Here is a 230,686-nt window from a genome sequence, read left to right as displayed (position 1 = left end):
GATGCCAAGTTATGTTAATATCGGAGCATATGTGGACAGTGGCACGATGGTTGACACCTGGGCTACTGTCGGTTCTTGCGCGCAGATCGGCAAAAACGTTCATTTGAGTGGTGGTGTTGGTATCGGTGGAGTATTGGAGCCAGTGCAGGCAGCTCCTGTGATTGTGGAAGACGGTGCTTTCATCGGCTCCCGTGCGATCATAGTAGAAGGAGTGCGGATCGGAAAAGAGGCCGTGATCGGTGCTGGCGTGACTTTGACAGCAAGTTCAAAGATCATCGACGTGACCGGATCTGAACCTGTCGAATACAAAGGTTTCGTGCCTCCTCGTTCTGTGGTTATTCCAGGTTCGCTGTCCAAGCAATTCGCAGCAGGAACGTATCAGGTTCCCTGTGCATTGATCATCGGACAGCGTAAGGCTTCTACCGACCTCAAGACATCGCTCAATGATGCCCTTCGGGAAAACAGCGTAGCAGTCTAAAAAAACAAACATGAAACTAATTTCCAAAGCCCTCCTGATCCCTGCGTTGGCAGGGTCACTTTGGGCTTGCTCTGAAGTCAAAAGAAATCCCGCGGATCAATATTTCGAAAAGGGGGAATATGAATTGGCTATCCAGACCTATACAGAAGACCTGAAGTTTAAGCCAACCGATGTCAAGATGCTTTATAACAGAGGCAGGGCTTTTCAGGAAATGGGAAATCTTGCCGATGCAAAGGTTGACTTTGAAGCGGCGCTGGACCAGGACCCCAATAATTTTCAAGTTCTATTGAGCTTGTCGGCGCTTCAGCTTGAGGAAAAAAACTACGCCAGCGCCTTGCTTTATGCCACCAAGGCGGAGGAGACTCCGGGTGCTCCGGCCATGGCTTCGCTGCTCAAAGGAAGGGCTTTGCACCAAATGGGCCTGACCGAGGAGGCCTTGAAAGCATACGGAACAGCCATTCAGCTAGACAAAGACTTTGGACAGGCTTACTTCAACAGAGGGATGTTGAAAGTGGCTCTGAAAAGGAACAAGCAGTCCTGTGAGGATTTTAAGTTGGCCGCAGCCCTGAATTATCCGGGCGCACAAGACTCCTTCAACAAATATTGTAAATAATCCAAATCCCGCTTCTGGCGGGATTTTTTATGAAGGTCTAGATTGATTCCTGCGGATGTGGACGGATTCCGGTTCAGTCGTTAGGGCACGGGCTAACACGCCTTTTTTGTCCCAGCGGCAGCAGTAGGATATCCCTCGTCTTGGATAAACATCCCTAATTCGTGAGGGTTTTATTTGTCACTCACGGCATCATGCTCGTGCGGCTTGTGATCACAGAGGGCGTCCGAGGTGATCTTGCCGGCACCTGAGCAGGTCTTACAGTCACTGACCTGGGTGCCCGAGCCATTGCATTCAGGGCAAGTAAGCCGGCCTTTTCCCGCGCATCGCTCGCATTCAAAGAACTCGACGATGTTGAATACATTCACCTTTTTGATCATACCTGAAGCGGAGCAGCGGCTGCATCCGACCACACCCTTGGATTTGCAGTAGTCGCATGCCTGCTCGATCTGCTTGGATCCGTCACAGGTAAAGCAGGTCTCGTACCGATATCCCCGACGGTCGCAAAGCTGGCAGGACTGGATCGCTGCAATCGGCGTCTTTAGCTTCTCCTGCAGTTCCTTTGCTCCCTGATAATTTTCGCCGTTAAACCCCGTCAGCTCCAAGTACTTGTTCAAAAAATTGGAACTGTTGTCGTATTGGCCCAATTCGAAGAGGGTTTCGGAGAAGTAATACGGCATCTCATCCGGCAGCGGGAGGCCCGAATCTATCAGATTCCTGAAGATTGAATTTGCAGTCGGATAGTCATTTCGTTCCATTGCTGCCAAGGCGCCTTTCATCCACCGGTCTGTCTGACCGAGATTTACCTGACTGATACCAATAAGTGGAAGAAATGCGAAGAAAAGGAAAACAGGGATGCGGAACTTGACAGACAAGGTGACGTTGATTTATTTCTTCGAAAACTACTCAACTCCCATTTTAACTCAAAGTTAAAATTTACTGCCGGCCAGTTTGGACGGTCGTAGATTTCCTTTTGGGAGGAATAAGGTTTGACTATTTTGTTTGACAGTCTGAATCTGGAGTTCAAGTGTCCTTTTTTCGACCCAACTGGGACTCACTGATTCCAGGATCAAAGTCTGCGGCCATCGAAAACCTTGAGGAGACTCCCGGTTTTTTTGTAGTTTGGATTTCAAAACTTTTTCCCCGATGAGCAAAATTGATCAGTTTCAGACACATCTGGCAGACGGTCAGATATATAAAAAGGATTTCATCATCTTAGGTTCAGGAATTTTGGACGGGCAGCCGGTGCCAGGGGCTCAGGTAAAAGTCCCGCTCAAAACCATGAATCGACATGGATTGATAGCAGGTGCTACCGGAACCGGGAAAACCAAAACCCTCCAGGTTATCGCCGAGCAGCTTTCGCTCAAGGGTGTCCCTTCTGTATTGATGGATCTCAAGGGTGACCTCTCTGGCCTCGCCAGACCGGGTACCAGTAATGATTTTATCCTAAACCGATCGCAAACAATCGGAGTGGACTATGCCCCGGAAGGCCTGCCAGTGGAGCTCATGTCTATCTCCGATGAAAAAGGCGTTCGTCTCAAGGCGACCGTTTCTGAGTTCGGACCGGTGCTGCTTTCCCAAATCATGGAATTGAACGACACCCAGCAGGGCGTCGTAGCCTTGGTTTTTCGCTATTGCGATACCCATCATCTGCCTCTGTTGGATTTGAAAGACTTCAAGCGGGTGCTTCAGTTTATCACCAACGAAGGCAAGTCAGCCATCGAAAAGGAGTTTGGGCAGGTGTCATCTGCGTCGGTCAATACCATCATGCGGAAGATCATCGAGCTGGAGCAGCAGGGCGCTGAGCGGTTCTTTGGCGAACTTTCCTTCGATGTAGAAGATTTTGTACGAACAAAGGACGGGAAAGGCGTGATCTCAGTCATTCGCCTGACGGATATTCAGAGCCGTCCGAAGTTGTTTTCAACCTTCATGCTGAGCTTGCTGTCCGAGATCTACGAGACTTTTCCCGAGCAGGGAGATGCGGACCAGCCGAAGCTTTGCCTCTTCATCGACGAGGCGCATTTGGTCTTTGGCAATGCTTCCAAGGATCTGCTCGAAAAGATCGAAGCAATCATCAAGCTTATCCGATCCAAAGGAGTAGGGGTCTTCTTTTGCACCCAAACCCCGACAGATGTCCCGGAAAATGTGCTGGGACAGTTGGGCCTGAAAGTACAGCATGCCCTGAGGGCGTTCACGGCCAAAGACCGCAAAGCGATCACCAAAACAGCTGAAAACTACCCGGATTCGCCCTTCTATGATACCGCCGAGGTATTGACAGCGATGGGAATCGGAGAGGCGCTGGTCACGGCTTTGAATGAAAAAGGCATACCCACACCGCTTGCCCATACGCTGGTGAGAGCTCCGATCACCCGAATGGACATCCTGAATGACACGGAGATCGATCAATTGGTCGCTTCCTCAGACTTGGTGTACAAATACAACAAGGAAATCGACCATGACAGTGCCTTTGAGATCCTGGAGCGCAAGATGCAAAGCGTACAGGAGACTCAGGAAAAAGCCCAACTACCGGGTCCTTCATCAGCCGGTCGGGCAGCGACACGTACGAAGGAAGACGAATCATTCATCGAAGAGCTCAGCAAAAACACGATGATCCGACAGATGGGACGCACCCTATTCAGGGAATTGGCTCGGGGTATTTTGGGTTCATTTTCCGGTAAAAGGAAATAGCACTTAGTAGTTGTTTATTAATTAGTTATAAAAATTGAAAGTAGCAGTAATAGGAGGGGGAGCAGCAGGATATTTTGCAGCCATTCATACGAGCGGCCTTGGTATAGAAGTGACGATCTTTGAGAAGACGCCAAAGCTGCTTTCCAAGGTCAAGGTGTCCGGAGGCGGGAGATGTAATGTGACGCATCGTCCGATGGAGGTCTCCAAACTGATCAAAAACTATCCACGTGGAGAGAAGTTCCTGAAGCGGGTATTTCAACATTTTTCTGTTCCTGACACCTTCGACTGGTTTCAGTCCCGGGGAGTAGAGCTCAAGATCGAGGCGGATGGGAGAGTTTTTCCGACCAGTGATTCCTCCCAGTCTATCATCGATTGCTTACAGCGGGAGGCCGAAAAACTGAAAGTGAAGATTCAGCTTTCCACCGGAATCAAGGAGCTGAATCCTACGGAAAAGGGCTTTGAGTTGATCACAGAGAAGGGAGTTTTTCGGGTGGATAAAGTCATCATCGCTTCGGGAGGACAAGCTAAGTCTGACGGATATCATTTTCTTAAGTCACTTAATCACAGGATAAATGATCCGATTCCTTCACTTTTTACTTTCAATACTCCCGGCGAACCCATCCGGGAGCTGATGGGGATCGCTGTGCCTGATGGCTTGGTGAAGATCGAGGGGACGAAGTTGAACTACCGCGGGCCGGTGTTGGTGACACATTGGGGGATCAGCGGTCCGGCGGTGTTGAAGCTGTCCGCATTTGGCGCGGACTGGCTTCACGAGCATCAGTATCAAGCCCGGGCAATTATCAACTGGAACGCGGGTTTTGGAGAGAACGACTACCTGGAGCATTTGACAAATTACACCAAAGCTCATCCCAACAGAAAGATCCATTCTCACTCCTTGTTTGACGTTCCTTCGAGGCTTTGGGAGCATCTTTGCGAAAAAGCAGAGATCGAAGAAACCGTCCTTTTTGGGAACTTGACAAAAAAGAGTCTCAACAAGCTCGTGCAGAACCTTTTTTGCTATATTTTAGCCGTGAGTGGGAAGACTACTTTCAAAGAGGAATTTGTCACCGCCGGTGGCATCGCTTTGGATGAGGTGGACCCTGAGAGCATGCGAAGTAAGTATCACCCTAATCTATACTTTGCCGGCGAAGTCCTGAACCTTGATGGGATCACAGGTGGGTTTAACTTTCAAGCCGCTTGGTCAACTGGTTTCTTAGCCGGAAAGTCTGCTAAAGCAAGCAAACTATGAGCAATTATTACCCGGAATTGAGCCAAAGAATTCTGGAGATGGCCGAGGGCGATGAGGATTTCAGGATCGAACTCACCGCGGCTATTTACAGCGGTCTGTCGGAGCTGAAATCAGTGTACACCCTTGGTTTTGCGGAAAAGGACGAAGTAAAAATCCAGCAGATCCGCCACAAGATCAAGCCTACTCTTGCCATGTTTGACTTTGACCAGTTGGCCGAGACTGTCCAACATGGGAAAGAAATACTGGAGTCACAGGGATTTGGAAGCGCTTTTGAAGCTCATTTCCAGGTTTTTCTGAAGCTGACTGATGAAGCGCTGAACGAAGTCGGTCGACTTGCCAAATAAAAAAGGAGCATGCACCCGCAGCTCCCATTTTACCTTGTTTACCCTATGAAGAAAAATTCTCCTGCGAAGGTAGGAGCCAGATTTTGGGTGCTGGTTAAGGCTATGTTATCTTCGGGTGAAGATTTAGATTTTTGATTTCATGCCAATCCTTCCCAGTACCTATCAGAGGCCGCCAGCGTATCTTTTTAATGGTCATCTGGAGACAATCGTCCCGAGCTTGCTCCGCAAAGTCACAGGAGTAGACTACATAAGGGAAAAAATCCATACCCCGGATGGGGATTTTCTGAATCTCGATTGGTCAAAAGTGGGTGGTGAAAAGCTGCTTATACTTTCCCATGGGCTGGAGGGCGACTCCAGAAGGCACTATGCCTTAGGCCTTGTCAAGATCTTCAATCAACAGGGGATTGATGTCTTGGTCTGGAACAACCGCACCTGCGGTGGCGAGATAAACCTGAAGCCGATTCTTTACCATCACGGCTCCAGCTACGATCTCGACACGGTGGTAAGCCATGTGTTGGGTCAAAGTAGCTACCGGGAGATATTCTTGTCAGGCGTGAGCATGGGAGGCGCGCAGACGCTTAAGTACTTGGGCGAAAAGGGAACGGACCTTCCGATACAGATCACCCGGGCGGCAGTGTACTCCGCGCCATGCAACTTGGCTTCGAGCGCTGCGACACTTAAGCTTCGCTCCAATCTTTTCTACAAAAACCGCTTTCTGGGTAAGTTGAAGAAGAAACTGGAGGCGAAAGCTGTCCAGTTTCCCGATTTGATTGACTTGGATTTGCTGCGCAACGTGCAGGATTTTGACACCTTTGATACGCAGTTCACCGCAAAGCTGCATGGTTTTAAGGATGCCGCAGATTTTTACAAAAGCGTCAGCGCAGACAACTGGATGGGGGAGATTGCCATTCCCGCCTTGATCATCAACGCGCTGAATGATCCTCTTTTGGGACCTGAATGCTATCCCACCAAGCTCGCGGAGTCGAGGTCAACGATTTTTTTGGAGATGCCCAGGAGAGGAGGACATACCGGCTTTTTACTCAAAGAGCAAGAATTCACCTTTGGAGAATTTAGGATCTTAGAGTTTTTGAATGAAGTATGATTGATCGGGAATCGTTACTTTCCGATTATAATCCCTCCATTTTATGAGAAAGCTCGCGCTGGTCGTCCTGATAGGTTTTTTTTCAGCGACTTTGTTCTTGATGTGGCTCAACGACTTTGAATCGTTCCGCTTCGGCTATGTTATCCTGTTTTTGATTTTTGTAATTACCTGCCTGGGAATCTACGATGTCAACCAAAAGACCCATGCCATCTTGCGGAATTTTCCGGTGGCGGGACATTTCCGATATCTGCTCGAATCCATCAGTCCGGAGATTCAGCAATATTTCATCGAGTCCAATACCAGCGGGCGACCCTTCAGCAGAAACCTCCGGGCGCTGGTGTACCGCCGCGCCAAAGGTGTGAACGACACCCATCCTTTTGGAACCCAACGGGACATCAACATGGCAGACTATGTGGCGCTGCGGCATTCCATCTATGCTAAAAGTCCGCGCGAGGAAGATCTTCGCGTAGTGGTGGGCGGACCCGAATGCAAGCAGCCGTATTCCGCCTCTATCTTCAATATCTCTGCAATGAGTTTTGGCTCTCTGAGCGGGAATGCCGTCATGGCGCTGAACAAAGGAGCGAGGAAGGGCAACTTCTTCCATAATACCGGCGAAGGCGGTATATCGCCTTATCACCTCGAGGGAGGGGATATCTGCTGGCAGATAGGCACGGGATATTTTGGGTGCAGAAATGAACTCGGGCATTTTGATGACGAGAAATTCAGGGAAAAGGCAGCTTGGCCGCAGGTCAAGATGATCGAAATCAAGATCTCCCAAGGTGCCAAACCGGGCCACGGGGGAGTGCTGCCGGGAGTTAAAAATACCCTGGAAATAGCCAAGATCCGCGGTGTAGTGCCGGGAACCCCTATCCTGTCTCCGCCTGCACATTCTTCCTTTTCCAGTCCTGATCAGCTCGTACAGTTTGTGAAGCGGCTCCGTGATCTGTCGGATGGAAAACCGATCGGGTTTAAACTCTGTATAGGAAAGACAGAGGAGTTTGAGGATGTATGCAAAGCAATGACAGCTGCCGGTGTTTTCCCTGATTTCATCACGATCGACGGGGCAGAAGGTGGGACCGGGGCGGCTCCTTTGGAGTTTTCAGACAGTGTGGGTTTACCGCTGGAGCCGGCGCTGATCTTTGCCAGACTGACTCTTGATAAATACCGAATCAGGGAAAAAATCAAGTTGATCGCCTCGGGAAAAGCGATCAGCGCATTTGCCATCGTCAAAAATCTCGCCCTCGGTGCGGATATGTGCAACTCGGCCAGAGGATTTATGTTTAGTCTGGGGTGCATCCAGGCCCTCCGCTGCAATACCAACGCATGTCCGACTGGTGTCGCCACCCAGGACAAGCATCTGGAAAAAGGTCTCGTCGTCACTGACAAATCCGAGCGGGTCTATAATTTCCACAAAAATACAGTCCACGCCGTCAAGGAACTGCTTGGCGCGACCGGGCACGAACACACCTCCCAGTTGAACGTTCACGATCTGGTAAGGGGCGATGAGATGGTGGATTTTGCAAACCGGTTTTTCCCGGATTCAGTCGCACACCACCTGGATTAAAAACTTCTCAGAATCTTTTGAGGGCCATTTCAGCGACTGTCCCACCAATAGAAAGTGAGCTGGTAGCGGCAGGAGAGGGAGCATTGAGAACGTTGATGGAATACTGAGACTCGCGGATCGCGAAGTCATCCAACAGTCCGCCGGTCCGGTCACAGGCTTGGGCCCGCACACCCGCACCGCCTTCTACAAGGTCGGATTCCTGAATCTCAGGGATGAGCTCCTGAAGTGCTTTGGTAAAGGCCGCCTTTGAAAAAGATCGGTACATCTCTCCAAATCCTGTTTTCCAGTATTTGCCGGCGACTTTTTGAAATCCAGGCCAGGCCAATGACTCTGCCAGTTCGCTTAAATTGATCTGGCTTTTTTTGTATCCCTCCCTTCGGAAAGCCAAAACCGCGTTTGGTCCGGCTTCGACTCCGCCCTTTTTCATCCGGGTAAAATGAACTCCTAGAAATGGGAAATTTGGATCTGGAACCGGATAGATCAGGTTTTTGACCAGGTATTCTTTCTCTTTTTTGAGCTTAAAATATTCACCGCGAAACGGGATGATCTTCACATCATCGATCGCCGGATCATTCATCTGTGCGACCTTGTCAGAATACAATCCTGCACAATTGATTACCAGCTTGGCTTCAAAAGTATTGTTTGAGGTTTCGATGTAATTGACCCCTTCTTTTTGGCTTATTTTCAGTACTTTATGATTTAAGAAAATCTGACCGCCGCCCTGTAGGATTTTTCTCCCATAAGCCAAAGCGACCTGAAAATAATCTACGATCCCGGTCTGAGGGACATGAATGGCAGCAACTCCCGCGCAGTGGGGTTCGTACTCCTTCAGTTCCTCCATTGTGATATAGCGGCTTCCGTCCAGGCAGTTGGCCAGGCCACGGTCGAGGAGTGTTTTCAACAGCGACTTTTGTTCTTCACGGGTGGCCACGACCACCTTGCCGGTAATCTCGTAGGGTATTTTTTCTTCTTCGCAGAACTGAATCAGTTCGTGGTAGCCGTTGATGCAATTGGTCGCTTTCAGTGAGCCGGGTTTGTAGTAAAGTCCCGAGTGGATCACCCCGGAATTGTTGCCTGTCTGGTGCTTGGCGAGTTGGTCTTCTTTTTCCAAAACCGCGATTTTCAGATCAGGCCTGGCTTTTTGAATCTTCAAGCCAGTGGCCAAGCCCACGATTCCACCACCGACAATTACTACATCGTACGTCATTCTCTAGATCAATTTGAGCTCAAATATACAAGCGGGAAAGTGATTCCAAGGGGATTTTACTTTCAAGAAAAAGCATTCAATTTGGAAATATTCACATCTGATCCGAACCAACTAGGGCAGGTTTGAATTTATCTTGCGCCTGCTTATCAGTTTCAGCGAGAACATCTTCAATGCGTCGAGTCCTTTTTACTGCGGTTTTTTTTCTTTTTACTACTTCGCTTTGGGCTCAATACAGCATCAAGGGCAAGGTGTCAGACGCGGAAACCGGCGATCCGATTGCATTTGCAAATGTCATTCTGAAAGGAACTACGACTGGGATCACGACGGATTTTGAGGGCAATTACCTGATCCAAGCCCGGACGCTGAGCGACAGTCTGGTGGTGAGCTATCTCGGATACATCAGGCAGGCCAAGGTGCTGCTCAGCCAGCCAGAGCAAACCCTCAATTTCCAACTGCGATCCAGCGATTTTGAATTGGATGCCTTTGTCTTTGAAGCGGGAGAGAATCCGGCTTTTGAGATCGTCCGAAGAGCTTCCGAGCGGCGAAAGGACTTTGATAAAAGGTCCTTAAGTGCCTACGAAACAAAGAATTATACCAAGATTGAGATTGATATTGACAACTTGTCTGAGGACTTTAGACAGCGGAAATCCGTGCAAAAGGTAACCCAGGTTTTGGACAGTATCCAGCAACTGACCAACGATGAAGGTGAAAAAATCCTTCCGGTATTTTTCTCAGAGACCGTGTCCAAGTTCTACTATCGCAACGATCCTGAACTGCGGAAAGAAGTCATTGAGAAATCCAAAGTCACAGGCGTGGGAATTACGGACGGATCGACCACCTCGCAGATTACGGGCTCGGTCTTTCAGGAATACAACTTTTACAAAAACTGGCTTTCGATCCTGAATAAAGACTTCATTTCACCGATCTCTGACAGTTGGAAGGCTTTCTACGACTATGATCTGCTGGATTCTGTGTTAGTGGGGCAGGACACTTGCTACAAGCTGCAGGTCTATCCCCGCCGGGAGCAGGATCTGGCATTTACGGGGACGATTTGGATTAAAAAGGACGACTACTCCCTCAAGCAGGTGGATTTGACGATTCCCAAAGCCGCCAACTTGAATTTCGTGGACAGAATCAAGATCCAACAGGAACTAGGTCCAAGCTCTGCAGGCCCGTTGATTCCGTCCAAAACAAGGGTTTTGATCAAGATCGCCCAGGTGACGGATAACTCGGCTGGACTGTTGGCGAAGTTTTACACAGCGACCGATAGCATTGTCGTCAACCAGCCCAAAGAGACCAAATTCTTCAATCAGGCGGTGGAGTTGCAGGCTGATTTTGGGATGGCGGAGGAAGATTATTGGGTCGCAAACAGACCCGACCGCCTGAGTTCTGAGGAACTCGCCGTGCTGCAGATGGTCGATACGCTGAAAAAAATTCCTATAGTCCGATTCTATTCCGAAGGATTGAAGTTTTTTGCCACCGGATACAAACCCATCGGAAAGATCGATATCGGGCCTTGGCCGGGTTTTTTCAACTACAACGACGTGGAAAGTGTCCGCCTTGGGATGGGACTGCGAACCAATTACAAGTTCAGCAAGAAGTGGGAGCTGAAAGGATACTTGGCTTACGGTTTTGGGGACGAGGAGTGGAAATATGCCGCGTCCGCCACGCGGATCTTAGACAGAAGCCGCTGGACTACCGCCCAAGTCTATTCCAATAAGGAAATCGATCAGGTGGGTTTGGAGATCGCAAACCTGCAGAGCAACAGCGTTTTCCTCGCAGCCAGCAGGTTTGGGACTTTGCGCAGTCCGTACTTCAGCACCAACCACGGATTGAATGTGCAACGGGAGTTTTTCAAAGGCTTTCTGGTCAAAGCCGGTGTGAACGTCGGTCAATTTGACCCGCTTTACGATTTCTATTATCTCGAAAAAGACACCCGAGAATACCGCTCCAACTTTGAAACCACGGAAATCCGAGCCGGAATCCGCTATGGCCGTGATGAAATCGTCATTATCAACGACAACGAGCGATCTTCTCTGGGGTCGATCAAATGGCCGATCTTCGAGGTCAATTATGCAAGGGGAATGAACTGGCTCGGCGGGGACTTGGAGTATCAAAAGCTGAGTCTCTACGTGTATCAGCGCATCAATATGGGGCTGTTGGGAGTGGGAAGATATGAACTGGATGCCGGGAAGATCTTTGGAGAAGTGCCGTATCCGATCCTCAAAAACCATTTAGGCAACGAGACCATCTTCTACACCACGGCTGCTTTCAATACCATGAATTTTACGGAATTCACCTCAGACCAGTATTTCAGCATCCGGTATCGGCAGTCATTTGAGGGCTTTTTGCTTAATTCCATCCCCCTGATTCAACGCTTAAAATGGCGATTTGTCGGAAATGCCAATGTACTCTGGGGCTCGGTGAAGGACTACAATGTGGAAAATGTACCTACAGTCGATCCAGAAGGAAATCCTCTGGATACTTTTGGTCGACTGGATTTCGGAAACCCTTACCTGGAACTGGGCTATGGAGTGGAGAATATCTTTAAGTTTTTCCGGGTGGATTTTTTTCACCGAATGACCTACTTGGACAATCCCGGAGCCAAGCCTTTTCATGTGAAGGTGAGTGCGCAGTTTATTCTTTAACTTTTTTTGAAAATATTAGTTGAAAGACTGATAAACGGTTGGCTTTCTGAGAATTGATTCTTAAGTTATAGAATAATTCTAAAGCCAAATAAAATGTCAATAGCCCTGAGACGTCTCAAATTGATCCTGCCAGGTGCTTTAATTGTTATTTTGTCGCTGCCTTCAGAAACTTTTGCCCAGAAAGAGATTCAATCCTTCTCGGCAAAAAATGCACTGTATGTAGAATTTGGTGGGTCTTCCGGCCGATATGCGGTGAATTACAGTAGAATAGTTCATCAAAAAGGGAAGCTAAGGCTGAATGTAAGTGGTGGATTCTCCTTGTTGCGTTCCTCTATAACTATGCGTGATTTTTCGTCGACAAAATGGCTTCCTGTAATACCGTTGGAGTTTTCAGCTCTTTGGGGCAGGTCAAACCATCATTTGGAAGCAGGAGTTGGATTCACTTCATTTTTGGATCAAGGTGTAGAATTAGATTTAGACACCTACGAAACGAGTACGAAAGTTGCTTTTGGAGCGGTCATTCCATTTCGGTTGGGCTACAGATACCAGAAGCCCGGGGGAGGATTTTTCTATAGAATTGGATATACTCCGTTTTTTAATCTCCCTGTCGGAGGAAGAGAAGATTGGGTTTTTACGCCAATTTTTGCAGGAGTAAGTTTTGGAAAGAGTTTTTAATCGAAGAATAAAGAATTGAGGATGATTCAATCTACCTGGAAGAGTGTCAACAATCTGGATTTCTTGAAGCGAATCTATTTTTTGATTACGATATTGTTTTGTGGCTTTTTAACCTCCTGTGCGCCGGAGAACGACAAAAAATCACTACAAGCGGATGGAGATCTGGAACTTATCAAAATCGACCTTTCAGAAGCCCGAGAAGGGAAACTTTCAGAATTCTTTGAACCGGAAATCGAATATATCTGGCTGAAGGATGATTCTGAAGATGCCCAGCTCAATGCCGGTTTGCAAAAAATATTTTTTCATGGAGACAAGATTCTTGCACTGGATATTTTTGGTTGTAAATGCATTCACATCTTTGATCAGTCTGGACAATTTCTTTCCAAAATTCGTGCTTATGGGGAAGGACCTGGTAAATACATGGAGTTTGATGATGCGACAATTGTAAATGAAGAGCTTTTACTACTAGGTGTTTATCCGCCCAAATTGATGTGGTTCTCCTCAGATGGAAAATTTTTGAGGGAAGAAAAGCTGAAACAGTTTGTTGGCTCGGGTGTTTACTCTGAGAATGAAAAGCGATTTTATTTCTATTCGAGCACTCGTGAGCCTGGAGAATACCATGTAGTTAGCGTGGATGACGCTTTTCAGGACACATTGAGATATTTACTTTATCAAGAGGACAGATACACCGGAAATTATCCGTCTAGAGACAATTTTATCAAGAATGGAGGTGAGGTCTTTTTAGGGAAAGCTTTTCAGGACACCATTTGGTCTTTCGGAGAAAAAAAGATGTATCCCAAACTCGTTTTTGACTTTGGAAAGTATGCCCAGAGTACTGAGGAATTGAAGAAGAACAGTCTGAATTTGGATCCGCTTCAGGAGCTTGAATTCATCAATAAAAAGGCAAAGCTGTACTTTCATCCTAATCAGTGGTATTTGACTGAATCACAACTTTATTCAGCATTTAAGTATGAGGAAAATTTTTATAATGTGTTTTTTGACAGAAAAAATCAAAAAACCAGTATTCTGAAGGGAAGAATTTTGGATGATTTGGACGGCAGTTTTGATGCCTATTCTATTCTATACCACTTTGAAGATGTTAAAGTTGGATTTAAAGTTCCCGGTAGGGATCTATACGATGTTTTACTGAATAGGAAAGAAGAACTCGGTCAGGAAGCGTTTGAAGAATATGTGAAGGGGAAGGGGAAAAACTTTGCCCGTATAGCGCTTCAGGCAAAAGATTCCGAAAATCCTGTCCTTATTGTTTACAGCGTGAAGAAATAGCGGTTCATTTCCACATTCCCTTCCCCTAAATTTTTCCTTTGCTGGTCGGTTTTGCATATTTGCAGCTTAAACCCTTTGCCTGTTTGTATGGGCAGAAAAACAAAAACAAATGTCACAACAAATTAAGATTACCCTTCCGGATGGCTCCGTGAAGGAGTATGAAAAAGGAACTTCCGGGCTACAGATTGCTGCAAGTATCAGCGAGGGTTTGGCTCGAAATGTCCTTGCCGCCAAAGTAAACGGTCAGGTTTGGGATGCTACCCGGACCATTGACGCCGATTCCACCCTGCAATTGCTCACCTGGAACGATCTGGAAGGTAAAAACACCTTTTGGCACTCTTCAGCCCACTTGATGGCTGAGGCCCTGGAAGCCCTGTATCCGGGCACCAAGTTCGGTATCGGCCCTCCAATCGAGACTGGTTTCTACTACGACGTGGACTTCGGTGACCACAAGCTGGAAGGAGATGAGCTGGAGAAGATCGAGCAGAAGATGATTGAGCTTGCGAAGCAAAAAAGCGAGTTTATTAGAACAAATGTGGGCAAGAAGGAAGCGGTTGCTTTCTTTCAGGAAAAAGGAGACGAATACAAACTCGATCTCTTGGAAGGTCTGGAGGATGGCTCGATCACCTTTTACCAGCAGGGCAACTTCACTGACCTTTGCCGTGGTCCGCACATTCCGAATACCGGATTTATCAAAGCTGTCAAGCTGACCAACATCGCCGGAGCGTACTGGAGAGGGGATGAGAAGCGCAAGATGCTGACCCGCATTTACGGAGTCACTTTTCCAAAAGCTCAGGAGCTGAAAGACTATCTGACTCTACTGGAAGAAGCCAAGAAACGTGATCACCGCAAGATTGGCCGCGAGCTGGAGTTGTTCACTTTCTCCGAAAAAGTAGGGATGGGATTGCCGTTATGGCTTCCAAAAGGCACTTTGCTGCGTGAGCGACTGATCAGCTTTATGAAAAAAGCCCAGGACAAATCCGGCTATCAGCAAGTCACTACACCGCATATCGGAAGCAAGGCTCTCTATGAAACCTCGGGGCACTACGAGAAATACGGGAAGGATTCCTTCCAACCGATCACCACTCCGCACGAAGGGGAGGCGTTTCTGCTGAAGCCGATGAACTGCCCGCATCACTGCGAAATCTACAAGCACAAGCCAAGATCCTACAAGGATTTGCCGATCCGCTATGCTGAATTTGGCACCGTGTATCGCTACGAGCAGAGCGGGGAATTGCATGGCTTGACCCGCGTTCGCGGATTTACTCAAGACGATGCACACATCTTCTGCCGTCCGGATCAGGTGAAGGAGGAGTTTATCAAAGTAATTGACTTGGTGCTCTATGTGTTCAAAGCCTTGGGTTTTGAGGACTATACCGCACAGATTTCTTTGAGAGATCCTGAGAAAAAGGAGAAATATATTGGTGGCGATGAAGCCTGGCAAAAGGCAGAATCGGCCATCATCGAAGCGGCTGCTGAGAAAGGTTTGGTCACTGTGACTGAACTGGGCGAGGCGGCATTCTATGGACCGAAGCTTGACTTCATGGTCAAAGATGCATTGGGAAGAAAATGGCAATTGGGAACCATTCAGGTGGACTACCAATTACCAGATAGATTCCAGCTCGAATACATCGGTTCTGACAATCAGAAACACCGTCCAGTGATGATACACCGGGCACCATTTGGCTCGCTGGAGCGATTTGTAGCCGTGCTGATTGAGCACTGCGCGGGTGATTTTCCGCTTTGGCTTTCTCCGGAGCAGATTAATATTTTGCCTATTTCTGAAAAATATATCGAATACGCAGCGGAGTTGAAGGCTGTCTTGGATGAAGCGGGCATAGCCGGGCACATCGACAACCGGGATGAAAAGATCGGTCGCAAGATTCGTGATTCGGAGGTTAAGAAAGTGCCTTTCATGCTCATAGTCGGTGAAAAAGAACAGGAAGAGCAGAAAGTGTCCGTCAGAAAGCACGGACAAGGGGACTTGGGAAGCTTCTCAATTGAGGAGTTCATCGGGTATTTTCAAGGGATTATTTCAGAATCCCTGAGTAAGCAGTAAAAACGTAATATTTTATTCTGCTTTTTAGAATTAGAAATAATTCCGATATTTGCAGGCAATTTCAAATTAAAACAACCGTAGCTAACTTGAATCAAAGACCACAGCAGCCAAGAGGAAGACAAGAGGAGCCATACCGGATCAATCATAAAATCAGAGTCCGTGAGGTAAGATTAGTAGGAGACTTCGTAGAGGGCGGAAACGCCGTATTGTCTATCGAAAAAGCCATCAAACTTGCCCAAGACAATGAACTTGATCTTGTCGAAATTTCTCCGAATGCAGAACCTCCCGTATGTAAGATCATCGACTATGCGAAGTTTAAATACGAGCAGAAGAAGAAACAAAAGGAGATCAAGGCCAATGCAGCCAAGGTTGTTTTAAAAGAAATCAGATTCGGACCTAATACCGATGATCACGATTTCAACTTCAAACTGAAGCACGCCATCAACTTTCTGAAAGAAGGAGCAAAAGTAAAAGCCTACGTTCACTTCGTCGGCCGATCGATTGTTTTCAAAGAAAGAGGGGAGATGCTTCTTTTGAAATTTGCGCAGGAGCTCGAAGACCACGGAGTGGTGGAGCAGATGCCAAAGTTGGAAGGAAAACGGATGAGCATCTTTATCGCTCCGAAGGCGGGTAAAAAGTAATTTCAACCAATTTAAATACAGCAAAATGCCAAAAGTAAAAACCAAATCCAGTGCAAAAAAGCGGTTTTCCCTCACAGGAACCGGTAAAATCAAAAGGAAACACGCTTTCAAAAGCCACATCCTGACAAAAAAATCTACCAAGCGTAAGCACAACCTGACCAAGACTGGTTTGGTGCACGTGTCTGACGAAGGCAGAGTGAGAGACATGTTGAAGATCTGATCTCCAGCTTAACTCTTTTAAATAACAAGGTTCATTAATTCACCAGATACTTTGGTAACCAAGATTCCGCATTGATCGGAACACCAAGTGTCAAAAACTAAAAAACTATGCCTAGATCGGTAAACGCGGTAGCGTCCAGAGCAAGAAGAAAAAAAGTGCTAAAGGCCACAAGAGGTTACTTCGGAAGAGGTAGCAACGTATGGACTGTAGCGAAAAACAAGTACGAGAAAGGTCTTCAGTACGCTTACAGAGATCGTAAAGCGAAGAAGAGAGAATTCAGAGGTTTGTGGATTCAGCGTATCAACGCCGGTGCAAGAATGCACGGTGTTTCCTATTCTCAATTGATGGGTTTGCTAAAGAAAGCAGAAATCGAACTTAACCGTAAGGTTTTGGCTGATTTGGCAATGAACCATCCAGAAGCATTCAAAGCTGTAGTTGAAAGAGTAAAATAAGGTCGGCACATCCTTATTTTGCGGAAAGCCTTCCCATTGGGGAGGCTTTTTTTGTTTCCGGGGTAGCAGTCCAAGGAGCGCGCTTCGTAATTCGTTCTCTTTGACTTCGGGCTAGATTTATTGATTTCTATAATTGCAAATCAAAAAAGCTTCCAGATCCCGTAAGCAGAGACAGAGAGAATCGCAACGGCACTCAGCCAAAACATCAGCTCAGATCCAAACCCGGAAGTCAATCTTAGCTCTCTATTTTTTGCCCTAAACTTGATCGCCGCGGCGACGACCACGAGCAACAACACAGAAGCCACAATTCCTCCTGAAAGCACCATAAAACCCGGAAGCTTAACAAATAAGTAGGTGATCACCCAAATAGCCGGGAAAGCCCAGGCCAGGATTCCCACCCACCTTTTCCTTCCAGGTTCGTCGCCCCTTTTTAACCATCCCAACTCACAAAAGACGTCCGGATAAAGCCTCGACCAATAGGCCAGCGAGGCAAAAATGCTGGAATACAAGGCGAAGAATGCTCCGGCCAAATAGCTAAATCTCGCTCCTGGCCCAAGGGACTCGGTGTAGATCGTCGCGAGATAGTTGATCAGATCGTTACCATCGGGTATTTGCCCCTGCCCATAAAGGACTGACGCACCCAGCAAGTAGAAAGCGGCCGTGACTAAGGTGTAGACGATCATTGCCAAAAAAGCATCGAGGTACATGATCTTGATCCATCCACGGGCCCGCTTTTTCCAGGATTCCGAGCCGTCATTTGGACCGACGTAGGCCGCATATCCCTTTTCCTGACACCAATAAGTGTAGGCGATGATCTCGTCACTCGCCACCCCCGTGATCCCGAATGCCGCGATAGCGACGAAAATGACCTCCTGCGGCAACTTGAAGGTTAACCCGGACAAGACGTCATCTAGTGTGAATGCAAAGGGAGTGTAAAACAGCGCAACGAGTGATGCGATCGTAAAAAGTGTAAAGCCAAAAACCATCAGCGTGGATGCTTTTTCGATCAGGCGATAGTAGTTTTTGTAAATCAACAAACTGAGGCTGATTCCCAGCAACAGCAGCCAAATGTTGATCGGAAGGGTAGGGAAGATCAAATTCAAGACAATGGCCGAGCCGCCCATCATTCCCCCAATTTGGAGTGTTTTGAAAGAGGTGAGCACGAAAGTAGACCACACGGCCCAATTGGCTTTGCCAAATGCCGGGCCTGACAGTTGATTGAACTCTTGCATGAGCGGCTTGCCGGAAACGATGGCGTTCTTCCCGAATTCCAGCTGAATTGCGACTTTGATCAAACAGCTGACCAAGATGACCCAAAACGTGATGAATCCGGCTTTAGCTCCCAAGACGGTCGTGGCAATCAATTCACCGGAACCGACTATGGACGCAGATAGGATAAATCCCGGGCCTAGAAAGCGTAGCTTTTTTAAAAAGGAACCAGGCGGTTCTTGGACAGATTTTGGGTTCATTGGCTGGAATATAGCCAAAAACCGCTGTATTAAGGATCAAAAGGGTTTGTGAAAGAAGGGTTTCAGGAGGAGGTTTGAACTCCCGTCCGCCGCGGCGGATAGGAATCCTGCACTCGGACTCCAAGTATCGGAATGAGTAGCTCAAGATAGGCAAAAAAAAAGGCTTCCGTTTCCGAAAGCCTCTGTAGCGAGAGGGAGATTTGAACTCCCGACCTCAGGGTTATGAATCCTGCGCTCTAACCAACTGAGCTACCTCGCCGAATATTATTATTACTCACTATTTCTACTTCTTGGGAGATTTGAACTCCCGTCCGCCGCGGCGGATATGAATCCTGCTCCCGATAGCCATCGGGATACCTCGCCGAATATTATTATTACTCACTATTTCTACTTCTTGGGAGATTTGAACTCCCGTCCGCCGCGGCGGATATGAATCCTGCTCCCGATAGCCATCGGGATACCACGCCAAATATTTTTATAAATTTCCGTCGGTATTGATTTTTGAAATTAATGGCTAACTTAAACCATCATCGGATTTCGAAAATCTAGCCTTTCCTTGTGAATTTGGCCGTTTTGAGCCCCTTGCAAAAGGGAATGCAAATATGAGGTCTTGTACTCTTAAATGCAAGTTCAGTTTTGAGAAAAAGTGTGAAAAAGTCACCTTTAAAATTACGAATCATGGTCAAAAATAAGTTTGTTGCTGATTATCAAATAAATGCTTCCAAGAAAATTGTTTTTCATTATTTAAGTTCTGCAAGTGGATTAGAGGAGTGGTTCGCAGATGAAGTCCGGATTGACGAGGACAAGAATTTCATTTTCAATTTTGACAACCAGGATCATCACGCACGACTTACTTCGCTGAGATCAAACCTCCATGTAAAATTTGATTTCTTTGACCCTAAAAGCCAAAATGAAACAGATCACTCCTTCATTGAATTTAAGTTGGAAGAAAATGAACTGACGCAATCGCTCTTTCTGAAGGTGATCGATTATTCTAATGAATACGAAGAAGACGAACTCGCCGCGATCTGGGATGGACTGATTGCAAAGCTTAAGGAAATTATAGGTGGATAAATTCCCTTCAATTTGCCAACTTTGAACTCTGGCATCGATTAACCGTACTCCATGCCGGAGGAAGTTTGCACGAATGAAAAAACTCGATAAGCTAATTTTAGGATCTTTTATAGGGCCGTTTTTACTGACTTTTTTGGTTGTTGACTTCATCTTGTTGATCGTCAACATGCTCAAATATTTTGATGAGATTTTCGGAAAAGGACTGGGATTTTGGATCTATGCTGAACTGATCGGATACTTCGTGATCAGCATTTCCCCGATGGCTTTGCCGCTGGCGGTTCTGCTTTCCAGCCTGATGACTTTCGGCAATCTGGGAGAGCATTTTGAGCTGACTGCGATCAAGAGCAGCGGTATCTCCCTACTCCGGGCCATGAGGCCAATTGGTATTTTTGCGGTTGTACTGACGATCGCCGCGTATCTCTCCAACAATTACCTCGTTCCTAAGGTCAATCTCAAGACATTTAGTTTGCTGTATGATATCCGGATGAAATCTCCAGCTTTGGATATCAAAGAGGGCGTCTTCTATGCCGGTATCCCAGGCTATAGTATCAAGGTCAACCAAAAGATGGACGATATCAGACTAAGGGACATCATCATCTATAACCACGGAGACCAGCAGGGAAATCTAAATGTGACACTTGCTGATTCGGGAAGAATGGAGACGTTTTTCAGCGACAGTTATCTGAAATTGACCTTGTACAACGGTCAAAACTATAAAGAAGAGCGACAAACGCGTGGAATAGCTGGGCCTCCCGTGGAGTTTTCAAGAACGAAGTTTGACGAAAACGTGATTGTATTTGACCTGGATGCCTTCCAGCTAAGCCGAACCCCCGAAGATCTCTGGTCCACCAACCGGGCGATCAAAAACATTGCGCAGATCAGGTTGGGATTGGATTCGATCAATACATTGGTCAATGATCTGAAATTCCAAGGATATCATCAAACGGAAAGCACCTATCCTTTTTTCACTAAAAATAGGAAACTGATTCCTCCCGATGAGATATTGAAAAGAAAGACACGGGACGATGAGTTGAGAAAGGCACGGCTGGAGCTTGAGAAGAAGGAACAGGACTCTTTGAAAAACCTTTCAGAAACAGTAGAAGCAGAGGCTGACAAAAAAACAGATTCTATCCAACCCGGAGAGAGGAGATTGGTGGTCAGTGCAAGCCCGGAGATATCCAAAACTGACTCCATCTTTCGGGAAAAAGTCGCCATACGAAAAGCCAAAAGGGATTCTATCGATGCCGAACCAAAAGCCATTGCAACAGCGGATACAGTAGGGGTAGCTCAAGAAGAAGTCAAGAAAGTCAGGCGAACAGCCCCGTTGACTGAGAAAGAGCTATATCTGATTGACTCGGTGGTGGTCAAGCGCGGCTACCTATCCAGTGCCTACACCATGGCGCTCAATAACTCGAGAAACCTCAAAAACACATTTGATGTAAAAGAAACCCAGATAGATAATCACGAACGGGAATACAGAAGATATGAGATCGCCTGGTACCAGAAATATTCGCAGGCGATTGCCTGTTTTGTGATGTTTTTGATTGGGGCTCCCTTAGGCTCAATCATCAAAAAAGGAGGATTGGGCATGCCGGTACTGATATCTATCATCTTTTTCATTCTGTTCTATATGCTCACGATTACCGGTGAAAAGTGGGCAAAAGAAGGACTCACAGACCCGCTGTTCGGTACCATTTTCTCTAACCTGTGCCTATTGCCCTTTGGCTTGTTTTTCCTCAGACAAGCGAGAAAAGATTCCAGACTGTTCGAGGCAGATTTCTACACTGGGATTTGGAAAAAAGTGTCCGCTTTTTTGCCCAAAAAGGCAGTAAAGTCCAGCTGATCTTTTACTTTCCGGAATAATAGTCTTACCTTTGTGATTGTTTTACAAAATTTAGCTAAACATGTATTTAACATCAGAGAAAAAACAAGAGTTATTTCAGAATCATGGACGGTTAAAATCTGCTACTGATACAGGATCTCCTGAATCACAGATTGCCCTCTTCACACACAGAATCCAGCATTTGACTGCGCATTTGAAGTCAAACAAAAAGGATCACTCCACTAGATTGGGTCTGTTGAAGCTTGTAGGTAAGAGAAGAAGCCTACTTGACTACCTCCACAAAAAAGAAATCGAGCGCTACAGAGCAATCATTGCTGAGCTCGGAATCAGAAAATAATCCTTTTAGTAAGGTTCTCTAGAATTGAGAACCTTACTTTTTTCTTTTTAAGCTAGATGCCTGGATTTTTCAGACCGAAGAAATTATACTAACAACAATTTATGTTACCAAATTTGATCACTAAGACCATCCAACTACAGGATGGCAGAGAAATCACTATCGAGACCGGAGCACTTGCCAAACAGGCCGACGGTTCTGTCGTAGTGCGGATGGGAAAAGCGATGCTATTAGCGACTGTCGTTGCTAAAAAAGACGCTTTGGAAGGAGTAGACTTTTTGCCTTTATCAGTTGACTATCAGGAAAAATTTGCTTCATCTGGTAAAATCCCCGGTGGATTTTTGAAAAGAGAAGGCAGATTGTCCGATTACGAAATCTTGATCAGTAGAATCGTCGATCGTGCGATCCGTCCAATTTTCCCGGATGATTACCACGCAGATACCCAAGTAGCGATCACCTTGATGTCTTACGACAGCGAAGTATTGCCGGATTGTCTGGCAGGTCTTGCAGCTTCAGCAGCCTTGTCTGTTTCTGATATCCCTTTCAACGGACCGATTTCGGAAGTTAGAGTTGCCAAGATTGATGGTAAACTCGTCATCAACCCAAGCCCTAAGTCTTTGGAGAAAGCAACGTTGGAATTCATCGTGGCAGGGTCACTGGATTATATCCTGATGGTAGAGGGCGAAGCAAACGAAATCGCAGAGGAAGAAATGCTCGAGGCGATGCAGTTTGCACACGAAGAAATCAAAAGACATTGCCAGGCACAGATCGAACTGACTGCCATGGTAGGTAAAGAAGTGAAGAGAACTTACAGTCACGAGAAGTCAGACGCAGCACTTTATGACAAGATGAAGGCTGAGTTGTATGACAAGCTTTTCGCTTCTGTAAGCAAGCAAATCGCAAATAAAACTGAGCGTTCTGCCCTGATTAAAGCTATCAAGGATGAGTTTGTGGCAAATCTTGGTCTTGACCATGGATTCGAGGCAAGCCTGATTGGCCCATATTTTCACAAAATTCACAAAGAAGCTGCTCGGAATCTGACTCTTGAAACCAAGAAAAGATTGGACGGCAGGGAGTTGAATGAGATCAGACCGATTTGGTCTGTCGTAGATTACCTTCCTTCAGCTCACGGCTCTGCTGTGTTTACCAGAGGTGAAACGCAATCTGTCACCACTTGTACTCTCGGTACCAAGATGGACGAGCAGATGATTGACGGAGCGGTGATTTCCGGATACAACAAGTTCTACTTGCACTACAATTTTCCAGGTTTCTCTACAGGCGAAGTGAAGCCAAACAGAGGCCCAGGAAGAAGAGAAGTGGGTCATGGCAACCTTGCCATGAGAGCTTTGAAAAAAGTACTTCCTCCGGTAGAAGAGAATCCATATACCATCCGCATTGTGTCTGACATCTTGGAATCCAACGGTTCTTCTTCGATGGCGACTGTTTGTGCCGGCTCATTGGCGTTGATGGATGCAGGTATTCCGATCAAAGCACCTGTGACAGGTATCGCGATGGGTATGATTTCCGATGCGAAGACCGGCCGATACGCAATTCTTTCCGATATCCTCGGAGACGAAGACCACTTGGGCGATATGGACTTCAAAGTGACCGGAACCGAAAAAGGAATCACTGCTTGTCAGATGGATCTCAAGGTAGAAGGATTGGATTACTCTGTGCTGAAAGAGGCGTTGTACCAAGCCAAGGACGGTCGTCTTCACATTTTGAATGAAATTTCTAAGACTTTGGCTGCGCCAAAAGCTGACCTTAAGCCACATACTCCACGTTCATTCATGATGTGGATTCCTAAAGAACTGATCGGCGCCGTGATCGGACCAGGAGGAAAAGTGATCCAGGAGATCCAAAAAGATACCGGAGCTACCATCATCATCGAAGAAGTTGAAAATCAAGGTAAGATCAACGTGTTCTCAGCCAATCAGGCTAACATGGACGCTGCAATCAAGAGAATCAAAGCCATCGTCGCTCAGCCTGAAATCGGTGAAGTGTACACAGGCAAGGTGAAAAACATTCAGCCATTCGGTGCTTTTGTGGAATTTATGCCAGGCAAAGATGGTTTACTTCATATCTCAGAGATCAAGTGGGAGCGACTGGAAAGTATGGAAGGTGTGCTCGAGCCAGGAGAAGAGATCAGTGTTAAATTGATCGAAGTCGATAAAAAGACCGGAAAATTCAAGCTTTCGAGAAAGGCTCTTTTGCCAAAGCCTGAAAAACCTGCTGCCAAAGATCCAGCTTGATCAAACATTTGACTATCTTATTGCATTAAAAAATTAATTTCTCAAATTCTATCCTGAATGAGGCAGCTAAAAATTAGCAAACAGATTACCAACAGAGAATCCCAATCACTGGACAAGTACTTACAGGAAATTGGTAAAGTAGACCTGTTGACAGCTGATGAAGAAGTGGTTTTGGCAAAGAGAATTCGTGAAGGCGATCAGCTTGCTCTCGAAAAACTCACCAAAGCAAACCTCCGATTTGTGGTATCTGTTGCCAAACAATACCAAAATCAAGGTCTTTCTCTTGGAGATTTGATCAATGAAGGTAACCTCGGTTTGATCAAAGCCGCACAGCGATTTGACGAAACCAGAGGTTTCAAATTCATTTCCTACGCAGTTTGGTGGATCAGACAGTCTATCCTGCAGGCCTTGGCCGAGCAGTCGAGAATTGTCCGCTTGCCATTGAACAGAGTAGGCTCTTTGAACAAGATCTCCAAAACCTTCAGCGAACTGGAGCAAAAATTTGAGCGCGAGCCTTCTCCTGAAGAATTAGCAGAAGTGCTTGAAGTGACTGCTTCTGAGGTCGTTGATACCATGAAGATTTCCGGTCGTCATGTATCCATGGATGCGCCGTTTGTACAAGGGGAAGAAAACAGCCTTTTGGACGTATTGGAAAATGACGGCGACGAGAAGCCGGATGATGGACTGATGACTGACTCTTTGAGAAAAGAAGTTCAGCGAGCGCTGTCTACTTTGACCCAAAGAGAAGCTGACGTCATCACCCTTTATTTTGGATTGAACGGTGAGCATGCGATGACCCTAGAGGAAATCGGTGAGAAGTTCAATCTGACCCGTGAGCGGGTAAGACAGATCAAGGAAAAAGCTATCAGAAGGCTGCGTCACACTTCCAGAAGCAAGACGCTTAAACCCTACCTGGGATAAAAAAACTAAAGGGGCTCAGGCCCCTTTTTTATTTTACGTTCATCAGAGATTAAATACGATTGGCCCGCTGCTGGTGACCACACTACTTCGGTCGTGGTCTTCTAGCCAAGCTACTAAAGAAGATTCATCTACTGACAGAAAAGCGTAGACAGCTAATTATATCTCTGAAAGTAAGTAACAAGGCCTCGCTTAGGGAATTTTAACTACCCTGAGTTTTGTTGCCTACCCAAAAATGACAAAATTTAACCGATTTAATACAAGCTATTAATGAATCAGGAAATTGAAAGGGTCCAAGTATTGATCATCGGATCAGGCCCTGCTGGCTACACAGCCGCTATCTACGCCTCAAGAGCTGGATTATCACCCGTATTGTACACCGGAGGCCAGCCGGGAGGTCAGTTGACGATCACCAATGATGTGGAAAATTATCCGGGGTACCCTGATGGAGTCATGGGACCTGAGATGATGGAGGATTTCAGGAAGCAAGCCGAAAGATTCGGCACAAGTGTGCGGTACGGCATGGTGACCAAAGTGGATTTTTCCTCCCGTCCCCATGTAGTGACGGTAGATGGCCAGGTGACGATCCACGCGGATACTACAATCATCTCCACAGGAGCATCGGCAAAATGGCTCGGAATTGAAAGTGAAACCAAACTGAATGGTAAAGGTGTTTCGGCATGTGCTGTCTGTGACGGCTTTTTCTTCAAAGGGCAAGAAGTCGCGATTGTAGGAGCAGGAGACACCGCGTGTGAGGAAGCCACCTACCTTTCCAATATTTGTTCGAAAGTATATATGATCGTCAGACGGGAGGAAATGAGGGCTTCGCAGATCATGCAGTCACGTGTCATGAACAATCCAAAGATTGAGATTCTCTGGAATTCTGAGACCGAAGAAATCTTGGGAGAAGATGAGGTCATCGGCGCCCGGATTCTTAACAATAAAACCGGAGAAAAGCGAGATATCGCAATTTCTGGCTTCTTTGTTGCTATTGGACATCAACCAAACACGGAGATCTTTAAAGATTTTATCCACATGGATCATTCCGGCTACATCAAGACGATTCCAGGTACTTCAAAAACCAATGTGGAAGGGGTCTTTGCTTGCGGAGATGCTCAGGATAACATTTACAGACAGGCAGTCACTGCGGCCGGAACGGGCTGTATGGCGGCATTGGACGCGGAGCGCTTCCTGGCAGCACAAGAGAATCATTAAATCCAATTGATGAGGAATTTCATTCTGAAAGTAATATTGGGAATAATGCTGAGCATTGGTTTTACGGAAGCCAATGCTCAGGTTTTTCCCAAGATTATTAAGAGAAACAGTACGACTAACCCAGCTAATACTCAGGAGAGAAGAAATATCGAGCTGAGACAATTTGACCAGGAGTCTTATTTGAAAGCGCTTACTTTTCAGACTGATTCCTTGATTTTTCAATACGACGTCAACCTCGCCAGAATCAGATCAATTGTCAGCGAGGAGCAGGGCGGGCTGTCCTGGGCACCAACCAATCAACTCGTGAAAGTCTCCGAGCAAGTTCAAATCGACAGCATCTGGGTGACTGCATTTGAATACTACTCTACCTGGGACAGCAAAAAAGTGGATATCTACAATCTTGATATCCGTAATTTCCAAGACAGTCTGCAACTGAGACTTTATGACCAGCGCTATGGCATGGATTGGAAACTGCCTCTTGATGAATCCAAAAAGACGTCTGTATTTGGCCCGCGATGGGGCAGGAGCCATTATGGAACCGACTTGGACTTAGACACAGGAGATCCGGTTTATTCGGCCTTTGATGGGATAGTACGCGTGCGGTCCTATGATCGTTATGGATGGGGGTACTATGTCTTGGTAAGGCATAAAAATGGGATTGAAACCTTGTATGGCCACCTTTCCAAACAGATTGCCGAAGTTGGAGATGAGATAAAAGCGGGGGATATCATCGGAAAGGGCGGAAGCACCGGTCGAAGTACAGGTTCCCACCTTCACTATGAGATGCGCTACAGAGGCTTACCATTTGACCCTGAGAAGGTCTATGACTTTGACAAAGGAGAGCTGACCACCCAAGATCTGCTGATCACGAAGGACCTCTTTTCCCACGTCGCCAGTGCCAGAGCCGCAACCTATCACCGCGTAAAGAGAGGCGAAAACTTGGGTGCGATAGCGAGAAGATATGGAGTGCCAATCAGCCAACTTACCAGACTGAATGGAATCAGTACTCGATCAATTCTCAGGGTGGGTCAAAACCTCAGGGTAAAATAGAAGACAAGATGAAACTAGATATATTGGTTTTGGCCGCTCATCCCGACGATGCTGAATTGGGTTGCTCGGGTACGATTGCTGCTCATGTGGCAAAAGGCCATAAAGTCGGCATTGTAGATCTGACTCAAGGTGAGATGGGTACCAGAGGCACACCTGAGATCCGCCTGAAAGAGTCTGACGATGCAGCAAAAATCCTCGGGCTTTCCGCGCGTGAAAATATGGGCTTCAAAGACATTTACTTCAAAGACGACGAAACTCACCAACACGAGCTTATTCGTATCATTCGGAAGTACCAACCCGATATTGTGTTAGCTAACGCTGTCACGGATCGCCATCCGGATCATGGAAAAGGCTCTGCACTAGCAACAAACGCCTGCTTTATGAGTGGGTTGAGGAAGATAGAGACTTTCCAGGATGGAGTAAGTCAAGAGCCGTGGAGACCAAAATTTGTCTACCATTACATCCAAAACAATTACATTGAGCCCGATTTTATCTTTGACATATCACAGTATTGGGACACCAAAGTTGCCAGTATCATGGCCTTCAAGTCCCAATTTTACGATCCTGCCAATGATGAGCCTGCAAGCTTCATATCCTCTCCGGAATTTTTGCCATTCATAGAGTCCAGAGCAAGAGAGTTTGGTCATCGGATCATGGCTACGTATGGAGAAGGATTTACCGTCGAACGGTTTATCGGCGTAGATGACCTGTTTGATCTGAAGTGATTACGGAGCTAGTCGCGTGATTTTCCAGCCTTCTTCGGAGTCTTTTTGGTAGCAGATGCGATCGTGCAGCCTGCTGGGACGTCCTTGCCAAAACTCAATTTTCATTGGCATCAATCTGTAACCGCCCCAATGAGCCGGTCTGCTGATAGGCTCGGAGGAAAACCGTTGCTCAAACTCTTGTTGCCTGCTTACAAGCTCCTCTCGATCAGCGATCGGTTTGCTTTGAGGTGAAGCCCAGGCTCCGATCTGTGAACCCATCGGCCGCGAATGGTAATAAGTATCAGATTCTTCACCGCTCACCTTTTCCAAAGTCCCCATTATTCTGACCTGACGCTCCAGTTCTGGCCAGAAGAAGGTAAGCGAAGCTTTAGGATTCGAGGCAATTTCCTGCCCTTTCTCACTTTGGTAGTTGGTGAAAAAGACAAACCCCAGATCCAGCTCTTTCAGTAATACAATTCGGCCATTTGGAAAGCCATCCAGGCCAAGGGTCGAAAGACACATTGCATTGACTTCCGGAACTTCGGAATCGATTGCTTCATCTAGCCAAGTCCGAAATTGAAGCAAAGGATCTTTTTTTACATCACTGATATCCAGTGATTTGGAGGTGTAGTCTTTACGAATTTCAGAAAGCTTCATTGTTTATTTAGATTGATTGAAAAATCATTGATAAAAGTACCACAGGCATTGGATTTTTAAAATTTAAGCCTATATTTTTCACCATAAAGGAAAGACAAGTGTATGAAGAATGATCCTTCAAAAGTACCTCAGGCGGGCAATCTGTTGATATCTGAACCCTTTTTGCAGGACGAAAATTTTGTTCGTTCTGTGGTTCTTCTTTGTGAGCACAATTCCGAAGGCAGTTTTGGATTGGTACTGAACAAACCTTCGATACTTCTCTTGAGTGAATTGGTTGAGGAATTGTCCTTTTTGGAGAGCGAAGTTTTCGTGGGCGGACCAGTGGAGCAGAATACGCTTCACTTTATCTATTTTGGTGAGAAAGTCCTCGAGGGAAGCGTCTCTATCGGCACTGGAATCTGGTGGGGCGGCGACTTCGAGGGTCTTGTCGGACGCTTAAAAACCGGCACGATGGATGCTCAAAACGTAAGGTTTTTTATTGGCTACAGCGGCTGGGCTGCCGGCCAGCTCTCCGATGAATTGGCCGAAAATACCTGGATCATTTGTGATCACAAACTGGGCCCCAATTTGCTTCAAAATACGCCCGACGAGCTGTGGCGTTTGCTTTTAAAAATGATGGGAGGGGAGTTTAAGGTAATCGCAAATTATCCCCTCGACCCAAGATTAAATTAGGCAAAATCCCTACTTTTGCCCATATTGCCTTGAAATAGTATCGTTTTTATGACTGAGAAAAGTAACGAATTGTCTGGAAAAGACAAGGTGACCCAAGCTTCCGAAGAGGAAGTAAAGGGTATCGAAAATGTAGATCAAACGGAGCAACCTGAAGTAGAAGCTGTTGCCGAAGATTCAAAAATAGAGGAGCCGGAGACTGCTGCTGCAGAAGCGGAAAGCACTGAGGAGGAAGCGCCAGCCACTCCAGAATCTGTCGAAGAGGAAGTATCCGAGTTAGAGGCAGAAGTAGCCGAGGAAGAAACCCCAATTGCTGAGATTGAAGACTCGGAAACCGTGACAGAAGTTGCGGAAGATGAAACGGAGAGCGCGATTGAAGAAACCGAAGAGCCAGTCGCTGAGTCAGTCTCTCAGGAGGTTGCGCCAAATGAAGCGGCAGACAAGGATGAAGCCGAGGATACAGAAGAAGAAGATCACTCAGACGAACATATCGAGCTGGTTGGACTGTCTAAGATTCAACTGTTGAAAATTCTAAAGGATAAGATCAATCACACACCAATCCTGAAACTGGACAAAGTCGCCCACGAGATCAAGGCTGCTTTTGAGGAATTGGTATCCAAAGACAAAGAGGAGGCACTGAATAAATTCAAGGCGGAGGGCGGCGCCGAAGATGATTTTGAATACCGTCAGCACGAAGAAGAGCGCGAATTCTTCAAAGTATTCAATGACTTCCGCTATCAGATCAACTCCATCAGAAAAGAAGCCGAGAAGCAGAAAGAGAAGAATCTGACGGCAAAGACCGACCTGCTCAATAAACTGCGTGACCTGGTGGATGGCGAAGAGACTACCCTGAGCATGGGTACGATCAAAGCCATTCAGGAAGAATGGAAAACCATTGGCCCGGTACCGACCGCGCAAAACAAAAACCTCTGGGCAAGTTTCAATGCCCTGATGGACCGATTCTACGACAACCGCAGCATTTACTTTGAGCTGAAAGAGCTGGACAGAAAGAAAAATCTGGTAAGTAAGACAGAACTTTGCGAAAAAGCTGAGCAGCTCAAGGACGTCAAAGAGTTGAAGGAAGCTATTCGTCTCCTGAATGAACTCCACGAGGAATTCAAGCACATAGGACCCGTCCCGAGAGAAGATCAGGAAAATCTATGGCAGCGTTTCAAAGCTGCGTCAGATGCCGTCTATGACCGAAGAAAAGAGTTTTTTGACGGGCAAAAAGAAGTCTACAAGGTCAATCAGACCGAAAAGGAATCTCTGATCGCTTTGTTGGCGCCATTCGCGGATTTCAAAGCTGACCGGATCAAGGACTGGAATACCAAAACCAAAGAGATTTTGGAGATTCAGAAAAGCTGGGAGAAAATCGGACCTGTGCCGAAGGAAGCGGGTAAAGAGATCAACAAAGCGTTTTGGGCGGCATTCAAGCACTTCTTTCACAACAAGAACCTCTTTTTCAAAGAGCTGGATGAGATCCGTGCCACCAACCAAAGCAAAGCTGAAGAGCTCATCGCCCAGGCTGAGGCTCTGAAGGAAAATACCGACTGGCAAGCTACCGCCAACCAGCTGGTGAAGTTGCAGCAGGACTGGAAAAAGCTAGGTCCAACTCCGGAGAAAAACCGGGATTCGCTCTACAGAAAGTTTAAAGCTGCTTGCGATGGGTTCTTCGAAAACAGAAGAAATTCCAACAAGCAGGCACATACTGAATTTGATCAGAACCTCAAGAAAAAGCAGGAGCTGATCGGTCAGATCTTGGATGCTTCCAAGGGCGACGAACTGAGCGAAGACGCACTCACTACTTGGGTGTCTGAGTTCAACGAACTGGGATTTGTCCCGCGCAAGAATATCAAAGAAGTTCAAGCTCAGTTCAAAGAAGCGGTAGACAGCTATTTGGAGAAGTTGGATCCTAGTGGTACTGGCCGGGAGGATTTCTTGTTTAGATTGAATCTCAACCGAATTCAGTCTGATCCCAATGCGGTGAAGACCCTGAACAAGAAAGAGCACGGTATCCGTAAGCAGATCTCTGATTTGGAAAACAGCATTACACTCTGGAGAAACAACCTCGAGTTCTTTGCAGCATCCAAAACCGCTGATAAACTCAAGGATCAGTTTGATGTCAAAATTCAAAAGGCAGAGGAGGAAATCGACAAGCTAAAAAAGAAGCTTACGATCTTGAAGGAGTTTTAAATTTTTCCCGCTCAAAATCTGAGAGATAGAAATTTCTTCGGGAGCGGGTTTGGAGTGAATGGCCTCAAGGCCTATATTTGCACCACAATAAAGGAAGGCCTCTTTAGCTCAGCTGGTAGAGCAACTGACTTGTAATCAGTAGGTCGCTGGTTCGATCCCGGCAAGGGGCTCAGAAAAGGGAAACAGAAATGTTTCCCTTTTTGCTTTTAATGACGTTAGCTACAGCAGTCGGGATAGCGCGATGGACTCAATGCTTTTTGGCATTTGTCAAATAATTGAGCTCTTGAATTAATAACGCGAATTTTTGCTTAATTTTTCTCCAAAACCAAACCTGAAAAAACATGAAATTACTATTTACAAGCGTCACCCTAGTTATGACCCTGATTGGGTCTTCATTTTTGTCATTCAATGAGGCTTACAGAGCCTCTTACTTTGAAGGAAAATGGGAAGTGCTGGTCAAGGACACTCCGCAGGGCGATGCGGTCATCCCGATGCGCTTTGAAACTGTTGAGGACGTGACTACTGGTTATTTCCAAGAGGATGCGTCCGGCACAGAGTTGAAGATGAGCTCGGTTACGATCGAAGGCGAAACTTTGACAGCGGCCTTTACCATCTCCGGCTATGACGTCACCATGGATCTTAAGAAGGTTGATGAGGATTTCTCCTCCGGCAGCTTGATGGGGATGTTTACAGCTGAGGCTAAGCGGGTGAAATAGACTTTCAATCTGGAGGACTGTAGTTGGCGACAGATCTGTTTACCCACCGCCAATCAAGACACAAGAAAGGCAGCTTTTTACAAAGCTGCCTTTCTGCATTTAACGCGGGAAAGGAGAGCTTTGAAGAGTGCCTGATGTGTTTATCAGCTATGATTTTCAGCGAAGCCATTGATTCCAGATTTTGGAGCGAATCGAAATCAGCATCATCGTAAAATCCCCAGTCAGGCCGTGATTTTCTTTTTATTTACCTTGAATAATGACTGTTTTTGATCAATTTACAATCCAGAAATGATCAAAAGTGGTAGAATTCAATGAAAAACCCATTTCAAAAATCCAGAATTCCAGAAGGCAAGGCTTTTTTAATCAGGGAGTTAAAAGCCCCGTTTTTTGATGTAAGCTGGCATTTTCATACGGAATATCAGTTGTTTGTCGTTTTGAAGGGAACGGGGACCCGTTTCGTGGGAGATCACATGCAGAATTTTCGGGAAGGGGATATGGTCCTAACCGGGCCGGATCTGCCTCATCTGTGGAAAAATGACAAAGCCTATCATCTGCCTGAAAACCGGCTCGAGACCCACGGAATCGTGATCTATTTGCCGGACAACTTTTTAAACAACTCGGTGTTTCAGTTGGAGGAATTTGAGGTGATCGCCAGCATGCTGAAGAAGTCCATCCGCGGACTGGAGATCGTCGGTAAAACGAATCTAGAGGTCAAACAAATGATGATGGAGCTGCTGGACATGACGGGCGTCAAAAGCATCAACCACCTACTCAAAATCCTGCAGACGATTGCCGATTCGGCAGATTGCAGGCTGATCGCCGACGCAGCCTATATCAATACCAACAAAGAATCCGAAAAGGACAGGATGGGCCAAGTCTACGAATATGTGACGCACAACTTCCAGGGCAAGGTCAGTCTGGAAGAGGCAGCCCAGCTTTCCAATCTTTCCGTTTCGGCTTTTAGCCGGTTTTTCAAATCCAGAGTGAACAAATCTTTCTCAGATTTTCTGACCGAGGTTCGAATTTCCCATGCCTGCAAACTGCTGCATGAAACTGACCTCAACATCAGCGAAATCTCCTATGAATGTGGCTTTTTCACCCTGTCCAATTTCAACAAGCTCTTCAAGGATCGGGTCAAAAAGACGCCCGTTGAGTACAGAAAGGAGTTTTTGAAGACATTTCCTGTCTAGTCCAACTGCAGCGGGCCGTCGCTTACTTAGTACTGCAGATGAGTGTCGGGTATTAGGCCTTTAGCTTCTCGGTCACTTGATCCAAGTAGGAAGCACTGACCGGAACCTTGAATCCAAAGACATGAAGCTGATGCCGCTCGGCTCTGGAGACCTTGTTTTTATTGGCCAAAAAGGATCGATGGGTTCGGATAAAATAAGAGGGCAGCAGCCGCTCGGTCTCAGCAAGCGTCAAGCGACTGAGGATCTTTTGTGTTTCTAGCTGGAAAGTCACATAATTCCCTGTGGCCTCGCAGTAAACCAATTCGCTGAAATCAACCCGGATCTGTCCGTCACTGGTTTTGACGAAATGGTAGGCAGGCTCGCTCTCAGGTTGGAGATCGATCCATTCTTGGGCTTTTTGGCAAGCCTTCAGAAAGCGGCTCAGATTAAAGGGTTTCAGCAGATAGTCCAGCGCATTTAATTCAAAACCCTTGACCGCATAGTCAGAATAGGCTGTGGTAAAGACGACCAGCGTTTCCTTGGGTAATAGCGCCGCTAGATCCATCCCAGAAATATCCGGCATATTGATATCCAGAAATACGAGCTGAACCGGATCGCTTTTCAGATACTCCAAGCCCTGTATGGCGTCGGTAAAAGTGGCCTGGAGTTCTAAAAAAGGTACTCTGGAAGCATGTGACTTGATGACTTCCAGAGCAAGAGATTCGTCATCGATGGCAATCGCCTTGATCATCAGGAGTGGATTTGGACGGAAAGGTGCACAAAATAATCGGAGTCGTTGGCGACAATGTTTAGCTGATGCCTATCGGGGTAGAGGAGAGCTAAGCGACTTTTTACATTTTCGAGGCCGATCCCCGATTCTTCCCGGGACTTTTCGCTGGTCGGCTTGTCGGGATGAATGCTATTGACCAGATCCAGATGCACCGAGCCGGCAATACATCTCAAATTTAAGCGGATCCAGGATTTTTCTTTGGTAGAGATGCCGTGTTTGAAGGCATTTTCGACGAATGGAATCAGGAGCATCGGAGCGATGTCACCGTGGCAGCTGCCGTCCTGGATGTTGATTTCCAACTCGAGATTGGTCTGGGAACCGAAACGAAGCATTTGAAGATCCAGATAGTTGCGGAGGTAATCAATTTCACGCGAAAGCGGGATGTGTGGCAGCTGATTTTCGTGCAGCATGAAGCGCATCATATCGCCAAGCTTTTGGATGCCATCGGCGGTCTTATCCGCATTCTCGATCAAAGAGCTCGCATAAAGCGTGTTTAGCGCATTGAAAAGAAAATGAGGGTTGATCTGGGAGCGAAGAAAGTCCATGCCTGCATTCCCCCGATCTACCTGATTGGTCAGGGTAAAGATTCTCCCCATATACGAGTCGTATTTTTTGAAAATAAGATTGGCAAGGGGAAAAACGATGACGAGTAGGAATGCAACCACCGGGATGCCACCGAGAAAGAAGATTTCTTCCGCATTGTTCTCAACAGAAATCACCAAAAAAACAAAAAGGATCAATGCTGCAAGTCCCCAATTAAACCAGCGGGCACGCTTGACCTTACCACCTTCCCTGTTTTTGTAAACGAAATAATAGTAGTACAAACCCAATACAATCAGCCCAGGAACCACCATTCCGAGTACGACCAGCGGACCGGGATTGGTAAGGCTCAGCAATTGAATCAAGAACAGAATGGTGAACAGATAGATGAAAATCAACCGGACGATGTTGTAGATCTGGAAATCGCGGAGCTTGGGAGGGGTGAGCGCCTGCTCGAGGATATAGGCTCCGATCAGGTAGCAGGCATAGATCCCGACCACACCAAGATAAAAGCTAGGAAATGGCGCATGAATCAGCTCTGTATTATAGGCGAGAATTGCACAAATGAGCAGCGATGCGGCAGCGATCAGGAAGGTAAAGATGATCGGAAGAGCCGGTTTTTTTTCCCTTTCATATTTGGGAATCAGCACCATGTGGATCAGGTGGAAAGACACATATAGCGTAACGGGAATGGCCAATCTTGCGACAAATCGGAAGATTTCAAATCCAGAAGTTTCATGGAAACTGGGGCTGAAGCCAAACAAATTGAATAAAATGATCGAAAGAAACGCAGTGGTGACGATCCACCATTCGATCTGTCGGAAATCAAGGCTTTTGGATTTCATGGGTGAAAGGTATAGACTATTTAGTGAGGGTTGATGTAGTGAATTCATTTTCGGAAGAGGAGTTTGCGGGTTGGGTTCCTTTGGAGGCAAAAAGCAAGAAGAGGTTGTAGATCAGGGCCGCCGCGATGATGAGATAAAATACGGTTGGCTTTTGGGCATTCCTTTTTGCTGATGCAGGCATAGGTTGGTAAGTGGATGTCGTAAAAGAGTTGGTTTAGTTTCGTACTGGAAGTTTTACCAAGATTACCGTGAGTCGGAGGGCCAATCAAAAAAATGTGACGAAACAGCCGGTTTCAGGGCTGGAAAGCCAGATTGTTCGGTGGTGGGGAATGGAAAAATGCCGCAGGGAAATCCACCGATCTACACTGCAGAGCTAGAAAAGAACAAAGACATTGAAGACGAAAAAGCCCGCGACGAGCATCAGTCTTCCTCTCAAAAAGTATGGGAATTTTCCTATTGGTTAGATATCCGTAAGTCTACAGATTAATAATTATCTACCAGCGACTTGGTCGTAGCCTCGAGGACTTCAAAGGCTGCTTCGGCCATGGTATTTTGGGTATCAAGAGTTGGGTTGACCTCGACGATTTCCCAGCAGCAGACCCGCTTGTCTCGGATCAACTGGACGTTGAGCTGGATCGCTTCCTCCAGGGTCAGGCCATTTGGGACGGGCGTACCAGTTCCTACAGAGATGGAGCTATCCAGACTGTCCACGTCAAAGGAGATGTAGATTTGCTCACAGTCCTTCAGAATTTCCAACGCCTGCCCGGCGACTTGCTCAATGCCCAAATGTCTTACTTCCTGCGTGCTGAAGTTCTTAATTCCATATTTTTGAATCAGGAAGTTCTCGGGTTCCTCAGTATCCCTGACCGAGATGAATACGATGTCCTGCGGATCGATCTTTGGAAAATGCCCCCCGATGTCCTTGATTTTTTCCCAATATCTAAGCGTCTCGGATTCGGGATCATTGACTTGACAATCCATATTGTCGAGTTGGGCGGCGATGGCAAGCGGCATACCGTGCATGTTGCCGGACGGAGTGGTGAAGGGCGTGTGCAGGTCCGCATGGGCATCGATCCAGACTACGCCGAGCCGTTGCTCGGGCTGAGCGGCTTTGATACCCATGATCGTGCCGGCAGCCGTACTGTGATCCCCGGCCAGGATGATTGGAAATTTCTTTTCTAAGCGAAGGGATTCAATCGTGGAGTAGACATTCTTCAAAACGTGGTAGACTCCATCGATGTACTTGGCGTGCGGATACTTGTTGCCTTTCCACAGGTAGTTGTTGGCGTCAGGGACGTTGATGGGGTCGAAGTGGGTGAAAAATGCGGACTGCTTGTCCAGACTGGCGATCTTGAGGGCATCTATTCCCATGCTGGCTCCGCGCGTACCTGCGGCGATCTCGGAGCGGACTTCCACGAGTTTTATATTTCTCATCTCTGAGTTGGTATTTGGGTTTACTACTTACCGCAAATATGCAATTAATTGCCGCTAGCCTTTTGTTCTTTCACGGATAATCTGTCGCGGGATGACGCTCGACAATCCATTGCAGGGAGTTTTATTGACAGGATTGCTTCCATAGAACGATTGAAAACAGGAAATGCGACCGTCTGGAAATTGCTCATAGGTCGTGACTTTTATAAACCTATAAAAATTATAGGGAAAGTAGGAAAATAGAATCTTGCCTTTTATCTTTGACTCATCATCCAACACAAAACGAACTATCATGAGCGCTGTAGCACAAATCCTCCACACAGAATTGAATTCAAATTCATGGACTGTCACCGCTTCACCTGACTTGGCTCAATTTAATGTGGGCGAGGAGGTTATCCTTAAGATTTTTTCTCAGGAAGTAGGAAATCAGATGCAGGGGATGTGTCGTTTCGAGCGGGGATTTGAGCAACTGCTGCCGCTTTTCAGAGGCTTGATTCTCTTGGGTAAGCCGCGGTCGTTGAGCCTGATCTATGACTTTGACAGAGCTCAGGCCTTCTTCACTTTTTCTCAAACAGAGAAAAGAGAAGCGGTGCGATTCGTCAATCAAATCATCGAACTCCTCAAAAAGGAAGTGAGGTTCAAAGAGATCCTGGACAAAGTCATTGAAAATAACAATCGCTTCCGCGCCGAACAGTCTCTACTGAACTCAGCGCTCCACACGGCTGTCTGGGATTAAGGCAACGTTATCTTTTGGTAAAAAGGGGCAAGTCCAGCGTGGGATTGTCCCTTTTTTCATTTGATATGTTTATAATTGATTTTTTAGCGGCCACACGGAATACCCTTACTAATCGTTCCCTTAGGGGAGAAGTTTTCTTGAGGGCATTTGAATTACCCCGATAAAAGCGCAATTTTTGCACCCTTAATTCATGTATTTAACCCCACGGTAAATGAATAGATACACCGACCTGATCCAGCAGACGTTTGACTTTCCGACCAAAGAGTTTCATGTAGAAAACAATGAGCTCTTTTTCAATGGAGTCAATCTAATGGAGATCATCGAAACCTATGGCACACCGCTGAAGCTGACCTATTTGCCCAAGATTTCGGAGAACATTCAGAGTGCGAAGTCCTTTTTCAACAATGCGATCAAGACGCACGACTACCAGGGGAAATACACCTATTGCTACTGCACGAAGTCTTCGCATTTCAGCTTTGTGCTGGACGAGGCGCTGAAAAATGACATCCACATCGAGACTTCTTCGACGTTTGATATTCCATTGGTCAGAAGCCTGTATGCGAAAGGAAAGATCACCAAGGACACCTACATCGTCTGCAACGGCTTCAAGCGGGAATTGTACAAACAATACATCACTGAGCTGCTGAATGACGGTTTTCACAACTGTGTGCCGATCCTGGACAACCTCGGGGAGATCGATTACTACTTGGAACACGTGAAAGTTCCCTTTCAAGTAGGGATCAGAATCGCTGCGGACGAGGAGCCAAAATTTGGTTTCTATACCTCCCGACTGGGCGTCAGATACAATGATATCCTCAGTCTGTATGAGGAGAAAATCAAGAACAATCCGCAGGTAAGCCTGAAGATGCTTCACTTCTTCATCAACTCCGGCATCAAGGATACGGCGTATTACTGGTCGGAATTGACCCGGTTTATCCAAAAGTATGTGGACTTGAAAAAGATCGCCCCGAGTCTGGATACGATGGATATCGGCGGTGGTTGGCCGATCAAGACCAACGTGTTTTTCGACTACGACTATCAATACATGGCCGATCAGATCGTGAAAAACATCAAGTGGATGTGCGCCAAAAACAACACAACGGAGCCGAACATTTTTACAGAATTTGGTAGTTACACTGTCGGAGAGAGTGGGGCGGTGCTGTACTCGATCTTGGAGGAAAAGCTCCAAAACGACAAGGAATTGTGGTACATGATCGACGGATCCTTCATCACCCAACTCCCGGATAGCTGGGGCTTAAACCAGAAATACATCATGCTGGCCGTGAACAATTGGGATGAAACCTATCAGGGAATCTCGCTCGGAGGCCTGACCTGTGACAGCATGGACTACTACAACTCCGAAGCTCACCAGTTCAATATCTATTTGCCAAAGATTGAGACCGGCAGAAAGCAGTACATCGGATTCTTCCACACGGGCGCATATCAGGAGTCGCTGGGCGGCTATGGTGGGATCCAGCATTGTCTGATCCCTGCGCCAAAGCATGTGTTGATTGATCGGGACGAAGACGGCAATGTCACTCACCGACTTTTCGCCAAGGATCAAACCGAGGAAAGTATGCTGAAGACGTTGGGGTATTGAGGAGCCCAACTAGGACATAGAAACACAAAAGACCGCCTCGCAGCGGTCTTTTGTGTTTTGCAAGTCTTCGCTTGCCAATGTCATTCTAAGATGGACTGTTGACCGAAACTCACCTCACCGTGACGTGATAGCAGGCCTGTCTTCTTTCCTTGATGACAAAGATTTTGTTTTCCTTTTGAAAGTGTTTTAAAACCGCCTCCAGATCTTTTTGATACTTCCGGTTGTAGTCCTTTTTGCCATTAAATCTGATGTAGGAGATGTCAAAGGAGACCCCGTAGGAGTGGGAGCTGTTGCCGTCCGTCGCGTTTCGATTCCTTCTCTTCAGTTTCTTCTGCTGCTCCATGGTGCGTGTGGCGGACGTCACTGTAAGGTAGGCCCCCTGACCAGCCAGCGTCTCGAAGGTTTGGCCGAGCTCTTCGAGGATTTTTTTGGACTCCAGTGTGACGTAGGGATAACTGTGGGTCAATTCGTCCACCTTGTATCCAGCGCCAAAGTTCACTTCCACCAAGTTGCGATTGGCTACCAGGCCGAGGAGATGTTTTTCATCCTCAATTAATCCGATCCCTTTGAGCTCGGCAGCGCTGAGGTGATCCTCGTAGGTGTCTTTGGCAAGTTTGCCTGAAAACGCCGGTAGTTCAATCGCTGTCGATGGCTCCAGAGGAGCCGCTTCAGGCAACTCCACGTACTCTGTCTGAATCTTATCTTGTGTTAAACTCTCATAGGTTTCTGTCAATTGCGTTTTCAGAGTTGGTTGATAACTGACCATCGCCAGTGTTCCGAGCGAAAAAAGGCTGATAAAGGCGAAGACAATGATTCCTGTGGTTTTATTCATGAAGAAAAGAAACGCTTTTGTACGTTTAGGAGACTGAAGGGATTGAAGCGACAAGTTATAAGACCGGGTACTTATGATCCTCCGATTTTATCCGAATGGTCTCTATGGTCGGATGAATGTAGAAGGTTCATTTTGCTCCCTCCAAAGATCCCGCCAAAAAAGGGCGTTTCCCTAAAAAGGGTACTTCTGCAGCTCAATTCCCCACAACCAGGGAAGGATATAATAGACCATTAGCGTGATAATCAAGATCGAAATGATATTCAGCCAAAGTCCCGCTTTGACCATATCTTTCATTTGGAGGTAACCTGAACCAAAAACCACCGCGTTGGGCGGAGTGGCTACCGGAAGCATAAAGGCGCAGCTCGCAGCCAACGTAGCTCCGACCATCAGTCCAAATGGATGGAGGTCGAGCTTGATCGCTACCGAAGCCAGGATCGGTAAAAGCATAGAAGCTGTCGCCACATTGGAAGTTACCTCCGTCAGGAAGTTGACCGAACCGATGATGATCAGAAGCAATACAAAGAATCCCACGCCCTCGATCAGAGTAAACTTCTGGCCTAGCCACTCTGCCAAGCCGGTTTCTTTAAATCCTTCCGCCAGTGCCAAGCCGCCGCCAAAAAGGATCAACACACCCCAGGGGATTTTTTCTGCTGTTTTCCAGTCCAGGATCCGTTCGCCGGAAGTAGAAGAGGGGAGTACCAGCAGCAATACTACCCCGATCAAGACGATGATGGTATCGTCGATTGCCGGGATAAAATTCGCCAGCAAAAAACTCCTGGTAATCCACGAAAAACAAACCAAGCCAAACACAATCAGCACTGTTTTCTCTTCGAACGTGATCTTTCCCAAGGCATGCAACTGGGTGGAAATGACGGATTTCCCTTCGCTCAATTGGAAATCTTGGGGTAATTTGTTACCAAAAGCAACGAGGTAGTACCAGCAGATAATCAATAGGATAAGCGAAAAAGGAAGCCCAAAAAGCATCCATTCATTGAAGGCAATTTCATAGTCATAAAGTTGCTTCACCACGGCCGACAGGATGGCATTGGTCGGCGTGCCGATGAGCGTGGCCATTCCGCCGATAGAAGCTGAATAAGCGATCCCCAGCATGATGTTTTTGCCCAAGTTATCTGCCAAACCCTGGTTTTGCTCACCCAATTGAGTTTTAAATTGGCTGACGACGGCGAGGCCGATGGGAAGCATCATCAGTGCGGTGGCGGAATTGGAGATCCACATTGACAGCAAGCCCGTGGCCGCGATGAATCCCAAGACGATCGTGCGCAGATTTGTTCCTAATAAGTTTATTATGTTAAGTGCGATCCGACGATGCAAGCCCCACTTTTCGATTCCTGTAGCGAGGAGGAAGCCGCCCATATACAGCAAGACGGTGGGATGCATGTAGTTGGCCGATACGGGCGCGATCTTGAGAATCCCCAGTAAGGGCATCAGGATCAATGGCAACAGCGCTGTGCCGGCAATAGGGATCGCTTCTGTTATCCACCACACGGCCATCCATGCAGTGAGCGCCAGCATAGCTTTTGCCTCAGGATTCAAACCGGGAGATTCTGCAAAAAAATAAATGAAAAGAAAAGCTATAGGGCCAAGATACAGCCCTAGTCGCGGAAGCCAGTTGTTCATAGATGGGCTAAGAGCAGGTTGGAGAGGTTAGGCAGGGAAGATAAAAAAGAATTGGGAAAAGGAAGACTTAAAAAGTATATTTAACATAATATAAATTATACAACAAAAAACACAATAGATCAAAGTGGCTCAGGCCGAGCTTTAACTGTTTCAATCATTTTGAGAAAGCCCGTCCAATAATTTTGACAAACTATTCTCCGAAATAAATTCTACTTGAAAACAGTCCGCATCTTTTTTTCAACACCTTCTCAGATTTCGACGCCAAACCAATCGAGGAAACTCGCTTTCGACTTCTTGAACTCTGCAATGCCGAGGCTCTTGCTGGAACCTCTGATACGACTGATCTTTTTCCCCTTCCCGTCTCCTCAAAAAATTCTCTAAATGATTTAACCTTAAAAATAGAAACATATACAGAAGTTATCCCGTAATTGCAGGCTCAATCGCAATCGTATCGAATCAAGTATGACATGTTCACCCGCCATGCGAGATTCCATAGAACCGAAAAAACGATAATCAAATGAAAGGATATCTTGGAGAATTTGAGGAGCTGGTCCTGCTGACCATCGCCTCCCTACTGGACAATGCCTATGGTGTAAGCATCAAGACCTACATCGATGAGCGCACGTCCCGGTCGATCAGCATCGGTGCACTCCACTCCACGATCACCCGCCTGGAAGAGAAAGGTTACCTGTCTTCCCACCTGGGCGAGCCGACACAGGAGCGCGGAGGACGGAGCAAGCGCCTTTACGAAGTGACACAAACGGGCAAGCTTGCATTGCACCAGATGAAAAATCTCAGAGACGACCTCTGGGTCGCAGCCGCCCAAAATCTATCTCTTACAAAATAAGCAACACTAGACAGGATCAGTGCCTAACGAAAAGAATACTATTTAACACATGAAATCTAAAATTCAGCCCCCACGTCTTGCAGACAGTCTTTTCCTCTGGTATTGTGAGCGTGCATCGGTCGAGGACCTTCACGGCGATGTGGAAGAACTTTTCTACGCGGATCTGGAAAAGCATTCACTATTCAGAGCTAAGCTTAAGTACTGGCAGCGGATTTTTTCCCTGATTTTTTCCTATGCGTTGCGTCAGCGCAAGCGGAGAGCCGCCTATCACCCCTATTCCAGTGGCATTAACACTGCGATTCTTTCCAATTATTTCAAAACGGCGGTGCGCAATCTGGCCAAGAATAAGTTCTATGCAGGCCTCAATATCTTCGGGCTCTCGCTTGGGATGTCGCTCTCGCTGTTGTTTATCTCTATTCTGGTCTTCATCTATCGCTATGATAATTTCCATACCAAGCGTGACCAGATCTACCGCGTCATCACACAGGTTCATGATGACGTGGATAATCCGATCTACGCATCCACACCCGCTGACCTCGGATATGTGCTGGAGCAAGAACTTCCCGGGATCGAAAAAGTAGTTTCTATTCAAGGCACTTTAAATGGTGAGGCGGACTATGAGGAGAAGAAAATGCCGGTGCGGGGATATTTCACCGAACCGGAATTCTTTGAAGTGTTCGATTTCCCACTTTTGAAAGGCAATCCAGCCACAGCTCTCAAGGAACCCAACAGTATCTTGATCACGGAAAAAGAGGCTGAAAAGATCTTTGGCAGCAAGGACCCTGTGGGAGAAGTGCTGACGATTCCGCCCTACGGAGAGATGACGGTAACTGGAGTCTTGAAAGACGTCCCGAAAAACTCCCACCTGACCTTTGGAGCGCTCGCTTCGTATTCTACCTTGCTCAGCGCCGGACAACAAAATCAGCAGCTCAGCGAGGCTTCTTGGACGAATTTCACCGACTCTTACGTGTATTTTCTTTTGCCGGAAGGCTCTTCTTCGGATGCGGTCGAAAACTTCCTGAGCCAGCTGGCCAAGGATCGATATCCGAAAGACGATTTCCTGGCGAGTTTTTCTGTGCAAAGACTAAACGACATCGTACCGGGAGTCGAAGTCTACAATGCCATCGGACCAAGCTGGGACCACCTTTCCATCTTATTGGTAGCGTTGACGACGCTGATCATCCTGATTCCCGCATGCGCCAACTATGTGAATCTCTCGATCTCGCAGTCGCTCAAGAGGATGAAAGAGATCGGCGTGCGCAAGGTAATGGGCGGTCAGCGACGGCAGATCTTTTTTCAATTCATCGTGGAAACCACGCTGAGTATGATGATTGCGCTGTTTTTGTCCTACTTTTTCTTCGAATTGATCCGGGGTGAATTTCACAAGATGCTGGCTGAAGCGGACTCCATGGACATGACTCCCAATTTTATTACCCTCATTTGTTCCATAGGGTTTGCGCTTTTGGTTGGGGTCTTGGCGGGAATTGTGCCCGCTCTGTACTTTTCAAAAATCAACCCACTCAACGCCCTAAAGTCGATGGTGTCGATTCCGACACGGAAGTTTCGTCTGCCGGGTCGCAAGATCATGCTTACCGTTCAATATGGGATGTCACTGGGATTTATCATGGCCGTGGTGATCATGCTTCAGCAGTACCGGTACTCAATGAACTATGATTTTGGCTTTCGCCGGGAAAATATCCTCGATGTCGCTTTGCAGGACGTCAAGCCACAATTGTTCAGGAATGAATTCGGAAAGTTGGCTGCCGTTCAATCGATCTCCATGTCGTCTAATATTCTAGGGCTGGACTATAGCGCAGTGAAGTTCATCAAAGATGAAAGTCAGCAGGATTCCACTGCGGTGGCCACCATATCGATTGATGACAACTTCATTGACAATTTTGGCCTTCACTTGATCGCCGGCAGCAATTTCAGTTCGGACCAAAACAGCAATCTGCGACATATTATCATCAACGAAGAGATGGTCAAGGCCTTCAACCTGGGCGACGCATTCTCTGCAGTCGGCAAAACGCTGCTGTTGAATGATGACAAGGAAGTGTCGATCCTCGGTGTGGTGAAGAACTTTCATTACACGAGTCTGCGGCAGCCCATCGGCGCATTTTTCTTTACCTCTGATCCGAGCGAGTTTCAATATGCAAATCTCAGTATGCCATTGACTAACCGATTTGACGATCTGACGCAGATGGAAGTCGCCTGGAAGGCACTTGACAGCAATCACAAGGTGAAGGCCCAGTATTTCTCAGATGAAATCGGTGACGCTTATAGTTTTTACTTTGTGGTGATCAAACTCTGGGGCTTCCTAGGATTGCTGGCCGTTACCGTGGCGTCCATTGGATTACTCGGAACTGTCGCGTTTACCATCGGCAATCGGCTGAAGGAAGTCAGTATCCGAAAAGTGATGGGCGCATCAACAGAAAGCGTCGTATTCATGCTTTCAAAAGATTTTCTCCTGCTCATATTCATCGCGACAATCGTCACCGTCCCCATCGTTTACTTCCTGTTTACCAAGATTTTGGTTCAAATGCAGTATTACAGTGTTTCCGTTGGGGTTTCAGAAATCGTTGTCAGCGTCTTATTGTTGGCGATCTTGGGCCTTACCACGATATTCTCACAGACCATCCGCGCGGCAAATGCCAATCCTGTAGATCATATGAGAGGTGATTGATGGGTAATGCGCCTGTCAATCATCTCCTTACGATATTCTTAACCATCTTCGGAAAAATCAACCAATGAAACGGCAACACCGAATACCAGTAGAATCTGCCCCAAACACCGAGCGGGCGGAAGGTGGCGGTTTGCAGTAAAGTTGTTTTACCGTCCTTTTCTTTGATCTTGAATTCCAACCAAGCCTCTCCCGGCAGTTTCATCTCGGCATATAAAAGCAAGCGGCCCTCGGCTCTGTCTGCCACTAGTACCCGCCAAAAGTCAAGCGCATCACCCGTCCTCAGCTGATTATCACTTCGCCGTCCCCGACGAAGCCCAACACCACCGACCAGGACATCCAAAAAACCCCGAATGCCCCACATCCAATTCCCAAAATACCATCCCCGATTGCCTCCAATCGACCATATATTTTCAACGACTTCCTCCTTGTCGCGATCAAATGTTGTACTACGCTTGTCTGTAAACACGCCGTTCTCGGGCACCTGCACCCTGTCGGGGAAATTTCCCGTCATTCCAAAAAGTGAGCTGGCGTCTTTCCAGCTGGAAACGACGCTTTTCTGGCTGATCTTATCAAACGCGAGTTGCAATGCTTCGGTGTAGTCAAGCCGGCGGATGGGTACGATATCCAGGATTCGGTTGTCCTGACATATTACTTCATTTTTCATACTACTCACCAAACTCCTCGCCAGCGAAAAGGTAGTCGATGTCACCAGTAGCAGCCACAACGAGGAAAGTTTGGGCGTCAAAACGGGAACCGTTATGATAAAACGCCTGAGTCCTCTGACCTTGGCAAATCCCATTAACATCTCGTTATAAGTAAGGATTTCCGTACCACCGATGTCAAAGGTCTGCCCCAGAGCTCCGTCCTTCAGCATTACCTCGCTTAGATACTCGACGACGTTTCTTACGCCAATGGGCTGACATCTTGTGTTGAGCCATCTTGGCGCGATCATCACCGGAAGTTTTTCGACCAGATCACGGATGATTTCAAAGGAAGCACTGCCAGAACCGATGATGATAGCCGCCCGCAAGACTGTAAGCGGTGGTTTGGCTTTTCGCAGAATATCTTCCACATTCTTGCGGGAAAGCAGATGGTCAGACAGATCGCTATCATTTACAATCCCGCTCAGATAGATAAGTTGCTTGCAGCGTGTTCTATCGATAAACTGAACAAAATTCTCCGCTGACCTGGCCTCCATATCAGTGAAGTTTGGATTGGAGGAACTCATTGAGTGGACCAAGTAAAAGGCGACGTCGATGTCGGCCGTTACTTCTTTTAATGACTCAGGATCGTTCAGATCAACTTCGACCACCGACACGTTTTCTAAAAATTCTTCGGTAAAGTCTTCCCAATCAAATCTCCGGCGGTCACGAACCAAGCATACCACTTGGTGATTTTCTGCGACTAAAACAGGGAGTAGCCGCCTTCCAATATAACCTGTTGAGCCTGTGAGTAGGATTTTCATGAAAACATGGTCTATAACTTTAAGCTAGACATGCCACCGTCTACGTGAAATACCTGCCCGGTGATCCAGCTCGATTTCTCTAAAATCAAAAATTCTGCGAGGTCAGCCAAATCATCCGGACTGCCGATACGCTTGAGTGGATGACGTTGAGCATTTGCCGCTTTCTTTTCTTCACTGCTCAGAAGTGTGCCCGCCAGTGGCGTATCGGTGATAGACGGTGCGATGCAGTTGACTCTGATTTTCGGGGCAAATTCCGCCGCCAAGGCCCTTGTCAATCCCTCAATAGCGCCTTTGGAGGACGCGACTAACGAGTGAAAGTTAAATCCAGTCTGTACTGCTACCGTGGAAAATAGCACGATTGAGGGACTGGAGGCGTTTTTCAGTTTTGGTAAACAGGCTTGAATGACCTTTACCGCACCGAGCACCTGCAGCTGATAGTCCGTTATGAAATCCGTCGGCTTGATCCGGGCGAAAGGCTTCAAGTTGACTGCACCAGGGCAGTAAACCAGCCCATCCAACTCGTCTGGAGCAAGACTCAAATCCAATGATTCGTCCAGCACATTGACCTGTTGGATCTTTGCGAAGCCATCGCTATCGAGCGTTGTTCTGTTGAATGTGCCAAAGACGCGATGCCGGTCAGCAATCAGTTTTTTCGAAAGTGATAGGCCAATTCCTGAGGAAGCGCCGATTATTAAAATATTTGCCATACTGGAAAAACAGCCTTGTAATCAATTTGTTTGCACTTTCCCCAGTTAACCTTTGTCCGCACCTTTCCGCAGTGTGTCTATTTCCCTTTCCAGTCGGTCGATGGCTTCCATCTTAGCTGAATAAAGTTTCAAATCACCGGATCGCTGCACGTGCATGGCCTCTTCAAGTAGCCTTTTGCGCTTGTCTTCAAGGGATTGTATGGGATCTTTCTTGAAAAAGGAAAACATATCGGTTTTTTGCTTTAAGAACACATCCGAAGGGAAAAAGTTATCGTCGACCTTGCACCTAAATTCGATCCCCCACCCCACAGCTGCAGATTTATTGCCTTCACTCAATTGTATTTTCGCGTTGCAAATACATCCATTTGAACTAATTTCGAGTTCCAATTTTGAGTTATGACTGAAGAATCCGCCTCCTTAAATTTTATCGAACAACTCGTCGCAGACGATCTGGCTGCAGGCTTTCCCTCGGAGAAACTCCGCTTTCGCTTTCCTCCTGAGCCAAACGGCTACCTACATATCGGCCACGCGGCATCCATTTGCCTGAACTTTGGCCTCGGCGAGCAGCATCAAGCACCTGTAAATCTTCGCTTTGACGATACCAATCCCGCAAAAGAAGAGCAGGAATACGTCGACGCCATCAAGCGAGACATCCAGTGGCTGGGCTTCCAGTGGGCTAATGAATTGTATTCTTCCGACTACTTTCAGCAGCTGTATGACTGGGCGCTCCAGTTGATCAAAGAGGGGAAGGCTTATGTGGATGAGCAGTCCGCTGAGGTAATGGCCGCCCAAAAAGGTACGCCAACGACTCCGGGAGTTGCAGGCCCACACCGTGATCGGACAGTACAGGAAAACCTTGACTTATTCGAACGGATGAAAGCCGGGGAATTTGAACAGGGAAGCTATGTGCTTCGTGCCAAGATCGACATGGCGTCACCGAATATGCTGATGCGTGATCCGATCTTGTACCGGATTGTGAAGAAGGCCCACCACCGCACCGGCACTGATTGGGTGATCTATCCGATGTACGACTGGACGCATGGCGAGTCGGATTACATCGAGCAGATCTCCCATTCATTGTGTACGCTGGAGTTCAAGCCTCACCGTGAGCTGTACGATTGGTTTTTGGATCAAATCATCGATCCGACGCTTCTGAGACCCAGACAGCGGGAGTTTGCTCGTCGAAACCTGAGCTATACCGTGATGAGCAAGCGGAAGCTTCTGCAGCTCGTGGAAAGCAAAACAGTAACCGGTTGGGACGATCCGCGGATGCCGACGATCTCCGGCTTGAGACGAAGAGGCTATACGCCAGAGTCGATCCGGCATTTTAGCGATCTTTCGGGGATCTCCAAGCGCGACTCTGTGACAGATGTGTCGCTATTGGAATATTGCATCCGCGAGGATTTGAACAAGACAGCTACCCGTGTGATGGCCGTCTTGGATCCTGTGAAGTTGGTCATTACTAACTATCCTGCCGGAAAGACAGAGATACTCGAAGCCGAAAACAATCCAGAAGATCCAAACTCGGGCACGCATGAACTTCCCTTTTCAGGCGAACTCTACATCGAGCGGGAAGACTTCAAAGAGGAAGGTGGGAACAAGTTTTTCCGCTTGTCTTTGGGAAATGAAGTTCGTCTTAAAAGTGCTTATATCATCAAAGGAGAATCTGTGGTGAAGGATACCAATGGAACTATTTTGGAGATTCACTGCACGGCTGACTTGGATTCAAAGTCAGGAAGCGGCACAGAAGCCAGCACTAGAAAAGTGAAAGGTACCCTGCATTGGGTGTCGATACCGCACGCGATTAAAGCAGAAGTTCGGGAGTACGATCGCCTTTTCCTGGAAGAAGCTCCAGACAGCCACGAGGACAAGAACTTCATGGAGTTCGTCAATCCTGATTCTCTGAAAGTGATCAACGAAGCCTATTTGGAGCCTTTTCTGAAAGAAGCCAGCGTGGGCGATAAGTTCCAGTTTCAGCGCTTGGGTTACTTTACCGTGGATAAAGATTCTACAGCGGACAAGTTGGTGTTTAACAAAACGGTTGGTTTGCGGGATTCTTGGGCCAAGCAGAACCCCGCTCCTGCCCCAACTCCACAGGCCAGCCAACCAAAGCCAACCAATCAAGGTGGTGGACAGGATCAGGGACAGCGAAGTGCGCTGAATGAGATTCAAAAGATCGCCAAGAAATACACCAACCTCTCCGGAGATAAGCTCGAAGCTGCGAGGACTGACATCGCCAGACTGGCGGAGGAAGTGAGCTACGAAGAACTGGAGCCCCTATTTCAGACCGCTGCCAAAAAAGTAGGAACCCGCATCGGCGCGATGATCACCCTGGGAGTTTTGCTGAACAAAGGTCAAGCGAGAAATGCTGAGATCGAGGCGTTTATCGCAGCTGGATTGGCGGATGAGGACGCGCAGCTGGTCGAAGAAGCGAAGGTAGTTTCCAGTGGTCTGCCTAAGTGATCAGTATTCAGTCTCAGTTGCAGTAAAAAGAAATCGCCCGTTGAACAATTCATCGAGCGATTTTCTATTCTGGGTGTTTCAGCTTCTTCGGGCCTATTCGGAACTTATGCTAGTTTCTTGATACTATCGTCTTAATCAACCGCCGCCTCTTTGTTATACTTGGTTCGGTACTCTAGCGGAGACATGCCGGTGACTTTTCTGAAAACCTCACGAAAAGCCTTCGGATCTGAATAACCCACCTCAAACATCACTTCGTTGATTTGCTTTCGGCTGGTTTCAAAAGCCTTCTTCGCCGCTTCCATCTTTACCCGCTGGGTATATACCACAGGTGAATTTCCTGTGGCTTTGATAAACCTCCGGTCAAAATTCCGCCGACCAACAGCCAAACTGGATGACAGGCGTTCGATGGAGATCTTCTCTTCGAGATGGTGCTCGATGTATTGCTGTGCTTCTTTGATCAGTTCGTCACCGTGCGCCTTTTGTCCCTGAAAGATGATGAATTCCGATTGGCTCTCTCTGTCCATTTCGATTTGGAAGACCTTCGAACAAAATATCGCCGTCTGCCTGTCGAAGTATTTCTCGACCAGATACAGCATCAGGTTTAGAAAAGAATAGGCTCCCCCGTTGGTGTATATCCCGTTTTCATCAGTAATCAGTCTGTCTGGCTGCAAGGTGATATGAGGAAACATCGTTCTGAACCGGTCTGCAAAAGCCCAATGTGTAGAGCAACTTTTCCCATCCAACAAGCCGGATGCAGCCAAAAGAAACGCACCTGTACAAACACTCGCTATCTCCGCACCTTCGCGATTTTGAGCGACCAGCCAGTCGATGACGGGTTTGTTACCTTTAATCGCTTCCTCGTAATTATGATTGAGCGAAGGAATGATGATCAAATCGGTCTTTTCAATTTCCGTGACCAGCCGTTGCGGCTTGACGGTAAACAAGCCTCCGTGAAAGTCCACTTCCTTGGAAATCCCAACCAATTCTATGTCGTATAGCTCCGATTTTCCTTGTTCCGCCGCGTAAGCATTTGCTCTTTTGAGGATTTTATAGGCGCCGACGATACTGCTGAGATTGTTTTGCCCCTCCGGCACTAAGATACTGATATGCTTCATGATCCTCTTTTTTCTAAATTTACAAAAGGGCATTGTCCAAATCAACCCGCGACAGGGTATTTTTTACTGCAATCAATGGCTTGGGTCACTTGTTGAAATCAGGATACGGCAATCCTTTACCCGTTTCACAAAGTAGCCTTAGACTTCGGAGGAAAAGTGCCCAATCAAAGCTGCACGAAGCAAAACTGAGTGAATAACTCTCCCATCCCTCGTGACGAAACAGGAGCCACGATCCTTTGACATGTGGCTCCAGATCGAAGGAAACGGTAGTTCCAATCCAGTCTTCATACCCTTTGACGCATTCCCATTTTACTTTGCTGTACGGCTGGAGTTCTACGATCTTCATTTCTTTGGAGTAGTCCGGCTCAAACTGAAATCTAGCGATGCTTCCAAGCTCGGGTGTAGCTGTCGTTTGCGGAGTCCACCAACCTGCCAAACCTTCCTGCTTGGTCAATGCCTCGAAGACCGTTTCCACCGGCGCCTTTATAAGAAAGCGGTGGTAGATGCTTTTCGTGGCTGAATCTTCAGCCTTAGCCTCTTTGTTGGCAGTGCTGCTTGCCGCGATGCCTTCTTTCGGTGTGGGGCTACCCTTCCCTTTGATAGTCAGATCTTTCAGACTCCCTTGGATGTAATGTGTCCATGCATCATGGCATATATTAAAGCATTCATATTCAGGCACTAATCCCTGATGTGTAAAATCCAGTTGTGTCTTTCCGTCTTTCGAAGAGATCTCAAAAAGGATCGTGTCACCCGTCCATTCGCTCTGATCTTTTGTGAATTTGAAATAGTTGTCAAGGACCTTCCAAGCTACTTTTTTGGCTGGGACCAACTCAATGATCTTCATCTTGCAGCGGTGCACATCTTCGTAGTGGTATGAAAACTCACCACCAAGCTGATCGGTCGGTCCTTCAATATTTTCTGACCACCAACCACGGACATTGTTTATGGCTGCAAAAACCTGCTCAGGTGTGGCGTCGACTACGATTCTTGTTGTAAAATCCTGATTTTCCATGAGATATAGCTTTGAATAAGACTTACTTTTTCAAAAGTATAAACAACAAATCAGTCCAAGAGGGTGTAAAATGGACTTTGTAACAGGTCGATTTGGACAAGCGAGAAACTAGGTGGCTACTTACCTTTGGCCGCTCACCGTTTATAGCAGACCCATCTCAACTCACTGATCACCGCGGCCTACCGCGGCCAACTGTCTGGAGGAATATTCCGATGGAAGCACCTCAAATTCCGCTTTAAAATGCTTCGCAAAGTATTTGGCGTTGTTATATCCTACACGATAGGCCACTTCGGCGACATTCAACTGGCTTTTGGTAAGCAGCTGCGCCGCCCGCTGCATCCGGATCAGACGGATGAATTCAATCGGACTCTTTCCCGTGAGGGATTGCAGCTTTTTATACAGGTGAACCCGGCTCATGCCCAGTTCGGAACTTAAGAATTCTACGGACAATTGAGTGTCGTCCAGATGTTTTTCCACGAGTTCTACTGCTTTTTGGATCAGCAGATCATCCATCGAGACGACGTCAACCTCGGTTGCGTTAATCTCGATCTTTTTACGGTTTTGCTCCTGGATCATTTTCCGTTCACGCAGCAGGTTTTTAACACTGAGCTGCAGAACTTCCAGATTAAAAGGCTTGGTGAGGTAGAGGTTGCAACCGCTGTCGAGTCCCCTGAGCAGGTTTTCCTCTGATTTCTTGGCAGTCAGGAGGATCACCGGAATGTGCGAGGTCATCATATCGCCCTTTATCCGCTGACAGAGTTCTTTGCCGTCCATCATGGGCATCATCCAGTCCGAAATCACCAGATCCGGAATCTGCTCCTGTGCGATTTCCCATGCCTGCATGCCGTTGGCGGCAGTCAGCACCTGGTAGGATTCGGAGAGGCAATCCTTTAGATAGTTTCTAAACTCGCGGTGATCTTCGACGATCAATATGCTGTCTTTCTGCGATTGGGAAAAAGCCGCATCAGGCAGCGTATTTTCGTCCCAGTCTTCCGGTAGAATCAGCCCAATCGGCATCGTCAGGGTAAAAGTCGACCCCTTGCCCAGCTCACTTTCTACTTCGATGACTCCTCCCATGATCTTGGCAAAATCCTGGGCCAGCGAGAGCCCGATTCCGCTTCCCTGGTTCAGCTGGTGGCCGTGACCTTCGGTAGTGAAGAACCGGTCAAAGACTTTCTTTTGATCTTCCGCAGAGATGCCCACTCCGGTATCTGACACGGACAAGGACAACACACCCTTCTCTTCGTGCTCGACAAGGAGATCTAACTTGACGGTGATCTTGCCGTCTTCAGGTGTAAACTTGAAGGTATTGGAAAGCAGGTTAAAGATGATCTTTTCCAGCTTGTCTGAGTCAAAGATTGCCTGCTGGGCCTCCAGGTCAGATTCGAATCGCAGTTGAATATTCTGATTTTCAGAAAGTTCATTGAAGTCTGCTATGCTTTCTCTTACAAACTGAACGATATCTCCCTCAGACGGGTGGAAAGCCAGGGCTCCTTTGTCCACGTTTTTCACGTCCAAGAGCTGATTGATCAGTTTGAGCAGTCGTCGAGCATTTCGCTGGATGATCTTGTATTGACCCGTCAGCATCGAATCCTTAGAGATAGAAATCAAGTGCTCCGCGGGAGTCAGGATCAGCGACAGTGGTGTGCGGAATTCATGGCTGAGATTGGTAAAAAACTTGGTTTTCAATTTGTCCAGTTCCTGCACCCGTTTGGCTTCCCGAATGGCATTTTCCCGCTCAAGCTTCTCTTTGTGACGGGTGAGAAGTTGATTTCTGAAAAAGTAAGCCAGCGTAGCCAGCACCACCAAATACAGAAAATACGCAATCGGTGTCCTCCAAAAAGGCGCTTGAATCACGATTGCCAGCTTGTACTCATCAGTGCTCCAGCCGTCCAAAACTGTCCCCGGCTGCACTACCAGCGTGTAGTTGCCTGGATCCAAGTTTGTAAAGGTGACTTTTGCCAACTCGTCGTTGAGATAGATCCAGTCATCGGTAAATCCGATCAACTTGTAGCGGTACTTATTCTTCTCAGGGTAGAGAAAGTTAAGCGCGCTGAATCCGATGCTGAACATGTTCTCGTCATGCTTGAGCACCAGCTTTTCGGTGTTTTCAAGAGTTTTGGTCAGCAAGACCCGACTCCCGATTTCCTCTCCTACCTCTACGTTCTCATTGAACAGTTGGAAATAGGTGAAGACCACCGCCGGGTTGTTTTGCTCAAAGGCAAAATTCTCCGACTTGAAGATATTGTAGCCATTTGGCCCTCCAAAGAGGAACTCGCCGGCCTTGGTCTTGATCGCCGAGTTCTTGTTGAAAAGGGAGGCCTGCAAGCCGTCTTTCTGATCAAAATTCTGAAAGACAATCTGAAACGGCCTGGAATGCCGCTTGACCTGCGCATAGGTCAGCCCGTTTTGAGAGCTGATCCAGAGGTTTCCCTGGTCGTCGTCCAGGACATCGACCAAGTAGTTGGAGGGCAGTCCTTCCTCCTGTCCATAGTGGACAAACAGGCTGTCCTGAGGATCGAAATAATGCAGGCCCTTTTGTGTAGTCAACCAGATAACTCCCTGCGCGTCGGCGAAAAGTTCGGTGAAATTGGCTTCCCTAAGGCCATTGCCCTGCGTCTCGGAATAATATGAAGTGGTGTTTTTATCGTAATTGATCACATTCAGGCCACTGCCTCCCGATATCCAGATATTTCCAGCCAAATCTTCTGCGAAGCCTGTGATGTACTGATTGTGTAGCCTAAAAGGCTCACTTCCGGCGGGATAATTGTGAAAAGTCCTGCGGTCGGGCGAGAGCATCGACATGCCAGACCGCAGTGTTCCGATCCAGATTCGATGTTTACTGTCTTCGAAAAGCTTCCAGATATTCGGCCCTGGAAGTCCATTGGTGTCTCCCTGCTTGTAGCGGAAATTGGTGAAGGAATGGCCGTCAAATTTCCCCAAACCGTTGAGGTAGGTTCCGATCCATAGAATTCCCTCGTGATCCAGCATCAGATCCACGATCACATCGCCAGTCAGGCTTTTAGGATCTTCTGGGTTGTGCCGGAATTGCTTGTATCGGTTGTTTTTTCGGTCGTGATAGAAAAGCCCCCCGCCGTTTGTTCCGATGTAGAGATTTCCCAAGCTATCCTCGACGAATGCGTTGACGTCATTGAATGGCAGGGAATTGTGTTCGGAAAAGTTTTTTCGTACATGCGAGAATCTGAGCAGACCCTGATGGTAGTAGGACACACCTTTTTTGTGGGTTCCAATCCAGACGATTTCCTCAGAATCCTTGTACAGAGCGTACACGACGTTGTGGGGCATCGATGATTCCGGATTGGCCTGGTTGTCAAAGAACCGGACTGTCTTGGATTCTTTATTGATCTGGTTGATGCCGCCGTGATCGGTGCCTAGCCAGATTTGGCCTTTTTTGACTTCCACCACTGCCTTCACCATGTCGTTGTTCAGCTGAAGTGGGCCTTCATTTTCCCGGCAGACCATGATCTCGTGACTGATGCCATCTACCCAAAATACCCCCAAGTCACGCTCCGGATCAAATATCCATGCATCCCCCTCCGAATCCATTACCAGTTCATAACTGCCCAAGGCAGGGATTTTGGTTTTGGGAAGTCTCAGTGTCTTGGTGACGATCAGACGATTGGGGTCGATCAGTTCGATGATGCCGCTTTGGTTGATCGCCCAGATCATCCCATCGGGAGATTCTGCGATGGCGGCGATCTGATCTGAGGCTAGACTTCCGCTGGTAGATCCCGCTCTGAGGTATTGGGTTTCCTTGGTGCTGGGGTCAAAGATGCTGATGCCCTTTTGGGTATGGGTAAACCAAAACCGGCCTTGGCGGTCGTGCATCACCATACCGATCGTGTCGGATGCCAGATGGTATTGGTTGGTGAATTTCGCCGATCCGCGGGTAAATTTCCCGCTTTCGTGATCATAGACGTCGTAAGTCCCGTTGACATTTTTCACCCAAAGCTTCTCGTCCGGGCCAACGGCGAGTTTGATGATCGTGTTGTGGGAAATGGAAGTGGTATCCTTGCTGTTGAAAAAAGACTTGACACGCGTGCCATCATAGCGATACAATCCGAAGGCCGTCCCGTACCACATCATTCCGTCGCTGTCCCTGATAATCGACAGTACATTGGCATTGGACAAGCCCAACTCTTCGTCCAGATTGCGAAATACAAGCTCTTCCGACTGTGATTGGCCACTGACAGGATGAAACAGCATAGTCCAACCCAAGCAAATCCCCACTACTACACCTTGCACTATTCTTCTCATAGCTATTTTGAATGGCGGACAAATCTCGATATTTTCTCTTTAGGATTTTGCCAATCTCTTTTATACACAGTACAATCCCAAAAGAAACAAAAAAGTCTGGCCAATGAAAACCCGGCTGGACTTTAGCTGATTTATGTCAAAAGTAATCGCTAAAGATCCAATGAGCATTTCCGTGGCGCATGTTTTGCCACCTACCACATGTGGCAAATTGAGCCGACTGGTCTACTTTATTCACCGTTGTTAGCTTAGCTCTACGGGAAAGCAAAAGTGTCTATCTTTTAGAAGCTTATACCAACAATCTGAACTTCCATGAAAATATTTGAATGCGGAAATTGCTCCAACCCGCTGTTTTTTGAAAACACCCGCTGTGAAAAATGCGGACACTTTTGCGGATTTTCAGTTACAGATCTGAAGATGTTGAGCTTTGTCTCGACAGAAGTTTCAATGATTTCGGATCGGGAAAGGAGGCCCTATAACTACTGTAAAAACCAACAATTCGGCGTCTGCAACTGGCTCATACCTGCGGAAGATGACCGGGAGTTCTGTGAAGCCTGCGCACTCAACCGGACCATCCCTGATCTCTCGGACGACGAAAATTTCAAAAAATGGCAAAAGCTGGAAGTGGCAAAGCACCGCTTGGTCTATCAGCTCGCAAGACTAAACCTTGCCTTGCCCAGCAAGATCACCGACGAAGCCAATGGCTTGTGTTTCGATTTTATCTCGCGGCAGGGTGACGTCGATATCATGACCGGTCATGCGAATGGCGTGGTTACCATCTTGCTGTCAGAGGCAGATTCGGTGCATCGTGAGCTGATGAGAACGCAAATGTCAGAGCCTTACCGAACGCTGATCGGCCATTTCCGCCACGAAGTAGGTCATTATTACTGGGATCAGCTCCTGGCGTCAGACACGCGAAAGCTTGACGCATTTAAAAAACTGTTTGGCGACGAGAGCTTGGACTATGGAGAAGCGCTAAACTCTTACTATCAGAATGGAGCTCCGATCAATTGGCAGCAGCAATACATCAGCGAGTACGCGACCGCTCATCCCTGGGAAGACTGGGCGGAGAGCTGGGCGCATTACCTGCATATCATGGATATGGCCGAGACTGCGCACTTTTTTGGAGTTTCCGTCAAGCCTAAGTTGAGTTCAAAAAGTCTTCGGGGCGCGATCGACGAAGATCCGTATACGGTCTCCAGATTTGAGAAAATCTTCGATCGATGGATGCCTGTGTCCTTTGTTATCAACAGTCTAAACCGCTCGATGGGAATACCGGACGCTTATCCATTTGTTGTCAGTCCGCCCGTGATCGAAAAGATGAGATTCATTCATGAGCTGATTAGGAATGGGAAGTAGCTTTCGGAGAACAGTTTGGAAGTAAATTCCCTAACGCCAACAAGTCCCAACGTCCAAAAAAACCACTTTGCCCGATGAAAGTAAGTGCTCCGAAGATTGGAGATTGAATGCTGTTATATAAGTCAACAATTGACCTCTAGGCCGATCTTTTTATACCAACTCAAGACCTCGCTTGAGCGCAAGCAGACACAAAGCGTACATTTTTGGACAGTCTATTTCTTCATCATCCCGCATCCTGGCCTCTCCTGCCTCATTTGACTGGTTGGCATGGATTTGAATACTACAATTAGGAATCAATTACATGGGGATGAAAGAATTTCAACTTGGGGAATTTGAAGAGCTGGTCCTGCTCACCGTGGGCATCCTCTACCAGGAAGCCTACGGAGTCGCAATCAAAAAAGAAATGGAACAGCGCCTGACACGAGGAGTCCGCGTCGGTGCCTTGCAAACCGCCTTGCAACGCCTTGAGAAAAAAGGATATCTAAAATCCTCTGACGAAGCCGGAACCCAGGAGCGAGCTGGTCGCCCTAAGCGGTTTTACCATCTCAATATGGCAAGAGCGCGCTGGAACATGCACGCCAAACCCGGGAAGTACTTTGGCAGGCAATACCGGACGTGGTCTGGAATCTGAAAACCGCATTTTGATCCCATGAAATCGAGCATATCACGGACAACACACAGGAAGATGATTAAAACTGTTCGAGACAGGCTATGTGGCCAATAAAAATCAATTGTAAACACATGAAAGACACTCCTGATCTGCCTCCTCGCCTGCCACTCCGATTCTTTCGAGCCTTTTGCGACCCTCAGATTCGTGACTTTATCGAAGGTGACCTAATCGAACTGCACCGTGAACGCATCGCATCGATCGGAAAACGGAAAGCAAACCTTCGATTTTCAAAAGATGTCCTTCTCCTGTTTCGTCCCGGCATCATCCGACCCCTTGGCTTTTCTTCAAACCTAAACCACAGCGCCATGTACCGCAACTATTTCAAGATAGGATTCCGAAACATCCTCAAATACAAGACTTTCTCTTTCATCAACATCTTTGGACTAGCTCTGGCCATGTCGGTCAGTATGCTGATCCTGATGATGCTCGCAGATCAAAACCGCTACGATCAGTTTCACGAAAAGAAGGATCGTATCTACCGCGTCCTGTCAGATTACGAGGGTTCAAAAAATCACTATGCCACCTCTCCTCAACCGCTGGCAGCGGCATTGGCTGAATACCCCGCGGTAGAGGCCACCGCTAAACTCATCCCTTCTATAGGTGGTGACGCCTCCTATGACGAGAAGACCAAGCAAATCGGCGGATACTTCACAGATCCGGAGTTCTTTTCCATCTTCAGCTTTGAGTTGGAGTCGGGCAATCCAGCTTCGGCACTGTCTCAGCCCTATTCGATGGTGATCAGTCAGGAAGTAGCAGAACTCCTTTTTGGTAACGAAGATCCAATCGGCAAGGCGATCCAATTTACCGATCGCAAAGTACCCTTCCCGCTTGGCGGTGACGCTCCGGCTGCCCCGGCGACTGATTGGGGGAATTTCACGGTTACCGGTGTGATCGATGTCTCCAAGTACGATTCTCACCTCACCTTTGATGTATTGGCGTCCAGCAGTACGCTGCCCTCACTCATCACGGCTGCGAAACTCGAGGATCGCCGGGAGGACTGGCAATTTTATTTCCAGTCCTACACCTACGCGCTGCTCCAGGAAGGCAAGTCCAGCGATGATCTCGCGAACGCGCTGAATGATATTGTAAAACGAAAGGAAACCGAGATGAAGTCCGAGCATACCAGTGGATTTAAGATGGATCCACAGGCGCTCTCGGATGTGGCCCTCGGACTAGCCAACAACGACACCAACTTCCGGTTGCCGATGTTTGCCTATTATTTTCTTGCCGGATTGGCACTGGTCATCCTCGCATCCGCCTGTCTCAACTATACTAACCTTTCGATAGCGAGAGCCCTGACGCGAGCCAAAGAAATTGGCATCCGCAAAGTCACCGGCGCACTCCGTAAGAATCTCGTGGTTCAGTTTCTTACAGAATCTGTGTTGACTGCTCTGCTCTCATTGACGATTGCCTTTGTATTGCTTCTGGCCCTGATTCCCTCTTTTAAGGGGCTCTGGGTCAATCAATACCTGAACTTTGACCTTCCGTTTATTCCTTCGCTCTTTCTGGGATTTATCCTGTTGGCTATCGTCGTGGGAATCATTGCTGGCATTTATCCCGCACTTTTTCTCTCCGGCTATCAACCGATCAAGGCATTGAAGAGTCTCTCTGATGCCGGCGGCTCGGGGAAGCTACGGCTTCGCAAAGTATTGGGTGTGTCCCAGTTTGTCGTGTCGCTTTTTTTCATCACTACTTCAATCCTGATCTACAATCAGTTCAAGCACTACATGGCTTTTGACTATGGATTCCAATCCGAAAATATCGTCAATATCCCGCTCCAAGGAATGGACTACCAAAAGCTCCGCGGCGAGCTCGAACGTGTGTCCGGCGTATCCACCATCTCGGCCTGCGACATCATTCCGGCGACGGGGACCAACAACAACAATGAGCTCAAGGTCCTTGGCGAGACTTCAGAGTTTGCAGCTGTCGGCGTGTTGAACATCGACCGGAATTTTCCAGAAAATCTGGGAATCGAACTGGTCGCCGGAGAAAACTTCTCAGCCAATGAGCAATCCGCCGCCACGCAGATCCTGGTCAACGAAACAATGGTCAAAGATTTGGGCTACCCTTCTGCGGACGCCCTGGTTGGAACCCAGTTTGAAACCAAATGGGGAGATGAGCTTTTGGTGGTAGCCGGAGTGGTGAAGGATTTCAGGTACAAACTTCTGATGAACGAAGATGCCATCTCGCCTATGATGCTGCGCTACAATCCGACACAGTTTCAATATGTGAATGTGAAAATCGCCTCTCCGGATCTGATGAAGACAATCAGCGAACTGGAAAGCCACTGGAAGGAACTGGACCCGGTGCATCCCTTCCGCTATGAGTTTCTCGATCAGGAGATTGAAGCTACCCACAAAGGAATCTTCGATGTGGTGTCTATCCTTGGCTTCATCTCCTTCTTGGCCATCTTCATAGCCTGTCTGGGACTGCTGGGCATGACTACCTATACTGCTGAGCGCAAAACCAAGGAAGTGGGAATCCGCAAGTTTCTCGGTGCAGACAACTTCAGCATCACGCTGCTCCTGAGTAAAGGCTTCCTGCAAATGCTGGTGATATCAGTGATTCTCGGCGCTCCGCTGAGTTATTTTGTAAACACGATGTGGCTGGAGAATTTCCCAAACCGGGTTGGATTCGGGATCGGAACGGTGGCTTTGGGATCACTGGTTCTCTTGATCTTGGGAGCATTGACCATCTCGTCCCAGACGATCCGCGTATCCAAGGCGAAGGTGGTCGATACCTTAAAGATGGACTAGCTAGCCGTACGGTCAATAAAACTAGATAAGCCCCAACTGCTTCTTCAGCTTGGTTGGGAGCTTATCTTTTACTAAGTCATAGGATTGTGTCAGGTATCGTTGCCAATCTGCCGGTGGCATCTTTCGGATGTCGTCGATCAGCACCCATTTGTACCGTGCTACATAGGGAGCCGGGCCAAAGCCTGGCCTGTTGCACATCTCTTCAAATTCTTCGTCTTTCACCTTGAATGATGCAGAAGTCGGACTTTGGTCGAGGCCAACCACGCAAAACATCTTGGCTCCGACTGAGAATACAAGATCGTGTTCCCATTTGATGTCCTGGGTGACAGCAGGCATCTGCTGGCAGAAGCTTTGGATATTTTCGATGGTCATGGTGTGTTCTTATTTTGGCTCAGGAAAGATAATATTCTTGGGAATAACGCGTCCCAGTTCTTTCTCTAATATCATGTCCACAGTGTCTATACTCGAGCGTAGATTGAAGTAAGACTCTTAAGTTCCATAACAAAAAAAATCCCGGAGTTCTCACCCCGGGATTCCAAATCAAAACAAGTAAAATCAGATAAACCGGTTGACCAGATTTTCGAAGTATTCCTGCTTGCCGCTGATGGTTGCCGGCTCGCCGGAAGCAAAAGCATGGCTACGCAGATCTTCCAGGGTCAGCTTTCCTTCTTCAAAATCTTTTCCTTTGCCAGAGTCATAGCTCGCATAGCGGGTCTTTCTTCTTTCCAGGTAGTCGGACTTTTCCATAATATCCGCAGCGATCAGCAAACCTCTCGCAAACGCATCCATGGAACCGATGTGCGCCAGGAACAGATCTTCTACGTCGGTGGAGTTTCTGCGGATCTTTGCATCGAAGTTTACTCCGCCACCTTGCAGGCCGCCAGCAGCCAGGATCACCAGCTGAGACTCGGCCAGTTCCTGAAGGTTGAGCGCAAACTGATCCGTATCCCATCCATTTTGGTAGTCACCTCTGTTGGCATCGATGCTGCCCAGCATTCCTGCATCAGCAGCTGCCTGTAGCTCGTGCTGGAAGGTATGACCCGCCAAGGTCGCGTGGTTCACTTCGATGTTCAGTTTGAAATCTTTGTCCAGTCCGTAGTGACGAAGGAAGCCGATTACCGTTTCTGAATCGTAGTCATATTGGTGTTTGGTCGGTTCCATCGGCTTCGGCTCGATGAAGAAGGTTCCTTTGAACCCATTCTTACGCGCGTAATCTCTCGCCATGGTGAGGAATCTCGCCAAGTGGTCTTTCTCACGCTTCATGTCGGTATTGAGCAAAGACATGTAGCCTTCACGACCGCCCCAGAATACGTAGTTTTCTCCGCCCAGTTTGATGGTCGCGTCGATGGCATTTTTCACCTGAGTACCTGCGAAAGCAAGCACGTCAAAGTTTGGATTGGTAGATGCCCCGTTCATGTAGCGCGGATTGCTGAAGACATTGGCGGTGCCCCAAAGCAACTTCATGCCGGTAGCTTTCTGCTTCTCCAACGCGTAGTCGGTGATGATCTTCATGCGGGATTCATACTCTTCCAGAGTAGCGGCGTCGTCGATCAAGTCGATGTCATGGAAGCAGTAGTATTCTACTCCGATCTTGGAGAAAAATTCAAAAGCGGCGTCCATCTTGTCTTTCGCTCTTTGGATTGGATCTGGATCGGCATCCCACGCGTGGTTGATCGTGCCGGGGCCAAAGGGATCGGCGCCGGTAGCGCAGAAAGAATGCCAGTAAGCGATGGCAAACTTGAAGTGCTCCTTCATGGTTTTGCCGGCTACTACGCGGTTTTCGTCGTAAAAACGGAACGCTAATGGGTTTTCGCTCTCTCGGCCTTCAAACTTGATCTTGCCGATGTTTGGGAAATAGGTCTTGGACATAATTTAATTGGTTATTTATAGGTAAAATAGGTTTGCAGTTTTGTTATCCGACGAGTCCGGATTTGAGCACTTCGTTCAATTTGCTTTCCCAATGGGAATAGGCATCTAAATACGGTTGACTGAAGATTGGATTGGGTTCCAGCGTTTCCAACAGTTCCAGGCCTTCGAAGGCCTCGCTTTCTGAGGAAAAAACTCCAGCTCCGATCCCCGCTCCTCTTGCGGCACCTTGTGCGCCGTCCGTATCATAGAGTTCCAAATTTACCTGATTCATATGAACAAATGTCTTTCTGAACAGTGGACTGAGGAACATATTTGCGCGGCCAGCCTTTACCGTCTTGAGATTCATGCCCATATCTTTCATGATTCGAAATCCATACGTCAGGGAGGCCACTATTCCTTCCTGGGCTGCGCGTACGACATGCTTTCGGTCATGCTTGAGGAGATCCAGTCCGACCATGTGCGCGCCGACGGGTTTGTTTTGCATGATCCGCTCCACGCCATTTCCGAATGGAATGAATACCAGCCCCTCAGCTCCGATCGCTGCGCCGATGCCGATCGCGTTCATCTCTTCGTAGGCAATCCATTTGCCGCCCATCAGCTTCTTCAGCCAGGAGTTCAAGATACCTGTGCCATTTACGCAAAGTAATACACCATATGAAGGCTTTTTCTCTGAGTGGTTGACGTGCACGAAGGTGTTGACTCGGGAATGTGGGTCGTAAAGCGGCGTATCGCAAACCCCATAGACGGTACCTGAGGTACCCGCTGTGGTCGCCAATTCACCAGGCTTCAATACCTGCAGCGAAAATGCATTGTTTGGTTGGTCGCCAGCCCGATAAGAAATAGGAACGCCAGCCTCTAGGCCGGTTTCCTTTGCCGCCGCCGTTGTGACTTTTCCTTGAATGGAAAAAGAAGGCATTGCCTCAGGGATCCATTCCTTCGGAATTTCCATCTGCTTCAGAAGCTTCTCACTCAGGCCGTTTTCTTTGAAATCCCAAAAGATCCCTTCGGAAAGTCCCGTCTCAGAGGTCAGGATTTCTCCGCTCAGCTTCATCGCAATGAAATCGCCCGGAAGCATGATCTTGTGGATCTTGGCAGCGATCTCCGGTTGGTTTTCAATCACCCAGCGAAGTTTGGAAGCGGTGAAGTTTCCCGGTGAATTCAGCAGGTGCGGCAGACAATAATCTTCGCCAAGGGCTTTAAACGCTTTGTCTCCGATCTGAACTGCGCGACTATCGCACCAGATAATCGAAGGACGCAGGACCTTTTGGTCCTTGTCCACACAGACGAGTCCGTGCATCTGATAGGCGATGCCGATTCCTTTGAGTTCGCCGGTCTTGACCTCGGCTTTTTTGAGGACAAAGGCAGTAGTCTCTTTGATGTACTTCCACCACATCTCGGGATCTTGCTCCGCCCAACCGGTTTCAGGCGCATTGATTCCCATTTCTTCTTCGGGAAAAGCTTTGGAGGCGATCGATTTACCCGTGCCCGCATCAAGTAGCGAAGCCTTGACAGAGGAACTTCCTATGTCAAGGCCCAGTAATAGTTTTCTCATTCTTTGTTTACCAGAAAATAGTATAAAGTGCTGCGATAATACCTACAATCAAGATCGCTCCGATCTTGAATCCCGTGCTGGTTTTGAAAAGGTCCGCATTGACGTCAATGCTGTTTGGATGGTCTTTTCCTTTGCCTTCCACCAAGCTGATGATGATCATCAACGCTGCCAAGATCAAAAAGACATAACCCATTCGATCAATAAATGGCAGTTCCGGCAAGGCGATCTTGAGCACCACAGAAAGCGGAATACTCAAGGCTGCACCGACCAGGGCGGCGTTTGAGGTGGTCTTTTTCCAGAAAACCCCAAAAAAGAAAATCGCAAATACTCCCGGGCTGATGAATCCGGTGTATTCCTGGATGAACTGGAACGCCTGATCTAATTGACCCAATGCTGGGGCTACAATCGCAGCGATGATAAACGCCACGACCGCGGTGATTCGGCCTACCTTCACCTGCTTGGATTCAGAGGCGTTTTTACCGAAATACTTGCTGTAAATATCCATGGTGAAGATAGTGGAGGTGCTATTGGCCATGGATGCCAGTGAAGAAACGATTGCCGCAGTCAATGCTGCGAACGCCAAACCTTTCAAACCTGATGGCAACACCTGAAGCAATGTAGGATAAGCACGGTCGGACTTGATGATACCGGTCACCGGGTCCTTCATCGAATCGATAAATCCGGTGTCTATTCCGTTGTTGACAATCACCAAAGCGGCGATCCCCGGGATTACCACGATCAAGGGCATCAGGAGCTTTAGAAATCCTGCGAAGATCATCCCCTTTTGGGCTTCATCCAAGCTCTTTGCTGCCAGCGCACGCTGGGTAATGTATTGGTTGAAACCCCAGTAACTCAAGTTGGTAATCCACATCCCGCCAACAAGTACAGAAAGACCAGGCAAATCTCCATAGGCGTCTCTTGTGCCGCCTTTCCCGTCAGGAATCATCATTTCACCTTTGTCCAAGATCATGGAAAAATGGCCGGGAACTTCCCTTCTCAAGATACCCAGACCTTCCCAAGCGTCGCCGCTTCCGACCATTTGCAGGGCGATGTAAGTCGTCGCCAATCCACCGGCGATCAAGAAAACCACCTGTACTACGTCCGTCCAAGCTACCGCCTTCAATCCACCATAGATGGAATAAAGCATCGCAAACAACGCCAAACCCACGATGCCATAGGTCATCGGCACGTTCAGGATAGTATTCAAACTCAAGGCACCGAGATAAAGGACCGAGGTCAAATTGACGAACACGTACAGCAACAGCCAGAAAACAGCCATCGTGGTGCGGACTCGGGTATCGTAACGATCCAGGAGAAATCCCGGCATGGTGTAGATCCCCTTCTTGATATACACAGGAAGGAAGAAAATCGCTACTACCAATAGCGTGGCCGCAGCCATCCACTCATAGGTAGAGATCGCGAGGCCAAGCGCAAAGCCCGAACCTGACATCCCGATGAACTGCTCCGCCGAGATATTGGAAGCGATGAGGGAAGCGCCGACGGCCCACCATGGGAGAGCTTTGGAAGCAAGAAAGTAATCGGAGGAATTCTTGACGTGGCCTTTCTTCTCGCGGGAGACAAAAAGGCCCATCCCGATGATCAGGAAGCAATAGCCAAAGAAAACAACAAGGTCAATGGGTTCTAATAGCATACAATAGGGTTAAGATGGTGGCTTTTGGGTAATGTTAAGTGTTTTGTAGTTTAAAATTTACGTTTTAAGGTCGATAAATATAAGGGTTTGAATTAAAGGTCAGCCCAAAAAAATATACAGGTTTGGATTTAATCGAAAATTCCTTCGAGTGGCTCCCAGGCCTCAGTAGAAAATTCCAAAGAATTGATTTTTTCCAAATAACTAATGCCCGTTGCATTGGAAACCCAGACTTGATCGGCACTCAGAAGCTCATTGGACCCAAATACTCCCTGTGTCACCAGTCGGGGGATTTTTTCCAGAATAGCCCTCCTACCCACTCCGGCAATGCAGCCGCATTCCAGTGCTGGCGTGAAGACTTTCTTTCCCCTTCTCCAAAAGATATTGGCCATACTCGCCTCGGCTACTTTCCCCTTATAATCCATCAGGATCAATTCATCCAAGCCACGCTCTTTCTTTTCCTGGGCCGCCAGCACATACTGCAACGCATTGAGTGTCTTGCAGGAGCTCCAGGGATACGGATAGAGCGCGATCTGCTCTGAAAATGAAGCCTGCTGTTTGACAAGAGGCACAGGCGATAGATCCTGAAGGTGTAGCGTCTGGACTGAATCATTATTCTCCGGGGTAAACTTCCCAGCTCCACTTCGAAAGACGTTCCATCGGACTCGAAGGCGCTGACCCGCAAACTTATCTTTGATCCGGTCCTCCAGCTTTGCAAATGCCGGGGAATAGCCCTCAATCTTTAAGGTATCCATTCCAAGTCTGAGTCTGTCCAAATGAAAGTCAAAGAATCGAATCTTGTCTCCATCAAAGACCATCGTCTCAAACAAGCCGTCACCAAAATTCATCGCGCGGTTGGGGATCGGAAACTCGGAGGCTTCTCTCCAAATGCCCGTCTTGGACTCAGAGATGTAAACTGTATCAGTTTCGCTCATAAAAGTGTTCGGATTCGATCAGATATAAAATTTGTTCAATAAAGAAGGTGTTAAAAGTAGCAAACAAAAGCTCCTTTAACGCTCCGGAATGCCGAAACAATACAAAAAATAACTTATTCTTGAGTCAGGAAAAGTGTTAGCACCAAAATTGGTTAAAAAGTCCCCATGGCAAACAAAAGTAGTGTATTTGATATGATCGGACCGGTGATGATCGGACCCTCATCTTCTCATACCGCCGGAGTGGTCAGAATCGCCCGCGCGGCCATCCGCATCTTGGGTGGAGTTCCCGACGAGGTAAGCGTTACCTTTTACAATTCATTTGCGAGAACCTACGAAGGTCACGGAAGCGACCGGGCGATCTTGGGTGGATTGATGGATTTCAAGACGGACGATCCCCGGATCAAGAATGCGCTGGAGATCGCAGCCGAGACTGGACTGAATTACAAATTCAAATCCATCGGCAACTCCTCCATCCACCATCCCAACACGATCAAGCTGAACCTGAGAAAAGGTGAAACGCAGATTGAAGTCGTAGGTGAGAGTCTCGGTGGCGGAGTGATCAACATCGCAGAAGTGGACGGTTTTACCGCCAACTTTTCCGCCCAAAATCATACGCTGATCATCAAAGCCGGAGACATCTCTGGTGCCATTGCTTTTATCTCCGGGGTGATTGCCCAGGAAAAGACCAACATCGCGACGATGTCTGTTTCCCGAAAAGGCAAAAACGACGTAGCTTGCCATGTGATCGAGATGGATTCTGGAATCCGGGAGATCACTACCCAATATCTGAGATCCCTGCCTTGGGTCTCTCAGCTCATCTACATCCCCGATATCGACTTGTAAACCAAATAATAACCCTGACAAAAAACCAACTACTCCCTATGAGAAAGATTTTTACGCTATTTCTAATGTTTTTTGGGCTGCTTCTTACTTCAAGAGCCCAGGACAGTTTCCCTCCCGGCCCCTACGATCTGCAGACCGCAGTAGATATCGCGATCAACAACAATTTGACTTTGAAGAGAACAGAGTTAAATCAACAAATAACTGAAGCCGATTTGCTTCAAAGTAAAGGCCAGCGATATCCGTCTTTAAGTACTGGGTCTAGCTACGGTGTCAATTGGGGCCGGCCACTCAACCCCGTAACCAGTCTTTACGAAAACAATCGGATTTCTGTCATCAATTTTCAGGGTGCCTCAAGTGTGCCGATTTTTAATGGCTTACGTATCCATAATAGCATTGCTAAATCTAAGGTAGATTTGGAAGCAGGTCTTCACAATCTCGAAGCCACCAGAAACGACATCACCCTGACGGTGATCAACAATTTCATCAATGTGGTATTCAATCGTGAGCAGGTAAAAATTGCCGAAAATCAACTTAGCACCACTACCGAGCAGATGCAAAGAACCAAGAAGCTGGTAGACGCGGGCTCGCTTCCCATGTCTGACTATTTTGATCTTCAGTCTCAAAACGCTACGAATCAACTCGCAGTAATCGATGCGCAGAACAGCTATCGAAGTGCAAAGCTTGCTTTAGCTCAATCGATGCAAATTCCCTTTACAGAGGATTTTTCGGTGATCGAGCCGGAATTCGAAATGGAGGAAGGATTGATGGCCGCCGAGACCAGCAGGGAAATTTATGAAGCAGCTGTGGGAATTATGCCAGAAATTAAAGCTGCAGAGGCAAATATCCTCAGCGCGAAATATCAGGAGAAGATTGCCAAGGGAGCTTACTACCCAACCCTATCATTGAGAGGAAGCATCTTCACCAACTATGCCAATTCTGCTTTTGGAACAGATCTTCCTAGCTTTAACACGCAGATTAAAAGTAATCTTTCCCAAGGTGTAGACTTCGGTCTGAACATTCCAATTTTCACCAATTTTGCAAACAAGTCTGGACTTCAGAGAGCCCGCGCGCAGACGGCCATCCAGGAAGTCGCAGCTTTGGAAGCCAAAAACCTGCTGCGTCAGAATGTCGAAACTGCCTACAACAGTGCGCTGGCAGCAGATCTATCCTACAAGGCCTCTGTCATCCGAGTGAATAGTCTACAGGAAACCTTCCGCATCGCGCAGCAGCGTTTTGACTTGGGAGCGATCAATTCAGTGGATTTCCAGGTAGCGCAAAACAACCTGTTCAATGCGCAGGCTGATTTGCTCAATGCAAAATATACGTACATCTTCAGAGTAAAAGTGCTTGATTTTTATCTCGGTAACCCCATCAACTTAAACTAAATCATGGCTGCTAAAAAGTCTAACAAACTCTTGTATTACCTGCTGGGAGCAGTAGGACTCATCATCGTCATTGCAATCATCGGAAGGTCTGCCGGATGGATCGGCGGGGCAAAAGAGACAGAAGTCGAATTTGCGACGGTGAAGAAGACCTCGATCATCGAAAAAGTCAGTGCTTCCGGAGAAATCCAGCCTGAGGTCGAAGTCAAACTTTCTCCAGACGTAGCGGGTGAGATCATCGAGCTTAACGTGGCAGAAGGTGACTCCGTCGCCATGGGCAAGTTGCTGGTGAAGATCCGCCCCGACAACTTCGTGTCAGCCTTGGAACGAACACGCGCCAACCTGAACCAGCAAATGGCAAATCTGTCTCAGTCCAAAGCTGCGCTCCAGCGATCCGAGGCACAGTTTACCCAAGCCGAGCTGAACTTCAACAGACAGAAGCGTCTCTATGAGGAAAAAGCAATCTCTGATGCCGATTTTGAAACTGCCAGAGCAAACTACATCTCCGCCGAGAAAGATCTCGAAGCAGCCAAGCAAAACGTCGTTGCTTCCGAATTCATCGTCAAAAGTTCCCAGGCCTCGGTCAACGAAGCTGCGGAAAATCTCCGTCTGACTAACGTCAATTCTCCAGTTTCTGGTATCGTTTCCAGTCTTTTGGTAGAGCAAGGCGAACGGGTCGTTGGAACCCAGCAGATGGCCGGTACCGAGATGATGACAATCGCCGATCTTTCGAAGATGGAAGTCAGAGTGGATGTGAACGAAAATGACATTGTACGCCTCAGTCTGGGTGACACCACCCTGATCGACGTGGACTCCTACTCTGCTTTGGGCAAAAAATTCAAGGGCGTCGTGACCAGCATCGCCAATACCGCTAACACCAAGACCACAGCAGACGCGGTAACGGAGTTCAAGGTGAAGATCAGAATCCTCAATAGCTCATACCAAGACTTGGTAGCGGAAGGAAATAAATATCCTTTCCGTCCTGGGATGACGGCCTCTGTGGAGATTCTTACCACTTCCAAAAATGACGCCTTGGCGATTCCACTCGCTGCGGTGACTACCCGCGAAACACAAGTAGATACACTCGCCGGTGGCACCACCAAAAACAAAGAGTTGGTATTCGTGAGCGAAAACGGCGTGGCGAAGGTCAGAGCGGTCAAAACCGGAATCTCTGACTATGAAAACATCGAGATTCTGGAAGGCCTGAAGGAAGGCGATGAGATTATCTCGGGCCCGTATTTCATCGTGAGCAAGGATTTGAAAGAAGGAGATTTGGTGAAGAAAGCGGAAGCTGCGGCCAAACCGGCCACCCCTGCGAAATAACTTAACCACTGATAATTGTAAAAGCCCGTGTCGTTCGACACGGGCTTTTTTCTTTTTTGCTATATAGAATCCGACGCCTTTTCAAAAGGAGGAGTCGCCTGAATAGAAGTTCAATCTCCATTTCGGAGATTTTGAGGGCCTGTCTTGTCCTAGAATAGGTTTACACAAAACGTAAACCATGAAAAGAAAAAGGATAAGAACTGGAGGCTCTTTGAGTTGGGAAGAGCCGGAATCCATGATCAAATTAAGAAATCCCCCCTTCCCCCTTACAAAGGGGGAGTTGCTCAAAATGAAACTTCAATCCTCCTAAGGGTGAGTCGCCGCAACGGGACTCTTATCCACTTACAAAATCGTAAACCTCACCCCAAAAAATCCCCTGATGCCCTGATTGGGAGCAAACACATAAGTCGGATCAAAGGTCAGCGCATTCGGGTTTTCGGGCGTTGGAATCACCTGGCCATTTGAATCAAACTCCACTCCTTGGTCAAAAGGGTCAAATGCCCGGGCAATGCTGTTGGCCGGAGGAGTGAAATTCAGCAGGTTTTTGACACCTCCGTAGATTTCCCACCGATCCCCAAAAGCTTTGGTCAGCTGGATATTCTGAATGCTGTACCAAGGTGAATACTCCGCGCGATCGTCCAATTCTCCCAACAGCGGAAGACGCATCGGGCTGTAGACATTGCCGGTGTAGTCCACGGTCAATCCCAAACTCTGAATCTCATATCCAATCGTCCACACCCCTGAAAATCGCTCAGTAAGCAGCTGACGGACTTTTTGCCCATCCTCATCCAAGCTCACATCCATCAGCGTGGCTCCCGCCATCACCTTGAGTCCGGAGTTCCAGGCTGCGTCCAGATTCAGCGAGACGCCTTTGGAAACCGCATTTCCATCCAAATTTGCATAGATGATTTGGTTGGGATTCGTCTCATAGTCGGGCACGATCCGGTTGGTGAAATAGGTGTAAAACACCGATCCGTCCAGCCCGAAGTAGTTTCCTCTGTCGGAATAGATCTTTTTCACCAAATTCAGATTCGTATTCCAGCTTCTTTCAGGAGCAAGTTCTTCCGCAAAAACCACTTCCCTGGCTCCCGTCAAGGCTGCATGGTCCTCGGTGAAGACATTGGCCACACGGAAACCATTTCCCACGGAAAATCGAAAGACCGTGCTCTTGTCGGCAGAGACCAACTTGTAGTTTAACCTTGGAGAAAGAATACTTCCGTGCAGACTGTTATAGTCGTAGCGGATTCCTCCGAGTAGGCTTTGGCTGGGGCTGATCTTGAACTCATTTTGGGCAAAAGCGCCCGGGAGATGGATCTCCGAAGGAAAGTTTTCTGTTCCGTTATGAGCCGTGGCTGGCGTATTGTCATCGTAAAAAGTGTAGCGATAGGCTGTGCCAAGGAGTAGATTGTTTTTTCCGCTTTCTTTCATCCAGGTAAGCTGTCCAAAGGCGATCTTCTGATCTGCGACAAACTGAGTCGCCCCGTAGTACGAGTCCTGCTTGTGTCCATTTACTGAATATTGAAAACTGACATTGCCCGGCACCGGCAGCTGGTAGACGCCAAAAGTCTCCCAGCGACGGGTCCTGATACTTTCGCCATAGACTTGATCTCCTCCCCGATCCTGCTCGGTCCATTCCATCTGTCCTCCCCAGCGGTCTTCATTCACATACCGTCCAGCCATGGTAAAAGCCCTCCCGGCTTTTCGCTGAATCTGGAATTTTTGAAAAATTGAAACCCGCTGTTGCAAGGTCAGGTCTGTAAAGCCGTCGCCGTTGTTGTCAATCGGATTGTCGTACCAAAAGAGATTCACGCCGGTCAGGGATTGGACGTTCTTTCCAAAAGTGCTTTTCACCCCTAGATCTGTATTGACTTCTCCCCAGCCCGACGCGAATGCGTCGGCCGAAAACACCGGCGCCAACTCGGTTCTTTTGGTGATCACATTGATCAAGCCTCCCACTGCTTCTGAGCCATAAAGCGTCGACGCAGGCCCCTTGACCACCTCGATCCGATCAATCAGCGACTGGGGAATGCCAGTCAAGCCGTAGACAGTCGCCAAGCCGCTGACAATGGGCATCCCATCGATCAGGATCATCGTGTAGGGGCCCTCCAGGCCGTTGATATGGATGTCACCGGTATTGCAGACGTTGCAGTTGATCTGGGGTCTGACCCCGTTGACATTTTGTAGAGATTCAAAAAGTGAAGGCGTAGGATTGGCTTTGAAAAAGATCGATTTGTACACATCCACAGGCACCGGGCTATCGAGCTTGGATACTTCCTGCATCGTCCCGCTGACCACCACTTCGTCCAGGGATCCATCCAGTGAGTTCATTTCAAAGATGAACTCGCCTTTGGAGATTGGGACCGAAACACGTCTGGATTCCGAAGCAAATCCAATCATGGACGCCTGGATGAGATAATCGCCTGCCTCCAGATCCTTAATCTCAAATCTCCCTAAACTATCTGTGATCGCTCCTACTCCTTTCTCTTTAATCACCACGTTGGCAAATTCCAAGGGGCCTGCCGGAGAAAGCACTTTGCCTTTCAGGCTATGTTGGGAAAAAGCAACCTGTGGCCAAAAGAACAAGTATATCAGGGCGGTCAAAAGAATTCGGCAGATCCACTTACCGGCCTTTCCGGTTCGTTGACTATAAAAGTATGTTCTTGATAGAAGGGTCATCTGAATGATATTAGATATGCAAAAGTAATAAGTTAGATCATTCTAACAAATTTGTTTTTCTAATATACGTTGTCGTATTTTTGACCGGATCAAAATTTACCTCATGGCTTCCTTCACAGAAGAAAATTACCTCAAGGCCTTATACAATCTTTCCAATTCCCATGGCGAAGTCAGCATCTCCGATCTGGCCCATAGTCTGGCCGTCAGCATGCCTACCGCAAACAGCATGGTAAAAAGCCTACAGAAGAGCGATTGGGTCCTTTACGAAAAATATAAGCCGGTCACACTGACCCCAAAAGGCCAAAAAGAAGCAGCGCTCATCGTTAGGAAACACCGACTCACGGAGATGTTCTTGGTCAAAAAGATGGGCTTTGGCTGGGAGGAAGTGCATGAAGTAGCCGAGCAGATCGAGCATATACACGCGCCGAAGTTCTTTGACCGGATGGACGAGATGCTGGGACATCCGACCATTGATCCACATGGATCCCCGATTCCTGACAATCAGGGCCGGATGCAGGAGTTTTCCTACACACCGCTGTCCACCTGCAAGCCGGGCCAGACTGTTCAGCTTACTGCTTTGACCAATTCATCGACTGAGTTTTTGGAGTTTCTGAACAGCAGAAAGCTGGCCTTGGGAACCCAGCTGAAGATCCTCTCCAGAGAGGCCTACGACCAGAGTCTGGTGGTCAGTTACGAATCTCATTCTCAGGAGACATTGAGCGAAAAAGTGTCAGAAAGGCTGCTGGTGAGGGTTTTGGAGTAAAATTGCTATTTTAGGTAAAATTTTGAAAATCCAATCCCTTACATGGTCAGTATAGTTTTGACTCTTAGAAAATCCCTCACTGTTTTCGCTTTTATTTTTTGCTTCAATTCTTACGGCCAAAGTTCTGGATTTGAACCTCAGGGTCCTCCTGACAACTCTATTTTTCCGGAATTTGACTACGTGACTATTGATGGTGACTCAATCAGTTCAGACGAATTAGCTGACAAAATCGTCGTCGTGAATATCTGGTTTGTTGGTTGCTCGGGTTGCAGACAGGAGGAGCCGTACTTAAAGAAAGTCACAGAGTCTTATCAAGGAAATGAGAACATAGTTTTCTTGGGATTTTGTATGAGCAGCCCTGATAAGATCAAGCGGTACCATGAAAAATTTGGGGAAATTGGATACACAAACATCTCTTTGAGCCGGAAAGAAGTTGAAGAAACATATGGAGTGAGATCATCGCCAACTCATTTTTTTATAAAAAACGGCGTACTTCAGTCCAAGTATACTGGACCAATTGTTCCCGAGATCAAATCTTTGCAATGGTTTCAGGAGGAGATAAAGAAACTGGAAAATTGAAACAATTCATTTCGACAGTGGTGACAGATTTCTGGACTAAGACTAAGACAATCGGCATGTCGACAAATCCGAAGTGCTCGCCACTCCCATTGACATAAATACTACTGTTGAGCCTGGAGGCTCATTTATTTTTCAGCGCAACTCCTCTGCCGCCATCAATTCTTTGAGCGCTCTTTCTTGGCTCCTTTTTTGCCCAGCAAACAGTTGAAAAATCACTTTTATGGCAAGAAAACAAGGATTCAAAGTAAAACACCTTCCCAAGCTTTTTAAGGAGACTTTTACACTTTGGAACAAAAACAATCCCTGGAGGTTGGGCGCTGTGGTTGCCTACTACGCCGTATTGTCGTTGCCTGGCTTGCTGATCGTGGTGATCAATTCGGTCGGTGCTTTTTGGGGCACTGAGATCGTGCAGGGCGAGATCACACAGCAGATTTCGGATGCTATTGGCCCGGATGCCGCCAACTCGGTGGTGGAGATCATCGAGAATTCCCGAAAGGATGACCAGTCCCTTTTCGCTACGATCATGGGAATAGCAATCCTGGTCTTTGGGGCGACCGGTGTTTTCTACCAGCTTCAGATCTCGATGAATGAGATCTGGAGTGTCAAAGTGGACCCGAATGCCGGGATTTGGAAGCTGGTCAAGGATCGGGCGCTGAGTTTGGGTTTCGTGATGGTCATTTCCTTTTTGCTGATTATCAGTTTCGTGGTGTCCACAGCTCTGACGGTCTTGAGCGGATTTCTCTCCCGGCTTTGGGAACCCGGTCTGGTGTATTTAGCCCAATTCTTTGAGTTTGGCTTGTCGACTTTCGTCTTGGGGCTTTTGTTTGTTCTGATTTTCAGATTTATGCCCGATATGAAGATCAAGTGGAGTTCGGTGTGGCTGGGAGGATTTATGACCTCGCTCTTTTTCAACCTAGGCAAGATATTGCTGAGTATCTACTTTGGAGCTGCCAATCCCAATTCTGCCTATGGTGCCGCCGGTTCCGTTGTGTTGATCCTACTTTGGGTATCCTATTCCTGCCTTATCCTATTCTTCGGGGCGGCATTTACCAGAATCTATACGGAGAAATATGAAAGCGAAATGCATCCTCAGGATTTTGCGATGAAGGTGGTCGAAAAAGAAATCATTGTCGAGAAAGGAGCAGATAACGTCGCAGAAGAGGATAAGCCCTCAGCCTAATGGCAACCTCCAGTTCCCGCAAAGACGGTCAAATGATGGGATAAGGAACTATTCAGGGGTGGAATATAGGTATGTGTTTTTGCTTTGATAGGCGGGAAGATCTTTCATATTGTTGTTTATTAAACAATAATAATGTTGTTCGGTAAACAACATTATTGTAGCTTTGAATTAAAAACTGGCTATGATATCCAAGGACTTGCTTCAGGAAGTGGCTTTGAGCCAAAAAGAAAATCTTCAGCAAAGATCCTTGGGATTAATCCGGAAGGAACTAAACAGCATTTCTCTGATCCAAAGCCATGCGCTTATCATATCAGGAATTCGCCGGTGTGGAAAAAGCACACTTTTAATTCAATTACTCAAAAATCAATACCCAGATGCTTTCTATCTCAATTTTGAAGACCCAAGGCTATACGGTTTTACTGTTGAGGACTTTCAAAAAATAGACAAACTCGTAACCGAACAGGAGCGAACCTCCCTGTTTTTGGACGAAGTTCAGGTGGTAGAAGGATGGGAAAGGTTTGTTCGCCAAAAACTGGACCTCGAGAATTTCAAGATCGTAATTACAGGTTCCAATGCATCATTGTTAAGCAAAGAACTGGGCACCAAACTTACCGGCAGACATCTCTCCACGGAACTTTTCCCATTTTCTTACGATCAATTCTGTGAATTTCAAAAGCTGACCAAGTCCTCCAAAAGTACTTCCGAGTATCTGAGTTTAGGTGGATTTCCGGAGTACTTGAAGACCGGAAGACCCGAATTACTTCATCAATTATTTGATGATCTATTGCTGCGGGATATAGCAATCAGGTACGGCGTAAGAGATGTGAAATCTTTGCAGAATCTGGCGATCTACCTGGTATCCAATGTAGCCAAACTAGTATCCGGCAATAACCTAAGAAAGGTTTTGGAATTCAAGGCAACCAGCACGGTAATGGAATATTTCTCTTACTTGGAGGAGAGCTGGTTGTTCTTCTTTATTCCCAAGTTTAGCTATTCCCAACGGAAGCAACTGATCAATGCTAAAAAGGTCTATTCCATTGATACTGGGCTGGTTACGTCCAATTCCAGATCATTTTCGGAAGATCTTGGAAGAAGATTTGAGAATATGGTCTTTTTGCATTTCCGCAGAGCATATCCCGAAATCTATTATTTCTCTGAGAAAAACGAATGTGATTTGGTCGTTTTTGGAAGGCAGGGTTTGGTGGAGTTAGTGCAAGTCTGCTACGAGTTAAATTCCGAGAACCTCAAAAGGGAACTCGATGGATTATGGGAAGCAATGAAGTTTTTTGACAAAAAAGAAGGTATTTTGATTACGCTTGGGCAGGAAGATGAATTTGATCAGGACGGATATAAGGTAAGGGTACTGCCGTTTCACAGGCTGGACAGTTTATAGTCGTTCTACTACTACCTCCAGCTACTCCAATATTTATCCCTATTTTGAGATTTGACAGACGAAAAAACTATGATAGTTCAAGCCACGCAGGTACCTGACTTCAGCGATTTGCTTCAAACTTTGAAGAGTCGATTCCCCGGTTATTCCGTTTATGCCTTTGACTCCAAACCTCAAAAAAGCATCATTGTGCGAGAATCATGCGTAATCGGCGCCCAAATCAGCCTTCACAAAGACGAGATCATCGTTGATGCCTGTTGCCCTAACATTTTTGTATCAGCCCTGATAGGTTTCATAAGTGCAATTCTCCCGCCCTATCAACGCTTCGAAATGAAGATTGCAGATTTCCTCAAGAGAAAGTACATCCAAGAGGTGTACTGAGAAGAGGGCGATTGAAAACGAGCTCTTCAAGTTTTTCTGAAGTTCTCACCAATATGTATCTTTGAAAGGATGCAAAATCAGCTAAAAAATGAAATCAGAGCTATCATTTCAGGAAAGAGCCAAGTTAGGCATGGAGCAGCTATCCAAGCAGCCTCCCGTCACCTTGGCCATGGCAAGGCAGCAAGCCCAAAATCTCAAATCTCAAAGCAAGTCCGAAAACAAGAAACGGAGGACTTAGAAAGATTTGTTTCGAAAAACAATCTCTGGCTAACCGATTTGGACCTTTCAAAATATGTCAGCGAAGGTGCCGAACAACGCGTCTATTTAAAGGGTTCTGATCGAGTCATCAAACTCAACGACGCTATTTACTACAGTTCTTGGCAAGACTACTTTTACAATCTTCTGCTCCATAATTTTTTCTTTCCTGACACTGCATACGAGCTTCTGGGGTTTACAAAAGAAACTGATTCCCTTTTTGCAGTAGTTCAACAGGAGTTTGTCTCAATCACCGAGCCTACTGACCTCAACCAAATAAAATCCTTTCTGGGCTCTAATGGCTTTTTTAATACTCGGAATAATGATTATTTCAGTCCAGACTTGGGGATAATTCTGGAAGATTTACATGACGAAAATGTATTGACACGAAATGGAGTATTATATTTTATTGATACCGTTTTCTATTTGACGGAGGAGTTTTGGAAATAGATTGTTGGCTTTTCAGGTTCTGGAATCCTGAAGTCCCGTCCAAGGATTATTAATCCCCGATCTCAGCATAAGTCGGAATCCTACTTCATCACCTTGGAATTGCAAATTCGGCGGATCATGGTTTTCACAAAAAAAACCGGAGTCAATAACCCCGGTTTCGATTCCTTTACTTCAAGCCCTTCTGCCAGTTCCAGCTGTCACGCATGGAGTCTTCCAAGGAATAATTGGCTTTCCAACCCAGTACATTGTTGATCTTGGTGGTATCCGCCCAGGTTTTGACCACATCACCCGGCCGTCGCGGGCCAATCACATAGTTTACTTTCACTCCGTTTACTTTTTCGAAGGCGTGGATTACCTCCAAGACGGTGTTTCCGTTTCCTGTTCCGACATTAAATACGTCGTAAAAGTCGACTTCCTGATCCTGCAGAAAGCTCAGCGTCTTCACATGCGCATCTGCCAAATCCACCACGTGGATGTAGTCGCGCACACAGCTGCCGTCAACCGTGTCATAGTCGTCGCCGAACACCGTCAGTTTTTCCCGTATTCCAGCCGCCACTTGGGTAACAAAAGGCACCAGATTGGCTGGAACACCCAGCGGTAATTCGCCGATCTTCGCACTTGGATGGGCTCCGACTGGATTGAAATAGCGAAGTGCAACCACGCGGATGCCAGGTTTACTTTTCACAAAATCCACCAGGATATCCTCGCAGATCTTCTTGGTATTGCCATAGGGACTTTCGGCATCTTGGCGCGGTGTAGCTTCTGTCACCGGCAGTACTTCCGGCTGTCCATAGACGGTACAGGAAGAGGAAAAGACCAGGTCCTTGATGCCTTGATCTTGCATGAAATCAAGCAAAACGAGCAAGGAACCGACATTATTTCGGTAGTATTTCAAGGGCTGGGCAGTGCTCTCTCCTACTGCTTTGAACGCAGCAAAGTGAATCACTCCTTCCAGTTTGTGGTCTTTTGCAATAGATTCCAATACGGATTTGTCATTGCAGTCGCCCTTGTAAAAAGTAAGGCGCTTCCCCGTAATTTCTTCCAGACGATCCAGCACTTTCTCATCGGAATTGGACAGATTATCCAAAATAATCGGCTCCATGCCTGCTTTCAACAATTCAACTGCGGTATGTGAACCGATGTATCCGGCTCCGCCGGTGATCAAAATCTTCTTCATATAGTTTAAAAGTCATTCTGAGGCAAAACTATTCAAATCCTCCAATTTACTGGAGGATTTTAGTGTGCATTGCCAGGATTATGACTCTGGTTTGTTACCAAATTTTGATCCTATCCGCTTCAGCTTTGAAGTTTTTGTCACCTTCCTGCACGGCAAATGCCTTGTAGAACGGATCGAAGTTCATCAGGGGGCCGTTCACCCGCCACATCGCAGGAGAGTGGGAATTGGTGTTTACGTAGTTTCTCATGAACTCATCGCGGGTTTTGACACGCCAGATTCTGGCGATGGACAGGCAAAACCGTTGATCCGGCGTATAGCCATCAATCTTGGTCGTATCCTGACCCTGCTCGGTGAGTTTGAAAGCTTCGTAGGCGATGTAGAGTGCGCCGTTGTCCGCCGTATTTTCTCCGATGGTCATGGCGCCTTTCACAGGTACGCTGTCCAGCACCGTGAAGCTATCGTAGCGATCCGTGAGTTGCTGGGTTTTCTCCTTGAACTTAGCGTAGTCGGCTTCAGTCCACCAGTTTTTCACATTTCCGTCTTTGTCATATTGCGCGCCCTGATCGTCAAACGCATGTGTCAGCTCGTGCCCGATCACCATGCCGATACCACCGTAGTTGATCGCATCGTCGGCATAGAGGTCAAAGTAGGGATACTGCAGGATTCCGGCAGGGAATACGATCTCGTTGAGTGAGGGATTGTAATAGGCCGTCACCGTGGAAGGAGTCGTGCCCCACTCGTCTTTATTTGGCGCTTTGTTGAGTTTGGCAGCTTCGTACCGGTAGTTGTCTTCCATCAGCGCCACGACGTTTTCGAAGTATTTTCCTCTGTCAATGCTGACTGCATCGTAGGTTCTCCAGACATCCGGATACCCGATCTTTTTGGTGATGGCGTAGAGTTTCTCCTTGGCCTTGGTCTTGGTGCTGTCGCTCATCCAGTCGAGCTGGTTGATGCGGGTTTCAAAAGCCTTCTGCAGGTTGTTGACCAAATCCAGAATCCGCTTTTTGGCATCCTCGTTGAAATACTTTTTCACATACAGTTGCCCCAAAGCAAAGCCCAGTTGACGGTCTACTTTGCTGACCATCTGTTGCTCTCGGGTGAGTTGCTTGGATTGTCCGAGCAGGACTTTTTCGTACTCGAAAGCAGCCATTTCAAAAGGTTCGCTCAATACATTGGCATAGGTGACCAAAGAATTGGCTTTGAGATAAGTCTTCCAGTCGGACACTGGCACCGATTTCAGCATGCCATTGAGCTTGGTATAGTAGGCGGGCTGACGTACGTCCACCGAATCCGCGGATAGATCCAGTTGGGTCAGCAGCTTGCTCCAGCCGATCGTCGGTAGTTTTGAATCCAGTTCAGATACCGCCATTTTATGATAGTTTTCCTTGACAACCCGTCGCTCGATCCGGGTCTTGTGGGATTCCGCCAAGGACTTTTCAATTCCATAGACGACCTCAGCGTTTTTTGCTGCATCAGCTGCATTGGATCCTGTCAGTTCAAAAAGTGCGGCCAAATAAGTCTTATAGGCATTTTGAATGCCGACTGTGGCGGAATCGGTCTTGAAATAGTAATCCCGGTCCGGCAGTCCCAATCCTGACTGGCTAAAATGGAGGATGTTGATGGCGCTGTTCTCCTGATCTGGAGACACGTTCATTCCGATGATGGAATTGTTGCCTCTGGCTATCTGAGCGGTAGTAAAATCCAGCAAACCCGGTACATCTTGGATCGCCTCAATCTCGTCCAAAACCGGCTGAATCGGCTCGTAGCCGCGGACATTGATCGTTTCGGTGTCCATGCCGGAGGCGTAGAAATCTCCCACTTTTTGCTCATTGCTCCCGGCAGGATGGGATCCGGCGGACACTTCCTCCAGGATATTCTCCAACAGTTGCCGCTGTGGAATGTTCAAAAAAGAATATGACCCCACTCCTACCTGATCGTCTGCTATCCGGGCGGTGTCGTACCATCGGCCGTTGACATGCATGAAGAAGTTGTCTCCGGGCTTGATCGATGGATCGATGCCGGCTACGTCGACGAATTCTCTTTTGGATTCGGCATCGGAAGCTTCCGGTTTGTCGCAGGAGGCCAGCAGGCCAACCGTCAGCATGAGGTAAAGATAGTTTCTCATAAGGTATGGGGTTTGGATGAAGTTGTCTTAAAAAATGCGGACTTGCAACTGTCGGTTACATGATATTTCAAGGCAGCCTTTGGGAGGAAAATAGAAGATTTGGAAGGTAGGCGGATTTGGGAAATCCGAAAGAATCACGGCCTTTTATATCGGTATTCACCGGCTTCACAGGATGTTGTGTTGTCATCGTCAGGCAAATAGGTTACTTTCCCTAAAACCCAAAAACCTACCCAATCCATGAAACTCCTCACTTTACTCCTTTTCTGCGTCAGCAGCTCCCTTTTCGCCCAAGTCCCCGAGGGGAAGAAAGTAATCAGCTCGCTCCACATTTACGATCTCCAAACTGGAAAATCAGAAATGATCCTGAAGGAAAACCGGCATTTTGAAGCTCCGAATTGGTCTCCAGACGGCACCTATTTGTTGATCAACAGCCAGGGAAAGCTGGAGAAAATCAGTCTGGATGGAAAGAATTTAGGTGTCTTAAATACAGGGGATGTCCAGAAAGCAAACAATGATCACGGCTATTCCCTTGACGGGAAAACGCTGTTCATCTCCAGCGGAAAAAATGAAATACAAACCCATAGCTCCTTCATTTACAAAGTTTCTTCGACCGGCGGGGAACCTGTTTTGATCACGCCACTTACACCATCTTACTGGCATGGTGTCTCTCCTGACGGAAAAGACATTGTCTACTGCGCGCCGCGAAATGAAAACTACGATGTCTATAAGATGAGTGTGGATGGTGGCGAAGAGATCAGACTGACCAGCGCCGAAGGCTTGGATGACGGCCCGGAATATTCTCCTGACGGGAAATACATCTATTTCAATTCCTACCGGTCAGGGATGATGCAGATCTGGCGTATGAAGCCGAACGGATCAGAGCTGGAGCAGATGACTTTTGACGCACATTCCAATTGGTTTGCACACATCGCACCAAATAATGAGGTGGCCACGGTCATCACCTATCTGGAGGATCAGAAGCAGGCACATCCGTTTGGTAGGCAGGTGAAACTGCGCCTATTGGACCTGAAGACAAAAGAGCTTAAGGACCTGACTGAGGAGTTTTACGGCGGTCAAGGCACGATCAATGTACCATCGTGGAATGCAGAAAGCACCAAATTCTCCTATGTCACCTATGAGCTGGAGGACCTGTAATAGCCCGGTAGGGTGATCGTTGGGATTTCCTGCTTCTCCCGAAGCTGGACTCCAATTAATCAACTCAACCTACCTATTTTGGCAGAAAGCAGATATACTTACAAATTGGATCAACCAAACCTTTCCCTATTATGAATTTTAAAATTCGCCATTCCGTCATTTTTAAACTCAATCATCCCAAAGGATCTCCGGAGGCGAAAGCATTTTTTGAGGAGGCTCGAAAGTTGGCGGCAATCGAGGGTGTAAACCGCTTTGAAAGTCTACTTGAAGTCAGCCCCAAGAATAATTTTGACTATGGCTTGTCGATGGAATTTGATTCCCCGCAGGCATATAAAGCTTATCAAAACGATCCCTCCCACAGTTCCTTTGTTCAGGACTTTTGGATCCCGAATGTGAAGGAATTTCTGGAGATAGACTTTGAGTTAATGGAATAATTTAACCCGGTTGGCTGACGTTTCCACAAGGAGATGGTTTCCTCTCGCTTCCCTGCCACTATTCCATTTTACCAGCTATGCCGCTTCTCCAGAAGCAGCACGTCCACTACTCTATTTTACTCTTAATCTTCATATTTGGGATCAGCGGCGTAGTCTCCGTCAAAGTCAAAGATTTGACCATGTGCTGAGTTCCGTTTTTATATTTCAGAAAATGCGGAGTCTGGATATGGCTCTGATAGGCTTCCTTGCTGGCGTAGATCTCCAGGATTGTGATTTGTGTGGGATTGTCTTTCTCTGCTACTGCATAGAGCGTAAGCACTCCCGGTTCGACGCGAAGGGAGGTTTCGATTTCCTCTTTTAGAAATTCATTGTAGCTCTCTAAATGAGCCTCGTCGATCACCAGATTTGCCAGACGTACCATTTGCTTGTGTTCTTCCTGAGCCGATGCATTGGAAAATATCATCAACAGAGCGGCTACAGTGCAGATTTTAAAGACGTGAAACTTCATATTTATCTCATTTTAGAAATGCCCACATAATAATCCTCATCCACTTTCACGTCGGACTTTCCGGCTACTTCCAGCTTCGACCATTTCGTCGTTGGTTTGACCCTGGTTTTCTTTTCTCCCAAGATCAGATCCACCGGCATATCAAACGAAGCCACGCTGTTGATCCAGCGGTAGTTCATCGTTTTTTCGTCAGAGAAATAGTATTCCAGGATCGGGATCCGCACGTCGCGCAAGTACTGATCAAAGATGGGCTGCAGATCCATCCCAAAAGCCTTCGCCATGTAGTCTTCGACCTGCTGGGTAGTTACAGTTTGATGATAAAACTCGCTGTTCAGCCCACGCAGCATTTCTCTCCACTTGTCGTCGTCGTTTAGGACTTCGCGTAGCGTGTTGAGCATGTTGCCGCCTTTGTAGTACATGTCGCCGGACCCGCGCTGATTTACGCCGTATTTCCCGATGATGGGGATGTCGTTGGCGATGGCCATCCGGGTGCCGCGTACGTATTCCTGTCCGGCGTCTTTTCCATAGTAATACTCCACAAAGAGACTCTCTGAGTAGTTGGTAAAGCTCTCGTGAATCCACATATCGGCCACGTCTTGGTAAGTAATGTTGTTGGCGAACCACTCATGACCTGCCTCGTGGATGATGATGAAGTCGAACTTCAAGCCCCAACCCGTACCGCTGAGATCACGTCCGCGGTAGCCGTTTTGGTAACCGTTGCCATAGGTCACCGAACTCTGGTGCTCCATGCCAAGATAGGGCGCGTCCACAAGTTTGAAGCCGTCTTCATAGAATGGATACGGCCCAAACCAATGTTCAAAGGCTTTCATCATGCGTCCGGCGTCCTTGAAATGCACCTTCGCTTTCTCCAGATTTTCTCTCAAGACATAGTAATCCATGTCGAGTTCACCCTTTTCCCCGGCATATTTTTCGCCGAAATGCACATAGTCTCCGATGTTGATATTGACGCCGTAGTCGTTGATCGGTTTGTTGACCGCCCAGTGGTAAGTGGTGGTTTTGTCGCCTTTGTCGGTCTTGATCAATCGACCGTTGGATACATCCATCAGGCCATTTGGCACCGTCACGCTGATCTTGAGGCTGTCCACTTCATCTGCCGGGTGATCTTTGGTCGGCCACCAGATACTGGACCCGATTCCCTGATTGGAGGAAGCGATATAGTCCTTTCCATTCGAATCCTTGGTCCAAGTGATGCCACCATCCCAAGGCGGTCGCACAGCCACGACAGGCTTGCCTTCGTATCGGACTACAATCTCTTCGGTGGCTCCGGGCACCTGCTTCTTCTCAAGGGAGACAAAATGCGCAGCGCCGTCCTTCCTCACTTTCAAATCTGCCCCATCCTGGGTCACAGAGATGATCTTCAAGGGTTCTTGAAGGTCGATCTGAAGGGTCTGACTGGCGTTTTTTACCTGATACCGGACTGTGTTTGAGCCTTTGATTGATTTGTTTTCGGGGAAAATCTCCACGGCTAAATCATAATGCTTCAAATCCCACCAAGCCCGCTCTGGCGTGATGCTTCCGCGAAGCGAGTCAGCGTGGGTGTATTTTTCCTGGGAAAAAGCCAGGATTGACTGAAAGGAAAGGAAAATTGTGGCGAGCAGTCTAAGCTGAAATTTCATTGAAATAGTAATAAACGGGTAGATCTTCGGTTTCAAATATTCTAAAAAAAACCGATCAATTCGGCAAGTAATTACTTTGACGGCAGAATTGCGTCCTTCCATTTTATAAAAGTCAGGGGAGCGCTGCCTTGCTTTTGGAGAAGCAAAACAGGAGACCCTGAGCTCTAGCCAACGAAATCCGCCAGATTCACCTTCGCTCCTCCTCTCCTTTTGCTTTCATCGGCTGCTTCCATAAAGGCATAGATTTCCAGCGTCTCTGCATCTTCCACCGGGCTTTTCTTGGTTTTGAAAAAGGCAGCAATCTGAACTACCAAGGGTTCATAACCCTCATATTGGCCTAAAACCAAGTTTCCTTCTACGCCAAAAGCTGTTCCACCGTACTCATGCTTTCCGGCACGGGTTCCACGGAACGTGCCGATTCGGCCGTCTTTCCAATGTCCAACTACCACATCGGTATCAGCGGTTGAAAACCTCGTGACAGACTCGCAACCCGGGCCCATCACGGTAAACAGGATCTCGACGCCGTGAATGCCATACCAAAACAAGTCCGGATGGCTGGGTTCCAAAACAGCTGGACTAAAAGCGTCACATCCCAGCACCTGACCAATCTTGTTTTCATACCGGACCGCTTGCGCGTTGCTCATGTATCGCAGCGAAGATGCCGAGAAGATCGGAACTCCGGCAGCTTTGGCTTCCTGATAGATCGTCTTGGTGTCTTTGAAACTCGCAGCTACAGGCTTGTCGATGAAAAATGGCTTCCCAGTTGCAATGACTTTTCTAGCCTGTTCCAATCTGCGATTCCCGTCGTTGGTCTCCAACAAGACCACATCAACCTTTGCCAGCATCGACTCAATCGAATCTGTAATCTCCACGCCCAATTCCTTGACCTGCTCGATGTATCCGGGGATGCGGTCGTAGCTGGACTTGATCGTCCGACTTCCATGGGGATAGGCCGCTACGACACGGAATCCCGCGAGTTCGGGCTTTGGATTTTCTGTGTTGAAAAGCTTGGTAAATGCCGGAGAATGCGACGTATCCAAGCCGATGATTCCGATCCGGATCACCTCGGCTCGTTCATTTGCGAGGAGAGAAAATGGCAAAGAACCGAAGCTGGCCGCAGCCCCTATTGCGGATGTTTTTTTTATAAATGATCGACGGGATGATCTCATATGTTGAAAATAAATGTTTTATATCATCGGCTAACTTCAGCTTTGAACGCTGACATACCCGATACTTCGTAAATCGTAAATCCTCTTGATTCTTGTCTCTGGACTCTCGCTTCTCGTCGCTTTCGATTAAAGCTTTGGTTCCCAACCCTTTTGATATTCCCGACTCCAAAGCTTCATCGCCCCTTTATCCTTCACAATCCTTCCCGAAGTCGGATCGATCTCTAAGGCTCTTCCTGTGCGGTAGGAATTATTACCCAAATGACATAGCAGCACGCTTTTCTGGATTTCCGGATAGGGAGAAATCAGGCTCTCACCTTTGTCGATCGCGTTGACGAAATTGGTGAAGTGGGCGATATCCATATCGAATCCAGCTCCGCTCTGATCTACCACAGTGTTGCTCGTTGGATCAGCGGATTTGACCAATTGATTCTTGTTGTCAAAAATCTTGTAGGAGTTGTTGAGGAGTTCCAGAGTCCCGTTTTCCCCATGGAAAGAGACACCCGAACCCATGGCATTGATATCTCGGGCGTTGCAGCTGCGGCCTTCCCAGAGGATGGATTTGCCATCGGCAAAGTCAAAAGAAGCGATCTGCGTGTCGGGAGTCTCCCAATCGTCCTGATATTGATAGCGTCCACCGCTGGAATAGGCTTTGATCGGATAGTTTTCCTGAAGTCCCCATCGCGCCAGATCCAGGAAATGGACGCCGTTGTTGACGATTTCGCCGGTTCCCCAGTGCCATTTCCAGTGCCAGTTGTAATGAATGAGATTGTCTTTGAAATCCTGTCGCGGAGCCGGTCCCTGCCAAAGTTCGTAGTCCAGCCAATCCGGAATCGGGGCGGTCTTACCAGTTCCGATGCTCTGCCGAGTGTTGGTGTACCAGGCTCTGGCGTAGTAAACCCGGCCTATCGTACCGCCGTGAAGTTCCTTCATCGCTTCCTGCACCCGCGGCCAAGATCGACGCTGGTTGCCCATCTGGACGATCTTTCCGTATCTGTTGGTTGCTTCCACCAGCAGTTCGGACTCGGCTGGATTGTGCGAGCCTGGCTTTTCCAGATAGACATGCTTGCCAGCTTGCATTGCCAGGATCGCCGCCGGAGTGTGCCAAAAGTCAGGCATTGCTATCGAAACCGCATCAAGGCTTTTGTCTTCGAGTGCTTTTCTGAAATCGACCAAGCCGGTGGGCAGCGTTTGGGCGCCGGAAGTTTTTGCCAGTTCGATCCCCTTTTCCCGAGCCCTCGAATCCACGTCGCAGATGTAGGCGATTTCCACATTTGGAATCTTGGCAAATGCCTGGACGTGCTGAGCTCCCCGGCTGTTGACACCGATGACGGCTACCCGGTATTTGTCTTTGAGCGGATATTCAGAGAGTATATTGAATGAAAAAGCTGAAGACATCGCGCTGAGTCCAAGTGTTCCTGTGGTGGCAGTTTTCAGGAATGTGCGACGATTGAGGTTATTTTTCATGGCGTTTAGGTTTTTGACTTGGGTTCAAAGCGAATAAACTTCTCTCCCGTTCTTGATGGTTTTTACAAGTTTGAGCTGATTGTCAACAAGTTTTCTGACCAAAATCAAATCCGCAATTTGCCCAGGCTGAAAGGGATCGAAATCTGGATTGAAAAGCATCATTGGCCTGACCGAAGCCATTTCCCAGGCTTCGCTCATTGTCGCTAGCTCATGCTTCAGCAGAAAATTTACTCCCTGAAGCAAGTTCATGGCCGAACCTGCCAGCGTCTTGGGGTTGGATCGCATGTGGAGTTTCCCTTCCGAAGTCAGCGTTACCTGACCTCCAATATGCAGGTCATAGTCTCCCGGAGGCATTCCCGCCAAGGATGTTGAGTCGCTGACGAGCAAGAGGTTTTTGCCCTTTACTTTTTTGAAAACCTGAATAACCTCAGCAGGAAGGTGAAAACCGTCGGCGATAACGGTAGCGGATAGCTTTTCCTCCGCCAGCTGTGACCAGAGGTAATTGGGATGCCGGGCCAAAAGCTGGTGCGCTCCATTTCCGAGATGAGTGGAAAGCCTCGCTCCGGCTTTCACCGCTTCGGAAATCTGCTCGTGAGTCGCATTGGTGTGGCCGATGGAGACCAAGATTCCATTTTCTACGCACTTTTTGATGAAAGCTCTCGAACCTTCCCATTCCGGTGAAAGCGTCACCATCCGGATCAAATCTTCACTTTCCTCGATCCAACTTTGGAACAAACTCCAATCCGGGGCCTGTACAAATTCCCTCGGATGCGCTCCTCTCGGGCCATCTTCCGAAGAGATAAAAGGTCCCTCGATGTGAAGTCCAGCGATACTTTGGAAGGCAGTTGGATCCTTTTTTCGAAGCAAAACAACCTGCTTTATCAATTTCGAAATCTGATCCGGACTGTTGGTGATGAGGGTTGGAAAATGAGTCGTAACACCGGCTTTCAGCAATTCCTGGGAGATTTGACCCAGAGCCAAAATATCCTCCGTCAGAGAATTGTAGTCTTGGCCCAGATACCCATTTACCTGAATATCTGTTATTCCCGGTCCCAGGAAGATATCGTCTGGAAGCTCTTTCGAAGTGGATTTTACCGAAGTAATCAAGCCTCCGGAAATCTCTATTTCCATCGGTTTCCCATCCCGATAGGATCTTCCGTGAAGGGTCAGGCAATCTTCCATCTTCTGACTTTGTGGCCATACACGGCGTAAAAAACCAAATACAGGTAGCAGGGAAACAAGATCCAATAGGCCATTCGGACGTTGTATAAATCGGCTAGATAGCCATAAATCAGAGGCATGAAGGCATTGCCACACAGCCCCATGATCATGACCGAAGCGCCAAGCTTGGTGAATCGTCCAAGTCCATCCAATGCCAAGGGCCAGATTCCCGCCCACACCAATGAATTAGCCAAACCGAGCAAGACCACAAACCAAATCGATACATCCGATGTGATCCCCATAAGCGTCACCTCGCCTGAGGTGAAGACAATCAATAAAGTGAAAACCGTCCCCAAGAGCGTGCAAATCCTCAGGATATTGACCTGAGAGATGACTTTGGGAATCAGCGAAATGCCGATTAGATAGCCGACGATGGTAAAAGCGAGCGTGTATGAAGGAAAGACTTTGGCCTCCATCAGACCGATGCCAAACGAGTTGGCGTAGGCGATCACTGTGTCGATTGCAATTACTTGGGTACCGACATGAAGAAAGATCGCGACGGCGCCGAGAATCAGGTGGGGAAATTGGAGGATTGACGTCTTGCCGGAATTGGCTTCGGCTACTTCCGGGCTCTCATGCTCGGTGTCAATCTCCGGCAGTGGCGAAAAGAGCACCAAGATTCCGAGCGTCAACAAAACCGTCCCCACGACCGAATAGGGCACAATCACCCGCCGGATCAACTCATCCAAAGCCGCGTTTTTCTCCACTTCCCCCATCGTTTCCAACTGTTGAAAAAGATCGGTATCTCCTACTCTGAGGATGACCGCTGCAAATATGATCGGAGCCAGGATGCCTGCGCCTTTGTTGAAAATCCCCATGATGCTGATCCGCTGAGCGGCCCGCTCTTTGGGTCCCAAGACGGTCACATACGGATTCGCAGCGGTTTGGAGTACGGCGAGGCCAGTTCCAAGGGTAAACAGACCGAGCAAAAACACCTCGTAGGTTCGACCCAATGCGGCAGGGATAAAGATGTAAGCGCCAACCGCCATCGCCAAGAACCCAACCATCATGCCCTTTTTGAAACCTACAGCTTTGAGCAGATAGGAAGACGGAACCGACATCACCAGATAGGAAATGTAAAAGGCAAAGGCCACCAGATACGAGTCAAAATTGCTGAGTGTAAAAGCGATCTTGAAGTATGGAATCAGGATGGCATTGACCCATGAGACAAAACCAAAGATGAAGAAAAGTGTCCCGATAATCCCGATGGATATCCAGGTGTCCCGGGGACTGAGCGAATCTGCACGCACTGCCGCGCTGGTTTTGGCCATAAGAATCTGGGTGAAAAGGACGACAGATCCGGATTTGTCGTCATGGTATTAAGAACCAAATTTTATCTCAGGATTACAAGGCGATTCGGTCTAATGGCCCGAAAGTAAGGACGAAGAAGCCTCATCAAGGTACATTTCGCAGGCCGGGTGAGTTTGAAGGATGGAAGCGGGCTGCAGATTACTGACCCGACCCTCGATGCAATCTTTGACCGCTTGTGCCTTTCTGAGATCCGGAACCGAGCAGATGATTGACTTGGACTTCAGTATTTGGTGGATGGACATGCTGATCGCCTGGTTGGGAACGGATTTTAGATCGGGAAACCAGCCTTCGCCCAACTGCTGCATGCGGCAGGCATGATCTAGATTGACGACCAGATAGGACTTTTCCGTCTCAAAATCCGCCGGGGGATCATTGAAAGCCAGATGGCCATTTTCCCCGATACCGACAAAAGCAACATCGATTGGATGTCGGCTAATGAGCTCAGACAAGTGCGCGCATTCTGCCTCAGGATCATTTTCCCCGTCGATGAGATAATAAGTTTTGAGATCTGGGACAAGGTTGAAAAAACGCTCCAGCAGATACTTTCGAAAGCTCGCCGGATGGGTGATCGGCAGCCCGATGTACTCGTCCAAATGGAAAACCGTGACCTTGCTCCAGTCGATGTCTTTTTCAGCCAAAAGCTGGCCGAGCGTTTCAAATTGGCTTGTTCCGGTGGCAAGGATGATGTTTGCAAAGCCTTGGGTTTGGATGGCTCCGCGGATGAGTTCCGCGCCTGATTTTCCAGACTTTTGGCCAAGTTCTGCTGGATTTTGGGAAATGTCGATGGTCATGAGTTCGGGTTAATTTTCAAAAAGTGTTTCAATTCTAAAACCATAATCACTCTGAAGGTCCTCGTGAAGGGAGGCGATTAACTTCTGCGCCTTTCCTACCTGAGTGGCAAAAATGTTATCAATTACAGAATATCTAAAACCGAGGTAGCCGAAGTTCTTCATCTGTTCGCAGAAATACAGAATCAAGTCGGCTTGATCCGCCTTGTTTTTGCTTAGTTTGAGCGCTTTGTTGAGTTTTCTTCGGATCGATTGCGCTGCTTTTTTCGCCAGATGATAGTTTCTGGTATTCGCCGATTGGAACGCTTCGTCCAATTCCTGCTTGACTGACTCTACATAAAGTGTGGGTTGATCCCGTTCGTTTAGCTTGAAATACAGAAAGGCTTTGTTGTCCCGACTAAACTTAGCCAAGTCGGTAACTAACAGGACGAGTTCTTTTTCGGAGAGATAAGCGAGATCCTTTTTGAGTTGGGCGAGACTTGGGATTTCCATGATGAAGTAATCTATAAACTATTAAACCCGGAAAGAACGCACCCGGATCCGTCTCAAAAACAGACGGGATTCGCAGCAAACCGGATTTTTAAATTAGCTCAAAAATCCGAATTCGAAACCCTCCCCTGTCTGAAAGAAAGAATGACTACTGAGCCTGTCTAGAATCCAAAAACTTAGGGCCTGATGCTTATTGAAACAAAGTCGGATTTGTCTTAAGTTTAGTGCGAATAGCCCAGAAAACAAACCCAAATGGAAGCCTACGGACAGATCTTGTTAATCGCCATGCCGGCCTTTTTCGTGCTGGTGTTGTTTGAAAAGTTTTGGGGAATCTGGAAGGGCAACGATACCGTGCCGATGAACGACATGATTTCCAGCCTGAGCTCCGGGATGACCAATGTCACCAAAGATGTCTTGGGGCTAAGCTTAGTAGTTATCTCGTATGACTGGCTCTCTGAAAAGTTTGGGTTTTTCCACATCGAAGCAACCTGGCTGGTGTATATCATTGCTTTTTTTGCCTTGGATTTTGCAGGATACTGGACGCACCGCATAGCCCACGAGTACAACATCTTTTGGAACAATCACATCATCCACCACAGCTCCGAGGAGTTTAATCTGGCCTGTGCCCTGCGGCAAAGCATCTCTCAGATTGTAAAGATCTTTGCGGTTTTCCTGATTCCAGCGGCGATTTTGGGCGTTCCTCCGGAGGTGATCGCTGTCGTGGCTCCGCTGCATCTCTTTGCGCAGTTTTGGTACCACACCCAGCATATTGGTCGGATGGGTTTCTTGGAAAAGATCATCGTCACCCCCTCTCATCACCGGGTTCACCACGCGATCAATCGCGAATATCTGGACAAAAACTACGGGCAAATCTTCATCTTTTGGGACAAATGGTTTGGCACGTATCAGAAAGAGATGGCGGAAGTTTCCCCAGTCTACGGCGTCACCCGTCCGGTACAAACTTGGAACCCAATAAAGATCAATTTTCAACATTTATGGTTATTAATTCAGGATGCCTGGAGAGCTGAAAAATGGGCTGATAAGCTGAAAATCTGGTTTATGCCGCTGGGTTGGAGACCTGCCGACGTCGCGCAAAAGTATCCAGTGGCTAAGATTCAGGATGTCTATCACTTTGAGAAATACAACCCGGCCCTGACCAAAGGCATGCTCATTTGGAGTTTTACCCAACTGATGGTTTTGTTGCTGCTGTTGAGTTATTTGTTTGGAAATATCGCAGACATCGGGATGCCGGGGATTTTCTATTTTGGAGGATACATATTTCTATCCGTCTACGCCTTCACCGAGCTGATGGACCGCAACCCCAATGCCTGGGCTTGGGACCTCCTGAAGGCCGCTTATGCCTTTTATTTTATTGCGTCGACGGGAGATTGGTTTGAATTGAGTAAGCTTTTGCCTGGAGCTGTCTATATTTTCATGGGATATCTGCTGGTCTCTGTTTTTCTTTCGGTTTGGTTTTCCGTTAAGAAGGAAAAGCTTCAACTCGCGGATTGAGACAAATCACTTTAAATGAAAGAATTTCAACAGATTATCGAGTCATACGAAGTTTACAAATCCGAAAAACAGCAGGTAGCCCTCGCCACCGTCGTTCAGGTGGATGGCTCGGCCTATCGAAGGCCCGGTGCACGCATGCTGGTGTCCGAGGAGGGAAATCTGACTGGCGCCATAAGCGGAGGATGTCTGGAAGGTGACGCACTTCGCAAGGCTCAGGCAGTCATTTTTCAGCAAAAATCCATGCTTGTCACCTATGACACGACCGATGAGGACGACCAGAAGTTTGGCGTCGGACTCGGCTGTAACGGCATCATTCACGTCCTGATCGAGCCGATTGATTTTGAAGATTCCGCAAATCCGGTTGAGCTGATCAAAGCCGCTTTTGCTGATCGGCAGGCTGGACTATTACTCACGCTTTTTTCGGTTAAAAATTCAAAGTCTGAGCAGATCGGCACTGTGATCCTTGATAAAGGCGGTCAACAACTGGGGAATTGGGAAAAACGGATTACTGATCCAGAACTCAAGGCGTTGCTTCAAAAGGAAATTGCTGGGTTCGACTCCGGCAGCTTGATCAGAAGCTTTCCTGATCAGGATGATATTTCGGTGTTTTTTGAAGTACTCAAACCTACCACAAGAGTCCTGCTTTTCGGGGCGGGAAATGACACACAACCTTTGGCCAAGATGGCCGAAATATTGGGTTTTGAGTTGATCCTATTCGACGGAAGAAAGAATCAGGCCACTCCTGCCCGATTTCCTTTTGCGAAGCGGATCATCCTCGGGACAGCCGAAGAAGTCGTGGAGAAAATCGAGACAGATCCACAGACAGTTGCCTTGCTGATGACGCATAATTTCGAGTACGAAGCGGTGGTTTTGGAAAAATTGCTAACATGCATGATTCCGTACATTGGGATCTTGGGTCCCAAGCGGAAGACCGAAAAGCTGATCCAACGGCTGGAAACCAAAGGAATTCAAGTCTATACTGACAATATCTATGCACCAATAGGGATCGAAATTGGCGCTGAGACATCCGAAGAAATTGCTCTTTCTGTGTTAGCGGAGATCAAGGCCGTTTTGAACCGGAAACAACCTATCTTTCTGCGGGATAAAAACGGTCCGATACACGAGAAAATCCAGTGAAATCGGGCATTCGCTGATTACACACAGAGGGACTTCTGCAATGCGCGATTCTTCCGGATAGCAGCCTCGTCTAGATCGCCGTTTAAAAACAACTAATAAACACATGACTACAGGAATTATCATCCTCGCAGCAGGAGAATCAACTAGACTGGGCTACCCAAAGCAAATCGCCAAATACAAGGATAAAACCTTGCTTCAGCTGGCCATAGACGCTGCAAATGGCTGTAAAGCCGACAAGCGCGTGGTGGTGCTTGGAGCAAATCGCGATGAGATCAAGAAGACTTTTTCGGGAGCCAGTATCCCAAATATCCCGAATCCGCACTTCGAAAAAGGCATGTCTACCAGCATCAAGATTGGCTTGGAGTACATGCTCAGATTCGACCAACCTGATCAGGTGATCATCATGCTTTGTGATCAGCCGTTTGTGGATGCGAAGCTTTTGAATAAGTTGATCGCGGCCCAAGAGAAAGAGGGAAAGGGCATCGTTGCCTGTGCCTATTCCAAGACCGTTGGAGTGCCTATTCTCTTTGGCAAAGCCTATTTCAAGGAATTGATGGAGCTGACAGGTGACGAAGGTGCAAAACAAATAGCACTGGCGCACGAGGAGGATTTGGCGACTATTGCCTTTCCAAAAGGCAAGGTTGATATCGATACGGAGGAAGATTTGAAGGAGTTAAATGGTTAAGAACTCTTCAAGTCCACGACTACCTTTTTCACCCATTCAATCGCATACTCGACATCCTTCTCCGTTGTGTCTTTCCCAAGGCTAAACCGGATCGAGGCTCTTCCCAAATCTGCATCCAATCCCATCGCCTTCAGCACGTGACTGGGTTTGGGAGAGATCGAAGTACATGCCGAGCCGGAACTTACGGCTACCTTCAAGTTGACTTTGCGAAGCAGCTCCTCTCCTTCTACCCCGGCAAAAGCAACGTTGGTAACATGGGGCAATCGGCTAATTTGACTTCCGTTCGGTCTGGTACCCCCAATCTGCAAAAGTCCACTTTCCAGCTTATCTCGGAGGATTTCCAGACGCTTTGCCTCAGTGTCCATTTCCCCGCTCCGAAGTTCTGCGGCTTTGCCAAAACCGACAATCGCCGGGACATTCAGCGTCCCACTGCGCATTCCTTTCTCATGCCCTCCGCCATGAATCTGTGCCAATGGCTTGGGCAAATCATGATTGTGGCGGACATACAAAGCCCCGACTCCTTTTGGGCCGTAAAGCTTGTGGGCCGACAGCGCCATTAGATGGATGCCAGCTACATTCACCGGTATCTTTCCGGCCGCCTGCACCGCGTCACTGAAGAAGATGATGTTTCGCTCTGCACAGATTTCGGCGATTTTTTCGACGGGATGAATGATCCCGGTTTCGTTATTTGCCCACATTAGGCAAATCATCTTGGTGTACGGTAGAATGGCTTTTTCAAGCGTTTCCAAATCGATTTCACCCAGTGAACTGACCGGCAAAACTGTTACTTCCGCTCCCATTTTATGGAGTTCGGAAAAAGTGTCCAAGACCGCTTTATGCTCGGTTTGGCAAGTGATGTAGTGTTGTTTTTCTCCGGCATAGTGTTCAAAAATCCCCTTGATACCCAGATTGATTGACTCAGTAGCGCCGGATGTAAAAACGATTTCCTTAGACTTTGCGCCGATCAGTTGAGCGATCTTCTCCCGAGCTTCTTCTACGGCATTCTCAGCCATCCAGCCGAAAGGATGGCTTTTGCTGGCAGCATTTCCAAAGTGGGTTCCAAAAAAAAGCAGCATCGCCTCAATGACTTGGGGAGCGCAAGGTGTGGTAGCGTTGTAGTCGAGGTAAATCGGGTAATTCATTGGAGTAAGATAACAGATTGTAGGGATTGTGGCGATGAGAAACTGATTTGCGGATTGTACTGTTTAAGTTTGGCAACATCGATCCAAAAAGCCATGCAAGAAACCTGGTCCTTTGATTTTCCCAACACTGACACTACCCCGGAGCAGCTGATCCAAACGCTTGAAAAAGAGCAAAAAGAACTCGGCATTTTTCTCTCTTACTACTTCAAAAAAGAAGGTGCTCTCGCTGAGAAAGTCCGACTCAAAGGCGAACCGGAATTCGCGGATGCGCTGAATGGAAAGTTGGTCTTGGACTTTGATTTGGTACACTTCAATGCCTGTCTGGCGATTCACGAGCAAAAACGGGACGAATTGAAGCTGACTTTTGAGATCGACCAAACCAATAAAAAGCTAAAACTGGTCGGTCCATATTGGCCTGAGCGAGGCATGGACGAGATCTAGGGCTCCATATTTTTACGCAGAAACAACTTTAGATCGGCAGATTAGTAAACACAAAACCTTCCAGAAATTCTGGAAGGTTTCGGTTACTTGATCGTCTGGCCTAAATGTGTCAGTCTTGAGTCTAACTTCGCGATACTGACATCTATCTAACCTCTCTTGATCCCCAACTTAATATCAGAAAATTCCTTTTGTTCGATAAAAGGCTGACTTCGAAGTCTTCTGCCAGTTGCTGCAAAGATCGCGTTGGCGATCGCGCCTCCCGTTGGCGGTAAAGCCGGTTCGCCCAATCCGGTTGGATCAAATCCAGAATCCAGGAAATGGGTATCTATTTCTGGAACCTCTTTCATACGGATCAGCCGATACGAATCATAGTTTTTCTGCTTGGGTGTGCCATTCTCAAAAGTCAGATTGGTGTACATCGCGTGGCCCATGCCGTCTACGATTCCGCCTTTAACCTGATGATTGGCTCCTATCGGATTCACCACCATCCCGCAATCTGTCACCGCAGTGATCTTTTTCAAAGTCGGCGTGCCGCCTTCCATCTCTATATCCGCCACTTGGGCGACATACGAGCGGTGGGAAAAGTACACGCTCAATCCTTGTTTGACATTCGGATTTTTGCCCCAATTTGATTTCTCGGCGACTTCTTTGGTGACGGCGATCATCCGGTTGACGTTGTAATCCATCGTTCCCACTGGATTTGTTTTTGCTTTTTCGTACAATTCCAGGCGCAATTGGACAGGATCTTTTCCCGCTTCTAAAGCTACCTCATCCAGAAAGCTCTGCTCGGCATAAGCCAGGAAATTGGTAACAGGAGCTCTCCAGGGGTTGATGGTGATCGGCGTTGGATGCACGACGTTTTCAATCAGCACGTTCTCGACCGCTCCGCACGGAAAGTTATTTGGGCGCGTGGAGTTGGCCTCGTTCATCCCGACTCCCCTGAGCTTATACCCTACCATGGTTCCTTCGGCATCCAAAGCTGCTTCAAACCGATACCTGACAGCCGGTCGATAGGCTCCGCCCGTGAGCTCGTCTTCCCTACTCCAAGTGACTTTCACCGGGCCATTGATCGCTTTGGAGATGTGAACGGCTTCTTCAGCGTAGTCCGCCCGCAGCCGTCTACCAAATCCTCCGCCCAAGCGTGTAAGTTGTACGGTTATGTTTTCTTTTGGAATCCCTGTGATCTCAGCGGCGGCGTCTCTCGCACGACCTGGAGTCTGGGTTGGTCCGATCAACTCAACTTTGTCGGCCTGGACATGGGCGAAGAAGTTTTCCGGCTCCATCGGAGAATGCGCCAAGAAAGGGCACTGATATTCCGCAACCACAACTTTGGCAGCTGATTTAAAAGCCTGATTTACATTACCATCTTCGCGCTTGACTTCAGCCTTTCCATTAGCCATGAGATCTGCGAAGATGCGGTCGTGATCGGTCGTGCTTTCCACTGCCCCGTCCGGTTCGTATTCGACCTTCAGTAACTTTTTAGCCTTTAAGAGTGGCCAGGTGGAAGTTCCGACGACCGCTACACTCGTACCAAAAGTGACCACGTCGGTGACGCCCGCGACGGACCTGGCAGCAGAGTCGTCCACCGTTTTGATCTTCATCCCAAATGGTGCCCGCTGAACCATCGCGTGCTTCATCCCCTCGCGGTAAAAGTCCAGACCGAACAGAGGTTTGCCGGTGTACATCTCTTTGGTGTCGACATTTTTGACCGGAGTGCCGATGATCTTGAAGTCCTTTTTATCCTTCAAAGTAACTTCTTCTGGTGCTGTCATTGTGGAAGCTTCAGCCACAAACTCACCGAAATGTCCACTTTTGCCGGAGGCCTTGTGGGAAATAATTCCTTTTTCGACCGTGATTTCCCCAACGGGAACGTTCCAGGTTTTTGCTGCGGCTGCCACCAAAACAAACTTGGCGGTGGCTCCTGCTTTTCTCAGGATTTCCCAGCTGTGCGGCATCGCTCCCGATCCGCCTGTGAGTTGACGATCGTATCTTTCGGTATCCAGATTCGCCTGGACGACCCGTACTTTTTCCCAGTCTGCCTCCAATTCCTCGGCTACGACCATCGGGAAGGAAGTCTTGATATTCTGTCCCAACTCTGGATTTGGGGAATAAATCACCACGTCTCCCGTCGGAGAGATGGACAGATAGCTGTTAAATGACTTGGCCTGTGCCAAGATTTCCTCGGTGCTGATGACTTCCGCTTTGGGAGAATCGCAACTGAACCAATTGAATCCGATGACCAATCCGCCGACGGAGGTTCCGGCGATCTTCAGAAAGTCTCTTCTGCTTGCTTTGACGACTGTGCTCATGATTACTTGGTGTTTGCGGCTAAAGCGACTGCCTCACGGATCTTGTGATAGGTACCGCAGCGACAGATATTCCGATTCATTGCATTGTCGATTTCATCCATCGTCGGTTTTGGGTTTTCTTCCAAAAAGGCCGCAGCAGTCATGATCTGACCCGCTTGGCAATAGCCGCATTGGGCGACGTCAACTTCAGCCCAGGCTTTCTGAACTGGATGATCCGCGTCTTCAGAGAGCCCTTCGATGGTTGTCACTTCGGCTTTACCAATACTTGACACCGGCAGGACGCATGAAAACGTCGCACTGCCATTCAGATGCACCGTGCACGCACCGCACTGAGCGATGCCGCAGGAAAACTTCGTACCGACCAGCCCGAGGTGATCGCGGAGTACCCATAAGAGTGGAGTATCGTCTTCTACATCAACGGTATGGGCCTTTCCATTGATTTTCAGGTTATAATTTGGCATAGCTAACGGGTTATTTATGTTGGAATTAAGGTATAAAAAATATGTTTGCGATAACAGCATTAGATGTCTAACGGCTTGGGAACTTGATAAATAGGATTTTATCCAGCTGACGACGGAAATTTCCCGCACCTTTTTCAGTCAGAACAAGTTAGAATCCTTTGTAATTTCAATCTGTCCGACATTCTAATGGGAAAGGTTTTCCTGAAACTCATCAAATATTCCATGCTTACCTTTCTGACAATTCTAGTCCTCCTAGTCGTCATCGGCGTTCTTTTCGTGAAATTCAGCCCCGAATTTGGTGCTGCTCCTGATCAGCAAAGCCGGGAAGCTTTCCAGAAACTCCCCTATTTCTCCAAGGGAAAATTCTCCAACCTTACTCCAACCAGCATGGAAATGGGAATCGTGAAGACGATGCAGATGATTCCGAAATTCTTTAAAAATGATCCGATCCGCATTCCGGATTTTGACCTTCCCCAAGAGAAGCGGGACAGCCTCGAACTGGTCATTGACTCGATTCCAGGCCGCTTGATCTGGTTTGGACACTCGGCTTTTCTCCTTCAAATGGACGGAAAAAACATCCTAATCGATCCGATGTTCGGGGATGTTCCCGCCCCGAATCCGCTTTTTGGAAAAAAGAGATTTTCGAGAGAATTGCCGATCGAGATCGAGAAACTGCCCAAGATCGACCTCATCCTGATTTCTCACGACCACTACGATCATCTCGACTATGGTTCGATCCAAAAACTGGCATCCAAAACAGAAAAATTTCTTGTTCCACTTGGAGTTGGCGCTCACTTACAAAGCTGGGGTGTAGCCAAAGAATCGATTCAGGAATTGGCCTGGTGGGAGGAAACCCAGGTCGATTCAATGAAGTTTGCCTTTACTCCTGCCAGGCACTTTTCAGGCAGGGGACTCGGAGATCGATTTGCCACGCTTTGGGGATCTTGGGTGATTCAGGGCACTGAAGACAAGATCTTTTTCAGCGGTGACAGCGGCTATGGCTCCCATTTCAAGGAAATAGGTGAGAAATACGGCCCATTTGACTTTGCAATGATGGAGTGCGGTCAATATAACGTAGACTGGAAGGACATCCACATGATGCCTGAGGACACGGCGCAAGCGGCACTGGACGTCCGTGCGAAGGTATTCATGCCAATCCATTGGGCGGCATTTTCACTGGCATTTCATCCCTGGACTGATCCGGTGGAGCGGGTTATCAAGAGATCGACTGAGTTGAATGCTCCGATCTTTGTACCGAAAATAGGTGCGTTTATCGAGCTTTCTCAGGAGCTGAAGACTCAGGAAGCCTGGTGGGTTAAGCCCTGATTTGCAAGTCCAAAAGCCAGAAATCAGGTTTTGACGGCGTTCTTTTAGGATATTTTATCACTACACTCTCGGACAAATCGCTTCCACTTTTCGCGATTTTAGCTAATTTCAAAGCACAATAAATCAATAGACCTATGTCTCAAACCATTAAAGCTGCCATCGTCGGTACCGGATTTATCGGGCCGGCCCATCTCGAGGCACTTAGAAGATTACCCAATGTCGAAGTCGTGGCCCTTTGTGAAGTCACTCAGGAGCTTGCCAATGATAAGGCTAAAGCCCTGGGCATCCCAAGAGCCTACATTTTCGAGGATATGCTCAAGCAGGACGACATCGATGTGGTACATATTTGTACGCCAAATTTCCTGCATTATGCTCAGGCAAAAGCAGTTTTGGAAGCTGACAAACATGTGATCTGCGAAAAGCCTCTTGCAGTAAAGATCCACGAAGCTGAAGAGCTGGTCAAGATTGCTTCTGCCACAGGACTTGTGAATGCCGTCCACTTCAATCTCCGCTACTATCCGATGGTCCGCCAGATGAAGACGATGCGTGAAAAAGGCGAACTCGGCGAAGTATATTCCATCATGGGTTCGTATCTGCAGGATTGGTTATACCTCAACACCGATTACAACTGGAGATTGGAGCCTGACAAATCCGGCGATTCCCGCGCAATTGCCGACATCGGTTCGCACCTGCTGGACATCACCGAATATGTGACCGGTCTGAAGATCACCGAAGTCATGGCAGATTTCTCAACAGTTCACAAAACCCGATTGAAGCCGTTGAAAGCGATCGAAACCTATTCCGGCAAGATGCTGGAAGCTTCCGATTATGCCGAAGTTCCGATCAATACCGAAGATCACGCGACCGTGCTTCTTCGCTTTGACAACGGTTCCAAAGGTTCGGTCACCGTATCTCAGGTGAGCGCGGGCCGCAAAAACCGTCTCAACATCGAAATCTCCGGCTCCAAGTCCAATTTTGAATTCAATTCAGAAAGGCCAAATGAGCTGTGGATCGGAAAGCGCGAAAAAGCCAACGAACACCTAATGAAAGATCCATCGCTGTTCCATCCGGAGGCATCTGCTTTGATCAGCTTTCCAGGAGGTCATAACGAAGGCTTCCCGGACACGTCCAAGCAGATGTTTAAAGAAGTCTACGCAGCGGTGGCCGCAGGTAAACAACCTGAGAATCCTTCCTATCCGACCTTTGCGAGTGGCTTAAGAGAACTCATCATCGGAGAGCGAATCGTTGAAAGCAATAAAAAACAAGCTTGGGTCACTGTCTAAGCAAACAACAAAAGCCTTTTCAGATTTATTTTGAAAAGGCTTTTTTAATTCGCTACAACCTTTCAATCTTAATTCAGTTTTAAGGAATGGATTAAATCAATTATTACTAATTTACCTTTAACAAACCCATCACAACAATGAATTTCAGAAAAACAATCTTTTCAATGGCGCTTACCGCATTTGTGGTAGTAGCGGGCTTTGCACAGGAAAAAGCAAGCCCTGCCAAAGTAGCAGAGGGAACCGTGGCCGGTTCTAAGATCACCATCAACTACTCCTCTCCTGCGGTAAAAGGCCGGACAATCTGGGGTGACCTCGTTCCGTTCGGGCAGGTTTGGAGAGCTGGTGCCAACGAAGCCACGACATTCACTACAACCAAGGACATCACGGTTCAGGGGAAAAAACTTCCTGCGGGAACCTACGGCTTCTTTATTATCCCGAGCGAATCAGGACAGTCTACCTTCATTTTCAACAAAGTAGCCAAGCAATGGGGCGCTTTTGACTATGATGCAAAACAAGACGTGTTGAGAGTAGATGTACCTTCAGGACAGGGTTCAACTTTGGAAGAGCGATTGGTGTACGAAGTAAAACCTGACAGCTTTGAAGTCAGATGGGAATACGGAGTGGCTAACGCCAAGATCGGGTCCTAAGACAAAAAGCCAAGAAACAGAAACACCCGCTGAGCAATCGGCGGGTGTTTTTGTTTTAGGGGAAGTCGCTGCTCATCAAACTTGCAAATGGTCCAGGTAATTCAAAAGTTGAAGAAATGAAGCGATCGTAAAGGGCGTCATCTCCCGTTGCTTGATCTGTTCCAGGTAGCCATTCCTGAGGATTGGATAATCTTCTTCGTTGTACAATTTGGCGAGGGTCACGCCGCGAAATGAGTTGTAGACGAAGTTGTGGGTTTTAAAACCCAAATCTGCGTGTGAGGCAAATGTCAGCTCGATATTTTCAGGCAAGATCATCTCATCCAACCACGCGAATCCAGCAGTGGCAAAAAACTCTTCGGCAGCTCCTATCGATTCGGACAGCTGTCTGTTGTTATGGATAATAAAACGCTTTGGCATCCGAGCATCAATCTTGTCAGGCGTCTCCATCAGCGTAATGGAGCGCTCAGAATAATCGCTCAACGTGGGAAGAAACTTGTGAATGATCTGCTCTACTGCGTCAATTCGGATTCCAAAACTATACTCGAGATAAGAACAGTCGGGATTTTCGGTATAGTGGACAAAGATAACTTGCTGTCCGTGAGCAAAGTTTTTATGATATAGCAACTGGGTTGAGTGAAATTCAAACTCAAAATCTTCAAAAAATTTATGATGCAACTCAATAACTTCCAGACTCTTCATGACTTTAAAAACTCGAAAAAATTGAAAATGTTGTATTATCAAATAAGAATAATTACATCCCTTTCTGAGATAGAACTTCAATTCCCGGCTTTTTCACCAGACAAATCGAGATAAGTCTATGAGGAGCACATCTAAGATTGCATCAGTAGAATAAAAAAAGGGGACTGGAAATCAATCCAGTCCCTTTTTCTGTTCCTTGTTTATCGACTACTCTTGGTCAAAAAGCTCTTTCATTTCCTTAAACATTGGCTCGACTTCAGACTTTTTCAGATCTACACTTCCCTCATCTTCAGGATTGTGCAGGTAGTGATTCCAGTGCTTTTCTGCCTTGCGAAGGGTACGGGGTGTGATGTCAAATTCCACGCTGTCCAGATAGTCTTTTGCCAGAGTGGATGCTTTGAAATTTCCAAAAAGGTACACTTTGAAGATATCCACAAACCGGTCGCTGAGGTTATATTCTTCCAAGATCTGCACGAACGCGCCTTGCACGGATTTGTTTTTTTTGTCAAAAATCGTCTCGAAAATCACATCAAGGGCTTCTTCCTGATATTTTGTCTTTGACAGGGCTCTGCATGCCAGGTAAGCGACCTCCCATGCATCTCCTTTGACGAGCTCGATCAGTTTGTTCTTTGCCTCTTCGTCTGCTACACCGCCGAGCTTATCGGCAAAGTGATAGGCTTCGGATTCTTTGGGATCGCACATTCTGTCAAAAAGCTTCTGAATATCTTCCTGCATGATTTTTTTATTTCTTTGCACAAAGATATAGAAATGTTTTCCCGCTGAAATCCCGAATAACAAGAACTTCAATCATACGAGATTCCTCCGGAGCTATCAGGATGGCCAATTAGAGACAGACTACCATCACATCAAATGAATATTCCACAGGCCCAAATCATCCCTCAGACTCTGGCCGAGAAACTGGTCGCTGAGGCGGCAGCTCAAAAACTTGAAGTCATCTATCAAGCTAAGAAACATCAGCTCCTGATCGAAGATGAACTCGGCTGGCTGGCAAAGATCTATCTACCCTGGACCACGGATTGGACGGCAGCCGGAGGATTTAAGGCAAAAGTCGATTCACATTTCTCCCTGGTGTTGATTCGTGCAGGTCAGGCAGCCACAGGATATTTTCATCTCGGCGAACTGATCGATCACAAGGTATTTCGGGCTTATATGATCCGACAAAAGCAGGGCGTTTCGCAGATTAAATACCTGAAAACCAAAGGAAAATCCAGATCCGGTTCCCGTATCAGATTAGCTGAAACGGAGCGGTTTTTTGAAGAAATCAACGAGCGACTCAACTCCTATTCGGAGAGATTTCCCATGGATATTTGGGGGATCAGCTGCGCAAAGACGATGTGGCCTTTTTACTTTTCTTCAGAAGTTTCCCCTCCCTTTTCCCAAAAGGATGAAGACCTGATCGAGCTTCCTGTTCACATCGCACAGGCATCGCTGGAGGAATTGATTGCTGCGGGAGCGCTGGTTCAGCGGTTTCATCTGATCCTTTCGGATCGGGGCAAAGATGCGCTGGGGGAATTGAACTCTGGAGAATCTGGAAGAACTGAGGAGGATAATTGGTAGCAATCAAGCCTCAACCAGACAATCGCCAAAAATTTCCATCACAGTAAACTCTTTGTTTTTGGCTAAAGCGTGAAACGAAAAAAGCCCCGATTTCTCGAGGCTTTTGGTTGTTATAAGTGGTTAGTAATTAAGTGGTTGTGTTGCCCATATTTGGAAAATGATTGGAGATCATAGCCAAAGTTTCGTGAGCCATCTTGACGTTGTATTCGTAAGCCAAGCTTTTGTAATTGACCAGATCGACTATCGTACCGATGAAGCACAATCCGACGGTCAGAATATACAGGATACCCAGGCCGATCTGTCCGAGGATGAAGCGATGCAAGCCCGCAAATCCAAAGAACCCGATCAAGGTCAAAATCAATATCATCTGCGCGTCTTTTCTTCTAGCCCGATACACCTGAGCAAAAAGCGACGCTTGGTCTTCATCCATGCTTTTCATCAATCCCTGGATGTAGCCCAGTTCCATGCCTTCCAGTTCAGGAAGGTGTCTCAATACATTAGCCATAATTGTGTGTTGTTTTTAAGTTTCTAATAAGGTTCCAAATCCTGTGGAAGATCACTCCAAAAGCCAGAATAGCGAGCGGATGCATGGACCAGGAAGCCTTGAATTCCCCACGTGCCAGGAGATTCATCGACCTTCCCAATCCGCAACCCGGACACCAATCGAAACCCAGCTGGTCGAGCGGACAAAGGCTCAGGTGACTTCCCAATTGGGGCTCCAGCATCAGGATAGCGACTATGCTCCCGATCCAAAAGACCAATTCCAGTGGCAATCGATTAAGCAGTGAGGTGAATTGCTTCATGACTCCCAAAGTACGAAAAAGGTGCCAGCTGCAAAATGTGCTGTAAATTGGCTGCATTGGGCATATGTGTCAAAAGTCTGCCTGAATACCGAACAAAAAAGTGTCCACAAGTGGACAGGCCTTCCCCCGCCTATTTTAGAAAACCTATCCGCCAACTGACTTTTACAGCCTAACGCGACCTCAGCATCTGGTCTCCCGTCCCCCACTCAATAGGCTACCGACAATCAGAAAATCAAGTTTCCCCACTCCATTCTTGCCTTCATTTTGTATTTTGGACGACTTAGAACCCGATTCCATGTACCGACTCCTTTCCGCACTTGTTCTTTTTCTCTTCTTCCAAAGCCAAATAACTGTCGCTCAGGGAGGTTTTGATCTCTGGGTTTTGGATACCGAGGGAAAGGGCAAAAAACTTAAAATCCTGCCTGAGACGGCAAAGCCGCTGACCAACCGACCTGAATACGACAATCAGCCCAATTTTATCAACGACTCGGAATTGGTTTTCTCCGCAGCGGACGAAAAGGGAAACCACGACATCATCCTGTACAGCTTTCGCACAGGAAATTTTTCAAATCTATCGAAGACCTCCGACCGAAGCGAGTTTTCTCCCACGCTGACTGACTGCAAACAATACATCTCAGCAGTAGTCATGGAGCCGGACAGTACGCAGCGGGTCTGGCTTTACCCAACCAACATGGGCGAGCCCGAAGTGCTCTACGACGACATTGCGCCGGTGGGGTACTACGACTGGTATGACAACAAAGCCGCGATGTTTGTGCTTGGACAGCCTAACAAACTGATCTATGCCAGAGGAAAAGGGGATATTCTGGAGATCGACGATCAGATCGGAAGATCGGTCAAGCGAAGACCCAAAACATCCCAAATCGGCTATCTGTCCATGAAATCTCCCAGGGAAACCTTGGCCGGTTTGGAGTTGGTGATTCGATCGTTTGATATCGAAAGCGGAAAATCCGAGGTAATGGGATTTGGATTGGCAGGTTCACTGGACTTCATCTGGCTGGATCAGGACTACCTGCTGATGGCCCAGGGAAATGGCATCTATCGCAAAAAAACAACCGACCCCGAATGGGAATTTCTCGGAAAAATTCAATCTTCCACCCACCAAAACATCACCCGCATGGCCTACAGCCCTGAGCTGAACAAGCTTGTGGTCACCATGCAACGCAAATAACCTAACTACCAATGAACAAGAATTTCAAGAATGCTCTGGCTTTTTCTGCCCTGCTCCTAGCCTCCTCGGCCGTCATGGCGCAAATCGAGGACAAAAAGGGGATCGTTGCAAAAGGTGCCGAATTGACGAAGGTCCAGGACGGATTCAGCTTTACCGAAGGTCCCGCCATCAACCGCTTGGGAGATGTCTTTTTCACCGATCAACCCAACGACAAGATCTACCGATGGAATTCCAACAGCAGCCAGATCACGCTGTTTCGGGAAGGAGCTGGCCGATCCAACGGCTTGTATTTTCAACTGGATGGGAAACTGATCGCCGCTGCCGATCTTAACAATGAACTCTGGGAGATAGATCAGGAGACTGGGGAGGAAAAAGTTCTTGTCACGTCCTTTAAAGGCAAGAAATTAAATGGTCCCAATGACGTCTGGGTAAGGCCAAAGGGAGGCCTTTACTTTACAGATCCGTTATATCCTCGTCCATATTGGGAAGGAATTCGCGACAAGGAGATGCAACAGGACGGGCAACATGTCTACTTCCTGTCAGCAGACCGTACCGAGTTGTTTCGGGTGACAGAAGATCTCACCCAGCCCAATGGAATTGTCGGAACTCCCGACGGAAAGACGCTGTATGTGGCGGATATCGGAGCAAAAAAGACCTGGAAATACGACGTACAGGAAGATGGATATCTGACCAACAAGACGCTTTTCTGCGAAATGGGCTCTGACGGTATGACCATTGACGAGCGTGGAAATGTGTACTTGACCGGAAAAGGCGTCACAGTCTTTGATAAAAACGGCGAGCAAATAGCGCATATACCTGTTCCGGAAAACTGGACCGCAAATGTGGTTTTCGGTGCCTTAGACAGGAAAACCCTATTTATCACCGCTTCGGGCTCAGTCTATACACTGAAGATGAAGAATAGAGGAGTTTGGTAAAAGTAAGACTTTAGACGCCAGACACAAGATATTAGACTTGCTTGGTATTGGATGCTCGATGATTTCCGATTTCTAGAGTCGGATTTGGGAAAAAGTAGTAAGTGGTGAGAGATAAGTGAGCGGTAACATCCGCACTTACCTTTCACCACTTAAAGTTTATAAAGGGCGATTAAGCGTCTTAGCTCTATCTTCTCGCGTCTTGTATCCAGCGTCTATCGTCTTAGAATTCTAGCAATTTCCGTCGATCTCGCAGCTTTCGCCATCGGCAGCTCCAGCCATCTTTAGCACAGGGTTTTCCTTCGCATATTCTGCCCAAGCCTTTTCCAAGGTCTGATCAAAGACGGCATCGGCCTGAGCTCCCGAGATTCCAAACTTTCGATCCAACACGAAGAAAGGAACTCCTTTTACTCCGATCTGTATAGACTCATAAATATCCTGATCCACAGCTTGTTCGAATAGATCTGATTCAAGCATCGCTTTGATTTCTTCCTCAGCCAACCCGACTTCTTTTCCAAGGGAAATTATGGTTGCCGCGTCGTCGACATTCTTCCCTTCCGAAAAGTACGCGCTGAGCAATCGCTCCTTCATCTCGCCACCCTTTCCGGATTCTTTTGCCAAATGAATCAGACGATGCGCATTTTTGGTATTGGCCACGACCGCTTTTTCAAAGTCAAACTCCAGACCTTGTGCGGCAGCCATATTCACCACGTTTGAGGTTATCTCGCGGGTTTGATCCATCGACCACCCTTTGGATTGAGCCAAATGTTCTAAAGTACTGATGTTGGGATTGGTTTCTTGATCCGGATTGAGTTGGAAGCTTTTCCATTCGATCTCCACCTTGTCCTTATACGGAAACTTATCCAGTGCTTTTTCGATCTTCCTTTTTCCTATGTAGCAAAAAGGACATACAACGTCTGACCAAATTTCGATTTTCATATGATTATAACTGGTTTTTTAACGGCCATATATCCTGTCCCATTTTTCTTCGGGAGAATCTCGCATTTTTGATAATAATCCCTCTGTGAGATATTATTTATGCTCGATTTCATGGTTTTTTTAATTTACTTAAAAGACAAATCAGATTTTACCCTAAAGAGTTCAAGCCTAACCAGTGAAAAAGAAGGAATGCCCCTCCTGCGCAATGGAGATCGATGCCCAAGCGGCCGTCTGTCCCATCTGCAAATTTGAGTTTCCAAAGCGCTCGCCCTGGATTACATGGGTGGCTATCTTTTTGGTCATCGTCTGGCTACTTTCCTACCTGCTTTAACCACGACCTTACATGAACAAACGATCATTTCTTAAATCTCTGGCAGTCGCAGGCCTTGGAGCCTCCCTCGTTCCCCAAGAAGCAAAAGCATTTTCACTCGATTCTCTCGATTTTTCGGCAGAAGATATCTGGGATCAGCTCCGCAAGGGATATCGGCTAAACCCGGACTATATCAATCTTGAAAACGGCAACTATTGCTTCTTGCCGGAGGAGACGCTCGAAAAGTACATGGCCCACATCCGGGACATCAACTACCAGGCTGCCTACTACATGCGGACGGTTCAGTTTGACAACAAAGCCAAGTCAGCCGCTGCCGTAGCAGAGCTTTTGGGAGCCTCACCTGAGGAGGTGATCTTGACGCGAAACACGACCGAATCGCTCGATTTGATCATTTCGGGCTATCCTTGGACCGTCGGAGACGAAGCGATCTACGCCAATCAAGATTATGGAACGATGCAGACCATGTTTGAATTGGCTGGAAAAAGATGGGGTGTAAAGACCGTCAAGATCGACATTCCCATGCATCCGAAAAGCGACGAGGAAGTAGTCGACGTGTATCGCAAAGCAATCACAACAAAGACCAAACTGATCATGGTCCCTCACATCGTAAACATCACCGGACACATCCTTCCCGTCCGAAAGATCGCGGACATGGCTCATGCCCAAGGCGTCGAAGTGATGCTCGACGGAGCCCATGCTGTGGGTCAGTTTACCTTTGACCTGCATGACCTCGATTGCGATTACTATGGCAGCAGCCTGCACAAATGGCTGAGCGTCCCCCTGGGCTGTGGAATGCTGTATGTGAAAAAGGACAAAATCAGCAAAATTCAACCCCTCCTGGCTCCCGGCAACTTGGAGTTGAAGACAATCCTGTATCTCAATCAGATCGGAACCCATCCTGTGGCGACTGACCTGACAGTCTTAGACGCCATTGACTTTCACAACAGAATTGGTGGAAAGAAGAAGGAAGAACGGCTTAGATTTTTGCAAAAATATTGGTCAGATCAAGTCCGGGAGTTCCCGGGAATTGCTGTAAACACACCAAAAGAAACCGAACGCTGCTGCGGAATCGGCAATGTTTGGGTCGAAAAAATGGTCCCTGCGGACATGGGAAAGGTACTTTTTGAAAAATACAAGATCTATACGGCACCCATCGACGGGGCTGGAGTCAAAGGTGTCCGCGTCTGTCCCAACGTCTTTACTTCTACCTCGGAATTGGACCAACTCGTAAAAGCCCTGAAGGAGATGGCGGTATGATTTTGCTACCAAATTAAATTTGGTGAATAGTCTTTCGCTGGAATTAAAGGAAGTTTAAACTTTGGCCGCAGGAGGAACAGTTGAGGTCAGTAAATTTTTACACAATTTTCTTGCAATTCATTTACTCAGGTATGACATTTGCGACCTGATTCGCATGACAAAGAATATCTCCATAGCGCAAAAATTCCCAGCTGTCACCCAAGTGACACTTGTGAGTGTTGCTATGCCATTTTTTACTCCCTTGAGGAGAGATAGGTTTACCTATAGGGTTTGACCCTATGTTATTTTCTGTCCGCCTCCTGGCGGACTCATCTCGCCTAATCGCTCAATTCAATATTTCTTATCCACCTCTTCAGACAAACTGAAGTAACCTCATGCAATTTTCATGGAAGAAATCTCTTTCAAAATCATTGTAGCCGACTCCTCTCACAAGGCTTACTCCTCTCAGATCACCGAAGAGATGGAAAGTTCCGCCAAAGCCCGAGGCACCGGCATTGCGAAACGAAGTCCCGCTTACATCGAAACCAAGATGGAGGAAGGAAAGGCCGTGATCGCATTGACGACCGATGGCAGATGGGCAGGATTCTGCTACATCGAGGCTTGGGGGCATGGAAAATATGTCGCCAACTCAGGTTTGATCGTTTCTCCGGAATTCAGAAAGTACGGCTTGGCACGTAAAATCAAACAGGAAATCTTTAAACTCAGCAGAAAGAAATACCCTGATTCCAAGATTTTCGGCTTGACGACCGGTGCCGCAGTGATGAAGATCAACTCGGAACTCGGCTACATCCCCGTCTCCTATTCCGACTTGACCGATGATCAGGAGTTCTGGAAAGGCTGCCAAAGCTGTGTGAATTATGAGATTCTGATGTCCAAAAACCGTCAGAACTGCATCTGCACAGCCATGCTTTATGACCCGCAGGCTAAAAAGAACCACACAGAAGACTTAGCTTTGAGAGATGATTTCAAAAAAGATCTGAAACTCTTTGACCGATGGGTCAGTCTTAAAAAATATGTCATGCTCAAGCTTACCAAATCCAAGGATTCGGTCAAGAGCATTTTCCTCTAATCTATTTCCGCAGGAAATAAACCTAATCAACGCTATGAAAAAAGTTGTTTTAGCCTACAGTGGGGGCTTGGATACCACCTTTTGCGCACTTCACCTGACCAAAGATCTGGGCTATGAAGTCCATGCGGTAATTGTGAACACCGGCGGATTTTCGAAGGACGAATTAGCGACTATAGAGGCTCGCGCCAAGACACTTGGTGTTGCTTCTTTCCATATTCTGGAGGTTTTGGACACGTACTATCAAGAGGTGATCAAGTACCTTGTTTTTGGCAATGTGCTGAAAAACGCCACCTATCCCCTTTCTGTCTCTGCAGAAAGAATCCTTCAAGCCAAGTCTTTGGCAGAATATGCCAAATCTATCGGTGCGAAAGCGGTCGCCCACGGCTCGACCGGAGCTGGAAACGACCAGGTTCGGTTTGACATGATCTTCCAGACCATCGTGCCGGATATCGAGATCATCACTCCTATCCGTGACCTGAAGCTTTCCCGTCAGGAGGAAATCGACTACCTGAAAAAGCACGGTGTCGAGATGAACTTCGAGAAAGCTGCCTACTCCATCAACAAAGGAATCTGGGGCACTTCCGTGGGAGGAAAAGAGACGTTGACTTCTTCTGACTTTTTGCCGGAATCAGCCTGGCCAACTCAAGTGACTGAGACCGAGGCGAAGGAAATTAAATTGACCTTTGTTCAGGGCGAGCTGAAAGGTGTAAACGGCGAGACTTTTGAAAATCCTGTCAATGCGATTCAAGCCGTTCAGGCTTTGGCTGCGCCATACGGCATCGGCCGTGACATCCACGTCGGAGATACCATCATCGGGATCAAAGGCCGTGTTGGCTTCGAAGCTGCAGCACCAATCGTGATCATCAAAGCCCACCAATTACTGGAGAAGCACACGCTGACCAAGTGGCAGATGTTCTGGAAAAATCAGCAAGCCGAATTCTACGGAAATCACCTGCACGAAGGTCACTACCTCGATCCGGTGATGCGCAATATGGAAGCTTTTCTAGCCAGCACACAGGAGTTTGTGAGCGGCGACGTTCGTGTCTTACTTCAGCCATATCGATTCACCTTGTTGGGAATTATCTCTGACCATGACCTGATGTCTTCCAAGTTTGGAAGCTACGGTGAGATGAACAAGGGCTACACCGGCGAAGATGTGAAAGGTTTTACCCGAATTCTGGGAAATCAAACCGCCATCTTCCACAAAGTAAACAGCCATGACTAAGATCAAAACCGCCATCATCGGCGCAGCAGGATATACCGGAGGCGAGTTACTTCGCCTCTTGGTTCACCATCCTGATTGCGAGCTGGTCTGCGTGCATTCCAACAGTCAAAAAGGCAAACGGGTCGATCAAGTTCATCCGGATCTGATCGGTGATTGCGATTTGATTTTTACCGACGAAGTGCCAACAGATGGTGTGGATGCAGTTTTCTTGGGCTTGCCTCACGGCGAAACCAAGGGATTTTTGGAGGCACATCCTTTCTCTCCCGATACGGTCATTATTGACCTCTCTACGGACTTCAGAAACGAATCAAACGGCTTTGTTTACGGACTTCCGGAAGTAAACAAAGAGAAGATCAAGACTGCGAAGAAGATCGCAAATCCCGGTTGCTTTGCGACGGGAATCCAATTGGCATTGGCTCCGGCAATTGCCAAAGGCTGGGCCAAAGGCTCGGTACATATTTCGGGAATCACCGGCTCTACCGGCGCCGGGAAAAAACTCGGTGAGACGTCCCACTTCAGCTACCGAAGCAGCAACATGTCTGTTTACAAGCTTTTCACTCACCAACATCTCAACGAGATCAAACAGACCTTCAAGCAATTGAATGCTGACTTTGATTCAGAATTGCTTTTTGTGCCTTACCGCGGCAATTTTCCCCGAGGCATCTGGGTGACCGCTTATTTTCCTTTCGAAGGAACTGAAACCGAAGCTTCGGAAGCCTATCAGGAGTTCTACAAGGATGCGGCATTTACCCATGTTTCCGTTCAGGATATCGACATGAAGCAGGCTGTGAATACCAACAAATGCATCATTCACGTCCAAAAAGAAGCTGGGCAATTGGTGATCTATTCGGCCATTGACAACCTGCTAAAGGGCGCTTCGGGGCAAGCCGTACAGAATTACAACCTAGCATTTGGTTTGGCAGAGAGGACCGGGCTGAATCTCAAAAGCATCGCTTTTTGATCTTAGATTCAGCCAATTGATTCCGCTTTTTTCAATCCATTTTCACTAAAAAAGACGATGATAGATCCGACCGATCCTATCTCCTCTTTCGTAAATCGTACTTCAACATGAATTTATTCGACGTATATCCCCTGATTCCTGTCACTTTGACCAAAGCCCAAGGCTGTAAACTTTGGGACGAAAACGGGACCGAATACCTGGATCTCTATGGAGGCCATGCCGTGATCTCTATTGGTCATACCCATCCTCACTACGTCAAGCGTCTGAAAGATCAGCTTGACCTGATTGGATTCTATTCCAATTCCGTCCGGATTCCGATTCAACAGGAATTTGCGGCCAAGCTTGGGGAGCTTTCCGGCTTGCCGGACTACAGTCTTTTTCTGGTTAATTCAGGAGCTGAGGCGAATGAAAACGCGATCAAAGTGGCATCCTTTGCCACTGGCAAACCGGGATTCATCGCTTTCTCAGGAGCCTTTCATGGCAGAACTTCCGGCGCGGTAGCATTGACCGACAATCCAAAGATTATAGCTCCATGCAACGCACGTGAGGATTTCCATATTCTTCCTTGGGGCGATCTCGATGCTGTAGAAGAAGTGCTGAAGTCGAATACTATTGCTGGAATTATCATTGAGGGCATCCAAGGCGTGGGCGGAATCAAGGTTCCTTCCGCCGCTTTTCTACAGGAGCTTTCTTCCCTTTGCAAAAAATATGAAGCCAAACTGATCCTCGACGAGGTCCAGTCCGGCTACGGTCGAACCGGAAAATTCTTCGCGTTTCAATGGGCGAAGGGAGTTTCACCCGATTTGATCACGATGGCCAAAGGAATGGGGAACGGCTTCCCGGTAGGCGGACTGTTGATTTCACCGGAATTCAAAGCCAGTCACGGTTTGCTCGGAACTACTTTCGGAGGCAATCACCTCGCTTGCGCAGCGGGATTGGCGGTTTTGGAAGTTTTGGAAAGTGAAAAGCTTCAAGCCAAAGCCCTCGAACTCGGCGAGAAACTGATCGCAGAACTCAAGCTAATCCCAGGGGTCATTGACGTTCGCGGAAAGGGCCTGATGATCGGGTTTGACCTGGATCGGGATGCTGCTCCGGTACGCTCTGAACTGGTGAAAAAGTATCAGATGTTTTGCGGCTCCGCTGGTAAAAAGGAAACGATCCGACTCCTTCCACCTTTGTCGGTCGAGTGGAATCAGCTAAATTCGTTCTTGATCGCCCTAAAAGAAATTCTCGGTAGCTAAGGCTTTTTCTCCCCAATTACTTGAAATGAAGCATTTCACCCAATTTGAATCCAAAGAACTTGGTCAAGAACTGATTGACCTTGCACTTGCCTATAAAGCCAATCCCCGCCTTGACCTTGCAAAAGGTCAGGGCAAAAGGGTTGGCTGCATCTTTCTGAATCCGTCTCTGAGGACTCGCGTCAGCACGCAGATTGCGGCGCAAAATCTCGGGATGGAGGCAATCGTCCTCAATATGGACAAGGAAGGCTGGGCACTGGAAATGAAAGAGGGCGCTGTAATGAACAAAGGAACCGTCGAGCACATCAAGGATGCGGCTGGAGTTTTGGGATCCTATTTCGATATTTTAGCCATTCGGGCCTTCCCTTCCCTCACCAATCGGGAGGAAGATATCAATGACTTTGTATTTGGCCAATTTGTGAAATACTGTGGCGTGCCGGTAATCAGCCTCGAGTCTGCAATCCGCCATCCGCTCCAGAGTTTGGCTGATCAGATCACGATCAGTGAGTTTTCCATGGAAAAAAGAAAGCCAAAAGTAGTCCTCACCTGGGGTCCACATATCAAGGCGATTCCTCATGCCGTTGCCAACAGTTTTGCTGAATGGACACTCGGAATGGGCCATGACCTGACGATCACGCATCCTGCCGGATACGAACTGGACGAGAAATTTACCAAAGGCGCGACGATAGAATACAATCAAAGTGAAGCGCTGAAAGATGCTGATTTTGTGTATGTTAAGAACTGGTCTGGATTCAACGACTATGGGAAAATCATCAGCACCGACCCTGCCTGGATGCTGACCGAAAAACACCTCAAACATGCCCAGGATGCCAAAGTAATGCATTGCCTTCCTGTACGGAGGAATCTTGAACTGTCAGACGAAATCCTGGACGGGGCACGTTCTTTAGTACAAAAGCAGGCAGAAAATAGAATATATGCCGCCCAAGCTGTGATCAGTACGATCTTGGGCTAGTACCTTTTTAAGCCACCAAACCTATGAAGATTTCAATAATTAAGATCGGCGGAAACGTCATTGACTTCCCCGAGAAGTTGGATGAGTTTCTGACGCTTTTTTCAAAATTCCCCGGCAACAAAATCCTCGTTCACGGTGGTGGCGTGATGGCTTCCCGATTTGGAGAATCGATGGGCGTGATGCCGGAGATGGTCGATGGACGCCGGATTACCGACAAGGATACACTCGATATCGTCACCATGGTCTATGCCGGATTGATCAATAAAAACTTGGTCGCTAAGCTCCAGGCGCTCAAGGTCAATGCCATCGGCATGACCGGCGCTGACGGTAATCTGATCCGATCCGTCAAACGCCCAGTCAAAGGAATCGACTATGGGTTTGTCGGGGATATTCAGGCGGTCAACACGTCGCTGATCGACGCCTTGCTCACAGCAGGTTTGCAGCCGGTAGTCAACGCGATTACTCACGACAAAAAAGGACAGCTACTCAACACCAATGCCGACTCTATCGCTTCTGCTTTAGCGACTAGTCTCGCAGCTGAGCATCAGGTCAACCTGTATTTTTGCTTCAACAAGGCCGGAGTCTTGGTAGACGAGAAGAACGACAGCTCGATCATTCCTCTGATCAACGAGGACATCTACTCTGAGCTCCGCAAAGAAAATGTGATCCACTCCGGCATGATTCCCAAGCTGGACAATGCTTTTGCTGCCTTGGAAAAGGGCGTAAACAACGTCTGGATCGGGAAAGCCGAAAACCTCCTTTTGGCAGCAAAAGGAAAACTCTCTGGGACAATCATCGAGCGAAACCGATACGATCTCTATTGATGGAAAAGCCCGATTTACTTTTTACCGAAGCGGTCGAGCTGCTGAAAGAGTTGATAGCGGTCCCTTCCTTTTCCAAAGAAGAGAACAAAACCGCGGATTTGATTGAAGCCTATCTGGTTGACAAGGGTGTCGCGGTCACTCGATCAGGAAACAACGTTTGGGCTTTTGCCAGCGAATACAATCCGATTTTGCCTACAGTCTGGCTCAACTCGCACCATGACACAGTGAAGCCTAATAACGGCTACACAAAAGATCCTTTTACTCCGACCGTGGAAGACGGGAAACTTTACGGCTTGGGAAGCAACGACGCAGGAGGCCCGTTGGTTAGTTTGATTGCTACATTTTGTCACTTCATCGGCAAGCTACTCCCTTTCAATCTGCTGATGATCGCCTCAGCCGAGGAAGAAATCTCCGGGATAAATGGGATTTCTTCTATAATCTCTACACTTCCTGAAGCGGAAATCGCCATCGTAGGTGAACCGACTCTGATGCGTCTGGCTGTTGCGGAAAAGGGCCTCCTGGTCATCGATGCCAAGGTTCACGGGAAGGCTGGGCATGCCGCCAGAGAAGAGGGCGTCAATGCCATTTACCAAGCTCTGGAGGATTTGGATGAAATCCGCAACTTTGTGTTTTTCAAATCCTCACCTTTTTTGGGCAGAACCAAGGTAACTGCGACGGTGATCAAGGCAGGTCACCAACACAATGTAGTTCCGGATCTCTGCGAATATACCCTGGACGTACGGGTGACCGATGCATACACCCTGGAGGAAGCTTTTCAGGAATTAGAATCCAAACTGAAGGCAGACCTCACGCCGCGATCGATGCGGTTGCAGTCCTCACACCTCCCCGATAGCCACATGATGTATCGCGTTGCGGCACTGCTGGGACTCGAAAAGTTCGGAAGCCCTACCCTCTCCGACCAGGCTTTGATACCTTGGCCTTCCGTCAAGATTGGCCCGGGCGACTCGGCCCGGTCACATACCCCCGACGAATTCATCTTCCTGCAGGAAATCAAAAGTGGAATACAGGGCTACATCTCAATTATCAACAAGTACGCGGAACTCAGCTAAAGAAATCGATCATGAAACTCTGGCAAAAAGACATCGGCAGCAAAAAGGAAGTCGAACATTTCACAATCGGTAGAGATCCCGAATTCGATATCGTTCTCGCTCCATTCGATGTACTCGGATCGATGGCTCACGCGGCAATGCTGGAGACAATCGGCCTTTTGACCACAGCCGAAAATCAGACTCTACAAAAAGGCTTGAAGGAAATCTATGCGGAGATCAGCGAAGGCAAGTTCAGCATCGCTCCCGGTGTGGAGGACGTGCATTCGCAAGTGGAGTTTTTGCTCACGGAGCGTTTTGGTGAGGTTGGGAAAAAACTTCACAGCGGCCGCAGCCGAAACGATCAAGTTCTGGTCGATCTGAAGCTTTTCTACAGATCAGCTATTCGGGAGTTGGTGGAGGAAAGTCAGGAATTGTTTGACTTGTTGATCGAGCTTTCTGAAAAACATAAAGGCGACTTGATGCCCGGATATACCCATACCCAACTGGCGATGCCATCTTCTTTTGGGCTTTGGTTCGGATCATTTGCCGAAGGCTTGACAGAAGATTTGGGTTTGCTAAAGGCGGCTTTTGACCTTAGCAATAAGAATCCACTGGGCTCTGCTGCAGGATATGGATCAAGTTTTCCACTCAACCGAACCTTGACGACCGAACTTTTGGGTTTTGCAGACATGCATCACAACGTGATCAATGCGCAAAACAGCCGTGGCAAGACTGAACGGACACTGGCGTTTGCAATGGCCGGAATCGCCGGAACCCTTAATAAACTTGCTACGGACGTCTGTCTGTTCATGAATCAGCATTTCGCTTTTATTTCCTTTCCAGATGATTTGACTACCGGAAGCAGCATCATGCCTCACAAGAAAAACCCGGATGTTTTTGAGCTGATCCGTGCCAAAACCAATCAGATTCAGGGCGTGCCGACTACAGTGAGTTTCTTGTTGACAAATATGAGCACTGGCTATCACCGGGATATGCAGCTTCTGAAAGAGGAGATTTTTCCTGCTTTTGACAAGCTGAAGTCTTGCATAGCTATGAGCACCTTTATGCTCAAGTCCGTCAAAATACGTCAGAACATCCTTCAGGACTCGTTTTACAAGCATGTCTTCTCGGTGGAAGTGGTCAATGAGTTGGTTTTGAAAGGAGTCCCTTTTCGTGACGCATACAAGGAAGTGGGTTATGAAATCGAAGCAGATCAGTTTGCGCCAGACCAAAATCAGCTCAACCATACCCACGAAGGAAGCATCGGGAATTTGTCTTTGACCGAAATTCAAACTAAGATGCACCAAGCAACCCAAGCGTTTGATTTTCAGAAAATTGATGCTGCATATAAAAAGTTGATCGGATAAATTTTTTTTCAATCCGTCTGTCCAAAAAAATAAAAACATTCCACGCAAAAATCTATTTTTAAGGAGATTGTTTGAGATTCAACAGTACTCACCTTAAGAGTAGGCTTATGAATGTCCCTTTTGGAGTAAACTTAAAGTACGACCTCAAAGCTAGTTTGGTGGTATTTCTAGTGGCGCTTCCACTTTGTTTGGGAATAGCGATTGCCAGTGGAGCACCTCCGATGGCCGGATTGATCGCGGGGATCGTCGGAGGAATCGTGGTCGGCTCGATCTCGGGGTCACACGTTGGAGTCAGTGGGCCGGCTGCCGGACTGACGGTGATTGTGTTGGATTCCATTGCGAGTCTGGGAACTTTCCCGCTTTTTCTTGGAGCACTGGTTGCCGCCGGAGTGATCCAGCTCCTGCTGGGTTTGGCGAAAGCTGGCGTTTTGGGCTACTACTTTCCGCACTCGGTCATCAAAGGAATGCTGACGGCGATCGGCCTAATCCTGATCCTCAAGCAAATCCCCCATGCCTTGGGCTATGACAAAGACCACATCGGCGACATGGCCTTCCTGCAGATGGATGACCACAATACGTTCACAGAGATCTACTACGCTTTCGTTTACAACAGTCCCGGAGCGATCCCAATTGTGCTGATTGCACTGGGTATTTTGATTTTTTTTGAGCGTCCAAAGATCAAGAGACATAAAATTCTCGGTATAGTACCCGGCGCACTTTGGGCGGTTGTATCGGGTATTCTCATTAATGTGGGTTATGGATTTTGGCTACCCGAGTGGCAATTGGTAGACGAGCATCTGGTAAGTATCCCAACGCTGGCCAGCATTTCCGAACTCCCCTCCCTCTTGACGTTTCCCGATTTTGGGTTGATTATGAACGGTGATTTTTGGTTGATTGCTGTGACGATTGCCATCATCGCCAGTATCGAATCGCTTCTCAGTGTGGAAGCTGGTGACAAACTGGATCCTTACAAGCGAATCTCCCCTGGAAGCCGGGAACTGGTAGCACAGGGCACGGGTAACCTTGTCTCAGGACTGATCGGCGGACTGCCTGTCACGGTGGTGATTGTGCGGACCACAGCCAACGTGACGTCAGGAGCGCGGACCAAGATGTCTGCGATTTTCCACGGTTTCTTACTGTTGATCTTGGTCTTGACAATTCCTGGAATACTAAACAAGATCCCACTGAGTTGTCTTGCCGCGGTGTTGTTTCAGGTTGGATATAAGCTGGCAAAACCGGCCATTTTTGTCAAAGAATATCAGAAAGGCCTGGATCAGTTTCTGCCGTTTTTCCTGACGGTCATAGCGATCCTATTCACTGATCTACTGGTGGGAATCGGGATCGGAATGGTCGTGGGGATATTCTTTGTGATCAAGACCAACTACCAGCGTGCGCTTGTGGTAACTCAACTGAACGGTAACTACTTGGTGAAACTTCAAAAGGATGTCTCCTTTCTCAACAAAGCCCCGCTGATGAAAGAGCTTTCGGCTATTCCGTCGGGAAGTAATGTCATTTTCAACGCTGCGAAAGCCAGGTTCATTGATCATGACATCCAGGATGTGTTGAACGACTTCATCTCAACCGCCCCATCCAAAAACATCGAAATCACAATTGAAGGATTTTCTAACTCGGTACGACAACCTACATGAACCCCTACGAAAAGCTATTGCTACAAAATAAAGCCTGGTCTGAAGAGAAGATCCAGCTGGACAAGGACTTCTTCAGCCGCTTAGCCGGACAGCAAAAACCGAAATTCCTCTGGATCGGATGCTCTGATAGCCGAGTGCCCGCCAATGAAGTGACAGGTACGGACCCCGGGGAAATCTTCGTCCACCGAAACATCGCCAATATGGTCGTGCATACGGATCTTAATCTACTGTCCGTGCTGCAATATGCAGTACAGGTGCTGGAGGTTGAGCACATCATCGTATGCGGGCACTATGGCTGCGGTGGCGTCGAGGCCGCACTGACTAACAAAAGCTATGGATTGATCAACAAATGGCTGCGAAACATCAAGGAGGTCTACAAGATGTATCAAGACGAACTAGACGCGATCGACACGCACACCGGCAAGGTCGACAGACTCGTGGAACTGAATGTGATGGAGCAATGCCAGGATCTGATCAAGACTTCAATCGTCCAAAAAGCATGGAAATACAGACAAGCCCCAGAAATTCACGGCTGGGCCTATGGACTGAAGGACGGATTGGTGAAAGAGCTCACGAACATCAAGCCGGACTTTGATGCGATCAACCCTATCTTCCGATATAATTCGGAGGAATTATAATGGAAATTTTTCCCGGAAGCTGAAGAAGCATTTTGATTTGTCAGTTTCCGGGTTTTTCTTTGCACATCCTTTCACTTTTAGTGCTGGGATTTATACAGAAGAGGCGAGAGACAGGCTCTACGACCCTCTGGCAACCTTCCGAAGCGGAAAGGTGCCAATTCCTGCCGACTGAGCTATTCTCTTTCGGAACTATAAATTCTTTGCAAAATGCACAAGCTATTTATTCTCTGTTTTTCTTTCGGCCGCAGGCCAAAATTCCTATCCAATTTCGGATTCATTCTATTCGGATCTAGCGCCTTCGCGTCTGATTCAAGACATACCGACCTCGTTTTTCGGGATCTTTTCAGTTTTTTCCTAACCCTCTAACCTCAATTTTATGTCTGCCAATTATCGCTTCGAAACGCTCCAGCTTCACGCCGGACAAGCTCCAGACTCCGCTACCAATGCCAGAGCGGTCCCCATCTACCAAACTACCTCCTACGTCTTCAACAGCGCGGAGCATGGAGCCAATCTTTTTGGCTTGAAAGAATTTGGAAACATCTACACCAGGATCATGAATCCTACGACAGATGTTTTTGAAAATAGAATTGCTGCGCTTGAAGGCGGAGTTGCCGCCGTCGCTACCAGCTCAGGTCAGGCAGCGCAGTTTCTGGCTTTGAACAACATTATGGAAGCTGGTGACAATTTCGTTTCCACCACGTTCCTATATGGAGGCACTTACAACCAGTTCAAAGTCGCTTTTAAGAGGCTGGGGATAGATGCCCGCTTCGCAAAAGGAAATTCTCCGGAAGCATTTGAAAAACTCATCGACTCCAAGACAAAAGCGATCTACCTAGAGACGATCGGCAATCCGGAATTCAATATTCCTGACTTCGACGCCATCGCGGCCCTAGCCAAAATACATGACATCCCTTTGGTCGTGGACAACACCTTCGGCGCTGGCGGGTACCTCTTCCAGCCTATCGCACACGGAGCAAATATCGTCGTTTCATCAGCTACCAAATGGATTGGCGGTCACGGTACTTCTATCGGTGGAGTGATCGTGGATGCAGGCAATTTCAATTGGGGAAATGGAAAATTCCCCCAATTCTCTGAGCCTTCCGAAGGATATCACGGCTTGAATTTCTGGCAGGTCTTCGGTGAAAATAATCCTTTGGGACTTCCAAACATCGCTTTCGCCATCCGTGCCAGAGTTGAAGGTCTAAGAGACTTCGGCCCGGCAATCAGCCCTTTCAATTCCTTCCTGCTGCTCCAAGGGATCGAAACGCTTTCGCTTCGTGTGCAAAGAACCGTAGACAATGCGCTGGAAATTGCCAAATGGCTGGAAGCTCATCCGCAGGTTTCCAAGGTGAATTATCCTGGACTTGCCTCCTCTCCTTACCATGCGTTGGGTAAGAAATATCTCAAAAATGGCTTCGGCGGTGTGCTGAGTTTTGAGATCAAGGGAAGCAAGGAACAGACTTCCGCTTTCATCAACAATCTGCAACTCATCTCACACCTCGCCAATGTCGGCGACGCCAAAACACTGATTATCCAACCTTCTGCCACGACGCATCAGCAGCTTTCCGATGCCGAGCAACTTGCGGCAGGAGTCACCCCAACCATGCTCCGAATCTCTCTCGGCATCGAACACATCGACGATATCAAAGCTGATTTGCAGCAAGCATTCGAAAAAATCTAATTACCCCAATGAATTTGACAAGCCAATACGCTGAACCGACTATGACTCAGGAAGTTTTCCACTCGACTGACCCTTTGCACTTGGAATCCGGCGAAGTCCTGAGAGATTTTGACCTCGCCTACACCACTTATGGAAAGTTGAATCCTGAGAAAAACAACGTAATCTGGGTGATTCATGCCCTGACCGGAGATTCCAAAGCAGCTGAATGGTGGAACGGCCTGATCGGAGAAGATAAGTTCTTTGACCCTGCCAACCACTTTATCATCTGTGCCAATCTGCTTGGCAGCTGCTATGGGTCTACCAATCCGTTCAGCGAAAATCCAGAGACCGGCGAACCGTATTTCTATGATTTCCCCCAAGTCACGACACGTGATCTCGCCGCAAGTCTGGAGAGGCTTCGGGTCGGACTGGGGATCGATCATATTCATACATTGATTGGCGGATCTTTGGGCGGGCAGGTTGGCCTGGAGTGGGCAGTGACTTTGGGTCAAAAGTTGAAAAATGCGGTGATTTTAGCCTCAACCTCCAAAACCTCCCCATGGGTAATTGGCTTTAACGAAACACAGCGAATGGCAATCGAATCAGACTGCAGCTGGGGCGAATGCCACGAACTCGCTGGAGCCAAAGGCCTCGAGACTGCCCGCGCGATCGCCATGCTGAGCTACCGGCATCCAGATGATCTCTTGATCAAGCAAAGCGATAAGGAAGAAAAATTGGACGGATTCCGAGCTGCTTCCTATTTGCGATATCAGGGTCAAAAACTTGTCAAGCGATTCAATGCCCTTTCCTATTGGACGCTTTCCAAAGCCATGGACAGCCATGATTTGGGTAGAAATAGAGGGGGAATAGACGCGGCAATAGGATCTATCGAAGCGCGAGTCTTAACTATTGGTGTCAATTCTGATCTGTTGTTTTTGCCACACGAGGCGCAATACATCAGTCAAAAGTCCAAACGGGGAACATACAAGGAGATCAACTCTACTGCCGGGCACGATGCGTTTTTGATCGAGTTTGAGCAATTGGCTTACTTTCTCAGATCTTACTACTTGGAGCAACAGTAAAAGATGGCGGGCTAGACCCGCCATTTCTTTTTTAAATGCAGTGTATCACAAATAGTTGTTGACTTTTGCCATAACCATTTTTACCAAAGAGGAAAAGGAGATAAACATATCCTGATTTCTTTTTCCTTTGCAGTGAAATAACTGTGCGTCACTTCGCGATTATTTTTTTTTGTTACCCGGTCTGCAACGCATTTACAGAATAACCTATCTCACTTAACTCGCGTCCATACCACCGTTCTACCCACAAAGGAAAACCCAATATACCCTTTGACTTCTAGGACATCCATGGTTTGGAGTTTAGCTTCGCAGGAATAGGTTTTCCCGGAGAATGGATCATAGATTTCTCCGTCTTTCCACATTCCATTTTCAAATTTCAAGCTTTCTACAAGTGCCATTCCCACCAACTGCCTACTTCTCAATTTTGGATCCGAATTTTTCTGATCAGTAATAGGCTTTCCGTCCAAAGTCGGGGCTTTTAACCAGACAATACTTCCGAAAAATTCTGAACCGATTTTCTTGATCTCAATTTGCGCTGTTTTTTCAGTGTTGTACCATTTACCCAAAATGGAGCCTTCTGACTGTGCTTGGGCACTGAGGGCCGCCCCAAAAAAGAGGAAGACAAGGAATGAAGTAAACTGTCGGTTTTTCATAAAAATTAAGTTTTGTTATCCCCAAATACGGATAGATTTGAATCTGATATGAGTGAGGTAGAAAATTTAACACAAAAGCGCAGTATTTTCATTTCAGAGTTTGAGGGCATTTCTCTGGGTTTGCTGCCTGAGAGAGCCCTTTGGATTGAGTCTCTAAATTCACTTTTGATCGCTGATCTGCACTTTGGAAAAGCAGCGCATTTTCGGAAGTCCGGCATCCCGATTCCGGAACCTGTCCACGACTTTGACCTGATCCGCTTGCAAAAGCTCCACGAAGAATTCCGCCCGGCGCATACTTATTTTCTGGGCGATCTTTTTCATTCCGACTGGAACGAGCAGTGGACGTATCTGAACCAGTTTTTGGCTGGGCTTGGAGACACGCATTTTCACTTAGTCTTGGGTAATCACGATGTACTTTCTGCCGAAGCCTACCAACAATCCGTCTTGAGGATTCATAAAGAACCATTTGAAGTTGGTCCGTTAGTCATGTCCCACGAACCACTGAAAACCGTAAAAGAAGGCCAATTGAATGTCTTCGGGCATATTCATCCTGGCGTGAGACTGGTCGGTAAGGCGAGACAATCGGTTTTGCTTCCCTGCTTTTTCCAAAGCAAAAACCAGCTTTTACTTCCCGCCTTTGGAAATTTTACCGGCTTGGCACCAGTGAGACCCGAAAAGCAGGATAAGGTCTGGGCAATTACAAACGAAAAAATCATCGCTGTCCTTTCTGGCACATCGATTGGTTAAATCCGCTTGGCTTTCCTATTTTTGAACCGAATTAACCAACTATGGCTAACCCATCCCGCAAGAAAAAAACACTCGGTCATTTCAAGTTTGGCAGTGTGCTGTTCAGCACTACCCTATCGCTTTTCATCGTTGGCCTTTTTGGGGTGATTTTGATCCAAGCAAGATCGCTGACCAAGATGATCCGGGAAAATATTGAGGTGCAGATCTTCCTCGACAAAGGCCTTTCTGAAGAGCAACTCGCTGAAATAGACAAAAACATTTCCGGTCGGCCTTTTATCCTGACCAAAGCGGATACGGTAGGACTCCGGTTTATCTCCGACGAGGAAGCTGCCGCTACCTTCATCGAAAACACAGGCGAAGACTTCACCGAATTTCTGGAGGAAAACCCCTTGCGGGACAGCTTTGTAATCGTCGTGGCGGAGGAGTTTCAGACCTCCGAGCAGTTGGAGACCATCGCCAAAGACCTCGAAGGAATCCCCGGTGTCTTTGAAGTCTCCTACATGACGGATTTGGTGGACTCCATCAACAAAAACCTATTGAAAGTGAGCTTAGTCTTGGGCGGTTTCATTTCGATCCTGATTATCACGGTGGTCATGTTGATCAATAATACGATTCGCTTGGCGCTCTTTTCCCAGCGATTCCTGATCCGCTCGATGCAATTGGTCGGAGCCACGAGAGGTTTTATTAGAAAGCCATTCTTACAGCGTGCGCTTCTGTTTGGCATGATCGCGGGTGCGGTCGCCTCGGCGATCCTGTTTGCGTTGGTCGAGTACACCAAGGCGAATATTGAAGGGTTTGTCATGTTGCAAAACCAGGAAATGCTGATTCTGCTTTTCTTAACGCTGATCGTGATTGGAGGTATCCTCTCTGTCTTCAGCACGCTGCGTGCAGTCAATAAATACTTGAACATGTCTCTGGACGAACTTTATTAATCATGAGCAACTCACCTTTTCCTTTTGCCAAAAAGAACTACCAGTTGATGCTGGTTGGGCTTGGGCTCATTGTCCTGGGATTCATCATCATCGGTCTTGACGGCGCGCCTCACGGCAATGGAGTGCTCGGCTTGACGGTTGGGCCGATCGTGACGCTGGCCGGTTTTATCTTTGAGTTTTACGCGATCTTTGCCAAAGCAGAGAAAAGCTAAGACCAGTATCATTCAGCTCTGTTAAGCAGGGTTGCCTAACTTAAAAACATGCAGCAAGAAGCTTACGGAGAAGTATTTCTGATCGACAAGCCACGGGAATGGACTTCATTTGACGTGGTCAAAAAAGTAAGAAATGCCCTTCGTATCAAAAAGGTCGGCCATGCCGGCACCCTTGATCCTTTGGCTACGGGTCTATTGATTGTTTGCGCGGGAAAGCAGACCAAGCAGATTGAAACCTACATGGGTCAGGAAAAGGAATACACCGGCACATTTGTGATCGGCGCGACGACCGAGTCCTTTGATCTCGAAAAGCCCGTCATCCCTGTCGCTGATCCGTCACACATCCAGCTCGACGACGTACTGAAAGCGGCGGCACAACTGACCGGAGATATTCTTCAAGTCCCTCCGATGCACTCCGCCATCAAAGTCGATGGAAAGCGCGTCTACGAATCGGCCAGAAAAGGGATCGAAGTACAGATGGAAGCACGGCCTACGCAGGTTCGTGAATTCGAAATCACGCGGTTTCAGGGAGATGAGATAGATTTTCGGATTTCTTGTTCCAAAGGAACTTACATCAGAAGCCTTGCCCGAGATCTTGGTGAACTGCTGGGAACGGGGGCTTATATGAAATCGCTTTGCAGAACCCGAATCGGAAATTTTCTGCTTTCGGATGCCCACGAATTGACCTCGTTGATCGAAGAAATCAAAGCCAGACCTCATGAAAATCTATGAAGGACTGGAGGGCTTTACTCCGGTAAAGAACGCGGTGGTGACCTCTGGAACTTTTGACGGAGTTCACTTGGGGCATCAAAAAATCCTGACGCGAATCCGGGAAATCGCCCGGTCAATCCAAGGAGAAACGGTCCTGATCACTTTTTGGCCACATCCGAGACTGGTACTGTATCCCAACGAGCATAACCTGAGACTGCTCAGCACTTTCGAAGAGAAGACCAAGCTCCTTCGTCAGTTTGGGATTGATCATCTGATCACGATTCCTTTTACCCAGGAGTTTTCTCAGATAAGCTCCGCCGAATTTATCGCGAAAGTCCTCATCGATGCCATCCAAACCAAGAAACTGGTGATTGGCTACGATCACCGCTTTGGGAAAAACCGCGAAGGGAGCTTCGAATACCTGAAAGCCAACAGCTCGGATTTTGGGTTTGATCTGGAGGAGATCTCGCGGCAAGACGTGGAAGAGATTGCTGTCTCGAGCACCAAAATCCGGAGAGCGCTCGAATCCGGAGACGTCAAAACCGCTGAAAGTTGCCTGGGGAGACCTTATGAACTGAACGGCTTGGTAATCAAAGGTCAGCAGATCGGCCGCTCGATCGGATTCCCCACCGCCAACATCCATATTCCAAACGATTACAAACTAATCCCGAAGGACGGCGTTTACGCAGTAGAAGCTTCCGTGGACGGCACTCTGTACAAGGCGATGCTGAATATCGGCAACCGCCCGACGGTAGATGGAACCAAGAAAACGGTGGAAGCCAATTTGTTTGATTTCCAAGGCGATCTCTACGACAAGCAGATCACGGTTTACTTTCATGAATTCCTCAGAGAAGAGCGTAAATTTGACAGCCTGGAAGCGCTGAAGAATCAACTGTTTCAGGATCAGAAGACCGCCAGATCTTTACTTTAAACCCAAATAGTCCATGATAAACAAGACTGTGAAAAATGCACAGGAAGCCGTCGCCGATATTCCCAGCGACTGCATGCTGATGATGGGAGGATTTGGCCTCAGCGGCATCCCCGAAAACTGCATCCAAGCTTTGCTGGAAAAGGACATCAAAGGCCTCACGATCGTATCCAACAACGCCGGTGTAGATGACTTCGGCATCGGCCTGCTACTCCAAAAGCGGATGGTCAAAAAGATGATCTCCAGCTACGTGGGTGAAAATGCCGAATTTGAAAGACAGTTGCTAAGCGGTGAGTTGGAAGTAGACCTGATTCCCCAAGGGACACTTGCAGAGCGCGTGAGAGCTGGAGGAGCAGGGATTCCGGCATTCTTCACTCCCGCAGGAGTTGGCACAGAAGTCGCTGAGGGAAAAGAAATTAGGGAGTTTGACGGAAAGCTATACCTGATGGAGAGCTGGCTGCGGGCGGACTTTTCCATTGTGAAAGCTTGGAAAGGAGACACTTCCGGCAATTTGATTTTTCGGGGCACGGCCAGAAACTTTAACCCGATCATGGCGACGGCTGGCAAGATTTGCATTGCCGAAGTGGAAGAATTGGTCGCTGACGGTGAGCTGGATCCCAACCAAGTCCATACGCCGGGAATCTTTGTACAGCGGATTTTCCAGGGAAAGGATTACGAGAAAAGAATTGAGAAACGAACCGTAACCCGCTAGATCCCATGCTGACCAAAGAACAAATCGCACAGCGAATCGCCAAAGAGGTGAAGACCGGACAGTATATCAATCTCGGTATTGGAATCCCGACTTTGGTTGCTAACTACATTCCCAAGGATCTGGATGTGGTCTTGCAGTCGGAGAATGGACTTTTGGGTATCGGCCCCTTCCCTACCGAGGAAAACGTCGACCCGGATTTGATCAATGCGGGAAAGCAAACAATTACCATGCTTCCAGGCTCTGCGCTGTTCAACTCTGCTGAGTCCTTTGCGATGATCCGCGGCGGACATGTACACCTGACGATTCTTGGGGCGATGGAAGTCTCTGAAAACGGCGACATCGCCAACTGGAAAATTCCTGGCAAAATGGTGAAAGGGATGGGCGGAGCGATGGACTTAGTAGCGTCGGCTGACAATATCATCGTCGCGATGCAGCATTGCTCCAAAGACGGGGAATCCAAGCTGCTGCCGGAGTGCAGTCTTCCGATCACCGGAATAAACTGTGTCCGGAAGATCGTTTCTGATCTGGCTGTATTGGAAGTTGCTCCCGAAGGAGGTTTCATACTAAAGGAAAGAGCACCCGGCGTATCTGTCGAAGAAATCCAGTCTAAAACCGCAGGCAAACTTATTATCGAAGGAGAAATCCCTGAGATGACTTTCGATTAATCCGACCGTGGGGAACTTGCAAAAGCAATCACCGGTTTCCCGATAAATATTTACACCATGAAATCGAGCATGGCTCCCAGCGTCACACGCCGGATGCCCCGATAGCTGTCGGAATACATGCGAGACAGGCTAGGTGATCATTGAAAAACAATTATAAACAAATGAAAAAATCCGACATCAAATTCCAGATCGAACTGGACGAAAATAACCTCCCAAAAGCGATTCAATGGGATGCTTCTGACAAGGAATCCCATGGCATGGAATCCACAAAGAGTATCAGCGTCAATGTCTGGGACAACCTAAACCACGCCACGCTACGGATTGACCTTTGGACAGAAGAGATGTCTGTGGTCGAGATGAAGCGGTTCTACATCGATATCCTGGGCGGCATGGCCCAGACGGTGCTGAACAGCACGGGTGATGAATATTTCTCCGAGGAAATGAAGGAACTTTGTGATCGACTGGTAAAGCACGTGAATGAAGAAAATAAGAGAAACTCTTAATTTCTTTAGTCAAATGCTTAAAAAAGACGTGCTGGATTGTACGTCTTTTTTTTTGTCCGGAGAAGAAAGAAAATAATTCATTTTTCGAATTTCCAATAAAACGTTAAGGTAGGTTCTGAATTTCTAATATTCCGCCTTAAAAATTCTAAATTTTTCTAAAAAGCCCCTCAGTTTCCGTTTTTGGGCAATTTTTCAAAAACCCGAGCAACTGGTTTATTTAATACCGAAAGATTTTTAATTCGGTTTTTAGCATAAATTTCGATCAATTGAACAGCTAATCACCTCATTTAGCTTTCTCCCAAATAACCACACACAAACTAGCCTATGCGAAATTTTACAACCCAAGTCGGGAGGGCATTACTCACATTCATGTTTGTAGTTTCCCTCGGTACTGCCGCAGTGTACGCCCAGACCACCATATCTGGCACCGTCACTGATAAGGAAACCCAGGAGACCCTAGTGGGCGTCAACATCATCGTGAAGGGAAAAGTAATCGGTACGATCACGGATCTGGAAGGTGGGTTTTCTCTCAACGTAGCGCAGCAACCGCCATTTACGTTGGTATTTTCCATGGTGGGGTATACTCCTTTTGAAATAGAAATTTCCGAGGCAAACACCTCAAATTTGAAAGTAGAACTGGCTGAACAAACCATGCTTGGTCAGGAAGTGGTCGTTTCTGCCTCGAGAGTTGAGGAAAGCATTTTGCAGTCCCCAGTCTCAATTGAAAAAATGGACATACTGGCCATTAGAGATACTCCTTCGGACACCTATTATAAGGCTATCGCCAATCTCAAAGGTGTTGACGTAACCTCTTCTTCCATCAACTTTCAAATTATAAATGCCAGAGGATTTAATTCTACAGGAAATACCCGCTTTGTCCAGCTCACAGACGGTATGGATACTCAGGCACCAGCATTGAATTTCCCTATCGGAAATCTAAATGGACCCTCTGAACTGGATGTAGAAAGTGTGGAGTTCATTCCAGGAGCTGCTTCGGCACTCTATGGTCCCAATGCCTTCAATGGTATCCTATTAGTCAACAGCAAAAGTCCCTTTGAATACCAAGGTTTGAGCGCTTTTTACAAGCAGGGATTCAATCACTTCGGTGGAACGGCCGGCGAGCCAACCAGTCCCCAGCCGATGTACGAAGGGTCAATCCGTTTTGCTAAGGCATTTAACAACAAATGGGCCTTCAAGATCAACGGTTCATTTATGCAGGCGGAAGATTGGTACGGTACAGACCAGACTGATCTCGCCGCTTCCACCCAGGGAGATTTACCATTCAATCCGGGAGCAAACAAAGTCCATGTCTTTGGTGATGAAGTATCCAATAACATCGGCTTGCTACGAAATGTTGGAGCGGTCCAACAAATAGCCCAATCTCTGGGAATCGGCGGATATCTGGGCAGCATTCCAGACCAGATCGTGTCCAGAACTGGCTATGACGAAAGATACTTGGTGGATTACGGCGCCAAAAACTATAAGGTAAACGGTGCGCTCCATTACAGGATAAGTGACCGATCTGAGCTTTCTTATACCCTAAACTATGGTGCAGGAACTTCGGTCTATACCGGCGCTCAGCGATACTCTCTAAAAAACTTCGAAATCACTCAACACAAGCTTGAACTGAGAGGCTCCAATTACTTCCTCAGAGGCTACACCACCCGAGAAAACTCCGGGGAATCCTTCATTGCAGATTTGACCGGTGTGAACATCAACTCCATGTGGAAAGATAATTCAACCTGGTTTGTAGAATATGCACTCGGCTACATGGGAGCTTTGGCTCAGCAGGGAGTGGCACCCGGAGCACCAGGAACAACTGATCAACAGGCAAATGCTCATGGAGCAGCCAGAGGAATTGCTGAGCAGGGTCGCTATGAACCAGGTTCGCTTGAATTTGAAAACGCCTCAAAAGAAGTCCGAAGCAAGTTTATCCCTGAGGGCTCACTTTTCAATGATAAATCACGGATGTACATGGCTGAAGGTCAATATGATTTCCGGGAAGAAATCGACTTTATGGATCTACAGGTGGGTGGTCAATACCGGGTTTATGAGTTGAGATCCAACGGTACAATTTTCGCAGATGTGGAAGGAAATGAGATCACGATTTCGGAGTACGGAGCGTTTGTACAGGCAGGAAAAAAAGTCTGGAATGACAAATTGAAGATTTCCGGAAGCTTGAGATATGACAAAAATGAAAATTTTGAAGGCCAGCTAAGTCCAAGAATTTCAGGGGTTTTGACCCAAAAAAACCATAACATCAGACTTTCTTACCAGACTGGTTTCCGTATGCCAACTACTCAGGGACAGCATATCGATCTCAATGTAGTTTCAGCACGATTGATTGGAGGCCTGCCTTATTACCGGGAGAAATATGACATCTTCACCAATGCCTTCACCATGGCGTCGGTGGAGCAATATGTGGCAAAAGTAGGATCAGGTACGAGCCCTGTGGCCCCGGAAGCGACCGCACTGCTGCAGCCGGCGACGGCAGAGGATTTTCCAGAGTTAGGTCCAGAACAGGTAAAATCAATTGAGGTCGGGTATAAGAGTTTGTTGAACAACAACAAAATAATGATCGACTTTGCCTATTACTACAACATCTACAACAATTTCATCACTCAGAACGCGGTAAGGAAGGCTCCTGGACCCGTCTATCCGAATCCTGCAAATGGTGACCAATTGGCGATCAACGCAGTCAATGCCCCTACGCTTTTGACTCCGATTACAACTCCCGGAAGTGAAAACACCTTCCAGACCTACACCAATTTTACCGGAGGTTCAGTGAAAGCACATGGCGCTGCTTTTGGAATTACTTTTAACTTGGTGAAGAGCTACACCCTTTCAGGAAATTACAATTACAATAAGCTGCTTTCATCCCCTGCTGAAGGTTTTCTCAATGACTTCAATACGCCGGAGCATAAGGGAAATATCGTTTTTGGTAACAGAAGGCTTACCAAAAATTTGGGCTTTAATGTCGCTTGGAGATATCAGACTGAGTTTAGATGGGAATCCTCATTTGCCAGAGGAGATGTACCGGCAGTTTCCAATTTTGATGCCCAGTTGAGTTACAAAGTCAGCTCCATCAAGTCAATCCTCAAGCTGGGAGGCTCCAATATCCTCAATAACAGGTACATCTATAATTTTGGAGGTCCGACGATTGGAGCGATTTATTATATCTCCATCACCTTTGATGAGTTGCTAAATTAATTCACCCATGAAAAACATTCTAAAATATATAGTCATACCAGTTCTGGGATTCACAGCATCTTGTACCTATGATTTTCCGGTAGAAGATATCCAGGAACCAACCTCAGGTGAGGCTGATTTCACCAAAATGGTCACAATCGGTGACGGAATTGCAGCCGGATTTATGGACGGTGCATTATACGACAGAGGGCAAGGCAATTCATTCGCAGTTCATCTATCTGAGCAGATGAAACTGATCAATGGAGGGAGCTTTAATCAGCCATCGATCAATTCAGTAAATGGCTTTTATGCCATGGGCCCAAATAATACAATTTTGGGAAGATTGATCCTGAAAACCACAGGCGGATCCACTGCTCCAGCTCCGATCGGTCCAGGAGAATTGCCAACAGCCTTTGCAGGAAACAAAGCTGATCTGAACAATTTTTCAGTACCAAATATGTCACTTTTACTGGCATTGGTTCCCCAAACTGGCGGCCCAAATGTTCCTCAAAATCCAGCATACAATACCTACTACGCGAGGTTTGCTTCAAATCCCGGAGTTTCTTCTCCCATTGGAGATGCTACGCAAGCCTTGGGGACAAGCGGAACTTTCTTCTCATTCTGGTTGGGAAGCAGTGATGTCTTAGGCTATGCGATCAGCGGAGCCTCCAACCCTGCCATTCTCACTTCAGATGCGGATTTCGGTCAAAGGTTCGGCGCAGCTTTGGGTGCGATGCTTCAGGCCAATCCCGATGCTAAAGGTGCTGTCGCCAATATTCCAAACTTGAATGTTCTTCCCTACTTTAACCTGGTTCCTTGGAATGCGCTTCCCCTGGATGCAGCTACCGCCGGTGCTGTCAATCAAGGATTTGCTGCTTACAACGGAGGCTTGGCCCAGTTGCAAGGGATGGGATTGATCACCGAAGCTGAGAAAACCCTTCGCACTGTAAGTTTTGCAGCTGGACAAAATGGATTTCTGATGTCAGACGAAAGCTTGACTGATCTGACTCAGTTTGGACTTCCATCAATCAGGCAAAGTAAATCAACCGATAAGGCAACGCTAACTCTGTCACAGGCACTCGGTCGGCCTGTGGGAGGAAATCCTCAACAGGTAAGAGGCGTAAGCTATCCGGTGGAAGATGCTTTCGTTCTAATTCCTGCCGAGCAAACTGAAATTCAAGCCAAAATCACCACGTTTAACGGTGTGATAGCTACTGCGGTCACAGCAAACACACAGCGATTGGTTTTGGTGGATATCAATTCGTTTTTGAGCCAAGTTCTTCAAGGCGGGGTTAATTTTGGCGGTGCTGCGCTTACAGCTTCTATCGTCCCTCCAAACGGTGGATTCTCTGTCGATGGAGTCCATCCAAATGGCCGTGCTCATGGCTTCATTGCCAATGAATTTATCAATGCCATCAATGCCAAATGGGGATCCAATATTCCCTTGATCAATCCAAATGCTATCCCGGGAAATGATCTTCCGGTACAATAACTTCGATTATAATAACCCAAATAATCCAAGCCGCTTGATCCGTCAAGCGGCTTTTTTCATGATTTTGGAGAAAACCTTCCAGCTTATTCCTCCATCCAATCAAGAAAGGCTGCGGTGGCACTTTGACTGGTCGTCAACTTTTCGCTAGATTTTTTAAGAAAAATAACCGCTAAATCCCGCGTTGGTAACGATCACTTTGACTGTACCGTCATTTTCGACCACATTGATCTACTAGACATCTAGGGTTTCCATCCGCTGGGAATTGTCGCCCTTGAAAGACCCAAAAAACAAAAAGGAGAGAACTAAAGCAGTACTTATTGCGAATGTTCTGAGGAAGACGAGTTCTTTGTTCATGATAGTTTGCCGTTTTTTTGAATGATTGATAAGCGAAACTAGCATACGGAAATCAGGCGCAGGATCAGAAAAGAGCCAGCTCAGGAAAAAATCAAATTAATGAATGAGTAAACTTCAGAACACGCAAAAAAAAACCTGTCCAAAAGGACAGGTTTTACCAGGATGGTAACAACATCAATCAGTTCACATCCCCCATCATCTTCTTGAGTACCGGCTTCAGCAAGAAGAGCACCACTGCCGATCCAACCACCGTATAGACGATCATCATAAACTGGTCCGGCATTGCGGCGAGGCCTTCCTCTGTTCCACCGCTCGCCTCTCCGGCAATGATTCCGGCAAAAAGATTTCCGAGGGCCACGGACAAAAACCAAATCCCCATCATTTGTCCTGCATATCCCTTCGGTGCCAATTTGGTTGTAACGGAGAGCCCAACCGGCGACAGGCTCAATTCGCCAAAGGTGTGGAGCATATAGGTAATAATCAGCCAGCTTGGAGCTGCCAGCTCGCCTGAGGCGGCTATCTTGGTCGCGAAGTACATCACAAAAAAGCCAAGCCCAAGCAACAACAGTCCGAACGTGAATTTCAATGGAGAGCTGGGCTCCAGATGGATTCTTCCCAGCCAGACCCATAGAGCCGCGAAAACTGGAGCAAAAATGATGATAAAGAGGGAATTGATGGACTGGAAATAGCCAGTTGGGATCTCCCATCCAAAGATCGTCCGGTCGGTAAATCGCTCTGCGAAGAGGTTCAGTGTCGATCCAGCCTGCTCAAATCCCGACCAAAACATCGCCGAGAATATAAAAAGGATCGCAATTGCTCCGACCTTCTTCTTGTCAGAGTTGACCAATCCTCCGAATAGGATCACATATCCCAAATAACCAAAAGCAACAATTACAATCACAGTCCCCGATGCTCCGGCAATCGCTGAAGCGTCAATTGAAATCACGCCAGTGAACAGTATCGCGATGATTACCGCGCCGACTAGCCCGATCACTGACGAGACGGACCGCAGTTTGTTTCTAGACGCAATCTCTTGCGGGGTGACCACGACGGGCGGTTCTCCATATCCGTCAAGTGAGCCGGCAGTGAGTCGGTATTGGATCAGACCCAAGACCATCCCCAATCCGGCAAGGCCGAAACCCAGGTGCATGTCAAACTCGGCGACGGTGCTGCAGGCTATCGGAGCGATAAATCCACCCAAGTTGATACCCATGTAGAAGATAGAGAAACCTGCGTCCCGTTTGGAACTGCCGGCTGGATAAAGTTGACCTACGATCGAACTGATGTTGGGCTTCAATAATCCTGTTCCCATTACGATCAGGATCAATCCGAGGAAAAACGAAGTCGTATCCAGGAAACTCAAGGAGTCTTTCGCAGCAGATGCTCCATTGATCCAAGAGTCGATACCGGGCAAAGCCATCATAAAGTGGCCCAGCGCGATGATGATACCGCCATACCAGACGGATTTCTTCAAGCCGAAAAGGCGATCCGCAAGCCAGCCGCCCGGCAGAGCCAAGAGATAAACCCCCATGGTGTAAAGTCCGTAGACCGCTCCAGCCGTCTTGTCATCAAATCCCAACCCCCCGTCGATAATGGCTTTGGTCATAAAAAGGATCAGCAATGCCCGCATCCCATAGTAGCTAAAACGCTCCCACATTTCTGTGAAAAACAAAGTCATCAGCCCTTTCGGATGGCCGAAAGCGGTTGGCCCGGTAAATTCAGAGTTAAGTTGTTTTTCCAAGAATCAATTTTTAAGGGTAAGAAACAGAACTGCAATGATAAACTTTTTTGGCTCTTGTTTAAAAAATTTTACACCCATGCCTCCTAGAAACCAAGCTTTCCAAGGGTTAAAAATCTATATTTTTTTGATCCAAAGGCAGAAACCTGACAGAAGTCAAATATTATTCTGATTTTTCTTCGTAATCGATTGAAAAGCCAAAATTCGATGATTTTTTATTTTGAATTTGAATATTCTCCCTAATTTTGGGGCAACAATAACCAGAATTGTAAACCCAAATAGTTATGCAGGACCTAGTTCTGACCCCCACCCTTCCCTCCTATCCGCAACCACATACAGACACAAGCGGAAAAGTCTTCTCCAACCTCTCTCCCGCCGAATTGATCGAGCATGCCCTGCGCAGAAAAGAGGGATTTCTCTCTTCGAACGGCGCCTTGGTAGCGGACACCGGTAAGTTCACCGGTCGCTCTCCTCAGGATCGGTATATCGTGAGAGATGCGAAAACGGCCGACGCCGTCTGGTGGGGCGAGATCAATATCCCATTTGACGAAGAGAAGTTTGACCAGTTATTGGCCAAGATGAAAAATCACCTTGCTGACAAAGATCTCTTTGTCCGCTACGCATCTGCAGGTGCAGATCCCAACCATCAGATGAGGCTAAAGATCGTCAACACGCTGGCTTGGCATAACCTGTTTTGCTACAACATGTTTCTTCGGCCCAGCAAGGACGAATTGAAATCTTTCCAGTCCGATTTCACGATCATCTGCGCGCCTGATTTCGAGGCGGATCCAGCGGTAGATGGCACCAAAAGCCCAAATTTTGCCATCTTGGACCTGTCCCGCAGGATGATTCTCATTGGAGGCACTGCTTATGCAGGAGAGATGAAAAAGGGAATTTTCTCTGTTTTGAATTTTCTTCTTCCCCACGAGAAGGGCGTCCTTTCCATGCATTGCTCTGCAAACCAGGGAAAAGACGGCGATACAGCCATCTTCTTTGGATTATCTGGTACGGGGAAAACCACCCTCTCGGCAGATCCGGACCGACAGCTGATCGGAGACGATGAACACGGCTGGACGAGCGATTCCGTTTTCAATTTTGAAGGGGGATGCTACGCAAAAGTGGTGGATCTGACGCGGGAAAAGGAGCCGGAAATATTTGATGCAATCAAATTTGGTTCGATCGTGGAAAACACCCGATTCAAGCCGGGAACTCGGGAGATCGATTTTACCAATAGATCAGTCACCGAAAATACCCGCACGGCCTACCCGATTCATTACATTCCAAATGCCGTTCTTCCGTCAATCGGAGGCATTCCAAAGAATATTTTCTTCCTGACCGCAGATGCGTTTGGAGTGATTCCTCCTATCTCAAAGCTCAACAAGAGTCAGGCGATGTACCACTTCATCTCGGGGTATACGGCAAAAGTGGCTGGTACAGAAATGGGCGTCACTGAGCCTAAATTGACATTTTCGGCATGTTTCGGAGCGGCATTCCTTCCACTCCATCCAACAGAATACGCCAAATTGTTTGGCGAAAAGATGGAAAAACACGAAGTGAATGTCTGGCTGATCAACACAGGTTGGACTGGAGGAGCCTATGGAACTGGCTCCAGGATGAAGCTTTCACACACTCGGGCGATGATCAAAGCGGCGTTGGAAGGGAGTTTGGAGTATGCTCCATTCAGGAAGGACCCGATATTTGGATTCAGCGTGCCGGAGATTTGCCCCAATGTGCCTTTTGAAGTTTTAAACCCAAGAAATACGTGGAAAAATGCAGAAGACTACGATCGAACCGCGAACGAACTGGCCAATGCTTTCATCACTAATTTCGAAAAATTCAAGGAGTTTGCGGATGAAAATATCCTCAAAGGGGCACCATTGCGGTAATCTGAAATAAGGCAAGGAGAACCATGTTCTCCTTGTCTTTTTTATTACCAAAGTACCAACTGGAAATCCTATTTTTGCCATTCAAAATTCTTTTGACCTAAGGGTCGGACAAAACAGAAATTTTAAACTGATGAAAACAGCAGAAATTATTACCGAAAAAGGAACGATGAAGGTAGAGTTCTATGAAAAGGACGCTCCTCTCGCTGTTCAAAACTTTATTGACCTCTCCAACAAAGGTTTCTACGATGGCCTCACCTTCCATCGTGTGATTCCAAACTTTGTCATCCAAGGCGGTTGCCCGATCGGCAATGGCGCTGGAGGACCTGGCTACAAGATCAAATGTGAGCTGGATGGCGAAAATCAGTATCACGACAGAGGCGTTCTTTCGATGGCTCATGCCGGAAGAAATACCGGCGGATCACAGTTTTTCATCTGCCACAGCCGTACCAACACGGCGCACTTGGACAGAAACCATACTTGCTTTGGCAAGGTCGTAGAAGGTTTGGACGTCATCGACACGATAAAGGCAGGCGACAAGATCGAAAAGATTGTCATCAGCGAAACAGAAGCTTAATCACAATAGCCCGAAACAGAAAGTCCCTCTTTTGAGGGATTTTCTGTTTTAGAGGAGTCCAGACAGGACTCGGCCATGAGTACCATATTCTCCAGCGGCTGCCAGGCGGTTTTAGGTTGGAATGGAAATTGCCAATGGAACGTCCGAACCTCTTCACCATGGCAAAATCCTTTCTTTCCATTCTGCTTCTTCTTTGTCTCCAGCTTCCATTCCAGGCTTTTTCGCAGCGATACGGCACTGCACTTGGACTTCGGTTTGGGAATTCCGATCTGAACAGAACACTTGGTGTGACCGTGCAGCAACGGTTGACAGAACGAGTCACCCTGGAAGGAATCATCCAATCAGATTTTAACCGGAATTCAACTTTTTCTTTGCTCGCCGAAAGGCACCGGCCGATCATTTCCAAACGGTTCAACTATTATCTGGGTGGCGGTGTTGCCTTTGGCAGCGAAGAAAGCTTTGTGAAGAATCCCGGAACGAAAGAAATCATCCATACGTATGGCAACAGCACATTTGGAGTAGATCTGATCGCCGGAATCGAGTTGACACTGGCGAATGCTGTGATCTCCCTCGACTACAAGCCCAACATCAATATTAGCGGACGGGAGGAATTTTTCAGAGGCCAGGTGGGGATTTCGGCCCGATCAGTATTGGTGAAAAGCAAAGAACAAAAACGTCGGCAGAAACAACGCCAAAAGGCTAAAAACGCCTCTAAGAGTCAGCAAAAAAAGCCCTTTTCGAACTTGTTCAAAAAGAATTAATCAACCTGCGTCTGTCAGGCTTTTTCGATACACCTTCTCGTGGATATCCGAGTTTTTGACAATGGCCCGGTACCATTTCATTCTCAGCTCTTGTTTCTCAGATTCGGAAAGATGGAAATTCTCGATGCCCATTTTCTCGGCTTTTCTCACCAGATCAAAGAGAAAGACCGAAGCTGAGACGGAAATATTAAAACTGTCGGTAAAGCCCAGCATTGGAATATGTACCAGTCCATCGGCTTTGGATTTGACTTCCCCGGATATTCCCTCGTGCTCGTTTCCAAACACCAAAGCCAGTTTTTCCTCAGGCTGTAAATCATAGATAGAAATCCCGTCAGCACTTGGACTGGTTCCGTAGATTTTGTAGCCTTTTTCCCGCAGGGAATCAAAGCAGGTATCTACCGAACTGCTGCCTTCCTGGTAGTATTTATGCAAATCCACCCATTGGGACGCTCCGCGAGTGACATAAGGATTGACTTTGTATTGGTCGGTCTTCTCGATCACGTGGATGTCCTGAAGGCCAAAACAGTCGCAGGTCCGGATGACGGCGCTGGCGTTGTGCGGCTTAAAAATATCCTCCAGTACTACCGTAAGGTGCCGTGTCCGCTTTGCAAGAACCCGCTCCATCACAGATTTCTTATGTGGGGTAATGTACTGGCCGAGATAGTCCAGCAGGCCCTGGTCGAATGTGTCTTCCTCTTCGCTCATTGCAAAAAGGGGCTATCAGAATAGCCCCAGTTGATCTTCGTCGTCTTTCTTTGGAGTCAAGTCAATAGTAGTCCCCACATCCAGCTCTTGATCCGAATCGGCTTCCTCCGAGGTCTCCTCAGCAGGTTCTGCTTCAGCCACTTTCTCAGATTGCAAAAGGGAAATTTCCTTAACCGGATATGTGCTCAGCTTATTGCCAATGGCTTTCCAACCTTTGACGTCGATAAGCATATCGAGATCGTACTCCATCACTTCTTCGACTGGCCCTTTGATCAAAGTCACCGAAACCTGCGGCTGACCCGCGGTCGAAACGATCTTCAGACTAGACTGCTTATGGTCCGAGATGAAGTTAAAGCGTTTGTTGACTGTGGTCGTCTCGATCAGGAACCGCTTCACGAAGTAAGTCTTCGTCGCTCCGTCATGGTAGATGGCTGAGACGATCTTTTTGATGTCAAACTTCTCGATCAGAACCACATCAGCGGGCTCGTAGCGATTGGTCAGTTCAAAACTGGTCAGTTCGTAGTCTCCGTTTTTGTAGCAAACCAAGATCTTGTCGTCGCCCAGGAAGTTTCCGATGTGTCTCCCTCGTTGATCTGTGTTCAGGCGGCCGACTACCTGATCATAGTAGATGTTCAATCCGCCCAATGTGGACTTACCCTCCATCTTGAACTGTATCTTACGCACAGGATATTTGGTCAGGATATTTCCCCCTGCCGCGCGTCCTTTGATCTCAATGTCAGCAAAATCAAAATCAAAAACCTTGACCCTGGCTTTCGCTCCCTGAGTCAGATAGATCGTCACCGTCTCGGCTTCTGCATTAGGGTTGTGCGTCAGGTAGGTTACTTTGGTTCCTTTGGTACCTTTGGTCAGGTCGTATTCCTTGTCGCGGGTGATCCCGCCGACCTGGAATCGCTTCACCATTGACCTTCCCGAGGTGCCATCGAGATAAATCAGATTGTAGGTCATGCGATCGTCGTTCTTTCGGAATATGCCGACGTAGAGGATATCTTTCCCCATGAAAGCCTTCTCCTGAATCCGAGTCACCACAAACTTCCCATCACGACGGATCGCGATCACATCGTCCAGATCCGAGCAATCACAGATAAACTCGTCCTTTTTCAAGCCATAGCCCACAAAGCCATCCGCCCTGTTTACATAGAGTTTGGCATTGTTGGCCGCGACCACGGTCGCTTCGATCGTATCAAGAGCGCGGATTTCGGTCTTTCTCTCACGGCCTTTGCTGTACTTGTCCAGTAGATTTTGATAGTATTTGATCGAATACTCCGTCAGATGCTTCAGGTTGTAATTGACCTCCTTAAGCTCTTCCTGTAGACGTCTCATCAATTCATCGGCCTTAAACGCGTCAAATTTGGAGATTCGCTTGATCTTGATTTCGGTGAGACGGATCAGATCCTCTTGGGTGATTTCGCGATAGAAATCCGGCTTGTAGGGATCGAGTCCCTTGTCGATTGCTTCCAGTACCCCATCCCAAGTCGTACACTCTTCGATGTCGCGGTAGATCCGATTTTCTATGAATATTTTTTCGAGTGAGGAGAAAAGCAATTTCTCCATCAACTCCGCTTTGCGGATCTCCAGCTCTCTGCGAAGGAGTTCCTTGGTTTGCTTTGTATTGTATTCGAGGATCTGGTTGACAGTCAGGAAAACCGGCTTATCCTCTATAATCACGCAGGCATTCGGCGAAATTGAAACTTCGCAGTCAGTGAAAGCATACAGCGCATCAATGGTCACATCCGGCGAAACTCCAGGAGTCAGCTGGATCTGGATTTCGACATCTTTGGCCGTATTGTCAACGACTTTTTTGATCTTGATCTTACCTTTTTCATTGGCTTTCAAGATCGAATCAATCAAGGTGTCGGTCGTAACTCCGTATGGTATTTCCTTGATAACAAGCGTCTTACTATCTTCTTCTTCAATTCGGGCCCGAACTTTCACTTTGCTGCCTCGATACCCTTCGTTGTACTCAGAAAAGTCAGCCAAGCCACCTGTGATAAAGTCAGGAAGTACGTTGGATTTGTTGCCTTTCAAGATCTCAATGGAGGCATCGATCAGCTCGATAAAGTTGTGCGGGAGAATCTTGGTGGAAAGTCCGACCGCAATCCCTTCCACTCCCTGCGCCAGCAAAAGCGGGAATTTGACAGGAAGAGTCACCGGTTCACGCTTTCTCCCATCGTAGGAAAGCTGCCATTCGGTCGTCTGAGGGTTGAAAACAACTTCAAGCGCAAACTTGGACAAGCGTGCCTCGATGTATCGGGCGGCAGCAGCTCCGTCGCCTGTCCTCACGTCTCCCCAGTTTCCCTGCGTTTCGATGAGCAGCTCTTTTTGACCTAGATTGACGATCGCATCTCCGATAGACCGGTCCCCGTGCGGATGGTACTGCATGGACTGACCGATGATATTGGCGACTTTGTTGAACCTGCCGTCGTCCATCTCCTTCATCGCATGCATGATCCGGCGCTGTACAGGCTTCAAACCATCCTCAATGGCAGGCACAGCACGCTCCAAAATCACATACGATGCATAATCCAAGAACCAATCCTTGTACATTCCGGTCACCGGAACCGAGGTGTGGAGACTTTCGTCCGCACCGTCTGCTATCTTATTTTCGTCACTCATTTACTAAGTCCAGTTTTGATAGAGGTAAGTGGTCAGCAAGACCATGCTTACCGAAATCATGTTCCCAATCAGGAAATAATCATTTGAAACTTTGTTCTCGTCTGCTTTAATCCTTGTGCCGATTTTCAGGGCTCCAAAGAGCGTAAAGCCATGATAGATTTCTGTCAATATGCAGAGATATAAAAAGAAACGCTCAATTATTCCGTTCCACATGGGGCGGGTCGAGCCATATTGGCCCAGGAAATGTTTCCTCACCCGTCGAAACACGAAAAAAGCGATCAATTCAGAAATCACATAAAATACCAAAAAACTAATCGTTTGCGGCATAGATCAATCTAACCAGTTTTTTTCTTTTAAGATACGACTCAAAGCCAAGGGACTTAAATCTCCGCCAGATCAACGAAACGTCCTTCCCCATTACTTCAGCCACTTTCTTATAATCTCGATAGTGGAAATAGCCGCTGATGATCTCCCGATCCTTCCACTTCCATTCTTCCTGCTTTTCGAGGAAAATATTCATGGCAAGTTTCATTTGCATCTTGGTGTCCAGCTCTCCCGAGATCATCATCCTGTCCTCTCCCTCTTTCATCTCGGTGAGTGCCTCCCGGACTTCCGAAAGCCCCGGTCCCAACATGCCATAGGCTATTTGGGGATTAATCGGGGTCGAAATCTCTCCCAAACCTAAACTATACCTGATCAGAATCTCTATTTCCAAGTCCCAGCGATACTCCTCTAGCGCAATCACCACCTCAGCGGCATCTTTCTCTGATCGCACAATTCCTTGAAATTCATCTCCTAAGGTAATCGTGAGCGGAGATTCAAAGCTCGATGGATAATCCTCGTTAACTTTCTTGACCAGCTTGGCAAAATTTTGCTGGAGAATAAATTGGTCGGCATCACTGCTACCAACAATGTCCCCCATTAGAATCCAGTTCCTCATCTGTCAGAAATTTTGCTAAATATATACAAATATACCATTATTTGCATTTTTAATGCAAAAACAATATGATTTGCATTTTCCATGCAAAATCAAGCTGCTTCGTTTTCCTCTTCTTCGGCTTTCTTAGGATCTTCCAAAGCCAGATCCTTCTCAATCTTCAGATTTGCTATAATAAAGTTCTGTCGATCAGGGGTATTTTTACCCATGTAGAAAGTCAACAGGTCCGAAATCTTGGTTTCCTTATTCAAGATGATCGGTTCCAGTCGGATATCTTCGCCGATAAACCCTCCAAATTCCTCTGGTGAAATCTCTCCCAACCCTTTGAATCGGGTGATTTCAGGTTTACTTCCAAGCTTGTGAATAGCCCGCTGGCGCTCTTCATCCGAATAGCAATAGATCGTCTCCTTTTTATTTCTGACCCGAAAGAGTGGCGTGTCAAGAATAAACAGGTGTCCGTTTTTCACCAAATCGGGAAAAAACTGCAAGAAGTAAGTCATGATGAGCAGCCGGATGTGCATTCCATCCACATCCGCATCAGTCGCGATTACGATCTTCCGATAGCGCAGACTTTCGACGCCGTCTTCGATATTCAGTGCATGCTGGAGGAGGTTAAATTCCTCATTTTCGTACACCACTTTCTTGGTCATCCCAAAGCAGTTGAGCGGCTTTCCCCGAAGTGAAAATACAGCCTGAGTCTGCACATCACGTGATTTGGTGATCGATCCAGAAGCTGAATCACCTTCGGTGATGAACAGCATCGAGTTGTTTTTGAGATCTTCGTTTGCTTTGGGATCATCGTAGTGAACGCGACAATCTCTCAACTTTTTGTTGTGGAGATTTGCTTTTTTGGCGCGGTCATTTGCCAATTTCTTGATCCCTGAGATCTCTTTTCTTTCACGCTCCGACTGCAAAATCCGCTTTAGCAACGCATCAGCTGTCGCGGGATTTTTGTGCAGGTAGTTGTCCAGTTCCGTCTTGATGAAGTCATTGACAAAAGTCCGGAGCGTGGGTCCATCCGGTCCGACACTTTGCGAACCCAACTTTGTCTTGGTCTGGGATTCAAAAACAGGCTCTTGGACCCGTACCGCTATCGCTGCTACTACCGACTGACGCACATCCGAAGCGTCAAAGTCCTTCTTGTAAAACTCTCGGATGGTCTTCACAATCGCCTCACGGAAAGCCGCCAAGTGCGTTCCTCCCTGAGTGGTATATTGTCCGTTGACAAAGGAATAGTATTCCTCGCCATAGGAACCCGAGTGCGTGATGGCTACTTCAATGTCATTGCCTTTGATGTGGATAATTGGATAGCGGATGCTTTCCTCGTCGACCTTGTTGGAAAGCAAGTCGTAAAGTCCCTTGTCAGAGAAAAACTTCTTTCCATTAAAATTGATCGTCAGACCGGCATTCAGGTAGGCGTAGTTCCAGATTTGATTTTCGAGATACTCTGGAATAAAGTGATAATTCTTAAAAATCGAGGCGTCGGGGGAAAAGCTGATCCTGGTACCATTCCGCTCGGAGGATTTCCCAATGGGTGAATCGTTAATCAGAATGCCTTTGTCAAATTCCGCCATCTTGGTTTCTCCTTCCCGAAACGACTGCACCTTAAAATAGTCCGACAATGCATTGACGGCCTTGGTTCCGACCCCGTTGAGTCCTACTGACTTTTGAAACGCTCCGGAATCGTATTTTCCTCCGGTGTTAATCTTGGAGACACAGTCTATGACTTTTCCCAAGGGAATACCGCGTCCAAAGTCCCGGATTTCCACCTTGTGCTCAGAGATCTTCACCTCGATAGTCTTGCCGTGACCCATCATGTGCTCATCGATCGAGTTGTCAAGGATTTCTTTGACCAAGACATAGATCCCATCATCCTGCGCGCTACCGTCTCCCAACTTACCGATGTACATCCCGGGACGGAGGCGGATATGCTCTCTCCAATCCAGGGACTTGATGCTGTCTTCTGTATACTTAACTGGTTCTGCCATAGTACTCGATTACGCTCCTTTTTGAACTTGTTTGAACTTCCCCATCAACAGGACAACTAATCCGACGGCCCATAAGACCAGCAGCGCTGGCATCAGATAAAAGAAAAAGCTAAACTGACTGGTTGCGATCACTTCCTGGTTGTTGATCGAATGGACAAAAAATACCAAAAGTGCCAAACTGAGGTTGATGAGACCGCCAAAGGAATAGAACCACGCCAGCAGGTAATCCCGAAAAGGGTCCCCGATCGGGAAGATCTGATGTAATTTCTTGTTGGATTTCGTCTCTAAAGACTTCGGAGTAAATAAGGTGACGACGTTCAGAAACAGAAAAACGATAATCATTCCGTAAAAGAATGTCCCTTTTTCCACAAGTTTGGCGATCGTTCCGGTCTCATCGATGCTCAGACCAACGGTCTCTGCCAGAGATGAATAGAAGTACAATAGAAAGAAAATGAAAAATAGAATACTCGTGAAGTAGAATACTTTTCCAAACCTGTAATACATGTGATTGAGTGATTGAACGTGCTAATATAACCGATTTGGTTTAACCAAAAGAGATCCGGAACCGATCTGTCCGGCGATAAATCCGACAGCTTGTTTCGGAGTATTTTCAACGAGATGAAATTCAATGGACTGACTCCTCTCTCGGAATCCGAAATTTATTCCACTTCCTCATTTTTGTAAAAGCTTCGATTTTTGAACCCATCTTTGCATTCAAATTTGATGACCATGCGACAGTTCAGTTTCTTTTTTTCATTGGCAGCAATCGGCTGGCTAACCTCCTGCAGTGGGCCGGTAAGCGTCGGCGAGGTAAATCTCGACAACTGGAAATCCGACCGGGACGGCTGCAAGGGACTGAGAATGAATGAGATTGAAGCTTTCAAAGCAGCGAAAAACAACTTTTTGGGAGCAGACAATCAGGCACTGATCAAGACACTCGGACGGCCGGATCGGGTCGAACTGGTGGACAAAAGCCAAAGCTTTTTCTTTTATTTCATCGAACCAAGCGGAGATTGTGAAGGGGTGGAAAGCAAAAAAGAACCCCTCAGGGTCCTTTTTCGAATGAATGCGATTAGTAAAGTTTCTGAAGTGACTATTACAACCCTGAACCCATAAAGCACAAGGCTGCCGCACCGAGAGTACCTGCATTGTTTTCCAGTGTGGCCTTTTTCAACTTCAGATCTTTCACGTAATAAGGTGTGAGGTATTTCCGTGTGTTGTACTCGATCGTCGGCATCATGAATTCCAATCCGGCGGAGATTCCACCACCGAAATAGACATCCGTCACGTCCAGAATCCTGACCGCTGAGACGATCGCTTCACTGAGGATTTCCGCAACTTCTTTGAAAACCATCAAGGAAACCTCGTTGCCAGCTTTGGCAGTGTCGACCAGCAAATGCGTGCCCAATTCTTTTCCGACCAGTTCGCCGGCCTTTTCAGGATAAGCGGCGACCAGATTTGCCATGATTCTCAGGATTCCGTTTCGTCCGACTAAGTTTTCCAGCCCGGCGTTTCCACGGGAGAGCATGTGTCCCATCTCCAGGGCGTTCCCACGTGAACCTTTGAACACCTGACCTTCCAAAACCATTGCGCTTCCGATACCGGTGCCCATGGTAATGAAAAGGAAGTTTTCAGCTACGTCTCCTTTTCCAAAGTAAAACTCCCCGATGGCGGCTGCGGCGGCGTCATTTTCCATGTAAAACTCATGGTCAGGATACGCCTCCAGCAGGCCAGCTTTCAATGGAAAGCCATTTAAATCGGGAATCGCGGGGATTTCCAATGGTGTCGCCCGATCTTTTGTAATCATTCCGGGTAGGCCAATTCCTACCTTGTCTACTTCCGGATATTTTTTGAGGTATTTTCCAAGTCCTTCGATGAAGCACTTGCCAAATCCGTCAGGATGATCTCTATAGGGTGTCGTATCTTCTTTTTGGAAGTCCAACATTTTCCCTTCCCTGTCTACCAGTCCAATCTTCAGGTGAGTGCCTCCAACATCCACTCCCAGAAAAAGAGAATCCTGCTTGCTCATAGTGTTATTTATAGGTTTGATTGCCAAAAAAGCAAAAGAAATGCATTACTTCCTATATTGCTTGCCGATCTCATAAAATATTTTGAGAACCGCTGGACAGACCAGTGTGTTTTTCAGCGACAAGTCGAGAATACCGAGCATATTTTTTCGATCCGTGTGCGGATATTCACGACACGCCTTGGGGCGGTCTTCATAGACAAGGCATTTATTGTCAGCACCTAAAAACGGACAAGGTGCAAACTTCAAGACATAGTCCCCATCAGAATCCCGAAATAGGTACTCGTCAATGAACGCACTGCTCTTCATTCGAAAAGTTTTTGACAGCCGGTCGATATCGGTCTGGATAAAAATCGGGCTGGTCGTCTTACAGCAATTGGCACAGTCTAAGCAATCAATAGCAGCAAAGACCTCCTGGTGTTGCTCATGAAAGTGAGCATCCAGGTCTTTTGGCTTGGTCTTCTTGAGCTTTTCCCGGAGCTTCTTGTTAGCCGGAAAATCCGACTTGCTTTCTCCGGAAAACTTAACGAGGTCAATTTTCAATTTTACAAACTGTTGGAGTTCAATTATTTAGATTAATTCGTTATCTTATTGTTCACTAAACCCTATCGCCATGAGACTTCATCCTTCTGAAATGTACTTCTATCACAGCTCGGCTCAGCCGATAGACAAGCAAACCAAGGCCTACGCTAAGACGCTGACAAAGTTTGTCAACGAGATCGATGTGATCAATGAGCCCATTACCGCTACACAATGGGATCAAATTCTACGCAAGTTGGATCTGAGAGCCAAAGATTTACTGAACAGATCGCATCCCGATTATCAAAACCAAATCGCCGGAAAAGACTGGGATGACGAGGGCTGGCTTAATATCCTGGTAAGGTTTCCCCACCTGATCAAGAGCCCGATTGCAATCTTCAAAAACAAAGCAATCCTCTGCAGAACCCCCAGCGACATCCTCAAGCTCGACTAGTCTTCCTTGTTGAGGTATACTCCATCTGCTGCGAGAGTGATCACTCTGGCTCTGAACAACTGTCCAATACACTGCTTGAAGTGCTTTTTGGACATGCCCAGTTGTTGCTGAATTTCGGCAGGATCAGACTTGTCGTGAAGTGGCAAAAAGCCCTTTTTCTCCAGAATGGCTAGGATTTTCTCGGAGCCTTCGTCGTACTTGACTCTACCAGTCGGTAAAAGCTGGAGGTCTAACTTGCCGTCTTCACGTCGTTTTTTCACCCAAAGCTTCCGAACCGATCCGATCTCCAAGGGCTGAAAAACCTCATTGGCATAGATCAAGCCCTCATATCTGTCCTCGAGGAGAACCTTGTATCCCAACTCAGTTTTCTCAAAGATCTGTCCTTCTACTTCATTGCCCGGCTCATAGTCCTTGGGCGCGGGATACATAAACTCGCGGTACTTGGATACACCAATAAGACGGGTTGACTTAAAGTCGACACATAGCCGGATCAGGTATTTCTCACCCGGAGTCATGGGTTTGGCCATCTCTGAATTGGGGACAAAAAGATCCTTGGGAAGCCCCCAGTCCATAAACGCCCCAAACTTGGTCACTTCCTTGGCTTCCAGTACGGCAAACTCATCCAAAAATATCAGTGGCTTCTGTGTCACAGCGACCGGTCGGTCTTCGCTGTCGGTATATACGAACACCTCGACGATGTCCCCTTCTCTCTCCTCTCCTTTCAGATAGCCTTTCGGCAGCAGGACTTCTCCTCCGTCGCTCAGTGCGAGGTAAGCCCCATAATCAGTAAAACGATTGATAGACAGTTTGCTGACTTGACCAAGTTCTTTCATATGACTCTAATTTCCTTTTTAACTGCTATATGAGACTTCAGATGGTTAAAATTTAATTCGCTGAATCGATTGTATCATCCTCGGTTTCGTAGTTCAAAGGTAGGGATTAATAGTGTTGAGGCGGCGGCTTTTTTCATGCGATGAATTCAGGAAAGCGGCTGTCTAAAATTGGAATTGGGATGGGTTAAACTTAGTTTTGAAAAGATCAATCCGCCCTACCAACGGGACAAAACCCAAATCATAACGCTTTTCACTCGTATTCATCGAATTATGAAATCAATCTCAGTCATCGGCTCCGGCACCATGGGTAACGGCATCGCGCACGTTTTTGCACAAAACGGCTATGATGTCTCGCTCATCGATATCAAGGACGAGTATCTCGAAAAATCTCTGGCGACGATCTCGAAAAACATGGATCGCCAAGTGGCAAAAGGAACGTTGACTCCAGCCGAAAAAGATGCCGCTATGGGCAGAATTTCCACTTTTTCCAGCTTGGAGGAGGGTGTTAAAAAAGCGGACTTGGTCATCGAAGCAGCTACTGAAAACCTGAACCTGAAGTTGGACATCTTCCGTCAGTTAGATCAATTTTCTCCAGCTAATGCGATCCTCGCGACCAACACTTCCTCGATCTCTATCACCAAGATCGCTTCAGTGACCAAGCGGCCGGAGCAGGTCATTGGCATGCACTTCATGAATCCTGTGCCTGTGATGCGATTGGTGGAAGTGATCCGCGGATACTCCACGTCCGACGAAGTCACCCAAACGGTGATGGCTCTCTCACGAAATCTCTCCAAAGATCCGGTGGAAGTCAACGATTACCCCGGCTTCGTAGCGAACCGAATCCTAATGCCGATGATCAATGAGGCCATCTATAGCCTCTACGAAGGAGTGGCTGGAATAGAGGAGATTGACATCGTCATGAAGCTCGGCATGGCCCATCCGATGGGGCCGCTCCAGCTGGCGGATTTTATTGGGTTGGATGTCTGTCTGTCCATCCTCCGGGTTCTTCAGGACGGCTTTGGGAATCCAAAGTATGCTCCCTGCCCACTGTTGGTGAATATGGTAGAAGCCGGATTCAAAGGCGTCAAGACCGGAGAAGGGTTCTATCGCTACACAGCGGGAAGCAAAGATTTGATCGTTTCACCACGGTTTTCCAGACGTTAATCCAAACCCCATGCATCTAGCAGTATCCGGAAATATCGGCAGTGGGAAGACCACGCTCACAGAGAAGCTCGCCAAGCACTATGGTTGGAAGGCTGAATTTGAATCGGTAGATCAAAATCCCTACCTGGCTGACTTCTATGAAGACATGAAGCGCTGGGCTTTTCATCTTCAGGTTTATTTCCTGAATTCCAGATTCAATCAGGTTCAAAAGATCCAAGCAAGTTCTGTTTCGACGATTCAGGATCGAACGATCTATGAAGATGCCTACATCTTTGCAGCCAATCTTTATAAGAGCAAGCTCATGACAGAGCGGGACTACTTCAATTACAGAAGTCTTTTCGACTCCATGATCACCCACATCAAAGCGCCGGACCTGCTTATTTACCTCAAGGCAGACATCCCAAAACTCGTCGGACAGATCGAAAAGCGAGGCAGATCCTATGAGACGGCCATGCGGATCGATTACCTCAAAAATCTTAATTCCCACTACGAGGAGTGGATCGCAGGATATAAAGAAGGCAAACTGCTGATCGTGGATGTCAACGATCTGGATTTTGTCGAAAAACCTGAGGATTTTTCCTTTATCGTGGAAAAGATCGAGCGAGAGATGTTCGGATTATTTTCCTAACTCTTTCCGTTTTTTGACTTTTTCTGCTTGGGGTTAAAAAAGAATTCCAGCCACCGTTGCCGTCATCAGGCATGCCAAAGAGGATGCTGCCAAGGCCAGAAATCCTAGTCGGCTCAAGTTTCCTTGCTGGTTTGGAGCGATGATGGAGATGCCTCCAAGCTGGATGGCAATTGAGCTGAAGTTGGAGAAGCCACAAAGTGCATACGTGGCAATGACGATGGATTTCGGTGAAAGGGAACCCGCCTCTTTCATTTCAGCCAGGCTGAGGTAAGCGACAAATTCATTGATCACAGTCTTTTGTCCCAGCAAGCTTCCCACCTGCAGCGTATCCACCCAATCTACCCCTACCACCCAGGCAAAAACCCGAAAAACCTGACCAAAGATGTATTCGAGGGAAAAGCCGTCAAACTGCCCATTAGTCGAGCGCTGTACAAACGCATTCAACCCGGTGTATTCTCCAATCAGACCGCTCAAGCCGTAGTTGATTGCCGCGATGACTGCGATAAAAGCCAACAGCATCCCGCCTACATTGAGAGCCAATTTCAGTCCTTCGGCCGCGCCGATCGACATCGCGTCAATCAGGTTGACTCCCATTGCTTCCTTGTTCACTTCCAGCTTGTCCTGCACGATCTCCTTTTCGGTCTCAGGGACAAATATCTTTGACAGTACAATTGCCGCGGGAGCATTCATGATACTTGCTCCCAAGAGATAGGCGGCAAACTTGCTTTGCTCCTCCAGGCTGTCTCCGCCGAGAAAAGCAACGTAACCCGCCAAGACACCACCTGCAATCGTCGCCATGCCACCGGTCATCAGGCACATCAGTTCGGATTTGCTCATCGTGGGAATAAACGGTCTCACGAGCAAGGGCGCCTCTGTCTGCCCTAAAAAGATGTTTCCGGCAGCAGAAAGGGATTCAGGGCCGGACAGCCGCATGGTGCGCGCCATGACCCAAGCGATCCCAAATACTATTTTTTGCAAAATACCGAGGTAGTATAGGCCTGCCGAGACCGTAGAAAAGAAGATGATCGTGGGCAGGACCTTGAACGCGAAGATGAATCCAAATGTGTTACCGGCCAGATCTCCAAAGATGAACGTCGCTCCAGCCTCGCTGAAACTCAAAAATTTGACAAAACCCTCCGAGAGTAACTCAAAGCCCAATCGGACGAATTCCACCTTGGTAATCAGGAAGCCAAAAACGAGTTGAAGTAAGATTCCAATTGCTACAAGCCGCCAGTCAATTTTTCGCTTATTGTTAGAAAAAAGGTAAGCTATCAGTACAATGACCGCAAGCCCAAGGACCCCTCTCAGATATTCCATGCAATTGAATTAAGATTCGGGGCTAAAAATAGGCCAAAGCAGGGCAAGAAAAAAGCCCCAAATTCTCATTGGGGCTGTGATTTCAATTTCTCTTGTTTATTTCATCCCGTATCCGGGCGGCTCTTTCGTAATCTTCGTTGTTGATGGCTTTTTCCAGCAGCTGATTGAGCTTGTCCAGGCTGAAATCTTTTAGAGATCCCTCCTTTTTCGGACTTGCCTTCTGAGGTGGCGCGTCGATTTCCTTTTTGCTCTCCAGTTTTTTGTCTTCTTCTGTGAATTCAATCGCAGCCTCTGACATCACTTTCTCGGCGCAGAATATCGGAGCTGCAAACCTGACTGCGATCGCGATCGCGTCTGAAGGTCTGCTGTCAATTTCTACCAGTGTGGCACTGTTTTTACAATGGATTTTGGCATAGAAAACCCCCTCTTTCATATCCGAGATGACAATCTTTTCAATTTCGAACTTGAAACTGTCAGAAAATGATTTGAATAAATCGTGGGTCATCGGCCGGTTTGGGATGATTTTTTCAATCTCAATCGCTATCGCCTGAGCTTCAAACATCCCAATGACGATAGGCAATCTCCTACTCCCCTCCACTTGTCCCATGACCAGGGTAAACGACCCCGATTGGGAATGATTGGACGAAAGCCCCAAAATCTCCAGTTCTACGAGTTTTTCCACAAAAATTAAAGTTCAGCTTTTAGTGCCTCTGTTAGCTTGGGTACTACCTCAAAAGCATCTCCAACAATCCCATAGTCTGCGGCTTTGAAAAATGGCGCCTCGGGATCTTTGTTGATTACCACGATACATTTCGAGGAGTTAACTCCCGCAAGATGTTGAATCGCTCCTGAAATTCCTATGGCAATGTATAAACTAGGGGCAACTTTTACACCGGTTTGTCCTACGTGCTCATGGTGTGGTCGCCATCCGATATCCGATACCGGTTTGGAGCAACCCGTGGCCGCTCCCAACACCTTGGCGAGGTCTTCAAGCATTCCCCAGTTTTCCGGGCCTTTCAGACCTCTGCCACCAGATACCACGATATCAGCCTCAGGAAGCAGTATTTCGCCGGTTGCTCTGTCGGTAGACGTAATTTTGGATGCAAAATCAGAATCTGACAGATTCACCGAGATCTTCTCCACTGCGGCATCTGCGCCATCGGTTTTGAGATCTACGGCATTTTTCTTCACAGCCAGGATTTTGTTTTCAGTAGTAATGGAGGATTCGGCAAAAGCCTTGCCTGTATAGATACTTCGTTTTACCAGATATCCGCCGGAAGTGTTTGGAAGTTCCACCACATTGGACACCAGGCCCGCGTTCAACTTGATCGCAAGTCTCGCCGCTACGGCGTCACCAAGAGACGACTTGGCCAATACCAGAGTCTTCGCACCCACAGATGCAAAAGCCTGCGCCACTGCAGCCGCATGAGCTTGAATCACTCCAGCGGTCAGTCTGGCGTCATCGGCATGCAATACTTTAGCCGCTCCTGCCTTACCTACAGCTGTTAATTCGGAACTATCCACCGTCCCCAAAGCCACTGCGATCACTTCCCCTTCACCGGTCTGAGCTGAGAGGGCTGCCGCAAAAGAAACCGCCTCAAGGCTGGTCTTTTTTACTTTTCCCTCGGCCTGCTCTATATATACTAAAATTGACATAATATCTTGATTTATAATAATTTATAAAAAATCTATTAAAGTACTTTTGCTTCGTTTTTGAGCAACTTCACCAGCTCCGCGACATTGTCTTTGTCGATCAGTTTTACCGAGCCTTTGGCTGGCGGAAGTTGGAAACTTGTAGCCTCAGCCTGAGTTTCCTGACTGACTGGTTCTACCACTTTCAGGGGCTTGGTGCGGGCGGACATGATGCCTCTCATATTCGGGATTTTCCACTCAGCAATCGGCTCTTGGCATCCTGCGATCAGTGGCAGTTGAGCTTCCAGCTGTTCTTTTCCGCCTTCGATTTCTCTTGCCATCTTCACCGTGGTGCCGTCCACCTCCAGCTTCATCACCGGAGAAAATGACGGCATACCGAGCAATTCACCGACCATGCCGTGAACCATCCCACCGTTGAAATCTATCGACTCCCGACCCATCAGGATCAAGTCGTATCCACCTTCCTTGGCGTAATGGGCAATCTGCTTGGCTACGAAAAATGAATCCTTTGGAAAGGAATTGACGCGAATCGCGTCATCGGCGCCGATCGCGAGTGACTTGCGAAGGGTTGGTTCCGTCTCAGCTTCTCCCACATTCAAGGCAGTCAAGGTGCCACCCGTCTGATCTCTCAACTCTACCGCCCGAGCCAACGCATAATCATCATATGGCCCGATGATAAACTGAACTCCTGTGGTATCAAACTTGGTATTGTTGGCAGTGAACTGAATCTTGGAAGTCGTGTCCGGCACGTGCGTGATACAAACAAGAATCTTCATTGGTTTAGAGTTAGATTATTTTAGATTTATTTTGCGTGAAAATAACAGGCAACCGCTAATTAAAAAAACTATTCAATGGGCAATTTGGACAGGCTGCAGTTACTGCGGACCTTTATAGAGGAAGAACCAGAGAACCCCTTCAACTATTACGCTTTGGCTCTGGAACTTCGGGAAAAGGACGCCGATGAGGCTGAGCAGCTCTTTGATTTTATTTTGGAACACCACCCGGATTATTTGGCGGTCTATTTTCCAGCTGCACATTTTTTTGAGGCCCTGAGTCAAATTCAGAAAGCTCGCTTGCTATTTGAAAAAGGCATCGCTCTGGCTCTTGATCTGACCGAGGAAAAGACCCTGAAAGAGCTTAAGAATGCTTATCAGAACTTTCTCTTCGAGCATGATCTGGATTGAGTAGATCAAAAAGGTAATGGATTTTGTCTTTGACCTGAATGAATTGGCAATCAATTTCCTAACTTGAAAACTCCAAAAAAGCTGAACCGATTTCGCCCATGATCACCCAGTTAGAAATGCTTGACTACTTTTTGCCACTGATGCAGACGCAGGGAAAGCATTATAAGAAAAAGAGTCTGATCCGTGCAAAAAAGGCAAAGCCAGGCTTGGAAGTCGTCACCGTCACCAGTGATGGAATCGAAACCAAAAACACCGCTGGACCGGGAGACTGGCTGGTGGAAAACCAAACCTCGGCCAAAGAGAGCTATCTGATCAAAGCCGACACATTTGAGAAAAAATACATCCTGCTGCACTCGCTCGGCGACGGCTGGGGATGCTACCGCCCGGTGGGAGAAATATACGCATACAATATCTCAGCGATGGATTTTGAAAAATTCGGAGCAGCAGAGATTATGGAGTTTCAAGCTCCTTGGAAAGAATCGATCGTCGTCAAGCCGGGAGACTTTTTGGTCGCGCCGGTCGACAAAAGTGAGATCTATCGCGTGGCGAGGAAGGAATTCAAAGAAACCTACGAGGAAGTCAAAGTTTGAAGACAATTTTCCCAAACTGATCCCCCGCCTTCATCTTTTCAAATGCCTTTTCGGCTTCTTCCAAGCTGAAGATTTGATCGAGCTCAGGGCGGATCCCTTTCTCTTCTACAAAAGCAACCATCTGGCGAAAATCCCGATCCGACCCCATGGTGGAACCCATGATTTTCAGCTGATTCCAATAGACCTTTCTCGCTTCCAATTTATTGGGAATTCCCATGGTCGCTCCGTATAGCACGATTCGTCCACCGGGTTTGCAGACATGGATCAAATTATTAATCGCATCTCCCGCCGCACCGTCAATGATCACGTCAAATCCGCCCGCGGCTTGCAGCGCTTGCTCAATCCAGTCAGGTTCGAGGTAGTTGAAGCCGAAGTCCGCTCCAAGGGCTTTTGCTTTCTCAAGTTTTGCGCTTCGGCTGCTGCTGACTGAGAGTGTCACTCCCAGGGCCTTTGCATACTGGGCGGCAAACTGCGCCACACCTCCTCCGATTCCCGTCACGAGCACCTGATCGCCGGCCTTCGCCTGTCCTTGGTAGGTCAACGCACGAAAAGCAGTCAAACCCGCCAAAGGCAAAGCTGCAGCCTCCTCCCAGGTCAAATGTTCAGGTTTATGATGCAATCGGTCGACAGGGATGGCGATGTATTCTCCAAAAGTGCCGTTTCGCGGCATTCCCAATATCTTAAAATCCTTGGATTGGGCTCTTTGATCCTCGCCCCAAAACATCGCCGGATTGATGATTACCTCTTTCCCGATCCAAGCCGAATTGCTTTCGTCACAGACTTTCTCCACCACTCCGGCACCATCTGAGCCCAACACCACGCCATCGGAAAGATTGGGATAAAGTCCCTGGCGGCACCACTCATCCCGGTGATTGAGCGCGGCGGCTTTGATCCGGACCAGCGCTTCTCCCGGCATCAGCTCAGGATCAGGCATGGATACCAATTCTATCTTTGAGTCAAGGTTACGCTGAAGTACGATTGCTTTCATAAGATTATTGTCTGATGGACGATGCTACTTCCTATTACTTTTCCGCTTCGTTGTATCACCTTCCAACTGGCGGCTTTCCAGGCTAAATTAACCAATCTTCCTTTTCAGCCAATTGTAGAGCATCGCTCGCTGCTCCTCATTGGGATTGACCAAAAGTTGATCCAGCCGCTTCAGAGAGCCGCCGGTCATAAGTGTCTCATAAGGCGAAAGGCGGATCAGTTTGTATCCGTGAATCCGAGTCTGGAGGTCATACTGCACATCATTGTAAGCGAGTAACTTCCAACCAATCGCACCATTTCCGGTAAGGTCTCCCGACTCCGAGGCCTCGCCGAAGATGCTTTTTGCAACGGGCGGGCCGATCCAAATCCGATGTTGCAAGCCTCCTTTCAAGCACTCCTTTTCATAGGTGCGGCAGAGCCGTTTATGACCCTCTGCAAAAGAAAATGTCCATTCGGAATACAACTCTGACCGAAACGTCGTCAGCCGATATCGGTTGAAATGCAGCTCGTCGTCCCAGATGATCAGCGTTCGACCGAGTTTGAAATCAAACTTCAGTTTCTCCAGCAAAGGAAGCGTTCCTTTTCCTCCCAGCTCATCGATGGTCTCCTTGAGCCAGGCTTTTCCTTTCAGATCGAGGAATTTTGGATTGACGTCGAGCTCTGTCTGCCAATCATATTCGGCTCCACCTTCTTTCAAAATCCGGTCGAGTTGCCTTGTCATCAGGTGTTCCATGTGTTGATTTTTCCTTGAGAATCTCTAAAAAATAGCCCCAGTGGCGAGTGGACAACTATTAGCCCACTTGACAATGATATCGATGATCTCACTGTTTCTTTTCTGTCTCCGTATCCGTGGATATCCGTTCCTTGAGGTTGCCTTTGGATCCGGGGAAAGTTGTCCTTCTGGAGATGTCATAGCCGATCCAAAGCATAATCAACATGAAGATGACAAATAGAGTAAGGAAAATTTTCTTGCTTTTGGTCATGATCTTAAATTCCAGGATTTTGGAGCAAAATTACAGATTGAGGTGATTTGGAAGCCCAAAAATAAAACTCATGGACGGGAAATAAGACTTTTTGAAAAATGTTTTCTATTTTAACTCGTCGACACCAAACATCGATTTTTATCAGTTTACACCCTCGTTTTTCCGCACATGTACCAACTCATCAGTGAGCAGTCCATTTATCAGTATTTTGGAGACGATGATCCAGATATGATCCGGGAAATGATCCAAATAATCTTGGACACCAATATCAAAGATTTGAAAGAGTTGACGGTATTGTATCAGGGGGAGGACTTTGTCACGATCAAAAAACGCTGTCACAAAGCCAAGCCAAGTATGAGCTATATCGGCGCGATCAAAACCAGAAAAACCCTCGAAGAGATCGAGGCCAATCTGGAGACGTCTGGACCGCTCAATGATTTACTCCAAGAGCAGATCAGGATCATCGAAACCGAATTGACAAAGTTCGTTTCGGAACTAAACTAAATTTCATAAACCACCTATCCCTAACTCATGCAGAGAAAACTACTTCTACTGCCGGTTCTGCTATTCCTACTGACAGAAGCTACGGCCCAAACTCCTCTCACCGTCGATTACATCATGCGAGATCCCAAGTGGATGGGCGTCTTTCCTTCCTCCCCTGAGTGGAGCGAGGACAGCAAACAGATTTTTTTCAAGTATAATCTGGAAAAAGATCCGGTTGATTCACTGTACAAGATTGATCTCTCAAACCCCACTCAGATCTCAAAAGTCCATTGGGCGGAAGAAAAATCGCTTTCAAAACCGCAGTCAGCCTTCAACTCGGATCAAAGCCTGAGAATCTACCGCAAGGACAATGCGATCTTGCTGGAGGAGCAAAAGAAAAAGACCACCTCTACCCTCTTGGAATGGTCCGAGCCCGTAACCAATCTGCGATTTCTGGCAAATGAAAACAGGATTTCCTTCAATTCCGGGGGAAATATCTACGTCCTTGATCGCTCCACTAAAGGGATCACTAAGGTCACCAGCATCTCCAACGGCTCCAAACCAGCGGCTGCCGGAGCTAATTCCGCAGATGCGAAGGCGGGCTTTGTCGAAGCCGAAAACCTGGCTTTGCTTGGCGTAGTCCGCGAGCGAAAAGAAGCTCAGGAGAAATCCAAGGCCTATCGAGAATCCATCCGCGAGGATGCGGGGGAGTTTGTCTATTATACACAAGGCAAAAACCTGACAAATCTCCAGCTTTCTCCAGACGAAAAATTTGCGACTTTCTCTGTTTTCACTCCGTCGACCAACAAGGACACCGGCGTTCCCAACTACGTCGATGCTTCCGGATACACCGAGAATCTCAAGACGAGATCAAAGGTCGGAAACACTCCTACAAAAGTGGAAATTGGCATATACGATCTCACCCGTGACTCCGTCTACTTCGTCGGCATCTCAAATCTGCCGGGAATCAAGGATTTGCCGGACTATGTAAAAGATTATCCAGAAAAAACATGGGAAGAAAAAGAGCGCGCCGTGACGCTTTCCAGCCCGGCTTTTTCGCCCGATGGTAAGCATGCGATCATCCAAGCCAGAGCATTTGACAACAAAGACCGATGGATAACCGAAGTGAATCTGGAGACCGGAGAACTCAAAACCCTGGATCGTCAGCGAGACGAAGCCTGGATCGGAGGACCCGGCGTCGGTGGTGGATTTGGTGGTGGCACCTTCGGTTGGTTGCCGGACAACCAGCACATCTATTTCCAGTCAGAGGAGAGCGGCTATTCTCATCTGTACCTTTTGAATGTAACGAGCGGTGAGAAAAAAGCCCTCACTTCCGGCAAGTACGAGGTTTTCAGTCCTTTTCTATCGAAAGACAAAAAGTCTTGGTATCTGACCACGTCAGAGGTTGATCCGGGCGAAAGACATTTCTATAAGATGCCTGTGCTGGGTGGAGCGATGGAAAAACTCACCACAATGACCGGAAACAATGAGGTGACGCTTTCTCCAGACGAGAAGAAACTCGCCATCATCTACTCCTACAGCAATATTCCGGCGGAACTTTACGTTCAGGACAACAAAGCCGGATCTGTCGCAGAAAAATTAACCTCCGGTCAAAGCGCCGAATTCAAAGCCTACAACTGGCGGGATCCACAGATCGTACGGTTCACCGCGCAAGACGGAGCGCAAGTTCCGGCGAGATTGTATCTCCCGGAAGCCTCCAAGAAAAACGGTGCCGCTGTCATCTTCGTCCACGGCGCCGGTTACCTCCAAAACGTCCACAAATGGTGGAGCAGCTACTTCCGTGAGTACATGTTTCACAACCTGCTGACCGACCTTGGATACACCGTTTTGGACATCGACTACCGCGCTTCGGCTGGCTACGGTCGCGATTGGAGAACGGGCATCTATCGCCACATGGGTGGCAAAGATCTCTCTGACCAAGTCGATGGCGCTAAATTTCTCATGGCTGAGCACGGCGTTGAGACCGGCAAAATCGGGATCTACGGCGGCAGCTACGGCGGATTCATCACCTTGATGGCCTTGTTCAATCACGGAGACATCTTCACTTCCGGAGGCGCACTCCGTTCGGTGACCGATTGGGCTCACTACAATCACGGCTACACTGCCAATATCCTGAACACCCCGGAGGAAGACCCGATCGCCTATCGCCGCTCCTCTCCGATCTATTTTGCGGAAGGTCTGCAGGGAAATCTACTGATCGCCCATGGGATGCTGGACGTCAACGTACATTTCCAAGATGTGGTGCGCCTTTCCCAGCGCTTGATCGAACTCGGCAAAGACAATTGGGAAATGGCCGTCTATCCGGTCGAAGACCACGGATTTGTGGAGCCTAGCAGCTGGACTGACGAGTACAAGCGCATCTTGAAGCTGTTTAATTCTACCCTTTTGAACAAAAAACAATGAGGTTCAGAAGCGCAATCGTCCTACTGGCAGGTGTTTTCTTGGTTTTCTCCTGTGCAAAAAAGCCAATAACATCCGAAGCCAAGCTGGGACTTATTGCAGAAAAGGCAATGGTCGTCTCCGCCCGGGAGGAAGCTTCGCAGATCGGACTTGACATCCTGAAAAAAGGAGGAAACGCCTTCGATGCCATGATGGCGACTGAGCTGGCCTTGGCGGTGACTTTTCCATTTGCGGGCAACCTCGGTGGCGGGGGCTTTATGGTCTATCGGATGGCTGACGGGTCTGTAGGTTCGATTGATTTCCGGGAAAAAGCGCCGCTCGCCGCCACCAAAGACATGTACCTCGATGAAAATGGAGAGTTTTTGTCCAACCTGAGCACCAAAGGAATATTGGCTTCCGGCGTTCCCGGCACCATCGCAGGACTATTTGAGGCGCAGGCTAAATTCGGGAAACTCAGCATAGCGGAAATTCTTCAGCCGGTCATCAATCTTGCCAGAAACGGATTTGTAGTCACACCAAATCAGGCGGAGAGACTCCAGAGGGTTCGCAATACCTTGGTCGAAGTCAATGGAGCGGAGACCTTTTTCAATCAGGATATCAAATCTGGCGACACGCTCAAAATCCCAATCCTCGCCGCCACCCTGGAGCGGATCGCCAAAAACGGCCGGGACGAATTCTATACGGGTGAAACCGCCAAAATCCTAGCGAAACACATGCAGGACAGAGGCGGTATCATCACCGAAGAAGATCTGGCCGGGTACGAGGCAAAATGGAGAGATCCGGTCGTCTTTCCCTATCAGGATTTGAATATTATTTCCATGGCACCACCCAGCTCTGGAGGAATGACGCTTGCCCAAATTCTCAAGATGATCGAGCCCTTCGATTTGGAAAAGATGGGACATCATTCGCCGGAATACATCCAGGTGTTGGTGGAAGCAGAGCGAAGAGCCTACGCCGACCGCAACTATTATCTTGGAGATCCTGATTTTGTAAAAATACCTGTTGATCAATTACTTGATGATGAGTACCTCAAGTCGAGGATGGCATCATTCAATCCTGAAAAAGCGACCAAATCCGAGGACATTGCAAAAGGAGAATTTGCTTTCTCAGAGAGCATGGAGACGACGCACTTCTCCATCGTGGATGCGGAAGGCAATGCTGTCTCGCTTACCACGACGATCAATGGCGGCTACGGCTCCAAGGTCTTTATCGACGAGCTCGGGTTTTTCATGAACAATGAGATGGACGACTTCAGCGCTAAGCCCGGAACTCCAAATATGTTTGGGTTAACTGGCGCGGAGGCCAACAGCATCGCTCCCGGCAAGCGGATGCTCAGCGCTATGACGCCGACTATCGTGGAAAAGGGAGGAAAACTCTGGATGGTCGTCGGAACTCCAGGTGGATCGACCATCATCACCTCGGTGCTTCAGACAATCCTAAACGTTTCCGAATTCGGAATGGGAATGCAGCAGGCGGTAGAATCCCCACGCTTCCACCATCAGTGGCTCCCTGATTTGGTCAATTTCGAGCCTGGTTCCTTTGACTCAGCCTTGATTCAAACCCTGAAGTCACGCGGCTACCTGATCAACGAAGCCAACAGCCCCGTGATCGGCAAGGTTGATGCTATTCTGGTATTGCCAAACGGCAAGCTGGAAGGCGGAGCTGATCCGAGAGGCGATGACAAAGCTGCCGGTTTTTAACAAAAAAAATGCTGGATGCGATCACAATTCAATCGTCGTTCGCACCCAGCATTTCTAGAAATCTTTCGGAGAAAAGATACTATTTTTTGATCGGCTCGACCCGATACCCAGCATTCCGAAGCAGCGAAATCACACCATTTTCACCGCCCAGATGCCCTGCTCCTACGGCTATGAAGAGTTTTTGGGACTTCATCTCCTCTTCGAGGATTGAAATCCAAGCTTTGTTTCGGCTGTCTAGTACCAATTCGCTGTATTCCTGCATCATGCCGTCTGAATTCATCACCTCATGCAGTCCCTCAATATCCTCAGCCAAATAGGTCTCGGTCATTTTATGAAATTCTGCAGATCCTGAATCCTCTTTCAGCATCTCAACCAGCTCATCAAGTTGGGTTTCTATGGGTATTTGGTCAAAAATACCGATCTGGAATTCAGGCGTTTCGAGCCCAATGATTGGCTTTTTACTTTCGATGGCTTTGGTCGAAAGAAACCCCTCATAGCTTTCGATTTCTTCGCAGGGAATCGTCTTCATCAACGCCATCGAACTCAGGACAATCGGCTTAAAAACTCCCAGTTGCGCCAGCCCTGCACCATAGTGTTGCAGAAGGAAAGAGTCGATAATCGCGGCCTCTTCGGGCGGAAGATCCGACTGAATATTCTTCATCCCAGGATTAACCGAAAACTCCTGAATCTTCATCTGAAGCTGTGGATCGCTCATGTCAAGCTCCATGACCAATTTTTCACTTCGGTCAAATGCACGAAGGATTCGCTCGTCCATCAGGAAATCTTCCTTGCAGATCACATGGATGGTGCCAAACAGGTAAGAATTGCTGTCCAGTCCGTTTCCGCTTACTTTCCAGAGCAGAGAGCTGTCCTGTGCCTTTGAAGCTCCGAGTATTGAAATCAGCAGGATGAGGGTGGCTGTGGCCTTCTTCGAAAAAGTGGAGCTCATCTGGTTTTGTTTTCGGTTTGTTTCCAATGATAGGCAATATTGGCAAGTTATGCCAAGATCTTTTGCAGTAGAAAATCAGAACGTTCGCTCACATGCAATTTCTACCAGCCAAACCCGCGAAAACTGACTTGATTCAAAACTAGCGGTAAAAACGAATAAAAAACCTAATTTGACTCAGTACTCTTTCAACCCATTTTAACCATGAACAACAGACGAGATTTTCTTCAAAAATCGATACTTGGCGCGGCTGGACTCGCACTTGCGCCATCTTGGCTCCAAGGTGCCCCGGCACTGATCAAATCCTTTAATAAACCCAACTCGGAAATCAACGGAGTCCAAATCGGCTGCATCACCTATTCCTTCAGATCCATGCCCGACCAGAGTGCCGAAGCCACGTTGAAATATGTGGTGGATAGCGGCCTGAGTTCGATCGAGCTCATGGGAGATCCTGCGGAAAGCTTTGCCGGCATGCCAAAGCCGACGTTTGACCGAATGCGAACCTACCAACTGGGCGGCAAACAACGTCGCGGTGAGACGCTGACGGCGGACGAAACCAAGGAACTGGCGGAACTTCAGAAACAGTCTGAGGAATACACCAAGACTGTCGCCGCGTGGAGGGCCACAGCTGACATGAAAAAATTTGAACAGGTACGCAAGATGTACAAAGACGCCGGCGTGACGATCTATGCGTTCAAGCCCAGCACCTTTGGTACCAATAACTCTGATGCTGAAGTTGCCTATGGAATGAAAGCTGCCAAGGCTCTCGGCGCCACCCACGTGACTTTGGAACACCCCTCCAAGGATGACCAAACCCTCCGACTAGGAAAACTCGGTGAGCAAAATAAGATGAACGTCGGCTATCACGGTCACGAGCAGGAGACATTTACCTTTTGGGATACTGCGCTGACGCAAAGCCCAAATAACGGCCTAAACTTGGATGCGGGCCACTACATCGCCGCCGGAAATACTGACCTGATTGCGCTGATCGAAAAGCAACATGCGCGGATCTACAGCATGCATACCAAAGACCGCCAGACTCCGGCTAATGGCAAGGGCAACCTAGCCTGGGGTACCGGCGATACGCCGATCCCGGATCTGCTCAAACTCATCCAAAAGAACAAGTACAAATTCCCGGCAACTATCGAGCTCGAATATCAAGTTCCGGAAGGCTCAGACGCCGTCAAGGAAGTCCAGAAGTGTGTTGAATTTTGCAGAAAGGCACTCGCCTAAACCAACGAAAACCGAGTCAGCAACTGGCTCGGTTTTCTTTTTTAGACTTCTTTTTTTACAGCAAGGGTCGTGATGGGCCTTTCTAAGATAGGAACCATCTCTGCCCTGACTTCTGCAAACAAATGCCGGATTCGGCAAGTTTCCTCGTCCTCACACTCGGCACACGCTTCATAGAAGCGCTCCGAGATACAAGGAATCAAGGCAATTGGGCCATCGACTACCCGCATGATCTGAGCAATACTGATCTCAGCGGGATTCTTTGCCAATGTATAGCCGCCCTCAGCTCCTCTGACGCTCTTGACTAGCTGATGGGTTTTGAGATCTCTGAGAATGTTTTCCAAAAACTTGTAGGGAATATGCTCACGCTCAGATATCAGCTTGGCGGAGACTGGTACGAGTTCCGGGTGATCTTGTAGAAAAAGTATAGTTTTAATGGCGTATTTGGCTCTTTTGGATAGCATATGTACTTCTTAACGACAACCAAAGTACGAAAAAAAAACAGAGGGGCAGGAATACAAAATACCGGCTCGTTAGTCTTTTTCTGTCTAAACCAAAAAAACCGACATCAATGCCCTTCGGGACTTTTTTCCCCCGCCTCAATGCCAAAGTCCAATCGATTTGCCTTGGGTGGTATCGGGCAGGTCGCAAACGCCGTGTAGGCGCAAGGCGGGTTGTAAGCATAGTTGAAGTCAACCGTGGTATTTCCCTTTTTGTCCGGAAAAGCCACGTACATATATCGTCCGCTTGGATAGGTTGATTCTCCGTTGGTTTGATCTGAGAAGATCACAAAGAGTTTCCCCGCATCCTCCAACGTGATGAGTTCCTGCTTTTGGCCCTCGACTTCAAACTTTAAAGTACCCATCACCCGCCACTCAATCACCTGTCCCATCACGTTGGTGATGTTGATGAACTCATTGAACTTGGGTTCGAAAAAAGCGTCCAATCTCCACTTGGAATCATATTCGTAGGTCACAATAGGTTCAAAGGCTGCGAGTGCCGGATGGTTCAGGTCTCTCAACCTCATCGCAAACTGTCCTCCCCGATTGATCACCGTCCACTTCCAGCGGTCAAAGTAAACTCCGCCCTCGCCATAGTGCTCCACAGGAAATTGAAGGACTTTAGCGGCTGTTTGTAGCTTGTTTTTCTTGATCACTTTTGGACTAAAAGAAAACCAAACCGAATCAGATTCAATCTGAAAAGCTCCAATGGTGTGTTTATTTGACCGCGTCGAAATCGCTAAACTGTCTTTCCCAACTTGATTCAAAAAAGCATTTTCCCGGCTAATCCAAAGCAGTCCTGCAAGATTGACCCAACCGTCCTCCGCCAGAAGCTCCTCGTTCCTCCCCTGTTTCCATTGATCAAACTCAGAATTCTGCCCGAGAACGACGGAACCCTGGACTAAGCATACAAGCAGTAAGATGAGTTTCTGTTTCATAGCCGTTATTTCCCTGCAATCTACCGAACACTAAAAAGTTTCGACACAAAGCTTCGATCTAATTTTGAGTTCAGTTTCGATTTTTTTTTTGAAATAATTTTCAAAACTGCTTGTGTTTTCCAAAGTAAATATACCTTTGCCTACATATCCTATCTTTTTGATAGGAATAATGGTTTTACTATAATTTATTCAAACCTATCCTTCTTATGAAAAAGACTTTACTCCTACTTTTCGCAGGTCTGCTTTCTTCGAGCCTGGCGATGGCGCAGATTGAGATCAAGGGGAAAGTAGAGGATCCCTCGGGCCAGCCTTTAATTGGCGCTACGGTTGTAGTCAAAGGTTCCAATACCTACGCGCTGACCAATGAAGCTGGAGAGTTCTCCCTTATCTCGCAGCAGGCGCTTCCCAATCGCCTTCAGGTTAATTTCGTTGGCTTCAAAGAATATTTTGTTGATGTTACTTCATCTTCTTCTGACCTACTCACCATTCGATTGGAAGAGGATTTGGAATTGGCAGAGGTCCTCATCACCGCACGTCGAAGAACCGAAGAAGTGCAAAAAGTCCCCATTGCTATCTCGGTGGTTGGCGGGCCAAAGATTGAAGAATCAGGTTCTTTCAACGTCAATCGGGTGAAAGAACTCGTACCATCGGTGCAGCTCTACTCTTCAAACCCCAGGAATACCACGCTGAACATCAGAGGACTTGGGTCAACTTTTGGTCTGACCAATGACGGAATTGATCCTGGCGTGGGATTCTACGTCGACGGAGTCTACTTTGCAAGACCTGCCGCTACTACCCTGGACTTCATCGACATTGAGCAGATTGAGGTATTAAGAGGTCCGCAGGGCACGCTTTTCGGCAAAAACACCACAGCCGGCGCGTTTAACATTTCTACCCGCCTACCTAGCTACACGCCGGAAGGCACCGTAGAGCTGAGCTACGGAAACTACGGCTTTGTCCAGGCGAAAGCATCTGTCTCGGGACCTTTGTCTAAAAAACTGGCCGCAAGAGCTTCCTTTTCAGGTACGCAGCGAAACGGCACAATTGAGAATACGGTGACGGGCAAGTACATCAACGACCTAAACAATCTGGGATTCAGAGGGCAACTTTTATACAATCCTACCAGTAGGATCGAAATCCTTCTTGCCGGAGATGCAAGCTCGCAGCGTCCCGACGGCTATGCCCAAGTGGTGGCCGGTGTGGTAGAAACCCAACGCGCTCCCTATCGACAGTTTGAGCAAATCATCGCTGATCTTGATTACGACCTTCCTTCCAGAGATGCTTTTGACCGAAAGATCGATCACGACACCCCATGGAGATCGAAAAACGATCTGGGCGGTATTTCTCTCAATGCAGATATCCAACTGGGTGCCGGAACTCTGACCGCTACTACCGCCTGGAGATATTGGAACTGGGGACCTTCCAATGACCGGGATTTCACGGGTTTGCCTGTACTTTCGCTGTCTCAGGCACCGTCCAGGCACGAGCAGTTTTCTCAGGAGATCCGATATGCAGGTGACTTTTCCAAGAAGTTGAGTGGCGTATTCGGAGTATTCTATCTCAGTCAAAACCTTGTTACCTCGCCCTATCACACCGAGGAATCAGGCGCTGCTCAATGGAGATTTTCCCAAAACACAAACAGCCCGCTTTGGGCCACTCCAGGGCTGCTCGAGGGCTACGGCATCAGAACCACTTCTTCTTTGGAATCAGTCGGAGCGGCGGTGTTCGGTCAGCTGGACTGGGCTATCACTGAAAAACTCCATTTTCTTCCCGGCATCCGATTTAACTACGACAGAAAAGATGTGGACTACAACCGAGAAACCTACGGGGGACTCGAAACGGACGATCCGGCATTGATCGCTATTAAGCGCTCAGTTTATTCGCCCCAGAGCTTCATTGCAAATGTAGAAAACCAGAACTGGTCCGGACAAGCCACCCTCGCCTACCAATTTGATGACAAAGTCAACGCCTTTGGTACCTTCTCTACCAGCTACAAACCTGTAGGAGTTAACTTGGGAGGCCTTCCCGCAGTTGCCGGTCAGCCGCTTTTGGAACTGGCCGAAGTCAAGCCGGAGTACGTCAAACATTACGAGCTGGGCGTCAAAACCACGCCAACCAAAGGTTCCGCTTTGAATCTGGTATTTCATCATACTAACATCGAGGACTACCAAACGCTGGTGCAAACGGCTGAGGTTGGCGTAAACCGCGGTTTCTTGGCCAATGCGGACGAAGTCCGGGTGATCGGATTGGAGCTGGATGGCAACATCCGCCTCAGCCCTTCCTTTACCGTGAATGGAGCCTTGGCGTACACCGATGCCATCTATGTTTCTTTCCCCAACGCGCCCGTGCCCTTGGAGGAAACAGGTGGAGAGTCTGCTTTCAAAGACATCTCTGGCGGAAGACTTCCGGGCGTTTCCAAATGGGCAGGTTCATTTGGCGGAGAGTATACCAAAGCGGGCAAGTTTTTCGGAAAGCAGGGAAGTTTCTTCATCGCCTCCGACGTGTTTTTCAGGTCGGAATTTTCCTCGAGCCCCTCTCCTTCACAGTTTCTAAATGTAGACGGCTACGCACTGGTCAACGCCCGGGCCGGATATCGGGTGAGCAAAGGATTTTCAGCTTTCGTATGGTCCAGAAACCTGCTGAATCAAAATTATTACGAGCAACTTTTGCCGGCCGCCGGAAATGCTGGGCACTATGCAGCTGTGCTCGGCGACCCTGCTACCTACGGCGTGACGCTGAGATACGGGTTTTAAATTTAAATTTGTGTTTGTTGTTAATGGGAAAGGCCGGACTGATAAATCCGGCTTTTTTATTACAGAAAATCAGACAATTGACTCCAAGGAAACCGTTTAAATACTATCAAATCCATGGATGAAAATCATGTGGAACTAAGACTAAAATGATGATCACCTCATTCAAATTTTCTTATCTTAAGGCATCATATAACCCCTAAACCATGGATTTATCCTCAGTTTTTTCTTTAGATGGAAAAGTTGCTCTAATCACCGGGGCGAGTAAAGGAATCGGTTTTTGCATTGCGGAGATTTTTGCTGCGGCGGGAGCCAAAGTGGTCATCAGTAGCCGCAGACAGCAAGCGCTGGATGAAAAGGCAGATTTTCTCAAATCCCAGGGCTACGAAGCCACCGGCATCGAATGCAATGTTGGAAATATCGCAGATCTTCAAAGTTTGGTAGATCAGACCGTTGCAAAATATGGCACCATCGATATTCTGGTCAACAATGCAGCCGTGAATCCGGTGTTCGGTGCGATCCATGAGACGAGCCTGGAGGCATTTGACAAGATCATGGCGGTAAATGTCAAAGCCCCGTTTGAGCTTTGCCGCCTTTGTTTCCCCTATCTCAGGCGATCTTCCGGGGCATCGGTGATCAATATCAGTTCAGTCGGAGGAATTTCTCCAGAGCCCGGTTTGGGAATCTATTCAGTCTCAAAAGCCGCGTTGGTCTCGCTCACAAAAGTTTTTGCTATGGAATGGGGCGATTCTAAGATCCGCGTCAATGCCATTTGCCCAGGTCTGATCGAAACTAAATTCTCTGAAGTACTTTGGTCCAATGAAAAAATTCTCGCTAAGATGTTGCAGCAGCTTGCCATCAAACGGACAGGAACTACGACGGAAATTGGCTTGATGGCACTTTTTCTCGCCGCATCCGCTTCCTCCTACACCACAGGAAGTGTCTTCAACGCTGATGGCGGGTTTACGATTTAAGCGTCGAGCATGCATTCTGCCCAAAATATCCCGAAGGATGATTTTTCCGCACTTCTTTCTAGATACCGTGAATTCGTCAAAAGCAAACTTTTCCCGATTGACCTTTCTTTAGTCAACGGCCCCTTCAGAAGCTTTCTTCCTCAGCTGGAATCACTCCGAAGCGACGCAAAATCCCAGGGTCTTTTCGCTCCTCATCTATCTACAGAAGATGGCGGAGTCGGTTTGAATCTAGTTCAGTTTGCACAGGTTTCAGAGATTTTGGGTCAAAGTCCCGTCGGGCACTACGTCTTCAACTGTCAGGCTCCAGACATCGGAAATATGGAGCTGCTACATCTCTTTGGCTCGGAAACACAGCAGAAAACCTGGCTCAAACCGCTTCAGGAGGGAAAAATCAGAAGCTGCTTTGCCATGACTGAGCCAGCACATGCCGGAAGCAATCCGATAATCATGGGTACTTCGGCGGTCCGGGAAGGTGATTGCTATCGAATTAACGGCCACAAATGGTTCACCACCGCGGCGGATGGTGCGGCATTTACCATCGTCATGGCCGTCACGAATCCCGATGCCGACTCTGCCTATCAGCGAGCGAGTATGCTGATCGTTCCTTTGGACATTCCGGGGTTTAAGCTGATCCGGAATATCCCGATCATGGGCGATGCCGGTGAAGACTACCTGTCGCATGCCGAGATCCGATTTGAAGATTGCCTCGTTCCCGCAGAAAATATGATCGGCGAGGAAGGCCAGGGATTTGCTCTGGCGCAGGAACGGCTCGGTCCCGGCCGCATCCACCATTGCATGCGCTGGATCGGGATCTGTGAGCGGGCTTTTGACATGATGTGCCAAAGAGCAGTGAGTCGACAGCTTGACTTTGGCAAACCTCTGGCCGAAAAACAAACCATTCAAAACTGGATTGCAGAGAGCCGCGCAGAGATCAAAGCGAGTCGTTTGATGGTCATGGACACTGCGGAAAAGATGCAGCAACATGGTGCAAAGGCTGTCCGGGAGGATATTTCGACGATCAAATTCTTTGTGGCGGATGTGCTGATGAAGGTCATCGACCGGGCCATTCAGGTGCACGGCGCACTCGGAATCACAGATGACACCTTGCTTTCATTCTGGTACCGACATGAGCGTGGCGCCAGGATCTACGACGGCCCGGACGAGGTCCACAAATCAGCATTGGCACGAAGCATTCTAAAAAACTACCGCCGCAATGAGTGATGAGATAGATTTTTCAAAACTAAAAGTACATCTGGAGAACAAGCTGCAGTGGGACCGAAACGCTATTGAAATCACGCTCATATCGGGCGGCTTTTCTAACTTGACCTTTCTGCTTGAAACGCCACAAGGTAAGTTTGCGCTAAGAAGACCGCCTTTTGGTGAGATTGCTGCTAAAGCCCACGATGTGGTCCGTGAATGTCAGGTCTTGCAGCGACTGTTCGAGGCCGGCTACGGTAAGTCTCCTAAGCCGATTTTCCTATACGAGGACCCACATCTAATTGGAGTGCCGTTTTTTATCATGGAATTTGTGGAAGGCGTCGTCCTGCGACGCAAGATGCCCGCGGGCATGGAGCTTTCGTCGGATGATTTTCAGCAACTTTCCAGAAACTCCCTTGACAGCCTGATCGAGCTTCATCTGTTAGAACTCCATTTATCCGGTCTAATCCGTCTTGGCAGCCCAAGCGGATACGTTCAACGCCAGGTTAGCGGGTGGACAGACCGCTATCACCGAGCCAAAACCAAGCGTCTCCCTGAGATGGAAAAGGTGGCCGACTGGCTAAAGATCAACATTCCCCGAAAGGAAAATGTAGGCTTCATCCACAACGATTACAAATACGACAATCTGGTGCTGAATCCGGAAAACATCTCTGAGATCTCAGCGGTCTTGGACTGGGAGATGGCAACGGTCGGCGACCCACTGATGGATCTCGGGACTTCACTTGCCTATTGGGCACAGGACGACGATCCGGAGATCCTCAAGATGTTCAACCTGACTCATCTTCCCGGGAATCTTACCCGAGCCGAACTCATCAGATACTACGACGTGCTTACTCCTTTTGACCTCAGCAACATCCTGTTTTATTACGTGTTCGGGCTGTTCAAAGTCGCGGTAATCGCCCAGCAGATCTATAAGCGCTATTCATTGGGCTTTGCTAGTGATCCCCGCTTCGCTGCATTGATTCATGTGGTGGAAGCGGCCGGAAAAAAAGCTGAAAAAGCAATCCTCACCGAAAAAATCTAAGGAAAATGGAAATCAAAAAGATCTGTATCCTCGGAGCGGGCAACCTCGGAAGCCGCGTTGCTTTGCAGGCAGCGGTATCGGGTTTGGATGTATCCGTGTATGATATCGAGCAAAAAGCCCTGGATTTTTCACAGGCCATGATGGTCAAATTACTCAGGCCGCTTTCTCGATCCGGTCAGGTGTCCAGTGAACAGGAGCCCGAAATTTTGGCAAGGATTCAATTCACTTTGGACCCAAATGAAGCGGCGAGAGACGCTGACCTCATCAACGAAAGCGTGACGGAGGACCTGGAAATAAAGAAAAAGGTTTGGCGACAGTTTGGCGGGATTGCTCCTGCAAAGACGATTTTCACGACGAATACTTCCTACATGCTTGCCTCTATGTTTGCTGAAGACAGCGGTCGGCCGGACAAGTTCTGCGCGTTTCACTTTCATGATGTGTTCTACTCCCGTGTCGTGGACATCATGCCGCACCCCGGAACCGACCCCGCTATTATTTCCCTCTTGGAAGAACTGGGGAGAAAGCTCAATCAGGTGCCCGTCATCCTCAAAAAGGAAAACCCGGGTTATCTATTCAACACGCTGCTTCTGGCTTTGCTCGGCGCGGCCGCCAAACTACTCAACAAAGAAGTCGCTTCCATTCAAGACATTGACCGTGCTTGGATGGTTAATTTTCACATGCCTATGGGGCCTTTCGGGATCATGGACTCCGTTGGACTGGACACGGCTTGGCACATCATCAGCGCCTTGCCGGACCGGCATTCACAGGCTTTCGCCGTACTTTTGAAGGGGTATTTGGACGAGGGGAAATTTGGTGAAAAGTCAGGAGAAGGTTTTTATTCCTACCCTTATCCTGAATTCAAGAATCCGGATTTCATCTGTTAATAATTTGTTTTTTAGGCCAGATAGCCTGTCCCGAACTTGATTCGGGAGAATGCCCTAGCTAATCATAGCCTGTATAATAATTTTCTCAGGGGCATTTTCTCAAATAAACCTGAATTTTAGGTATTTAATCTTCTCGCCCTTGTCGGAAAACAGCTTTTCGTACTTGGTTTTAATGCCATGGTGATCATCCTTCATCTCGCTCTGATAGAAGTCGTGGGTGAAAGCCAACACTTCAATATCCTCACGGGAATTAACCAATTCCAAGGAATAATCGAACAGCCCGGTGTTGTCTGTCTTGAAGTGTACAATTCCGCCCGTCTTGAGCATCGGCTTATACATCTCGAGAAACTTCGGTGAAGTCAGACGGCGCTTTTCGTCTCCATCTCTGGGAAAAGGATCAGGAAAAGTAATCCACAGCTCCGATATCTCGCCTTCTCCAAAAAATTCGGAAAGTTGTTGAATCTGGGTTCGCAAAAAGGCCACGTTGGTGATTCCTTCGGCGGTAGCGGTAGAGCTTCCTTTCCAGATACGGCTGCCTTTGATATCTACTCCGATGAAGTTTTGATCCCGGTATTCACGACCTAAGCCGACGGTAAATTCTCCTCTGCCACAGGCCAATTCTACTACAATCGGGTTTTGATTTTGGAATTGGTCTGAGTTCCATTTCCCTTTGATAGTTTCAAAAATTGGCTTTCCAGCCTGAATTACATTTGGATTCACTTCGTTTTCGGCGAAGCGAACCATCTTCTTTCTGCTCATTTAAAGGTCGTCGATTTCTGCGACCACAAAAGTACTGCCTCCGACAAATATCAAGTCATCCGATCCGGCATTTTTTCGGGCAAAGTTCAAGGCGGCATTCACGTCCGGAATTATTTCGCCTCTGAGTCCAACGGCGGCCGCTTTTTCGGCAAGCTGATCGGCTGGCAGAGCTCTTGGCAAGTCCGCTTGGCAAAAGACGTACTCCGCTTCTTTAGGCAACAGTACAAGTATTTTAGAGATATCCTTGTCCTGCACCATTCCTATCACGACCCAGAGCTTCTCATACGAATAGGTTTCCAACTGAGCGACAATCTCCCGGATTCCGGGTTCATTGTGGCCGGTATCGGCAATGGTCAGCGGCTTCTCGCTCAAGATCTGCCAGCGCCCCTTCAGTCCGGTAAGTGGAGCGACATCCGCCAAACCCTTTTTCACCGCATCTTCTGAGATCTCCCAGCCAAGCTTTCTCAGCTGATCCACAGAGTCCAAGATTCCAGGTAGGTTGTATCGCTGATAGTCTCCGAGCAATCCAAACTCCAGCTCTGTCTTTCTCCCTTCCTTTTCCACGGAAAAAACAGCGTGTTTAGCAACTGTTTGCACTTTATCGACGCGGATTAGTTGGTCAGCAAAATGGATCGGAGCGTTCATCTCTTGCGCTTTTTGCAGAAAAACTGCAGTGGTTTCTTCCTGAGTCTGACTGACAATCACCGGAATACCCTGCTTGATAATCCCGGCTTTCTCTCCGGCTATCTCGGGCAGCGTATTTCCGAGAAACTGTACATGATCCCAGCCGATGTTGGTGATCACACTCAATTCCGGTATGATGACGTTGGTGCTGTCAAACTTTCCGCCCATCCCCACCTCGATGACTGCGATGTCGACTTGCTCTTGGACAAAATACCAAAAGGCCATTCCCACGGTCATCTCGAAGAAACTCGGCTGGAGTTCATCGAGTATCGCTTTGTTTTCGTCGACAAACTGAACGACAGAATCTTCGCCGATTTCCCGGCCGTCAATGCGGATTCGTTCGGTGAAAGACTTGAGGTGCGGGGAAGTGTAGAGTCCGGTTTTATATCCGGCAGATTGCAGTACAGCGGCGATGGAGTGCGAGGTGCTGCCTTTTCCGTTGGTTCCGGCGACGTGGACGGACTTAAATTTTCGCTCTGGATTGCCTAAATGAGAACAAAGCGCAAGGGTGTTGTTCAGGTCTTTTTTGAATGCTGACGCGCCTACCCGTTGAAACATGGGAAGCGCGTGAAAAAGGTAATCCAGCGTCTCTTGGTAATTCATTTTTAATCAACCTTGATCACAAAGGTGATTTTTCCGGTTGAGAAATCAGCGGCTGCACCACCGGATTTTTTGAAGTTGATCTGATTAACGACTTGACGGTAATAGGCCAAGACGTCGTTGGAAACATTATATTCCAACGGAACAGCCTGTACGACCCGCCCGGAATCGTCAATTGTGATCTTGAAAACGATCTTCCCATTTCGGGTAGACACACGGTCATTGATCGTCGGTCTGGACGCAAAATCCCAACCCGCAAGGTCCAGGCTATATCCGGCTCCTGAAGCGGTGCCTTTCCCGCTGCCCTCACCCATAATGGCGCGGCCATCGACGGTGCCTGTTGGCTTTCCTTCGTCACCCTTGGCATTGCTACTGCCCTGCGCTCCACCGGAAGCCGGTGTGGTGCTTTTGCCGGAAGTCCCTCCTGCTCCCATCACTGCTCGCGGGTCAATCTTCGGCTTTTCAGGAGCTTTTTGAGTAGTCTGTTCTGCTTCGGATTTTGCGGGAGTAGTGACGGTCTTAGTCGGCTCAGCTTTGGTTGGCTCAGGCTTTTTGGTTTCAACAGCAGCTTTTTCTTCGCCTCTAATGGGTGAAGGATTGGTTGTGACTGCTTTATTGGTAGCTGGTTTGGAAGACGTCTTGGGTTTGGCGGTTTCGGTCTTTGGACTTGGAGCCGGAGCGGCAGGTTGGGTTACAGCCTCGGCCACTTCACCCGGAGCGGCTTGCTCTACGCTTTCCGAAGGAGTTTCGGATGGTGCATTGGGGCTGTTTCTGTTTCCCGAACCAGTATCGGTAAAGCCCAAGTTCAACTCCAAACCATAGGTCGGTAGGGGTGGAATCTGCTCTTGCCAAACAACAATGAAGTAAAACGCCAAGAGCATCAGGACGTTGATCGCTATCGTGATGATGGCGGATTTACGTTTACTGTCCTTTTCTACTTGATCAGCGTTCCAAGTCTGCATGGCTTAGTAGGGTTGTGTGGCGATGGAAACGTTGGCTTCCAATCCGGCAGCGATGCCACCGATCTCCACTAAATATTCAACGGGAACTTCCTTGTCAATGTGCAAAACTACCTGACCTTTTTTTCCTTCCAACAGCGTAGTCAGCTCAGCTTTGATCTGATCGCGACCCACGATCTTGTCATTGACCGAGTAGCGGAGGTCTTTGGTCACAGATACCGTCACCTCCTGCATCACGATGTCCGATGTCTCACTGGAAGGCAAATTCACAGGAAGGCCAGACGGTGTGATGAACGAGGAAGTAAGCATAAAGAAAATCAGCAACAGGAAGATAATGTCCGTCATGGACGACATACTGAATGCTGCTTCAACCTTATTTTTTGCCTGAAGTCCCATGGTTATTTATCCTGAAGGAGGTCGATAAATTCTACCGAGGTGTATTCCATGTTGTGAACCAGCTTAGAAACCTGGGTCACCAAATAATTATAACCGAGGTAAGCGATGATACCGACCACTAGTCCCGCAGCGGTGGTAATCATTGCCTCGTAGATACCAGAGGAAAGCAACTTTGGAGAAACCATTCCCTCTTCTTGCGCGATGGAGATAAATGCCTGGATCATCCCAGTCACCGTACCCAAGAACCCAATCATAGGAGCTGCTCCCGAGACAGTGGCCATCAATCCCAGATTCTTCTCCAGTTTATAGATCTCGATCTTGCCGACGTTTTCGATAGACACCTCGATGTTTTTCAACGGCGATCCGATTCGGTCGATCCCCTTGGCGATCATGTTGGCTACAGGTGTATTTTCCCCGGCGCAGAGCATCTTGGCTTTCTCAATCTGCCCGCTCTGAACCAGGACTTTCACCTGATCCATCAGATGTGCGGGAGTCTTGGAGGCTTTGTTGAGGGTGATTACTTTCTGGATAAAGATGAAAATCGCCAGCACAAACAGTGCATAGAGCGGGATCATCATGTATCCTCCTTTGATGAGGATTTCCAGCAGGCCGATACTTTCGGGAGTAGCGCCTGTTGCCAGGCTGTCCATGGATGTTAGACTGTCAGTCGAGAGGGTTTGTAGCAACATATTAATATTTCAAAATCCACAATTCTTCCTTGTATTGGGATTTGATTTCCTCGAGTTTCTCGGAGGCCAGCTTGAAGCTTCCAAATTTGGAGAGCGCAAGACGGTAATTTCTACCGCCATCATGGGGAGCAATCAGATAAAGTTCGGCTGATTTGCCGTAATACTGAGTTGCTTCCTCCAGCGCCAACTTCTCGTTTGGCAAGCTTCCTACAATGATAAAATACTGCGGACGCTCGGTCTTGGACTCTATTCGGATCAAATTCCCAGATGCAGTATTGGCAATAGTTGTACCAGTTTCGGCAGGTTTGGAAATATTAGGATTTGAAATATTGGAAGGGGTTATAGAATCCTGATTTACAACAGGTTGATTTTGGTCAGTTGCTGTAGTTTCGGTAGGAAAATCGGCCGTCACCGCCGGAATCTCGGTTGCAGGTTCATCGACAATCTCGAAAACAGGTTTTGACGCCTGAGTGTTTTGGTTAGCCATAATTTGCCACACGATCACGGCGACGATTCCCAAGCCAATCAAGACCACCGCCCAAACCCACGAGGAAGATTTTTCCTCTTCTCCCTGTTTGCTTGCAGCCGGTGCTTTCGTCGGTTGGCCAGCAATTGATGCGCTCTCCTCAACAGGTTGCGCTGGCTGGATTTCCAATTCGGAAACGACCGGAAGAACAGGTATTATCGCTTCTGCAGTCGGAACAGGCGGCATCGACTCATCGGCTGAACTCACTTCTTCAGTCAATGCTTTGGGCCTAAGTGGAGTAATCTCCACAAAGGGAAGCCCATAATCCTTAGGATCTGACCACTGTTTGTTATCTGAGTCTTTTGCCGGCATGTTCAATTGAGAAAGCTACGAAACTAACCGAAATGCAGCGAAAGGCCAACCCGGGAGTTAAACATTATCAGAATTTGAAGCTCGCCCCGCCGATCAACTGAATTCCCCGCACAGGATAATTCAGCCAGCGGGTGTTTTTTCCATTGAGGATATTGTTGCCTTCGGCAAAAATCGAGATCTGGTCGGTGATCTTGAAATCAGCCTTTAGCTGGAGATCTGCAATGGTTTTCAGATTGACCACCTCGTAGCTTTCAGGAACCATGATTCCTCCTATTCCTCCCAAATCTGGCATAATTGGCGTCCCTCGTCCTTTTATACCACCCATGAAGTTCAGATTTGCCTGGAGCAAAAGTCGATCTACCGGGGTCACTTGGTTGTTGATCCGCACTTCCCAAACCGGTCTATGCCAGGCCTCCTGCTGGGTATTCAGCTCATACTGATACAAGTCCAGGCGGCTTCCCAAGGAATAGACCTCGCTGATCTTGAAGCCCAATTCCGCGTTCACATTGACCACTGTGGATTTGTCATCATAGACGAGCTCAAACCGAGAGCTATCTGCCAAAGAGTTTGCAAAGAAGTGAAGTTGGTTGTACCGACCCACATTGATGCCAGCCCGATAATGGAAAGCTTCCTGAAACTGACCCTCGATCCCACCTTCGATCTTGTAATTATTGACAGTGTTCAACAACTGCTCGCTCGGGCCAAGGAAAGGATTTTCATTTACAAAACTGAAATACGTGTTACGCTGGACGTCGCCGGAGAACTCCGCAAAGAACCCAAACTCATCAGCAAACTGGTAGCTGGCCTGTAAAAGTGGGAAAATATGAGAATCGTTGTCCTTTTCTGCTATGGAATCATTTTCAGACACCACATTCAAACCCGCCGTGAACCGGAACGCTTCGTAATTGTAAGAAATCCGCGGACGTACCGAAAAGTAATTTCGCTTTTCCAGATAGTCGACATCGTTGGGATTGGTATGGAAATAAGCCAAGTCAACTCCTCCTGACCAATCAGATTCGGTCCTGACCTTCCCTCCCGCTTGGATTCCCACTTCGTTTTCTTTGGCAGCATAGCTGTCTTTGAAATTTCTAAAACTCAGCTGTCCCTCGTAGGAAAACAGTCCAGTCTTTTCAATATCCCGGATTCCAACTTTCGCCTGCACATTGTTGAGCACGTTGTCAGACGTCTCAAACGGAACATCCGGATTTTCAAAAAGCATTGGATCTACTCCGTAAAAGGAATACTTATCCTGACCCCAGCTCAATCCTCCGAATACTTCTACCAGATCGGTGAAATAGCTTCCGTCAGCTCCGAACACCGTGTGCGACTCTGCACTTTCCTCCCCCGCGACTGGCCCCTTGCCAAAACTCTGATGCTTGAATTTCAGCGCGTAGTTCAGCGGATCAGCGTTTGTGGACATGTATCTTCCCTCCAGCAGCGGCGAAGCGAAGTTGCCGTAACCGGCTCGGATGTATCCGGGATAGAGAGTCACCTTGTCCTGTCGGTAGCTCTTCTCCAAAGCCGTGGGCTGAAGTTTTAGTGCCGGCAAATTCAAAAAGAAAGGCGTCACTGAATAGTTGAAATCCGCCAAACCTTTAGGCTGTGGCAAAGCGGGCATGCGCTCAAAGGATCTTGGCTGAGTCGGGACGGTCAGCACCCGGTCTTTGCGGATCACAAATTCCTGATCGGTCACTTCGCCTCTCTTCTGCTGCTGCTGATCCTGAGCTGATACAGAGGTGATGCCACAAGCAAATGCTCCCGCAATAAATGAGTATAGGGTTAATCTTTTCATGGCTTAATTCAGGGTTTTGAGTTTTGCCTCTGCTTCGGCTTTGATATCTGCATCGGTAGCACGCTCGACGACAGATTCGAGCGTGGCTTTGGCCTGGAAGTCCTCGCCTGTTTTCAGGTAATTGTCCGCCAAGAGAATGAACATCTTACCATACCAGTAGCCAAAGTCTGCAAATGGCCCCGAGAAGTCGAAGATGGCGTCGTTTGACTTTGGTATGTCACCTTTTTCCTGAAGTGAAAATGCCAAAAGGTATAGGCCTTCCGCACCCTGAATCGTCTTGTGGTCATTGACCAGAGTCTGCAAAGTCAGCTCAGCCTGGGCCTTCTGGTTCAGTTCCCGCTGGGCTTTGGCCTTAGTCAGCATAGCTGTCGGCGTCGACTCAGGGATGACACCGTCCAGCGTCATCAATTTGTCGGCAAAGGTGATAGCCGGCTGAAAATTGCGGACAGCGAAGTTGGCAATCATCAGCCCTTGGATCGCTTCGGCTTCTTCTGCCTTGCTGCGTGAATTTTGCGCAGCGGTCTCCAGATATGGAATTGCCGCAGCGTAGTTTCCTCTCTCCAACTCGATCGCACCGATCTTCTGCATCGCTCTCACGCGCTGCGGAGAGGACGGCTCTTTTTCCAATTGTTTGAAAAAGCCCAAGCCCCGCTCTTGGTCTCCAGCCTGGAGAAATGCATCTCCGGCAAAATAAAGCGCTTCGGCACGCTGTGCAGATTGCGGATAGCTTTTGAGGTAGTTCTCCATCGCTCTCGCTGCCTGCTGGTAGTTTTTGTCAAAATAGAGGCTTTTTGCCGCCTCATATTCCAGAGACTGGACATTGCCCGAACCTGGATTGGCAGATTTGTATTTCGCTATTTGATCTCCAAACTCGCCCGATCTCCCCTGAAGTGCCAAGGTTTCCTGAAGTCCTTTTAGCGCGGTTTCGGCATTTTCAGCATTTGGATGCTCATTCAGGATGTCCTTGTAATCCGCGATCGTTTGGTCGTAATTCTGCAGTGAAAAATTCGCTACAGCCCTTCCTTCCAGAGCGAAAGGAATAAAAGGCGAACTCTGTCTGCTGGTAATCAGATCGGTAAAAGCGCTGGAAGCTTCATTGTAACGGGATTCCTCCAGGTAAATCTGCCCCTTTTGGAACATGGCATCTTCGCGGTAAAGACTGGAAGGAAAACCGGAAATCAAGCGATCCAAGTTGGCGAGCGCCTCATTGTTGTTGGACTGGAAGTTTTGCACGACCGCGAGACGATAATAGGCGTAATCAATTTGGGAATTGGATTCAGAGATCGCCCGCTGGAAAGTCCCGGCTGCATCTCCAAATTTCTTCTGCACGTACTGGCAGTCTCCCAGGCGAAGCAACGCGTCGTCATAATTCTGCTTGTCTTCGCTGCCTCTTAGTTTCTCGGTGTACAGCCTGAATTGCTCTTCGGCTTTGGTGTAGTTCTGAGAATTGAAGTAAGCATAGCCCAGACCGTAGTGGGTTTTGATTACATACGGATTGGTCGTCGCTGGATTCATGGCCCGGAGGGCCTCGTAAGCTCGGATTGCTTGCGGTAGATTGCCATCTGCAGCCAAAATCTCCGCCTCCCAGAAGTGCGTCTCCAACAGCAAATCCCGGTCCGCCGGAAAGCTCTGAGACTTGTCAATCAACGACAAAGCTTGCTTGTACTTTTGATCTCGGTAATAAACCATCGCCTGATAGAAGGCGACTTTTTGGTAGGCCGCCTGTATCCGTGGAGACTTGGTTTTGATCTTGTCCATCTGCTCGATTGCCCGAAGGTAGTCGCTTGAATTGATCAGAGCTTCGGATAGCAAAGTCTCCGCTTCGGCCCTGTTTTTTCCCGAAGGGTACGTATTCAGATATTCGTCTAACGCAGTGATAGCAACCGAAAAAGTGCCCTTTTGAAGGCTGGTCTTCGCGTAGTTAAATAGCGATTCTTCTTGGATTTGCTTGTTAAAGCTGGATTTGGACGCCGCCTGGAAGCTGGTCGTCGCAAACTGGTAATTTTCCAGTTTCAGGTAAGAATGTCCGAGGTAGTAGCTCGAAGATTGGCCGATTTCATCCGTCGCTGAGGCGGACACTTTCAGGTAATCGGTAGCCCGCTGGTAGTTTCCTATTTCAAAGAAAGAAATCCCGGCCTTGTACACTTCCTCCCGGGAAAGGGTGCCTTTCTTGGCATTGATAAACGCGTCATAGTTCTTAGCCGCATTGGCAAAGTCCTTCTTGGCGTAATAAGCCTCAGCGAGATAGAGGTTGATGGTTTCCTTTCGATCCAGATTTTGACCGGAAGCCAAAAGCGGCTCCGCGTAGCTGATCACCTGATCGTAATTTCCCTCCTGATAGTAGAGCGCGGTGAGCAAATAAGGAACTTTGGTGGCATAAAAGTTCGATTTGCCAGCTGCCTGAAGGTCACTGATCGCTTTGGTGTTGTTTCCACCTTCCATTGCAATAAAACCGCTGTAGTAGTAGGCATCGGCACTAATCGGCTGATTGAGAGATTTGGCCTCGTCAAAAAACGGTGCGGCAGCCGCATTGTTTTTCAACTGAAAGTGCGAGTAGCCCTGCTTAAACAGCACATCGGCTCTATTGGCTTCGCTGAGACTGCTTGTCTTGACCAGCGCATACCCATCGAGGGCCTCTTTGTAGTTTTTCTTGTTGAAAAAATGATCCCCCATATACAACCCCGCGGTTGCCACGGATGGATGGCTTCCATGGTCATAGATGTAGGATTTCATCAGTCCGGGCCCATCGGGACTCTCGATCTGGAGAGCCGACATTGCGCGATGGAGTTCCGCAGATTTTTGCTGCTCGCCGTTTAGATTTTGGCTGAGCAGTCGGCTGTTGTCGTAGAGAACAGCAGAAAAGAGCTGTTTGTCAAAAAGCTCCAATTGATAATCCAGAGCTTGCTGGGGACTGGTCTGATAGAGAGTGGATTGAGAAAAAGCGTCCACACTTATCCCGAGGCCTGTAAGTAGCACCAGGTAGTATTTCATCTGTTATAATAATTGGTTTAAAATGGCCACATGGAATCTCGCATCACGCGTATTCATCACATCCTGTCTAATACAAAATGCTCAATTCCTAGTTCGGCTTTTGGGTACTCAGTGCAAAATCTTATACACCAGTTCGCGGAGGATTTCACCCTGTTCCATGCTTCCGGAGTCAACTCCTTTGAAACGAAGATCCGCCTCTTTGATGTGTGCGAACACATCAATTACCTTGCCCAATTTGAAGTTTCTGGCTGCAGCTGAATATTCTTTGAGTGCATAGGGATTCACTCCAATCGCTCCGGCCAGCTGGTTGTCAGGCATGGCTCCGGCCCGGTGGATCAGCGCTATCTTGCTGAAATAATTGTACAGTAGAGAAAAAATGGGGATAATCGGATGAGCTTTTGGGTTTTGGATAAAATAGTGGATGATCTGATTCGCCTTTTTCACATCCCTGAAACCTATAGCCTTGGTGAGCTCAAAATTGTTGTACTCTTTGTTGATGCCGATAAACTTGGAGATATGCTCGGCAGTGAACTTCGTCGGTTCGGCAAAGTTGATTAGCATCTTTCCTACCTCATTGGTGATCACTTCGAGGTTGTTTCCAATAGAGTCGGCGAGAAGCTGTGAAGCTTTTGGCTCAATCTGGTGTCCCAGGTCCTTGAAATATCCATCCACCCACTCGGTGAGCTTCCAGTCCTTGACCTTCTCCGAATTGACGAAAACCGTCTTTTTGTCCAGCTCCTTTTTCAGCGCACTTCGGCCGTCGAGCTTCTTATGCTTATGCGCAAAAACAAGTATCGTACTGGGCAGCGGGTTGTTGATATAGCTGAGCAAAAGTTTCTGAGCGTCCTCTTTTCCCAAATCAGGAATACTCTGTGCTTCCTTGACGATCACTACCTGCCGATCCGCCATCATGGGGAATTTACGGGCATTACTAAGGATAACATTGACTTGGGAGTCTTTGCCATACATCACCAACTGATTGAAGCCCTTTTCATGCTCAGCGATGGCGTGCTTCTCGACGTAGTCGGTAATCAAGTCGATGAAATAGGGCTCATCCCCTTCCAAAAAGTAAATCGGAGCAAACTTTTTCGCTTTCAGGTCTTTAAGAACAGCTTCGGGAGAATGGGGCATGGATTGAAAAACTAGACGGTTTAAAGATAGCAAGCGGAAGGAAAAGGGAGCGAAATCCTGGGAAATATTCTTCGGCAAACTATTCTGGGCTTAACTTTGTATGAATAGAGGTCAGCGGCAACAGGCGACCGCACAAAGCTCCTGAACGGAATGTTTGATGCCTAATATGGTGGCGAGGAGTTGGTGAATCTGTCGAAAAAAAAGAAAAAACAATGAGTTTCGAAAAAGGCATAGCATTCTACAAGGAAGGGAAATTTGAGGAAGCGTTGGAGGTTTTTGACCAATTGATTTCTGAGCATTCCGGCCAGGCCGAACTCCACCTTTACCGAGGCCGGGTTCTCACCCGCATGGGAAAAGGAGAAGCGGCGCTCGGCGATTTTGATTTCCTCCTGGAGCTCGAGCCCTACAACACAGACTACATCAGTGATCGGGGCGTGGTCCTGCATCTCATGGGCAAAAACGAGGAAGCGCTCAGTGAACTCGACCGAGCGACCAACCTCGATCCCAAAAACCCCTATCGATACAGCAGTAGGGCATTTCTCAAAGACCGCATGGGAGATCTACACGGCGCCATCGAAGATTATGAAAAAGCCATCGAACTAGACCCGGAAGATGCTGTATCCTATAACAACAAAGGATTGGCGGAAGAGAAGCTCGGCTATATCGAACGCTCAAAGCAAAGCTTTGACAAGTCTGATAAGCTGACCGGATATGACCCTCAGAAGTCTGCAAACAGCCTACCACCTATCGACTCAAAGCCCTCGGCCGAATCTGCTCAACCTTCCCCGGCATCGATCCGGGAAGAACCGAAGAAAGTCAGTTCAGGTGATTTTTGGAATACGCTCAAGTCGCTGCTTACAGATCCGAAAACCAGACAGGAATTCGGGAAGTTTTTGAAGGGATTTTTCTCCGGGAAAAAAATCTAAAAACCCTTGATGACCCACAGGGGTTTATTGAGGAAGTATGACATCTTCTTGGAGAGGTTTTTGGAAAAAATCTGATCAAAGAAGGACTTTTTCTTGCTCAGGGTTACCAGCACATCTCCCTTTGCTACCTGAAGGTAATTTTCCAGCCCCAAAGCCAGATCGTCACGGTAAGACTTCAGCACATAGTTGATCTTTTCATAGCGGACAAATGGCTGAATCTCTTCTACCATGGTCATGTGCAGGGACTTATCGATGGCCTTGTGGCTGGACGAGACATGCACGATGTCAATCTCAGAATCAAACAAACTTGCCATCTCCACCACTCGCTGGATCGCGAGCTTGTCCTCCTCGACGTAGTCAGAGGCGTAAACGAATTTACGCGGCGGCTTAAAGAAGACCTTTCTCGGCACAATCAGAATATCCCGGTCACTCTGCTCCACCATCCGACTGGCTCTGCTGCCGATGATCTGACTACGCAATTCATTCATTCCTTCGGTACCGGCCACGATGAGGTTCGCATCCATCTCTCGGGAATAATCCAGGGTAACGGGGACTATCTTACCTTCCCGGTAGGCTATTTCGCATCCAGCCAAGCCATTTACCAACGCTTCATCCAAGACAGCGTTCCGAAGATTTTCCAATTTTTCATCGACGAAGTCAAGCTGATTTTTGCCCTCTTCGTCCATCGGAGACAGCTTCAGGTAATCTTCCCTGTTGAGCACGTGAAAGAGTACCAAGTGAGCATTCAGCTTCTCTCCCAATCGGGTTGCAAATTCGATGGCGTTGAGTGAGCATTCCGAAAAATCGGTGGGGCAAAGTATCTTAAAAGTATTTTCCATCTGTAAAAATCAATAGCCTTTAGGGCGGTTTACGACATTCAAAAGTGGCAGGTTCGCCTTCAGTCTCCTGAAGTTCTCAATTATCTGCGGCGAAGCAGCCTGGGGATTAGTCACACTGGCAATATGCGGCGTGAGTTGGACTCTCTTTTCATCCCAAAACGGATGGGATGCTGGCAAGGGCTCTGTACGGTACACATCCAACAGCGCACCGGAAAGATATCCTTGGTCCAAAGCCGGAATCAGATCCTCCTCTACCAGATGCTTTCCCCTCGCCACATTGATGAGAAAAGTGCCCGGCTTGCATTTCTTGAAAAGCTCCAAGTTAAGGATGTTTTCGGTATCTGGTGTCAAAGGGAGCAAACAGACTAAAACATTGATTTCAGCGAGAAAATCCTTCAACTCATCTTTCGGAAAATACGGATATCGAAAATCCCTTTTTTCACTGAATCCAAAGCCAAAAACCGGAAACCCCATATAGCTCAGCTTGTCCAGCACATCTCCGCCCAAAGCGCCCACTCCCATCACACCTACTTTTACGGGGATTTCAGGCTTACTCATATCCCAGACTTTGCGCTGCTGGTCGGCTTGGTAGCGGGTAATTTGACGGTGAAAATTAAGCACGCCCATCACCACGTAGTTGGTCATGGACCAAGTCAGCTTTTCGTCCACAATGCGGACGATCGGAAGCGCCTCAGGGATCGAGGAATCGCTCAAGATATGATCTACTCCGGCACCCAGCGAGCTGATCAGCTTCAGATTGGGCAAGGTGCTCAGATAGCCCGGTGGATGCTGCCATAGCAAGGCCATCTTGACATCCTCAGGCCTGTCGATATCCGGATAGACCTGAATATCTATCTCCGGTTCGTGAAAGGTCAGGGCATCAATCCAGACTTTGGGATTACGTCCGGGGCTGATTATGGCGAGGCTCATGTTTGTTGTATTTGGGTAGTGGGTAAAATTACCAAGATAGGAAGCCCTTCAAAATCCACCGGTCAAAAAAGAGTGGTGAAATCACGAAAAGGCAAAAAGAAAACGTTGAAATTGCAACTCAATCCTGAACGATCTGTGAGGCTTTGGGATTGTATCCAAAACAAAAATCCTTTTAAAAAATGATCAGAAAAATCTCTTTCGCTCTCGTGACCTTGCTTTTGACAAGCTTGGTCAGTTTTTCCCAGCAACTCCAAATGCCACAGGCGAGCCCTGGTTCCAAGATCTCCCAGCAGTTTGGATTGTCCGTGGTGACCGTGGACTACAGCCGGCCCAGTGTCAAAGGCCGGAAAATCTTTGGGGAACTCGTTCCTTTTGGCCAAATCTGGAGAACCGGCGCAAATTCCGCCACCCAGGTGAACTTTTCAACAGACGTGACCATCAGCGGTCAGAAAGTACCCGCCGGTACCTATGCACTGTATGCGATTCCCGAAAAATCCCAATGGACAATCATCCTCAGCAGAGACACGAAACTCTGGGGAGCAATCGGATATAATCAAGCGGATGATCAGGCGAGATTCACGGTGCCGACCTCTAAGGCAAGCAAAAAGGTAGAAACCTTCGAAATTGGATTCAACAGCATCACTGACAACAGTGTCGTGGCGTTCGTGAAATGGGAGAATACCCAGGCCGAGTTTAAGATCCAAACCGAAGTGGATCCAATCGTGATGGCTGAGATTCAAAAGCTGGTAATCGACGCTAACTCCACTGATCCAGCGCTGCTGTTTCAGGCTGCAAGCTATTATTTCACCACGTCCAAAGACCTAAACCAAGCCTATACGTGGGTGAAGCAATCCACGGACAGTGATCCAAAGTACTGGACGCTGCACCTACGTGCAAAGATCGAAAATGCCTTGGGCATGAAAACAGAAGCGGTAGACACTGCAACCCAATCAAAGGCGTTGGCTGAAGAAGGCGGAAATCCAGATTACGTTGCGCTGAATGAGCGGCTGATCGATTCGATCAAATAAGACAAAGTATAAAGTTGCAAGAAACTAGACTTAGAAAAGACAATTGAATAAGCGAAAACTCTGGCTTCCGACTAAGAGAAGTCTTTAGAAATGAAAAACCTCCGGATTGACTTCCGGAGGTTTTTTTTGTGTTTCTCTCTTACCCCTTCGCCACTTTGCCTCCGACAATCTGCTGCAAAATCAAACCGAAAAGCATCACTGCCAGACACCCGATGGCATTGTACCAAAGGAATCCGATGTCCCAGTGAAAGCCCAGCATGCCTGTCCCATTTCTGAAATGGACTACCAAAATCAGCCCCTGCGACAATAGTGCCGCAATGAAAACAGCTCTTCCTTTCACCCATTTCATAAAAAAACCGACCATAAATACTCCTAAGATCGTCCCATAAAAAAGTGAACCGAGTAGGTTGATCGCTTGAATGAGGTTTTCAAAAAGTGACGCATAAGTAGCAAAAAGGATAGCCCCAAGGCCCCAAAAAGCAGTAAATACTTTGGAAGATCTGACATAGTGCTCGTCGCTTGCGTCTTTTTTGATCGATCTTTTATAGAGATCGATGGTACTGGTCGACCCGAGCGCGTTGAGTTCTGAAGCGGACGAAGACATCGCTGCGCTGAAAATTACCGCAAACAACAGCCCGACAATTCCTTTAGGAAGATAGTCCATCACAAACCGCATGAAGACATAGTCCGTGTCACGTGTTTCGGCAGCGGGGTCATTTTGGAGAATCAGCTCTTTGGCTTGCTCCCGAAGTTCTTCCTGCTCCAATTTGATCTCTTTGATCTGGCCTTTGATCGACTCTGCATCTTCATCTTCACCCGCCTCGATAGCTGTCAGCATTTGCTGATAGGCGTTTTTCCCCGATTCAAAGCTCGCATTGTAGTTATTTTCCAAAGCCTCAAACTGGGGAGCATACTCGCTTTGGCGCAGCTTGTCCGTTTGCACCTGGTTGAAGATCACGGGAGGTTGGATAAACTGATAAAACACAAAAACCATCACTCCGATAAAGAGGATAATGAATTGCATCGGTATCTTGAGAAAACCATTCATGATCAAACCCATGCGGCTTTGCGTCAGCGTCTGACCGGAGAGATATCGTCCTACTTGACTCTGATCCGAACCGAAATAGCTCAAAAAGAGAAACACCGCAGCAGTCATTCCCGACCAGATGTTATATCGGTCAGCGAAATCAAATTCAAAACTCACCACATTCAGCCTGTCCATCTTCCCGGCTACATGCAAGGCTTCCTGAAAGGATATCGGAAGCAGCTGGATCACGATGATTCCGGCCAATATCATCCCTCCCATCATCACTGCCATTTGTTGCTTTTGGGTGATAGAGACCGCGGAGGTACCACCCGAAACGGTATAAACAATCACCAGCACTCCAATGAAAATATTCGTCCAGGTCAGATTCCAGCCCAGCAAAGTCGATAAGATGATTGCAGGCGCGTAGATCGTAATTCCCGCTGCCAGCCCTCTTTGGACGATGAACAAGAGTGCTGTTAACGTTCTGGTCTTGAGATCAAACCGCTGCTCCAGATACTCATAGGCTGTGTAGACTTTCAACTTGTAATAGATCGGCACAAAGCTCACCGAGATAATAATCATCGCCAGCGGCAGGCCAAAATAAAACTGAATAAACCGCATCCCGTCTTCATACGCCTGCCCCGGCGTACTCAAAAAAGTGATTGCGGAAGCTTGGGTAGCCATGATCGAAAGCCCAATGGTCCACCAGTTCATGGAGTTATTGCCGCGAAGGTAGGAATCCAGATTTTTGCTCCCCCGAGTCTTATAAGTCCCGTAGATAACGATGGAAAACAGTGTCAAAAAGAGGACAATCCAGTCGAGGGTACTCATGCGTACGATACCGTTAACCAATAAAACAACGCAATCAAGATGAGCAAGCTAGCCATCAGCGCCAGATAAACCACCTTCCATCGAATCGGCTTTTCATTCATCTTATTGCTCGATCAGGTTGATAAATAGTTTGATCGGCCCCGGAATTCCTGCGGGCAGCTGTCTGAAAAAAGAAATACCTGTATAGACGAAGGTGCCATCGCCATAGTTCCCAATGATAAGCGAACCATTGCTCGACGGCTCATCCGGATCCTGCATGACAAAGGGAGTGTGGTAGGCAGAGTCGATAGCTGTTGCGAAGTAAAGCCCCCGCTCCTGCACCCATCCATCTAGGTCGGATTCGTTCATCTTGTTTGGTCCTGCCAGCACCGAACTATTCCAATCCGCTACTACGGGAGAGCCCTGCACAGCGACGCGGTCTCGGCCGATTGTAAATGGAAATGGACCCATCTGTTTGGGCAAAGTCGGAGAGCTTGTATTGTACTGGACGATCAGATTACCTCCCGATTTCACGTAAGACATGAGAGCTTGCTGATTTGCGGCCACGGCACCATTGGTGTTGTACGCACGGATCCCGACCACTATCGCCTTGAATTGACTTAGATAGTCAGCGGAATAGTCGTCCGCGCCTATCATCGTCACTTGATATCCCAACGCAGCTAAAACGCCCGGAACGTCATCTCCCGCACCCGGAATGTATCCGATCTTTGCCCCGGACACCTGCCATTCCGCCTGTATCAACGTCAGCGATGCGAGGTGAAAATAGGTCAGGTTTGGTATGTGTTTGTAGGAGATTGTCTTGGTACTTAGGTTAAAGCTTTCTCCACTCTGAGTTGTAAACCGTGCTGTTATCTTTTTGTTTCCATTTCCATTGGGCAAAAAAGCGATCCGGTAAATGCGCTTCTTTTGAAGCAATAGCTCTTCCATGCCGACAATCTTAAACTGCGCTGAATCCAACCCCTCAAAATCCAGCTTGCCTTCCAGCACTTCAGAATTGAAGTTCACGGTGACTGTCACAGTCGGATCCGCGCCGGCAAGCAGGAATACGTTGTCTTTGGAGACGGTTAGATCTACCTCAGGGATGATTGTAAATGGCTGCTTTACTTCTCCATCCACCGGATCGTTGTACTTGTATTTCAAGGGAACCGAGGCGGAAAGCTGTTGTCCGTCCAAGGTAAAAGACAGGACACCGGCGATACTGGCGTCATTAAATGGTTTTCCGATCAGAGCTTGATCCTTGACATCATACAGCGCGCCGTCGATGGGATTCTCCAACCAATAGGGTTGGGAATAGGACATATCGCTGGGGATCGAAAATACTACTGGAACAGACCGGGTCTGATTGTTATTCAACTCTCCGGAGATCTCAGAAAAATCCTGCTCTCCTATCTCCAAGTTAGTGACACTCACGCCGACTGAGGAAGGGTTGTTGACCACAAATTCTGCCTTGACCTCCTCGCCTGGAAAACCATACTCTTTTCTGACCCTGAATTCAAATTCCAGTCCTAAAGCCATTATGATAAGGCGATCCAACTTTTCGATTTTCTCCAGAATCCACGTTTCGCTCGAGTTGAGAGCTTTCAGAGAAGATCGGATTTTCAATAAATCTGAGACGTTTTTTTCCGTCTGCGAAAAGTCAAATTGCGTCAGTAGCTGATCAATCTGAGCCTCTACATCTCTTCCCCCAGGGATAGATTCCCAGCGGTCAGCGACTCCTTCAAAGGCGTCCTGACTATAATTCTCCCCAGCTACCAGCTGAATATGATCCTTTGCCTCACCCACACCTGCTGTCGCTCCAAATCCCTGAGATTTGTGCATCGTGCGACTGTCTGCGGCGATCTGATGATAGGTCTGACCTAGCAGTGGATTATACCCCCCAACTTCGAATACATAATATTTCTGTCCCTCCTCTGGCTTAAACTCTCCTCCAAAATTATATGCGTTGAAAAAGATGCGTTTCGGCTGCCAGGGCTTCACCCACTTCAATTGCTCCGGAAAAGCATCTGATTTCCCAGCCAGCTCAAACGCCTCCCCAGCCAAGATGGCGGAAGTCGTGTGATGCCCGTGAGTAACCCCGGGGATGGTATTGAACCGGGTAATAATGATGTCAGGTTGGAATCTGCGGATCGCCCAAACCACGTCCGCTAAGACCTTTTGCTTGTCCCAGTTTTGAAGCGTCTCTGTAGGATTTTTGCTATAACCAAAATCCATGGCACGGGTGAAATACTGCCGTCCACCGTCGGTTTCCCGCGCTTTGAGCAGCTCCTGTGTTCGGATCTGTCCCAGCTCAATGCCAAGTTCTTTTCCGATCAGGTTTTGCCCTCCGTCTCCGCGGGTCAGACTGAGATAGGCCACCTCCGCATGCTCTCCATTGACCAGGTAGGAAATCAGTCGGGTGTTTTCATCATCAGGGTGAGCAGCTACGTAGAGCACCCGCTTGGTTTCCCCAAGCTGGAGCAAATGCTGATAGATCAGAGAGGAAGGGACTGACTGCGCGCTAGAGTAGTGACTGAAAAAACCGAATAGAATGAAAACAAGCGTCTGAACTACCTTTGGTTTGAGCATATTGGGTTTTTGATTGACACAGTAAGCTATCTGAATCCTATACGAAATAAAACTATTTTGTGACTAATGGATGAAATTCAAAGGGTTTAACTCACTTTTTCCCCGCTAGGGTATAGCCCACGGTAAATTCAAAAAAGTCTGCCTTCGCTTTGTGTGCTTTGATCTGCATTCCAGCAAACATGTTGTTGTCAAATCGATACCTCGCTCCGATGCGTTCATAAAACCAAGTCATCTCTTGATTCAGCTCATTTCGATAGATGTATGCTCCAAAGGCGATGGGCACGTACAATCGATCAGTCAACTGCCACTCCCAAGACCCAACCACAGCCAGGGAGGTTTGGTCTTTGAAGGAAAAATCCTCCTCAGGAAACCTTGCTTCCATCCCCTGCGCCCAAAACAAATCCAAACCCAAGCCCACTCGGTATTTGTAGGTCGGCTCCAGCAAATAGTTGACTCCGATCCCACCACGGAAATAGGTCGGATCGCCGATTTCATAGTTTCTCACGCCGGTGTAAAGAGAAAAATTCCAGTAAGACATCAGCTCTTTTTTCCCAATCTCTGGCCTTTGGGTGGGGATGGCTTTGAGATCACCAAGCTTCACCTTCATCGCAAGATTCAGCGGAAATAGATTAATTCCCGCATTTGGTTTTTTCGCTGCTCCGTTGGAAAAATGCTTCAAACCCAAAGTTGCTTGAAAGTCGGTTCGTGGAGAAATTCTGACCGTCGAACTCAGCCCCGCATGGATGTAGGCATTGATATTAGATCCAATGTACTTGTTGTGTGGGTTAGCCAGCGAGTCGTAAGGTTCTAGATTGAAGCCCACCCCTAACTGTAAAAAATACCCAAAACTCACCCGATCACGTTGACCGGAAATGGAAAAAGGAATCTCCATAAAGCCATATATGGTATGGGGCATTCCAATTTCCTTGTAGTTTTTCAAGGTGGAACTAAGGCCGATACCCAAAGTCGGATATCTGTAGAGGTAATTATACGTAGTGTTGGATATTTTCCTCCAGCCCATTTTGACGTCCAGCGCTTTGTAATCTACCGCATCCTTGATTTCATTACCCCAGTCTGTGCCGTTGCTCAGCATAGGGCCGGTCTCATAGGAAAAGCTGAGGGATTTTTGAAACCTGGCATTCTGGGCAGAAGCTGTGCCCAACAAAAAGGTTAAAGAAAGAAAAAATCCAACTTTAATCAGTTTAAACATAATTGCACTTCAATTGGGATTTGGTGACGCAAAAGTATCTAAAAAATGGAAAGGACCACTCGTTAAGCCATACTTCAGATCCCAAATTCACGCGCAAAAAAAAAGGCCGACTTCTCAGTCGGCCTTTTAAAATATCTTGGCTTAGTTTTCTTGCCAGCCAGCACCAAGCAACTCGGTGAGTTTTTTGTCTAGGGCTTCCGCCTCAGCAGTGTTTTTCAATCTGGTGTGTACCTGGTAGAGGATGATCATGATGTCGGTGTTGTCCGGCTTAATTTCAACAGCCTTGGTGAAATAAGGGACCGCCTGCTTGTAATAGTCGTCAGCCTGCTTACCGAGTGTCTGAGATTGCTTTTCCCATTCAGCATCCGAAAGTCCGTTCAGCTCGTTAAGAATCTTTCTAGACATCTCGAGCATCAGAGCTCCAGTGTAGTAGTTGCCTTCGAAGAAGTTAGGATCCGCTTCCACAGACTTCTTATAGTCGGCAAGAGCACCTTCCAAATCACCCGCTTGCTCTTTCAGATATCCGGATCTCAGCAGAAGACCTGTATTGTTTGGATCATTGGCTAGAGCGTCTTTGATCTGAGACATTGCTTCATCCATCTTGTTCAACTGAAGCAACAATTGGATTTCATATTCAGCCAATACCTTGTCGTTAGGATACTCAGTCTTAGCTTTTGTAACCAGATCAAACGCCGCTTCTGGATTTTTCTCCTCAGTACTCAAGATCTGAACCATGAAATAATATGTGTTCAGCTTGTTGTAATTAGGAAGTTCCAAGAGGTATCCAAAGTGTTTTTTAGCATCTTCAAATTTACCAAGCTCATTAGCCAAGTAACCGGCGTTGTAATGGATTGTTGAATCTGTGTGGTCAATCTCACCTGCCAAACTGAAGAACTCATAGGCCAGTTCCGCATCATCGGCATTGTATCTACTGATTGCTTTGTCAAAGGAGAGATTCTTGAGAGTCATGATCGAGTAAGGTCTCAAGTTGTCAGGGACACCTGGCATATCTTCTTCGTACACGTCCGCACCTACTCCGGCTTCTTTGTCACTTCCAGCCATTTCAAAGGTCTTGTTGTAAGTCTCCAATGCCTTTCTTCCAAGCCCTACCGTCTCCATGGTGTTGGAAGAATCTGCGTAAAACATCTTGGTTTCAATTTGTGCTTTCAGCAAAAATGTCGCAGGATCACCGCTGGTTTCAGGGTTAGCAGCGGCAGCATCGATAGCTGTCAGCGCAGCTTGGTAGTCGCCGGATTTGAATCCTTTTTCGGCTTCTTTAATTACTTTCTTTTGTCCAAAGGCCAAGGTTGTAGCACCAACCAGTGCCAAAGAGAGAATCAGCTTTTTCATTAGCGTTTTTATCTTAATTGATTGTTCGGTTATTCTGTTGTTCCTTCTGGCGTGTCAGAAGATTGGTTTTCTGGATTTTCAGGAGATTCGATGGTACTGTCCGTCGGCTCTGGAAGTTCTAATTCTTCCTCTCTTGAGATTTTTTCGACAGATGATATCTCATCTCCCTCGCCAACTCGTATCAATCGTACTCCTTGGGTAGCCCGGCCCATCACTCTGAGCTGATCCATCGATATTCTGATCGTAATCCCGGATTTATTGATGATCATCAAATCATCTGAGTCCATTACTTGCTTGATGGCGACCAACGTACCGGTTTTCTCGGTCACATTCATCGCCTTCACTCCTTTTCCTCCTCTATTGGTAATTCTATATTCCTCGAGCTCGGAACGTTTTCCATAGCCTTTTTCAGATACTACCAAAAGAGTCGCGCTTTCCTCAGAGGCACAAACCATGCCAATGACATAATCTTTATCACCATTTAACGTTATCGCCTTCACCCCTGTGGCGGTTCTCCCCATCGGACGAACAGCCGCCTCAGGGAAGTGGATTGCTCTGCCGGATTTGGCCGCGATGACGATATGTTGCTTGCCATTGGTCATATTGACGTTCACCAATTGATCATCTTCTCTGATATTCAAAGCGATGATTCCGTTGGTTCTGGGACGGCTGTATTGCTCAAGTGTGGTCTTCTTGATAATCCCGCGCTTGGTGATCATCACCAGGAAGTGATTGTTGAGATAGTCCTGATCACTTAGGCTGTCCACCTGGATGATTGATCTGATCTTATCATCCGATTCGATATTGATCAGGTTTTGGATAGGACGGCCTTTAGCAGTCTTTGTCCCTTCAGGAATCGCGTAAGTTTTCAGCCAGAACAACTTACCCTTGTCTGTAAAGATCAAGAGGTAATTGTGTGTAGAAGCGGTAAAGATATATTCAGTCCAATCGTCTTCTTTGGTGCTGACGCCCCTGGATCCCACGCCACCCCGACCTTGAGTTCTGTATTCAGTCAAAGCGGTACGCTTCACATAACCCTGGTGAGAAACGGTAATGACCACTTCCTCATTCGGAATCATGTCTTCGTAGCTTAAATCTTCCGCATTGTGTTCGATTTCCGTGCGACGGTCATCCGAATACTTGTCCCGTACTTCCTGAAGTTCGGTCTTGATGATCTCCATTCGCTTGTCCTCGTTAGCCAAGATTTCCTTCAGCTCTTCGATCAGCGCCATGATCTCCTTGTATTCTTGAATGATCTTGTCACGCTCCATGCCTGTCAGGCGTTGCAATCTCATATCGAGAATTGCACGAGCTTGAATCTCGCTCAGCTCAAATCGCTCCATCAGGCCATTGCGGGCAGATTCAGGATCTGGTGAATTTCTGATCAGAGAGATTACCTCATCCAAGTGATCCAATGCAATCAGGTAGCCCTGAAGAATATGAGCTCTCTTTTCGGCTTCTCTTAATTCATATTCTGTACGTCTGACGATCACCTCATGCCTGTGGGCGACGTAGTGAACGATCAGATCTTTCAGGTTCAGCGTATACGGGCGGCCCTTCACGAGCGCAACGTTATTCACTGAGAATGAAGTTTGTAGCGCTGTATGCTTGTAAAGATTGTTTAAGACAACGCTTGAGATGGCGTCACGCTTCAGTTCATATACAATCCGCATCCCGGAGCGGTCAGACTCATCGCGGATAGCAGAGATGCCATCGATCTTCTTCTCGTTGATCAAGGCAGCGGTTTTCTCCACCATGTTTGCCTTGTTGACCATGTAGGGGATTTCGGTGATGACGATCATCTCCTTGCTTCCCCCTTCTTTGATCTCTACGTTGGCCTTGCCTCTTACTACCACTCTACCTCTGCCCGTCTCGAAAGCCGCTTTCACGCCATTGTATCCATAGATAATCCCGCCTGTCGGGAAATCCGGTGCAATGATGAACTTCATCAGTTCAGCAATCGTGATGTCACGGTTGTCGATGTAGGCAACAATGCCGTCGATGACCTCTCCCAAATTATGGGGGGCCATGTTGGTAGCCATACCTACTGCGATACCAGAAGCACCGTTTAGCAACAGGGCTGGTACTTTGGCGGGAAGTACAGTTGGTTCCTTGAGGGAATCGTCAAAGTTGAACTGAAAGTCAACGGTCTCTTTGTTGATATCGACAAGCAACTCCTCAGCAATTCTCTTGAGTCTGGCTTCGGTATATCGCATCGCGGCGGGGTTGTCACCGTCGACCGATCCAAAGTTACCCTGACCGTCAACCAAAGGATATCTCAGTGACCATTCCTGAGCCATACGAACCATTGTTTCGTAGACTGCGGAGTCACCGTGTGGGTGGTATTTTCCCAAAACCTCACCGACGATTCTGGCAGATTTTTTATAAGGCTTGTTGTGTAAAACGCCAAGTTCCTGCATTCCATAAAGGATGCGTCGGTGAACCGGCTTAAGTCCGTCTCGGACATCAGGAAGTGCTCTTGAAACAATGACCGACATCGAATAATCGATGTAGGCACCACGCATTTCCTCCTCAATGTTAATTGGTATGATGTGCTCGTTCTCTCCTTGGGCCATAAAGTACTTTTTCGCGCTTCAAATTAAGCTGCAAGATAGTAAAAACTGCAAGGTTTCGAAACCCAGCTTGTAACCTTGTCCGCCCGTCCAGCACTTAGTACCACTGGCCGATTTTTCGATTCTGCATATTGAAAATGGAACTTCCGCGATATTCAATCCCATCATGCATGTGCTTCATTACGACGCCACATCCGCCTATTTTGCACTTTTTGGTCCCCGGAAGTTTAATTGCCAATCCGGCCTGAAGTCCGTACACGTTTTGTTCAATGTTCTGAAATCCAGAAAAATCCGACGCTGCATACGTAAACTCTCTGAACTCCGCTCCGCCTTTCACGAACAGTTTAGCATACTCAGAAAAATCATACTCTACCCTCATTGAGACTCCAAAATAAGGATCTTCAGAGACCGCCAAGCGGGGAACATAGGGAGTCGGGCCGCTGTCCAAGGCCGGGTCATAGGCATTTTTCAGCTTCATTTTTCCAAACTCTCCTTCCAAAATAAATCTCCACGGGTAATTTGCCCTAGCTCTCTGACGCAATTCAGATTGCATGTACAGGTTATTGGTGCTGTATTTTCGGTACCGCCACTTGAGAAAGCTCTGCCGACGCTTGGCGTCGTAAAGCACCAATCCGACGGTGCCATAAAATTTACTGATCTGATAGCTAGACCCTTCAAACTGAAACTCGTGATCGCTGCCTCTCATCGGTTCCAGGTTTCCCCATTCCATTCCGTATCCACCGCCAATCGTCAGGAGGTTAAACAAGTTGATCCGGACTCCTCCATTTACAAGCGGAACAGTCCATGCATTGCTTGATAGAGAAAGTGTGTCTTGGAGTGAATAGTCCGAGCTTTCGAAGTTTTGGTACTGGGAGATAGGGTAAAGTGACGGATTTGGAGAATAGAAGAGCGTGCTCATCTGGTGATAAGCTGCGCCGGTGGAAATCTCCAGAGCGAACATCTCAAGCCCGTTTCTGAAGACATTCCCAATACCCGATTCGCTTTTGGGATTCTTTGCCTTTTCGCTGATTCCAAAAATATCTTCATCCTGAGCCAAAGCGGGAAGTTGAAGTGAAAAAAATGCAAAAATCAGGAGGTAGAAATTTCTGTTGGTCATCATTTGCTAACGAAGATCTGAATCGGTTGGTGTGAAAATAAAAAAAGAAGCTTCCTTTTCGGAGAAGCTTCTTCAAATCTTTTGCCAAACAGCTAAATCATCGGATTATGCCTGGCCGTCGTCCTCTTTAACTTTCATCTCTTCGACCATCTGATCCAGTTTTTCCTTCATGGCCGGATCTTCTTTGATCGCTCCGTTCACCTTGTTGTAAGTGGAGACTCCCAACACCGCATCGTCCTTGATCAGCTCTGTTTTGTATTCGACCACAGACTCCTGCAGTGAATCCTGAAAGTCCTTGATGGCTTTATAGGCAGTTCTTTCTTCCTCGGTCAACTTGATCTCCGCTTCTTTGGCAGCGTCACCCCAGGCGGCTTTGATTTCGTTGTATCTCGCCCCTCCGTCGATGACTTCATTGTTGAGAATCATATTTTTCAATTCCTCGGTTTTCTTCTCTACATACTCCGAAGTCATTACTTCTACATTGGCGAATTTCTTTAGATCCTCATCCGTAACCGCCTCTTCCGCAGCAGTTTCTTGTGCAAACGCTGCCAAGCTCAGTCCTCCAAAAAGGACAACAAACATCCAAATCTTTTTCATACTTGTAATTGGTTTAATAATGGTTAATCGCACAATAAAAAGGTCATCGAGACCAAAACCAAGTAAAAAATGTCGTTTTAAGATATTTTATGATAAGCGGTTGATCAGAAAAATCCGCAAAATCACAAGCTTTTCAAGCTCGCAATTGTTGCTTTTGGATCAGAAGAACTGAACACAAAACTACCTGCAACCAAGACATCTGCACCAGCGGCGATCAGTTTTGGCGCATTTTCCAGATTGACTCCGCCGTCGATTTCGATCTTGGCGGAAGAACCCTTTTTCAAGATCAGCTCCTTCAGCCGTGCGACTTTTGAATACGTGTTTTCGATGAACTTTTGCCCACCAAATCCCGGATTCACCGACATCATACAAACCATGTCAATGTCCCCGATGATCTCTTCCAGCAGATGAACCGGCGTATGCGGATTAATCGCGACGCCCGCTTTGGCTCCCAAGCTATGGATCGCCTGCACTGTCCTGTGGAGATGAGTGCATGCCTCATAGTGAACCGAAAGGATCTCCGCTCCGGCTCTGCGAAATGCCTCGAGATATTGGTCCGGGTTCACGATCATCAAATGAACGTCCAGAGGTTTTTCCGCGTAGGTTTTTATCGCCTCGGTCACGGGAATCCCAAAAGAAATATTAGGCACAAACACACCATCCATGATATCTACGTGAATATAATCCGCGACAGAACCGTTAAGCATTTCCACTTCTCTTTGGAGATTGGCAAAATCAGCGGCAAGAATGGACGGAGCAATCAATGGGGGCATGGGCTTTTTTTTATTTCTACAAATCAAATGAAATTCTTCGCTGGCGCAAAACCTGCTATCGCTTCAGCAACTTGGTTTGCTTGATATAGGCTCCTTCGCGCATCTGAACGAGGTATAATCCGGGCTTGATTCCGTCTACTCTGACTTTGTACGGTGATGTTGCATTGGCTCTCGATAGCTCGGTCGTCATCAGAGATTTACCGGTCATGTCGATCAACTCAAACTCTGCGCTTGTTCCGGTGCCAAAGTGGATAGAGATTTCATCCTCGATAAGCGGATTGGGATAAACCTTCCAAGCAATGGCCTCTTCGTCTTCCACCGCCAGAATTTCTCCATACAGTGCATCGTAAAAGTTTGGAACTCCGTAGCCCAACAGGTTGTCGGGATCTTCGTATTGTGTGGCGCTTCGATACAGATTTTCCATCAGTTCAGCCTTCGTCCATTCTGGCCTTGCCTCCCAGAGTCCGGCTGCCAAAGCTGAAATTTGGGGTGCTGAAAATGAGGTCCCGCCAGACGAACCAACGGTTCCGTTGGCACGAATCAAGACGGGGCTGTCGCCAAATGCGCTAAGATCCGGCTTGAAACGCCCGTCCCCAGTAGGTCCCTGCGAGCTAAATGAGGATCTGTCACCGCTTGTCTTCACCGATCCGACCGAGATAATATTCTTGGCGTCCGCCGGTGCTACCAAGCTGGATTCGCCCCGAGCGCCATAATTCCCGACGCTGTTCACTACCAAGATTCCTTTGTTGGAAGCGATTGTAGCACCTTTGGTGATCACCGTGGTTTCGCCGTCCAAGTCGTCGATTGTATAATTCATGGCCGGATCATCGAAATCCCAATAGCCCAATGAGCTGCTGATGATGTCGACACCAAGACTGTCTGAGTACTCTGCACCACGCAGCCAGTTGAATTCCTCTACCCGATATTCCGTCTCGACCTCCTCGGTGATAACCAGGATAAAATCTGAATTATAGGCTCCTGAGACTAGCTTTGCGGGCTCATTTGCAGCGATCAGTGACAGCACGTTGGTACCATGCTGATTACCCATAAATACCTCTGTATTCCACGGCCTCACCACGTCACGCTGACCGATGATCTGACTGTTTGTGAACAAATGAGCAAAAGGCGAAGCAGTATTTGTACCCGGAAAACCGGCGTCGAATACCGCAATCGTCACCCCAGCGCCAGTGTAGCCTTCGGCGTGCATCCTGTCGATTCCGATCAACTGATTCTGAAAATCATAGGAGTTATCTGCTTTCGCAAGCTCGCGTGTGTTCAGTTTTGGCGCATTGCAGTTCGTCTCCAACGTCGTCGATGCATAGACTTTGTATTTCATCCTGGCACCCGGCTTGGGCAGAAAACCATTCGCGACCAATTCTACGCGGTCTACAAATGGCAGCGCCGCCATCGCCTCTGATCCAGCCTGATCAGTGACCAAAACGGCCGCATTCATCCATTTACTGGAATAGAGCAGATAGTCCGACAGGGCCGTCACCTGATCCAGATATTTGCCGGCAACCGGCAAATCAAGACTGTCCGCCTGAATTCCCTCGCGGCTTCTTCTGTCAAGGGCCTTTTGTGTCAAAAACTCCTGTGGTCGGGAAAGCGAAAGGCTCGACTGAGGCTTGTATTTGAAATAGACAGCATAGCGATCCTGCGCCCCTGCCGACAGCGCCAAAAACAAAAAAAATGACAAACTGATAAAAATCTTAATCCTCGCCATACTCTACCAATTTCAGATGCGTCTTGTAGCCTCCGTCGATCAACTCATCGCCCAAGCAATCATTTCGGGAACAATACGTTAGCACTTCGTCATATCTTTCCATTAATCCGACTCCCTTGCCGAACTGCTCGTATCGGATATCCCGAATGGTAATCTTATCGTCCAGATTTTCCTGAGCTACCCGTACCGCCTCCACAGTTTCAAATCCAGGCAGTTCGGATTGCCCCGAAAAATCGATTTCAAATTCATCGTCTCCTTCTGCCTGGTAATTTTTGCCGTTCCAAGAGCGTCCTTGCTCCGGAGGAAAAACCAGGGCTGAGAGCGGTTGATTGTAGAGAGTTCTTAATAAGGTCCGGTCCCGGTAGATCATGGTATATTCCAGTTCCAAATCCCAAGAAATTCTGTCCGTAGACTTAAATCTACCGATGACGAACGTCACTTCGTTTTCGGCATTCAGATAGGAGCTTCTGACTAGATCTCTGTAAAAATACTGGCTGGTTTCGGAGTCATTTTCGCCGTAATAGATCGTCTCATCGACTTCATAGATCCAAAAATTGCCGACCGAAAGGGGCTGATAGTCCTGCTCCAGATCAAGATCTGGAGATTCAAAGTTTTCCTCACATGCAGAACAAAGCAGTAAGAAAACGAACAAGAACGGGGTGAATCGCAGTTGCATGCCGAAAATATACCACTAAAAGTACAATCATTTTTCCGGTCAAAGGACTCGACGCGGAATTTTCCGGCAGTGCTTTTTACTTTTCTGGGAAAAATGGCCTGCTTACCTTAGCGGCCCAATTGAATGTATACCATGGCGCTTAAGACTTTTGTAAAATTAAACAGTATCACCAACCTCACTGACGCCAGATACGGTGCCGGCATGTATGTCAATCTGTTGGGATTTGATCTAAGCGGAAATACCGGCAACTCCATCACCCCGGATACTTTTAGAGAAATCACAGGTTGGGTCTCAGGAGTAGATTTTGTCGGTGAGTTCACCCACGGCTCAGGCCTCGATCTGCTTGAAGCGCTCAAGGCGTATCCTTCCATCACTTGGATCGAATACGATGATTTTGAAGGATTGAGAGCGCTTATTGGCTCTGACTATTCCCTGATTTACAAAGTTCGGCTTGATGATCTCGCCGATCTGGAGCAGGAAATAGTCGCGCTTCTGAATGAATTTGAGATCGTAGTCCACGTCGTTTCCGAAGATAATGACTTGCCAGAAAGCGGCCTAGCTGCCGTGAAATACCTGGCCAAACACACCAAAGTTCTCCTCGGCACGGGAATCACAGCCGAAAACATTCTCGGTTTGGTGGACGATGCAGGGATTTTCGGGATATCGCTGACTGGTGGTGAGGAAATAAAACCCGGTCTGAAGGACTTGAACGAACTGGCGGATATTCTCGAGAAACTTGAAACCGAGGAATAAAACAAAAATCCGACTCTTTGGAGTCGGGTTTTGTTTTTCAGGCGTCCCAAAGATCAGACAGCTTATATGGACTCTGGGGACCGGTGAAGATACTTCCGTCAGCAAATCGATGGGAGATCCCAATCGATACCAATGCCTCCAAATCCTGGTCATCCAAACTCACTTCGGTTGATTTGAAGTTCTCGATGATGCGGCTTTGATCCACTGATTTCGGCACGACGGCAATTTCTCTGGAAATCGACCAGGCAATTAAAACCTGACCAGCCGTGGCTCCATGCTTCTTCGCAATATCTAGGACGATCGGATTGTCGAGAAGTTTGGGGTCATTTTTGTGCCGCTCCGCTCTGGAATCCGGCGATCCCAAAGGAGAGAAAGCCGTCAAAAGGATTCCATTTTCACGGCAAAAATTCACCAAACCCTCCTGTGGCAGAAATGGCTGCAATTCGACTTGGTTCATCTCCGGCTTCTCACCCGGTAGAGCTAAAAGCTCCTTCAGCTTCGATTGGTTGAAATTGGATACGCCGATGTGTTTGGCGGCACCAGATGCTTTTTGCTCCTGCATGGCTGTCCAGGTTTGGCTCAAAGGCACATCCTGATAGGTATAAAACTCCTCCCGGTGTGTCGCAAGACCAATTCCGGGCTTAAACGCCACCGGCCAATGTATCAGATACAAATCCAGGTAATCCAGACGGAGATCATTAAGGGATTTCTCCAAAGCGGGTTTTACATCTTCGTGTCGATGACTGTTGTTCCAGAGTTTTGAGGTTACAAAGAGATCGTTCCGTTTCACCAGACCATCGGCCAGCGCATCAGCGATCCCCTGCCCGACTTCCCGTTCATTTTGATAGACTGCCGCGCAGTCAAGATGCCGATAGCCAGCTTCGATTGCCCAATAGACCGCTTGCCGTACCTCCCCGGGTTTGCTTTTCCAGGTTCCCAATCCCAAGATGGGCAGCTTGTCTCCGTTTCTAAATTCCAGATTTTTCATTTCGGTATTTGGTTGATATTTCTTTAAAAAGTCGGTTTTGATTTCCTCTTAAAATGAACACGAACTTTATAAATCTACTTCTTTTCGATGTAATAACTGAATCAATAAACTATCCAGATTTCCAATAAAGGCCAGGTATCTCCATATACGAAACAAGATGCCCTCGGGACGTCTTTGCGAACAGTGAACTGAGCGCAATGCCTGATCCCCTAAGCTAAAGCGAGGTTTCCTTTTCTGCGAAACTTTTTTAGTTAAAACGCTAAGCAAAGCCATTGGAGGCGACTTTGTACAGGACATAAAAAAAGGTTGGGCGGAATCAACTAAGCCCGCCCAACCTTCAAATCTCTCTTGACATCGCCTACTTGAGAGCAAATTCCCTCGCTTTGATGTTCGTATAATACTTGGTAATCATATTGGGAACCTCCCAGGCAGGCATCTTTCCGTCTTGGTAATATTCCAAAAACTTCTCGGTCACCTGCGCAAAATGCGCCTCGTGACCATTATGATAAGAATCCGGAACGATCACCTGATACTCTCCAGACGGCATTTTCATCAAGTCAATCCCCGGATACTTGGCCTGAAGGGTTTCCTTGACGGCCTTCTCCAGCTGAGCCACCTCCGCCCCGATCAACTCCACGTACAGAGCCGCGCGGTAGTTTTCATCCTTTCCCTGACGGATGATGAGATTGGCTTTGGTGCCGCGCATCATGCTGTAGTGCGTATCCGCGCTTCCTTCAGGCGCTTGGAAGTTCCATATTACGCTTGCCTTGGCGTGTTTGCCTTTCAGCGTGTAGTTCATTTCTCCATTAGAAAAGACGTCCAGCTTTCCATCCTTTATGTCTTTTTGGAGAAAGTCAGGAATCTCAGTTTTCCCAGTGACTTTCTGAAATTCCTCCAAAGTCAGGCTCGTAGCCCATCTCTTCGCAGAGAGCATCTGCACGTCGGTCGTATCCAATGTCACCTCCGGAAATGCCTCCCACTGGATCAAATCGACCAAGTGCGTGGTCACGTCCACAATTCCTTCACCCTCGATACTCACATCAAAAAACCAATCAGGTCTGATCAATGGAGCTCCGGACACATACTTGAAGAAATGGTGTACAGACTCCTTGGTGATCGCAGGATTCTCCGGAGTCCCGACCTCAAGTTCTCCGAACACCTCAGGAATCATGGACAGCTCGCGCTGTAGCAGCGTCGTGATCTCAAAGCGCTCCGTCATGATGTCGAAAAGCCGGAGATTCTTTTCCTCCGCCAACTGAAAGGCCTTCACAAGTTTTTTGAACCCTTCCTGATTGATCACCAAGGGCTTGTCTGCATAGACATGGATGCCGTTTTCGATGGCTGCCAAGATGTAGTCGATCTTTCGGTCATTCTTTCCGGCGACCATCATGACGTTGCCGGGCTTTTGAGAGATCATCTTTTGCAGGTAATCCGTCCCCGTGTACACTTCCAGATTCCAAGCAGTTGGATTCTCCGAACGCTCATTGTATCCCGCGATCCGGTTGAGGTGATCCTTCAATTCGAGGCCCTCGGGAGCAAAAATATACACCGTCGAATCTACCGTGGGATACATGGATTTGTGGATCAAACCGGCGTGAAAATGTCCGGGATCCAAGGTCATGATCTTCACTTTTGAATCAGATTCAGGGCCTTCGGTTTTCATTTCTGGACTGGAGCAGGAAACTGAAAAAAGGGCCAATGCGGCCCCCATTTTGATTTTATTGGAAAACATATTTCAATTTTAAGATCTTTATAACGTAAGCAACGACCGAATCGTGGGCAGATATACCCTTAAACTTTTACATAGTCAGTACCCCAAGGTCTACGCTGCGGACGACTCAGGTGAGAATTGGCTTCATTGTCATTGACAAACTCCTCTTTCGCGGCATCCCACTCCAGCCTTCTGCCCATCTTCATGGCGATATGGCTGACCAAGCAGACCGAGCAAGCTCTGTGTCCAATCTCCACCGGGGACAATAGCTCATTGTTGCCCTGGATTGCACCCAGCCAGTTGCCGTGATGCTCAGTGCTGCGGATCAGTTGGATTTCGTCTGGTCCTATCACTGATTGCAGGATCTTAGGATCAGAGGCGTCCAAAGCCTTCGCATTATTTCCTTTAGCCACCGGATCTGAGGAAGATGCCTGATAATTCCCTCTGGAAACCCAGATCCATCCTTCCGTTCCCTCGTAGCGAATGCCGTTTGGATAGCCGCCGGAGGTAAACATCTGTATTCCGTTGTCGTATTCCGCTTTGACCATGAAGTCGCCGTGAACATTCCAAAGTCCTGAACGGGGAAACTCAGCTACGGCTTCCACATATCTCGGGCCTGTCAGCTCTGTATCCATACCCCAGGCAGCGGAATCGAAGTGATGTTGTCCCCATCCGGTGATCATTCCCGCGCCGTAATTCTCCAATCGCAGCCATCCCGGACGGCTGTAGTCATTCTGCGGGTGGACGCCGATCTCAGTATAGGGAACTTCGGGCGTGGAGCCGAGCCACATGTCAAAGTTCAGGTTGGAAGGCACGGGCATCGTAGGCGCATCCGGCCCGGATGGGTCACCGGGGAGGCCGATCTTCACGGTGTGAAGCTTACCGATCCGCCCGTTTCTTACCAATTCCGCGGCGACTCTGAATTGCTCGCTGGATCGCTGCTGAGTTCCAAGCTGAAGTACGACACCCGTCTTTTTGACGACGTCAACCAGTTGACGGCCTTCTTTGATTGTCAAAGAAGTCGGCTTTTGGACGTAGATATGCTTCCCTGCCAGCGCCGCCTCCATGGCAGGCTGCGAGTGCCAATGGTCCGGAGTAGAAATGACAACCGCGTCAATATCCTTATTCAGGAGCATCTCCCGGTAGTCTCCATATTCCTTAATGTCTACATAAGGAGTCCCATTTCTCTTGGTATAATAAGCTTCAATATATTTTTTTCCATCAGTCATGCGCTTGCTGTCCACATCCGACACGGCTACGAACTGAGCCATCTCATGCTGCCAAGTTCCAGGCATGTCGTGTTCGCGGGCAATCCGGCCACATCCGATCTGGCCGATGTTGATACGATTGCTTGGGGCATTTTTACCAAAAACTGAGGCAGGTACAATCGTCGGAAAGCCAAAGGCTGCTGTAGCCAAGGCCGTCGTTTTCATAAAATCTCTTCTTTGCATAGCTTTTAAATCAGGGTAATTTAAATTCAATCATTTCACAAATGCCTTCCAGTAAGCTTCGGCTTCCTCAGCCGACAGTTCTCCATCGAACACAATCATCCGGTACTTCAATGAATAGCGCTGGTTAGGCTGGATTTCCCAGGATTCATGTCTGATCGGGCAAAATTCGATGAAGACATTGCCCTCGCCTTTATATTGACCCAACGGCCATACGCGCAAAGGCTCGGGATGGGACTTATTTGTATTGTGGCTCAGAAACAGAATACCGCTCTGTCCAGATGCATCGGCGGTTTTGCCTTTCACGATTATCCATTTGGCATTAGATCCGTCGGCATCTTTTCGGGTTTTTCCCTCCGAAGTCAAGATGGTACTGTTGTCATCTCCCCAAAGTTCGGTGGCCCGGAAACCAATTCCCCCACCATACCGGTAGTCATCCAGCAGGATTCCTCCTGGGATTTTTGTTTCAATCGTGGTGGTGTAGTCCACCATATATCTGCCCTTGTCGGCTGGTTTCACTTTGATCCGGAGATCCTCTTCGATCGCCAGCTTCTCGTTTTCGGGGGCCTTCAGATCGAGGTGGTTTTGCCGGACATTCAGCTCCGCTGCACCGCCGGCAACTTTTTTGGAAAGCACCTTGGCGAAGTCCACTCGGCCTTTTTCATCTCCAAGATTCCAAAAATCAACCTCTCTCCCGCTGGTTGTCGCGCGCGTCCACGGGCCCCAGATCCCATAGTGATGGTAATGGTCCGTCGGCTGGATTCTGCTGAGCACCTGACCGCTTGGAGAGGTAATTGGATGGATAAAGCCCGATTTGCTGAAGGCCTCTTTCACTCCTTGCGGCACCGGCTCTTTGGCAGTCTGATAGGTCAGTACGCGCTGATTGTCAATCAAAAAATCAATTCCGGTTGAAGTTTCTTTCAAGTCAACTTTTTGCGAAAACGATATCGTGGAAAAGCCCGAAAAAAGGAGGGCTATAAGTAATATTCTTTTGAAAGGCATAGAAAATTAAGGTTATTGGGCTTGAGATTCCAATTTATCAAAATCTCAAAGAACACTTTAACCTTGTTATACTAATCCTTATGAAGCGTCTTTATTTCTACGCAATCGTTTTCTTTTTGACCCTGAATTTCGCCTGTGGGCAAAGCCTTCCCGAAGTCACCCTTGATCAAGCCTGGAAAGATAAAATCAAAAGCCTCGCGCCTGAAAAGCCAACCTTTCCTGCCAAAAAGAAGAATGTCCTGATTTTCTCGCTGCACACCGGTTTCAACCACTGGGTGATCCCGCATACCGAAGAGATGCTGAAGATCGTGAGCGAGAAAAGTGGCGCTTTCACCGCAGTCGGTAGCAAGGACATCACCGAGTTTGAGTCCGAAAATCTGAAAAAATATGATGCGGTAATCCTCAACAACACCTGCTCAATCGGAGATCACCGAAATCTGTTTTGGGATAAATTAAAATCAAATGCCGGAGCAAACTACGATTCGGCGGCATTGATGAAGAAAGCTCATGAACTGGAAGCCAACCTACTCAGCTATGTGGAAAAAGGCGGGGGACTGCTGGTCGTTCACGGCGGAGTGACTACGCTCAACAATTCGATGGCGTTCAGCGAACTGCTGGGAGCAAGCTTTGACTACCATCCGGTGCAGCAGGCGATTCAGGTGAGAATTGAGGATCCGAAACATCCGCTGGTACAGGCTTTTCCGGCCGAAGGATTCAATCACATCGATGAGCCCTATTTCTACAAGAATGCTTATGCGGAGCTCGATTTCAAACCGCTGCTATATTTCAACAACTCAGAAATACAAAAACAGCGGAAAGGACAGGAACTGACTGAGGGCAAAACCTACGTGGCGTGGATCAGAGCGGAAGGCAAGGGAAAAGTCATGTACATCTCCCCCTCTCACAACGCGCAAAGTTTCGAAAATCCTGACTTGCTGCAGTTCTATCTCGATGGGATGCAGTATGTGGCCGGCGATGTCAAGTGCGACGAAACGCCTTTGAAAAAGTAAAGATGTCGGGTGTCAAATCTGGAATTTGAAAAAATGGCGCTGAAGTTATTCTTCAGCGCCATTTTTTGCATTAATGAGTCGGCATATAACTATGCACGATCGCCTCTGCGGCAATTCTACCCGAAGTCATCGCTGCGTTGATGGACCCGTTCAAAAGGTAGTCTCCCGCCAGATAGACGTGATCCGTAATCTTGCACTCCGTGACTGGAATGCTGTATTTCGGATCTTCCAAAAACGGCAACGCATGCGGAATGTGATAGGCCTTGACAAACTGAAAGTATTCGGCGTTTACGCCTGAGAATTCCTCGAGTTCTAACTTCACCGCCTCGACCAGCGCCATTTCCTCCAAATCCGACTCTAAAACAGTCACGGATAGCAGCGTGCGTCCATTTGTAGAATAGGATTTGGCTACATCATCCATAAATACGAAATTATTTATCAGGCGATCTCCGGTCAGCAAGCCAATCATCGGCTTTCCGATAAAGGACTTTTGCAGTGAAAAGTATAGATTAATCACCTGCTGTGGAGACGAAAACTGTCCCTGAAGTTGCTTCATCACCCGGTCGGGTTGTGTGGCAATGACAATTCGATCTGCTTCGATGATGTCTCCATTTTCCAGATGGATCGATTTACCTTCCACTTGCTTTACCGGAGTATTGAAGTAGATCTGCGTGTTGCTGAGCTGACGTCTGATCATCGCTGGGATCTCTCTCATCCCTTTTTCTGGAATCGCCGCATGACCTAGGGCAAACATCTTGAACACAAACTCAAACATTCGCGACGAGGTGTTGAGGTGTTTTTCGAGAAAAATCCCTCGGAAAAACGGCTTGAAAAAATTGTCTATTATCCGATCCGAAAAGCCATAATTTTTAAGGTACTGATGCGTCGGCAAGGAAGGTTCATCGAAGATTTCAGAGTTGGCTTTCTTCTTCAGTTCTTTGGTCAGGGAAAACATTTTCACCTTATCAAGCAAGGTTCCGACCGTAGAAAATGCCATTCCAATGATCTTGAGGGGATTTCTGATCGGATCTGTGATGATATAAAATTCTTTCCCTTCAAAAATCACAGCGCCGGGACTAAATCGTTTCAGATGAAGTGCGGGTAAGTCAAGATATTTTGCGAGCTCCGGATAGGCCGTATTCAGCACTTGGAAACCGTGATCAAGCAAAAATCCATCAACTTCGTCGGTCTTTATCCTTCCTCCAATCTCTGCGGAAGCCTCTAGGATTACAGGCGAAAAACCGGATTTTTCCAGCTCCAAGGCAGCCACCAGCCCCGACAGCCCCGCTCCTATGATATAGATTTTTTCTTGCATCGCTTAGGTTCTCCTTTAATTTCAATTTGATTAAAGTTTTCCAGATAACACAGAATGAGCCGTTCTGTTTTCCAAAAGTGATCTGCAGTAAAGATTTGATCAACGGCGTGGTTCAGCGCTCTAAAATCCCTAAAATAGCGGGAAATCCCACCCGATGAAAAAGCGCTCCAACCTACTCCTTGTCTGTTTATTCTTCACCTTTTCGCTTGGGGCGCAAACCTATTTTCCCGAAAAGAACAACTGGCTCACCAAAAAGCCCAGCGAACTCGGGCTCAATGAAGCCAAGATCAGCGAAGCCATTTCCTTTGCCATCGAACACGAAAGCGAGCAAAATCCCAATCTGAAGATCGCCCACTACGAAAGCGCTTTTGGACGAGAACCTTTTGGATATCCGGTCGGACCGATGAAGACACGCGGGTCTGCCGCGGGATTGATTATCTACAAGGGATATGTAGTCGGTCAATGGGGTGATCCAGCCCGGGTGGATTTAACTTTTAGCGTGGCAAAAAGCTTCCTTTCCACCACCGCTGGACTCGCAGTAGCCGAGGGTTTGATCAAGGACGAGATGGACTTGGTTTATCCCTATATGGCTCCAATTTATCCTTTTGACCCGGTAAGAACTGCGATGAACAAGGCCGATCACTTGTACGAGGATGATGTATTTGAGCTGTTTGATACGGACCACAACCGCAAAATCCGCTGGGATGATCTCCTTCGACAGACCTCCGACTGGGAAGGGAGTCTCTGGGGCAAGCCCGACTGGGCCGACCGACCAAGTGGAGAAGCGGCGCAATGGAGAACCCGCCCGCGCAACGCTCCGGGAACCGTCTATGAGTACAATGACACACGTGTAAATGTCCTGGCTTTGGCGCTGATGAACGTTTGGAGGAAGCCGCTTCCAACGGTTTTGAAAGAGAAAATTATGGATCCCATCGGCGCCAGCGATACTTGGAGATGGACTGGCTACGAAAATTCTCTTGTCGTCCTCGACGGCCAAATCATGCAATCCATCAGTGGCGGCTCTCACTGGGGAGGCGGAATGATGCTTTCTGCCTGGGATCAGGCCCGATTTGGATATTTGACTTTGAGAAATGGAAACTGGAACGGCAAACAACTCATCGACTCCTCCTGGATCGAAAAATCCCGCACGCCAACACCTGCCCAGCCCGGCTACGGCATGATGAACTACTTCCTAAACAACGACCTGAAAGAAGCGCCTGCCGCTCCAAAAAGTGCTTTTATGCACATCGGTGCCGGGACTAACATGATCTATGTAGATCAGGAAAATGACCTCGTTATCGTCGCCCGCTGGATTCCAAATGGCGATAAAGCCGAACTCGTCCGACTGGTCCTGGAAAGTCTGAAAAAGTGACCCAGGGGTTAGACAGATGGCATCTTCATCTCGACTAAGCAGGGAGCTGGAGGACGACTCGGTACGCCTGAATCGAACCCGCCATAAATCCCTCGGCGCTTCCCCATAGATACAGCTGAAAGGTTCGGTGAAGGGCTTTTCCCCACTTTTCTTCGATCACTTCCCGATGGGAATCCAGGCGCTTGGCCCACTCCTTACAAGTCAGGTAATAGTTGTGGGTATCATCCCAAACTCCCCGCAGCAAAAACGACGTCTTTGCGACCTCGGTCAGGTAGTCATGCAGCACCATTAAATGGCCATTTCCTTCAAATACGTACTTATTCATAAAATTCCCGTGGGAATTCCGAACCCGATCGGCACTTGCGTCTAAGTAAAGATGTCCTCCCGGTTTGAGCAGTTTCTGGTATTGCTGGAGGGAAGCCTTGTAGTCCGGAAGGTGCTCCGTCACCCCGCAGTTGACTATTGCATCAAACTGGATTCCGGGATTGTACTGAAGAAAATGCTCCAACACCACCTCACAGGGCAGATTTTGAGCATCAATGATCGCCTGAACGAAGTTTTGCGAACGCTCGGAAATCGTCAGCGAAGTGACCCGGATTCCCCGCTGCCCGGCAAACTCCACAAAGGAGCCCCACCCCGAGCCGATTTCGAGGATCCGGTCTCCCGGCTTGGCTTTCACCGCATCCAGAGCGAACTGAAATTTTCTGGTTTCGGCGTCTTCAAGCGGTTCGTCGTCGGATTCAAAAACCGCCTGCGAATACGCCCGGTGCTTTTTGTCCAGAAAAAGCTGAAAGAAATCTTCCGCCAAATCGTAATGTTGGGAGATCCACTTTCGGTCGCTTTTGACCTGCCCAAATAGAAATGGCTGGACAATTCGCCAGAGAAAGTTGAATCCTCTGCTGTCCGAGAAATAATCCCTCAGCGACAGCACCTGAAGAAAGTCCCCCTTCACGTCGACATCTCCCATCAAATAAGCTCTTGCGATCAACTCCTGATCCATGGTACTGATCGCGGCTATGGCCTGATCATTTCTAAGATGAAGAGAAAACCTCGGGATCTCGTGTCCAAAGACTTGTTCGTGGCCATCAGGATCGATCATTGAAAATGAAATTTTTCGAGTAGAACGGGGTATTGCTTCCAGTCGCTTATGCAGAAGGTCAGCAAGTCGCGTGAACTTGTTTGTCATGAAAGTATGATAAGGTGGAGTGGTGAAAGATGTACTGCAAAAAACTCTGAGTTCAGGCAAATAATTTATGGATTTTTAGAGTCTGTACAAACGCCAGGTATCCGTTAAATCCAAGAACCGATTTCACCTCGATCTTGCCTTAAAAAGCTTCTTTACATGCTGCCGTTTCTAAATTTTATTCAAAACGACGGCGAGAGACTTCTCCTCTTTAATGGATCCTTCGGGCGTTTGCCCAGTTGAACCTCCTCCTCGATCAAGGCCAAAACACGAAGCTGTAAGTCATCTTAAAAAAAAATCATTTTTTTAAGATGACTTGCATTTTTTTGAAAAACCCATTTATTTGCATTTCATAATACGTTTAGAGTCTTTCAAAATATATAAAATGCAGTTCAGTAATTTTAAGATCATCGAGTTTTTCACGTTAATAATCCTGCTCACAAGTTGCTCATTCGAAGACACTTCTCCAACCCCTCCCAAATCATGGCTTGACGGCAGGGGAACTGCCCGGGCAGATGGGGTATTTTTGGACTTCAAGGACATGCTGTATAAAAGCGCCACCGAGATCCACTCCTACGATGCCGAAATCAAAAACCAGCGGGTCGACGGAGCCTTTGTAGTCCATAATTTTGACAAAGATGGCGGCCCTGTTTCTGACGCAAAAGGTGAGGTAATTTGTATTGTATTCGAAGAGGACTGTAAGACGGCCAGAATCACCGGGGTGATAACCTCGGGATCAGATCCTACATTCATCGGCTTATATGCAATCTGGACAGTATTGGACAATGGGATGGGGCTCAATGAGACAACCGATATCCGCTATCCCATTGATCAAGCTACCGCTGACTATCACTGCAATGTGGGTGTACCTCTGGAATGGTACAATTTCGATTCTTATTTTTCTTCTGAGGGAAAGGTTCAGGTTAGATCCCTGGATTGTTTCTAACTAGCCAAACCTTTATTAGAAGTTCCGGCTCCAGGCGGAAAAACATAATCCAAGGTTGATAAAAACAAAACCCCGGTGGATTAGACCGGGGTTGGGGTGAGTTTAACAACTTTTCACTACTCCTTTTTACTTACCAATAGGGAAACTGGTATTCGACACAGAAGGAAGACTGTATTGAAAACAAAGAGTGTAGTCCACTGGAACTTCACTCTTATAACAACTTGTCAAAACCGCTTAAGCACCCGTTTCATATTAAAAACGTCCTTTTTAGCAATCTATTACCAAATAAGATTTTGAGAATTCAAAATACATTACTCGGCATGCATACAAATTTACGTAGATTAATCTGCGAGAGATGTTACTGCTTGATTTTCTTGACAAATGTCAAAGCAACGCTTTTGTTGATTGTTTGAGAACAATTGTCCCGAAAGATTCGCTCTTTTCACCAGAATACACAGCTTTCGAAACCAAGTACACGAAATGGTAAATAATGTGTCATTGCAACAAGAAAAACCCCGACAGCCGGTCGGGGTCTTTCTCATTTTCAGGATTTAGAATTAGTTTTTTATTTCAATCAATCCGCTGGAAACCGATCCAGATATGGTGCTTGCAGCGCCATTGTTGATTCTCAATGAGCCCGAAGAGGAGCTTTCACCGACAACTACTCTGCCGCTACCCGCCTCGAAGTCGTAGTTGAATCCGCTCAGATTGGAAAATGTCTGGATGGAAATCCGCCCTGATGAGCTGACCAACTTGGTTTTAGCCCCCAGTCCTATTCCTGAGCCGGAGATGTTGCCGGAGCTCACCTTGAGACTTTCGATCTCGGATACATTGGTCATTTCTATGTTTCCAGAACTCATTTCCACATTCAATTTTCCACTCAGGCTCTTAATCTGGACTTGGCCGCTGGCAGAACCAATATTCAGGTTCCCTTCCATCTGCTCGACCTCAACTTTGCCAGAAGACGCGTTCGCCTGAACATTGCCAATAAGGTTGTAGACGCCGAGAGATCCCGAACCAATCTCCAAACGAGCCGATGGGATTTTGGACATCAAGACTTGAATGTTTCCAGAACCAGCATTGACGTCAAGTGTCGGATATTCGACCCCAGAGATCACTGTATTACCTGATCCTGACTCTACTTCCAATTCGATATTCTTTGGACCAATGAGGTTTACTGTTGCCCGGTGATTGCCTCCGCCGAGCATTCCGTTTTTGTCCAGTTCGATGTCGAGTGTATTTCCATCTTGCTTGTATTCTATCTTGAAGTTGCCAGAGCGGGAGGATTCCAAAAGTCCATCGAGTTCCACCGTGGTCTGACCTACTCTTCCTTCATAATTAACCTCCATAAACTCCGCGTCAATTTCGATCTGTTGGATTCCGGAAAATTCCTCGTCGATGCTCTGCACGACTTCCAATTCCCCTTCGCAAGAGCTGAACGCCATCATTGATCCAAGCAGGAGTCCGAGGATTGTTGTTTTTTGATTCATGTTGCTAAATCTCATAGTTGGTATATTTTTATTATTGGTTTCTTTTTGATTTCCGGATCGGGTGAACGGCTTTATTCTAGGTAAGTTTCACTTTTCAAGCCAGTTAAACCTTTTCTTGCCTTAGGTCAATTGGCTATTCTCCAGTGCTTTTTCCCTAAATTTTCAATATGCCGTCTCTTCTCAGAAGCGTTTATTTCCTCTATTTTTACCTATGACAAGCGAAGGATCATCTACCCCTATCCCCTTTTGAAAAAATGATTGCAAAAACTCCAACGCCGCCTTATTACGCAGTGATCTTCTCAAGCTATCGCACCCAAGTCGATGAAGGATATAGAGAAATGGCGGATGAAATGGTCCGCTTAGCGGAGCTCCAGCCGGGTTATTTGGGACATGAAAGCGTTCGGGATGGCCTAGGAATTACTATTTCTTATTGGGAAAATTTGGAAGCCATCAAACAATGGAAAGCAAACACGGACCACCTGGTCGCACAAAAATACGGGCGTGAAAAATGGTACACGGCCTACAAAACGAGAATCGCGCTGGTCGAACGCGATTATGGATTTGAACTCTAAAATTAGGCCTTTCGCCGGTAGTGAAGCTGGGTAAGTCCCGTTTCAAATGCCTTTGTACTCAGCAATTCAAGTTGCTGTTCGGGTCGGCCGGTTTTGAAAAGTCTTGTCCCACTTCCAAGCAATACTGGAATAATTGAGATGATATATTCGTCGATCAAGTCATGCTTCAAAAGCTCGTTGATCAGTTCGGCACCGCCATCACAATAGATGTTTTTACCGGTTCCTGCTTTCAATCGCCGAACAAATTCGACAAGGTCTCCGGTGTAAAATTTGGTTCTCCCAACACTCGGCCTTTCCGTTCTGGTAATCACATACACGTCCCGATCCCCATTGTCATAGTGAGAGGTACCGATCTCACGCAGGACCCAATCGTAGGTTTTTCGGCCGAGAATGATCGTGTCTATCGTCGCGGTAAATTCCGCATAGCCGTAGTCCTCGCCTTCCTTTTCGACTAGTTTCAAAAAGCTCAAGTCGTCGTTTGGCTGCGCAATATATCCGTCCAAACTCGAGGCAATGTAGATGATCAGTTTTCGCATGGCTTGTATTAAAAAAAAATTAACCTTTTCTAAACTCTGAAATAAGGGTTTTTACCCGGTCTTTGATATCCAACTGACTGATATCCATATTACCTGAAGTTGCTTTGAGAAAATCCTGCACAGCGCCGCTGTGGTCTGTGGATTTTCCTTCAGCCAAAGTCACATAGCGCATCGTAGACCAAAGAACGGTCTTCAGCTGCGCCTTAGAATCGTCGGTCATGTAGTATTCGACCACGATCGTGTTGTGATTGTGCCAGAGAATCCGGCTCATGATCCGCACCCACTCTCCCACCATCGCCGGCTTGACATAGCTGATGTTATGATTATAGACTACCCAAGCCGCTTTGTAGGTCTTGATCAGGTCGATGATCTCCAGTCCGTAGAGCTTTGGAACTTGATCCTCTCTCGCGTTGAAAAAGTAGTCGAAATACTTGGCGTTGTTCAGGTGCTGCAATGGATCGCAATCCTGAAACCGAATGACCACCCGGCTTTCGGTCTCGGTTGGATAATGCTTGTCTGGATCGTAATCAAACATAGCTTATATGTCTTTGCTGGTCAATATCTTAATTCCTTTTTGCTCCATCTCTTTAAGCGCTTTGGCGCCATCCTCTGGACTTAGATTGACCGCCCGGGTGGCATCCGCTATCACAAATGTGTCAAAACCCAGCTCCATGGCGTCCATCGCCGTGAATTTTACACAATAATCCAAAGCCAATCCACATACAAAAACACGCTCAACACTAAGGGATTTAAGATAATCTCCCAAGCCAGTGTCTCCCCTTCGCGCGTTGTCGAAAAAGCCTGAATAAGAATCTACTTCCTTGTTTTTGCCTTTTTGGAAAATTCCCAGCCATTGACCTTGGTTCAGATCCGAATGAAAATCTGCACCTGAAGTTCCCTGAACGCAATGCACAGGCCAGAGAATCTGCGTCAAACCTGCCAGTTCGATGAATTCTCCGGGATTTTTCCCGGGATGATTTGCCGCGAAACTCCCGTGATCTGACGGATGAAAATCCTGCGTCGCGATTACTTGCTTGAATTCCTCTTGAAGTGCATTGATCACCGGCACGACTAGATCTCCCTCCTTTACGGCCAGCGCTCCACCGGGGACAAAGTCATTTTGCACATCGACGACGAGCAGTACGTCATTCTTTTCAATCTTCACCACTTTCAAATTTTTTCGCTTTCAAAACCAATTCCATCCGTAAATGGTGCAGATTTTCCTCCAATCCAACCGGATAAAGGTGAGGATTGACCAAGCGCATGTGGGTCTTATCCAGAGATTCAAGCTGAGACGTCGCCCGATCCCGGATCTCGTGAAGCGTTGGAAGTTTGTAAATCTTTCGACCTTTTTCAAAGATCGGCTTCAGCAGGATTTCCTCCTGATAAAAAGCCGGCATCAGCCGCTTCCGTCTCGTGGCATCCACCGGATCGATGATCATGACGCCCCTCGGATCGATCGTTTGGTCTTCCAGGAAAATCATGTCCGCCACTGCCTTGCCCTTACTGTAGTAGCGCTTGGTGTTGTGTATTCCTGGAATGTTGATCTTAAGCGATTGCTGGGAAACTTTCACTTTGGGTTCCCATTCTCCCTCCTTGTTTCTGATCGCCGAGAGCTTATAGACGGCTCCCAGTGCGGGTTGATCATAGGCGGTAACTAGTTTTGTGCCGACTCCCCATACATTGATAGCCGCATCCTGAGACTTAAGTGAAGCGATGATATGTTCGTCCAGATCGTTGGAAGCCACGATCTTCGCATCCGGAAACCCGGCTTCATCGAGCATCTGCCTCGCTTGAGAACTGAAGTAGGCTAAGTCACCGGAATCTATCCGGATCCCTACCATTTCCTTTCCCTTGCTTCGCAAAATCTCCCCAACTTTGATGGCATTTTTTACGCCGTTGAGCGTGTCATAGGTATCCACCAGAAAGATGCATTGGTCTGGAAAAGCATCGGCATAAGCTTCAAATGCCTCCAATTCCGTCTCAAATGACATAATCCAACTATGCGCATGCGTTCCAGAGACTGGAATTCCGAAAAGTTTTCCAGCCATTACATTGGACGTCGAAGTGCAGCCACCGATGTACGCCGCACGGCTGGCTGCCAGCGCGCCGTCGATTCCCTGCGCTCTGCGAAGTCCAAATTCCAGCACGGGCTCTCCCTGTGCAGCGACGTTGATTCTGGCTGCCTTCGTGGCGATCAATGTCTGGAAATTGATGATATTCAAAAGCGGTGTCTCCAGCAACTGACACTGGATCAATGGCCCTCTAACTCTCACCAAGGGTGAGTTGGGGAACACTACCGTGCCTTCTTCCACCGCATCTATGTCGCAGGTGAATTTGAGTTTTTGAAGATATTCCAGAAAATCCGCCTCAAAGACCGGACTTCCGTCCTTATTTTTCATGACCCTCAAATATTCCAGGTCGGCTTTTTCAAACTTGAAATTGCTACAAAAATCAACCACATAGTCCAGCCCAGCTGCCAGCGTAAAACCGCCCTGGAAGGGATGCTTCCGAAAAAACAGATTGAACACCGCCTCCTGTTCGGCCTTCCCGGCCTTCCAATAAGCATAGGCCATCGTCAGCTGGTAAAAGTCCGTGAGCAAAACCAGATTACTTTGATAGAGATCTTTGGTGATTTTCATGTGTTTATCGTTTGTCTTTCAATGGCCACATGGAATCTCGCAAAGTTGACAATCATTTCTCTGATGCGTGCTTAGCGACATGCTCGATTTCATGAAAGGTGTTCAAAAGTTAAAATAAAGGTAAGCCGAAGTCCTGTTCAAGACAAAAGATGAAAGACGTTAGACACAAGAAGTGAGAATTTATAACACAAGATTCTCGAATCAAGAAACAAGACAAAACGAACCCCATCTTTAACCAGATACTTGACCGAAATGTGAGAACCAACATCAAGCAAGGTCAGAAAGTCTTGTGTCTAGCGTCTAATATCTAACGTCTAATGCTTCACCCTCAAATTCAGTAAAATCCCCACGAGTACCAACGCCATTCCGATATAGGACGCAAATGGGAAGGTTTCACCAAACAAAATGAAGCCGAATATCAAGGCATACAGCACCGCCATGTAGCTGATACTCGAAACTCTGGACAGGTTGCCTGTCTGATACGCCACAGTCATGAAATATTGGGCGCTCTGCGTACAGAACCCGATCCATAGCAAGATCAACCAATCCCAGCCAGTCGGCATGACCCAGTCAAAGATCATAATGACTGATGCGACGGGCAGCGCCACCAACGGAAAGTAAAAAACAATGACCAGTGGATGCTCGGAGGTCTTCAGTTTCCGGATCATATTATAGGCAATGCCGGCAGCAAGTCCGGATACAATCCCCATCGCAGCACTCAGTGGATCAACTCTGGTATCCACTCCCTGGATGATCAGAACACCCGCGAAGGCCATCGCAAAGTACAGGAACTGGATCGGCTTTACTTTTTCCTTTAGGATAAACACGCCCAAGATCGTGGTGAAGATCGGCGACAGATACTGCATCGTCACAGCACTTGCCAGCGGGATTCGCTGCAGGGTGTAGAAAAAGAGAATCAGACTGATCGATCCGACTATTCCACGGATCACCAGGCTGCCTTTGTGATTACCGAAGACGGCGATTCCTTTTTGGCGAAGAATGACGAAAGTAAAGACCAAACTAAAAACAGATCGGAACCAGACTATCTCAATCGCGGGAATATGCGGGACGAACTTGACTGAGACGTTCATCATCGCAAAAAATATCCCTGCCAAAAGCATGGACTGAACGCTGCTGATTTTCAATGGAAGTTGGGGCTTGTGATAAACTTTGGTTTGTAAATCTAAACAGTCTGGCTAAAGTTCAGTCCTGCGAAATTTTAGTTGGCTGAAACTTTCTTCCAGCTAAACTGCTTGTATTCGAAAACCAAATCTATGGCACTAGCACTTGGCTCACAAGCTCCAGACTTTCAGCTCCCATCAACCTCAGCAAAGGTTTTTCAACTCAAAGACTTGCTCGGCAAGCCGCTGATTCTATTCTTTTACCCGAAAGATTTTACCAAAGGATGCACCGCAGAAGCCTGTGAGTTCAGAGATCAGTTCAGTGAATTCAGGGACATGGAGGTGCCTGTTTTTGGCATTAGCCGGGATGATATTCCCACGCACGAAAAATTCAAAAAAGCGCATCAGTTGCCATTTGACTTGCTTTCTGATCCTGACGGAAAAGTCTGCAAGAGCTTTGACGCCTTGATTCCCGTGCTTAAAATCCCAAAAAGGGTCACTTACCTCCTAGACGAAAACCATCGGATCGCCGGGATTTTTGAAGGACTCTTTGAAAACAAGAAACACGTGAGCGCGATGATCGCCAAGCTCAAGAAAGCTTAACTCGAGACGATCAATCCATCCTGCATCACGACCTTTCGATCGGCCATTCCGGCCAGTTCTTCGTTGTGCGTCACGATCACAAATGCCTGTTTCAATTCACTTCTCAGCTTGAAAAAAAGCTCATGAAGCCCCTTGGCATTGGCCGTATCGAGATTCCCGCTGGGTTCATCCGCAAACACAACCGAAGGATTATTGATCAAGGCTCTGGCTACCGCGACACGCTGTTGCTCACCTCCGGAGAGAGTGGACGGCTTGTGATCCAGGCGATGGCTGATTCCGAGGATTTCGGCGAGCTCACCGGATTTCTTTTGTAAAGCTTCCGATGACGTTCCGAGGATATACCCCGGAATCTGGATGTTTTCCTGGGCGGTAAATTCCGGCAGCAGGTTATGAAACTGGAAGATAAATCCGATCTGCTGATTTCTGAAATCTGCCAAACTATCACCCTTTAATGTCATCAGGTTCTTGCCCTGCATAGTCAGCTCGCCTTGATCGGGTTGATCCAACGTTCCCAAGATATGGAGCAGGGTACTTTTCCCTGCGCCTGACGAACCGACAATGGATACGATCTCCGATTCGGTAATTTCAAGATCAACACCTTTTAATACGTGGAGGCTTCCGTAGGATTTATGAATCCCTTTGGCTATCAGCATGGTAGATTTTTTTGAGTTTTTAAAAGTAAAACAAATCCCTCAAATACAGGAATTAAAGGCATTTCTTGAAGAAAAATGAAAAATCCCGGTTTGATTTATCGAACTCCTCGCCTTATCTTCGAGCAAAATTTCCAGGGAATGAAATCAAGCATGACTGAAAAGTCTCAAACTGGGAATGTCACCAGCCATGCGAGATTTCATGTGACTTTTGAGAAAATAATCATATACATATGAATATTCACGAATATCAGGCAAAAGAAGTATTGAAAGGCTACGGAGTGAAAATTCAGGAAGGAATCGTTGCTGATTCTCCTGAAGCCGCTCACGAAGCTGCAGTTAAACTTAACGCTCAAACCGGTACTTCCTGGTATGTGATCAAAGCTCAAATCCACGCAGGTGGACGCGGAAAAGGTGAAGTTCAAGAGACAGGCTCCAGAGGTGTGGTGCTTGCCAAAAAATTGGAGGACGTCAAAGAAAAAGCAGCTGCAATCCTTGGAGGAACCTTGGTCACGATCCAAACTGGAGCTGAGGGTAAAAAAGTAAACAAGGTCTTGGTCGCTGAGGATGTCTACTATCCCGGAGCTTCCGAGCCAAAAGAATACTACATGTCTATCCTTCTGGACAGAGCAACCGGATCCAACGTGATCATGGCCTCTACTGAAGGTGGGATGGATATCGAAGAGGTTGCTGAAAAGCACCCTGAGAAGATCATCAAAGAATGGGTCGACCCGAAGGTCGGACTTCAAGGCTTCCAAGCTAGAAAAGTCGCTTTCAAACTGGGTCTTACCGGTACTGCTTTCAAAGAAATGGTGAAGTTCACCACTGCGCTATACAATGCGTATGTTGGCACCGACTCTTCTCAGTTTGAGATCAACCCGGTATTGAAGACTTCCGATGATAAGATCCTGGCAGTAGATGCCAAAGTCAACATCGACGACAATGCACTTTACCGTCAGCCAAAACTGGCAGAATTGAGAGATTTGGCGGAAGAAGATCCTTTGGAAGTAGAAGCTGGCAAATCTGGTCTGAACTATGTGAAGCTTGACGGAAACGTAGGTTGCATGGTAAACGGTGCCGGTCTTGCGATGGCGACCATGGATATGATCAAGCTTGCTGGTGGTGAGCCTGCCAACTTCCTTGATGTGGGAGGAGGAGCCAATGCCACTACCGTAGAGGCTGGTTTTCGAATCATCCTTCAGGATCCAAACGTAAAAGCAATATTGATCAACGTATTTGGCGGTATCGTTCGTTGCGACCGTATCGCAAACGGAGTCGTTGAAGCTTACAAATCCATCGGCGACATCCGAGTTCCGATCATCGTGAGACTACAGGGAACCAATGCTGAAGAGGGCGCAAAGATCATTGACGAATCAGGACTGAAAGTAACCTCAGCAATCACTTTGAAAGAAGCTGCTGAGAAAGTTCAAGCCGTGCTTGAAGCTTAAAAATAAAACAGAATGCGTGCGTAGTTCAACTGGATAGAATATCAGATTTCGGCTCTGAGGGTTGAGGGTTCGAATCCTTCCGCGCGTACTTCCAGGCTTAGACAATTGTCTAAGCCTTTTTTGTTTTCTATCCACTGCGAAAAACTTCCCCCGGCACAACCGTTAAAATCTGTTGGAAAGGTCAATAAAAACTTAAAAAACCTAAACTTAAATCGAAGGTCTCGATTAGAGGTGGATATTAGCCCAAGGAAAAAACTTCGGCTATGGAAAGATTCAGAATATTTTTTGTCAAAAAAACAACGAAAGGCCCATCAGAGGGAGACATCACCCATGTCGGCGGGATCAATGAACTGGGCGAGAAATGGAGTATCTCTATCGATGAAGCAATCGAAGGGATCAACGCCGGGATTTGGGAGTTCTATCTGCTGGAGAACTTTGAGGAAATTCCGGTGAATATCTGTACGCTAAACGCATCTGAAACCTTCCTTACTGCTAAAGGTCAAGGCTACCTTCACAATCTGCTGGAAGACTTGCCCGAATGCGACCTGGCCTTTCAACTGTAGTGCATTCCGTGGCCTTCGGGAATCCTTTTGATCTCAGCGAATGAAATCGGCTTACTTCAATCCTTTCTCTTAGAATCGAGACCGATAAAATTTAAAAGTAGGTATTATGTTCTCCACCCGATGCTCCGCTTTTCCAGTCTGCGGCAGATCTCTTCCGCCAGAAAATCTGAAATTTTACTATCAATCTAAAATATTGAACGCAGGATTAACGTTTTAAAAAAAATAGAATTATTCCGTGGTAGGAAAATAAAAAAGCAGGAGAAGATCTCCTGCCCTTTATTTGAAAACTAAACCAACTATTATTTAACTACCACAATGAATTCAAAAATAATACAATTCTTTTCAAATCAAAATACCAAAGAATAATTTGTATTCTTTTTATTTCTTTTCAGGAAAATTTCCTCGCTTGTAGACCAAACCAATCCCAAGTCCCTGGCTAAATTGGATTTTTTCGTCCTGATCCAAATCATATAATGATGCCACGGTCAGGGTAACGCTCACGAGATTGGAGACCTTCGCGGCGAGCACAAGATCAAGCCGATGATCGATCGTATCCCATGCGAGGGTTTCATAGTTGGCAAACATTCCGTACCGCGCCTTAAGGTTGATATTTTCGGAAAGTTGCTTGTTCCAGTCGGCCAGCAAACTCATCGCCAGCCACTCCTGACGGACCGTTTTTCCAATCGGAACGCCGTAGTTATCGGGTACATTGAGGTAGAGGTCTGTGTCAGTCACAACAGTAAACCGCGGTGAAAATGGAGACAGTCTCAGACTAAACTCCTCGTTGGGCTTGTACTCCATCCCCAGGGAAAAAGTCAGATAGGCCGGATTGGCAAACTTAGAAATGAGCGTCCGATCCGTGTCGGTAAACTCATACCCTGGTGCGAATTGACTTGCAAATGTCGTCGCCAGAAAATAATTCCACTTCTCTCCGGCCTTGAAGCCTACCTTGGAGTCTATCAGGATCCGGTCATTGGATTTGCGGCCGTCTTCGTCCTGATTTTTGACCACTCCATAGAAGAGATCCAGGGTGTTGTCCCAAGACCATCTTTCTTTGGCATAGTTTGCTCTTGCAAAGATGCCAGTCGTGAAGGCCACTGAGTTGACGCCACCCCCTGTCCAGTTGCCACTGAATGACGCCTGATTCAGTGCAAAGGTGCCCTCGATGGATTTCAGCCAATAGGTGGTGTCGGCTTTTGCTGTTTCGGTCGAATCCTGAGCGGATGCGATTCCTAATGTCACTAAAAAAAGAAAAATTGTAAATAACTTCTTCATAACCTTTTTATTTAGAATAATACGCTTAAAAATAAGAAATAGAATCTATGGAAAAAGACTTTGAACAAGAACTAATCGTCAGAGATTACCTGGCCCGCCAGCGAACTGCCCTGGCAAATGATCGGACGCTGCTCTCTTTTATCCGCACTGCGCTGTATTTTCTCGTCTCCGGTACCGCCCTTTTTGAAGTGAGAGAGCTCGCCCACGTTCGACAACTCGGCTACCTTGCATTTGGATTGAGTTTTGCCTTTCTAGCAATAGGAATCTTCAATTATTTTAGGATAAAAAGAAAATTGAAGAAGGGAAACTACCTCAAGATGTAATATATGACGTTCGAAACCGAGCTCGTTCTTGGGATCATCGCCTTGGCGGTTATCTTATTTTTTACAGAAAAATTCACTGTTGATACCGTCGCTATCGGAGTCATGGTTTTGTTTATGCTTTTAGGCATACTCGACCTCAAAGAAGGGCTGGCCGGATTTTCAAACTCTGCAACGATCACAGTAGCAGCGATGTTTGTGATTTCGCAGGCCATCTTCAAGACAGGAATATTGGATCAAGTGAGTCTTTTTCTCGAAAGCCAGGCACAGAGAAGCGAAAGCAGACTGATTCTAAGTCTGATGCTGACCTCGGGAATTTTATCGGCTTTTATCAATGACACGGCAGTCGTCGCCCTCCTGATGCCGGCGGTCATCCACCTGAGTCAAAAGAATCAAATCCCCCCATCCAAACTCCTAATGCCACTTTCTTTTGGGGCACTGATGGGGGGAATCTGCACACTTCTGGGTACTAGTACCAACATCTTGGTAAGCGGCATTGCTGAAAAAGCCGGGCTGTCTCCTTTCGGGGTTTTTGAAATGTCCGCCATGGGACTTATTTTTCTCGCAGCAGGCACGCTCTACATGGTGACGGTCGGAAGATGGATCCTTCCCAAACGCGGCCCGAGCATCGACCATTCAGGCAATTATGATTTGGGAGACTACCTGGTGGAGATCACCATAACAGATGAGTTCGACCAACTTATGGAGCCAGTGCTGAAGCAAAAGATATTCAAGGACGGAGCGATTAGGCCCTTACAGATCATCCGAGAGGATGGAAACCGCGTCAAAGTATATCCCAACAGCGTGATCCTCTCCGGTGACATGATCCGAGTGACCGCCGACCATAAAAACCTCGACCGGTTGAAAAAAGTGAAGGGCATCGAGATCAAAGCTGAACTCGATTGGGACACCAAACCGGCTACCGAGGTAGATGAGAAGCTCTTTGAGGCCATTGTCACACCCAACTCCTCCCTTGTAAATGAGAGTATCAAATCAATCGACTTCCGGAAGTTATTTGACCGGGTCGTAGTCATTGGGATTCGACACAGGAAGGGTCTTCTGGACAAGCTCATTGCCGGGTCATCCCTCAAGGCTGGAGACGTCCTCTTACTTCGCGCCACCGAAGAAACGATCCAATCCATCCAGCGGTCGGAAGATCTTTTGCTGATATCCGGAAAGAAAACAGGACACCTCAATAAAATCCAAGTGATTTTGACGCTGGGAATCTTGGCTTTAGTCATCGGGTTGGCAGCATTTGGAATATTTCCCATTACTCTGTCGGCTACCGCTGGGGCTTTGGCAATGGTAATGCTTCGTGCAATTACCCCCGATGAGGCCTACAAAGCGATTGACTGGAAGGTAATCTTCATGCTTGCAGGAGTCCTGTCTATGGGCACAGCCTTGGAGAAAACCGGTGGAGCAACGCTCATCGGCCAAGGAGTAATCGAGCTATTCGGCGCTTACGGCCCTCAGATTGTTTTGAGCGCCATCTTCGGCCTGACTTTCCTCCTGACCAATGTCATGTCCAACAATGCCACCGCCGCGCTGCTAGCCCCAATTGCTATCAGCATTGCCGCAACGCTGGATGTCGAGCCAAGACCTTTGCTGATGGCAGTCACCTTTGCCGCGAGCCTAAGCTTCATGACTCCGATGGGCTACCAGACCAATACAATGATCTACAACCCCGGCAACTACCGATTTTCGGATTACATGAAGGTCGGCACGCCACTCAACATCCTGCTGTGGATTATTGCAAGTATCTGTATCCCGATATTTTTCCCGTTTTAAAGCACTCTGGGCTGGTTTGACTTTTTCAAATTCAAAAATAATCGTCCTAGACAATGGCCTGGGTCCATGCGGCGCCTCCCTTTTTTAGTACCTAAGAGAATTAGTTTATTCAAAAACCGGAGACTGATCCCTCAATAAAGGCAAACTTTTCTTTTATTAATTTTATTTTGGCTTTTTAGTTATTTTCAAAATATACTTAATTATAAAAGCATATATCCAAAATTATATTCTTTTTCTTGCTAAGGTTTTTCCAACATTTCATATATTCAACTATCTTCTTTTCGGGCAAAAACCTCTGACCACCAACCCCTATGACGATTTCTTCTTCGACTCAGGCGCAGTTTTTCCATAGCTTAAAGTCCACCATCCCATCCTACTCCTCATTGGTAGATGAGATAGCCGAGACGCTCAATGTAAGTATGGATAGTGCCTACCGGAGAATCCGGGGCGAGAAGTTGCTGGATTTCGAAGAACTGCGGATCCTCTGTCAGCGGTTCAATGTATCACTGGACAAGTTTTTCAGCTTGGATTCCAAGTCCATCTTGTTTCAGGGCAACACCAATTCATACCAGAGCGACAGCTTTACGGAGTGGATGGAAGATGTGCTGTCGCAGCTCAATCTGGTCAATAGCTTCAGCCACAAGCATGTTTACTTTTTAGTCAAGGATATGCCTCCATTTCACCATTACTATCATCCTGCGCTGGCTGGATTCAAGTTCTTCTTCTGGATGAAGTCAATCCTGCTTTTTGATGATCTCAAAAACGCCAAGTTCGCGATCACAGACAATCACTTTGAAAAATACCGCGAAATCACCCAGAAAACGATCAAAGTCTACAACCGTGTGCCAACCTCGGAAATCTGGAACGAAGAAAGTCTGAATACGACGCTCCGACAGATCGAAGTCTACCATGAAATGGGGCTGATCAAGAACTCCAATGACACCCTAGCACTCTATCAATGTGTCTTGGAAGTCATAGATCATCTGGAGAAAATGGCCGATGCGGGCAGGAAGTCAAGTTTTGGCCACCCTCCTACCGAGGACAGCGGTGAATACAAGATGTACCTCAACGAGATCGTCTTGGGAGACAATACCTTCATGGCCGAGTTGGGAGATTCCAAAATCACCTACCTCAATCACAGCGTGATGTATTTCATCGGTTCAATGGACAAGAAATTCAACGATTCAATGTTCAAAAACCTTGAAAACCTCATGAAACGTTCAACCTTGATCAGCGGAACAGGCGAAAAGGAACGGAGGCAATTTTTCAATAAGCTTCGCAAAAAAGTAGAGTCCAAGATGAATTTGGTGGAAGTTTAACATTTAAAGTCAGGCCGTGGGGTGTCTGTGAGCACTTTTTCGCTTAAATTTCCTCCATGAAAAATTTTGCTTCTCTTCAATTTTTATATCTGGCAGCTGCCTTGTCCTGGAGTTTGTTTTCCTGTAATTCTCCGAGTGAATCACAGGTGAAGGCTCCTGAAAACAGCAATTTAGCCATTTCACCAAGCACCGAGCCTCCTCAAAAACAACCAGGGATGGCTTGGATTCCCGGTGGGAAGTTTACGATGGGCACCAACGAAGCCGATGCCTACCCAGCAGAAAAGCCTGCAGTCGATGTGGAAGTAGCCGGATTCTGGATGGACACTCGGGAAGTCACCAATGCAGAGTTTGCAAAATTCGTAGAAGAGACAGGCTATGTCACCGTGGCGGAACGTAAGCCTGACTGGGAAGAGCTCAAAAAACAACTTCCTCCGGGAACTCCAAAGCCGGACGAGTCCATCCTTGTACCGGGTGCGATGGTTTTCTCTCCCCCACCCTATGAAGTCCCTACCAACGACATCTCACTCTGGTGGAAATGGGTGAACGGAGCAAACTGGAAAAATCCCGAAGGACCGGGAAGCAATATTGACGGAAAGGAAAATTATCCGGTTGTTCAGGTGTCCTTCGAGGATGCACAAGCCTATGCAGAATGGGCAGGAAAGCGACTCCCAACTGAATTTGAATGGGAATTTGCTGCCCGGGGCGGCGTCAACGGGAAGCGATTTGCTTGGGGAGACGAGCTGAATCCCAGTGGACAACATCTAGCCAATACCTTTCAGGGAGTTTTTCCTCATCTCAACGAAGGAAACGACGGATTCATGGGAGCAGCTCCTGTGGGATCTTTTGCTCCGAACGCTTTCGGACTATACGATATGATCGGCAACGTGTGGGAGCTCACCTCCGACTGGTATGATGCGCTAAAGCTGGCCAGACTCGCCGGCCAAGCTCCCAAACTGGACGCCAACATGAACCCATGCTACAATCCCGACAATCCCTACGCGATGGAACGCGTCATGAAGGGCGGCTCATATCTCTGCGCGGTAAACTACTGCGTGAACTACAGACCTTCCGCAAGACAGGGCACTTCCTATGATTCGGGCACTTCAAATGTAGGCTTCAGACTGGTCAAAGACGCCGTCCCACAGACATTGGGAATGAAGTAAGTACACAGTAGGCAGTATACAGTTTGCAGTCGACAGAATTTCCCCGCTGCCATTTGCGGACTTCCTACTGTACCGTCCTAAATAGAGTTGACCGTTTTGAAGTTGGTTTTGGTTAGAATTTGATTTCGTTCAAACTGATCAGGAGTTAAGCCTCCCAGACTTTGGTGAGGTTTCTCCTGGTTATACATTTTAACTGCTTTGGCTGTTTTAATTTCCAGCTCTTTGAATGTTGCAGGATGATATCCATAGAGGTAATCATTCTTGATTGTCCTGTTTAATCGCTCTGCTTTAGGATTCTCATAAGCTGTTTTCCCCATACTATTTTGGAATTGCTTTTGGGTCATTGCCACAAATTGCCTGCAATAATACTGACCTCCTCCAT

The 230,686-nt window shown here is 47.6% G+C and carries 209 protein-coding genes, 3 tRNA genes and 1 riboswitch (1 of these 213 cut by a window edge); of the genes, 114 read left to right on the top strand and 98 right to left on the bottom strand.

Features of this window, described 5'->3' with window-relative positions; all coding sequences use genetic code 11:
• Nucleotides 1–478, top strand: the 3' portion of a protein-coding gene (locus tag G459_RS0108225) for a 2,3,4,5-tetrahydropyridine-2,6-dicarboxylate N-succinyltransferase (protein ID WP_026967222.1). Its footprint begins 338 nt before the window's first position; the window shows 478 of its 816 coding nt (coding positions 339–816); the start codon falls outside the window, past its left edge; its stop codon occupies nt 476–478.
• A gap of 10 nt (nt 479–488) precedes the next feature.
• Nucleotides 489–1,091: a tetratricopeptide repeat protein gene (locus G459_RS0108220; protein ID WP_026967221.1), complete on the top strand. Its 603-nt coding sequence runs from the start codon at nt 489–491 to the stop codon at nt 1,089–1,091.
• Nucleotides 1,092–1,261: 170 nt separating this feature from the next.
• Here the strand turns inward: G459_RS0108220 and G459_RS0108215 are convergent, their stop codons facing one another.
• Nucleotides 1,262–1,963 (bottom strand): J domain-containing protein, encoded by a 702-nt coding sequence (locus G459_RS0108215; RefSeq protein WP_026967220.1) that lies wholly within the window; start codon nt 1,961–1,963, stop codon nt 1,262–1,264.
• Nucleotides 1,964–2,234: 271 nt separating this feature from the next.
• Between G459_RS0108215 and G459_RS0108205 the strand changes: the two genes are divergently transcribed.
• The 5 genes from G459_RS0108205 to G459_RS0108185 all read left to right on the top strand — a co-directional run bounded on the left by G459_RS0108205 (nt 2,235) and on the right by G459_RS0108185 (nt 8,035).
• Complete coding sequence (locus G459_RS0108205) at nt 2,235–3,776, top strand: helicase HerA-like domain-containing protein (RefSeq protein ID WP_026967219.1); 1,542 nt, start codon at nt 2,235–2,237, stop codon at nt 3,774–3,776.
• A gap of 34 nt (nt 3,777–3,810) precedes the next feature.
• On the top strand, nt 3,811–5,025 hold the full coding sequence (locus G459_RS0108200; protein WP_026967218.1) for a BaiN/RdsA family NAD(P)/FAD-dependent oxidoreductase: 1,215 nt from the start codon (nt 3,811–3,813) through the stop codon (nt 5,023–5,025).
• Nucleotides 5,022–5,369 carry a hypothetical protein gene (locus G459_RS0108195; RefSeq protein WP_026967217.1) on the top strand — a complete coding sequence of 116 codons (348 nt, stop codon included), beginning with the start codon at nt 5,022–5,024 and terminating at the stop codon, nt 5,367–5,369. Before G459_RS0108200 ends, G459_RS0108195 begins: the two co-directional genes overlap by 4 nt.
• A gap of 139 nt (nt 5,370–5,508) precedes the next feature.
• The gene (locus G459_RS0108190) at nt 5,509–6,471 is read left to right on the top strand and encodes a YheT family hydrolase (protein WP_026967216.1); all 963 of its coding nucleotides are present in this window, start codon (nt 5,509–5,511) and stop codon (nt 6,469–6,471) included.
• Nucleotides 6,472–6,514: 43 nt separating this feature from the next.
• Nucleotides 6,515–8,035 (top strand): FMN-binding glutamate synthase family protein, encoded by a 1,521-nt coding sequence (locus G459_RS0108185; RefSeq protein WP_026967215.1) that lies wholly within the window; start codon nt 6,515–6,517, stop codon nt 8,033–8,035.
• Nucleotides 8,036–8,042: 7 nt separating this feature from the next.
• On the opposite strand, the gene lhgO is transcribed toward G459_RS0108185, so the two are convergent.
• Nucleotides 8,043–9,242: an L-2-hydroxyglutarate oxidase gene (gene lhgO / locus G459_RS0108180; protein WP_026967214.1), complete on the bottom strand. Its 1,200-nt coding sequence runs from the start codon at nt 9,240–9,242 to the stop codon at nt 8,043–8,045.
• A 170-nt stretch (nt 9,243–9,412) separates the two neighbouring features.
• On the opposite strand from lhgO, the gene G459_RS0108175 reads away from it, so the two are divergent.
• From G459_RS0108175 to rplT, 7 genes are all read left to right on the top strand, one after another.
• Nucleotides 9,413–11,890, top strand: coding sequence for a DUF5686 and carboxypeptidase-like regulatory domain-containing protein (locus G459_RS0108175; protein ID WP_026967213.1), 2,478 nt, complete (start codon nt 9,413–9,415; stop codon nt 11,888–11,890).
• Between the two features lie 93 nt (nt 11,891–11,983).
• Nucleotides 11,984–12,565 (top strand): hypothetical protein, encoded by a 582-nt coding sequence (locus G459_RS29815; RefSeq protein WP_026967212.1) that lies wholly within the window; start codon nt 11,984–11,986, stop codon nt 12,563–12,565.
• A gap of 63 nt (nt 12,566–12,628) precedes the next feature.
• Complete coding sequence (locus G459_RS0108165) at nt 12,629–13,849, top strand: 6-bladed beta-propeller (protein ID WP_169725013.1); 1,221 nt, start codon at nt 12,629–12,631, stop codon at nt 13,847–13,849.
• 109 nt (nt 13,850–13,958) lie between these two features.
• Nucleotides 13,959–15,908 carry a threonine--tRNA ligase gene (gene thrS, locus G459_RS0108160; RefSeq protein WP_026967210.1) on the top strand — a complete coding sequence of 650 codons (1,950 nt, stop codon included), beginning with the start codon at nt 13,959–13,961 and terminating at the stop codon, nt 15,906–15,908.
• 86 nt (nt 15,909–15,994) lie between these two features.
• Entirely contained in the window at nt 15,995–16,549 is a 555-nt protein-coding gene (gene infC / locus G459_RS0108155; protein WP_026967209.1) for a translation initiation factor IF-3, read from the top strand.
• 25 nt (nt 16,550–16,574) lie between these two features.
• Complete coding sequence (rpmI, locus tag G459_RS0108150) at nt 16,575–16,769, top strand: 50S ribosomal protein L35 (RefSeq protein WP_026967208.1); 195 nt, start codon at nt 16,575–16,577, stop codon at nt 16,767–16,769.
• 107 nt (nt 16,770–16,876) lie between these two features.
• On the top strand, nt 16,877–17,221 hold the full coding sequence (rplT, locus tag G459_RS0108145; RefSeq protein WP_026967207.1) for a 50S ribosomal protein L20: 345 nt from the start codon (nt 16,877–16,879) through the stop codon (nt 17,219–17,221).
• 140 nt (nt 17,222–17,361) lie between these two features.
• On the opposite strand, the gene G459_RS0108140 is transcribed toward rplT, so the two are convergent.
• A complete protein-coding gene (locus G459_RS0108140; protein ID WP_026967206.1) occupies nt 17,362–18,690 on the bottom strand; it encodes an Nramp family divalent metal transporter in 1,329 nt (442 codons plus the stop codon).
• A 185-nt stretch (nt 18,691–18,875) separates the two neighbouring features.
• A tRNA-Met gene (locus tag G459_RS0108135) sits at nt 18,876–18,949 on the bottom strand.
• Nucleotides 18,950–19,368: 419 nt separating this feature from the next.
• Here G459_RS0108135 and G459_RS0108125 point away from each other — a divergent pair.
• The 8 genes from G459_RS0108125 to bshB1 all read left to right on the top strand — a co-directional run bounded on the left by G459_RS0108125 (nt 19,369) and on the right by bshB1 (nt 28,101).
• On the top strand, nt 19,369–19,764 hold the full coding sequence (locus tag G459_RS0108125; protein WP_026967205.1) for an START-like domain-containing protein: 396 nt from the start codon (nt 19,369–19,371) through the stop codon (nt 19,762–19,764).
• A gap of 73 nt (nt 19,765–19,837) precedes the next feature.
• A complete protein-coding gene (locus G459_RS0108120) occupies nt 19,838–21,607 on the top strand; it encodes an LptF/LptG family permease (RefSeq protein WP_026967204.1) in 1,770 nt (589 codons plus the stop codon).
• Nucleotides 21,608–21,668: 61 nt separating this feature from the next.
• Entirely contained in the window at nt 21,669–21,944 is a 276-nt protein-coding gene (gene rpsO, locus G459_RS0108115; RefSeq protein WP_026967203.1) for a 30S ribosomal protein S15, read from the top strand.
• Between the two features lie 101 nt (nt 21,945–22,045).
• The gene (pnp, locus tag G459_RS0108110; protein WP_026967202.1) at nt 22,046–24,193 is read left to right on the top strand and encodes a polyribonucleotide nucleotidyltransferase; all 2,148 of its coding nucleotides are present in this window, start codon (nt 22,046–22,048) and stop codon (nt 24,191–24,193) included.
• Nucleotides 24,194–24,250: 57 nt separating this feature from the next.
• Nucleotides 24,251–25,114 (top strand): sigma-70 family RNA polymerase sigma factor, encoded by an 864-nt coding sequence (locus G459_RS0108105; RefSeq protein WP_026951708.1) that lies wholly within the window; start codon nt 24,251–24,253, stop codon nt 25,112–25,114.
• Between the two features lie 267 nt (nt 25,115–25,381).
• Nucleotides 25,382–26,326 (top strand): thioredoxin-disulfide reductase, encoded by a 945-nt coding sequence (gene trxB, locus G459_RS0108100; RefSeq protein ID WP_026967201.1) that lies wholly within the window; start codon nt 25,382–25,384, stop codon nt 26,324–26,326.
• Between the two features lie 9 nt (nt 26,327–26,335).
• A complete protein-coding gene (locus G459_RS0108095) occupies nt 26,336–27,376 on the top strand; it encodes a M23 family metallopeptidase (protein ID WP_026967200.1) in 1,041 nt (346 codons plus the stop codon).
• An 8-nt stretch (nt 27,377–27,384) separates the two neighbouring features.
• Nucleotides 27,385–28,101, top strand: a complete 717-nt coding sequence (gene bshB1 / locus G459_RS0108090; RefSeq protein ID WP_026967199.1) for a bacillithiol biosynthesis deacetylase BshB1 — start codon at nt 27,385–27,387, stop codon at nt 28,099–28,101.
• Here bshB1 and pdxH read toward each other — a convergent pair whose 3' ends face one another.
• On the bottom strand, nt 28,102–28,737 hold the full coding sequence (pdxH, locus tag G459_RS0108085; protein ID WP_026967198.1) for a pyridoxamine 5'-phosphate oxidase: 636 nt from the start codon (nt 28,735–28,737) through the stop codon (nt 28,102–28,104).
• Nucleotides 28,738–28,839: 102 nt separating this feature from the next.
• On the opposite strand from pdxH, the gene G459_RS0108080 reads away from it, so the two are divergent.
• The 5 genes from G459_RS0108080 to G459_RS0108060 all read left to right on the top strand — a co-directional run bounded on the left by G459_RS0108080 (nt 28,840) and on the right by G459_RS0108060 (nt 33,505).
• On the top strand, nt 28,840–29,409 hold the full coding sequence (locus G459_RS0108080) for a YqgE/AlgH family protein (RefSeq protein WP_026967197.1): 570 nt from the start codon (nt 28,840–28,842) through the stop codon (nt 29,407–29,409).
• A gap of 48 nt (nt 29,410–29,457) precedes the next feature.
• Nucleotides 29,458–31,599 carry a DUF349 domain-containing protein gene (locus G459_RS0108075; RefSeq protein ID WP_084454426.1) on the top strand — a complete coding sequence of 714 codons (2,142 nt, stop codon included), beginning with the start codon at nt 29,458–29,460 and terminating at the stop codon, nt 31,597–31,599.
• A 97-nt stretch (nt 31,600–31,696) separates the two neighbouring features.
• Nucleotides 31,697–31,769 (top strand) — tRNA-Thr (locus G459_RS0108070).
• A 171-nt stretch (nt 31,770–31,940) separates the two neighbouring features.
• Nucleotides 31,941–32,315 (top strand): hypothetical protein, encoded by a 375-nt coding sequence (locus tag G459_RS27070; RefSeq protein WP_157373295.1) that lies wholly within the window; start codon nt 31,941–31,943, stop codon nt 32,313–32,315.
• A gap of 311 nt (nt 32,316–32,626) precedes the next feature.
• A complete protein-coding gene (locus tag G459_RS0108060; RefSeq protein WP_026967195.1) occupies nt 32,627–33,505 on the top strand; it encodes a helix-turn-helix domain-containing protein in 879 nt (292 codons plus the stop codon).
• Between the two features lie 52 nt (nt 33,506–33,557).
• On the opposite strand, the gene G459_RS0108055 is transcribed toward G459_RS0108060, so the two are convergent.
• Genes G459_RS0108055 through G459_RS29810 form a run of 3 tightly spaced genes read right to left on the bottom strand, consistent with a single transcriptional unit; the run spans nt 33,558 to nt 35,840 of the window.
• The gene (locus G459_RS0108055; RefSeq protein ID WP_026967194.1) at nt 33,558–34,235 is read right to left on the bottom strand and encodes a LytR/AlgR family response regulator transcription factor; all 678 of its coding nucleotides are present in this window, start codon (nt 34,233–34,235) and stop codon (nt 33,558–33,560) included.
• Complete coding sequence (locus G459_RS0108050; RefSeq protein ID WP_026967193.1) at nt 34,235–35,659, bottom strand: sensor histidine kinase; 1,425 nt, start codon at nt 35,657–35,659, stop codon at nt 34,235–34,237. The genes G459_RS0108055 and G459_RS0108050 overlap by 1 nt, the downstream gene beginning before the upstream one ends.
• A gap of 16 nt (nt 35,660–35,675) precedes the next feature.
• Nucleotides 35,676–35,840, bottom strand: coding sequence for a hypothetical protein (locus G459_RS29810; RefSeq protein ID WP_157373294.1), 165 nt, complete (start codon nt 35,838–35,840; stop codon nt 35,676–35,678).
• Nucleotides 35,841–35,981: 141 nt separating this feature from the next.
• Between G459_RS29810 and G459_RS29805 the strand changes: the two genes are divergently transcribed.
• On the top strand, nt 35,982–36,146 hold the full coding sequence (locus G459_RS29805; RefSeq protein ID WP_157373293.1) for a hypothetical protein: 165 nt from the start codon (nt 35,982–35,984) through the stop codon (nt 36,144–36,146).
• On the opposite strand, the gene G459_RS0108035 is transcribed toward G459_RS29805, so the two are convergent.
• A complete protein-coding gene (locus G459_RS0108035) occupies nt 36,143–37,093 on the bottom strand; it encodes an arginase (protein WP_026967191.1) in 951 nt (316 codons plus the stop codon). The genes G459_RS29805 and G459_RS0108035 overlap by 4 nt on opposite strands.
• A gap of 289 nt (nt 37,094–37,382) precedes the next feature.
• Between G459_RS0108035 and G459_RS0108025 the strand changes: the two genes are divergently transcribed.
• Complete coding sequence (locus G459_RS0108025; protein ID WP_026967189.1) at nt 37,383–37,826, top strand: hypothetical protein; 444 nt, start codon at nt 37,383–37,385, stop codon at nt 37,824–37,826.
• A 211-nt stretch (nt 37,827–38,037) separates the two neighbouring features.
• A complete protein-coding gene (locus tag G459_RS0108020; protein ID WP_026967188.1) occupies nt 38,038–39,426 on the top strand; it encodes an arginine decarboxylase in 1,389 nt (462 codons plus the stop codon).
• A gap of 109 nt (nt 39,427–39,535) precedes the next feature.
• On the opposite strand, the gene G459_RS28905 is transcribed toward G459_RS0108020, so the two are convergent.
• Nucleotides 39,536–40,258, bottom strand: a complete 723-nt coding sequence (locus tag G459_RS28905) for a DUF5715 family protein (protein ID WP_051315127.1) — start codon at nt 40,256–40,258, stop codon at nt 39,536–39,538.
• 171 nt (nt 40,259–40,429) lie between these two features.
• Complete coding sequence (locus G459_RS0108010) at nt 40,430–41,896, bottom strand: SLC13 family permease (protein WP_026967186.1); 1,467 nt, start codon at nt 41,894–41,896, stop codon at nt 40,430–40,432.
• A 517-nt stretch (nt 41,897–42,413) separates the two neighbouring features.
• On the opposite strand from G459_RS0108010, the gene G459_RS0108005 reads away from it, so the two are divergent.
• Complete coding sequence (locus G459_RS0108005; protein WP_026967185.1) at nt 42,414–42,743, top strand: PadR family transcriptional regulator; 330 nt, start codon at nt 42,414–42,416, stop codon at nt 42,741–42,743.
• A gap of 49 nt (nt 42,744–42,792) precedes the next feature.
• The gene (locus tag G459_RS0108000) at nt 42,793–45,426 is read left to right on the top strand and encodes an ABC transporter permease (RefSeq protein ID WP_026967184.1); all 2,634 of its coding nucleotides are present in this window, start codon (nt 42,793–42,795) and stop codon (nt 45,424–45,426) included.
• Between the two features lie 19 nt (nt 45,427–45,445).
• Here the strand turns inward: G459_RS0108000 and G459_RS0107995 are convergent, their stop codons facing one another.
• Genes G459_RS0107995 through G459_RS0107985 form a run of 3 tightly spaced genes read right to left on the bottom strand, consistent with a single transcriptional unit; the run spans nt 45,446 to nt 47,826 of the window.
• Nucleotides 45,446–46,891, bottom strand: a complete 1,446-nt coding sequence (locus G459_RS0107995) for an SDR family oxidoreductase (RefSeq protein WP_026967183.1) — start codon at nt 46,889–46,891, stop codon at nt 45,446–45,448.
• An 11-nt stretch (nt 46,892–46,902) separates the two neighbouring features.
• The gene (locus tag G459_RS0107990; RefSeq protein WP_026967182.1) at nt 46,903–47,598 is read right to left on the bottom strand and encodes an SDR family NAD(P)-dependent oxidoreductase; all 696 of its coding nucleotides are present in this window, start codon (nt 47,596–47,598) and stop codon (nt 46,903–46,905) included.
• A gap of 45 nt (nt 47,599–47,643) precedes the next feature.
• Nucleotides 47,644–47,826: a DUF6435 family protein gene (locus G459_RS0107985; RefSeq protein WP_026967181.1), complete on the bottom strand. Its 183-nt coding sequence runs from the start codon at nt 47,824–47,826 to the stop codon at nt 47,644–47,646.
• 168 nt (nt 47,827–47,994) lie between these two features.
• On the opposite strand from G459_RS0107985, the gene G459_RS0107980 reads away from it, so the two are divergent.
• Complete coding sequence (locus G459_RS0107980) at nt 47,995–50,061, top strand: glutamine--tRNA ligase/YqeY domain fusion protein (RefSeq protein WP_026967180.1); 2,067 nt, start codon at nt 47,995–47,997, stop codon at nt 50,059–50,061.
• Between the two features lie 131 nt (nt 50,062–50,192).
• On the opposite strand, the gene G459_RS0107975 is transcribed toward G459_RS0107980, so the two are convergent.
• The 3 genes from G459_RS0107975 to G459_RS0107965 form a co-directional block, all read right to left on the bottom strand.
• On the bottom strand, nt 50,193–51,176 hold the full coding sequence (locus tag G459_RS0107975) for a GlxA family transcriptional regulator (RefSeq protein WP_026967179.1): 984 nt from the start codon (nt 51,174–51,176) through the stop codon (nt 50,193–50,195).
• Nucleotides 51,177–51,261: 85 nt separating this feature from the next.
• Nucleotides 51,262–52,188 (bottom strand): SRPBCC family protein, encoded by a 927-nt coding sequence (locus G459_RS0107970; RefSeq protein ID WP_026967178.1) that lies wholly within the window; start codon nt 52,186–52,188, stop codon nt 51,262–51,264.
• A gap of 162 nt (nt 52,189–52,350) precedes the next feature.
• Nucleotides 52,351–56,466, bottom strand: a complete 4,116-nt coding sequence (locus tag G459_RS0107965) for a hybrid sensor histidine kinase/response regulator transcription factor (protein WP_084454424.1) — start codon at nt 56,464–56,466, stop codon at nt 52,351–52,353.
• 309 nt (nt 56,467–56,775) lie between these two features.
• Between G459_RS0107965 and G459_RS0107960 the strand changes: the two genes are divergently transcribed.
• The 3 genes from G459_RS0107960 (at nt 56,776) to G459_RS0107950 (ending at nt 61,248) form a co-directional block, all read left to right on the top strand.
• A complete protein-coding gene (locus G459_RS0107960; RefSeq protein ID WP_026967176.1) occupies nt 56,776–57,822 on the top strand; it encodes a zinc-binding metallopeptidase family protein in 1,047 nt (348 codons plus the stop codon).
• A gap of 307 nt (nt 57,823–58,129) precedes the next feature.
• Nucleotides 58,130–58,453: a PadR family transcriptional regulator gene (locus G459_RS27065; RefSeq protein WP_342664322.1), complete on the top strand. Its 324-nt coding sequence runs from the start codon at nt 58,130–58,132 to the stop codon at nt 58,451–58,453.
• Between the two features lie 110 nt (nt 58,454–58,563).
• Nucleotides 58,564–61,248, top strand: coding sequence for an ABC transporter permease (locus G459_RS0107950; RefSeq protein ID WP_051315126.1), 2,685 nt, complete (start codon nt 58,564–58,566; stop codon nt 61,246–61,248).
• 21 nt (nt 61,249–61,269) lie between these two features.
• Here G459_RS0107950 and G459_RS0107945 read toward each other — a convergent pair whose 3' ends face one another.
• From G459_RS0107945 to G459_RS27060, 5 genes are all read right to left on the bottom strand, one after another.
• The gene (locus tag G459_RS0107945; protein ID WP_026967174.1) at nt 61,270–61,620 is read right to left on the bottom strand and encodes an MmcQ/YjbR family DNA-binding protein; all 351 of its coding nucleotides are present in this window, start codon (nt 61,618–61,620) and stop codon (nt 61,270–61,272) included.
• 183 nt (nt 61,621–61,803) lie between these two features.
• Nucleotides 61,804–63,117, bottom strand: a complete 1,314-nt coding sequence (xylA, locus tag G459_RS0107940) for a xylose isomerase (RefSeq protein WP_026967173.1) — start codon at nt 63,115–63,117, stop codon at nt 61,804–61,806.
• Between the two features lie 43 nt (nt 63,118–63,160).
• Complete coding sequence (locus G459_RS0107935) at nt 63,161–64,669, bottom strand: xylulokinase (protein WP_026967172.1); 1,509 nt, start codon at nt 64,667–64,669, stop codon at nt 63,161–63,163.
• A 7-nt stretch (nt 64,670–64,676) separates the two neighbouring features.
• Nucleotides 64,677–66,320, bottom strand: coding sequence for a sodium/sugar symporter (locus G459_RS0107930; protein WP_026967171.1), 1,644 nt, complete (start codon nt 66,318–66,320; stop codon nt 64,677–64,679).
• A 128-nt stretch (nt 66,321–66,448) separates the two neighbouring features.
• Complete coding sequence (locus G459_RS27060) at nt 66,449–67,252, bottom strand: aminotransferase class IV (protein WP_051315125.1); 804 nt, start codon at nt 67,250–67,252, stop codon at nt 66,449–66,451.
• Nucleotides 67,253–67,417: 165 nt separating this feature from the next.
• On the opposite strand from G459_RS27060, the gene sdaAB reads away from it, so the two are divergent.
• The 3 genes from sdaAB to G459_RS0107910 are packed head-to-tail and all read left to right on the top strand — an operon-like array spanning nt 67,418 to nt 70,800.
• Complete coding sequence (sdaAB, locus tag G459_RS0107920; RefSeq protein WP_026967170.1) at nt 67,418–68,095, top strand: L-serine ammonia-lyase, iron-sulfur-dependent subunit beta; 678 nt, start codon at nt 67,418–67,420, stop codon at nt 68,093–68,095.
• A gap of 38 nt (nt 68,096–68,133) precedes the next feature.
• Nucleotides 68,134–69,480 carry a TolC family protein gene (locus tag G459_RS0107915; RefSeq protein WP_026967169.1) on the top strand — a complete coding sequence of 449 codons (1,347 nt, stop codon included), beginning with the start codon at nt 68,134–68,136 and terminating at the stop codon, nt 69,478–69,480.
• Between the two features lie 3 nt (nt 69,481–69,483).
• The gene (locus G459_RS0107910; RefSeq protein WP_026967168.1) at nt 69,484–70,800 is read left to right on the top strand and encodes an efflux RND transporter periplasmic adaptor subunit; all 1,317 of its coding nucleotides are present in this window, start codon (nt 69,484–69,486) and stop codon (nt 70,798–70,800) included.
• Between the two features lie 342 nt (nt 70,801–71,142).
• On the opposite strand, the gene G459_RS0107905 is transcribed toward G459_RS0107910, so the two are convergent.
• Complete coding sequence (locus G459_RS0107905; protein ID WP_084454420.1) at nt 71,143–73,476, bottom strand: TonB-dependent receptor; 2,334 nt, start codon at nt 73,474–73,476, stop codon at nt 71,143–71,145.
• 103 nt (nt 73,477–73,579) lie between these two features.
• Here G459_RS0107905 and G459_RS0107900 point away from each other — a divergent pair, with 103 nt between their 5' ends.
• The 6 genes from G459_RS0107900 to G459_RS0107875 all read left to right on the top strand — a co-directional run bounded on the left by G459_RS0107900 (nt 73,580) and on the right by G459_RS0107875 (nt 78,474).
• Nucleotides 73,580–74,239: a metal-dependent transcriptional regulator gene (locus G459_RS0107900; protein ID WP_026967166.1), complete on the top strand. Its 660-nt coding sequence runs from the start codon at nt 73,580–73,582 to the stop codon at nt 74,237–74,239.
• A gap of 42 nt (nt 74,240–74,281) precedes the next feature.
• The gene (locus tag G459_RS0107895; protein WP_026967165.1) at nt 74,282–74,818 is read left to right on the top strand and encodes a TlpA family protein disulfide reductase; all 537 of its coding nucleotides are present in this window, start codon (nt 74,282–74,284) and stop codon (nt 74,816–74,818) included.
• Between the two features lie 220 nt (nt 74,819–75,038).
• Entirely contained in the window at nt 75,039–75,998 is a 960-nt protein-coding gene (locus G459_RS0107890; RefSeq protein ID WP_026967164.1) for a YihY/virulence factor BrkB family protein, read from the top strand.
• Nucleotides 75,999–76,179: 181 nt separating this feature from the next.
• On the top strand, nt 76,180–77,391 hold the full coding sequence (locus tag G459_RS0107885) for an ATP-binding protein (protein WP_026967163.1): 1,212 nt from the start codon (nt 76,180–76,182) through the stop codon (nt 77,389–77,391).
• A gap of 69 nt (nt 77,392–77,460) precedes the next feature.
• Nucleotides 77,461–77,769 carry a hypothetical protein gene (locus G459_RS0107880; RefSeq protein ID WP_026967162.1) on the top strand — a complete coding sequence of 103 codons (309 nt, stop codon included), beginning with the start codon at nt 77,461–77,463 and terminating at the stop codon, nt 77,767–77,769.
• Between the two features lie 69 nt (nt 77,770–77,838).
• Nucleotides 77,839–78,474: a putative polyvalent protein kinase domain-containing protein gene (locus G459_RS0107875; RefSeq protein WP_035455405.1), complete on the top strand. Its 636-nt coding sequence runs from the start codon at nt 77,839–77,841 to the stop codon at nt 78,472–78,474.
• Nucleotides 78,475–78,640: 166 nt separating this feature from the next.
• On the opposite strand, the gene galE is transcribed toward G459_RS0107875, so the two are convergent.
• Nucleotides 78,641–79,651 (bottom strand): UDP-glucose 4-epimerase GalE, encoded by a 1,011-nt coding sequence (galE, locus tag G459_RS0107870; RefSeq protein ID WP_026967160.1) that lies wholly within the window; start codon nt 79,649–79,651, stop codon nt 78,641–78,643.
• A gap of 94 nt (nt 79,652–79,745) precedes the next feature.
• On the bottom strand, nt 79,746–81,776 hold the full coding sequence (locus tag G459_RS0107865; protein WP_026967159.1) for a M13 family metallopeptidase: 2,031 nt from the start codon (nt 81,774–81,776) through the stop codon (nt 79,746–79,748).
• Between the two features lie 237 nt (nt 81,777–82,013).
• On the opposite strand from G459_RS0107865, the gene G459_RS0107860 reads away from it, so the two are divergent.
• Nucleotides 82,014–82,931 carry a TolB family protein gene (locus G459_RS0107860; protein WP_026967158.1) on the top strand — a complete coding sequence of 306 codons (918 nt, stop codon included), beginning with the start codon at nt 82,014–82,016 and terminating at the stop codon, nt 82,929–82,931.
• A 131-nt stretch (nt 82,932–83,062) separates the two neighbouring features.
• Nucleotides 83,063–83,365 (top strand): Dabb family protein, encoded by a 303-nt coding sequence (locus G459_RS0107855; RefSeq protein ID WP_035455403.1) that lies wholly within the window; start codon nt 83,063–83,065, stop codon nt 83,363–83,365.
• Between the two features lie 106 nt (nt 83,366–83,471).
• Here G459_RS0107855 and G459_RS27055 read toward each other — a convergent pair whose 3' ends face one another.
• From G459_RS27055 to G459_RS0107815, 8 genes are all read right to left on the bottom strand, one after another.
• Entirely contained in the window at nt 83,472–83,873 is a 402-nt protein-coding gene (locus G459_RS27055) for a putative quinol monooxygenase (protein WP_035455401.1), read from the bottom strand.
• Between the two features lie 2 nt (nt 83,874–83,875).
• Nucleotides 83,876–85,510, bottom strand: coding sequence for a M1 family metallopeptidase (locus tag G459_RS0107845; protein WP_026967156.1), 1,635 nt, complete (start codon nt 85,508–85,510; stop codon nt 83,876–83,878).
• A gap of 164 nt (nt 85,511–85,674) precedes the next feature.
• Nucleotides 85,675–86,679 (bottom strand): Gfo/Idh/MocA family protein, encoded by a 1,005-nt coding sequence (locus tag G459_RS0107840; protein WP_026967155.1) that lies wholly within the window; start codon nt 86,677–86,679, stop codon nt 85,675–85,677.
• A 126-nt stretch (nt 86,680–86,805) separates the two neighbouring features.
• Nucleotides 86,806–88,143 (bottom strand): Gfo/Idh/MocA family protein, encoded by a 1,338-nt coding sequence (locus G459_RS0107835; RefSeq protein ID WP_026967154.1) that lies wholly within the window; start codon nt 88,141–88,143, stop codon nt 86,806–86,808.
• 24 nt (nt 88,144–88,167) lie between these two features.
• Nucleotides 88,168–89,325 carry an N-acetylglucosamine-6-phosphate deacetylase gene (nagA, locus tag G459_RS0107830; protein WP_026967153.1) on the bottom strand — a complete coding sequence of 386 codons (1,158 nt, stop codon included), beginning with the start codon at nt 89,323–89,325 and terminating at the stop codon, nt 88,168–88,170.
• The gene (locus G459_RS0107825; RefSeq protein ID WP_026967152.1) at nt 89,310–90,635 is read right to left on the bottom strand and encodes a sugar MFS transporter; all 1,326 of its coding nucleotides are present in this window, start codon (nt 90,633–90,635) and stop codon (nt 89,310–89,312) included. Before G459_RS0107825 ends, nagA begins: the two co-directional genes overlap by 16 nt.
• A 90-nt stretch (nt 90,636–90,725) precedes the next feature.
• Entirely contained in the window at nt 90,726–91,466 is a 741-nt protein-coding gene (locus G459_RS0107820; protein ID WP_026967151.1) for a glucosamine-6-phosphate deaminase, read from the bottom strand.
• Between the two features lie 9 nt (nt 91,467–91,475).
• Complete coding sequence (locus G459_RS0107815; RefSeq protein ID WP_026967150.1) at nt 91,476–91,955, bottom strand: hypothetical protein; 480 nt, start codon at nt 91,953–91,955, stop codon at nt 91,476–91,478.
• A 249-nt stretch (nt 91,956–92,204) separates the two neighbouring features.
• Between G459_RS0107815 and G459_RS0107810 the strand changes: the two genes are divergently transcribed.
• From G459_RS0107810 to G459_RS0107800, 3 genes are all read left to right on the top strand, one after another.
• Entirely contained in the window at nt 92,205–93,464 is a 1,260-nt protein-coding gene (locus tag G459_RS0107810) for a sterol desaturase family protein (protein WP_026967149.1), read from the top strand.
• A gap of 15 nt (nt 93,465–93,479) precedes the next feature.
• Nucleotides 93,480–94,601: an XdhC family protein gene (locus G459_RS0107805; protein WP_026967148.1), complete on the top strand. Its 1,122-nt coding sequence runs from the start codon at nt 93,480–93,482 to the stop codon at nt 94,599–94,601.
• A 103-nt stretch (nt 94,602–94,704) separates the two neighbouring features.
• Nucleotides 94,705–95,286 carry a nucleotidyltransferase family protein gene (locus G459_RS0107800; protein ID WP_026967147.1) on the top strand — a complete coding sequence of 194 codons (582 nt, stop codon included), beginning with the start codon at nt 94,705–94,707 and terminating at the stop codon, nt 95,284–95,286.
• Here the strand turns inward: G459_RS0107800 and G459_RS0107795 are convergent.
• Nucleotides 95,283–96,428 (bottom strand): cysteine desulfurase family protein, encoded by a 1,146-nt coding sequence (locus G459_RS0107795; RefSeq protein WP_035455399.1) that lies wholly within the window; start codon nt 96,426–96,428, stop codon nt 95,283–95,285. The genes G459_RS0107800 and G459_RS0107795 overlap by 4 nt on opposite strands.
• A gap of 93 nt (nt 96,429–96,521) precedes the next feature.
• Here G459_RS0107795 and G459_RS0107790 point away from each other — a divergent pair, with 93 nt between their 5' ends.
• The gene (locus tag G459_RS0107790) at nt 96,522–96,869 is read left to right on the top strand and encodes a hypothetical protein (RefSeq protein WP_026967145.1); all 348 of its coding nucleotides are present in this window, start codon (nt 96,522–96,524) and stop codon (nt 96,867–96,869) included.
• A gap of 146 nt (nt 96,870–97,015) precedes the next feature.
• On the opposite strand, the gene G459_RS0107785 is transcribed toward G459_RS0107790, so the two are convergent.
• Both G459_RS0107785 and G459_RS0107780 read right to left on the bottom strand, forming a co-directional pair.
• Nucleotides 97,016–99,178 carry a xanthine dehydrogenase family protein molybdopterin-binding subunit gene (locus G459_RS0107785; protein ID WP_026967144.1) on the bottom strand — a complete coding sequence of 721 codons (2,163 nt, stop codon included), beginning with the start codon at nt 99,176–99,178 and terminating at the stop codon, nt 97,016–97,018.
• A 2-nt stretch (nt 99,179–99,180) separates the two neighbouring features.
• A complete protein-coding gene (locus G459_RS0107780) occupies nt 99,181–99,639 on the bottom strand; it encodes a (2Fe-2S)-binding protein (RefSeq protein WP_026967143.1) in 459 nt (152 codons plus the stop codon).
• 186 nt (nt 99,640–99,825) lie between these two features.
• Here G459_RS0107780 and G459_RS0107775 point away from each other — a divergent pair, with 186 nt between their 5' ends.
• The 3 genes from G459_RS0107775 to G459_RS0107765 all read left to right on the top strand — a co-directional run bounded on the left by G459_RS0107775 (nt 99,826) and on the right by G459_RS0107765 (nt 102,895).
• Nucleotides 99,826–100,965, top strand: a complete 1,140-nt coding sequence (locus G459_RS0107775) for an MBL fold metallo-hydrolase (protein ID WP_245588143.1) — start codon at nt 99,826–99,828, stop codon at nt 100,963–100,965.
• A gap of 134 nt (nt 100,966–101,099) precedes the next feature.
• On the top strand, nt 101,100–102,248 hold the full coding sequence (locus G459_RS0107770) for a Gfo/Idh/MocA family protein (protein WP_026967141.1): 1,149 nt from the start codon (nt 101,100–101,102) through the stop codon (nt 102,246–102,248).
• A 137-nt stretch (nt 102,249–102,385) separates the two neighbouring features.
• Complete coding sequence (locus G459_RS0107765; RefSeq protein ID WP_035455397.1) at nt 102,386–102,895, top strand: DUF2911 domain-containing protein; 510 nt, start codon at nt 102,386–102,388, stop codon at nt 102,893–102,895.
• 75 nt (nt 102,896–102,970) lie between these two features.
• Here G459_RS0107765 and G459_RS0107760 read toward each other — a convergent pair whose 3' ends face one another.
• Both G459_RS0107760 and G459_RS0107755 read right to left on the bottom strand, forming a co-directional pair.
• A complete protein-coding gene (locus tag G459_RS0107760) occupies nt 102,971–103,594 on the bottom strand; it encodes a hypothetical protein (RefSeq protein ID WP_026967139.1) in 624 nt (207 codons plus the stop codon).
• A 207-nt stretch (nt 103,595–103,801) separates the two neighbouring features.
• Complete coding sequence (locus G459_RS0107755; RefSeq protein WP_026967138.1) at nt 103,802–104,329, bottom strand: HEAT repeat domain-containing protein; 528 nt, start codon at nt 104,327–104,329, stop codon at nt 103,802–103,804.
• 135 nt (nt 104,330–104,464) lie between these two features.
• On the opposite strand from G459_RS0107755, the gene G459_RS27050 reads away from it, so the two are divergent.
• The gene (locus G459_RS27050) at nt 104,465–105,172 is read left to right on the top strand and encodes a hypothetical protein (RefSeq protein ID WP_051315124.1); all 708 of its coding nucleotides are present in this window, start codon (nt 104,465–104,467) and stop codon (nt 105,170–105,172) included.
• A gap of 127 nt (nt 105,173–105,299) precedes the next feature.
• On the opposite strand, the gene G459_RS0107745 is transcribed toward G459_RS27050, so the two are convergent.
• Nucleotides 105,300–105,677, bottom strand: a complete 378-nt coding sequence (locus G459_RS0107745) for a TM2 domain-containing protein (protein ID WP_026967137.1) — start codon at nt 105,675–105,677, stop codon at nt 105,300–105,302.
• Entirely contained in the window at nt 105,670–105,975 is a 306-nt protein-coding gene (locus tag G459_RS0107740) for a DUF2752 domain-containing protein (protein WP_026967136.1), read from the bottom strand. Before G459_RS0107740 ends, G459_RS0107745 begins: the two co-directional genes overlap by 8 nt.
• A 295-nt stretch (nt 105,976–106,270) precedes the next feature.
• Here G459_RS0107740 and G459_RS0107735 point away from each other — a divergent pair, with 295 nt between their 5' ends.
• Both G459_RS0107735 and G459_RS0107730 read left to right on the top strand, forming a co-directional pair.
• On the top strand, nt 106,271–107,164 hold the full coding sequence (locus tag G459_RS0107735) for a restriction endonuclease subunit S domain-containing protein (RefSeq protein ID WP_026967135.1): 894 nt from the start codon (nt 106,271–106,273) through the stop codon (nt 107,162–107,164).
• Nucleotides 107,165–107,175: 11 nt separating this feature from the next.
• A complete protein-coding gene (locus G459_RS0107730) occupies nt 107,176–108,099 on the top strand; it encodes an SMP-30/gluconolactonase/LRE family protein (protein WP_026967134.1) in 924 nt (307 codons plus the stop codon).
• A gap of 228 nt (nt 108,100–108,327) precedes the next feature.
• Here G459_RS0107730 and G459_RS0107725 read toward each other — a convergent pair whose 3' ends face one another.
• Nucleotides 108,328–109,035: a DsbA family oxidoreductase gene (locus G459_RS0107725; protein ID WP_026967133.1), complete on the bottom strand. Its 708-nt coding sequence runs from the start codon at nt 109,033–109,035 to the stop codon at nt 108,328–108,330.
• 175 nt (nt 109,036–109,210) lie between these two features.
• Between G459_RS0107725 and G459_RS29800 the strand changes: the two genes are divergently transcribed.
• From G459_RS29800 to G459_RS0107650, 14 genes are all read left to right on the top strand, one after another.
• Nucleotides 109,211–109,366, top strand: coding sequence for a hypothetical protein (locus G459_RS29800; protein WP_157373292.1), 156 nt, complete (start codon nt 109,211–109,213; stop codon nt 109,364–109,366).
• Between the two features lie 12 nt (nt 109,367–109,378).
• Nucleotides 109,379–110,623, top strand: a complete 1,245-nt coding sequence (locus tag G459_RS0107710) for an aminotransferase class V-fold PLP-dependent enzyme (protein WP_026967132.1) — start codon at nt 109,379–109,381, stop codon at nt 110,621–110,623.
• A 385-nt stretch (nt 110,624–111,008) separates the two neighbouring features.
• A complete protein-coding gene (locus G459_RS0107705) occupies nt 111,009–111,692 on the top strand; it encodes a GNAT family N-acetyltransferase (RefSeq protein ID WP_026967131.1) in 684 nt (227 codons plus the stop codon).
• 34 nt (nt 111,693–111,726) lie between these two features.
• Nucleotides 111,727–112,917, top strand: coding sequence for an argininosuccinate synthase (locus G459_RS0107700; protein WP_026967130.1), 1,191 nt, complete (start codon nt 111,727–111,729; stop codon nt 112,915–112,917).
• Nucleotides 112,910–113,878, top strand: coding sequence for an N-acetyl-gamma-glutamyl-phosphate reductase (argC, locus tag G459_RS0107695; protein ID WP_026967129.1), 969 nt, complete (start codon nt 112,910–112,912; stop codon nt 113,876–113,878). Before G459_RS0107700 ends, argC begins: the two co-directional genes overlap by 8 nt.
• A 107-nt stretch (nt 113,879–113,985) precedes the next feature.
• Nucleotides 113,986–115,119, top strand: a complete 1,134-nt coding sequence (locus G459_RS0107690) for an aspartate aminotransferase family protein (RefSeq protein ID WP_026967128.1) — start codon at nt 113,986–113,988, stop codon at nt 115,117–115,119.
• A 25-nt stretch (nt 115,120–115,144) separates the two neighbouring features.
• Nucleotides 115,145–116,089 carry a Rossmann-fold NAD(P)-binding domain-containing protein gene (locus tag G459_RS0107685; RefSeq protein ID WP_026967127.1) on the top strand — a complete coding sequence of 315 codons (945 nt, stop codon included), beginning with the start codon at nt 115,145–115,147 and terminating at the stop codon, nt 116,087–116,089.
• Between the two features lie 23 nt (nt 116,090–116,112).
• Entirely contained in the window at nt 116,113–116,913 is an 801-nt protein-coding gene (gene argB, locus G459_RS0107680) for an acetylglutamate kinase (protein ID WP_026967126.1), read from the top strand.
• Nucleotides 116,913–117,983, top strand: coding sequence for a M20 family metallo-hydrolase (locus tag G459_RS0107675; RefSeq protein WP_026967125.1), 1,071 nt, complete (start codon nt 116,913–116,915; stop codon nt 117,981–117,983). The genes argB and G459_RS0107675 overlap by 1 nt, the downstream gene beginning before the upstream one ends.
• Nucleotides 117,984–117,994: 11 nt before the next feature.
• Nucleotides 117,995–119,329, top strand: coding sequence for an argininosuccinate lyase (gene argH / locus G459_RS0107670; RefSeq protein ID WP_026967124.1), 1,335 nt, complete (start codon nt 117,995–117,997; stop codon nt 119,327–119,329).
• Nucleotides 119,330–119,436: 107 nt separating this feature from the next.
• The gene (locus G459_RS0107665) at nt 119,437–120,978 is read left to right on the top strand and encodes a SulP family inorganic anion transporter (RefSeq protein WP_026967123.1); all 1,542 of its coding nucleotides are present in this window, start codon (nt 119,437–119,439) and stop codon (nt 120,976–120,978) included.
• Nucleotides 120,975–121,616 (top strand): carbonate dehydratase, encoded by a 642-nt coding sequence (gene can / locus G459_RS0107660; RefSeq protein WP_026967122.1) that lies wholly within the window; start codon nt 120,975–120,977, stop codon nt 121,614–121,616. Before G459_RS0107665 ends, can begins: the two co-directional genes overlap by 4 nt.
• An 87-nt stretch (nt 121,617–121,703) precedes the next feature.
• A riboswitch (SAM riboswitch) is annotated at nt 121,704–121,814 on the top strand.
• Nucleotides 121,815–121,992: 178 nt separating this feature from the next.
• Entirely contained in the window at nt 121,993–123,297 is a 1,305-nt protein-coding gene (locus tag G459_RS0107655; protein WP_026967121.1) for an O-acetylhomoserine aminocarboxypropyltransferase/cysteine synthase family protein, read from the top strand.
• Nucleotides 123,298–123,305: 8 nt separating this feature from the next.
• Nucleotides 123,306–124,358, top strand: coding sequence for a homoserine O-acetyltransferase family protein (locus tag G459_RS0107650; protein WP_026967120.1), 1,053 nt, complete (start codon nt 123,306–123,308; stop codon nt 124,356–124,358).
• Between the two features lie 209 nt (nt 124,359–124,567).
• On the opposite strand, the gene G459_RS0107645 is transcribed toward G459_RS0107650, so the two are convergent.
• The gene (locus G459_RS0107645; RefSeq protein WP_026967119.1) at nt 124,568–125,008 is read right to left on the bottom strand and encodes a DUF2147 domain-containing protein; all 441 of its coding nucleotides are present in this window, start codon (nt 125,006–125,008) and stop codon (nt 124,568–124,570) included.
• Between the two features lie 48 nt (nt 125,009–125,056).
• Between G459_RS0107645 and pdeM the strand changes: the two genes are divergently transcribed.
• From pdeM to G459_RS0107595, 10 genes are all read left to right on the top strand, one after another.
• Nucleotides 125,057–125,755, top strand: coding sequence for a ligase-associated DNA damage response endonuclease PdeM (pdeM, locus tag G459_RS0107640; RefSeq protein ID WP_084454418.1), 699 nt, complete (start codon nt 125,057–125,059; stop codon nt 125,753–125,755).
• Between the two features lie 41 nt (nt 125,756–125,796).
• Nucleotides 125,797–126,687: a cell division protein FtsX gene (locus G459_RS0107635; RefSeq protein WP_026967117.1), complete on the top strand. Its 891-nt coding sequence runs from the start codon at nt 125,797–125,799 to the stop codon at nt 126,685–126,687.
• Between the two features lie 2 nt (nt 126,688–126,689).
• Complete coding sequence (locus G459_RS0107630; RefSeq protein ID WP_026967116.1) at nt 126,690–126,899, top strand: DUF3098 domain-containing protein; 210 nt, start codon at nt 126,690–126,692, stop codon at nt 126,897–126,899.
• A 48-nt stretch (nt 126,900–126,947) separates the two neighbouring features.
• Nucleotides 126,948–127,631, top strand: a complete 684-nt coding sequence (gene truB / locus G459_RS0107625; RefSeq protein WP_026967115.1) for a tRNA pseudouridine(55) synthase TruB — start codon at nt 126,948–126,950, stop codon at nt 127,629–127,631.
• Nucleotides 127,618–128,541 carry a bifunctional riboflavin kinase/FAD synthetase gene (locus tag G459_RS0107620; protein WP_026967114.1) on the top strand — a complete coding sequence of 308 codons (924 nt, stop codon included), beginning with the start codon at nt 127,618–127,620 and terminating at the stop codon, nt 128,539–128,541. Before truB ends, G459_RS0107620 begins: the two co-directional genes overlap by 14 nt.
• 13 nt (nt 128,542–128,554) lie before the next feature.
• Nucleotides 128,555–129,250: a CoA transferase subunit A gene (locus G459_RS0107615; RefSeq protein ID WP_026967113.1), complete on the top strand. Its 696-nt coding sequence runs from the start codon at nt 128,555–128,557 to the stop codon at nt 129,248–129,250.
• Nucleotides 129,251–129,255: 5 nt separating this feature from the next.
• Nucleotides 129,256–129,915, top strand: coding sequence for a CoA transferase subunit B (locus G459_RS0107610; protein WP_026967112.1), 660 nt, complete (start codon nt 129,256–129,258; stop codon nt 129,913–129,915).
• 161 nt (nt 129,916–130,076) lie between these two features.
• The gene (gene gldC, locus G459_RS0107605) at nt 130,077–130,418 is read left to right on the top strand and encodes a gliding motility protein GldC (protein WP_026967111.1); all 342 of its coding nucleotides are present in this window, start codon (nt 130,077–130,079) and stop codon (nt 130,416–130,418) included.
• Between the two features lie 324 nt (nt 130,419–130,742).
• On the top strand, nt 130,743–133,628 hold the full coding sequence (locus G459_RS0107600; RefSeq protein WP_026967110.1) for a TonB-dependent receptor: 2,886 nt from the start codon (nt 130,743–130,745) through the stop codon (nt 133,626–133,628).
• Nucleotides 133,629–133,635: 7 nt separating this feature from the next.
• Complete coding sequence (locus G459_RS0107595) at nt 133,636–135,099, top strand: hypothetical protein (protein ID WP_026967109.1); 1,464 nt, start codon at nt 133,636–133,638, stop codon at nt 135,097–135,099.
• A 532-nt stretch (nt 135,100–135,631) separates the two neighbouring features.
• Here G459_RS0107595 and G459_RS0107585 read toward each other — a convergent pair.
• A complete protein-coding gene (locus tag G459_RS0107585) occupies nt 135,632–137,194 on the bottom strand; it encodes a peptide MFS transporter (RefSeq protein WP_026967108.1) in 1,563 nt (520 codons plus the stop codon).
• Nucleotides 137,195–137,475: 281 nt separating this feature from the next.
• Here G459_RS0107585 and pckA point away from each other — a divergent pair, with 281 nt between their 5' ends.
• The 3 genes from pckA (at nt 137,476) to G459_RS0107570 (ending at nt 140,412) form a co-directional block, all read left to right on the top strand.
• Nucleotides 137,476–139,077, top strand: coding sequence for a phosphoenolpyruvate carboxykinase (ATP) (pckA, locus tag G459_RS0107580; RefSeq protein ID WP_026967107.1), 1,602 nt, complete (start codon nt 137,476–137,478; stop codon nt 139,075–139,077).
• Between the two features lie 130 nt (nt 139,078–139,207).
• Complete coding sequence (locus G459_RS0107575) at nt 139,208–139,651, top strand: peptidylprolyl isomerase (protein WP_026967106.1); 444 nt, start codon at nt 139,208–139,210, stop codon at nt 139,649–139,651.
• Nucleotides 139,652–139,809: 158 nt separating this feature from the next.
• Nucleotides 139,810–140,412: a hypothetical protein gene (locus G459_RS0107570; RefSeq protein WP_026967105.1), complete on the top strand. Its 603-nt coding sequence runs from the start codon at nt 139,810–139,812 to the stop codon at nt 140,410–140,412.
• Here G459_RS0107570 and G459_RS0107565 read toward each other — a convergent pair whose 3' ends face one another.
• The 6 genes from G459_RS0107565 to G459_RS0107540 form a co-directional block, all read right to left on the bottom strand.
• Nucleotides 140,413–141,117 carry a TrmH family RNA methyltransferase gene (locus tag G459_RS0107565; protein ID WP_026967104.1) on the bottom strand — a complete coding sequence of 235 codons (705 nt, stop codon included), beginning with the start codon at nt 141,115–141,117 and terminating at the stop codon, nt 140,413–140,415. It lies immediately after the preceding gene.
• Nucleotides 141,118–141,132: 15 nt separating this feature from the next.
• Complete coding sequence (locus tag G459_RS0107560; RefSeq protein ID WP_026967103.1) at nt 141,133–143,751, bottom strand: DNA gyrase/topoisomerase IV subunit A; 2,619 nt, start codon at nt 143,749–143,751, stop codon at nt 141,133–141,135.
• A 3-nt stretch (nt 143,752–143,754) separates the two neighbouring features.
• Nucleotides 143,755–144,078: a hypothetical protein gene (locus G459_RS28900; RefSeq protein WP_051315122.1), complete on the bottom strand. Its 324-nt coding sequence runs from the start codon at nt 144,076–144,078 to the stop codon at nt 143,755–143,757.
• Nucleotides 144,062–144,691: a SatD family protein gene (locus G459_RS0107550; RefSeq protein ID WP_084454416.1), complete on the bottom strand. Its 630-nt coding sequence runs from the start codon at nt 144,689–144,691 to the stop codon at nt 144,062–144,064. Before G459_RS0107550 ends, G459_RS28900 begins: the two co-directional genes overlap by 17 nt.
• An 89-nt stretch (nt 144,692–144,780) precedes the next feature.
• Nucleotides 144,781–146,676: a DNA topoisomerase IV subunit B gene (locus G459_RS0107545; protein ID WP_026967101.1), complete on the bottom strand. Its 1,896-nt coding sequence runs from the start codon at nt 146,674–146,676 to the stop codon at nt 144,781–144,783.
• 9 nt (nt 146,677–146,685) lie between these two features.
• Nucleotides 146,686–147,180, bottom strand: a complete 495-nt coding sequence (locus tag G459_RS0107540) for a hypothetical protein (protein ID WP_026967100.1) — start codon at nt 147,178–147,180, stop codon at nt 146,686–146,688.
• 225 nt (nt 147,181–147,405) lie between these two features.
• On the opposite strand from G459_RS0107540, the gene G459_RS0107535 reads away from it, so the two are divergent.
• Complete coding sequence (locus G459_RS0107535; protein ID WP_035455425.1) at nt 147,406–147,792, top strand: hypothetical protein; 387 nt, start codon at nt 147,406–147,408, stop codon at nt 147,790–147,792.
• Here G459_RS0107535 and G459_RS0107530 read toward each other — a convergent pair.
• Complete coding sequence (locus G459_RS0107530; RefSeq protein ID WP_026967098.1) at nt 147,773–148,705, bottom strand: ROK family protein; 933 nt, start codon at nt 148,703–148,705, stop codon at nt 147,773–147,775. The two genes, G459_RS0107535 and G459_RS0107530, sit on opposite strands and share 20 nt — an antisense overlap.
• 45 nt (nt 148,706–148,750) lie before the next feature.
• Nucleotides 148,751–149,245, bottom strand: coding sequence for a YkgJ family cysteine cluster protein (locus G459_RS0107525; protein WP_157373291.1), 495 nt, complete (start codon nt 149,243–149,245; stop codon nt 148,751–148,753).
• Between the two features lie 70 nt (nt 149,246–149,315).
• Between G459_RS0107525 and G459_RS0107520 the strand changes: the two genes are divergently transcribed.
• Entirely contained in the window at nt 149,316–149,675 is a 360-nt protein-coding gene (locus G459_RS0107520) for an arsenate reductase family protein (RefSeq protein ID WP_026967096.1), read from the top strand.
• Here the strand turns inward: G459_RS0107520 and G459_RS0107515 are convergent.
• Entirely contained in the window at nt 149,672–150,508 is an 837-nt protein-coding gene (locus G459_RS0107515) for a CvfB family protein (protein ID WP_026967095.1), read from the bottom strand. The two genes, G459_RS0107520 and G459_RS0107515, sit on opposite strands and share 4 nt — an antisense overlap.
• A 270-nt stretch (nt 150,509–150,778) precedes the next feature.
• Here G459_RS0107515 and G459_RS0107510 point away from each other — a divergent pair, with 270 nt between their 5' ends.
• Both G459_RS0107510 and G459_RS0107505 read left to right on the top strand, forming a co-directional pair.
• Nucleotides 150,779–151,672 carry a 3-hydroxyacyl-CoA dehydrogenase family protein gene (locus tag G459_RS0107510; RefSeq protein ID WP_026967094.1) on the top strand — a complete coding sequence of 298 codons (894 nt, stop codon included), beginning with the start codon at nt 150,779–150,781 and terminating at the stop codon, nt 151,670–151,672.
• 10 nt (nt 151,673–151,682) lie between these two features.
• Nucleotides 151,683–152,300 carry a deoxynucleoside kinase gene (locus tag G459_RS0107505; RefSeq protein WP_026967093.1) on the top strand — a complete coding sequence of 206 codons (618 nt, stop codon included), beginning with the start codon at nt 151,683–151,685 and terminating at the stop codon, nt 152,298–152,300.
• 33 nt (nt 152,301–152,333) lie between these two features.
• Here the strand turns inward: G459_RS0107505 and G459_RS0107500 are convergent, their stop codons facing one another.
• From G459_RS0107500 to G459_RS0107485, 4 genes are all read right to left on the bottom strand, one after another.
• Nucleotides 152,334–153,617, bottom strand: a complete 1,284-nt coding sequence (locus G459_RS0107500) for a NupC/NupG family nucleoside CNT transporter (RefSeq protein WP_026967092.1) — start codon at nt 153,615–153,617, stop codon at nt 152,334–152,336.
• 82 nt (nt 153,618–153,699) lie between these two features.
• Nucleotides 153,700–154,299, bottom strand: a complete 600-nt coding sequence (locus G459_RS0107495; protein ID WP_026967091.1) for a bifunctional nuclease family protein — start codon at nt 154,297–154,299, stop codon at nt 153,700–153,702.
• Nucleotides 154,300–154,304: 5 nt separating this feature from the next.
• Nucleotides 154,305–155,273: an electron transfer flavoprotein subunit alpha/FixB family protein gene (locus G459_RS0107490; protein ID WP_026967090.1), complete on the bottom strand. Its 969-nt coding sequence runs from the start codon at nt 155,271–155,273 to the stop codon at nt 154,305–154,307.
• A gap of 35 nt (nt 155,274–155,308) precedes the next feature.
• On the bottom strand, nt 155,309–156,046 hold the full coding sequence (locus tag G459_RS0107485) for an electron transfer flavoprotein subunit beta/FixA family protein (RefSeq protein ID WP_026967089.1): 738 nt from the start codon (nt 156,044–156,046) through the stop codon (nt 155,309–155,311).
• Between the two features lie 75 nt (nt 156,047–156,121).
• Between G459_RS0107485 and G459_RS0107480 the strand changes: the two genes are divergently transcribed.
• Together G459_RS0107480 and G459_RS27040 are read left to right on the top strand one after the other, a co-directional pair.
• Nucleotides 156,122–156,454: a hypothetical protein gene (locus G459_RS0107480; protein WP_026967088.1), complete on the top strand. Its 333-nt coding sequence runs from the start codon at nt 156,122–156,124 to the stop codon at nt 156,452–156,454.
• Nucleotides 156,455–156,552: 98 nt separating this feature from the next.
• Entirely contained in the window at nt 156,553–157,044 is a 492-nt protein-coding gene (locus G459_RS27040) for a hypothetical protein (RefSeq protein WP_051315121.1), read from the top strand.
• Here the strand turns inward: G459_RS27040 and G459_RS0107470 are convergent.
• The 3 genes from G459_RS0107470 to G459_RS30155 all read right to left on the bottom strand — a co-directional run bounded on the left by G459_RS0107470 (nt 157,034) and on the right by G459_RS30155 (nt 159,014).
• The gene (locus G459_RS0107470; protein ID WP_026967087.1) at nt 157,034–158,032 is read right to left on the bottom strand and encodes a quinone oxidoreductase family protein; all 999 of its coding nucleotides are present in this window, start codon (nt 158,030–158,032) and stop codon (nt 157,034–157,036) included. The two genes, G459_RS27040 and G459_RS0107470, sit on opposite strands and share 11 nt — an antisense overlap.
• Before the next feature lie 87 nt (nt 158,033–158,119).
• Entirely contained in the window at nt 158,120–158,764 is a 645-nt protein-coding gene (locus tag G459_RS0107465) for a DUF7255 family protein (RefSeq protein ID WP_026967086.1), read from the bottom strand.
• Between the two features lie 88 nt (nt 158,765–158,852).
• Nucleotides 158,853–159,014 carry a hypothetical protein gene (locus G459_RS30155; RefSeq protein ID WP_169725011.1) on the bottom strand — a complete coding sequence of 54 codons (162 nt, stop codon included), beginning with the start codon at nt 159,012–159,014 and terminating at the stop codon, nt 158,853–158,855.
• A 168-nt stretch (nt 159,015–159,182) separates the two neighbouring features.
• Between G459_RS30155 and G459_RS0107455 the strand changes: the two genes are divergently transcribed.
• The 3 genes from G459_RS0107455 to ggt are packed head-to-tail and all read left to right on the top strand — an operon-like array spanning nt 159,183 to nt 163,618.
• Nucleotides 159,183–159,518: a histidine kinase gene (locus G459_RS0107455; RefSeq protein WP_026967085.1), complete on the top strand. Its 336-nt coding sequence runs from the start codon at nt 159,183–159,185 to the stop codon at nt 159,516–159,518.
• Nucleotides 159,519–159,545: 27 nt separating this feature from the next.
• Nucleotides 159,546–161,921 carry a S9 family peptidase gene (locus tag G459_RS0107450; protein WP_026967084.1) on the top strand — a complete coding sequence of 792 codons (2,376 nt, stop codon included), beginning with the start codon at nt 159,546–159,548 and terminating at the stop codon, nt 161,919–161,921.
• The gene (gene ggt / locus G459_RS0107445; RefSeq protein WP_035455394.1) at nt 161,918–163,618 is read left to right on the top strand and encodes a gamma-glutamyltransferase; all 1,701 of its coding nucleotides are present in this window, start codon (nt 161,918–161,920) and stop codon (nt 163,616–163,618) included. Before G459_RS0107450 ends, ggt begins: the two co-directional genes overlap by 4 nt.
• Before the next feature lie 79 nt (nt 163,619–163,697).
• On the opposite strand, the gene G459_RS0107440 is transcribed toward ggt, so the two are convergent.
• Nucleotides 163,698–164,567, bottom strand: coding sequence for a TraB/GumN family protein (locus G459_RS0107440; protein WP_035455392.1), 870 nt, complete (start codon nt 164,565–164,567; stop codon nt 163,698–163,700).
• A gap of 201 nt (nt 164,568–164,768) precedes the next feature.
• Here G459_RS0107440 and G459_RS0107435 point away from each other — a divergent pair, with 201 nt between their 5' ends.
• Nucleotides 164,769–165,797, top strand: a complete 1,029-nt coding sequence (locus G459_RS0107435) for a sugar phosphate isomerase/epimerase family protein (protein ID WP_026967081.1) — start codon at nt 164,769–164,771, stop codon at nt 165,795–165,797.
• Between the two features lie 41 nt (nt 165,798–165,838).
• Here the strand turns inward: G459_RS0107435 and G459_RS0107430 are convergent, their stop codons facing one another.
• Together G459_RS0107430 and G459_RS28895 are read right to left on the bottom strand one after the other, a co-directional pair.
• Complete coding sequence (locus tag G459_RS0107430; RefSeq protein ID WP_026967080.1) at nt 165,839–166,258, bottom strand: RrF2 family transcriptional regulator; 420 nt, start codon at nt 166,256–166,258, stop codon at nt 165,839–165,841.
• Nucleotides 166,259–166,362: 104 nt separating this feature from the next.
• A complete protein-coding gene (locus G459_RS28895; RefSeq protein ID WP_051315120.1) occupies nt 166,363–167,232 on the bottom strand; it encodes a DUF1684 domain-containing protein in 870 nt (289 codons plus the stop codon).
• Between the two features lie 206 nt (nt 167,233–167,438).
• Between G459_RS28895 and G459_RS0107420 the strand changes: the two genes are divergently transcribed.
• From G459_RS0107420 to G459_RS0107400, 5 genes are all read left to right on the top strand, one after another.
• Nucleotides 167,439–169,985 carry a TonB-dependent receptor gene (locus tag G459_RS0107420; RefSeq protein WP_026967079.1) on the top strand — a complete coding sequence of 849 codons (2,547 nt, stop codon included), beginning with the start codon at nt 167,439–167,441 and terminating at the stop codon, nt 169,983–169,985.
• 203 nt (nt 169,986–170,188) lie between these two features.
• Nucleotides 170,189–170,956 (top strand): SDR family NAD(P)-dependent oxidoreductase, encoded by a 768-nt coding sequence (locus tag G459_RS0107415; RefSeq protein ID WP_026967078.1) that lies wholly within the window; start codon nt 170,189–170,191, stop codon nt 170,954–170,956.
• Between the two features lie 9 nt (nt 170,957–170,965).
• Nucleotides 170,966–172,177: an acyl-CoA dehydrogenase family protein gene (locus tag G459_RS0107410; protein WP_051315119.1), complete on the top strand. Its 1,212-nt coding sequence runs from the start codon at nt 170,966–170,968 to the stop codon at nt 172,175–172,177.
• A complete protein-coding gene (locus tag G459_RS0107405; RefSeq protein WP_026967076.1) occupies nt 172,170–173,198 on the top strand; it encodes a phosphotransferase family protein in 1,029 nt (342 codons plus the stop codon). The genes G459_RS0107410 and G459_RS0107405 overlap by 8 nt, the downstream gene beginning before the upstream one ends.
• 5 nt (nt 173,199–173,203) lie before the next feature.
• Nucleotides 173,204–174,082 carry a 3-hydroxyacyl-CoA dehydrogenase gene (locus G459_RS0107400; RefSeq protein WP_026967075.1) on the top strand — a complete coding sequence of 293 codons (879 nt, stop codon included), beginning with the start codon at nt 173,204–173,206 and terminating at the stop codon, nt 174,080–174,082.
• Nucleotides 174,083–174,181: 99 nt separating this feature from the next.
• Here the strand turns inward: G459_RS0107400 and trmB are convergent, their stop codons facing one another.
• The 9 genes from trmB to holA all read right to left on the bottom strand — a co-directional run bounded on the left by trmB (nt 174,182) and on the right by holA (nt 184,921).
• Nucleotides 174,182–174,841 (bottom strand): tRNA (guanosine(46)-N7)-methyltransferase TrmB, encoded by a 660-nt coding sequence (gene trmB / locus G459_RS0107395; protein ID WP_026967074.1) that lies wholly within the window; start codon nt 174,839–174,841, stop codon nt 174,182–174,184.
• The gene (locus tag G459_RS0107390) at nt 174,842–176,128 is read right to left on the bottom strand and encodes a bifunctional folylpolyglutamate synthase/dihydrofolate synthase (RefSeq protein ID WP_026967073.1); all 1,287 of its coding nucleotides are present in this window, start codon (nt 176,126–176,128) and stop codon (nt 174,842–174,844) included. It abuts the gene before it with no gap.
• Nucleotides 176,129–176,130: 2 nt separating this feature from the next.
• A complete protein-coding gene (locus G459_RS0107385; RefSeq protein ID WP_026967072.1) occupies nt 176,131–177,087 on the bottom strand; it encodes a hypothetical protein in 957 nt (318 codons plus the stop codon).
• A 3-nt stretch (nt 177,088–177,090) separates the two neighbouring features.
• Nucleotides 177,091–177,480, bottom strand: a complete 390-nt coding sequence (locus G459_RS0107380; protein WP_026967071.1) for an ExbD/TolR family protein — start codon at nt 177,478–177,480, stop codon at nt 177,091–177,093.
• 2 nt (nt 177,481–177,482) lie between these two features.
• Nucleotides 177,483–178,169 carry a MotA/TolQ/ExbB proton channel family protein gene (locus G459_RS0107375; RefSeq protein ID WP_026967070.1) on the bottom strand — a complete coding sequence of 229 codons (687 nt, stop codon included), beginning with the start codon at nt 178,167–178,169 and terminating at the stop codon, nt 177,483–177,485.
• Between the two features lies 1 nt (nt 178,170).
• Complete coding sequence (locus tag G459_RS0107370) at nt 178,171–179,007, bottom strand: hypothetical protein (RefSeq protein ID WP_026967069.1); 837 nt, start codon at nt 179,005–179,007, stop codon at nt 178,171–178,173.
• Between the two features lie 67 nt (nt 179,008–179,074).
• Nucleotides 179,075–180,799 carry a TonB-dependent receptor gene (locus G459_RS0107365; protein ID WP_051315118.1) on the bottom strand — a complete coding sequence of 575 codons (1,725 nt, stop codon included), beginning with the start codon at nt 180,797–180,799 and terminating at the stop codon, nt 179,075–179,077.
• Between the two features lie 3 nt (nt 180,800–180,802).
• On the bottom strand, nt 180,803–183,790 hold the full coding sequence (locus G459_RS0107360) for a tetratricopeptide repeat protein (RefSeq protein ID WP_026967067.1): 2,988 nt from the start codon (nt 183,788–183,790) through the stop codon (nt 180,803–180,805).
• A 108-nt stretch (nt 183,791–183,898) separates the two neighbouring features.
• Nucleotides 183,899–184,921, bottom strand: coding sequence for a DNA polymerase III subunit delta (holA, locus tag G459_RS0107355; RefSeq protein ID WP_026967066.1), 1,023 nt, complete (start codon nt 184,919–184,921; stop codon nt 183,899–183,901).
• Between the two features lie 212 nt (nt 184,922–185,133).
• On the opposite strand from holA, the gene G459_RS0107350 reads away from it, so the two are divergent.
• Nucleotides 185,134–185,847 carry a tetratricopeptide repeat protein gene (locus G459_RS0107350; protein ID WP_026967065.1) on the top strand — a complete coding sequence of 238 codons (714 nt, stop codon included), beginning with the start codon at nt 185,134–185,136 and terminating at the stop codon, nt 185,845–185,847.
• On the opposite strand, the gene G459_RS0107345 is transcribed toward G459_RS0107350, so the two are convergent.
• Both G459_RS0107345 and G459_RS0107340 read right to left on the bottom strand, forming a co-directional pair.
• Nucleotides 185,844–186,686, bottom strand: a complete 843-nt coding sequence (locus tag G459_RS0107345) for a universal stress protein (RefSeq protein WP_026967064.1) — start codon at nt 186,684–186,686, stop codon at nt 185,844–185,846. The genes G459_RS0107350 and G459_RS0107345 overlap by 4 nt on opposite strands.
• A gap of 9 nt (nt 186,687–186,695) precedes the next feature.
• Nucleotides 186,696–187,616 carry a 2-hydroxyacid dehydrogenase gene (locus tag G459_RS0107340; protein WP_026967063.1) on the bottom strand — a complete coding sequence of 307 codons (921 nt, stop codon included), beginning with the start codon at nt 187,614–187,616 and terminating at the stop codon, nt 186,696–186,698.
• Between the two features lie 179 nt (nt 187,617–187,795).
• Here G459_RS0107340 and G459_RS0107330 point away from each other — a divergent pair, with 179 nt between their 5' ends.
• Nucleotides 187,796–188,644, top strand: coding sequence for a DUF2911 domain-containing protein (locus G459_RS0107330; RefSeq protein WP_026967062.1), 849 nt, complete (start codon nt 187,796–187,798; stop codon nt 188,642–188,644).
• A 139-nt stretch (nt 188,645–188,783) separates the two neighbouring features.
• Here the strand turns inward: G459_RS0107330 and G459_RS0107325 are convergent, their stop codons facing one another.
• The 10 genes from G459_RS0107325 to G459_RS0107280 form a co-directional block, all read right to left on the bottom strand.
• Nucleotides 188,784–190,502 (bottom strand): sodium:solute symporter family protein, encoded by a 1,719-nt coding sequence (locus G459_RS0107325; protein WP_026967061.1) that lies wholly within the window; start codon nt 190,500–190,502, stop codon nt 188,784–188,786.
• Between the two features lie 102 nt (nt 190,503–190,604).
• Nucleotides 190,605–193,067, bottom strand: a complete 2,463-nt coding sequence (locus tag G459_RS0107320) for a PIG-L family deacetylase (RefSeq protein WP_026967060.1) — start codon at nt 193,065–193,067, stop codon at nt 190,605–190,607.
• 91 nt (nt 193,068–193,158) lie between these two features.
• A complete protein-coding gene (locus tag G459_RS0107315) occupies nt 193,159–194,277 on the bottom strand; it encodes an acyloxyacyl hydrolase (protein ID WP_026967059.1) in 1,119 nt (372 codons plus the stop codon).
• Nucleotides 194,278–194,418: 141 nt separating this feature from the next.
• A complete protein-coding gene (locus G459_RS0107310; RefSeq protein ID WP_026967058.1) occupies nt 194,419–195,627 on the bottom strand; it encodes a tetratricopeptide repeat protein in 1,209 nt (402 codons plus the stop codon).
• Between the two features lie 29 nt (nt 195,628–195,656).
• Nucleotides 195,657–198,203, bottom strand: a complete 2,547-nt coding sequence (gene gyrA / locus G459_RS0107305) for a DNA gyrase subunit A (protein ID WP_026967057.1) — start codon at nt 198,201–198,203, stop codon at nt 195,657–195,659.
• A 94-nt stretch (nt 198,204–198,297) separates the two neighbouring features.
• Nucleotides 198,298–199,320, bottom strand: coding sequence for a hypothetical protein (locus tag G459_RS0107300; protein WP_026967056.1), 1,023 nt, complete (start codon nt 199,318–199,320; stop codon nt 198,298–198,300).
• A 102-nt stretch (nt 199,321–199,422) separates the two neighbouring features.
• A complete protein-coding gene (locus G459_RS0107295) occupies nt 199,423–199,914 on the bottom strand; it encodes a hypothetical protein (RefSeq protein WP_035455389.1) in 492 nt (163 codons plus the stop codon).
• Between the two features lie 122 nt (nt 199,915–200,036).
• Nucleotides 200,037–200,687: a ribulose-phosphate 3-epimerase gene (gene rpe, locus G459_RS0107290; RefSeq protein ID WP_026967054.1), complete on the bottom strand. Its 651-nt coding sequence runs from the start codon at nt 200,685–200,687 to the stop codon at nt 200,037–200,039.
• A gap of 55 nt (nt 200,688–200,742) precedes the next feature.
• Nucleotides 200,743–202,410, bottom strand: coding sequence for a S8 family serine peptidase (locus G459_RS0107285; RefSeq protein ID WP_026967053.1), 1,668 nt, complete (start codon nt 202,408–202,410; stop codon nt 200,743–200,745).
• Nucleotides 202,397–203,086 (bottom strand): hypothetical protein, encoded by a 690-nt coding sequence (locus tag G459_RS0107280; protein ID WP_035455387.1) that lies wholly within the window; start codon nt 203,084–203,086, stop codon nt 202,397–202,399. The genes G459_RS0107285 and G459_RS0107280 overlap by 14 nt, the downstream gene beginning before the upstream one ends.
• 132 nt (nt 203,087–203,218) lie before the next feature.
• Here G459_RS0107280 and trpF point away from each other — a divergent pair, with 132 nt between their 5' ends.
• Nucleotides 203,219–203,839, top strand: a complete 621-nt coding sequence (gene trpF, locus G459_RS0107275) for a phosphoribosylanthranilate isomerase (RefSeq protein ID WP_026967051.1) — start codon at nt 203,219–203,221, stop codon at nt 203,837–203,839.
• A gap of 37 nt (nt 203,840–203,876) precedes the next feature.
• Here trpF and G459_RS0107270 read toward each other — a convergent pair whose 3' ends face one another.
• The 4 genes from G459_RS0107270 to G459_RS0107255 all read right to left on the bottom strand — a co-directional run bounded on the left by G459_RS0107270 (nt 203,877) and on the right by G459_RS0107255 (nt 208,910).
• Nucleotides 203,877–204,827 (bottom strand): aldo/keto reductase, encoded by a 951-nt coding sequence (locus G459_RS0107270; RefSeq protein ID WP_026967050.1) that lies wholly within the window; start codon nt 204,825–204,827, stop codon nt 203,877–203,879.
• Between the two features lie 358 nt (nt 204,828–205,185).
• Complete coding sequence (locus tag G459_RS0107265; protein ID WP_245588142.1) at nt 205,186–206,490, bottom strand: putative oxidoreductase C-terminal domain-containing protein; 1,305 nt, start codon at nt 206,488–206,490, stop codon at nt 205,186–205,188.
• 128 nt (nt 206,491–206,618) lie between these two features.
• Nucleotides 206,619–207,989 carry a Gfo/Idh/MocA family protein gene (locus G459_RS0107260; RefSeq protein ID WP_026967048.1) on the bottom strand — a complete coding sequence of 457 codons (1,371 nt, stop codon included), beginning with the start codon at nt 207,987–207,989 and terminating at the stop codon, nt 206,619–206,621.
• 30 nt (nt 207,990–208,019) lie between these two features.
• Nucleotides 208,020–208,910 carry a DUF6807 domain-containing protein gene (locus G459_RS0107255; RefSeq protein WP_245588141.1) on the bottom strand — a complete coding sequence of 297 codons (891 nt, stop codon included), beginning with the start codon at nt 208,908–208,910 and terminating at the stop codon, nt 208,020–208,022.
• 158 nt (nt 208,911–209,068) lie between these two features.
• Between G459_RS0107255 and G459_RS0107250 the strand changes: the two genes are divergently transcribed.
• Complete coding sequence (locus tag G459_RS0107250) at nt 209,069–209,998, top strand: ThuA domain-containing protein (RefSeq protein ID WP_026967046.1); 930 nt, start codon at nt 209,069–209,071, stop codon at nt 209,996–209,998.
• Nucleotides 209,999–210,068: 70 nt separating this feature from the next.
• Here the strand turns inward: G459_RS0107250 and G459_RS0107245 are convergent, their stop codons facing one another.
• Entirely contained in the window at nt 210,069–211,313 is a 1,245-nt protein-coding gene (locus G459_RS0107245; protein ID WP_026967045.1) for an NAD(P)/FAD-dependent oxidoreductase, read from the bottom strand.
• 154 nt (nt 211,314–211,467) lie between these two features.
• On the opposite strand from G459_RS0107245, the gene G459_RS0107240 reads away from it, so the two are divergent.
• Nucleotides 211,468–212,685 (top strand): serine hydrolase domain-containing protein, encoded by a 1,218-nt coding sequence (locus G459_RS0107240; RefSeq protein ID WP_026967044.1) that lies wholly within the window; start codon nt 211,468–211,470, stop codon nt 212,683–212,685.
• A 34-nt stretch (nt 212,686–212,719) separates the two neighbouring features.
• Here the strand turns inward: G459_RS0107240 and G459_RS0107235 are convergent, their stop codons facing one another.
• Nucleotides 212,720–213,784 (bottom strand): class I SAM-dependent methyltransferase, encoded by a 1,065-nt coding sequence (locus G459_RS0107235; RefSeq protein WP_051315116.1) that lies wholly within the window; start codon nt 213,782–213,784, stop codon nt 212,720–212,722.
• A 469-nt stretch (nt 213,785–214,253) separates the two neighbouring features.
• On the opposite strand from G459_RS0107235, the gene G459_RS0107230 reads away from it, so the two are divergent.
• Nucleotides 214,254–214,814, top strand: a complete 561-nt coding sequence (locus tag G459_RS0107230; protein WP_026967042.1) for a hypothetical protein — start codon at nt 214,254–214,256, stop codon at nt 214,812–214,814.
• 557 nt (nt 214,815–215,371) lie between these two features.
• On the opposite strand, the gene G459_RS0107225 is transcribed toward G459_RS0107230, so the two are convergent.
• A complete protein-coding gene (locus G459_RS0107225; protein WP_084454413.1) occupies nt 215,372–216,319 on the bottom strand; it encodes a DUF4097 family beta strand repeat-containing protein in 948 nt (315 codons plus the stop codon).
• 239 nt (nt 216,320–216,558) lie between these two features.
• Here G459_RS0107225 and G459_RS0107220 point away from each other — a divergent pair, with 239 nt between their 5' ends.
• A complete protein-coding gene (locus tag G459_RS0107220) occupies nt 216,559–216,876 on the top strand; it encodes an antibiotic biosynthesis monooxygenase family protein (RefSeq protein ID WP_026967040.1) in 318 nt (105 codons plus the stop codon).
• A gap of 2 nt (nt 216,877–216,878) precedes the next feature.
• Here G459_RS0107220 and G459_RS0107215 read toward each other — a convergent pair whose 3' ends face one another.
• The 5 genes from G459_RS0107215 to G459_RS0107195 form a co-directional block, all read right to left on the bottom strand.
• A complete protein-coding gene (locus tag G459_RS0107215; protein ID WP_026967039.1) occupies nt 216,879–217,412 on the bottom strand; it encodes a dihydrofolate reductase family protein in 534 nt (177 codons plus the stop codon).
• A gap of 19 nt (nt 217,413–217,431) precedes the next feature.
• A complete protein-coding gene (locus G459_RS0107210) occupies nt 217,432–217,947 on the bottom strand; it encodes an acyl-CoA thioesterase (protein ID WP_026967038.1) in 516 nt (171 codons plus the stop codon).
• A gap of 3 nt (nt 217,948–217,950) precedes the next feature.
• Entirely contained in the window at nt 217,951–218,577 is a 627-nt protein-coding gene (gene pncA, locus G459_RS0107205; protein WP_026967037.1) for a bifunctional nicotinamidase/pyrazinamidase, read from the bottom strand.
• Complete coding sequence (locus G459_RS0107200; protein WP_026967036.1) at nt 218,567–220,054, bottom strand: nicotinate phosphoribosyltransferase; 1,488 nt, start codon at nt 220,052–220,054, stop codon at nt 218,567–218,569. The genes pncA and G459_RS0107200 overlap by 11 nt, the downstream gene beginning before the upstream one ends.
• A gap of 314 nt (nt 220,055–220,368) precedes the next feature.
• The gene (locus tag G459_RS0107195; protein WP_026967035.1) at nt 220,369–221,175 is read right to left on the bottom strand and encodes a DMT family transporter; all 807 of its coding nucleotides are present in this window, start codon (nt 221,173–221,175) and stop codon (nt 220,369–220,371) included.
• Nucleotides 221,176–221,328: 153 nt separating this feature from the next.
• Between G459_RS0107195 and G459_RS0107190 the strand changes: the two genes are divergently transcribed.
• Nucleotides 221,329–221,778 carry a peroxiredoxin gene (locus G459_RS0107190; RefSeq protein ID WP_026967034.1) on the top strand — a complete coding sequence of 150 codons (450 nt, stop codon included), beginning with the start codon at nt 221,329–221,331 and terminating at the stop codon, nt 221,776–221,778.
• On the opposite strand, the gene G459_RS0107185 is transcribed toward G459_RS0107190, so the two are convergent.
• Nucleotides 221,775–222,431 carry an ABC transporter ATP-binding protein gene (locus tag G459_RS0107185; RefSeq protein WP_026967033.1) on the bottom strand — a complete coding sequence of 219 codons (657 nt, stop codon included), beginning with the start codon at nt 222,429–222,431 and terminating at the stop codon, nt 221,775–221,777. The two genes, G459_RS0107190 and G459_RS0107185, sit on opposite strands and share 4 nt — an antisense overlap.
• 230 nt (nt 222,432–222,661) lie before the next feature.
• Between G459_RS0107185 and sucC the strand changes: the two genes are divergently transcribed.
• The 3 genes from sucC to G459_RS27030 all read left to right on the top strand — a co-directional run bounded on the left by sucC (nt 222,662) and on the right by G459_RS27030 (nt 224,439).
• Nucleotides 222,662–223,876 carry an ADP-forming succinate--CoA ligase subunit beta gene (gene sucC / locus G459_RS0107170; protein WP_026967032.1) on the top strand — a complete coding sequence of 405 codons (1,215 nt, stop codon included), beginning with the start codon at nt 222,662–222,664 and terminating at the stop codon, nt 223,874–223,876.
• Between the two features lie 14 nt (nt 223,877–223,890).
• Nucleotides 223,891–223,964, top strand: a tRNA-Arg gene (locus tag G459_RS0107165).
• A gap of 175 nt (nt 223,965–224,139) precedes the next feature.
• Nucleotides 224,140–224,439 (top strand): DUF3892 domain-containing protein, encoded by a 300-nt coding sequence (locus tag G459_RS27030; protein WP_035455385.1) that lies wholly within the window; start codon nt 224,140–224,142, stop codon nt 224,437–224,439.
• A 378-nt stretch (nt 224,440–224,817) separates the two neighbouring features.
• Here G459_RS27030 and G459_RS0107155 read toward each other — a convergent pair whose 3' ends face one another.
• Entirely contained in the window at nt 224,818–225,714 is an 897-nt protein-coding gene (locus G459_RS0107155; RefSeq protein ID WP_026967031.1) for a DUF3078 domain-containing protein, read from the bottom strand.
• A 47-nt stretch (nt 225,715–225,761) separates the two neighbouring features.
• Between G459_RS0107155 and G459_RS0107150 the strand changes: the two genes are divergently transcribed.
• From G459_RS0107150 to G459_RS27025, 4 genes are all read left to right on the top strand, one after another.
• A complete protein-coding gene (locus tag G459_RS0107150; RefSeq protein WP_026967030.1) occupies nt 225,762–226,037 on the top strand; it encodes a DUF202 domain-containing protein in 276 nt (91 codons plus the stop codon).
• 3 nt (nt 226,038–226,040) lie between these two features.
• Nucleotides 226,041–227,822, top strand: a complete 1,782-nt coding sequence (locus G459_RS0107145) for an SLC13 family permease (RefSeq protein ID WP_026967029.1) — start codon at nt 226,041–226,043, stop codon at nt 227,820–227,822.
• Between the two features lie 311 nt (nt 227,823–228,133).
• Nucleotides 228,134–229,141, top strand: coding sequence for a hypothetical protein (locus tag G459_RS0107140; protein WP_026967028.1), 1,008 nt, complete (start codon nt 228,134–228,136; stop codon nt 229,139–229,141).
• A gap of 215 nt (nt 229,142–229,356) precedes the next feature.
• Entirely contained in the window at nt 229,357–230,304 is a 948-nt protein-coding gene (locus G459_RS27025) for a formylglycine-generating enzyme family protein (RefSeq protein ID WP_245588140.1), read from the top strand.
• Between the two features lie 77 nt (nt 230,305–230,381).
• On the opposite strand, the gene G459_RS0107130 is transcribed toward G459_RS27025, so the two are convergent.
• The coding region (locus tag G459_RS0107130; RefSeq protein WP_026967027.1) for an integrase core domain-containing protein at nt 230,382–230,686 on the bottom strand (305 nt) is incomplete at its 5' end.

It is taken from the genome of Algoriphagus terrigena DSM 22685, assembly GCF_000429445.1.
In the GTDB taxonomy this organism is placed as follows: Bacteria; Bacteroidota; Bacteroidia; order Cytophagales; family Cyclobacteriaceae; genus Algoriphagus; species Algoriphagus terrigena.
Note: the sequence above shows the minus strand (reverse complement) of the source record. Positions and strands in the feature narration are given on the sequence as shown.

Bases quoted from the DNA above. Each gene is read 5' to 3' on its own strand.
- G459_RS0107345 (WP_026967064.1), bottom strand. From the start codon at position 186,686: ATGGAAAATACTTTTAAGATACTTTGCCCCACCGATTTTTCGGAATGC.
- sucC (WP_026967032.1), top strand. From the start codon at position 222,662: ATGAATATTCACGAATATCAGGCAAAAGAAGTATTGAAAGGCTACGGA.
- G459_RS0107545 (WP_026967101.1), bottom strand. From the start codon at position 146,676: ATGGCAGAACCAGTTAAGTATACAGAAGACAGCATCAAGTCCCTGGAT.
- G459_RS0108095 (WP_026967200.1), top strand. From the start codon at position 26,336: ATGAGGAATTTCATTCTGAAAGTAATATTGGGAATAATGCTGAGCATT.
- G459_RS0108190 (WP_026967216.1), top strand. From the start codon at position 5,509: ATGCCAATCCTTCCCAGTACCTATCAGAGGCCGCCAGCGTATCTTTTT.
- G459_RS0107840 (WP_026967155.1), bottom strand. From the start codon at position 86,679: ATGAGATCATCCCGTCGATCATTTATAAAAAAAACATCCGCAATAGGG.
- G459_RS0108220 (WP_026967221.1), top strand. From the start codon at position 489: ATGAAACTAATTTCCAAAGCCCTCCTGATCCCTGCGTTGGCAGGGTCA.
- G459_RS0107915 (WP_026967169.1), top strand. From the start codon at position 68,134: ATGAGAAAGATTTTTACGCTATTTCTAATGTTTTTTGGGCTGCTTCTT.
- G459_RS0107655 (WP_026967121.1), top strand. From the start codon at position 121,993: ATGTCTGCCAATTATCGCTTCGAAACGCTCCAGCTTCACGCCGGACAA.
- pdeM (WP_084454418.1), top strand. From the start codon at position 125,057: ATGAGTGAGGTAGAAAATTTAACACAAAAGCGCAGTATTTTCATTTCA.
- G459_RS0107285 (WP_026967053.1), bottom strand. From the start codon at position 202,410: ATGGCGAGGATTAAGATTTTTATCAGTTTGTCATTTTTTTTGTTTTTG.
- G459_RS0107250 (WP_026967046.1), top strand. From the start codon at position 209,069: ATGAAGCGTCTTTATTTCTACGCAATCGTTTTCTTTTTGACCCTGAAT.
- G459_RS0107845 (WP_026967156.1), bottom strand. From the start codon at position 85,510: ATGAAATTTCAGCTTAGACTGCTCGCCACAATTTTCCTTTCCTTTCAG.
- G459_RS0107770 (WP_026967141.1), top strand. From the start codon at position 101,100: ATGTCTCAAACCATTAAAGCTGCCATCGTCGGTACCGGATTTATCGGG.
- G459_RS0108020 (WP_026967188.1), top strand. From the start codon at position 38,038: ATGAATAGATACACCGACCTGATCCAGCAGACGTTTGACTTTCCGACC.
- argH (WP_026967124.1), top strand. From the start codon at position 117,995: ATGAAACTCTGGCAAAAAGACATCGGCAGCAAAAAGGAAGTCGAACAT.
- G459_RS0108010 (WP_026967186.1), bottom strand. From the start codon at position 41,896: ATGAACAACTGGCTTCCGCGACTAGGGCTGTATCTTGGCCCTATAGCT.
- G459_RS0107970 (WP_026967178.1), bottom strand. From the start codon at position 52,188: ATGGAAAATCAGGATTTTACAACAAGAATCGTAGTCGACGCCACACCT.
- G459_RS0107350 (WP_026967065.1), top strand. From the start codon at position 185,134: ATGAGTTTCGAAAAAGGCATAGCATTCTACAAGGAAGGGAAATTTGAG.
- G459_RS0107895 (WP_026967165.1), top strand. From the start codon at position 74,282: ATGGTCAGTATAGTTTTGACTCTTAGAAAATCCCTCACTGTTTTCGCT.
- rplT (WP_026967207.1), top strand. From the start codon at position 16,877: ATGCCTAGATCGGTAAACGCGGTAGCGTCCAGAGCAAGAAGAAAAAAA.
- G459_RS0107230 (WP_026967042.1), top strand. From the start codon at position 214,254: ATGCAGTTCAGTAATTTTAAGATCATCGAGTTTTTCACGTTAATAATC.
- G459_RS0107185 (WP_026967033.1), bottom strand. From the start codon at position 222,431: ATGCTGATAGCCAAAGGGATTCATAAATCCTACGGAAGCCTCCACGTA.
- G459_RS0107685 (WP_026967127.1), top strand. From the start codon at position 115,145: ATGAAGCATTTCACCCAATTTGAATCCAAAGAACTTGGTCAAGAACTG.
- G459_RS0107945 (WP_026967174.1), bottom strand. From the start codon at position 61,620: ATGACCATCGAAAATATCCAAAGCTTCTGCCAGCAGATGCCTGCTGTC.
- G459_RS0107740 (WP_026967136.1), bottom strand. From the start codon at position 105,975: ATGAAGCAATTCACCTCACTGCTTAATCGATTGCCACTGGAATTGGTC.
- G459_RS0107265 (WP_245588142.1), bottom strand. From the start codon at position 206,490: ATGAAAACCGAAGGCCCTGAATCTGATTCAAAAGTGAAGATCATGACC.
- G459_RS0107930 (WP_026967171.1), bottom strand. From the start codon at position 66,320: ATGCTATTAGAACCCATTGACCTTGTTGTTTTCTTTGGCTATTGCTTC.
- G459_RS0107155 (WP_026967031.1), bottom strand. From the start codon at position 225,714: ATGAAGAAGTTATTTACAATTTTTCTTTTTTTAGTGACATTAGGAATC.
- G459_RS0107490 (WP_026967090.1), bottom strand. From the start codon at position 155,273: ATGTCAATTTTAGTATATATAGAGCAGGCCGAGGGAAAAGTAAAAAAG.
- xylA (WP_026967173.1), bottom strand. From the start codon at position 63,117: ATGTCCAAGACCTATTTCCCAAACATCGGCAAGATCAAGTTTGAAGGC.
- G459_RS27050 (WP_051315124.1), top strand. From the start codon at position 104,465: ATGAATATTCCACAGGCCCAAATCATCCCTCAGACTCTGGCCGAGAAA.
- G459_RS0108060 (WP_026967195.1), top strand. From the start codon at position 32,627: ATGAAAAACCCATTTCAAAAATCCAGAATTCCAGAAGGCAAGGCTTTT.
- G459_RS27065 (WP_342664322.1), top strand. From the start codon at position 58,130: ATGAAAGAATTTCAACTTGGGGAATTTGAAGAGCTGGTCCTGCTCACC.
- G459_RS27025 (WP_245588140.1), top strand. From the start codon at position 229,357: ATGGCTTGGATTCCCGGTGGGAAGTTTACGATGGGCACCAACGAAGCC.
- trxB (WP_026967201.1), top strand. From the start codon at position 25,382: ATGAATCAGGAAATTGAAAGGGTCCAAGTATTGATCATCGGATCAGGC.
- G459_RS0107665 (WP_026967123.1), top strand. From the start codon at position 119,437: ATGAATGTCCCTTTTGGAGTAAACTTAAAGTACGACCTCAAAGCTAGT.
- G459_RS0107280 (WP_035455387.1), bottom strand. From the start codon at position 203,086: ATGCAACTGCGATTCACCCCGTTCTTGTTCGTTTTCTTACTGCTTTGT.
- G459_RS0107755 (WP_026967138.1), bottom strand. From the start codon at position 104,329: ATGCAGGAAGATATTCAGAAGCTTTTTGACAGAATGTGCGATCCCAAA.
- G459_RS29810 (WP_157373294.1), bottom strand. From the start codon at position 35,840: ATGCCTGCATCAGCAAAAAGGAATGCCCAAAAGCCAACCGTATTTTAT.
- G459_RS28905 (WP_051315127.1), bottom strand. From the start codon at position 40,258: ATGAATAAAACCACAGGAATCATTGTCTTCGCCTTTATCAGCCTTTTT.
- G459_RS0108055 (WP_026967194.1), bottom strand. From the start codon at position 34,235: ATGATCAAGGCGATTGCCATCGATGACGAATCTCTTGCTCTGGAAGTC.
- bshB1 (WP_026967199.1), top strand. From the start codon at position 27,385: ATGAAACTAGATATATTGGTTTTGGCCGCTCATCCCGACGATGCTGAA.
- rpe (WP_026967054.1), bottom strand. From the start codon at position 200,687: ATGCCCCCATTGATTGCTCCGTCCATTCTTGCCGCTGATTTTGCCAAT.
- G459_RS0107565 (WP_026967104.1), bottom strand. From the start codon at position 141,117: ATGAGCGAAGAGGAAGACACATTCGACCAGGGCCTGCTGGACTATCTC.
- G459_RS27040 (WP_051315121.1), top strand. From the start codon at position 156,553: ATGATCACCCAGTTAGAAATGCTTGACTACTTTTTGCCACTGATGCAG.
- can (WP_026967122.1), top strand. From the start codon at position 120,975: ATGAACCCCTACGAAAAGCTATTGCTACAAAATAAAGCCTGGTCTGAA.
- G459_RS0107675 (WP_026967125.1), top strand. From the start codon at position 116,913: ATGGAAAAGCCCGATTTACTTTTTACCGAAGCGGTCGAGCTGCTGAAA.
- G459_RS0108175 (WP_026967213.1), top strand. From the start codon at position 9,413: ATGCGTCGAGTCCTTTTTACTGCGGTTTTTTTTCTTTTTACTACTTCG.
- G459_RS0107800 (WP_026967147.1), top strand. From the start codon at position 94,705: ATGACTACAGGAATTATCATCCTCGCAGCAGGAGAATCAACTAGACTG.
- G459_RS0108140 (WP_026967206.1), bottom strand. From the start codon at position 18,690: ATGAACCCAAAATCTGTCCAAGAACCGCCTGGTTCCTTTTTAAAAAAG.
- G459_RS28900 (WP_051315122.1), bottom strand. From the start codon at position 144,078: ATGCCGCAAACGATTAGTTTTTTGGTATTTTATGTGATTTCTGAATTG.
- G459_RS0107200 (WP_026967036.1), bottom strand. From the start codon at position 220,054: ATGAAAATCACCAAAGATCTCTATCAAAGTAATCTGGTTTTGCTCACG.
- G459_RS0107780 (WP_026967143.1), bottom strand. From the start codon at position 99,639: ATGCCAAATTATAACCTGAAAATCAATGGAAAGGCCCATACCGTTGAT.
- G459_RS0107935 (WP_026967172.1), bottom strand. From the start codon at position 64,669: ATGAGAAAACTATTACTGGGCCTTGACATAGGAAGTTCCTCTGTCAAG.
- G459_RS0107300 (WP_026967056.1), bottom strand. From the start codon at position 199,320: ATGATGACCAACAGAAATTTCTACCTCCTGATTTTTGCATTTTTTTCA.
- truB (WP_026967115.1), top strand. From the start codon at position 126,948: ATGCAGCAAGAAGCTTACGGAGAAGTATTTCTGATCGACAAGCCACGG.
- G459_RS0107510 (WP_026967094.1), top strand. From the start codon at position 150,779: ATGAAATCAATCTCAGTCATCGGCTCCGGCACCATGGGTAACGGCATC.
- ggt (WP_035455394.1), top strand. From the start codon at position 161,918: ATGAGGTTCAGAAGCGCAATCGTCCTACTGGCAGGTGTTTTCTTGGTT.
- G459_RS0107610 (WP_026967112.1), top strand. From the start codon at position 129,256: ATGCTGACCAAAGAACAAATCGCACAGCGAATCGCCAAAGAGGTGAAG.
- pckA (WP_026967107.1), top strand. From the start codon at position 137,476: ATGCAGGACCTAGTTCTGACCCCCACCCTTCCCTCCTATCCGCAACCA.
- G459_RS0108125 (WP_026967205.1), top strand. From the start codon at position 19,369: ATGGTCAAAAATAAGTTTGTTGCTGATTATCAAATAAATGCTTCCAAG.
- G459_RS0107390 (WP_026967073.1), bottom strand. From the start codon at position 176,128: ATGAATTACCAAGAGACGCTGGATTACCTTTTTCACGCGCTTCCCATG.
- G459_RS0107965 (WP_084454424.1), bottom strand. From the start codon at position 56,466: ATGAGAAGAATAGTGCAAGGTGTAGTAGTGGGGATTTGCTTGGGTTGG.
- G459_RS0107600 (WP_026967110.1), top strand. From the start codon at position 130,743: ATGCGAAATTTTACAACCCAAGTCGGGAGGGCATTACTCACATTCATG.
- G459_RS0107380 (WP_026967071.1), bottom strand. From the start codon at position 177,480: ATGGGACTTCAGGCAAAAAATAAGGTTGAAGCAGCATTCAGTATGTCG.
- G459_RS0107410 (WP_051315119.1), top strand. From the start codon at position 170,966: ATGCATTCTGCCCAAAATATCCCGAAGGATGATTTTTCCGCACTTCTT.
- G459_RS0107880 (WP_026967162.1), top strand. From the start codon at position 77,461: ATGATAGTTCAAGCCACGCAGGTACCTGACTTCAGCGATTTGCTTCAA.
- G459_RS0107140 (WP_026967028.1), top strand. From the start codon at position 228,134: ATGACGATTTCTTCTTCGACTCAGGCGCAGTTTTTCCATAGCTTAAAG.
- holA (WP_026967066.1), bottom strand. From the start codon at position 184,921: ATGCCCCATTCTCCCGAAGCTGTTCTTAAAGACCTGAAAGCGAAAAAG.
- G459_RS0107635 (WP_026967117.1), top strand. From the start codon at position 125,797: ATGGCTAACCCATCCCGCAAGAAAAAAACACTCGGTCATTTCAAGTTT.
- G459_RS0107220 (WP_026967040.1), top strand. From the start codon at position 216,559: ATGATTGCAAAAACTCCAACGCCGCCTTATTACGCAGTGATCTTCTCA.
- G459_RS0107875 (WP_035455405.1), top strand. From the start codon at position 77,839: ATGCAAAATCAGCTAAAAAATGAAATCAGAGCTATCATTTCAGGAAAG.
- G459_RS0107815 (WP_026967150.1), bottom strand. From the start codon at position 91,955: ATGGAAATCCCAAGTCTCGCCCAACTCAAAAAGGATCTCGCTTATCTC.
- G459_RS0107975 (WP_026967179.1), bottom strand. From the start codon at position 51,176: ATGAAGCATATCAGTATCTTAGTGCCGGAGGGGCAAAACAATCTCAGC.
- G459_RS0107190 (WP_026967034.1), top strand. From the start codon at position 221,329: ATGGCACTAGCACTTGGCTCACAAGCTCCAGACTTTCAGCTCCCATCA.
- G459_RS0107215 (WP_026967039.1), bottom strand. From the start codon at position 217,412: ATGCGAAAACTGATCATCTACATTGCCTCGAGTTTGGACGGATATATT.
- G459_RS0107315 (WP_026967059.1), bottom strand. From the start codon at position 194,277: ATGTTTAAACTGATTAAAGTTGGATTTTTTCTTTCTTTAACCTTTTTG.
- rpmI (WP_026967208.1), top strand. From the start codon at position 16,575: ATGCCAAAAGTAAAAACCAAATCCAGTGCAAAAAAGCGGTTTTCCCTC.
- pnp (WP_026967202.1), top strand. From the start codon at position 22,046: ATGTTACCAAATTTGATCACTAAGACCATCCAACTACAGGATGGCAGA.
- G459_RS0108205 (WP_026967219.1), top strand. From the start codon at position 2,235: ATGAGCAAAATTGATCAGTTTCAGACACATCTGGCAGACGGTCAGATA.
- G459_RS0107690 (WP_026967128.1), top strand. From the start codon at position 113,986: ATGAATTTATTCGACGTATATCCCCTGATTCCTGTCACTTTGACCAAA.
- G459_RS27030 (WP_035455385.1), top strand. From the start codon at position 224,140: ATGGAAAGATTCAGAATATTTTTTGTCAAAAAAACAACGAAAGGCCCA.
- G459_RS0107745 (WP_026967137.1), bottom strand. From the start codon at position 105,677: ATGGCTAATGTATTGAGACACCTTCCTGAACTGGAAGGCATGGAACTG.
- G459_RS0108050 (WP_026967193.1), bottom strand. From the start codon at position 35,659: ATGAAATCCAAAAGCCTTGATTTCCGACAGATCGAATGGTGGATCGTC.
- G459_RS0107455 (WP_026967085.1), top strand. From the start codon at position 159,183: ATGTACCAACTCATCAGTGAGCAGTCCATTTATCAGTATTTTGGAGAC.
- G459_RS0107240 (WP_026967044.1), top strand. From the start codon at position 211,468: ATGAAAAAGCGCTCCAACCTACTCCTTGTCTGTTTATTCTTCACCTTT.
- trmB (WP_026967074.1), bottom strand. From the start codon at position 174,841: ATGAGCAGAAAGAAGATGGTTCGCTTCGCCGAAAACGAAGTGAATCCA.
- G459_RS0107885 (WP_026967163.1), top strand. From the start codon at position 76,180: ATGATATCCAAGGACTTGCTTCAGGAAGTGGCTTTGAGCCAAAAAGAA.
- G459_RS0107855 (WP_035455403.1), top strand. From the start codon at position 83,063: ATGAATTTTAAAATTCGCCATTCCGTCATTTTTAAACTCAATCATCCC.
- G459_RS27060 (WP_051315125.1), bottom strand. From the start codon at position 67,252: ATGAGCGAAACTGATACAGTTTACATCTCTGAGTCCAAGACGGGCATT.
- G459_RS0107405 (WP_026967076.1), top strand. From the start codon at position 172,170: ATGAGTGATGAGATAGATTTTTCAAAACTAAAAGTACATCTGGAGAAC.
- G459_RS0107835 (WP_026967154.1), bottom strand. From the start codon at position 88,143: ATGAAAAATAACCTCAATCGTCGCACATTCCTGAAAACTGCCACCACA.
- G459_RS0107735 (WP_026967135.1), top strand. From the start codon at position 106,271: ATGTACCGACTCCTTTCCGCACTTGTTCTTTTTCTCTTCTTCCAAAGC.
- G459_RS0107570 (WP_026967105.1), top strand. From the start codon at position 139,810: ATGGCAAAATCCTTTCTTTCCATTCTGCTTCTTCTTTGTCTCCAGCTT.
- G459_RS0107700 (WP_026967130.1), top strand. From the start codon at position 111,727: ATGAAAAAAGTTGTTTTAGCCTACAGTGGGGGCTTGGATACCACCTTT.
- G459_RS0107620 (WP_026967114.1), top strand. From the start codon at position 127,618: ATGAAAATCTATGAAGGACTGGAGGGCTTTACTCCGGTAAAGAACGCG.
- gyrA (WP_026967057.1), bottom strand. From the start codon at position 198,203: ATGGCCCAAGGAGAGAACGAGCACATCATACCAATTAACATTGAGGAG.
- G459_RS0107295 (WP_035455389.1), bottom strand. From the start codon at position 199,914: ATGAAAAAGATTTGGATGTTTGTTGTCCTTTTTGGAGGACTGAGCTTG.
- G459_RS0107615 (WP_026967113.1), top strand. From the start codon at position 128,555: ATGATAAACAAGACTGTGAAAAATGCACAGGAAGCCGTCGCCGATATT.
- G459_RS0107650 (WP_026967120.1), top strand. From the start codon at position 123,306: ATGAATTTGACAAGCCAATACGCTGAACCGACTATGACTCAGGAAGTT.
- galE (WP_026967160.1), bottom strand. From the start codon at position 79,651: ATGAAGAAGATTTTGATCACCGGCGGAGCCGGATACATCGGTTCACAT.
- G459_RS0107245 (WP_026967045.1), bottom strand. From the start codon at position 211,313: ATGCAAGAAAAAATCTATATCATAGGAGCGGGGCTGTCGGGGCTGGTG.
- G459_RS27070 (WP_157373295.1), top strand. From the start codon at position 31,941: ATGAAATTACTATTTACAAGCGTCACCCTAGTTATGACCCTGATTGGG.
- G459_RS0107145 (WP_026967029.1), top strand. From the start codon at position 226,041: ATGACGTTCGAAACCGAGCTCGTTCTTGGGATCATCGCCTTGGCGGTT.
- G459_RS0107980 (WP_026967180.1), top strand. From the start codon at position 47,995: ATGACTGAAGAATCCGCCTCCTTAAATTTTATCGAACAACTCGTCGCA.
- G459_RS0107465 (WP_026967086.1), bottom strand. From the start codon at position 158,764: ATGGAACACCTGATGACAAGGCAACTCGACCGGATTTTGAAAGAAGGT.
- G459_RS0107365 (WP_051315118.1), bottom strand. From the start codon at position 180,799: ATGAAAAGATTAACCCTATACTCATTTATTGCGGGAGCATTTGCTTGT.
- G459_RS0107270 (WP_026967050.1), bottom strand. From the start codon at position 204,827: ATGAAAAATCTGGAATTTAGAAACGGAGACAAGCTGCCCATCTTGGGA.
- G459_RS0107575 (WP_026967106.1), top strand. From the start codon at position 139,208: ATGAAAACAGCAGAAATTATTACCGAAAAAGGAACGATGAAGGTAGAG.
- G459_RS0107810 (WP_026967149.1), top strand. From the start codon at position 92,205: ATGGAAGCCTACGGACAGATCTTGTTAATCGCCATGCCGGCCTTTTTC.
- lhgO (WP_026967214.1), bottom strand. From the start codon at position 9,242: ATGACGTACGATGTAGTAATTGTCGGTGGTGGAATCGTGGGCTTGGCC.
- G459_RS0107540 (WP_026967100.1), bottom strand. From the start codon at position 147,180: ATGTATTACAGGTTTGGAAAAGTATTCTACTTCACGAGTATTCTATTT.
- G459_RS0107150 (WP_026967030.1), top strand. From the start codon at position 225,762: ATGGAAAAAGACTTTGAACAAGAACTAATCGTCAGAGATTACCTGGCC.
- G459_RS0107415 (WP_026967078.1), top strand. From the start codon at position 170,189: ATGGATTTATCCTCAGTTTTTTCTTTAGATGGAAAAGTTGCTCTAATC.
- G459_RS0107470 (WP_026967087.1), bottom strand. From the start codon at position 158,032: ATGAAAGCAATCGTACTTCAGCGTAACCTTGACTCAAAGATAGAATTG.
- G459_RS0107775 (WP_245588143.1), top strand. From the start codon at position 99,826: ATGGGAAAGGTTTTCCTGAAACTCATCAAATATTCCATGCTTACCTTT.
- G459_RS0107330 (WP_026967062.1), top strand. From the start codon at position 187,796: ATGATCAGAAAAATCTCTTTCGCTCTCGTGACCTTGCTTTTGACAAGC.
- trpF (WP_026967051.1), top strand. From the start codon at position 203,219: ATGGCGCTTAAGACTTTTGTAAAATTAAACAGTATCACCAACCTCACT.
- G459_RS0107960 (WP_026967176.1), top strand. From the start codon at position 56,776: ATGAAAATATTTGAATGCGGAAATTGCTCCAACCCGCTGTTTTTTGAA.
- G459_RS0107550 (WP_084454416.1), bottom strand. From the start codon at position 144,691: ATGAGGAACTGGATTCTAATGGGGGACATTGTTGGTAGCAGTGATGCC.
- G459_RS28895 (WP_051315120.1), bottom strand. From the start codon at position 167,232: ATGAAACAGAAACTCATCTTACTGCTTGTATGCTTAGTCCAGGGTTCC.
- rpsO (WP_026967203.1), top strand. From the start codon at position 21,669: ATGTATTTAACATCAGAGAAAAAACAAGAGTTATTTCAGAATCATGGA.
- G459_RS30155 (WP_169725011.1), bottom strand. From the start codon at position 159,014: ATGACCAAAAGCAAGAAAATTTTCCTTACTCTATTTGTCATCTTCATG.
- G459_RS0107765 (WP_035455397.1), top strand. From the start codon at position 102,386: ATGAATTTCAGAAAAACAATCTTTTCAATGGCGCTTACCGCATTTGTG.
- G459_RS0107485 (WP_026967089.1), bottom strand. From the start codon at position 156,046: ATGAAGATTCTTGTTTGTATCACGCACGTGCCGGACACGACTTCCAAG.
- G459_RS0107805 (WP_026967148.1), top strand. From the start codon at position 93,480: ATGAAAGAATTTCAACAGATTATCGAGTCATACGAAGTTTACAAATCC.
- G459_RS0107310 (WP_026967058.1), bottom strand. From the start codon at position 195,627: ATGAAAAAGCTGATTCTCTCTTTGGCACTGGTTGGTGCTACAACCTTG.
- G459_RS29815 (WP_026967212.1), top strand. From the start codon at position 11,984: ATGTCAATAGCCCTGAGACGTCTCAAATTGATCCTGCCAGGTGCTTTA.
- G459_RS0107785 (WP_026967144.1), bottom strand. From the start codon at position 99,178: ATGAGCACAGTCGTCAAAGCAAGCAGAAGAGACTTTCTGAAGATCGCC.
- nagA (WP_026967153.1), bottom strand. From the start codon at position 89,325: ATGGAAGATTGCCTGACCCTTCACGGAAGATCCTATCGGGATGGGAAA.
- G459_RS0107730 (WP_026967134.1), top strand. From the start codon at position 107,176: ATGAACAAGAATTTCAAGAATGCTCTGGCTTTTTCTGCCCTGCTCCTA.
- G459_RS0107710 (WP_026967132.1), top strand. From the start codon at position 109,379: ATGAACAAACGATCATTTCTTAAATCTCTGGCAGTCGCAGGCCTTGGA.
- G459_RS0107340 (WP_026967063.1), bottom strand. From the start codon at position 187,616: ATGAGCCTCGCCATAATCAGCCCCGGACGTAATCCCAAAGTCTGGATT.
- G459_RS0107630 (WP_026967116.1), top strand. From the start codon at position 126,690: ATGAGCAACTCACCTTTTCCTTTTGCCAAAAAGAACTACCAGTTGATG.
- G459_RS0107430 (WP_026967080.1), bottom strand. From the start codon at position 166,258: ATGCTATCCAAAAGAGCCAAATACGCCATTAAAACTATACTTTTTCTA.
- G459_RS0107705 (WP_026967131.1), top strand. From the start codon at position 111,009: ATGGAAGAAATCTCTTTCAAAATCATTGTAGCCGACTCCTCTCACAAG.
- G459_RS0107995 (WP_026967183.1), bottom strand. From the start codon at position 46,891: ATGAAAATCCTACTCACAGGCTCAACAGGTTATATTGGAAGGCGGCTA.
- pdxH (WP_026967198.1), bottom strand. From the start codon at position 28,737: ATGAAGCTTTCTGAAATTCGTAAAGACTACACCTCCAAATCACTGGAT.
- G459_RS0107790 (WP_026967145.1), top strand. From the start codon at position 96,522: ATGCAAGAAACCTGGTCCTTTGATTTTCCCAACACTGACACTACCCCG.
- G459_RS0108035 (WP_026967191.1), bottom strand. From the start codon at position 37,093: ATGAGAAATATAAAACTCGTGGAAGTCCGCTCCGAGATCGCCGCAGGT.
- G459_RS0107260 (WP_026967048.1), bottom strand. From the start codon at position 207,989: ATGCAAAGAAGAGATTTTATGAAAACGACGGCCTTGGCTACAGCAGCC.
- G459_RS27055 (WP_035455401.1), bottom strand. From the start codon at position 83,873: ATGAAGTTTCACGTCTTTAAAATCTGCACTGTAGCCGCTCTGTTGATG.
- G459_RS0107820 (WP_026967151.1), bottom strand. From the start codon at position 91,466: ATGACCATCGACATTTCCCAAAATCCAGCAGAACTTGGCCAAAAGTCT.
- G459_RS0107370 (WP_026967069.1), bottom strand. From the start codon at position 179,007: ATGCCGGCAAAAGACTCAGATAACAAACAGTGGTCAGATCCTAAGGAT.
- G459_RS0107725 (WP_026967133.1), bottom strand. From the start codon at position 109,035: ATGAAAATCGAAATTTGGTCAGACGTTGTATGTCCTTTTTGCTACATA.
- G459_RS0107990 (WP_026967182.1), bottom strand. From the start codon at position 47,598: ATGGCAAATATTTTAATAATCGGCGCTTCCTCAGGAATTGGCCTATCA.
- gldC (WP_026967111.1), top strand. From the start codon at position 130,077: ATGAAAAAATCCGACATCAAATTCCAGATCGAACTGGACGAAAATAAC.
- G459_RS0107865 (WP_026967159.1), bottom strand. From the start codon at position 81,776: ATGAGAAACTATCTTTACCTCATGCTGACGGTTGGCCTGCTGGCCTCC.
- G459_RS0107950 (WP_051315126.1), top strand. From the start codon at position 58,564: ATGAAAGACACTCCTGATCTGCCTCCTCGCCTGCCACTCCGATTCTTT.
- G459_RS0107515 (WP_026967095.1), bottom strand. From the start codon at position 150,508: ATGAAAGAACTTGGTCAAGTCAGCAAACTGTCTATCAATCGTTTTACT.
- G459_RS0107860 (WP_026967158.1), top strand. From the start codon at position 82,014: ATGAAACTCCTCACTTTACTCCTTTTCTGCGTCAGCAGCTCCCTTTTC.
- G459_RS0107900 (WP_026967166.1), top strand. From the start codon at position 73,580: ATGGCTTCCTTCACAGAAGAAAATTACCTCAAGGCCTTATACAATCTT.
- G459_RS0108185 (WP_026967215.1), top strand. From the start codon at position 6,515: ATGAGAAAGCTCGCGCTGGTCGTCCTGATAGGTTTTTTTTCAGCGACT.
- G459_RS0107440 (WP_035455392.1), bottom strand. From the start codon at position 164,567: ATGAGCTCCACTTTTTCGAAGAAGGCCACAGCCACCCTCATCCTGCTG.
- G459_RS0107905 (WP_084454420.1), bottom strand. From the start codon at position 73,476: ATGACCCTTCTATCAAGAACATACTTTTATAGTCAACGAACCGGAAAG.
- G459_RS0107910 (WP_026967168.1), top strand. From the start codon at position 69,484: ATGGCTGCTAAAAAGTCTAACAAACTCTTGTATTACCTGCTGGGAGCA.
- G459_RS0107320 (WP_026967060.1), bottom strand. From the start codon at position 193,067: ATGCTCAAACCAAAGGTAGTTCAGACGCTTGTTTTCATTCTATTCGGT.
- G459_RS0108075 (WP_084454426.1), top strand. From the start codon at position 29,458: ATGACTGAGAAAAGTAACGAATTGTCTGGAAAAGACAAGGTGACCCAA.
- G459_RS0108005 (WP_026967185.1), top strand. From the start codon at position 42,414: ATGAAAGGATATCTTGGAGAATTTGAGGAGCTGGTCCTGCTGACCATC.
- G459_RS0107235 (WP_051315116.1), bottom strand. From the start codon at position 213,784: ATGATCGATCCTGATGGCCACGAACAAGTCTTTGGACACGAGATCCCG.
- G459_RS0108105 (WP_026951708.1), top strand. From the start codon at position 24,251: ATGAGGCAGCTAAAAATTAGCAAACAGATTACCAACAGAGAATCCCAA.
- G459_RS0107385 (WP_026967072.1), bottom strand. From the start codon at position 177,087: ATGCAGACTTGGAACGCTGATCAAGTAGAAAAGGACAGTAAACGTAAA.
- G459_RS0108080 (WP_026967197.1), top strand. From the start codon at position 28,840: ATGAAGAATGATCCTTCAAAAGTACCTCAGGCGGGCAATCTGTTGATA.
- G459_RS0107645 (WP_026967119.1), bottom strand. From the start codon at position 125,008: ATGAAAAACCGACAGTTTACTTCATTCCTTGTCTTCCTCTTTTTTGGG.
- G459_RS0107520 (WP_026967096.1), top strand. From the start codon at position 149,316: ATGAGACTTCATCCTTCTGAAATGTACTTCTATCACAGCTCGGCTCAG.
- G459_RS0107535 (WP_035455425.1), top strand. From the start codon at position 147,406: ATGCGACAGTTCAGTTTCTTTTTTTCATTGGCAGCAATCGGCTGGCTA.
- G459_RS0107500 (WP_026967092.1), bottom strand. From the start codon at position 153,617: ATGGAATATCTGAGAGGGGTCCTTGGGCTTGCGGTCATTGTACTGATA.
- argC (WP_026967129.1), top strand. From the start codon at position 112,910: ATGACTAAGATCAAAACCGCCATCATCGGCGCAGCAGGATATACCGGA.
- G459_RS0107360 (WP_026967067.1), bottom strand. From the start codon at position 183,790: ATGAAATACTACCTGGTGCTACTTACAGGCCTCGGGATAAGTGTGGAC.
- G459_RS0108025 (WP_026967189.1), top strand. From the start codon at position 37,383: ATGAGCGCTGTAGCACAAATCCTCCACACAGAATTGAATTCAAATTCA.
- G459_RS0107225 (WP_084454413.1), bottom strand. From the start codon at position 216,319: ATGAGATTTAGCAACATGAATCAAAAAACAACAATCCTCGGACTCCTG.
- G459_RS0107595 (WP_026967109.1), top strand. From the start codon at position 133,636: ATGAAAAACATTCTAAAATATATAGTCATACCAGTTCTGGGATTCACA.
- G459_RS0107325 (WP_026967061.1), bottom strand. From the start codon at position 190,502: ATGAGTACCCTCGACTGGATTGTCCTCTTTTTGACACTGTTTTCCATC.
- G459_RS0107985 (WP_026967181.1), bottom strand. From the start codon at position 47,826: ATGTTTTCCTTTTTCAAGAAAGATCCCATACAATCCCTTGAAGACAAG.
- G459_RS0107530 (WP_026967098.1), bottom strand. From the start codon at position 148,705: ATGAGCAAGCAGGATTCTCTTTTTCTGGGAGTGGATGTTGGAGGCACT.
- G459_RS0107890 (WP_026967164.1), top strand. From the start codon at position 75,039: ATGGCAAGAAAACAAGGATTCAAAGTAAAACACCTTCCCAAGCTTTTT.
- G459_RS0107195 (WP_026967035.1), bottom strand. From the start codon at position 221,175: ATGCTTTTGGCAGGGATATTTTTTGCGATGATGAACGTCTCAGTCAAG.
- G459_RS0107505 (WP_026967093.1), top strand. From the start codon at position 151,683: ATGCATCTAGCAGTATCCGGAAATATCGGCAGTGGGAAGACCACGCTC.
- G459_RS0107480 (WP_026967088.1), top strand. From the start codon at position 156,122: ATGGGCAATTTGGACAGGCTGCAGTTACTGCGGACCTTTATAGAGGAA.
- G459_RS0107825 (WP_026967152.1), bottom strand. From the start codon at position 90,635: ATGGCCAAAACCAGCGCGGCAGTGCGTGCAGATTCGCTCAGTCCCCGG.
- G459_RS0107760 (WP_026967139.1), bottom strand. From the start codon at position 103,594: ATGAAGAGTCTGGAAGTTATTGAGTTGCATCATAAATTTTTTGAAGAT.
- G459_RS0107375 (WP_026967070.1), bottom strand. From the start codon at position 178,169: ATGTTGCTACAAACCCTCTCGACTGACAGTCTAACATCCATGGACAGC.
- G459_RS0107400 (WP_026967075.1), top strand. From the start codon at position 173,204: ATGGAAATCAAAAAGATCTGTATCCTCGGAGCGGGCAACCTCGGAAGC.
- G459_RS0107450 (WP_026967084.1), top strand. From the start codon at position 159,546: ATGCAGAGAAAACTACTTCTACTGCCGGTTCTGCTATTCCTACTGACA.
- G459_RS0108120 (WP_026967204.1), top strand. From the start codon at position 19,838: ATGAAAAAACTCGATAAGCTAATTTTAGGATCTTTTATAGGGCCGTTT.
- G459_RS0107560 (WP_026967103.1), bottom strand. From the start codon at position 143,751: ATGAGTGACGAAAATAAGATAGCAGACGGTGCGGACGAAAGTCTCCAC.
- G459_RS0108000 (WP_026967184.1), top strand. From the start codon at position 42,793: ATGAAATCTAAAATTCAGCCCCCACGTCTTGCAGACAGTCTTTTCCTC.
- sdaAB (WP_026967170.1), top strand. From the start codon at position 67,418: ATGGCAAACAAAAGTAGTGTATTTGATATGATCGGACCGGTGATGATC.
- thrS (WP_026967210.1), top strand. From the start codon at position 13,959: ATGTCACAACAAATTAAGATTACCCTTCCGGATGGCTCCGTGAAGGAG.
- G459_RS0107435 (WP_026967081.1), top strand. From the start codon at position 164,769: ATGAACAACAGACGAGATTTTCTTCAAAAATCGATACTTGGCGCGGCT.
- G459_RS0108195 (WP_026967217.1), top strand. From the start codon at position 5,022: ATGAGCAATTATTACCCGGAATTGAGCCAAAGAATTCTGGAGATGGCC.
- G459_RS0107210 (WP_026967038.1), bottom strand. From the start codon at position 217,947: ATGTTTGATTACGATCCAGACAAGCATTATCCAACCGAGACCGAAAGC.
- G459_RS0107420 (WP_026967079.1), top strand. From the start codon at position 167,439: ATGAAAAAGACTTTACTCCTACTTTTCGCAGGTCTGCTTTCTTCGAGC.
- G459_RS0107795 (WP_035455399.1), bottom strand. From the start codon at position 96,428: ATGAATTACCCGATTTACCTCGACTACAACGCTACCACACCTTGCGCT.
- argB (WP_026967126.1), top strand. From the start codon at position 116,113: ATGAAGATTTCAATAATTAAGATCGGCGGAAACGTCATTGACTTCCCC.